We start from the raw sequence: 230,686 nt of genomic DNA on the forward strand, positions 1-230,686 counted from the left end.
CATTTTGATATGGTACATGTATTGGAGCAATTTCAATTCCTTTTGGTCCTAAATAACAGTCATATGATAATAAATCATCTGCTATTAATCCCCATTTAAATTTGAACTCGTCATCTGATGAAAACTTATTTAAAAGTGTTGCCACCTCTTCTTCCCTTTCAAACCAAGCCCAATAGGGTACTTTTAAAATACTTGCAAATGGATCGCCATCAATTAATCTTCTATATGTTCCAGGTGCTTGATCCTTAAATTCAGCTTCAAAAATTTTAATTATTCTCTCACAAGCTTCATGATTTCTTGGTAAATTAAGTGTAGTTGTATCTCTTGCCTTATCCAAACAACTATGAGCATCATCAATAACTATAGAACCAATCGTAATTTGGTCGCGATTAAATATTGATTTAGAATTAAATACCTTTTGGAAAGTGCAAAGCAATATACTTTTACAATTATGAAAATCAGTAGGAAAGTCATTATTTTCATCAATTTCACAAACTGGAATACCATAAAGTTCAGCTTGCTTTCTTGCTTGATCAAGTAATTGCCTGTCTGGACATAAATACAAAGCTGGACCAACACCTTCATTCATTTTTGAATGAAGCATTAATAAACTAACAAGTGTTTTACCCGAACCTGTATTCATCTTGCATAGGACATCTCTCTGATTTCTAATTGAATGCCAATAATTTAAAACCTCTTCTTGAATACCTCTCAAATAAGAATACCCTTCCTTATGGAAAAGACCTTGGAAAATATCTATTGGATGAATTGGCAAATCTTCATTATCATTTGTGACTAGTTTTTTAGCAAAAATGTTCATACTATATAATTTATTTGGTTATTAGTTTTAGGTAATTTTTATTCTAAATGATTATTATATTCAAACAACATTAGCAAAGATGTATAAGATTTCTATATCTATTTTACGGTTTTCCATAAACATAGAATTGAATTATCTTCAAATATATATAAACATAAAGCCTTCAAACCAAGTACAAACCCCTGATTTAAAAGCCAATATTTTTTTACCACAAAGGCGTTACATTTTTTTGTTTAAGCGTGATTTTTGTCCTTCTCAGGAACGAAGAATCACACTAGAAGCTCCGTAAAGTATTTTTTCCAATCTGTGTCGAATCCCGTGTGAGATTCTTCGTTCCTCAGAAGGACAAAACGAGCACTTCATATTACATTTTCACTTTTTGTCTTTGTCGCTAAATCCCAAAAAAGCTCTTAGCATTCCTCGTCGTTCCCTCCGCAACCTTATCCAAAGCAATTCCTTTGAACTGCGCAATTGTTCCGGCAACATACGGCAAAAAAGCAGGTTCGCAACGGCGCTCGTGGTACTTCTTTAAGAGACTATTCGGGACGTTTTTAGGAAGCATAAATGGCGCATCGGTTTCAATCATCATTCGGTCGAGCGGTACGTACTGAATGACTTCTTTTAAATGGCTGAAACGCTTGGCATCAGAAATCGCTCCCGTAAAACCGAGATAAAATCCGTTATCGAGATAGGTTTTAGCTTCCTGCAAAGTTCCCGTAAAACAATGCACAACGCCTTTTGGCAATTGGGGTAAATAGTCTTTGGTGATATTCATAAAGCTGTCAAAAGCGGCTCTTTCGTGCAAAAACAAAGGTTTCTGTACTTCGATTGCCAATTCTAATTGGGCTTTATAACATTCTTCCTGTTTCTTTCTGGGCGAAAAGTCACGATCAAAATCGAGTCCGCATTCCCCAACCGAAACGACTTGTTTCTGTTTTAATAAATTCCGCAGTCGTGAAATGCTTTTTTCATCAAAACTCTTCGCATCATGCGGATGAATTCCAGCCGTCGAATATAATATTCCCGGATATTGTTTTGCGATTTCTAATGAAGCTTCGCTGTTTCGTACACTTGTGCCTGTGAGTATCATCTGCGATACGTCGGCGTCGAGCGCGTCTTGTACGACATCGTCTATGTCGTTTTGGAATTGTTTATTGGTCAAATTAATTCCGATATCTATGTATGTTTTCATTTCTTTTTTGTTTTTGCCACGAAGGCGCTAAGTCACAAAGTTTTTTTCATTCTTTGTGCTGAATTAATCTCGCAAAGTCGCAGAGGCGCAAAGTTTTTTATACAAAGTTTGTCATTTCGATCCCGAGGCTTCGGGAGAGAAATCACACCAGAAACTCCACACAGAACGTCGCCAATCTTTGTCGAATCCCGCGTGTGATTTCTCCCTTCGGTCGAAATGACAGAAAGTGAGGCAAAACCTTTGTCCCTTTGAACCTATGCACCTTTGAGCCTAAAGAAGAACTAGTCTTCTTTACTTCCATCATCTGCCATTCTCACCAATTTCGGCGTGAACTTTGCCACAACATCAACTAAATCCTGTTGTGCTTCCATCACTTGGTTGATATCTTTATACGCCATTGGCGCTTCGTCCAGACCTGCACCGATAAGCGTAACGCCATGATCTTGCAGGATGGATTTCATCTCTGTTTTGGTAATGTTTTTTATGGCCTGAGTTCTGCTCATTTGTCGTCCTGCTCCGTGTGAAGCCGAATTAATGGCGTTCTCCTCGCCTTTTCCTCTAACCAAAAATCCTGGTGCAGTCATACTTCCTGGAATGATTCCCATCACGCCTTTTCCGGCCGGGGTTGCTCCTTTTCTATGCACGATCACTTCTTCTCCGTTCCAGATTTCTTTCCACGCAAAATTATGGTGGTTTTCGACTTTGGCTAAAATCGTCGCACCCAAAGCGCGTTCCATTTTGTTATGGATAATCTCGTGACAAGCCGAAGCGTAATCACCCGCCAAATTCATCGCCATCCAGTATTCCTGACCCAATTGTGAGTTCATATCCAGATACGCTAAATTTTTGGCCACTTCTGGAAGTTTACATTCGTCTTTCGCAATTTTAGTATAATGTCCCGCGATTGTAGCACCCATTCCGCGTGAACCAGAATGCGTTAACAAAGCGACATATTTCCCTTTTGGGATTTTCAAAACCGCATCGTCTTGCGCAAATTCCATGATTCCGAATTCCACAAAGTGATTTCCACCACCTGAAGAACCTAATTGTGACCATGCTTTATCCTTCAAATTCTTCACAAACGGATTCATATTAAAGGTATCATTCTCCAAGACCGCATGATCTGATTTGTACTGACCGTGAAATCCGTGACCTGCTCCAAAAATCGAATTCGCGATTAATTCTTTTTTGAATTTGGCTTCATTTTCAAAGTAAAAATCCTCAGGAATATCATAAACCGACAACGCCATTCTACACCCAATATCAACTCCAACACCATACGGAATAATGGCATTTTTTGTGGCTAAAACTCCGCCAATCGGCAGTCCGTAACCTTGGTGTGCGTCTGGCATTAAAGCTCCGGCAACCGTAACTGGTAATTTCATGGCAACTTCCATTTGTTTTCTGGCTCCGTCTTCGATATGATCTAATCCGTAAGCTGAATAAGCATTCGGATTCTGATTTAATGCAATAAAATCTTCTGGTTTTTCATTCGATTTTTCGATTAAAGCAATAGCCAGTTTACTGAAGATTTTATCGTCTATATAATTCTCCGGAGTTTCTAGGACGTTTTTGAAATTAGCGATCATTTCGTCTCTTGTGAATCCGTTTCTTTTGCTGTTTATTTTTAAAGCAATCCCAATTATTTTTCCTTCTGGGAATCCTAATTCTAATATATCTGTACCGTTTATTTGTGTTTTCATTGTTTCTTTTTTAAGGGACAAAGGTCCAGAGGTTCATAGGTGCAAAGGTGCTTTGCTGCTGCGCAGTTATTTTGCGTAGGTCTTTTTATTTCTCGTAAAGTTTTGTCATTTCGACCGAAGGGAGAAATCACACTAGAAACGCCACACAGAGCGTCGCCAATCTTTGTCGAATCCCGCGTGTGATTTCTCCCTTCGGTCGAAATGACAAACTGTGCTACTCTGCGAGATTAAATTTACCAATCTTTGCGGAGACGCACAGCAGTGCGCCTCTACAAAAACCTTTGAACCTTTGCCTCTTTGTACCTAATTAAACCTAATCCACTAATAATTGCGTCACAACCGCTGGATTCATAGCCCATTGTGCTGTATAAATTTCATCGGCATTTTGATCTTCGGTGATTGTTAAACCTTGGACTTCCGCTTTCAACTGTAACAAACTACCAATATTCAATTTGCTGTTTAGTTTTGATAACAACGCCTGAACGCCTTTGAAATCCAAACCGCCTACAACCTGACCTCCGAAAGTCATCTCTAACCAAACGATTTCTCTTTTGGCTACATCCAACACTCCAAAAACCAAACCTTTGGCAACATTCTGCGTCACACGAACCTGATGATCTACACACGACGGATCGTACGCTACACCGGTTTTCTCCGAAATTTTCATCGGGTGTTTGCTGTTCATCCAACCAACAATTAAATTTGGTGTTATACTTCCGTTGCTGTACGCATTGCAGGTAAAAGTCACAAATTTAGCTTTGGCTTTCGCCAATTCGTCGATGTTGATATTGATATATTCGGCTGTTCCAATTTTATTCGGAATGCTTCTGATATCACCGCTATGCTGACAACCAGTTGTAGTCAATCGGCTGAAAGAACAAATATCGGCTTTATCTTCGTAAGCGATATGACAGCTCAAATCCATATCTAAATGCTGTGCCGGCAAATCTTTTCCCCATTGCATAAACAATCGCACTTCGGTTCCTTCAACTGGGAAACGTGTTCCCATTAAAGCAACTGGCAAATCTTGAATGGTTTCGCTTCGATCTCCTATAGAAACCGGAATGTTAAACAACTGCGGATCGATATAGATTGTTTTATTGGTGTTCTCAATCTTTGCAAATCGTTTTTTCATAGCCAAAAGACACAATTCTTCGATCTGGTTTTTCATCGCTTCCAACTGCACATCATCATACAATTTCAACAAACCGTTTGGTTCGATTCTTTTGTTTGTTCCGCCCAAAGGTTTCACACTTCGCTGCATATTTTTATCAAAGTAATTTTGCGCATACATATTCAAAGTAAACACCAATCGAGCCGGAACTTTATCGATGATTTCTTCAAAATGGGCAATCGTTTCTTCTGCACCAAACCAAAGCATATTCGAAAATAACGAACGTGCAAACAATCCTGGACGCTGTTTTAATAACGCAAATGTTTTATCGGCATCAAATTTCAATCTTGACGAATCTACTTTACTTTGCCAAACATCATACACTTGGTTGTAGAACACATCCATTAAAAAGTTCAATTTCTCAAACCCTTTTCTTTTGCTGTATTCGGCCAAACGAAGCGCTCGGATAAAACGAACCCACATTCCGCGTTTTGGATGCATGATTTCGCACATGGTCTCAACATCCATATCCATATTATTCAACCAGTTTGCCACCATCAAACACTCTTTTCTTGAATATTTAAGTTTCAAATCTTTTTGAGATGCAATTCTAGCCTGCGCACTTGTATCCAAAGAATTATGAAAATGCTGGCCATTTCTACTCGCTCTTTTAACAATCGTTTTGGGTTCGATAATCTGCAACATTCCAGTATTTTTATACCATAAATATCTTAAGATATCGGTTGGCGTTTTTAAAAATTGAGATGCTTCGGCTTCTTTACCGTTTTCAATCAAAAGATCGATCACCAGCATTAAAGTTTCCTTCATTGCAACATCAACTTTTGGCAAAGGCAAATTTTGCATCGCCATTTTTAAACTATCTACCTGAGTAGCGTCTAAAGCCGTTTTTGACTGCAATAATGAGATATAGAAATCATTTAAATCTTTTTCTGTCCACAAATCAAGCATTTTCAATTTGCTTCCCTGACCGAAGTTTTCGATTTTACCAAATTCAAACGGAGTTCCGCAGAACGGACAACCGTTGTATCTTTCTAATGGAAAAGTATTATCTGGGATAATATGTCCGCATTGTAAAGTTGTTCCGTTTTTGGTTTTAAAAACATTTCCGAAATACGTGATAATATGATCTACAACAGATTCTCCCGTTGGGATATTCCATTCTTTAACTAAAGGCGTCCAGTTTTTATCTATCCCTAAAACTTCTCTCAGCACTTCTAAAACTTCTACTTTATAATTGGGGTTTACGTTGTTTAAAGCGTGCAATAACGATTCAGAAAATGTAAATCCGAGTTTAGAAACATTGGCTAACAAAACTGAAGTAGTTCCTGATAAATTTTTAATATCATTCGAAATCATTTCTAATGGAATGAAAATGGCATTTTGACGTAAACTGATTTTTAATAATTCTTTTGTTTTCATTTTTTTAATTTTTAAAATTTAGATAATTGTGTTTCTGAGTTCTACCTAAAAGATTTTGAAGTAAGAAACACTTGACCCGAAATTGGAGTGTAATGGATTAGCTAACAAATTATCGGATTGGAAGAAGTAAGCTAATCTTGACCCTCTATTTTTATTAATGATGATTCTAAAACTTGCCGGACTCGAACCGGAGTACCAATTTTCTGAAGTAAGTTTTAATTGACCATTAATAGTGGAACAGGTGGGATTCGAACCCACGACCCGGACATTAAAAGTGTACGAAGTAAGTTTTGATTGACCTTTGAAGGATAATTTCAAAACTACCTGCTCTACCGCTGAGCTACTGTCCCATATAATAGTAGAATAAAAAGGTAATGGTGTAAGTGTGTACGTGGAAAGTGTTTCGAAGTAACTCCAACTTGACCTGTTTTATTCTTTTTTTTATTTCTATGAACGTTTGTTTTTATTTCTGAACAAAGATTTTAAAACTAGTGCGCAGTTATTTTGCGTAGTAAAAATTTTGCTTTCATTTTTGAGAAATAATATTTGTTTTATTTCTTGAACAAAGATTTCGAAACTACTACGCAATTATTTTGCGCAGTAAAAAAAGAATTTTAAATTTGAGTAAAAAACAACATGAATTTAGAGAAAATTTATTCTGATTTACTCTCAAATATTGGCTTTTCAGCAAATGAAATTCAGCAGAACTGGTTGGATTTAGAAAAGGCATATTCCAAAAAATCAAGGCATTATCATAATCTCACGCATTTAAAAGAAATGATAGAAAGCTTTGAAAACTATTCTAATCAGCTTCAAAATTCGAATGAAATATTATTTTCTATTTTTTATCATGATTTTGTTTATTCGGCTTCAAAAAAAGACAACGAACTCAAAAGTGCCGAATATGCTTTGGGTATTTTACCTGAAAATGTCAATCTAAATAAACAATTGGTTTTTGATGCCATCTGCGCTACACAACAACATCAGCAAAATGAAATTGAAGATATCAATTGGTTAATCGATTTTGATTTGAAAATTCTTGCGAAAGATTGGGACGATTATAAAATCTATTTTGAACAGATTAGAAAAGAATACCGCATTTATCCTGATTTTCTCTACAAACCCGGGCGCGCGAAGGCTTTGAAACATTTTCTGGAAAATGAGTTTATTTTTCAGACTGAGGAATTCAGGAGTTTGTACGAAGAGAAAGCGAGAATTAATATTGAAAAAGAGATAAGCATTTTAGAAAGTAAAAAATAATCACGCAAAGACGCGAAGGCGCAAAGTTTTTATTTAAAGCATTAATTAAAAGCACAGTTTGTCATTTCAACCGAAGGGAGAAATCACACGCGGGATTCGACAAAGATTGGAGACGTTCTGTGCGGAGTTTCTAGTGTGATTTCTCTCCCGAAGCCTCGGGATCGAAATGACAAAAAAGGAGAAAAATCATTTTAATCCTTTATCCCGATAGCTATCGGGAGTGCCTTAAAAAAACAAAAAACTTTGCGCCTTCGCGCCTTTGTGGCAAAACAACACAACAATGTCACAAAATAAAAACGCCTTAATCCGCTATAAAACAATCGATAAATGTCTCCAAAATAAATACAGGCAATGGACACTCGAAGATTTAATCGAAGAATGTTCCGAAGCTTTATTTGAATATGAAGGACGCCAAAATCCAATCAGCAAGCGAACGATTCAAATGGATATTCAACTGATGCGAAGTGAAAAACTGGGTTACAATGCGCCAATTGTCGTTTACGATAAAAAGTATTATAAATATGAGGGCGAAGATTTTTCGATCACCGATATTCCGCTGACGGAAACCGATATGAATGTTTTGACCGAAACCGTTTCGATGTTAAAACAGTTTAAAGATTTCTCGCTTTTTAATGATGTATCCGATATTTTACAGCGTTTAGAGGATAAAATCTATTCTGAAAAATCACATACCAAGCCCGTAATTTATCTGGATAAAAATGAGAAACTAAAAGGACTGCATTATCTGGATGAAATATATCAGGCGATAATCAAAAAAATGGTCCTGATTATTACTTATAAGTCTTTTAAATCTGCAGAAGAAACAAAATTTCATTTTCATCCTTTTATACTAAAAGAATTCAACAATCGCTGGTTTCTAATCGGAAAGAAAAAAGCCTCACAGCCTATTACCAATTTGGCTTTGGACAGAATCATTGCAATTGACTACGATTTTAATCATCCTTATTTAGAAGAAGATTTTGATGCTGATATGTATTATAAAGATGTAATTGGTGTTACGGTTAATTCGGGATTAAAAGCCAGGCGAATTGAACTTTGGGTAGATGCGTCAAATGCACCTTATGTATTGACAAAACCTTTACACACTTCCCAGCGATTAATTAAGGAAAATGAGGACGGAAGTATTATTGTCCATTTGTATGTAATACCGAATTATGAAATGGAACGTCTTCTGTTAGGTTTTGGAAGCTGTCTGGAAATTTTGAGGCCTGAAAGTCTAAGAAATCGTATGAAAAAGACACTTCAAGAGGCAATTTCGCGTTACGATTCTGAAAAACCAACTGAAATAAATGCATAATTTTTTAAAAAATATAGAAATAAATGCTTTTTAAAAATTAAAAAAAGATTTTTACCGCAGTAAAAATGTTAAAATCTAAAAAAAGAATAGTATATTTCACTTAAAATAAACCACCAAAACCCTCTAAATCAGGGATATTTTATAACTAACCAAAAATTTATTAAAAAATTATATGCATGCATAGTATTTTTTAATTATATTTGAAATCGATATAGTTACCTATGAAAGACAAAACGATAGATTATATTTTGAGAGCGACATGGCAAGCTGTTTCAAGAATGTATAATGAAGAGGCTGCCAAATATGATGCGACAATGGCAACAGGATTTGCTCTTTTAAGTATGGACAAGGAAGAAGGAACTCCATCAACCGCTTTAGGTCCGAGAATGGGCATGGAAGCCACCAGCTTAACTAGAACACTTAAATCTATGGAAGAAAAAGGTTTAATTGTTCGCAAAAAAAACCCAAGCGATGGTCGAGGTGTTTTGATCTACCTAACCGATTTTGGAAAAGAAAAAAGAGATTTATCTAAAAATACAGTTCTGAAGTTTAATGAAATGGTAAGAAAACATGTTTCAGAAGAAAAGCTGAATCATTTTATCGAAGTTTCTGAAATTATAAATGAACTGATTCATGATAAAAACATATTTAATCAAGAAAACACAGAAAAGGAATAATCTTTTTTAAAGAGAAAATTCAAATTCTACCCAAAAAACAAATTTTACAAATATGAAACGCACAATTAAAAAAGTTGCTGTAATTGGATCCGGAATTATGGGTTCAGGTATAGCTTGTCATTTTGCTAACATTGGTGTCGAAGTTTTACTTCTGGACATTGTACCGCGTGAACTGACCGAAGCTGAAGCTAAAAAAGGATTAACACTTGAAAGTAAAGCCGTTCGCAACCGTGTGGTAAACGAACATTTGGCGAATTCATTAAAATCAAAACCCTCTCCTATTTACAGTCAGAAATTCGCTAGCCGAATCACAACTGGAAATACGACTGATGATATGGCAAAAATTGCCAATGTTGATTGGATTATCGAAGTTGTAGTAGAACGTTTAGACATCAAAAAATTGGTTTTTGAACAAATCGACAAATTCCGTAAACCGGGAACTTTGGTTACTTCTAATACTTCTGGTATTCCAATTCACTTTATGAGTGAAGGAAGAAGCGAAGATTTCCAACAGCATTTCTGCGGAACTCACTTTTTTAACCCTGCGCGTTACTTAAAATTATTTGAAATTATTCCTGGTCCTAAAACTTCAACTGAAGTATTGGATTTCTTAAACGAATACGGATCTAAATTCTTAGGGAAAACTTCGGTTGTTGCTAAAGATACTCCGGCGTTTATTGGAAATAGAATTGGTATATACGGAATCCAGAGTTTATTCCATTTGGTTAAAGAAATGGGATTAACGATTGAAGAAGTTGATAAATTGACTGGTCCGGTAATTGGTCGTCCAAAATCGGCTACTTTCCGTACCGTTGACGTCGTTGGTTTAGATACTTTGGTACACGTTGCCAACGGTATTTACGAAAACTGCCCGAATGATGAACAACATGAATTGTTTAAACTTCCTGATTTCATCAACAAAATGATGGAGAATAATTGGTTAGGAAGCAAAACTGGACAAGGTTTCTACAAAAAAGTAGATAAAGATATTCTTTCTTTAGATTTAGATACATTAGAATACCGCGCTGCTAAAAAAGCAAATTTTGCTACGCTTGAACTGACAAAAACTATCGATAAACCAATCAATCGTTTTAAAGTTCTAGTAAAAGGTACAGACAAAGCGGGAGAATTCTACAGAAAAAGTTTCGCTGGAATGTTTGCTTATGTATCAAACAGAATTCCTGAAATCTCAGACGAATTATATAAAATTGACGATGCCATGAAAGCTGGTTTTGGATGGGAAAATGGTCCATTCGAAATCTGGGATGCTATTGGTGTTGCCAAAGGAATTGAAATCATGAAAGCCGAAGGTTTAGAGCCTGCTGCATGGGTTAACGAAATGCTGGCTTCTGGAAGCGAAAGTTTCTATACTGTAAAAGAAGGAGCAACTTATTTCTATAACATTCCAACAAAATCTCAAATAAAAGTTCCTGGACAAGATTCATTTATTATTCTGAACAACATTCGCGAAAGCAAAAAAGTTTGGAGCAACAGCGGTGCAATCATTCAGGATTTAGGAGACGGAATTTTGAATTTAGAATTCCAATCTAAAATGAATACAATTGGTGGCGACGTTCTACAAGCTATCAATAAAGCAATTGACTTATCTGAAAAAGAATATCAAGGTTTAGTTATTGGAAACCAAGCAGCGAATTTCTCTGTTGGAGCTAATATCGGAATGATTTTCATGATGGCAGTTGAACAAGAATACGACGAATTAAACATGGCGATTAAATTGTTCCAAGACACGATGATGCGTGTTCGCTACTCTTCTATTCCAGTTGTGGTAGCGCCTCACGGAATGACTTTTGGCGGTGGATGCGAAATGAGCTTACACGCTGATAAAGTAGTTGCAGCTGCCGAAACTTATATGGGATTAGTTGAATTTGGTGTTGGTGTAATTCCTGGTGGTGGTGGTTCTAAAGAAATGACTTTAAGAGCTTCTGATTTATTCCGCAAAAACGATGTGGAATTAAATGTTCTTCAGGAATATTTCTTGACAATCGCAATGGCAAAAGTATCGACTTCTGGTTATGAAGCTTTTGACACTGGACTTCTTCAACATGGTAAAGATGTTATCGTAGTAAACAAAGACCGTCAGATTGCTGAAGCTAAAAAACATGCTTTGCTATTAGCCGAAGCGGGTTATACACAGCCAATTAGAAGAAATGATATTAAAGTATTAGGAAAACAAGCACTTGGAATGTTCTTAGTTGGAACCGATCAAATGGAAGCTGGAAAATACATTTCTGAGCACGACAAGAAAATCGCTAACAAACTGGCTTACGTAATGGCCGGAGGTGATTTATCTGAAGCAACTTTAGTATCTGAACAATATTTATTAGATATCGAACGTGAAGCTTTCTTGAGTTTATGTACAGAACGTAAGACATTAGAGAGAATTCAATACATGTTGACTAAAGGAAAACCGCTTCGTAATTAGAAAAGTAGAAGAAAGATGCAAGAAGCAAGATTTCAAAACAACGTTTTGTCTTTCTCTTGGCTCTTGCTTCTATAAATCTTTAAAAAACAAAACAAATGAAAACAGCATATATAGTAAAAGCATATAGAACAGCAGTTGGAAAAGCTCCAAAAGGTGTTTTTAGATTTAAAAGACCTGATGAATTAGCTGCAGAAACCATTCAGTTTATGATGGACGAACTGCCTAATTTTGATAAAAAACGTATCGACGACGTTATGGTAGGAAATGCCATGCCGGAAGCAGAACAAGGTTTGAACGTTGGACGTTTGATTTCTCTTATGGGATTAAAAGTAGAAGACGTTCCTGGTGTTACGGTAAACCGTTATTGCGCATCTGGACTAGAAACTATCGGAATGGCGACTGCTAAAATCCAATCAGGAATGGCAGATTGTATCATTGCCGGTGGTGCAGAAAGTATGAGTTATATTCCGATGGGAGGTTACAAACCAACTCCGGATTATAAAGTTGCTGCTGCAGGTCACGAAGATTACTACTGGGGAATGGGTTTAACTGCTGAAGCGGTTGCCAATCAATACAAAATTTCAAGAGAAGATCAGGATGAGTTTGCTTACAACTCTCACATGAAAGCTTTGAAAGCTCAGGCAGAAGGAAAATTTGACAAACAAATTGTTCCAATTACAGTTGAGCAGACTTTCATCAATGAAAACGGTAAAAAAGAAACTAAATCATACGTTGTAAATAAAGACGAAGGACCAAGAGCAGGAACTTCTAAAGAAGCTTTAGCCGGTTTAAAACCAGTTTTTGCTGCTGATGGAAGTGTAACTGCCGGAAACTCTTCTCAAATGAGCGACGGTGCTGCATTCGTTTTAATCATGAGCGAAGAAATGGTAAAAGAATTAAATCTTGAACCAATTGCACGTTTGGTAAATTTTGCTTCTTCTGGTGTTGAGCCAAGAATTATGGGTATCGGACCTGTAAAAGCAATTCCGAAAGCCTTAAAACAAGCTGGTTTAGAATTGAAAGATATTGACTTGGTTGAATTAAACGAAGCTTTTGCTTCTCAGTCTTTGGCTGTAATTCGCGAATTAGGTTTAAATCCGGATATCGTAAATGTAAACGGAGGAGCAATCGCTTTAGGACATCCTCTAGGTTGTACAGGAGCTAAACTTTCTGTTCAATTATTTGATGAAATGAAACGCAGAGGCAGCAAATATGGAATCGTGAGTATGTGTGTGGGAACTGGTCAAGGTTCTGCGGGGATTTACGAAGTATTGTAGTTTTTAAGAGGAAAGAAGCAAGATGCAAGACTTGATTTTTGGAATGAAAATATTCTGAAAATAAAAACTTTTAAAAGTAGTAAAAAACTTACTTTTAATTTTTCTTGTTATCTTGCCTCAAAAAAACATGAGACACAATTTTAAGAATTTGAAAATTTGGATTTTAGCTATGGAAATTACAAATGACATCTATAGACTAACCGCCACTTTTCCAAAATCAGAAACATATAGTTTGACAAGTCAAATGAATCGATGTTCTGTTTCCATGCCTTCTAATATTGCGGAAGGCTCCAACAGAGGCAATAAACATTTTCAACATTATTTGAATATCAGTCTAGGTTCGTCATTTGAATTGCAAACGCAATTGTTAATAGCTTGCCAAAATGACTATGTAACAAAGGAAAAAACAGAAAAATTAGAAAACAAAATAATTGAATTTCAAAGAATGACAACAGGCTTCATAAGCAAGTTAAATTAAATCTTGCTTCTTGCCTCTTTCATCTTATCAATCTAAAAACAAAAAAGTCATGAGCGACAAAACAAGAGGAGGTCAATTCCTAGTTAAAGAAACAAAATGCGAGGACATCTTTACTCCAGAAGATTTCTCGGAAGAGCAGTTAATGATGCGTGACTCTGTTAAGGAGTTCGTTGACAAAGAATTATGGGCGCATAAAGATCGTTTTGAGAAAAAAGATTACGCTTATACAGAAGCTTCTATGCGTAAAGCGGGTGAATTGGGACTTCTTGGAGTTGCAGTACCTGAAGAATACGGCGGATTAGGAATGGGATTTGTTTCTACAATGTTGGTTTGTGACTACATTTCTGGAGCAACTGGTTCTTTCTCAACTGCTTTTGGTGCGCATACAGGAATTGGAACTATGCCAATTACACTTTATGGCACTGAAGAACAAAAGAAAAAATACGTTCCGAAATTGGCTTCTGGAGAATGGTTTGGAGCATATTGCTTAACTGAACCAGGTGCAGGATCTGATGCAAACTCAGGAAAAACTAAAGCAGTTTTGTCTGAAGACGGAACTCATTACTTAATTACAGGTCAAAAAATGTGGATTTCGAATGCAGGTTTCTGCAGCTTATTCATTGTTTTTGCTAGAATTGGTGATGATAAAAACATTACAGGTTTCATCGTAGAAAACGATCCGTCAAACGGAATTTCTATGAATGAAGAAGAGCATAAATTAGGAATCCGTGCTTCTTCTACTCGTCAGGTTTTCTTTAACGAAACAAAAGTTCCAGTTGAAAACATGTTGTCTGAAAGAGGAAACGGTTTCAAAATTGCAATGAATGCCTTGAATGTTGGTCGTATTAAATTGGCTGCTGCCTGTTTGGATGCTCAAAGAAGAGTTACTTCTGGAGCTGTAAAATATGCTAACGAAAGAATTCAGTTCAATACTTCTATTTCGTCTTTTGGAGCTATCCGTTCTAAATTAGCTGAAATGGCAACGAATGCTTATGCAGGAGAAAGTGCTTCTTACCGTGCTGCAAAAGACATCGAAGACAGAATCGCTGCTCGTGAAGCTGAAGGAACTTCTCACCAGGAAGCAGAATTGAAAGGTGTTGAAGAATATGCTATCGAGTGTTCTATCTTGAAAGTAGCCGTTTCTGAAGACGTTCAATCTTGTTCTGACGAAGGAATTCAGATTTTTGGTGGAATGGGATTCTCTGAGGATACTCCAATGGAAAGTGCTTGGAGAGATGCTCGTATCGCTCGTATTTACGAGGGAACAAACGAAATCAACAGAATGCTTTCTGTAGGTATGTTGATCAAAAAAGCAATGAAAGGACACGTTGATTTACTTGGACCAGCAATGAAAGTTCAAGAAGAATTAATGGGAATTCCATCTTTTGATACGCCTGATTTCTCTGAATTATTTGCAGAAGAAAAAATAATCGTAGCTAACTTGAAAAAAGTTTTCTTAATGGTTGCTGGTAGCGCTGTTCAAAAATATGGTCCTGAATTAGATGCTCATCAACAATTATTAATGGCAGCTTCTGATATCTTAATCGAAATCTACATGGCTGAAAGTACAATTTTGAGAACTGAAAAATTAGCAAAAGCTCAAGGCGAAGATAAAGTTCAGGAGCAAATTGCTATGGCAAAATTATATTTATACAAAGCTGTAGATATTGTAAACTTAAGAGGAAAAGAAGGTATTGCTTCATTCGCTGAAGGTGACGAGCAACGTATGATGTTAATGGGATTGAAACGTTTCACTAAATACACTAATCTGCCAAACGTTGTGGCACTAAGAGAAAAAATTGCAGCAAAATTAGTAGCAGAGGACACTTACTGCTTCTAATATCAAGATAGTTTTTAGCTTTTAATTTGTTTAAGCCCGCGCAAGTCCGAAACTGCGCGGGCTTATTTTTTTGTTATTCCCAGTGAAAGACATCACTTACAGAACGCAATATTTTTGCAGAAATTTGCAAAATATTCGTTAAAATTGACTTTCTCGAGCATTCCTGATGTTAAATATTAAATGTATTACAGTATATTTAACATTCTAAAAACTATAAAAAACAAAATAATGAAACAAATTACTCTAATCGCATCCTTTTTGCTGTGTTTTGGTATTACAACCACTTTTGCGCAAAAAAACAAAAAAATGGATATTATTGCCTATTATACTGGCGATTCTCAACTTATTGACCAATATGAGGTTGGGAAATTAAACCAGATTATCTTTAGTTTTTGCCACCTAAAAGATGGAAAATTAAGCGTTGATTCAGCTAAAGACTCTATTACTATCAAACATTTAGTTTCGCTTAAAGCAAAAAATCCGCAGCTTAAAATTATCCTATCACTTGGTGGCTGGGGAGGTTGTGAGCCTTGCTCTGAAGCTTTCTCCACTGCAGATGGACGCTTAAAATTTGCAAAATCTGTAAAAGAAGTAAGCGATTATTTTAAAGTTGACGGTTTAGATTTAGATTGGGAATATCCATCAATTGAAGGACTTCCTGGTCATTTATACCAAGCTGCTGACAAACCTAATTTTACAGAACTTCTTAAAATTTTACGCTCAACATTAGGAAAAAAATATGAATTGAGTTTTGCTGCGGGAGGTTTTCAAAAATGTCTAGATGAATCTATAGACTGGAAAGCTGTTGCTCCTTATGTAAACCGTATCAATATTATGAGCTATGATTTAGTAAATGGCTATTCAAAAGTTACAGGTCATCATACACCATTATACAGTACAAATCCAAAAGAAGAATCTACCAATAGAGCTGTTGAATTTTTATTAAAACAAGGAGTTCCTGCAGAAAAATTAGTAATTGGAGGTGCATTTTATACGAGACAATGGAAGAACGTAGAAAACATCAATAATGGATTGTATCAAGCTGGAGAACACTTTCAAGGTGTTGATTTTAAAAACTACGCATCTGTTTACACTGAAGCTAACGGCTGGAAATACTTCTGGGATGATAAAGCAAAAGCTCCTTATTGGTACAATGCTTCAACTAAAACTTTTGCTACATCAGATGATTTAAAGTCTATTAAAGCAAAAGCTGAATATGTAAAGGCAAAAAACTTGGGAGGTATAATGTTCTGGGAACTTACTCTAGATAGTTTCCGTGACGGAATGGTAAATGAAATTTACAAAGTTAAAACTGCTAAATAATATGAAAGGGAATCACAATGATTCCCTTTTTTTTATATAAGTTGGATAAGATTATTGTATCTTATTCTTATCGAGTTCTCCTATAAATGGAATTGCTTCTAAAATTTCACTGCGAATAATCGTTTGCAGATAAACTTCCAACTGAATAAATTTAGCTGCATTTATTGCCCCAATTGCTTTTTTGGCTTGACTATATGTTTTGGAGTATAGTTTTTCATAATCAATATGATTTTTTAAAGTGCCTTTTGCCAATTCATCAGCTTTGGCATCGGTCAAAGTTTCATAATTAGCAGCGTAATCATTTATTAACTGAAATTTGGTTTGTCCAAGCGCTTTACGTTTGGTTTCATACTCATCGTACACCTTCGCAAAAGCGGTCGCTTGCGCATCAGATAAATTCATGTACTGTTTTACCAATTCAGCTTTAGATTTTCCATAAACACTTTGTACTACTTCTAAATCTTCCTTATAAGAAGATTGCGCATAAGATGAAAATGAGGCTATCGCCATCATAAGAATAAGACTTAATTTTTTCATAGTTTCAATTTTAAATTTATTTTTAAAGACAATATGTATGCTGAAATATATTGATTACTAAAACCTTAAAACCAAAATAGTATATCTATCTTAAATTATTTACTCACTGATACTTTTGGAGCATATATCACTCCATCATAACTAATTGGACCTCGATTGTTGCTGCTTACAGAAAGTGTTGTGCTTCCGTTATAAAAGATAGAAAACGTTAAATCATATACATCACTAGCACCTCTTACTGTTGCTTTTATAATAGTATTATTTTTTTTATTTTCGACTTTAATGTTCTCTGGCTTGCCTTCAAATTTTATTCCACCATCACTATTATATCCAACATTATAGCCGCGTCCAAAGAAAGGAAGGTCGCAAGTTGCACTATCGGCTTTAAACTTTAAAAAATAAGTATTATAATCTAGCTGAATTAATCTGCCACTTTGAGGCGTTAATTTTTGAGCCTCAAAAACAAAATTTCGAGAATCTATAAGCGCTTTAATTTCATTTTGTTTCTTTAATTCTCTTTCTTGTTTGAGTTCTTTTTTTGTCTTTTCTTGTGCAGAAGCCGAAAAATTGAAAACAATCAGAAACAGGAAGACACATAATCTCGTTTTCATAAAACTATTTTTTAGTAAAACGCATCATTGCAATATCTCCAGAAATAAAATTCAGTGTTTTGCCGTCATCTGTAATATCGTATGATGTAATTTTCTGCAGTGTATTCATGTAAGTCTGCTCTCCTTGCTGTCCATCAAGACACATCATTTTTGTTACCGCCATTGGTTGTGTAAAATCTATTTTATTTCCAGTCACATTGAGTTTTCCAGTATAAGAATTACAACCATTATTTCCAGACACCTGATTCTCTGCAGTTTTAAAAACAATACTTGGCTTTTTATTTGGATATAAAGCGTCAAAAGTTTGAGAGTCGGCAATATAATTTAATTCCCAATTTCCGTCAAGCTTAGAAACGGCATCCGTTTTTGTGCATTTGCAAGAAATTAAAAACGAACTAATAAAAACGAGAGTAAAAATCTTTTTCATCATAACATTAAGGATTAAATGTGAGCGAATTAGATAAATGGTTTTCAGAAATTATTCATTAAAAACCTACACGAATTTAAACAATATTTTTGGGTTTTAACTCAATCAACATCAAATTATAACGTATAGTTTGACTTTTTTTTAACTTTTAGAGTTAATCTAATCCGTTATTTTATGTTAAATTTACTTAATCTTTAACTAAAATGCCCGTAGATATGAAAAAACTAATTGTTTCTTTCGCTATAATTACTGCCTTAATCATTGGCTGTAAAACAAATAACAAATCAAATGATGCTAAAACTCTAACTGTTGCATTAGAGCCAAAAAGCAACAGTAAAGTTGCCGGAACTGCCACTTTTGTTGAAAAAAATGGCAAAGTAACTTTTACAGCAAAAATTACAGGATTAGAACCTGGAGTTCACGCCATCCATATTCATGAAAAAGCAGATTGCAGTTCTGCCGACGGAAGTTCTGCTGGAGGACACTGGAATCCAACTTTTAAAAAGCATGGAAAATGGGGAGTTGGAGAGTATCATAAAGGTGATATTGGAAACTTTACCGCTGATGCAAAAGGAAACGGATCTATTACTTTAACAACTGACGAATGGTGCGTTGGATGCGGAGATTCTAACAAAGATGTTCTAGGAAAAGGCTTAATCGTTCACGCAGGAACAGACGATTTTACCACTCAGCCAACTGGAAATGCTGGAGGAAGAGTTGCTTGTGCAGGAATCATCAAATAAGAAAAACTTGAATAACCGCTATTTTTAACAAAATCTAGCGGTTATTTCATTTTAAAATGAATCCTAAAACAAGAAAAAGACATAGCTTTGCATCAGCAAAATAAAGTCCATGATTAACCCATCAGCACCAGGCTGGATCGATAAGTTTTTTAGTGAACAGAAGTTTTCAGAAGCAATTCCTTTTGAAACTGTAGATTCGTTTTACTATAAAGTGAGAGAAACAGGGTTTATTTACGGACATATTATTGCTATAGACTCACAAGTTCCAATTCCGATAAAGGGTTGGTTTAAAACTGAAATTTCAAAAGTTGCCTTACTCAACACACTCTATCATGTCTTTTGTTTAGAGAAAAGAAATTCGGAACCTAAACATTTTATTTCTGAAGTTTTAAAGTTTTATAAGCAAATGAACCCAGAAGGATTTAATTTGTTTAAAATTTTACTGCCCAAAGACACCCCTTCCCTATCTCTGGAAAACATTATTGATCAGAGAGTCCAGACGAATGACAGCATCATCAGTAAAAACTTCTCGCATTTGGTTACTAATGCTTTATTGTTTATTGATGTTCTGGCCTTTAGACAATATTTAGAACATGGAGAAATTCCTGAAAAATACTTAAAAAGAATTGAAGAAACGGTTCTTGGAATTGTTGGTTTGGCTTTAAAAACAAAAACAGTAAAATCACAGCACGACGATCTTTTAATTAAGCTTTTTGAGGCTTCTATACGTTATTCAAAGTTTTCGAAAGTTACAGTTGAGACTTTGGAAACTTTAAATCTAGAATACTTTAAAAATAGACTTGAGCAGTACTATTTAATCGATATGGCCGGAATGGCTTTGTGGAGTGATGGAGTTGTAGAAAATGAAGAATCGTATTTCCTATATTCTTTAGGTTCAACAATGGGAGTTCCTGATGATTTTGTAACTCAAAGCATGGACACAACCAATACTTTTATTACGACTCACAAAAAGAAAATTCCGTACTTTAATTATTCGAATCCTGTTAAACATTTTTATGATCAAATGACGCATAGCGTAGTCAAATTAATCATACGAAACAAAAATAGGCTAATTAAAGAAATTGTCCAGAGCAAGGAATTAATGGTTCTACTAGCCTATTCTACAACAAGAGATTTGGATGCTAAGGAAAAGAAAAAGGTAAAAAAACAGCTTTTGGACATTTGCAAAACCATTCCATCGCTAACCATATTTTTACTTCCGGGAGGAAGTTTGCTTCTTCCAATTCTAATAAAGTTTATCCCAACAATGCTTCCGTCTGCATTTAATGAAAATTTAGACGAAAACGAATAAAAAAAATCGCCCTTTTTGAGGGCGATTTCTATTTGTATCTATTAAAGATCTAATTGGTAAACTTCGTCTAGCTCATCATTTGAAGCGATGTTTACATCCAAATCGGTTACAAAACCTGAATTTAATCCGTAAACCCATCCATGAAGCATTAAATCTTGACCATTTTTCCAAGCATTCTGCACAATAGATGTTTTCGCTAAGTTGTAAACTTGTTCTTTAGTATTGATTTCAACAAAAGCATTAAAACGCTCTGTTTCATCTTCAATAGAATTTAAATATTTATCATGTAAACGATATTCATCTTTAATATGACGAAGCCAGTTATCAATAATCCCAACAGACTGATGTCCCATTGCTGCTTTTACACCTCCGCATCCGTAATGTCCGCATACAATAACATGCTTTACTTTCAAAACATTTACCGCATAATCTAGAACACTAAGCATATTCATATCAGAATGCACAACCATATTGGCAATGTTACGGTGAACAAAAACCTCACCTGGTTTTGCACCAACAATTTCGTTTGCAGGAACACGGCTGTCAGAACATCCAATCCATAATAAAGGTGGTGATTGTCCTTTTGCCAAATCAGCAAAATAATTAGGATCTTTTGCTAAAGAAGTTTCAACCCACTTTTTATTGTTTTCTAATAACTGCTCATAAAATTTTCTCATTTTTTTATTTTTTTGTGTGGTAATTTCTAAGTTATAATAGTCTCACAAAATGAACTTAAATGTAAAGTTACCTAAAATTTGACATTTCATCTTCCTTAAAAACACCAATTTTTAATTATTCTCCTCTAACAACTTCTTTTTTAACCAGTTCTCTTTTTGCCACATCATAATAATGCTCAATTGTAACGTGGTTACTATTTTCTGGTGTATTTTCTAATTCGTATGCTTCTTTAAACCCTTTAAGCTTCACTTTAATGTTTTCATCGATAGCTCGTGTTTCTTTAAATTCACGAATTAAATCCAAAACATCATGCGCAATATATTCCGTATCATGAGCATTGATAATTACTTTCGAATTTTCTGGAATTTCAGCCAGTGTTTGTTTGATTGCCGCTTTATTTAAAAACGAAACTTCCTGTGCTAAATCAATATGAATGATATCACCGTCTTCATATTCTTCTTTCTTGAAAACGTAAGCCCTTTTCAGGTTTCCTCTAAGAACAAAAATGATACTGATAACAATTCCCAACGCAACACCTTTTAGCAAATCTGTCGCAACAACAAAGACCAAAGTTGCAATGAAAGGTACAAACTGGTATTTCCCCTTTTCCCAGAAATGCATAAAGGTTGCTGGTTTTGCTAGTTTATATCCAACTAAAATCAAAACAGTAGCCAATGTTGCCAATGGAATTTTGTTTAAAATTGCTGGTATAGACAATACACTTATTAACAAAAGTACACCATGAATAATGGCAGACATTTTAGATTTTGCTCCTGCATTGTTATTTGCAGAAGATCTTACTACTACAGAAGTCATTGGCAAACCTCCTAAAAGAGAGCTAACCATATTACCAATACCTTGAGCTCTAAGCTCTACATTGGTATTGGTGTAACGTTTTTGCACATCCATTCTATCAGAAGCTTCAATACACAAAAGCGTTTCAATAGAAGCGACAATGGCAATCGTAATAGCAACTACCCAAACCTGCGGATTTGTAATAGCAGTGAAGTCTGGTGTAATTATAATTGATTTAAAGTCTTCAAAAGATTTTGGAACTGGCAAAGAAACCAAATGTTCTTTTGCAATTGCCAAAGTGCTTCCTGTAGATACAAATATTTCGTTTAAAACAACTCCTGCTATAACCGCAACCAAAGCTCCAGGAACTAGTTTTATTCTTTTTAAGAAAGAAACTTTATCCCAAGCCAATAAGATTGCCAATGAAACTGCAGAAACCACAACAGCCCCCAAATGAATATGATTTAAAACATCAAATAAAAATGAAAATGAATTGCTTCCGTCATTTTGAACAAAAGCCTGATCTCCTTCAAAATCTGCATCATAACCAAAAGCGTGCGGTATTTGTTTTAAGATGATAATAATTCCGATACCAGCCAACATTCCCTCAATTACGTTTGTCGGAAAATAATTCGATATACTTCCTGCTCTTAAAAATCCTAATGCTAATTGAATTATTCCAGCAATAAAAACAGACATTAAAAATACATTGAAAGCTCCTAAATCGGTAATTGCGGTTAAAATGATAGCTGTTAACCCAGCAGCTGGACCTGATACACTAATATGCGACTGGCTCAAATATCCTACAACGATACCGCCCACAACACCAGCAATAATTCCAGAAAATAATGGTGCTCCAGAAGCCATTGCAATACCTAAGCACAACGGAAGAGCGACCAAGAAAACCACTAAACCTGAAGCAAAATCAGATTTAAGGTTGGCAAAAAGATTGATTTTTTTTGTCATAATATAATACTAAAAAAATTATTCATTAAAGATTTACCCCATCTCGATAGAAATGCGGCTAAAGTTCGAAATAATCGGAAGTATTATGCTACGTTGGGTGGTGGAGCAAAGATGCTCGGAGAGATGTTGTCTAGCTTGACAATGTTTTCAGAAATGATTGTTTTTTTCTCGATGTAAACGGGAATCAAAACTTCATGCTCAAGAATAGTTGGGTGAACTACATTTTTAAGTTCCTTATGCACTTCTTCTTCAGCAATACTAAAAGATATAGTCGTATTATTTCCTTTCTTAATCGCCTGAACAATTGTCGGGGTCGATAAGAAGGCAATAAATATGAATAATAATATGCGAGCTATATATTTCATCAAAGCAAAAATAGCGTTAAACAAATAAAATCAAAGAGATTTTTATAGAAATTTAACATAAACAAAAAAGCAGAATGCAATTTTCATTCCATTCTGCTTTTAATTATTTAAAAAACAATTATTTACAAAGTCTCTTCTAACCAAGCGTTCATCATCCAAATTGTTTTTTCCTGCTCTGCAATGAAGTCACTCATCATCGAATTGGTTCCCTCATCATTAATTTCGTCAGATTTGTTCAAGATTTCTCTCTCGATTTTTAATAAATCTGATAAAGAATGAACAATTAATTGAACCGCTTTTTCATCATTAGAAATATTCTTTCCAACCGTTAATTTATTGTTTTTAATATAATCTTCAAAAGTATGCAGAGGCGTCCCTCCAATTGTCAAAACTCTTTCTGCAATCATATCTATTTTCAATTGTGCATCTGTATATAACTCCTCAAATTTTACATGCAAATCAAAGAAACGTTTTCCACGAATGTTCCAATGAATTCCTCTCAAATTTTGGTAGTACACTTGAAAATTTGACAATAATACATTGAGTTCTTTTACTAATAATTCTGATTCTTTTACAGGTAGTCCTAAAATATTCGTCTTCATAATCTTTTTTTTTACACTAATTTACTACAAATTTAGAGTAACTTTACTAAAATAAACATAAATAAAAATTATATTTTCTTATTTTTGCATCACAAATTACTATCAACATGACTATAACTCAATTGCAATATGTGTTAGCGGTGGCTGAGCATAAAAATTTCACTCTTGCTGCTGAAAAATGCTTCGTAACACAGCCAACTTTAAGTATGCAAATACAAAAAATCGAAGAAGAACTTAATATTTTAATTTTCGATAGAAGTAAAAAACCAATTCAGCTTACTGATATAGGACAGAAAATTGTAAATCAGGCTAAAAATATCGTAAACGAGGCTGATCGTATAAAAGATATTGTAGAACAACAGAAAGGTTTTATTGGAGGAGAATTTCGTTTAGGAATTATTCCAACGATTATGCCTACGCTTCTACCAATGTTTTTGAATAATTTCATTAAAAGATATCCGAAAGTAAAACTCTTAATCGAAGAGTTGAATACCGAGGAAATTATTCTAAAGCTAAAAAATGGACATTTGGATGCCGCGATTGCCGCAACTCCGCTAGAAGACGAAAAAATCAAAGAGATTGTTTTGTATTTTGAGCCATTCGTAGCCTATATACCAGAACACCACGCAAGTTTCCAGAAAGAAGAAATTGAAGTTGCCGACTTAAATCTAAATGAAATTCTTTTACTACAAGACGGACATTGCTTTAGAGACGGTATTTTAAATTTATGTAAAAATGTCTCAGACGCCGACCAAAACAATTTCCAGATTCAAAGCGGTAGTTTTGAAACCTTAATTAAATTGGCAGACGAAGGTCTTGGTACAATGTTACTTCCGTACTTGCACACTTTAGACTTAAAAGAATCCGACAAACTGAAGCTCCGTAATTTTAAGGAGCCAAAACCTGCTCGAGAGGTAAGTCTGATCTACCCAAAGAGCGAATTAAAAATGCAAATCATTGACGCATTAAGATCTACAATTGCTGGCGTCGTAAAAGGTGCAATTGTTTTCCAGAATGTTCAAATCATTAGTCCATTACAAAAGAAAGCGTAATAAAAAAGGAGCCAATTTGGCTCCTTTCTTTTTATACTTTAATTAGTTGTAGACTTTGTTTTAATTCTGGTTTTCCAACAACGAAATTAAGTAACCACTCTTGTAATTGTTCCATTTCGTAAGGTAACAGAGTTTTGATAGCTTTTTCTAGCTCTTTGCAGAAAAGTATCGGATCGAAACTAACTCTCTCAAGTATTGATTTCGTGTAATCAAACATCATTTTTGACATAATAAAATAAGATTTTCGGGGGTTATCTATTTTTTTAAACTCGAGCCAAATTTAAACAAATAACTAACATAAATTCTACTTTTAACTTATTTTTTTAAAAAATTTAGCAACGAATACGTTTTCTTAAAACATATAAATCAATGTAGAACTATTCTAAATAACTCATTTAAACCTTTTTAAAGGCCCTAAACATTTCTCTTTTCCCTGGAGGTCCTGCTAATTTTTCTACACTAAACCCAACTTCAATCATGCTTCTTTTAACAACTCCTCTCGCTGCGTAAGTTACAAGAACTCCATTTGGTTTTAAACTGTTATACATTTTCTGAAAAATTTCAGTACTCCAAAGTTCCGGTTGCACTCGGTAACCAAAGGCGTCAAAATAAATCAAATCAAAAATTTCAAAATCGTTTATTTCGTGAAAAAATTGTTTTCTTTTGGTTAACGAGAACTGGTCGCAAATTTCTATTTTTTCGTTCCATTCCGATTTATGCATTTTTTCAAAAATGTTATAAAATTCCGATGCTTCTAATTCTTCAGCATAATTCATTGCCAGAATCTCCTCTGCATCTACTGGGTATGCTTCTACTCCAACATAATCGATAGTCTGCTTCTTTCTAACAGATTCTAAAAAAGTTATAAAAGCATTCAAACCAGTTCCAAAGCCTATTTCCAATATGCTTATCGGATTTTCAAATAACGATAGACCGTTTTTAATAAAAACGTGCTTCGCTTCCTGAATTGCGCCATGTTTAGAATGATAGCACTCATCCCATTCTGGCAAACGAATTGTAGTTGAGCCATCTAGCGTTTTAATTATTTCTCTTTTCACTTTTTTTAGAATTTTACAATAGCTTTTTATTGGTTTTCAAGCCATTTTAATAATCAAATTTAATCAAAACTAATGCGTAAAGCCTTAAAAAACCATACTTTTTTCATAAAATCTTTATAAAAATCAATTAAATATTTGAGTTTATTATAGGATAAATAAATCTCAGTCAAAACCATCAAATAATGAATTTTCGCTAAGCATTTTACATATTTTTACGTAATTTTGCATTCAATAAATTCCATTTTAAATGATATCGTCACTTTAGATTTCTGATAGTGAAGAGTATCTCACAAAAAAACTTACATAACTATGAGTACAACTCAAACAAGCAAAATTGAAATCATTAAAGCTACTTCTACAAAAATAAACGAAGTAGATTTTGACAACTTAAGTTTTGGTGCTGTATTTACAGACCATTTATTCGAATGCGATTTTAAAAACGGGCAGTGGCAAAATCCTGTCATTAAGCCTTATGCTCCAATTTTAATGGATCCATCTTCAAAAGTCTTCCATTATGGACAAGCAATTTTCGAAGGAATGAAAGCTTATAAAGATGACAATAACGATGTTTGGTTGTTTAGACCAGATGAAAACTTTAACCGTTTCAATAAATCTGCTGTAAGAATGGCAATGCCAGAAGTTCCTGAAGCTATTTTTATGGATGGTTTAAATGAATTATTGAAATTAGACAAAGACTGGATTCAAAGAGGAAACGGAGCTAGTATGTACATTCGTCCATTTATGATTGCTACAGGTCCTGGAGTTATTGCAAATCCTTCTGACGAATATAAATTTATGATTTTACTTTCTCCTGCAAAAGCATATTATGGAGGCGAAGTAAAAGTTATCATTGCAGAGCATTTCAGTAGAGCTGCAAATGGTGGTATCGGTGCTGCAAAAGCTGCCGGAAACTATGCTGCTCAATTCTACCCAACTAACTTGGCAAACAAAGATGGTTTCCAACAGGTTATTTGGACAGATGATGCAACACACACAAAATTAGAGGAAGCGGGAACAATGAATGTTTTCTTCAGAATCAACGATACTTTATTAACAGCTCCAACAAGCGAAAGAATTTTAGATGGTGTTACCAGAAAAAGTTTGATTGCTATGGCAGAAAAAGAAGGATTAAAAGTTGAAGTTCGCCCTGTAACTGTTTCAGAATTAGTTGAAGCAGCTAAAAACGGATCTTTAAAAGAAATCTTCGGTGCTGGAACTGCTGCAGTTATTAGCGTTATCAAAGGATTCTCTTATAAAGATGAATATTACGAAATGGCTCCAATTGAGAATTCTTATGCTTCTTTCTTAAAAGAAAAATTAACAAGTCTTCAAAACAAACTTTCTGAAGATACTTTTGGATGGACAGTTAAGGTTCAATAATCCAAAACCATATAAAAAAAAGAAACCCGATAAATTTACTTTTATCGGGTCTTTCTTTTTTATAATAATTTAGAAAAATCAGGTTTAAAATAATTTGGGCCTTTCATTACTTTTCCGTCTTCACGATAAATTGGTTTTCCATCTTCGCCCAATTTACTCATATTACTGCGTTGGATTTCATCAAAAACAGCTTCAATTTTATCTTGAAGTCCGTGCTCGATAATTGTTCCGCACAAAATATACATCATATCTCCAAGTGCATCTGCAATTTCAACCAAATCATTATTTTGAACCGCCTCGTAATATTCTTCATTTTCTTCCTTCATTAAATTATAACGAAGTAATTTTTTCTCTGCTCCTACATCGGCAATTGGAGTTGCGCTGTGGCCAATTTTAAAAGCAGTGTGAAATTCGGTTACGGCGTCAAGTTGTTTTTTCATATAGTCGTTTTCTTTTTTTTTTGCTAATTTAAGTCACTTTCTTATAAATCTGAAAATTTATTGAATGAAATGAAAAGGCAATTTAGCAGCAAATCGTTTACAAATCTCTAAATTTGCTAAAAATTTTTATAACTATGTTTAGTCAAGGTCAAATACTATTTGGAGTATGTTTTTTTATCGCTTTTGTAATTATTATGATATTTGCTTATCGAAAAGATTTGAAATTACACAAAGTCTTTTATAAAGGAAATTACAAAGTGCTCCTTGCCTTTCTGCTTTTCATTGTCCTTTTGTTCGTAATTAAAATCTTTCTGAAAAGATAAATTATTCTGGTCGCAATAAAATAAAACCTAATCATTATGGGTTATTAGTAAGACTCATGATAAATTTATAACTTTACCGAAACCAAACAGCCTACCATGAAAATTCTAAAGTATTTATTTCTTTTTGCACTTTTAAGCTTTGTTGCTCTTACTGTTTTTGTTGCTACTCAGAAAGGAGATTTTTCTGTAGAAAGAAGTAAAGTCATCAATTCGCCTCGTGCAACGGTTTATAACTACCTAAACGACTTTAGAAATTACGAAGATTTTGAATCATGGTCTGTTGAAGATCCTTCTATAAAAATGACGTACGCTAATAAAACAAGCGGAAATGGCGCGACGTTTTATTGGGATGGCGCTGATGGAAAAGGAAATTCAATTATCCTTAAAACAAAAGATGGTGAAAGCATTGACCAAAAAATGCAATTTGACGGTACTGAGGCTGACGTAAACTGGACGTTAAAAGATACTTTGAACGGAAAAACAAAAGTGACTTGGAAAGGAAAAGGAACAATGAGCTTTTTGTTTAAAATATATACCGCTTTACATGGAGGTTCAGACAGAGTTATAGGAACCATTTACGAAAAAAGTTTGGCTAATATTGACAAAAATTTAGATTACGAAACCAAAACTTACGCCGTTACAGTAGACGGAGTGGTTAAGAAAACAGAAACGCCTTATATAAAACAGACTTTTACTAGTGAGATTGCCAAAGTAAGTAAAAATGCTAGGATTGTAATTCCGAAGCTTATTCACTTTAGTGAAACAAATGGTTTAGCAGCAAGCGGAAAACCATTCATTATTTATCATACTTACGATACTAAAACAGGTTTAGCAAAGATTTCAATCTGTCTTCCTATTAATAAAGAAATTTCAACTAGTTCAGGAAGTGATATTTTAGCAGGAAAATTAAATGGTTTTGATGCTGTAAAAGCAACTCTTAACGGAGATTACTCTCATAGAAATGAAGCAATTGCAAAAACAACGGCTTACATTAACAACCAAAAAATTATTCCAGATTTGAGCTGGTCACATCTTGAAATTTTGACATTAAGCAAATTAGATGTAAAAGCTTCATCGAAATTGGTTACTGAAATTTATTTTCCGATAAAGCCTAAAGTAGTTCCTGCTACTGTTACTGAGCCTATTTATGCCCCAGAAAACACTGGCGAAGCTCCAAGTGAGCCACGCACGGAACAACCACGCACAGAGCCTGTAAAACGTAAACCCGTTGCGCCAACGCCAGCTCCTGCACAAACACCTGCACAAGAAGAAGATTCAGAGTTTTAAATAATTTCGAAGGTACATTAAACCTTTTGTTTTAAATTCTGTCTAACTTCTATTAAAGAAAGTTTACAAAACAAAAAGTTTGATAGACGAGAAAGAATTTATAAAAGAATTATTAAGTCCCGAAACGCAAAATACTGCGTTTCAAAAACTCTTGTCTGATTATCAGAGACCTTTGTATTCTCATATTCGAAACATTGTTTTGAATCATGATGATGCCGATGATGTTTTACAGAACACTTTTGTAAAAGTCTTTCAAAATCTTAAAAACTTTAAAGGAGAAAGTAAACTTTTTTCCTGGATGTATCGCATTGCTACCAATGAAGCTTTGACTTTTTTATCGCAAAAAGCTAAATTAAGCGGAATTTCATCTGAAGATCTGCAGAATAAAACGATCGATAATTTAAAAGCAGATCTTTATTTTGATGGAGATGATATTCAAATCAAACTTCAAAAAGCAATTGTAGCACTTCCAGAAAAACAGCAGCTCGTCTTTAAAATGAAATATTTCGAGGAATTGAAGTATGAAGAAATCGCAGAAATCTTAGGAACATCTGTTGGAGCTTTAAAAGCATCTTATCATCACGCAGTAAAAAAAATTGAATTATATGTTACATCAAATTAAACCTTTTGTAACAAAAACTATCTTATAAGTATCATGAAAACATTTAAATTAGAAAACGAACCCAAAATAAAATCTGGTTTTAAAACCCCAGACAATTATTTTGATAATTTTTCAGAAAAGGTTTTACAGCAATTAGACAAAAAAGAAGTTAAAGTAATTCCTTTTTACAAACGCAACAAAACAATTTCTTTAGCGGCCGCTGCAGTAATTGGTTTTGCATTATTAATACCGATCGTAAATAATTATAAGGCCAATTCAAACGAGCTTGACGAAGCAACTTTAGAAACTTATTTATCTTATCACTCCAATATCAGCCAATACGATTTAATTCAAACCTTAGACGACAGTGATATAGAAAAATTAAGCAACGATGTCACTTTAGAAGACGAAACACTAGAAGATATTTTAGTTACAAGTCCGAACTTAGAACACTTAATCTCAGAACAAAATTAAATCAAACTTAACTCAACAACTTAGCTTAACAATGAAAATAAAAAACATTTTACCACTCCTGCTATTTCTGACAAGTTTTTCAATTTTTGCCCAAAGCGGAAAAATTGATGAAAAGCGAGAAAAAATTAAAGCTTTTAAAGTATCATTTTTAACAACAGAATTGGAATTAACTTCGACTGAAGCAGAAAAATTCTGGCCTATTTATAATGCTTATGACGATAAGCAGTATGAATTAAAGTATTTAAAAATGAAGACTTATCTGAAACAATTAAAAGATGACAATCTTAAAAATCTTTCAGATAAAGAAGCCGCAACGTTATTATCTCAAATAGAAAGTACCGATAAAGAAATATATCAGCTTCGTGAAAAATATATGAGCAGTCTGAAAAAAGTCCTTCCTGCAAAGAAGATACTATTACTTAAAAAATCAGAAGACGATTTTAATCGAAAATTATTGCAGCAATATCGAGATAAAGGCAATAAAGACTAGTTAAAGAAACAACAGCGATAAGAACCCTATATAATAATACTTACTTTATTATTTAGGGTTCTTATTTTTTTATTTAAAATTAAGTCTAACTACCTTATTGTGTCCTGCAGCGATAGCAGTATTTCTATTCACAAAGCGAATGGTAAAAAACTTGGTATCTGTAGAGAGCTGCATCCAGTTTTCTCCTCCATTTTGAGAATATTGTATTCCTTCTGAGCCTACACAAACAATTTCTCTTCCATTACCTCCTGGAACGTATTGTATGCATGACGCATAACCAAATCCCATATTCTGACCAATTAATTGCCAAGTCTTACCCCCATCTTTTGTAAAAGCCTTATTATTAGCTTTATTATTAGGAAGATCATAATCTCCTCCTGCAATAAAACCTTGTTTAGAATCGTAAAAATCGGCAGTAAAAATTCCTGTCATTTGTTTTCCTTGTACAATAGGAGTTTCTACAACTTTCCAGGTTTTTGCTTTATCTGGAGAATAAAAAACACGTGCTTTTTTTCCGCCCGAAACCAACCATGTATCATTTCCTTTTATAACAATGTTGGTATTACTGGCTGCAAAAGCAGCTTCTCCTGTACTATTTGTCGGTAATTTATCAGATAATAATTTAGTCCAAGTTTCTCCTCCATCTCGGGTAACAATAACAGAAAAAGTATCTTCAGTTGGGTCGCCAATAGCAATTCCTTCTTTATCGTTCCAAAACTGCATGCTATCGTAAAAAACTTTCGGATTAACTTCTTTATAAACCAATTTAACTTTTCGGTCCTTTTTAGAAACAGAATAAAGAAGCGCTGGATTTGCTACGCTCAACAAAAAAATATCTTTTGATGTTTGCGCAATACTTCTAAATTCTAATTTAAGTGTATCACGGTAAATATGTTCTTCAAATTTTTCTTTTTTATCCAAATCATAATACCCAAAACGAGAATTATCAGCACCGTACCAAACTTTATTTTTATCAATAAGAATTGCCCTAATACTAATTCTGTCTTTAAACAATGTATCTATTGTCATTGATGTAAATCCACCATTAAAGGGAATTTCAGTTTTAAAATTAAATGTTGTAAAAGACATCAATAAAATAAAGATACCGCAAAATAAAGCAAGTTTTCTCATAGGAAATTTAAAATTTGGTTAACGCTAAAATACGATTATTTATAAAATTTCAAAATCATTCTGTATTCTTTTCTGGCACAGTAATTGTTTTCTTACAAAACAAATTTAACAAGTAAAATATGAAAAATATATTATTTATAGGGATTTTTATACTATTAGTAAATTCCACGTATGCCCAACAAGCAAATGTTTATGCTAAAAACTCTTATGTAGAAAACAATTTAGACCTAAATGCTGTCTCAATGATATTTTCTCAATCTGTAGACGCAGCAGATTTTGAAACAAGATTAAATTATCCTGATGAAAGAATCTCAAACTTAGATTTAAACCATGATGGAAAGGTTGATTATTTAAGAGTTACAGAAAAAATTCAAAACAATATTAAAATCATCATTATTCAATCGGAAATACAACCAAACATATTCGAAGATGTCGCGACCATTAATATTATCATGAATTCTAAAAATACAGGCTACAGTAACGATTCTGGAATTCGACCAAAAGATATTATTATTCCATTTGTATTTACAGTTTTGGACGTATTTCTTCATAGACGATAACAAAAAAAAATACTGATAATCAACAAACTAACCCCATAATCTAATTGAATAAATTTTATGGCACAGTAATTGGATATCTCAGAATATTAATCTTCAATATGATTTTATCATGAAAGCGAAAATACTTTTACTAGCCCTATTTGCATTAGGAATTAGTTCTTGCCAAGCCCAAGCTGGAGCTACTGTTTATGCAAAAAACTCAGATATAAGCGATAACTTAGATTTAAGAGCTGTTGCTTCGATGTTTGGAGAATCAGCTAACCTTCAAGATTTTGAAAGACGTTTAAATGATCCTAAATATCAAATATCAAACTTAGACCTTAATGGCGATAACGAAGTAGATTATCTTCGCGTTATTGAGAGTGTAGAAAACAGAACACACGTTGTTATTATCCAAGCAGTTTTAGATCGTGATGTTTATCAAGACATTGCAACTATCGATGTGGAGAGAGACAATTACAACAAAGTAAGTGTTCAGATTGTAGGAAACACTTATTTATACGGAGCAAATTATATTTATGAGCCTGTTTACAGTGTTGTTCCTGTGATTTACACTTCGTTTTGGGTAACCAATTACAGACCTTATTATTCAACTTGGTCTTGGGGTTATTATCCAACGTATTATACTGCGTGGACACCTTACCCTGTTTACAGATACAGAAGTAATGTCAATGTATGCATCAATGTACACAATACATACAACTATGTAAATGTGAGAAGAAGCTACAGAGCTCCTGCAATTTATGAAACAAGACGTACTTATGGTTACGAAAGAATGCGTCCGAATTATAGTTTTGCAGAAAGACATGCTAACACCACAAACCGATATGAATTAGATCAAAGACGTGTTGTAAGCAGAGAAACTAATAGAAATACTTACAATACAAACAGAAATTACAGTGGCAGAACAACATCTAACAATGGAGTTTCTAACAGAACATATGCTGATAACAGAGGCACTACAAATAGACCTTCTGTAGATAGAAGCACTAATGGCAATGGAAGCAGTAACAGAGGTTACAATTCTACAGGCAGAAGCACTGAAAATGTAAGTACACAAAGAAGCACAAGCCGTGATTATTCTAATACTACAAATAATGCTCCAAGAACTGAAAGTACTCCAAGAGCGCAAAATACTCAGAGAGTAGATTACGGAAGTAATAATTCTTCTAATGTCTCAAGAGGTACCTCAAGCCGTGAAGCATCTGCTCCAAGAGCAGAAAGAAGTTCAAGAAGTTACTCGGAAAGTCAATCTAGCAGTTCAAATAGGGATTATTCAGCTAGACCACAGCAAAGCCAGCGTTCGGAATCTCCAAGAATGAGCCAGGAATCTTCTAGAGTAAGCCAAGAATCAAGAGGCGGACAAAGCCAGAGAGAAAGCGGCTCAAATTCTAGAGGAAACGGAAGACGAGGTTAATTTTATAAATAAATAATATTCAAAAACAGAAGCACAATTTTACGATTGTGCTTTTTTTTATCTTTTTAATTTTAAATGCCTCTAATTTGTTTTAAAACAGTAAATTTGCAACCGTCTTTTTATAAAATTAACATGAGCGCATCGCATAAAAACTTACATAGTAAGTTGTCTATTGGGGGTTTATTAATTACTTTAGGGATTATTTATGGAGATATTGGAACCTCTCCATTGTATGTAATGAAAGCTATTTTAGGCGATCATACCATAAATGCTGATATTGTTTTAGGAGGTATTTCGTGTGTGTTCTGGACCTTAACATTACAAACTACAATTAAATATGTACTTATTACTCTAAGCGCAGACAACCACGGTGAAGGAGGAATTTTTGCTCTATATGCATTAGTCAAAAAAACAAAAATTCAATGGCTCATAGTACCCGCCATTATTGGAGGTAGTGCCCTGCTCGCTGACGGAATTATAACGCCACCTATTTCGATTTCATCTGCTGTAGAAGGAATTAGAGCTTTCTACCCGACGATGGAAACACAAACCATTGTGTATATCGTAATTACTATTTTATTCATTTTATTTACAATTCAGCAGTTCGGAACTAAATTGGTTGGTAAATTCTTTGCCCCAATGATGCTTATCTGGTTCGCGATGTTAGGAACTTTAGGAACGATTCAAGTAATTAATTATCCTGAAGTTATTAAAGCGATTAACCCGTATTATGCTTATCACTTACTATCTATACATCCTGATGGTTTCTTCGTTCTTGGCTTTGTATTCTTATGTACAACTGGAGCCGAGGCTTTGTATTCTGACATGGGACACTGCGGTAGAAAAAACATCAGAATTAGCTGGATTTTTGTAAAAACTACTTTGGTTTTAAACTATTTCGGACAAGCTGCTTATTTAATTCATCATGAAGGAAGCACTTTGCAGCAATTAGGAGGTGAAAATGGAAACCCATTTTACTTAATTATGCCACATTGGTTTTTACCATTCGGAATTGTAGTTGCAACTCTTGCAGCTGTAATTGCATCTCAGGCGCTTATCTCTGGTTCGTTTACTTTGATTAACGAAGCAATGCGTCTGAACTTCTGGCCAAAAGTAAAAATCAAATATCCTACAGAGGTAAAAGGACAATTATACATTCCGTCAATCAACTGGTTGTTGTTTTTTGGCTGTGTTGGGATTGTTTTACATTTCGAGAAATCAGGAAATATGGAGCATGCTTATGGTCTTGCCATCATTTTGTGTATGATCATGACAACGATTCTCTTAAACTACTACTTAATCATGAAACGTGTAAAACTGTACTTCATGGTTCCATTGATTACGATTTACTTATTGATTGAGTTCAGTTTCCTTTTCGCTAATATTACCAAATTTGCAGAAGGTGGTTACGTAACCTTAATCATTGCAAGTATGCTGATTTCTGTTATGACGATCTGGTATTTGGCTAAGAAAATCAACAAAAACTACACGAAAGTGGTTAAGGTTGATGATTATAAACAAGTTTTAGTAGAACTAAGCCAAGATTTATCAATTCCAAAATATGCAACGCATTTAGTTTATATGACAAATGCTAATCGTGTGGATGAACTGGAGGAAAAAATCATTTATTCTATCCTTCAAAAACGCCCAAAGAGAGCCGATATCTATTGGTTTGTTCACGTTAATATTTTGACAGAACCATACAAAACGCAATATAAAGTTACTGAAATTGCTAAAGACGATATTTATAGAATTGACTTTAACTTAGGTTTTAGAGAACCTACTAAGATCAATTTAATGTTCAGAGAAGTTATCAAAGATATGGTAAAACGCGGAGAAGTTGATATTACCAGCCGTTACGAATCTTTGAACAAAAACAATATTATTGGGGACTTTAAATTTGTATTGTCTGAGAAATTCTTATCAAACGACAATGATTTAAGATGGCATGAAAACATTATCATGAATTCTTATTTCTTCATCAAAAAACTGAGTTTATCTGAAGAAAGAGCTTTTGGTCTAGACAGCAGCTCTGTTAAGATAGAAAAATTCCCAATGGTGCTTCATGCTCCAGAAAATATTGGATTAACGCGTATTATTTCAAAAGAATAAAAAGCTTAACAATAATTTCAAAAACACTCTAATTTAGAGTGTTTTTTTCATTTAGTGAAAGTCTAAAGTAAGATTCAGTATTAAAAATTTAACTTTCAATCAATTAATAGTACCTTTGCAACTCAAATTATAGAAATGAGATTACACAGAAATTTAGTTTATACTACCATTGACTCTTTAAATGCAATTTTCAACGAAGGAGAATATGCAGACAAAGTGGTAGCAAGAGCATTAAAAAAAGACAAACGTTGGGGAAGTTCTGACAGGAAGTTTGTTGCTGAAACCATATACGAAATTGTTCGCTGGAAACGATTATACGCAGAAATTGCCGAAGTAAAAGAACCTTATGACAGAGACAATCTATGGAGAATGTTTGCGGTTTGGGCTGTTTTACGCGGTTATCCAATTCCAGATTGGAGACAATTGGAAGGAACTCCTGAAAGAAAGATAAAAGGCCGTTTTGACGAATTATCTAAAACCAGAGCTATCAAAGAATCTATTCCAGATTGGATGGATGCATTGGGCGTGAAAGAACTTGGAGAAAAAGTTTGGGCAAAAGAAATTGCTGCACAAAATCAGCCTGCAAAAGTTATTCTTAGAACCAATACTTTAAAAGGAACTAAAGAAAACCTTAGAAATACTTTGATGGACTTAAATATTGAAACTGAATATTTAAAAGACCAGCCAGAAGCTCTTGTTTTGAAAGAAAGAGCCAATGTATTTTTAACTGACGCTTTTAAGCAAGGACTTTTTGAAGTTCAAGATGCAAACTCACAATTGGTTGCAGGATTTCTAGATGTGAAGCCTGGAATGCGTGTTGTTGATACATGTGCTGGTGCAGGCGGAAAAACATTGCACATGGCTTCTTTGATGGAAAACAAAGGACAATTGATCGCAATGGACTTGTACGAAAGTAAATTGAAACAATTGAAATTAAGAGCAAAAAGAAATGGCGCTTTTAATATCGAATACCGTATCATCGACAGCACAAAAGTGATTAAAAAATTACATGAAAAAGCAGATCGTGTTTTAATTGACGCACCTTGTAGCGGATTAGGAGTTTTGAAAAGAAATCCTGATTCTAAATGGAAATTACAGCCAGAGTTTATTGATAACATTCGTAAAGTTCAGAGCGAAGTTTTAGAAAGCTATTCTAAAATTGTAAAACCAGGCGGAAAATTAGTTTATGCAACTTGTTCGGTTTTACCATCAGAAAACCAAGAGCAGGTAGAGAAGTTCTTAAAAACAGAAATCGGAAAACAGTTTACTTTTATTGAAGATCGCAAAATGTTGGCTTCAGAATCTGGTTTTGACGGATTTTACATGGCTCTTTTAGAGAGAAAAGCTTAAATTTAAATTCCAACTTATTGCGGAATAACTCAATATTAAAAAATCCAAATTCCAATTTTAAACTTGGAATTTGGATTTTTTTTAATTTTAAAACTTCGAGAGAAGTTTGAAATTTGGATTTTTGATATTGGAATTTAAACTTGTAAAGTAGGTTTACGAAGTAATTTTCCATTTTCGTTTTCTTTGAATTTAGAAACGAAAACTATTTCTTTTGGTTTTTCATATTTCCCTAAAACATCAAAAAAATCAAGTTCAAACTCCTGTTTTTCTCCTTCGATAACCAAAACTAATTTTTCTCCTAAAGTGGTATCGGGAAGCCCGGTAACGAAAAATCTGCTGTTTATTTTTCCGATCAATTTCGCTTCAATCTGTTCTGGGATTAGCTTTACTCCTCCACTATTGATCACATTATCTATTCGTCCTAAAAATTTAAACTGCTGTTCATTCAACAATTCAACCAAATCATTAGTTACAATTGGCTCATCAGAAATCGTCGCAACATTAATTACCAAACACTGGCGATCGTCTTGAGATATTTTCACATTTGGTAGAATCGAAAAAACAGAATCGCCTAAACGTTTCGCAGCGATATGCGTAATGGTTTCAGTCATGCCGTATGTTTCATAGATCTCTGTTTTAAGTGGCAACAGCTTTTCTTCTAAAGCTGAATCTAATTTTGCACCTCCAATAATCAGCTTACGAACTTTAGACAGTCCTGCAATAGAATTTTGAACTTGAAGTGGTACCATAGCTACAAAATCGTAAGTCGTTGCATTTAATTCTAACGGATGAAGACTTGGCGAAACAACATCTAATTCTAAACCTAAAATCAAACTCCTTACCAGCATCATTTTTCCAGCAATAAACTGCGTAGGAAGGCATAATAAAGCTTTATCTCCTGGTTTTAAATCGAAGAAGTCTCCAGTTGCAAGCGCCGACTGTATCATAGCTTGTTTTTTCAACCTAACTAATTTTGGCAGGCCCGTTGTTCCAGAAGTGGTCATTTCGATATAATCTTTTTTATCAAACCAGCTCAAAAAGAACTCCCCTATTGATTGTTCGTAAGCATCTCCTTCTTTGATAAAACTGTAAGCGACCTGACACAGATCTTTTGCATTTAAATGATAGCCATTTAATTTGAAATAATTATGAACGTTATTTTGAGTTAAGTTTTGCATATTCTTAAGCTTTTAATTCGACATATTTAATATTTCCCGTGAGCTTTTCTTTCCAATTTGTCCAACCGTATTTTTTACTGAAAATAAAAAGCAGAATAGGATAAATGACCACAACTGGCAGAATAACATCGATTCCCGCCGAAGGTTCTGAAAGATCTTTAAATATGGAATTAGTTTGAAAAACAGTCCAATCTGATGTAACTAACAAAGCTCCGACAAGATTGTTTGCGGCATGAAACCCCAATGCCAGCTCCATTCCTTCATCCATCAAAGTTATAACTCCTAAAAACAATCCTGTTCCTATGTAATAAATCATTATAATATTTCCCATTTTACCAACTTCTGGATTAGTCCAGTGCATTGAACCAAATATAATAGAAGTCATCAGGAGCGGAAACCATCTGTTCTGGGCTAAATTGGCAAATCCTTGCATTAAATATCCTCTAAAAACATATTCTTCTGTAGTGGTTTGAATCGGAATTAAAATGCAACCTAAAATTACCAATATTAAAAAAGGAACCAATTTAAATTGCAGTACAAATTGTTCGGGAGCTCTTAAATAAACAAACAAAAAACTGACTAATGAGAAAAATGACCACAAGAAAAAAGAAAACCAAATTCGTTTCCAATCTACTTTAGACCTTGAAGTGGTAACGGATAATAAGGTTTGATGATGAATAAATTTTACAACAAAATAAATTCCCGCAAACGCAAAAACAAACGAAATCATTACTAGAAAAAGTGTCGTATTTGATTCGAACATATTCATAATACCCTCGTTAGTAGTTGGAAAAGCTACGTGCTGGGTAAATGTTTTATAGAACACTGCCGCTGTAATTGGAAGTTGGCCAACAAAAGATGCTGAAATAATAAAGACAGACCCTAAAAGATATTTCCAAAATTTATTTTCAGGTTTAATCCCTTGCTCTAAAAACATAAATTTAAAATTTTAAAAAATGAGAATTCAAATTCGATAAGTTAATCTTACTTTTGATATTGCGAAAATACCCCTTTTTATTTTACTAATATTTGAAACGTTTAAATATAACAAAATGATACAAATTTACCATAATCCTAGATGCGGAAAATCAAGAAACTGCCTTGCTTTTATCGAAAAATCGAACCAAGATTTTGAAATCATTCCTTATCTAACAGAAACTCCAACTTTCGAACAGCTAAAAACATTATTGGCACAGTTAAATCTTGATCCTATTCAGCTAATTCGAACCAAAGAAAAAATCTGGATTGAAAACTACAAAGGTAAAACTCTGAGCAACGACGATATTATTAATGCAATGGTAGAAAATCCTATTTTAATTGAGCGTCCGATTGTTGTAAAAGACGGAAAAGCTATAATTGGCCGTGATCCAGAATTGGTCGCTTCTTTTTTAGATTGATTCTAAAATATCCTATTAACATTTTTTTGTGATTTCTCTCTTTAAACCAAAAACTACATTTGCCGTCTAAAGGAATAAAGAAAACCAGAAAATGAAAAAAATCAAATTTGCAGTATTACTTGTATTCTTGTTTACAAGTTTTTACAATTACTCTCAACAAGGAGGCCCAGGTGGCAAAAATAAAGTAAAAGTCACCGGAAAAGTTTTCGAGAAAGTAAGCAAACAGCCCTTAGAATATGCTACTATTTCGATTACTGCTCCAAACGACACAAAAGTTGTCGCTGGAGGTATCACCAATCCAAAAGGAGAGTTTGAGGTTGCTGTTGCACCTGGAACTTACGATATTAAGATTGAATTTATTTCATTTAAATCAACTGAAATTAAGGCAAAAAGTATTCAAGATGACACCAATTTAGGCGTAATAAATCTATCCGAAGATGCTGCGCAGTTAAATGAAGTTGTTGTTCGTGCTGAAAAATCGACAGTTGAGATTAAACTAGACAAAAAAGTTTACAATGTCGGTCAAGATATGATTGTAAAAGGCGGAAGCGTGAGCGATGTTTTAGACAACGTTCCATCTGTTTCTGTTGATACAGAAGGAAATGTAAGTTTAAGAGGAAGCGACAATATCCGTATTTTAATTGACGGAAGACCTTCGCAAGCGATAAACATGGCAGAAGCTTTAAGACAACTTCCTGCAGATGCAATTGATAAAGTAGAGGTTATTACCAATCCATCGGCGCGTTATGATGCAGAAGGTGGTTCTGGAATTATCAACATTATTCTTAAAAAAGGTAAAAACCAAGGCTTCAACGGAACTTTTATTGCTTCAACAGGTTTGCCAGAAACTTACGGTTTAAGCGGTAATTTGAACTATAAAACAGAAAAGTTAAACTATTTTACGACTGCTGGTTACAATTACAGAACTACAGAAGGAGCAGGAAAAACAAACTCTGAATACCTTAATCCAGACGGAACGATAAAAAGCTATTTAGACGAAGACCGCGATACACAACGTATAAGAAAAGGTTTTAACGGAAGAGCTGGTGTAGAATGGACCATAACTCCATCTACATTTTGGACCAATGCTATCAATTACCAAAAAAATTCTGGTGACGATAGAGATTTGATTAACTATTACAATTACGATACTGCTCATAATTTTACAGGAACAACATTTCGTTTAAATAATGCAGATACTGGAAGTGAAAACTTTGAGTACACTTCTAACTTAATTAAAAATTTTAACGATAAAGGGCATAAACTTACTGCAGATTTTTCTATTTCAAGAAATACCGACGATAGCAATAGTACAATTGAAGATTCTCCGAGATTTGATACTACTTTAAACGACCAAGTTCAGAAACAAGTTCTTTTTCAAGCAGATTATGTATTGCCATTAGGAAAAGGCGGACAGTTTGAAGCAGGTTATAAAGGTAGTTTTGGAGATCTGAATAACGAATATTTTGTAACAGATGATCAAGGTGTGAAAAATCCTAATTTATCAAACACCTTAGAGTACAAAGAAAACATCAATGCTCTTTATACCCAGTATGGTTTCAAAGCAAATAAGTTTTCTTATTTATTTGGTTTAAGATGGGAAGACACAGACATTCATGTTAACTTATTAGACAACAGCGATTTCAATACTAAAAAATACAACAACTTATTTCCAAGTGCTTTTGTTAGTTACGAAATCTCAGATCAGAGCAATTTCTCGGCAAGCTACAGTAAACGTTTAACTAGACCTAGAGGTCGTTTCATGAATCCTGCTGTCAACTATGCAAGTAACATTAATATCTTTCAAGGAAATCCAGACTTGGATCCATCTTTAACAGACAAATATGATATTGGCTATATTAAAAAATGGGATAAAGTAACTTTTAATACATCTGCTTATTTTGAAGACACAAAAGACGTTTTCAGCTTTGTACGATCTCCTACAGGTGATGAAGTTAATGGAATTCCAGTTATCAAAAGCCAACCTATTAACTTAGGAAAAGAACAAAAATTTGGTTTCGAATTTACCTTTAATTACACTCCATACAAATGGTGGAAATTAAACAGTAACTTCAACTTTTTTAATGTAAAAACAACTGGAGAACACAGTTATACAGACACACAAGGAAACGAGATTGTTCAAAACTTAGACAATCAGGCTAATTCTTGGTTTGCAAGAGTAAACTCTAAAGTAACGTTGCCATACAAAATTGACTGGCAGTTAACAGCAATGTACAACGGAGAGCAAAAAACAGCTCAAGGTAAAAACTTAGGTCAATTCGGAATGAATACAGCATTCAGTAAAGATGTCATGAAAGATAAAGGAACTATTGCATTCAATATTAGCGATGTTTTCAATTCAAGAAAAATGAGATCTTACACCTACTTAGACAATGTAAATTCATATAGCGAATTCCAATTCCGTAAACGTCAGTTTAATTTATCATTCACTTACCGTTTCAACAAACCAAAAAGCGAAAGAGATAAAAATGCACAGCCAAGAAACGATGGTGGCGGAGAAGGCGGCGGAGAATTTCCGGGTTAACATTTGTTAAATTCCGATACTGAAATTCCAATCTGGAGAAAAAATAAAATGCAAAAAAATCCAAATCCCAATGATAATTGGAATTTGGATTTTTTTATTTCTATACTTTTTAATTAGCTATCCGACTTTGTCAAAGTTTTAAACTTAAAGAATTTGATTTTTTTTGATAATTAGGATTTCCTTTTTTTTTAGCAAAAAAAAAGAACCCTACTGGGTTCTTTTCTTATGACATCAATCTAAAATTAAATAGATTGTTCTTCTTGTCTTTTTCTGGCTCTTTTTTCTTTAATCATTTCCCAGCTTGCTCCCGTAACCCAATAAGATACGAAACCAACTAAGAAAAACATTAACCAAAACCCTATAGTTAGTATGGTTAAGAAAAGTAAAAAGCCTAAGTACTGTGAAAATTCAAACATGTTTTCCGGAATTTTTGAATGTTACGACAAATGTAGGGTATATATTTTTTCTCAGCAATAAAATCTAAATCAATTTTCGTTAAATAACATTTATCCGTATATTTATACTCATTTTAAATAAGCTTTTTTTGAACTTGAAATCCTTTTAAATAAAGAGCCCAGACAATTATTATAATTTTCAGGAGCTATTCCTGCTGTCCGCTGTATCTTTTTATTTTTAAAGAAAAAATAAAAAGGATGCCGCTACCATCAGGGCTAAAAGACTCATTTTCAAAAGAAACTTTCATTTTAAATTTTACAAATAACATTTCACATTTTACAGATAACATTTTTACAAACAACATAATGAAATATAGAATAGAAAAAGACACCATGGGCGAAGTTCAAGTCCCAGCCGATAAATATTGGGGTGCACAAACAGAACGTTCCAGAAACAATTTCAAAATTGGACCAGCGGCATCCATGCCAAAAGAAATTATCGAAGGTTTTGCCTACTTAAAAAAAGCGGCAGCTTATGCCAATTATGATTTAGGCGTTCTAGCAATTGAAAAAAGAGATGCAATCGCAGCTGTTTGCGACGAAATTCTGGAAGGCAAATTAGATGATCAGTTTCCATTAGTAATTTGGCAAACAGGCTCTGGAACACAAAGCAATATGAATGTGAACGAAGTAATTGCAAATCGTGCCCAAGTCCTTAAAGGTTTTGAAATTGGCGAAGGAGAACAATTCATTAAAGCCAATGACGATGTAAACAAATCACAATCATCAAACGATACTTTCCCAACCGGAATGCACATTGCGGCTTATAAAATGGTTGTCGAAACTACTATTCCTGGTGTAGAAAAACTTCACGCTACATTAGCAAAAAAAGCAGCAGAATATAAAGACGTAGTTAAAATCGGGCGTACACATTTAATGGATGCAACGCCATTAACTTTAGGTCAAGAAATTTCTGGTTATGCCGCTCAATTAGCCTTCGGATTAAAAGCTTTAAAAAATACTTTAGCACATTTATCTGAAATAGCTCTTGGAGGAACAGCTGTAGGAACGGGACTAAACACACCAAAAGGCTACGATGTAAAAGTAGCCGAGTATATTGCCAAATTTACAAATCATCCTTTTGTAACGGCTGAAAACAAGTTTGAAGCACTCGCAGCACATGATGCTATTGTAGAAACACATGGAGCTTTAAAACAATTAGCTGTTTCCTTAAATAAAATTGCCAACGATGTTAGAATGCTTGCTTCTGGTCCGCGTTCTGGAATTGGCGAAATTCATATTCCTGAAAATGAACCTGGTTCTTCTATCATGCCGGGAAAAGTAAACCCGACGCAATGCGAAGCTTTAACAATGGTTTGTGCTCAGGTTATTGGAAACGATATGGCAATTGCTGTTGGAGGAATGCAAGGTCACTATGAATTGAATGTTTTTAAACCCGTAATGGCTGCGAACTTTTTACAATCGGCGCAATTACTTGGCGACGCTTGTGTTTCTTTTGACGAACATTGCGCACAAGGAATCGAACCTAATCATAAAAGAATAAAAGAATTGGTAGATAACTCATTAATGCTAGTTACCGCTTTAAATACAAAAATCGGTTACTATAAAGCTGCCGAAATTGCCCAAACCGCTCACAAAAACGGAACTACTCTTAAAGAAGAAGCAGTTCGTTTAGGTTATGTAACTCCAGAAGATTTTGATGCTTGGGTTAAACCTGAAGACATGGTGTGAATTGTTGATGATTGATGGTTGATGGTTGATGGTTGATGGTTGATGGTTGATGGTTGATGGTTGATGGAAACTAATAATATGAAAAGAGGGATTTCTCAAATTGAGAAATCCCTCTTTTCATAACCATTTATAATTAATCATTAAAAACTATTTTCCATCTACATAATCCTGTAAATAACTAAATCTCTCGGTCAATTTTCCATTTTCTGTGATTTTGGCGCGTTTTAAGATTCCGTCTTTATCTCCGTTGAAGAAAGCCGGAATTACATGTTCCATAAATTGTTCTCCGAAACCTTCGCTCGCATCTTTTGGAATTTCGCAAGGCAAATTATCTACCGCCATAACTGCAACAGCTGCAGGATGAAAGAAATCTACTTCACGATCTTCTAACGGAAAATAACCATATAACGGTTCTTCAATTGTAGAAGATCTTATCGTACAAGCAATTGGACCATTTACATCACAAGAAATATCAGCCACAACTTTCAATTTGCAATCACTTGCATTCAGCATTTCTTTAGTTAAAATCATTGGTGCATTACTTGCATAAAAATGTCCCGCAAAATAGATATCAGAAACTTTTGTGAATCTTTCAAAATCAGATTCATATTCCTCCGGATGATTCACAAAATCTGTAAAATCTAAAACCTGACCGTCTTTTCTCTTGTTATATTCCAAAACATCCAACTGCACATAAACCGCTTGAGCATATTTTTTAGTCAAATAATTATCTATCATAATTTCTTTCACTTTTATGGCATCCAAAATTTCTTTTGCTCCGCTCCCCACCTTTCCAGTTCCCGTTACTACAAACTTTAGGGCTGGCATTGTTATGCGTTTTAAGTGCTTTATCAAATCCTCTTTCCCTGAAAGGGTTTCTGCTTTTGGAAGTTTAAACAATTCAAATTTAATTCCGAAAGCACGAATTCCATTGTAAACACCAACCATTCCGGCATATCTTCCGAAACCAATTAAACGATGGTCGTGTTCATTAACAATAGTTTCATGATCGTATAAGTCAATATTTTTTTCTAAAATTGCCTGAAGCAATTTTCTGTTATGAGGCTGTTTTTTAATAGTATGCGAAAAAAAGAAATAAGCTTTATTAGGAATCAAGTCTGCTACGGGAACTTCTTTTACACCAAATAACACATCGCAGTCAGATACATCATCGGCAACTGTAATTCCCATATTTTTATAATCATCATCAGAAAATATTCTTATATCAGAACTCTCCACTTTTACAGAAGCATCGTGATAAAGTTGTTTTAACCTTGTCAATTCATTTGGAGAAAAAACGACTCTTCTATCTGGCGGATTTTTTCTCTCTTTTATGATTCCAAATTTCATTTAAACTGATTTTTAATATTAAATAATATAACTTTTTACAATGTATTTGTTTCAAATATAACAAATTTAGTTAAAATTTTGTTTCAAAAATTCAATTTAAAATGCTTCAAAACCGTTAAAAGCTGAAAAACAATCGACTAAAATTTACTTTTCTTAAAATTATGTTAAAAAACACAAATTAAAGCCTCAGAACTAAGAATACAACAAAATGGAATTCGATATATTTGTTTTTAAAGAACGATGCAAATGATTTTCCTTAAAAAGACAAAGATACCACAAATACTTTTTTCAGTACTTGTTTTAAGTTCATGTGGCCAAAACAAAAAAACAGCAATAGATACTACTCAGACAGTCGAAGATACCTTACCTAAAATGAAGCCTTTAGGTGCAGAACCAAAAGTTTCTCAGGCTTATAAAAACTCAGTTGTCGGCAGAATAAATCACTTTTACAACAAAAATTGGCCTAATAATACCATGAACGGAAGCTTCTTGGTTGCCAAAAATGGGCAAATTTTATTTGAAAGATATAATGGTTTTGCTAACAAAAATGAAGGAACCAAAATAACTCCAGAAACACCTGTGCAAATTGCTTCTGTAAGTAAAGTTCTAACTGCTACAGCCGTTTTAAAACTGGTAAATGCAGGTAAAATCGATTTGGATCAGAAAGTAAATACTATTTTAAAGACTTTCCCATACGAAGAATGCACCATTAGAATGCTTTTGGATCATCGTACAGGAATGCGTAATTACGCTTATTTTACCGATCGCGATAAATCAATCTGGGACAGACATAATCAATTGACAAACAAAGATATTCTTGATATTTTAGCAACAAAAGATATTGGTTTAGAGTCTAAAACAGGAACTCGTTTTAGTTACTGCAATACTAATTATGCAATGTTGGCGCTTATTATTGAAAAAAGCACTGGTTTAAGTTATAAAGAGGCAATGTCTGAAATGATTTTTAAGCCACTAGGAATGAAAAATACCTACGTTTTTGATGATGATAAAGACAGAAAAAAAATTGTTCCTTCGTATAAAGGTAACGGCGTAGAAATTGGCTTTGATTATCTAGACAATGTTTACGGAGATAAAAACATTTTCTCTACTGCCAGAGATCTTTTAAAGTTTGATAGAGCAAGACAATCGCCAGATTTCTTAAAACCTGAATTATTGAAACAAGTTTATACAGGTTACAGTAACGAACGCAAAGGAACTAAAAATTATGGTCTTGGAATTAGAATGATTAACTGGGAAACCGGTCAGAATTTCTATTTTCATAATGGCTGGTGGCACGGAAATACCTCATCTTACATTACTTTGATGAATGAAGGCGTAACCATTATTGCACTCTCAAATAAGATGACAAGAAACACTTACGCAGTCCGTAAATTAGCTCCTGTTTTTGGAGATTATCCTTTTAATTTTAAAGACGAAGAGTAAAAATAGTCATAATGTCAAAATTCGAAAGTCTTAAAGCAAAAAGACACAATAGCCCACAAATATTTGACTTTTAAAAAGTTACAGTTTTTAACTTTACAACTTCCGACTTTGTGACTTTTGACTTTCGAATTTTTCTGAAAATTTTAGCAGAAACTAATTTCAAATACTCTAAATTTGCAGACTTATTTTTGGGGTCGACTGGTTTTGACAGCGAGTCGAATTGAACAGTAAGCACGTCGAGCATTGAGACCTTGCTCGTAAATATAAGATCTCGAACTTTTACACGGCGAAAATAATTACGCTTTAGCTGCATAATCCGAATCATAGTAAGATTGCGCCACGTCTCTACAAGGTAGAGAAGCTGGATTCTCCTGGAAAGCCTTGGTTTGTGGCGTTCCGTTCAGGGGAACCGTAAAAATAAACCTAGATTTCCATGAGCTTCGGGTGGATTTCGAAATTTAAGAAGATAAGTGTTGGGTGGTTGTTTCTGGCCTAGCTCAACATCGAAAATCTAATCAGGAAATAAACGTGTAGAAAGCTCTTTAGTTGCTTGTTTGGACCCGGGTTCGATTCCCGGCGACTCCACAAAAAAGCCTGTAAACTATTTGTTTACAGGCTTTTTTTATTCAATTCAAACTTAGTTTAAGTCTTATTATCATAAACGACAAATACGGCTTCCCTACAAAGAATACCGCATTTATCAAACTAATTCAAAATTAAAAAAACTATAAACTTGCTTTTACTTCACCACAAGTCAGCATGTTTTTTGGGTAGTACGGATTTTTGATTTCCTTACTATCACTTGTCCAAACCGCACCTGTCATTGGGCAAACTTGCAAATATAATGTCTCCTCAGCAGGTTTGAATTTTGAAGCCTGATCCCAATATTTTATAGAGAGTGTTTCAAAAATCTTACGCTGTTTGTTGATGTTTTTTGTTGCAGTTAATGCTGTAGCCAATTCGATAATTTCTTTTCTCGAAGTTGTAGCGGCATTCATGTTTTCTAAATTTAACTTTTTAAACTTGAAGTTTTTTAATGCACTTTTTAAAGCTTCTGCATTTTTAACAACCGCTAAACTGTCTGATGTTAAAAAACTGTTTTTTAAAGCCAAATAACTTTTTGTGATTTCTTTTTTCTCTGCTTCACGCTTTGCAACCAATTCAGGAGTTACTTCTTCTTTTGATGTTAGTTGCGCTTGAGCGAAAAAGCTAAAGAAAATAAATGCTATAACTAATAAATTTTTCATGATGTAGGTTTATCTAGTTTTGTAATGATTTTATCTATTTCTAATAAAATGCTTTCGTAGTGATCTTTATTAATTCCTGTTGAACCACTCATCAATTTTGCAACATCTGTTTTTAATTTCAAAAGATGCTGTTTCCCATACAATCTTACATCACTTCGCTGTGCTGCATTTGCTGCTTTTCCGGGTTCTAATTCTTTTGGCAATAAGAGCATTCCTAACTTTTCAACATAGCCACGCTGGAAACTTCTTCTATAATAATCTTGTTTTTCGTCTCCGCTAAATTTCACCCAAACCGTTTGCTGAACATCATTTAGAAACTCAGGAACTGTATATGCTCCTTCAGACTGCATCGATTTTAAACTGATATTATAAAGCATCCCAGAACTCAATAACATATTCAATACCTGATTCTGCTGATCTGAGATTTGGTCTTCTCTCTTTAAAGCAATCAAATCATCAATTTCCTGCGGATACATCCAAAGCGGTGAAACAAATAATTGTCTTCCTAAATAATCGATTGCTGCTTTTACTTTTGCTTTAGGAACTGGTTTATAAACTACTCCTTTTTCATCGACTGTTCGTTTTGTAATGTAGTTGTTTCCAATATTTTTCAGAACATGATATAAATACAATCCGTATTGTCTTACTACAGCTTTGTGCATGTCTGCTAAATTATCGTACGGATCGTTTGGCTGATACGTCCATTCGATAAGATGAGGCACTACACGTTTAAGGTTTTTAATTCCGTAATCGCTGGCCAGTACCGCATCGTCTCCAAGATCTTCTGATTGACTACGCGGATCTTCATCTTTTCCTTCTCCACCAAACCACAATTTCGGATTTGCCGTTAAACTATCAGTTGTTAATTGGGCTAATAATTTCTCTTCTTCAAACTCATCTTTAGTATTTGGGTAATATTTATAACCCCACTCAACAGCCCATTTATCATAACTCCCAATACGCGGATAAAGACCTATTGGACTAATATTATCTTCAGGCTGTGCTACGTAATTAAAACGGGCATAATCCATAATAGAAACAGTGTGTCCATTTTCTTCCACCCATTTTTTATCACGAAGTTTTTCTACCGGAGTTGCACTGCTCGCTCCCATATTATGACGTAAACCAATGGTATGTCCGATTTCGTGAGAAGAGACAAAACGGATTAATTGCCCCATTAATTCATCATCTAAATGCATTTTTCTTGCTCTTGGATCTAAAGGTCCAGCCTGAATCATGTACCATCTCTGCACCAATTTCATTACATTATGATACCAGCCAACATGACTTTCCATAATTTCACCACTTCTTGGATCACTAATTCTTGGCCCGTAAGCATTTGGTGTTTCAGAAGCTAAATATCGTACTACAGAATATCTTGCATCTTCCAAACTCATGGTTTTATCGTCTTCTGGCCACTCTTTACCCACAATGGCATTCTTGAAACCTGCTGCTTCAAAAGCTTTTTGCCAATCGTTGATACCTGCAATTAAATAAGGTCTCCATTTTTTTGGCGTTGCAGGATCGATATAATAAACAATCTGTTTCTTTGGTTCTACCAATTCACCTCTCAAGTATTTTTTAATATCCTTGTCTTTTGGCTCTAAACGATAGCGCTGCACAATGAATTTCTTTTGAGCACGCTGTTCATCATCATCAAACAAAACATATTTATTGGCAAAATAACCTACTCTTTCATCGAAGAAACGTTTGCGCATCGGAGTTTTCGGGAGCAATACAATCGATGTATTCAATCGTAATGTTATGCTTCCGCTGCTTGATGTAGAACTTGTATACGTTTTTGTTGTTTTGGTTTCAATATTAATTGGATAGGCATCGATACTTTCAACAAAAGATTTGTCATCAGCAAGAGACGTTAATTTTTTCTCCGTTTTGTCCTGACTTCCGATAGAAAACATGGCATTGTCTTTCTTAAAAACATCTGTTACTTCAATAACCACATCTTTTGTATCTGGATTGGTCGTTTTTATTGGAAACGCAGCTACAATCGGATTCTCGTTGCTTCCTTCTAATGCTTTTGCCAGCATCGAGTCGGCTGAACGAACATCTTGCCTGTATTGTAGTGATCTTAAATAAACTGTATTATTGGAACCTTTTTCAAAATAAATAGTCTGTTCGTTGGCTTTTTCTCCACCAAAAGTCCCAAAACCTTCTGGTGTTGAAAGATATCTCGTTACAACAAGCATGTATCGATTAAATAAACTATCTGGAATTTGAAAGTAAAATTTAGTATCGACTTGGCTAACCGTAAAAAGACCTGATTTGTTTTTAGCCTTATCCGTAATTATTTTATTGTAAACCTGCATACCTTTTGGCTGTGCGCTAGTACTATCGGCTTTCTTTTCGGGAGTCTGAGCAAAACCATGCTGCCAAGCCGACAGCATGATTAGGGATATAATTAACTTTTTCATTGGGATTAAAACGGAACTTTTTCGTCTGTATTTAAAGTAAGTTTTGGATTTTTTGTCAACGCCGATAAAGGAAACGGAACGATATACAATCTTGAATTAGGCTGTAAGGTGTATGTTTTCTGTGGAACTGTTTTGTTTACAAGTGGAAAAATTCTCGTAATTGTTTTTGCATACTCGGTTTCTGTATTTAATCTTTTTAGATCGAAAAATCTATTGAAACCAAAAAGCAATTCTTTTCTTCTTTCATTAATAACAAGTTCCATTGTTTCTTTTCTTGTAGCTGGAACTTCTAAGTTTACTGTTCCAGATACAATACGTTTTGCCCTCAAGGTATTCAAAACAGCTACCGATTCGCTAAATCTATTTTCTCTAGCATAACATTCTGCAAGAATTAAATATACTTCGGGTGTTTTCATGCCAACAGTGGGATAAAAGAACCTTGTATACTGAGTTCCCCAATATGCTGTATTCGAACCTTGATCTAAATTGGTTGCACTTGTAGCATTAAAGAACAAATTAAAACGCGCATCATTTGTTCCGAATAAAGTTCTCAATTCTGGGCTGATGATATAAAGCTGTCCAAAATTCATTTCGTTATACCCTGTCATGTACATATAACTTAATACCTCTATATTGTCTGCTGCAGGAACAGCAAGAGATGTTGGTCCGCCTTTTGCATTATAGGCAACCATATCGAATAACTGATTATTGTAGCTCAACGATTTTTGAGCTGCCGTTTCTGCTGCTACAATTTCGCGTTTAAACAAATGTACTTTCGCTTTAAAAGCATAAGCAAATGCTAAAGAGGGATGATAAACATCGGTTGGTTTTTCCTGAAGATAAGGTAATGCTTCTTCTATATCTCGCTGAATAAAATCATAAACCTGGGCAACAGTAGATTTTGCAGGCTGTGCTTCTAGATCAAATTTATCCATGATACAGATTCCACCGTCAGTTGCTGCTGTTTGCGGATCATAACCTTTTGCGTAAGTATTTAGCAATAAAAAGTGATCATAAGCTCTATAAATTTTAGCTTCAGCTTTAGCCAATCTTTTTACATTTTCATCTCCTTTACTGTTATCAACCAAAGAAATAATAGTATTCCATCTGTTGATATAAGTGTACGCTTGGTTATAAAAGCTTGAACCCGTCATTAAAGAAACGCGGTCGACACTTTCGTCAAAAGTAAAATTAAGAATATCGATGTTTGGCGTTCTTCCGATTACGTTGGCTTCTCTCATCCATTGATCGTCAGATAAATATTGAAAGTTATTAATCGGATAACCTCTTCCTGGAAGCGATACTAATTCAAGAAATTGTTCTGGTGTTTCTATCACCAAAGCACCTTTTGGTGTAATATCTGTATATTCTTCGCATGATGATACAGTCAACATCATGAACGACAGCAGTGTTATATATAAATTTTTCATTTTTTAAAGAGTAAGATTAAAGCCAAACAAATATGTTTTTGGCAATGGTAAATTACGTGTTGCAGCATTTGCGCTATAAACTTCTGGATCAATATGATTTCCAGCTGCACTCCAGTACCAGATATTATTCATCTGGAAAGTAAATTTTGCCGATGTCATTTTAATTTTGTTTGCAAAATCTTTCGGCAGATTATAACTTAAAGAAATATTTCTAAGTTTAATATAATCTCCATCTACCACATTGGCATCAGAATTTCTCCACTGACTGCTAATCGTGTTTGCATAATTTCTAACACTTTCGTCAAAATCTACATATAGACGTGTATTGCCATTTTGGTTTGCATCTGTATAACGATCTGCAATTCCTGAAAGCGTAACTAAATCCGACCCCATGTCAAGCGTTTCTTTACGCATTACGTTTCCGCCAGAAAAAACAAACAAGAAATTCAAATCAAATTGTTTATATGAAAAACGCTGTGAAAACGAACCTGTATAAGTTGGAACAAGGCTTCCCATATTTACTAAAGCCTCTGGACTAGTAACCGTTTTAATACTCGTTGATATTGGATTTCCGTTTGCATCAAAAGTGATTGACGGATTTCCGTTTTCATCCAAAACATAAGGATAACCGTTTACTGTTCCTCCATATTTGTAAGCATACAAACTATTATAAGTATCATTTTGCAAGAAATAATCTCCTGGCGAACTAATGTAAACAGAAGCTGAAGACATTGCTCTTGTAATTTCTTTTACAGTCGTTTTATTGAAAGCAAAAATTAAATTAGAAGTGATACGAAAATTACCTGTATTGTACCATTCAGAACCTGCGCTAAATTCGATTCCTTTATTTAACAATCCACCCGCATTAATTCTTCTTGACAAAGCTCCAACTGTAGGATCTAAATCTGTTGTCGCCAATAAGTCGCTGCTGTATTTGCGATATACATCAATAGTACCATTTAATTTTCCTCTAAACAAGCTGTAATCTATCCCAACATTGGTCGTTTGCGTTTTTTCCCATCTTAACATTGGGTTAGGCTGTGCTGTAATATTGGTATATTGTAATGACTGATATAGATTATCGTTTCTTCTAGTCGCTGTAATATATGGTGTTGTACTTTGGTCGATGTTACCATTAATACCGTAAGTCGTTCTTAACTTCAGCATATTAACCCATTTTACTTCTTTCATAAAATCCTCATTGCTAATATTCCATCCTAAACCTGCTGACCATAAGGGACGGTTTTTATATTTCGGATCAACTCCAAACAAATCGGCTCTATCTACACGGTAACTCCCCGTAATGTTGTATTTAGATAAATAAGTATAACTAGCTGTACTGAAAACCGAAAAATATCGATGTAAAATTTCTGTCTGTGTTCTTGGTACAGTTGCCAAAGTTCTGTTGTTTCCATAAATGTAGCTTGCCACTCCCGTTTGGCTCAAGGCAAGATTGTTCATAACGGCAGAAGAAAGTGTTACAGGATCATAACCATAACGCAATTGTTCGATGGTTCTAGGAAGAAAAGTTTCACGCATTTCAAAACCTGCCAAAGCATTTATCGAATGTTTTCCGTCGCCAAATTCTTGATTAAAATCTAACTGATTTCTAAAAGAATAGTTACTTGCCTGACTGCTCAATTGTTTGTATCGTCCGCCTGTAGAAAAACCTTCGACATACGTATAAGCTTTTGTAGTTGGGTTATATCCGGTTAATGAATTAATCGCAGAACGCATTTTATAAGAGTTGACATCGTAATACTGTTCGTTGTCGTTTCTTCTTACTTCGTACTGAAATTGTGTATTAAAACTTAATCCTTTATACAATTTCGCTTTTATGTTGGCAAAAGTTCTTAAGCTTAAAGAATTTTGTTCTTCGATACCTTCTTTTAGTGAGTTTAAAACATTAAATTCTGTCGATTTAAAACCACTCAAACTTGACAATTTCTCTGCTACAGCTGGATTAATAATTCCTCCAGAAGTAAATCCATCTGCAATACCCACAAACGGAGCTATTACAAGGTTCCCGTTATCGTCTGTGATACGTTCATATCTCTTTTGAATATCGTAATTGCTATAACTTCCATCTGTATTCTCATCATTGCTGTAAGTTCCGTTTACACCAAATGTTGCGTTTAACCAATTATTAATTTGAAAACTACTTTTAGCATACAAATTAAATGATCGGCTTTTGTTGTTTACAATTCTCTCTTTTGATTCATCATAATTAAGAGAAACGTAAGTATTTTGTTTTGAAGTACTTCCTGAGAATGCAATATTGTAACGTTGTCTAAATTCGTTCTGCCACACATTGTCATGATAGTCTTTTATATAATCATTCTTTCTCCATTGGGCAATCGTACTATCAAAATCAGCATTGGTAATTTTTCCTTCTTCCAAATTTCTGTTTAACTGATAAAGCGGACTGTAGTATTTCATACTCGAGTTCCCAATATCACCATAGCTGTTGAACATCGTTGATGTATCGGCATATCTTGCTCTTTCTCTATTATAAACTGCCTGTTCAAAATCGATTAAATCGCTAGTAGAAGCATAATTCATATCTCTCAAATTAGGTTTGCTTGAGATAAAGAAATCTGAATTTATGCTAACTTTCAATTTACCGTTGCCTTTTTTGGTGGTCAAAACGATAATTCCATTTGCCGCTCTAGAACCGTAAATAGAAGCCGCTGCCGCGTCTTTAAGAACGTCAACACTTTCTATATCATAGGGATTAATATCATTTAAAGTCAATTCGGTTGGCAAACCATCAATTACCAAAAGCGGACTGTAACCAACTTGATCAACAGAAAAAGTACCAATACCTCTCAAAATAGGTTTGTCTGCTGCGGCACCACTTGGATTTTTCTGAAACATCAAACCTGCAACACGCCCTTCTAATGCACTGGCTAAGTCGGCATTTATATTTTCGTTTAATACCTTTTCATCCACTTTAGTAATAGCACCAGTAAAATTACTTCTTGCAATGGTCTGAAAACCCGTTACCACCACTTCTTTCATCGCAGCAACTTTGTCTTCTACCACAAGAGTTAATTCTTTACGTCCTGTAATGGGAAAAGATTTCTTTTCGATCGTTAATCCTGTACAATCTAAAACACCACTTGAGGGTACGCCATCAAAAGCAAAACTTCCGTCAAAATCGGTTACGCTTACTCTGTTTGTTCCCCAAATCGTTACAGACACACCAGGAAAAGGTTCGTTTCTATTATTTACTACCTTTCCTCGTATATCTATTAATCCGTTTCCCTGCTCCTCTTCTTTTGAAGCAGTTACCACAATAGTTTGGTTGGTAATCGAATATTTTAAATTCTGATTTTTAAAAATCTGATTTAAAGCTTCTTTTACATTAGTATTCTTAACATTAATACTAACTGGTTTTGAATCTTTAAGCAGTTTCTGAGTATAAAAAACTTCATAATTGGCTTGTTTTGCCACTTCTTTCAAAACTTTTTCTAAAGGAGCATCTTTAAAATTTATGCTCACATTCTGCGCTTGTCCAGTAAAACTGCACAACGCGATAAAAACAGTGCATAGCGCCCATAAATGAGCCGAAAAATGAACTTTAGGAATCTTTTTTTTAAGTTTTTTGTAAGGTTTTTTTGGTTGTAAATTTAATTTCATACATTTACATTGGTTATAGTTAAACAATAGTGGACAACTTATATTGGCTATAAACTTTTTAAACAACCAGAAGCATCGCAACTGCCTCTGGTTTTTTAGTTTATAGACTCAATATAATCGGTTAAATAAGATCTTACGGATAGACTATAATCGTTTTTCCTTCAACCTTAAATTTTATATTACTAAGCTCAAGTACTTTTAATACCTCAGACAAATTTTTATTTCTAAATGTACCTCCGTTAAATCTCACATCCGAGACATCACCGCGGTATTCTACTTTAATTCCGTACCAGCGCTCCAACTGTTTCATTACTGATTTTAAATCGGCATTATCAAATTTAAATCGGCCATTTTTCCAAGCAATTGCGGCTTCCGTATCGACTTCTTTAACTGCAATCTTACTAGAACTTTCAGATATATTGGATTGCTGACCTGGCTTTAAAATCGCCTTCTGATTTTTAGAAGAAACAGCAACACTTCCTTCTAATAAGGTAGTTTTTATTACAGCTTCATTATTGTAAGCATGGACATTAAAATGTGTCCCTAAAACTTCGATTGTTTGGTTAGCTGATTTTACTAAGAAAGGCTTGCTTTTATTTTTAGCAACTTCAAAATAAGCTTCTCCTTCTAACTCAACAATTCTTTGATCACCATTAAACTGAGTCGGATATTTGATAGACGAGACAGCATTCAAGAATACTTTTGTTCCATCTGCCAAAACAATATTATATTGTCCGCCCGTTGGTGTCGAAAGTGTATTAAATGAATTTGCATCTTCTTCTGAATCATCAGCATTTGGGTTTATTACATAAGTAATCACTCCATTGGCATCCATTTTAATGGTTACCTCATCTTGATCTTCTTTAGCAATAATATCTTTTGAAGAAATATCAGAAAGTACAATCTGCTTTCCGTTCGAAAGCGTTAAAATTCCTCTGTTACCGCCTGGAGCAATTTCTTTTGGCTTTTCAACAACCTGAATATTTTCTTGTTCTACTCGCAATTCCGATTTTGTAAAATAGAATATTCCTGCCCCAAATAGTAACACGATAGATGCAGCGGCGGCAATACGAGGCCAAAGATTTACCACTTTTGTTTGTTGCGCTAAAGGAAGTCTCAATTTCAAATGTTCGTAACTATCTGCTAGTTCGTATTCGCTAAGCTGTTCATTACTATTTGCCGCTTTATGCAAATACCATGAATCAAGCTTATCTTTATCTTCATCAGATAAAGTGCCATTTTGATGTTTTTTAAGCAGTTCTAAAAATTCAGTTTTATTCATAATTACAACACGAAATTTTGTCTTGTTTTATAATAAGACAGTTAGAAATGGCTTTTGTCATAGATGAAAATGAAAAAAATATTAATTTATCATTAATAAATTCATCAAAACGTTAGTTTCTCTTTATTAATGAGGTTTTTATGAGTAGATTTTATTTTAAAATTTAACAAAAAGAACAAGAAAAATTTACCAGACAAAAACATTCAACGCCGATTTTAGCTTTTCGCGAAGAATTTTTAACGAATTATAAACTTGTTGTTTAGCCGTTTTGTCTGTTATGTTCAATTGAAGTGCAATTTCGTCGTATGACAGTTCTTCTACTTTTCTTAAAAGAAAAACTTCACGCATTTTTTCAGGAAGCAAAGCAATTTCACTTTCAATAATAGCTTCTAATTCTTTTTCTCTGAGTTTAGAATCTGCAAAAACATAATCATTTTCAATAAAGTTCGAAATAGAATCTGCATAACGAGCAACTACTTTTTCGTGAGCAATATGATTCAGGATTCTGTTTTTGGTGGCTTTGTATAAATAAGAAGATAATGATCCTGTGATTTCCAATTCCTGACGTTTGTTCCAGATAAACAAAAAAACTTCCTGAACAACATCATTGGATTCATCATGATTTCCTATCATTTTATAGGCATGATTTACTAAAAGTCTAGAATATCTTTCGAAAATTTCTGTATAGGCCAATTGATCATCATCCTTTAGGAGATTTAATAAGATATGATCAGCATATTTGCTATAAACAGACATTAATTAATAAAAAGTGAGGATCAAAAACGCAATATTAAACAATTTTAATGTTAAAAGCCAAAAGATTATTAAGTTTAAAAAGGCGCAAAGGATTTCGTAAACCTTTTTGAATAAAATTCAATATGATTAATCTTAATAATATTGAACAGCAGTATTATAGTTGAAAAAAGTGGTCGTATTTTCAAACTTTTTGCTTTTTTATGGCTAAATTTAATGGTAAATGAAAATTTGACAATACAATAAAAAAATTATATAAAACATTTAGCGGTTTAAGACTGTAATTTAGAATAATCTAAAAAATTACAAATAATTATTTCACCTTTAAAACCGATTAATATGAGATCCGACAATTACACATCTGAAGAATTTGAAATGAATTCTTATGAGGAACAACTACTACTAAATTATGATGACTATTTAGATGGTGACTACACGAATAGGTTGACAGCCTCTAATCACTATAATCTAGAGCTTGGAGAACTGGAAGATAATCTTGGATATGATTTCGATTCAGAGTATGATGAAAATGACTGGGAGGAAGAAGAAGATTTGGATGGAAATCTTGCGGGAGAATATGATGAGAACGAAGAAAAGCCTGGAAGTTTTGAAATGTTAAGCTAAAAAATACTGGTATGAAAAATTGGTCTCTTGTTCTAATTTCAATTTTCTTCTTTTCATGTTTCAATTTTCTTCTTTTCATGTCAGCAAAAGGAAAACAAAAAAGCTTCTACAGAATCTACTACACCTGTTGTTCAAAAAGAAAAAAAACAGGAAAATGAACAAATAGGCGACACTATTGCTATGAATTTGAAGAATGAAGAAAATGTGTTTGCAGCTGAAGGGCGTTTAGATTCTCTAAATTCAAAAATATATGTCAAATTTAACAGTGATGATTTTGGTAAATTAAACGCTCAAATTGTTCCCAATACAGGAAAGGGAAACATTCGTTTTAATCAAATTATTTTTCCTGATAAAACATCAGACGGCCCTTTCGGAATGGACTTGAAAATTCCGCTTCAACAAAAAGGAACTTATATTTTAGTTATCGGACATTCTCTAATGGCCGACAATCCGTATTATGGTAAATTTAAAGTGCAGTTAAATATCCAAAAAGAATAAGGCGTTTAAAATTATGCTTTTATTCTCCTTTTATTTCTAGCCCAATAAGTAAGATATGCAATTCCCAGAATTAACACCAATATATCAAATCTAATGATTTGCGGTATACGGTTGATTTGATCGTTATAGTAAGTTCCTCCTAAAAGAGCTCCCAAACCGATTCCGAGTTCCATCGAAATATACATCGTTGCGACGGCTTTTCCTCTATGCTCAGGGTTACTCATATCTATTGTCCATGCACTAATCGCTGGTGACAAAATACCTGTACCGACTCCGTAAATTCCGGCTCCAATTAATAACATATTGATATCTCTTCCTGCACTTATTACAAAAAGAGCAATCGAAGTTATGATTAATCCAGCCATGATCACTTTTGGACGGCCATGCCTATCAGAAACTTTTCCCGCACCAAAACGAACCATAACCGAAGCTACCGTAAAAGCAGTAAAAAATATTCCCTTATTTGTTGCTCCCAGATGCTCACTCCAATCTGGAATTAAGGTTAAAATAAGTCCGAAAGCTGTGTACGAAAGAAAAGTGATGATTCCCGCTGGAAATACATTTCTATCTACAATATCGTTTCTGCCAATAATGAACATTGATCGGTTCAATTTTTCTTTTGCTACAAGAGTTTCCTTCATGTTCATTACGATAATAATGGAAAAGAAAGCCAAAAATGACGAAGTATAAAACATTACATTGATTCCGTACGAATTCACAATCATACTGCCCAGTGCTGGTCCTAGCGCCCCACCAATACTGAAACATAATCCGTGCATTCCGAGTGCTTCTCCCCATCTATGTTGCGGAATAATATCTGCCACATAAGCCGATGTTGATGTAGGCTTAAAACCAGTTGAAAAACCATGCACCAGGCGCAGCAGTAAAAATCCTGAAACAGAACTCAAAATGGGATACAAAAATCCGCAGATCACACATACAGAAGATCCTATTGCCATAACCGGAACGCGTCCCCATTTATCGGTAAGTTTACCGCTGAAAGGTCGCGAAATTGCTGCCGTCAAGGTAAATAAGGAAATAATAAGCCCTTTATATTCTGCTCCTCCCAAACTGCTTAAGTAATTTGGAAGCTCGGGTATCATCATATTAAAACTTGATGAAAACAACAAAGAACTCAAGCAAAGTAAAATGAATTGTAAGGTATAAATTGATTTTTCGTTTTGTGACATTATTAGATTTTTATATAACTAAAGGCAGATAGATCATTATGATTCTTTAAAATAATTCCAGCTGATTGTTTGGGTTTATAGGTTTCTTTTTTGGTGGTTTTGCATCGCCAAAAACGGTTCTTCCTCCATATTTATGCGATTCCTCTCTTTCTCTCTGGACAAGAGCATCAAAATTGGAATTTGGCGTAAAACTTTCTTCTGCTTTTCTTGAAATTTCAGATAGTTTTTGAATGGCGCTCAATTTGTCGCTATTCCCGATTTTGGCACGATTAATAGCTCTTTGAAGTGTGTCTATGGTTTCATCATAGATTTTGACCGGAACAGGAAACGGATGTCCGTCTTTTCCGCCATGAGCAAATGAAAAACGAGCTGGATCTTCAAATCGTGTCGGAGTTCCGTAGATTATTTCGCTCACCAAAGCTAAAGACTGCAAAGCTCTTGGACCCATTCCTTTTAAAAGCAGTAATTCTTCAAAATCTTCTGGTTTATTTTCGTGAGTCGTCCAAAGCATTGCGCCCAATCTTTTCATGTTTACATCTTCCATCCTTACATCGTGATGCGCAGGCATAGAAAGATGCTGCATTTCTTTTATGATTTTGACTGGCGATTCTTTTACCAATTCTAAAATACCTTCACGAGATTTTGTTGCAGCACTGGCCGTAAGATTTAAAATATCACCTTGATTTTCGCCATAAATAAAAGTATGGGGTTCATTTATAAAAGACTTTAAATCTTGTGAATGCCAATGGTATCTTCTGGCAGTTCTAGAATTCGGATTCATTCCCTGCTGAATAACAGCCCATTGCCCTTTATTATCGACAATAAAATTGTGTTGATACAATTGAAACCCGTCTTGAATGGCGGTATTGTCGACTTTTGCGGTAAGTCGGCTACAACTGGCAAGATTAATTCCGTCAAGACCTGTCTTCTCTCCAACAAATAAAAGTTCCTGCGGTGTAGCCATCGAATACTTTCCTTTGCCTCCGCAGATGTAAATTCCGAGTTCTTTGGAGTGCGGATTAACCGATTTTTTTAATGCTCCAAGCACCGAAGTTGTAATTCCAGATGAATGCCAGTCCATTCCCATAACGGCTCCAAAACTCTGAAACCAAAACGGATTGCTCAATTTACTTATAACTTCGGCAGTCGAAAACTCCATTGCAATGGTTTCTACAATCGCAAAGCCCAGTTTAGACATTCGTTCAGCAAGCCATAATGGAACATGTCCATAATGTAAAGGAAGATCTGCCGTGCCTGAACGTTTCATTTGCTAAAATTATAATCCTGCAAAAATACTTTTTTTAATTGTGAATTATAAATTGTGAATTGTTAATTCAAATGTAAAAAGTAGGAATTGAAATGTGAGATGTGAAAAACGACTTACTTAACGCATTTCACAATTAACTAATTTCAATATCTTCTACAGGTTCTTCAATGGGTTCTGAATTATCATCTAGCCAAGCAACAAAGAGTTTGTAGCCTATTGAAAACACAATTGGTCCAACAAACAATCCGATAAAACCCGACATGATAAAACCACCAATTACACCTAGGAAAATAACTAGCATTGGCACAAGAGCGCCTTTTCCTAGCAACAATGGTTTTAGAACATTATCTGATAATCCGCTGATAATGAAAAACACTGTCCAAAAAATAGCATAACCAGAATCTCCAGTTGAAAAAAGATAAATAATAACTCCGATATTTATTATAATTGGCCCAATCTGTAAAATTGAAAATATCAAACAAATCAAAGTCAAAATTCCCGCATACGGAATATCTGCCCAAAACAATCCAATTGCCTGAATAATGGTCTGAATAACAGCAACACCCAAAATCCCTTTAACCACTTGATAAATAGTTGAAACCGAAATGGTCATAATCTCTTCTGCCTCACTTCCTGCAATTTTTCTAAGGAATTTCATAAAGAAAGTTTTAGCGCTTGGAGATACTAATAGAACGCCTGCAATAATAACCGATAGGAGAAATTGCAGAAATGCAGCGCCAGAACTCAAAATACTCGCCATGATTTTAGACGACAATTCTCTTATTTGATCTTGATATTTTACAACGCTCTGCTCCAAATCTGTAGATAAAGACAGTAAAAATTCATACAGAGGCTTGCCAATTATTGGCCATTCTTTTATAGAAGCTCCTGGCGGAGTAATTTTAAGCGTTCCTGCCTCAAAACTGTTTTTTAGTTCTAAAAAATTTCCCGTTGCTGCTTTTAGGAAATAAATAAGAGGCACGACCATTATGGCAATAATCAAAATAGTGATAACAACTGATGCTAAGGTTTTTCGCCCCTTTAATATTCGCTGCAACGAATTAAACAGCGGATAAAATACAACAGACAATATTACTGCCCAAAGAATAGGCATAAAAAAAGGCAACAGTAATTTAAGACAAAATCCCACAAGGAGAAAAATGAAAAATAACTGCAAAATAGTATCAAAGAGTTCTTTCCTTTTATTCTGATTGATTGTTTTCATGGTTATTGTTTTTGGATTCTGCTATCCCACTATTATCATTCCTGTATAAATCTAAACAATTATTATTCAATACTTTACAATACAAACCTTCAAAATTGTTCCATTTTATAAGATGGAACAACTTCGAAGGTTTCTAAATCATATTTTAAACCAAAAAAATTGCAACAATCAAATGAGATTATTGCAATTTTACAAATAAATCAAAATGTAGTTATCGGCGTATAATTTATATCATTCTGCTTTTTTGGCATCCAATAAGATCGCCAATTGAATGCAGGGCGAGTCGGATCGATTGCTCCAAGCGTGATTGGTTCCGCGTTGAATTACAATATCACCGGCATGCAATAAAGTTTCTTCCTCGTCTACAATCAGGTAAATTTCACCCGAAATGATGATAATATAATCTAAAGTATCCGTTTGATGCATCAGCGGATGTGGTTCTCCTTCTAAGGCTATCACTCCCAAATCTTTATCGGGCGGAATCTGGACATAACGAAAATAACTTCCGTTTTTTGGTGTATTTGGAAAAGCGGTGTTTTCAATAACTTTCTCCTCAAATTTTGCTGGCGTTGAATCTGTCGACCAGATATCTGAAATAATTAATCCTGGAAAATGTTCCGTTACGTTCGAAACGATTTCATCTTGCACTATAATTGATTTTCCGTCTCGCAAACCCGTTACGATTCTTCTTGGTATTGTTCTCATTTAATTGACCTTCATTATTAATTTTCGTCCACTGGTTTTGTTTTCTCTCAAAATAGTAAGTGCTTTATCTACTGTTTCTTTGCTCAAACCTCCCACTACATTGATATTTGCCGTTGTAATTATTTCATTTTCGATTAAATCACTCAACTCTGTTAACCCATTTTTATAGTAATCGTATTGTTTTTCAACTCCATACGCATAATTTGAAATATTATGAATTGTAGCGCCTCTCGAAAAAAGAATTCCACGAGATTCCGGCGTAGAAAAATTCGTGACATCAATAAAAGTTCCGTTTATTTTCAAAAGTTTTGCTGCAATTTCGGCCACATTGTTTCCAACTAAATCTACTGCGATATCAAATTTTTGATTTCTGTTTAAAGTAAGAGCCTTCTCGTAAATGTCTTCTTTTTTATAATGGATGATCTGTTCTGATTTAATTCCAAGATTCACTAAAGAAGCAATACTTTCTTCGTTTCCAGCTGTAACCACAAAATTGGTAAAACCTTTCGCGATAAGCAGTTTCATCAAAACATTCCCTACTCCGCCAGCTCCGCCCGTAATTAATATCGAATCGGTCAAAGAAGCATTCATTCGTTTAAAAGACTGCAAAGCCGTAAGTCCAGCTGATGGAATTCCTGCCGCTTGTTCAAAAGAAATATTCTGTGGTTTCTTTACTGCAATTCCCGCTGGAACACAAATATATTCAGCATACGTGCCATTTGATCCCATACTTCCAGAACCGCAAAATACTGCATCTCCAATTTTAAATTCTGTAACCTCAGCGCCAATTGCTGTAATTATACCTGCAAATTCTCTTCCTAGAATTGGAGAATGTATCAGCTTTCTTTCCGAGCCGTCTTCGGTCATTTGATAATCAATCGGATTAAATCCTGAAGCCATAATCTTAACCTGAATATTATTCGGTTCAGGTTGTGGAATCGCTACTGTTTCCAGTCTAAATTCGTGGTTTTCCTGTAATACAATTGCTTTCATTTTTATTATTTTAGTTTACAAAAGTATCGCCGTAATGCTTTATTTTTGTTATGGGTTAACCCAAGGTAACCGGTTACCAAAGAGAAACTAGTATGGCAAAAATTAACGATAATGGAGTACTTCGCGAAGCCAATTGTTCTGAAGAACTTATGGCAATGCGTGACAGTCTTGATGTTTTGGGTGGTAAATGGAAATTGATGATTCTAAGGTTTTTAACCAATAGAACGCATCAGGTGATTCATTTTAAAAAAATGCAACGTGAAATAGATGGAATTTCGGCTAAAATGCTAAGCAAAGAACTCAAAGAACTGGAAACCAATTTACTTATTACCAGAACAGAACAAAATACCAAACCTGCTACGGTAATCTATGCTATTACCGAATATGGAAAATCGGTGCTTCCGGTTACAGAAACTTTAGTCAACTGGGGATTGGCGCATCGTGAAAAAATTATTGAATCGCTTAAATAATTCTAATTTTTTCTACCGACGAGAAATTCCTACGGGATTACTCATTGGAAACCTGACAGGTTTTATCCCGAGGATTTGGGACTGTCAGGTTTAGCACTTAACTAACTATACTTAAACTAACTTAAACCATTCGTTTACTTCTCTTGCAATGGTATCTTTAATTTCCGGATTTTCAAATTCATTTGAAACCGAATTATATTCATAATCTTTTTTCCACTTTTTATAATTCAGAGCCACTTTTTCAATCGCATCACAGATGTAAAAGAGCTCTTCATTACTCATAATTGGATGCAAGGACAAACGTACCCAGCCTGGCTTATTGATCTGGTTTCTCTGCAATAATTCGTTTGTGATTTGTGCTGATTTCTTTTCGCTAATATTGAACAGATAATGCGCATAAGTACTCGCACACGACCAGCCGCCACGAACTTGAATTCCGAAACGGTCGTTTAACAGTCTTACAATCAAATTATAGTGAATATCTTCAATAACAAACGACACACAACCTATTCTTTCTGTAGTTAAATCTCCTAAAATAGATAAACCTTGAATTTTTTGAAGCCTCGAAAAACAAAGATCCAGCAGTTCTTTCTCTCTTTTTTTGATATTCTCTACGCCCATTTGCTCTTTCAATTCTAAAGCCAATGCCGTTCTAATCACCTGCAGAAAACCTGGAGTTCCACCATCTTCTCGAACTTCTATCACATCGCTGTAACAATATTTCCCTAACGGATTTGTCCATTTTACATTTCCTCCGCCCGGATTATCCGGAAAATCAGATTGGTATAGTTTTTCATTGAAAACCAAAATACCACAAGTTCCAGGGCCTCCCAAAAATTTATGAGGCGAAAAGAAAATCGCGTCCAATTGTTCTTCTGGATCTTTTGGATGCATATCAATCTTTACGTACGGTGCCGAAGCTGCAAAATCTACAAAACAAAGTCCGCCGTTTTGATGCATGATTTTCGCCAGTTCATGATAAGGCGTGATAATTCCTGTAACATTCGAACAAGCCGTAAAAGACCCTATTTTTAAGCTTCTACCTGCATATTTTTTAATTTCTGCAGCAAGAACTTCTGGATTGACTAAATTATTTTCGTCAGGCGAAAGAATAACCACTTCTGCATTTGTTTCATACCACGAAACCTGATTAGAATGATGTTCCATGTGTGTAATGAAAACCACAGGTCTGTCATCTTCAGATTTTGTTCGAAGTGCCATAACACGCTGTAATTTAGATAAAGCAGCCGTCATACCGCTTCCAGTAGTTACCAAAACATCAGATTCATTGGCATTAACCGCCTTTTTAATACGATCTCTCGCATGCTGATAAGCATAAGTAGAGGTTTTTCCTGTCTGACTTGAAAGTGAATGCGTATTGGCAATCATTGGACCAATTTTATGGAGCATTATATCTTCGATCGGATTGTATAATCTTCCGCTGGCAACCCAATCTGCATAAACCAGATTTTGTTCTCCGTAAACAGATTCGAAAATATGATTTATTCCTACTGTATTTTCTCTAAACTTAGAAAAGTAACATTCAGGCTCTGTTGGTTTTGTTGTTGGCTCAATCGCATTCATTTCCTTATCATTTTAAATTAACAAATTGTATTATTGCGTTTCTTATTTTGTATTTTTTCTTTATTAGATTTTACTTTCTAAAAGCGTTTTTAGTGTAGACTGTAATTCTTCTCCATGCAGATTTTTAGCGACGATTATTCCCTTAGAATCCACTAAATAATTTCCCGGAATGGCTCTCACACCGTATAATTTAGCAACAGCACTGTTCCAGAAAAGTAAATCTGAAACATGCGTCCAGGTTAAATTATCGTCTTGAATTCCTTTAATCCAGTTTTCTTTCTTCTTATCTAGAGAAATCCCTACGATATTGAATCCTTTATCGTGAAACTCTTTGTATGCCGATACAATATTCGGATTCTCTCTTCGGCATGGACCGCACCAAGAAGCCCAAAAATCGACCAAAGTGTACCCTTTTAAATTATCATAAAGTCGAACTGGCTTTCCGTCAGGATCATTGGCTGTAAAATCAGGGGCTTTTTTACCTACTGCTAATCCGTCTAAAACAATAGCCAGTTCTTTTAATTCTTTCACGTAAGTGGTATTTTGAAGACTCTTATCCAGCAAAGCAATATTTTGTGTAATCTGTTCTGGCGTTAATCTATAAGACCAGTTTCTGTACAGTACATATGCTGAAACAATAGATTTTGGATGTTCTGTTATGAATTTGCTGATTTCTACATCTTTACTTTTTTTATAAATTTCGAACAAATCCTGAGAAGCTGAACCTTCAACCACAGAAGCTGTATAATACTTCTTTGGACTCAGTTTTACTGTAACTGGATCTTTTTCGAGAAAAACATACAAGGGCGAACTTTCTGTATTGACACTCAATCCGTATAATTCTGGCGTTTTTACTTTTGTTTTAAAACTAAAATTCCCATCTTTTACTTTTACCGAATCTATCGTGGTAAACATTTTATTGTGAAACTTCTGCAGGTAAACATATTGCGCAACGGTATCGACAACAGTTCCTTTTAATTGTAAATTGTTTTCCTGCGCTTGAGTTTGAAAAGCTCCAAAAAGCAAAGCAAAACCTAATAGTATTTTTTTCATTTTATTTTTAGTTTTAAGATTAGACAAAAGCATTTCAGGCCAATGAAAAAAGCCATTAGCGTTATTATTGTTTATAAAAGAAATTGGAGAGAAACTTGTGTTTTTACCTTTAGAAAAAGGCAAAACTGTTTTCTTCAAAAATGGAATTCAAAAGTTCATAACTGGCGTACAAAATTGATTCTGCTTTCATAATAAAGATTTTAAATGGATGATCTTAAACAGATTTACGGAGAAATCTTTCTTATCTGCCCGCACACTGCGGAAGGATTTAGCACCTTATTCGGCAACAGGTTGCTAAGACTTCAATGGGCCTATTCCCTCAGTCTTTCTGGATAAGTATCATTATATAAATTTTCTGTGATACAAATATATATTAATTCTACCGAATTAGTCAAGTTTAAAATACATTTTTTTGATTTTTTTATTAAAAAGATTATTCAAATACAATTCAATATTTTAAAAATCAACACATTAAAACAAAAAACACTTTTTGGGCAAGCAGTTTTTTATAAAAGGAATTCATACGTTTTACCTTTCAAGAAAAGAAAACACAGTTTTATTCTGCAAGAAAAACATGCAGATATTTATTTTTTTCAAGATTTGAAAAAGTTTCTTTTAATCCATTCTCAAGATTTGAAGTAATTAATCTCAAGGCCTGTTTTAAGTCATCAAAATTATTTGGCTTCACAAAATAGCAGACTGCTCCAAGATTGGCAGCGGTATCCATATCATTTATGTATGAAGAGGTAGAAATCATAATTACAGGAATATCTTTATAGCGTTCTTCTGATTTTAATTGCTTCAGACATTCCCAGCCATTCATAATTGGCATATTTAAATCTAGAAAGACAATTTCTGGAATTTTATCCTGATTTTTCAGCGTATTTAGCACACCGTTACCATTTTCTGAACAATGGCAAACAATGCTTTCATCTATTTCTGCCAATGCTTCGCAAAACATTTCTGCATCATCCTGATCGTCATCTGCCAATAAAATCATCTTTTCTTGCATAATTAAATGTCTTTTACTTTTTGCTCAAATGGCAATGTTATAATAAAAATGGCTCCTTTATTAGCAATTCCTGTGGCCTTAATACTTCCGCCGTGACGTTCGGCTATTTTTTTACAAAGCGACAAACCTAAACCCGTTCCTTCATAACGATCCTTAGAATTTAAACGTGTAAAGGTTTCAAAAATTCGTCCTGTTTGATCCAGATCAAAACCAATTCCGTTATCTTCTACTGTAATTACCGCAATTCTATTGCCTTCCTCAATTTGTTCTGTTGCTGTGATACTTATTTCTGGCGGAGTATCTTCTTTAGCAAATTTAATAGAATTATTAATAAGGTTATAAAACAGCTGATATAATAATACAGAAGCGCCTTCTATAACTGGAAGTTCTTCAAAATAAATTGTACCATTTGTATTTTGAAGCGCAATTTCAAGATCGGTTTCTATATTTTTAATCACTTCATTTAAATCGACTATTGTTGTTTTTTGCGAATCGGCATTCATTTTGGAATACGCTAATACGCCATCAATCATATTAAACATACGATCTGCCGCAACATGAATTCGTTCAATATATTTTGATGAAGATTCATCAAGCTGTCCGGCAATATGATCTTCTAGACGACTTAAAAAAGTCTTTATCTTTCGAACTGGTTCTTTTAGATCATGCGACGCAACATGGGCAAACTGCTGTAAATCGTCGTTAGATCTTTGCAGTTCTTTAGTACGATCTTTTACCAAAATCTCAAGTTTTTCAGTAATTGACTTTTGTTCGTGAATATCCGTACAAGTACCAAACCAATTGATAATGATGCCTTCTTTATCTCTAATAGGAAGCGCTTTACTTAAAAACCAGCGGTATTCTCCCGTATTGGCATTTTTTAAACGAAATTCAGTCTGATAAGGAACTCCTGCATGAACACTTTCGTACCAAGTTTTTGACACTAAATAAACATCGTCTGGATGTAATTTTGAAATCCAGCTTGGATCTCCAAATTCATCTTCTATATAACCCGTATATTCGTACCAGCGGCTATTGTAATAATCGACAAAACCTTCAGAATTGGCTGTCCAAATAATTTGAGGGACCAAATCTGCAAGCTGTCTAAATCTTTCTCCACTTTCGGCGATAACATTTTGAAGTTCTTTCTGCGAAGTAATATCACTCGATGCACCAAACCATTCAATAATCTTTTCTTGATCGTCTAATATTGGCACCACTCTCGAGAAAACCCAGCTAATAGAATCGTCTTTATTTATAACCCTGTGCTCCATTTCAAAAATGGATTTTTCTACTATCGATTTAGAAATAAGATGGACAGCCATCTGCAAATCGCTAGCATGAATAAATTTATCTAACCAATTGACACCACGTTCTCTTTGATTAACCAAACGTCCGTCTCCTTCTAAATCCTGCATAATCATCCAATCGGCATCCATTCGATAAACCAAATCAGATGATGCATTGATTAAAGCTCGAAAACGGCTTTCACTTTCTCCCATTTTTTGGCGTGCCACAACTTGTTGCGTGACCTCAACTGCCACCTGTATCATTCCTGTTATCTCTCCATCTTCAATTAACGGACGATAAGCCAAATTATAATAATAGTCTTTTAACTCGCCTGTACGATTATGCGGAACCAAAACTTCACTTTGATCAAAAGGAATTCCTTCATTATAAACCTTTAAAACTTGCTCCCAAACATATTGCCCTTCGAGTTCTGGCAAAACGTCAATCAGTCGCATGCCAATAATTTCTTCTCCGCGTCCAATCATTTGCAGCATATGACTATTGATCTGCTCAATAATAAGATCATCACCTTTAAGCACTAGAGTCGGAGCTGGAGTTTGGTGAATCATTTTGCGAAAACGATTCTCACTTTGCTGTAATTTTTCTTCTGCTTGTTTACTTTCTGTAATATCTCGCGTTGTTCCAGCAACAAGCTCTACTTCACCATTTTCATTAAAGACTGGAACAAAAATATAATCGTAAATTCTTCTTCCCAATTCTGCGTGCGGAAAAGAAACTGTTCCTCGAACTGGCTTTTTCGTAGTTACCACAGTATCTATCTCTTGTTCATGCATTTCGGCATGCCAATCTTCATAACCATTTTCAATTAATCCGCGTCCGATTGCGTCTTCTGCAGATTTACCCCACATCGTCAATAAAGCTTTGTTTGCGTAAGTAAATTTATAATCAAGACTAAAGACGTAAACCAGATCAGGTGTTCCGTTTAGTATAGAATTGTATAGTCTTTTTTGTTTTTCTGCATCAAGCAATGCAGTATTAAGAGCTGTTTCGGCATGTTTTTTTTCAGTAATATCTTCCATTGTTACCACCAAAACATCGTCTTGTTTTACAGCAGTAAATCTGAAACATTGTTTGTTGGTTTCTTCTCCATACCATTGCTCAAAATTGGATGTAACTCCAGTTTCTGCCGTTTCAATAAACTGTTCTAAAATATTGGTTTCTTTTATTTTAGTGAAAACTTTACTGAATGGTTTTTCTTTGTATTCTTTATCATCAATCCAGTTGATGATATAAGTGTTAAACAATAATATTGAAAAATCTTCTGTTTTGCCTTTATTATCGTACAAAGACTTTAAAACTGCTATTCCATTTGGCGCAGAATTAAAGACGGTTTGAAAAAGGTCTAAATTATTTATTAGCTCCATTATCGTACTAAATAAAGGTAATTTCTAAAGTTGCTTAATATAGAAAAGGCATTTAAAATGTTATATTCTTTCTCAAATATAGAGAAAAACGTTTTTACTTTTAACATTCATTAAATTCTTTTATCTCATTTTAAAATCAAAAAAGCTGAATCATTAAGATTCAGCTTTCTTCTATTTTTTTGCCAAATAATTATTTGGTAATCGTATCGGCTTTAACTGTTACCGTTGTATCCATATTAACGGTATCCACTTCTGGTCCAACTGTGTCAATAGTGTTTTGAATAGAATCATTTTCGTATGATTCTGTTGTGGTGCTTTCATTCTTTTTGCAAGAAAATGCCAATCCAGCCAAAAGAACCACGAGAGCAACTTTAGTTTTTATTTGCGTTTTCATAAGTATATTTTTTTATTTGAATAATATCTATTTTTAAGTTTATAAAAATAGTCATTTTCACACATGTGTTCTTTACACAATTTCGAAAACTTATTATATAATCCAGTTACTTCTTTTTCTTTTTTATACTATCTCTTTTCAGTTTCATACTATCTTTTTGCACACCAGATTCGCTTGTATAAGTTGCGCCATCTTCTGCACTTGCGCTAGGCCCTGTCCCGGTCCCCACAGTACTCTGTTTTGACGAGCTACTATTTACCCCATTATTTATAATTTTTGCGGTGTCTTTTACTGCGGTATCAAGCGGTGTTGTGCTTGTTTCTATTTCGTCGCTATATCCATCATTATTGTTTTTACAGGAGCTCATTCCCATTAAAATGATAAGAATCAAAATTTTTACTTTATACATAATAACTTGTTTTACAATTTATACTAAGTAACTATTATTCAAATAATTATGTTTTACAGCATTTGTTTTAATTCTTACATAAAACCACACTGGAAATCCTATAAAATTTTAGAATTAAAGCTGTAAGTATGTTCTACTATTTACGTAGTAGCTTTGAAATGAATGTATTGTATTCTTTAAAAGGATTTAAAAATGGAAAAATCAAATCAAAATATAAACGAAGGAAGCATCACTTCTGGTGATAATGTTTCTTTCTGGATTGATTCTACAGATATAATTGCTTTCGAAAAACCAAATCAGGATATTAAAACCGAAGTTCTAATTATTGGAGGCGGTATTGCTGGACTTACAACTGCTTACAAACTTTTAAAAGCAGGGAAAAATGTAGTTTTGGTAGAAGACGGTTTTATAGGAAGCGGAGAAACTGGAAGAACTACAGCACATTTGACTTGTGCTTTGGATGATCGATATTATTATCTTCAGAATACTTTTGGCAAAGAAAATGCAAGACTTGCAGCCGAAAGCCACACTGCCGCGATTGATGAAATCGAAAAAATTATTAGCGAATTAAACATCGACTGTGATTTTGAAAGAGTAAATGGTTATTTATTCGTTCATCCGAATGATAAAGAAAAAAATCTAGACAAAGAATTTGAAGCCACACAAAATGCAGGATTAGAAACTGTTCTTTTAAATCATACGCCTTCACTCGCAGAATCTCAGGATCAAAGATGTTTGGCTTTTAAAAATCAGGCTCAATTTCATATTTTACATTATTTAAAGGGACTTTCTAAAGCTATAATCGAATTAGGCGGAATTATTTATACAGAAGCACACGCCGAAAATATAACCGAAAAAGGCGCAACCGTAAATGGTTTTGATTTTTCCGCCAAATATGTTGTCGTTGCGACCAACACGCCAATAAACGACGTTTTAGCTATGCACACTAAACAGCACGCTTATAGAACCTACGTTATTGGAGGAAAAATTCCAAAAGGCAGTCTTCCGCATGCTTTATGGTGGGACACTGGAGATCCAGAATCTAAATGGGTAGCGCAACCTTACCATTATGTAAGATTGCAAAATTTTAATGATGAGTATGATTTACTGATTATTGGCGGTGAAGATCACAAAACGGGACAAGGAGATGAGGAAGGAATTTCTGAATTTTCACGCTATGAATTATTAGAAATTTGGGGCAAAAAATATTTTCCATTACTAGATGAAATCAGTTATAAATGGTCCGGACAAGTAATGGAACCTTTTGATTCTTTAGGCTTTCTAGGCAGAAATCCAAACGATAAGAATATCTTTATCATTACGGGAGATTCCGGAAACGGAATGACGCATGCCACTATTGGAGCCATGATTATTTCTGATATGATTCAGGGAATTGAAAATAAATGGCAGGATTTATATAGTCCGTCGCGAATTACTTTTAAAGCAATCGGCGATTATATGAAAGAAGCTGGAAATATGGCATCGCAATATCTTGACTGGATTACGGCATCTGATCTTAAAAACACAGCCGATTTAGAACCTGGAGACGGCGGCATTCTTTCTTTCGGTTTGCGAAAAGTGGCCGTTTATCGAGATTACGACAAAACACTCCATGCCTTTTCTGCTGTTTGTCCACATTTGGGATGTATAGTACAATGGAATTCAGACGAAAAATCTTTTGACTGTCCGTGTCACGGTTCAAGATTTGGATCGGACGGAACGGTATTAAATGGACCAGCCGAAAGCAATTTAAGCAACATAAAAATCAAATGATACTTTCCACTTTTTCATTTTTTTTTACTTGAAAACATCTGTGCAAAATTGTGCAGATGTTTTTTATATGTTGTCAAATTAAACATTTATTTTATCAAAACTGTTTCAAAAAAATAAAGGCTAACTTATATTTGAGTTAGCCTTTATTTTTTTTTAATCTGTTTTTGTCTCTTCATTTCCAAAAGTACTAATATTCATATCAGAACTCTTTTTATGCCTTAGTTCTTCATAATCACTATCATCTCCCCAATCTCCAGTGTTTGGTTTTTGAACAGCATCGTCTCTCTCCTGTAAATTTTGGTCTATGTTTTCCTCATGCGGAAAATACATATGATATCCTAAAATTGGATCCCAATTTGATTCCTGAGTACGATCTACACCTTCCTGGAATAAATCGTTTTGATTATTTCTTGTATCCATTTTTTTCTGGTTTTCACTTTCTTAAAATTGAAAGCTTGATTATCATTTCATTCGCAATTCAGTAAAATTCAACAAATTAAATCATAAAGTTATTATATCATTTTTAAAAAAGTTTATATGATTTTCCAATTTAAAAAAAATTAACATTTTAGAAAAGAATGCTTTAAGATCATTTAAAACCAAAAAGCCTGTAAACATAAAGCTTACAGGCTGTTTCTAACAATCTAAAGTTCTGAAAAAAATTACCTTTAAAAAGTAACCAATTTTACTCCTAATGTAAACCATCTTGAAGGTAGCGGCACTGCTCCTACTTCATAATACGTTGCATTGAAGATATTTTGTCCATCTAAGAAAATGGTGAATTTATCAATTGTCTGACTTACTCTAAAATCATTTACCCAGTAAGAAGGTCCTGTAATTCTTTCGTTAAAACGAGTTGCAAACATCACCGATAGGTTTTTAAACTGATAATCTATTGTATTGGTAATTTGATGTTTTAATGAAGAAATGGAATACTTCGAATACGTTTCTGTACGCGCTGTTTTAAATTCAGAATCTAAATAGGTATATCCTAAAAGAATGTTCAATCTAGAATCTTTAGAGAAATCTAATCTATAAGTTCCTCGCAAATTAATTCCGTTAGTGTTTAAATCTCCTGTATTCTGGCTCTGCCAAGGCTGCGTTGTAAGATTACGCATCCAGTCGATATAGTTGTCAATTTTTCTGTAGAAATAATTCGCATTAAAGCTCAAAGCTCTTTTGTTGTATTTGAATCCGATTTCGCTCTGAAACGCGTTTTCTGAATCTAAATCAGGGTTTCCAACATTTCCGGTTTGTTTCAAATACAAATCTGTAAACGATGGAATTCTTTGGCTTGTTCCCACATTTCCAATAATTTTAAATGCATCTGTAATGGCATAGCTTGCATCAATTCCTGGATAAATCTGCCATTTATAATCTGAATTATAATTTAAATACGTTCCGATATTTACATCTAGTTTTTCAGTAAAACTCGTTCTGTATTCTGCATACAATCCAACATTTTCACGATCGTGATCTCCAATGTTTGAAGAATGAATGTCTTCGTTTCTAAACTCTGCTCCAAAACCAATTTCTCCTTTAGATAATTTAACGGTAGAATTCAATTCTCCCGCAATAGAATTGGTATAATGCTGGCTTCTTCCAACTGCCAAATTTGAGTTTCCTAAATAACGATAATCATCATAATTGTATCTGTAAGTTACTCTCGGCATGATTTTCCAGCTGTCTGTAATCTGATGATTGGACTGAATGTTGGCAAATGTAGTCTGAACAATTTCGGTTGAGTTTTTATCTCCAGGCGCAGCATAAAATCCGTTTGCTCCAAATCCGTTATTGATATAGCCTGCCGAAGCTAAGATTTCATTTTTATCATTAATCTGAACATTTCCCTGATAGAAAATTTTATTGTTTTCGAATGCCGTATTGTAGCGGTATCCGTTGCTTTTATCATGCGAAGCAAAAAGTAAATGCTGTTGTTTTTCTTTACCTAAAACAGCTCCGGCCTGAATTCCTGTTCCATAAAAAGTATCGCCTGTATCTTGCGTATCTTTTTCGAAATTAGAACCTGCGTAAGTGCTTACCATAAAACCAGAATCGGTTGGTTTTTTAGTAATAATATTAATTGCTCCAGTTAAACTGTTAATCCCGTAAATTCTTGCAGCTGGACCGCGAACTACTTCGATTCTTTCAATTGCTTCAACCTGAAGAGGAAGATTCAACATATTATGGGCAGTTTGCGAGTCGATTACTTTTGCTCCGTTCAGCAAAACTACAGTTTGCTCAAAACTTCCACCGTCAACACTAATATCGGCTTGAGTTCCAAATGGCCCTCTTTGTCTAATATCTACTCCGTTGGCATATTGCAATACTTCTTGCAACGTTCTTCCTGGCAATTTTTTAATCGTTTCGCTCGAGATAACATATACATTTCTATTTTGTTTAGAAATTGGTGTATTAAAACGGCCTTCATTAATAATGACTTCATCCATTTGGTTGATGGAATCGTTCTTTGTCTGTGCGTAAAAATTGGTACAAATTACTGTAAAAACAGCAAAATAGATTTTTTTCATTTTGGTTTACTATTTTTTTGGCAAAAGTAAACTCTTACCGTACCAATAAAGCATACCAGTTTTGTAATTATAACTAGTCCGGATGAATAAATGATCTATTTTGCTAAAATCTAAGCAAAATCGAGAGATATTACTTATAAATCAGATATTTACCACGTATTTTTTTAAATGCTGCCAAACCTTCTTTCCAGCTGTTTCTAATTTCTTCTTCCGAAATTCCGGCTTCAATTTGCTGCTGCAGTTTTTCATTTCCTGCACGAATCGCAAATTTTCTTTTGTCGAAAAACTTCGATTTATCAGCTGTAGTCTGATACGCTTTAATAAGCCATTTTATTTCTAATCTATTTACTCTCGGAATTGAAGATAAATCTTCTCCATTGCATTCCATACCATTGTACAATGGATCTTTATCTCCAAAATTAGGTTTTGGAGTAAAGGCGAAATTACTTTTTGGCAGATATGGTGATCCATAAATTTGAAACTGCTTTTCGGTTCCGCGTCCCATGCTCACATTGGTTCCTTCAAAAAGACATAAACTTACGTACAAATTTATAGCTTGATCGTTTGGTAAATTTGGCGAAGGCCGTACTGGCAGGCTATACGTGCTTTTTCTAGTATAATTTAAACATGGAATTACGGTCAATTTACATTGAATTCCGTCTTTCAGCCATTTTTGTCCGTTGATCATTTTAGCTTCTTCGCCCAGAGTCATTCCGTGAAGCAACGGCGTTGGATGCATTCCGATACCGCTTTTAAAAGCAATATCCAAAACTGGACCATCGACAATCGCGATATTCGGATTGGGACGATCCAGTACAATCAGTGGAACATTGTTCTCAGCGCAGGCTTCCATAATACGGTGCATTGTAGAAACGTACGTATATAATCGTGTTCCAACATCCTGCAAATCAAAAATCATAATATCGATTCCTTTTAATTGCTCTGGTGTTGGTTTATTGTTTTTTCCGTAAAGCGAAACAATCGACAAACCTGTTTTAGAATCGATTTCGTCCGATACATGTTCGCCTGCATCGGCAGTTCCTCTAAAACCATGTTCTGGTGCAAAAATCGTTTTGATTTTTACTTTTTGTTCTACTAAAAAATCAACTAGATGTTTTTCTTTAGTGATAATTCCTGTCTGATTGGTAACGATACCGACGGTTTTGCCTTTCAGCAAAGGAAGGTATTTTGCAGAGTTTTCAGCTCCTGTTTTGATTTGCTGTGCAAATGACACTGCCGAAATTAGTATGCAGATTATTATATTTTTCATGATGATTTTTTATTTTTTTCTGCCACGAATTCACGAATTATTTTCTCTAATCTGTGTGAAAAATTACGCGCTGAATTACGGCAATCATTATAAATAATTTGTGAATTACTTTTTCTATTTGCTATCGCTCGAGTAATGGCGAATAAAAGCATTATATAAACCAAAAATTCGTGAATTCGTGACTAATAAACCTTATTAATTTGCTTCCAGATTTTAGCACTAAAATCGTCTTTGTACATTAATCTGTTTGTTCGGGTTGGATTTACGCGATTCGTCAGAATAATTAAAAATCGGTTGGTATTTCTATTCATAAAGAAAAATGTTCCTGTAAAACCCGTATGTCCAAAATCGTCTTTTGTAAAAAACTCGTCTGGTTTTCTTTTGTCAAAACCTAAACCACGGTAAATTCCCTCCTTTGCGAGTGGAGAATCGGTAAACTCTTTTACGACTTTGGCTTTTAGAATCTGTTTTCCTTTATAATTCCCATTATTCATTAACATTTTGCAGATAACGGCAATCGATTCTGCATTGGCAAACAAACCAGCATTTCCAGAAACTCCTCCAAAAATTGCGGCTGCTTCATCGTGCACATAACCTTTAATCGTATCTTTTCTGAAAAAATTATCTACTTCAGTTGGCATTACGTTTTCTATAGAAGTCCATTTTAACGGATTATACCCGATTTTTGAAATGCCTAATTCGGTATAAATTTCATTTGTGAGCTGATCTAGTTTTTTTACTGTTTTCGTTTCAATCATTTGCTTTACCAAAAGAAGATTTAAATCGCTGTACAAATATTTCCCTCTTGGATTGGTATTAGCCGTCGCGATCCTTTCATAAACTGATGGATAAAATTCTGGATTGAGCCACATGTTTTTATATATCTGAACCCAGTTTTCTTTTGACTGAAAAGAAAGATATTTTGAATCGTAAACGATGTTTTTGTTGACAAACATATTATCAAAAGGCTCAGGATATTGCTCTGATTTTTGATTGCTCAACAAAGGCGAATTATCTGGTGTAGAAAGCAATGCTTGATAAAAAGTAATACTCGGCGTTAATCCCGAAGTATGTGTCAACAATTCAAAAAGCGTTAAATTGGAAATGGCTGTGTTTTTGTACATCGGAACAATTTGACCAACTTGATCTGTCAATTTAATTTTTCCATCACCAGCCAAACGCATCGTTACCAGTGTTGCCCCTAAAACTTTAGACATCGAAGCCAAATCAAAAACATCTTCTGATTTTACTAATTGCTTTTTAGTATAATCATGATAACCATAATTTTTAGAAATCAAGTTAAAATCTCCTGTTCCTACAATGATTTGCGCTCCCGGAAAAAAGCCTTTTTCAAGCGCATTGGCCATCATCGAATCAATGTATTTTTCATTTTCTTTAGTATCGCCGTCAATATTTATTTTTTTAGAAGAACGGAAACTCATTCCCAAAAAAACAAAAGAAATAATGATAATACTGAATGTTATCTTTTTCATGATTTACGGATTAATTTTTAAGTCCTGACCTGCCATCAAAGGCTCATTATTGGTTCCTGTAATTTTAATTCGAACAGCTTTTACAGGTTGTTTCGGATAAATCGATGCATTTCCGTAATCAAAATTATCGCCTTTTATAAAATCTGTTCCGTTGTATGAAAACTCTACAAAACCATTATTAATGATAAATCTTGGATGATGCGGAATTCCAGTTAAAACATCTATTTTAGAAGACATTACAGGATTAGTAAAGGTATACAAAATCCAGTCACCGTCTTTACAAGCAACGTCGGTACGTAAATACGATTCTTCATTATAATCTTCTAAATTCGAAATTGGAAACTTCGGATTTTCTGCCATAGACGAAGTCACTTTCACTTCTGGCTCCAGATAAGGCGAACAATTGAATTTTACATTTGCAGCCGACTTTTTCTCTTCTTTATTTTCAACCGTAAAATCTAATCGATACGTATTTTTTTCGTTGTAATTTTCAATCAAAAATCGCAAACGAGGTTTTGATTTTAGAGCTTTTTCATCTCCATAAGTCTGCACTAATTTATCATTTTCAAAAAGTGAAACATTTCTGATTACTCCATTTGTTCCATCATCTGTCGGATTAAAAGTCAGATACCAGATGCCTTTTTTATCAACATGTTCCGAGATATTTTCTGAAATAGTCAAAACTTCTGCTTTTGAAGTATTCCAATTGGCAACAGGCAGTTTTTCAGCCTTTACAGCTGGACTGGCCGAGTATTCATTAAAAAATACTCTAAACATATAACGCTCGTAATCTTTGGTCTGAATTGGTCCAGTATACAAAGGAGATTGTCTTGTTGGCTCATTTCCATCTTTGTCATAACGAACAATGGCATTATCATAAGGAGGTGTTACAGTAATAATTCTGTTTTTATAAATTGCTGTTGGAGGAAAATCCCTGAAAGCAATTCCCATATTGGCCAATCTTTGCAAATGGCTGTTGGTTAATCTTCCATAAAAATCATCCCAGTTTTTATCTTCTTTTTTAGACCATCCAATTTCAGATAAAGCACTGATTCTTGGATAACTCTGATATTCCATGATTCTTGCCGGACGATCCAGATATTCGCTCCATAAAGCGCCTTGCACTCCAATTATATTTTTTTGTTCTTCTGGTGTTAAATCAGCATCTGGAATTGGTTCAAACGAATACGCTCTTTTTGTATCCGTAATTGCAGCCCATCTATGACCGCGTTCTGTCTCAGATTGTGCCATATCATAATACGTAAATTGTCCTGGCATCATGATGGTTTTATACCCTTTTTTTGCAGATTCAATTCCGTAGCTAATGCCCTGCCAAGCAGAAATAAGCGTATTTGGATTGATTTCTCCGCCTTTTAGAATTTCGTTCCATCCATCTGTTTTTTTATGGTATTTGTCTACAATGGTTTGAACCCTTCTAAAGAAATAATTCTGAAGCTGAAAACTGTCTGTAAATCCTTCTTTTGCCATCAAGGCTTGACATTTTGGGCAATGTTCCCAATTGGCACGATTGACTTCGTCTCCCGCAATATGAATATATTCAAAAGGAAACAATCCAGAAACTTCTCTGATAATTGAATCCAGAAGGTCATAATTTTCTTCGCGCCCCACACACCAAACATTTTTTACTTCTCCCTGAACACTTTTAAGTTCTTGCGTTATGGCACAGCCCACTTCTGGATAAGAAGCCGTTACAGCACGCGAATGCCCCGGAATTTCAATTTCTGGCATAACCGAAATACCACGATCTGCCGCATAAGCTACCACTTCTTTAATATCTTCTTGCGTGTAAAAACCTCCATAACGTTTGTCTCCCGAACCGTAAGAAGGCAGCAAAACTTCGCCTGGACCTCTCCAAGCACCTTTCAAAGTTAAATCTGGTAATGATTTGATTTCGATTCTCCAGCCGTTATCATCAGTTAAATGCCAATGAAAAACATTCATTTTATGTGCAGCGAGCCAATCAATATAATTTTTTACGGTTTGTTTGTCGAAAAATTGCCTTGAACAATCTAGCATCATGCCGCGCCAATCAAAACGAGGATAATCTTCAATTTTCACATAAGGAACCGCACCTTTTTTAACTTCTTTTGCAGAACAAATTTGCAGTAAAGTCTGAAATCCGTTTAAAACTCCTTTATCCGTTTTTCCTTTTACAAAAATTCCTTTTTCGTTTATTTCTAATTGATACCCTTCATCTGGAAGATTTAGCTTCTTATCTACTAGAAATGAAATATTATTTTTTCCATGTTTTTTTCCAATAGAAACAATTGGATTAATGCCACTACTTTTTGAAATACCTGTCGTGATATAATCGGCACTGTTTTTTAGTTTTTTATCTACGACTATTTTTAATGGCGAAGGAAAAACAAATTGTCCAGCGCTTTGTTGCACCGAAACAGGTTTTGGAATTATATCTAATTTTTGGGCTTGTACAAAACTAAGCGAGCTTAGAAATAGGGCTAATAGAAGAATACTTTTTCTCATCTCTTTTTATATTTTATTTTGTTGAAAATTCAATCGGACTGCTTTCTGTCTGGGTCTGACTCAAAGCGGTAAGCGCATAAACATAGTTTTCCAAATCGGCATTTGGTACTTCTAGTTTTAGAGCCGTTGTCACATAATAAATAGTCGAAGGATTTGAGAAATCGGTAATTTTTCCTTTTGGAAATCTGTAAATGACATATTTTTTATCATTAAATGCGGCTTTCCAAGTTAAAACGGCTTTGTCGCCTTTTTTGGCAATCACTGCATTTGTTGGCGGTTCTGGTTTTAATCTGACAATTCTATTGGCTTCTGGAGTTAAAGCGATGTATTTATATTCTTTTTCAACAAGAGGTTTTCTTAGCGTATCTCCTTTTTTCAGAAAAGTAGAAGCTGTAAAATGCATGGAACCGTCAATTAAAGGCATTTTGCGAATCATCTCAATCTGTTTTACAATTTGATCAGGACTTCTCCACTCTGGTTCTTTAGCAGTATTCGAAATTTTATAATCGCCGTGTCCAACGTAAACATTTGCTCCATATTTGTGTTCTGCCCACCATTTAGCCAGAACTTCAAAATTGGCGCGGTCAAAACCAATATGCCAGTAGATTTGAGGTGTTACGTAATCGATCCAGTTCTCTTTTTGCCATTTTAAGATATTCGCATACAAATCATCATAATTGGTCGCTCCGGCAGCGGTATTAGAACCTTGCGAATCTTTGGCAATATTTCTCCATACTCCAAAAGGCGAAATTCCGAATTCGACTTCTGGTTTATTGGCAATAATAGTATCTCTAATTTGTTTGATGATTAAATCGACATTATCTCTTCTCCAATCGTCTTTGTCTTTAAACTGACGCGGTTCTTTAGCAAATGCTTTATCATCTGGAAATTCCTGTCCAGCAATTTTATAGGGATAAAAATAATCATCCATATGCACTGCCTGAATATCGTATTTACGAACAATTTCGCCTACGACAGAAGCCACAAAATCTCTCGTTTCTTTTAAGCCTGGATTAAAATATCTTGTTTTTCCGTACGTCAAGAAAAGATCTGGTCTTTTAAAATATAAATGATTTTTTGAAAGCACATCTCTTACCGTATCTTTCTGAACACGATATGGATTAAGCCAAACGTGTACGTTCATTCCGCGTTTTCCTGCTTCATCAATCATCATCTGCAATGGATCAAAACCTGGTGCAACACCCTGAGTTCCGGTTATCCAATGCGATGCAGGTTCTTTTGTCGATTTGTAATACGCATCGGCAGTTGGACGAATTTGAAAAATTACAGTATTCATGTTATAAGAACGTAGATTATCCAGAATGGCAATCATTTCGTTCTTCATTTCTTTATCTGATAATCCTGGTTTAGACGGCCAGTCGATGTTTTCTACAGTAGAAATCCAAGCTGCACGCATTTCTCTTTTTGGAGATTGCTGACTGAAAATTTTGGTCTGGATCAGCAATACCAAAATCATAATTTTTAGGCTTTTCATAAATTATTATTTTAGGTAGTTAGTATAATATTGTTGGCAGAAAAGTTTAACCGAAATCCCAATGGCTATTGGGAGTAGTGGTTTACGCTATGTTCGCAAAAGTTTCTTTTCATTTTATTAATCTCGCAAAGGCGAAGAGGCGCAAAGTTTTATTTTTCTAATCTTCGACGGCTATTTTCGCTCGCAGATTGAGCAGATTTAATTCGCGGAAATTTTGTACTATTCGTGACGAAAAAAAAATCTAGTTAGATTGGCTAAAAAATACCTAACAGGTTTTGAAAACCTGTTAGGATAACCAACCAAAATTTATATATTGCCATAAATAAAATGGCAATACACTTAACGTTTACTGTGTTTTTTAGATAGTATTGAAATAATTGTAAAAAAACAGTAGCTGATATTTTAAAGAATTCTCCCAGTATTTCAGATTATGTTCGCCTGGGCGTTCTATATAATCGTGATTTATTTTTAGATCCAGCATTTTTGCATGAAGTTCTCTGTTTACTTTCATAAAGAAATCATCAACTCCGCAGTCAATAATCAGTTTTAATTTGTTGTCTTTTACCAAGTCTAACATATTGGTAACCGTATTCTGATTCCAGTTTTCTGGGAATTCTGTAATTGGGCCTAATCGTTTTTTAATATCCCAATTTTCAGGAAACGGGCGAAAATCTACCCCTCCGCTCATGCTTCCCGCAGCACCAAAAACATCTTGATGTCTAAATGATAAATACAAAGCACCGTGTCCGCCCATGCTCAAACCTGAAATGGCTCTTGCTTTGCGGCCTGCAATTGTTTTGTATTGTTTGTCAATAAACGGAACCAGTTCTTTTACAACGTAAGTTTCATACTTAAAACTCGGATCTATCGGACTGTCAAAATACCAGCTTGAATAATTTCCATCTACACCAACCACTATAAATCCGTATTGATCTACTTGTTTTCCTAGTTCTTTAAAATCTCTTGCCCATGAAGCATAGTTTCCGCTATAGCCATGAAGCAGATAAACAACTGGAAATGCTTTCTTGCTCTTTTTATAATTATCCGGAACTACTACACAAGTTTTAATGTTCTTCTGCATCGAAGGACTAAAAACTTGCAAAGTGTCAACCTTCGCCGCGTGAACTGCAAAGGCTATAAAAAGAAGAAAGAAAGTGTAAATTGTTTTTTTCATAATTGATGTTTTTATAAAATAATATTTTTGAAAAGCACTGGGAAAATACAAAAAATTACTTCAAACAATCTTTTAAAATAGTTACGGGATGCATGGCTTTTCTGCTCGTTCCATCAAAAATCTGATGGCGGCAGCTGGTTCCTGCGGCTGCAATTTCTGTTGATGGCTCTGTTGCCCTAATTTTCGGAAACAGCGTATCTTCCCCCATCTTCATACTGATTTCGTAATGTTCTTTTTCATAACCAAATGAACCCGCCATTCCACAGCAGCCCGAATTATAAATCGTAACGGTATTATTTTTTGGGATATTCAACATCGCAAAAGAAGCTTCTACGCTACTCAATGATTTTTGATGGCAATGCCCATGTATTTTGATATTTTTCTCTTTTTCAGAAAATTGATCTGCGTGAATTTTTCCGTTTCCAATTTCTCTTTTGAAAAACTCCTCGACCGTAAAAGTATTTTTGGCTAATTTCTCCGCACTTTCCTTATCTGCAGCCAATCGGATATATTCGTCTCTGAAAGTCAATATTGCCGAAGGTTCTATTCCGACTAAAGGCGTGTTTTCAGAAATTATATTTTTAAAAGTATTGACATTTTTGTTCGCAATTTCCTGCGCTTCTTCTAAAAATCCTTTTGAGATAAAGGCTCTTCCGCTTTCTTCATGATCAATTACAATTACTCTGTAACCTAATCTGGTTAACAGTTCGTAGGCATCGATTCCGACTGAAACATCGTAATAATTGGTAAATTCATCACAAAAAAGATAGACACTTCCATTCTCAAAAGACATGTCTGTATTACGCTTTTTTTCCTTTTCATACCATTTTCTAAACGTCTTTGGAGCCAATAACGGCACTTGTCTTTCAGGTGCAATTCCCATACGTTTTTTAATGAATGAAAGATTAGAAGCCCAGTTGGTAACTGATGGCGCAATACTTCCTAGTTCATTCAATTTGGAATTGAAAGCAAAGATTTTATTTCGAAAAGAAAAACCATTTGCTTTTTGATATTGGTATAAAAACTCTGCTTTTAAAGTCGCCACATCAACATTACTCGGGCATTCGCTGGCACAAGCTTTACAACTTACACACAATTCAAAAACCTTATACAATTCTTCGTGATCGAATTTATTTTCTTTTTCCGAATTCGTCAGATATTCTCTTAAAGCATTGGCACGTGCACGCGTAGTATCTTTTTCGTTTCTGGTGGCACGATAACTTGGACATAAAGTGCCACCTGCCGATGGCATTTTTCGGCAATCGCCCGAACCGTTGCATTTTTCGGCAGCACGCAAAACGCCTAAACTATCGGAGAAGTCTTGAATCGTTTTTATCTCAGGTTCAATCCTTCCCGCTTCGAAACGAAGATTTTCATCCATTTTAGAAGCATTTACGATTTTTCCAACGTTCAAAATCGTGTTGGGATCAAATGCTTTTTTTACTCGTTTTAGCAGTTCGTAATTTTTATCGCCAATCATAAACGGCAGAAACTCTCCGCGTAAAATTCCGTCGCCATGTTCACCACTTAACGAACCTCTATATTTTTTTACCAAATGGGCTACTTCGGTAGATAAATTTCGAAACTGATGTAATCCTTCTTTTGTTTTTAAATTTATCTTCGGACGCAAATGCAGTTCTCCCGCTCCAGCATGCGCGTAATAAATCGCACTTTGTCCGTGTCTTTCCATCATTGCGGCAAAATCGGCAATATAATTGGGAAGATCGCTCAATTCTACAGCGGTATCTTCAATAGAATCGGCAGCTTTATCATCTCCCACAATACTTCCTAAAAGTCCAAGGCCTGCTTTTCTTACGTCATTTACTTTATCAATATCTGCGCCATAAATTTTGGGCAAGGCATACCCGAAACCATTGTTTTCCAAATCTTTAATTAGCGCATCAGCCTGCATTTCGGCATCTTCCATGCTAATGTGCGATCCAACTTCGAGCATAATCACTGCTTTTGGTTCACCTACAATAAAAAATCTATTTTTGGCTTGTTCTCTGTTGGTTTTGGTACAATCTAATATCGTATCATCCATCATTTCGCAAGTGTATAGATGATGTTTCATTGCTGTAACAACTGCTTCCAAACTTTCCTGAATGGTATGAAAATGTGCCACAACCATAATAGTATTGGTTGGTGGCAGATCGTCTACTTTTAACGTTATCTCTGTTGTAAATGCCAAAGTTCCTTCACTTCCGCAAAGCAATTTTCCTAAATTGATGGTGTCTTCTGTTCCCGAAAAAAGTTTCGATTTCAGTAAAACGTCAATCGCATAACCCGTATTTCGTCTGTGAATTTCTGGTTTTGGAAATTCTCTTAAGATTTCTTCCTGATTTTCTTTGCTCGAAAGTTCTTCGTAAATCGTTTTATAAATATTGCTTTCTAAAGAATCGCCTTTTGTTTTCTCGATAAATTCTTCAGAGGTTAAATCTTTAAATACTGCAGTAGTTCCGTCGCTTAAAACGGCTTTTATTTCAACTATTTTATCTCTGGTAACGCCATAGCGAATTGAAGTTGTCCCTGACGAATTATTTCCGACCATTCCACCAATCATACATCTATTGGTAGTCGATGTAGTTGGTGCAAAAAAGAGCCCGTGGGGTTTTAGATATAAATTCAGTTCATCGCGAATTACTCCGGGCTGAACGGTTATGGTTTTCTTTTTAGGATCAAAAGAAACAATTTTATTAAAATGTTTAGAGACATCTACAATAATTCCGCTTCCTATTGTCTGTCCTGCCAAAGATGTTCCTGCTGTTCTTGGCGTTATTGATATTTTGTTTTTTGAAGCAAAACGAATAATATTAACAATATCATTTTCTGATTTTGGAATCGCCACCGCAAGAGGCATTATTCTATAGGCAGAAGCATCTGTTGCGTATATTTTTTTATGAAGGTCATCATAAAAAAGAGTTCCTTCTAGTGAAGTTTCTAATTCTTGTAGTTGGAGAGAATCGGACATTTAATTTGGTTCTGTTGCTTTTGGTTCTTTAATAAACATTTATTTCTGCACTGCACTAAAAAGTTATTGGGCAAAAACAAAACATTCTAAATCTTATTAGAATTCAATATTTATTAAAGTTCCTATCTAGAAGCTTGAACTTCTTTTACATACACCTGAGAAATAGTAAGCACAGAAGGATTTTTTTCATAAATATATCTGACTAATAAATTAGTTTTAACAAATATAGATACAAAAAGCATACAAATACATTATTTTGCGTTTTTTAACATAATAAAATTAAAATAACGCAACAAAACGCAAAATTACATTAAACAAATAGTAAGTTATAAGATAAATACACCAGATTTTCTATATTCATCTAATTTTTCATCTTCTGGATCTAATTCTGTCACAATAGTATCCAATTGCGTAAGATCGCAAACACCATGAGGCATTTTGGTATTTAATTTATTTGAAGCAAACATGGAAACCACTCTATCAGAAGCTTCTATCATTGCTTTTTTTACAATTGAAATTTCATAACCTACTTCTGTAAGGCCTTGTTTGATATTAATACTGCTGGCACCGATAAAACAAATATCAGCTTTAATTTTAGAAACTACCTGAATCACATCCATACCTATCGTAACCATTGCGTTTTTCTGCATTTTTCCGCCAATAAAAATCAAGTCAATATTAGGATGTTGAGACAACTGCATGGCTATTGGTAAACTATAAGTATATATTGTAGCTTTCAAATCGGCGGGAATTAACTTTGCAAAAACTAAATTAGTGCTTCCTCCACTCATTATAATAACCTGATCGTCATGAAGAAGAGATAATGCCTTTATCACGATTTGCTTTTTCTGTTCTTCTGCAGTTATGGCAATATCAAAAACATTTGCAGGTTTTTCTTTAACTTGAACAGCACCTCCATATACTTTCTCTAACAGCTTTCTGCTATCCAATTCGTTCAAATCTCTTCTAATGGTGTCTTCAGACAAATCGAGAGCCAAAGCTAAATCTGTTGTAACAACTTTTTGGTCTTCAATAAGTTTAGTCATTATGTATTTATGTCTCTCGGCTTTCAGCATTTTTTTTATAAAAGTTAAAATTCATCACAAATATATCAAATATTTCATTCCATATCAGAAAAGAGCCTAAAAACTGCAAAATAATGCATTAGTAAGATTTTAAAAACAAAATCAATAATTATTTTTTATTAAAATCTGCGTTATTTTGCGTTTTTTAAATTATTTTTCGAAAAAAAGTTCAAAATAATGCATTTATATGCAATAAATAAATATATTTGCTCAACAACAACCATAAAAAACCAGATTAATCATGAAAAAGTTACTCTTTATTTCAGTGTTGTTTTTGTGCATTCAAGCAGCATTTGGACAAGCAAAAACAGTTACTGGAACAGTAAAAAGCAAAACAGACGGAATTCCAATTCCAGGAGTCAGCGTCATTATTCAAGGAACAAATAATGGCACAACTACTGACTTCGATGGAAACTACAGCATTTCTGTAGCACCGGGACGAACGCTAAGCTTTAGTTACATGGGTTATGAAACCCAATTAATTAAAGTGGAAAGCCAACAGAAAATAAATGTTGGTCTTATAGAAAGCACTTCGAAATTAGACGAAGTTGTTGTTGTAGGTTTTGCTTCTCAGAAAAAAACGAACTTAACAGGAGCTGTTGCCAATATTGATGTTGCTAAAACAATTGGAAGCAGACCTTTAACCGATGTTAGTAAAGCTTTACAAGGTACTACTCCGGGTGTAAACATTAATTTTAACTCAGGAAATATTAACCGTGCCGCAAAAATAAACATTCGTGGAGCGGGTACAATTAATGGTTCAGACGATCCTTTAATATTAGTAGACGGTGTTCCTACAGATTTATCATTAATTAACCCAAATGATATCGCAACGATGTCTGTACTTAAAGATGCTGCTTCTGCATCTATTTATGGTGCTCGTGCTGCGTTTGGTGTTGTTCTTATTACTACAAAAAGCGGAAAAACAGGCGAAGGAAAAGTGAGATTTTCTTATTCTGCAAACACTGCTTTTACAAATCCAATTTCTACACTTAAATTCTTAGATCCAACAGAAGAAATTCCAGGATTAATTGCTGCAGGGACAAGAACGGATGGTTCTACTCCAGAGATTTTTGGCCAGAACTATAGCATTTTGTTAGACGGAATTAAAAATTGGAAACAAAAATACGCAAACAATCGTACGAGTAATGAAATGGTTTATGGAGAAGATTGGGAAATAAAAAATGGGGTTCCTTATTTTTACAGAGTTTGGGATGCTAATAAAGAATTGTATGCCAGCAATGCGTTACAAACTACACACAATATTTCTGCTCAAGGAAACTTAGGAGATAAAAGTTCATTCTTTGCTTCGTTCGGACTTACTAACCAAGATGGTATGTTAAGAGTAAATCAGGAAAAAAGACAAAGAATCAACATCAATTTAGGTTTTACAACAAAATTAGCAGATTGGCTTACTGGAGATTTCAAAGTAATGACAATCAACAGTTCTTACGATCAGCCATTTAACTATTATGGAGGTTCTGGAACTGATGACACAGGTTACGGAGGTTACTTTGGTTATGCGCTTCGTTGGGGGCAATATTTCCCGAATTTTGGAACTTACAGAGGATACAATTTCCGTACAGCTGGAGGATATCTATCTAATGCTTCTAGAAACGAAAACAACAAACGCAATACAAGGTTAAGCGCTAGATTTACAGCAGACATTACAAAAGATTTAAACCTTATCACTGAGATAAGCAGCGTAAACGATTATTATAACAGAAAACAAAATGGTGGTAAATTCTTAGCATGGGACAGCTGGTCTGCAATGCCATATGATGCTACTACAATTCAAACTGCTACTCCTGCAACTCTTGAAACAGGAAACGATTTTGTGGGACAATCAAAACAGGAGTCGACTACAAATGTGGTAAACATTTATGGTAACTATAAAAAACAATTTGACAAACATAATTTCAAATTCTTAGCTGGTTTCAACTCAGAATGGCAAAATTTATCGCGTAACTATGCGAGAAGAAATACCCTTTTAGACAAATCAAAACCAGAATTTAATCTTGCAGTAGGGGAACAATTTGTTTCTGGAGCTGCAAACACAGATTTAAATCCAACGGTAACAGAATACTCTATTGCAGGTTTCTTTGGACGTGTGAATTATGATTACAACGGAATTTATTTAGTAGAGCTTAATGCTCGTTATGATGGTTCATCAAGATTTCCAACTAACGAACAATGGGGATTCTTCCCTTCTGCTTCTGTAGGATACAAAATTGTGAACGAGAAATTTATGGAAGGAACTCGCGGATGGTTAAACGATCTTAAATTGCGTGGTTCTATCGGATCAATTGGAAACCAAAATGTTGGAAACAATGCTTTCTTATCAATTATGACAGCTAAAAATCCTTCTTGGATTAACAGTGGTGCTACTCTCCCACCTTCTACAAATTTACCAACTAACGTAGATCCTGCCTTAACTTGGGAAAAAGTAATGACCAAAGATGTGGGTATCGATGTTAAAATATTTGATATGCTTGGTGCTTCTTTTGACTGGTACCAACGTGATACAAAAGGAATGCTTGCTCCAAGTATAACACTTCCAGGTTCATTTGGACAGACTTCTGCTCAGACGAACTCAGGAAATATGAGAACTAAAGGCTGGGAGCTTTCATTAAACTTTAATAAAAACTTAAGCGAAACTGCTTCTGTTTTTGTTGATCTTGCTTTATCTGATTCTAAATCGGTTATTACAAAATGGAACAACTCATCTAAATTATTAGCTTTAGTAACAACTGACACTAAACCTTACTATGATGGTTTCGAAATCGGTCAAATCTGGGGATTAACTGCGGACAGACTTCTTCAGGCTGATGACGTGATTACCAACAACGGAAAAACAGTAAATGGCGTTGACTACTCTAAAACAATGGGTGGAAACTTTAAATATGGAGCTGGAGACGTTCATTATGTAGATGTAGATGGTGACGGAGCTATTACTCGTGGAGCTGGAACTGCTGATGATCATGGAGATTTGAAAAAAATTGGTAACTCTACGCCTCGTTACAGATACGGTATCACATTAGGTGGTAAATTCCGCGGATTTGATATTTCTACTTTCTTCCAAGGTGTTGGAAAACGTGATTACTGGGCTGCTTCAGATGCTGTATTGCCTTTCTTCCGTGCGCCTCAGCAAATGTATGCCAACCAAGCAGATTACTGGACTCCAGAAAATACAGATGCTTATTTCCCAAATCCATACTATGGTAACGAAGCAAATACTTTTGGGTCAGGTACTCAAGGTCAGAACAACTTTGTTACTTCGACAAGATATTTGTTAGACATGTCTTATTTCCGTCTAAAAAACTTTACTATCGGATATAATTTGCCAGTAGCTCTTGTGAAAAAAGCAGGATTAGAAAAAGTAAGATTATATACTTCTGGCGAAAATATTGCGACTTGGGCAGACAAACGTCTTCCTGTAGATCCTGAAATCGACGAAACAGAAGTTTTCTGGGGAAGAGCTTATCCTTACACAAAAACATGGTCAGTTGGTGTTGATATCTCTTTCTAATCTCTAACTATTCAAAACTCTTACAATGAAAAAATATAATATAAAATCTAAGTTTCTGCTAATGTTTGCTACTGCTTTACTTGCAGGAAGCGCAGTTAGCTGTTCAGATTATCTTACTGATGATCCAGCAGATAAATTTACAAACGATAACTTTTGGCAGTCAGAAGATAACGTAAAAACCTTTTCATGGCTTAATTATGATACTTTTTATGGTTATGGAAACGGAACAACAATCGGACTTTCTTTCTTCTACTATCATGGAAGTGATTACAGAGTAGATGATAACTTGTCTGCCTTTACTTTCTATCAAATGCCAGTTACAGCTGCAACTACGAATCTTTATTCATGGAATGAATACTACACGCTTATCCGCCGTTGTAATCTAATGCTTGAAAAAATACCAGCAGTAAGCATGTCTACTGAAAAAAAGAACCACTATATTGGAGTTGCTAAATTTTTTAGAGCTTACACCTATTTCCGTTTAGTGCAAAAATTTGGTGATGTGCCCTATACTGATCAATATTTAGCTCAAGGTGACGCAGAAGTGTATGCGCCTGCAAAACCAAGAGCCGAAATTATGGACAAAGTAATTGCAGAATTACAAGAAGCTGCAGATTTAATGTTGGTTAACGATGATAAAAACGTTACGGCAAATAAATACACGGCTTACGCTGCTTTAAGCAATGCTTGTCTTTATGAAGGCACATACAGAAAATATCATTTAGGACAAGATGGAAGTGCTTATTTGAACAAGGCAAAAGCAGCTTCATTAATGATCATGAATAATCCAAGCTACAAATTAAATGCAGATTGGAAAGGACTTTACAATTCAGTTGAATTACTTGGAAATACTGAAGTGATATTGGCAAAACGTTACTTGACAAACGTATTAATGCATTCTCTTCAAAACTATACAAATACTTCAACGATTCAGTATGGTTTAACAAAATGGGCCGCTGACAGTTATGTAACTACAAACGGATTGCCTATTCAGCAAGCTGGAAACAGCCAGTACACCGGTGACGATACTCCAGCAAAAACATTTGCTAATAGAGATCCACGTTTTGGTAAAACGGTAAATCCTGCTAACTACGGTTACAAAGGAAAACCTTTTGGTACAACTGCTTTGGTTTCTATGTCTGGATATGTATTTGAGTTGTACAACAACCCTGCTACAACAGGCCCAGATGTAACAACTGGTGGACGTAATTATACAGATGCTCCATTATTTACTTTAAGCGAAGTATATTTAAATTATGCCGAAGCTTGCGCTGAGTTAGGAACAGCAACCAACAGTGATCTTGATCTATCAATCAATAAAGTTCGTGCACGTGCTGGAATTGCTCCTCTAACAACAGATGGAACAAATGCTTCTGCAAATGGCGTTCAAATTAATGACCCAAGAAGAACTTCTTCTTTAGAGCAATTAACTGGAGTAGTAAATCCGTTAATCTGGGAAGTTCGTCGTGAGCGTCAAATTGAGTTCATGAGCTGGACAACTTTAAGACAGGCTGATATTTACCGTTGGAAAAAAGGAGATTACTTAGACACTAACAAAAACCCTGATGTAAATCTTGGTGCTAGAATTGGTTCTCCTGTTGGTTCTCAAACTGTTGTAGACGCTAACGGATATGTAAAAATCTATCCTGTAAGCACAAGGACTTTCGAACCTAAGCATTATTTAATGAACATTCCAACGAATGACATTGATTTGTACAAAGCTCAAGGTATCGATTTAAAACAAAATCCAGGCTGGTAATTTTCGTTAAAAACTGAAAAAACAGCATCTAATTAAACTGCCTCCGACGTGAGACTTTTCGGAGGCAGTCTTTTAAATACTCTTTTCAAACACATTGTGACCGATAAAAAGGCCAAATAAAAAAATTAATCCTGATTCATACAGGTTATATCTTGTTAGTTTTTAGATTCCCCAAATCTGCCTAAAACATTCATATACTCCGATAAAATCTTAATTTTATTAGTCCATTTTGTCTCTAACTAATAACTGTATTAAAATGATAAAATTTATAGCAAAAAGTGCTTTTATTACAGCATTTCTGTTTTATACCCCGTCCTATTCGGCAAACATTCAGCCAAATAAAAACGTTATTACAGCAGAAATCAATAACGCTGTTATAAAAACAGGTGCAGACAATTACGAAAAATATTTACCACTTTTAAAAGATAAAAAAGTTGGAATTGTAACCAACCAGACTGGAATTTTATCTGATAAAACACATGTGGTTGATTTTCTATTGGAGAAAAAAATTGCTGTTCAGACTATCTTTGCTCCCGAGCACGGATTTAGAGGAACAGCCGATGCCGGCGAACATATTGTTGACGGAAAGGATCCTAAAACAGGACTTCCGATAATTTCGCTTTATGGCGACAACAAAAAACCAAAAACAGCACAGTTATCTGGAATAGATGTTATGATTTTTGACTTGCAAGATGTTGGAGCAAGATTTTACACCTACATTTCTTCTTTGCATTATGTAATGGAAGCTTGTGCAGAAAACAATATTCAGCTTATTGTTTTTGATCGTCCAAATCCAAATGGTTCTATTGTTGACGGACCGCTTTTAGAAAAAGAATTTACCAGTTTTGTTGGTATGCACCCTATTCCGCTTTTGCACGGAATGACAATTGGTGAATATGCACAAATGGTCAATGGAGAAAAATGGCTCAAAGATGGCGCTCAATGTAAACTAACCGTGATTCCGTGTGTAGATTACAGCAGAACAATGCCATACAGTTTATTGGTAAAACCGTCTCCGAATTTGCCAAATGACCAGTCTATAAATTTATATGCAAGTTTATGTCTTTTTGAAGGAACAAACGTAAGCATGGGACGTGGAACTGAAAAACAATTTCAAATCTATGGTTCTCCATTTTTAAGTAAAACCAATTTCAGTTTTACCCCGAAGCCAAATTTTGGCGCTAAAGATCCTTTATACAATGGAAAAGAATGTTTTGGAGAAGATTTGACGGCTTATCCAAAATTGAAACAATTAGAATTGAAATGGCTTATTAAAGCGTATCAGAATACCAGCGATAAAACAAAATTCTTTAACGGATTTTTTACCAAACTAGCCGGAACAAAAAAACTGCAGCAGCAAATTGAAAGCGGTGTTTCTGAAGCTCAGATAAGAAAGACTTGGCAGAAAGACTTAGAAGCTTTCAAAAAAATGCGAACAAAATACCTTATTTATAAATAATATTTTTTAATTCACTCCCCCCTTTCCAATCTTCTATTTTTAAATAAAATAGAAACTATTAATGTAAAATAGTGAAACCTGAAATTCTAAAAATTTTGGTTTCAAAAATCAAAAAAAAAGAAAAATGAAAAATAAAAATCCTGAAACTGAACAAGAATCTTTGTACAAAGACTTGGATCAAATGAGCGTGAAAGAACTTCTTACAAACATTAATACAGAAGACAAAAAAGTTCCGCATATTATTGAAGAACAGATTCCTAAAATAGAAAAACTGGTTAAGGCTATTGTTAAAAAAATGCAGCTGGGCGGGAGATTATTTTATATAGGAGCCGGAACTTCTGGGAGAATCGGAATTTTAGATGCATCTGAATGTCCACCAACTTTTGGCGTGCCTCATGATATGATTATCGGAATTATTGCAGGTGGAGACACTGCCATCAGAAAAGCGGTAGAAAATGCTGAGGACGATACTGAACAAGCATGGAAAGATTTGGCAAAATTCGAAATTTCAAGTTTGGATATGATTATCGGAATCGCTGCTTCTGGCAATACACCTTACGTTTTAGGGGCACTTAAAAAAGCGAAAGAACACAATATTAAAACTGGAAGTATTTCTTGCATCAGCAACGGACTTATCGCTCAAGAAGCCGATTATCCGATTGAATTAATTGTAGGCCCTGAGTTCTTAACCGGAAGCACCAGAATGAAAGCAGGAACAGCACAGAAACTAACTCTAAATATGATTTCTACTTCGGTAATGATCAAATTAGGAAAAGTAAAAGGCAACAAAATGGTCGACATGCAGCTGTCTAACGAAAAACTCGTAAAACGCGGTATCAAAATGATTATGGAAGAACTTGGCATTGAATATGATGCAGCCGAAGAATTATTGCACACGCATAAAAGCGTTAGAGCCGTTCTCCTAGCTCACAACAAAAATCAGGAAAACTAAAAACCACACTATCAAAATCTTTTTATAGATTTATACAAATTCAAAAGCTGAATAAATTCATTTTTTGGAGTTTTTAACAACGACCTGACAGAGTAAAATCTGTTAGGTCAATTAAAAAATTTCTGATCTGAATTATTTTAAAAAACCAAAAATCACCAAAACTATAAAATGACACCAAGTACCATCCTTCTTCTTATCATCATTTATTTCGGAACATTATTCTACATCTCGCACAGAGTCAGCAGAAAAGACAGCGGAAATGAAGCCTTTTTTACAGCCAATAAAAATTCAAAATGGTATTTAGTTGCTTTCGGTATGATCGGAACAGCACTTTCTGGAGTAACCTTTATTTCTGTTCCCGGAGAAGTTGGCGCACCAAGCGGTGAACAATTTAAATATTTTCAGTTTGTTTTAGGAAACGCACTTGGATTTATTGTCATTACCAAATTATTGCTGCCTTTATATTATCGAATGAATCTGACATCGATTTATGGATATATTGAGCAAAGAATGGGATTTTTCAGTTATAAAACAGCTGCTTCTATTTTCTTGATCAGCCGAACGATAAGTTCTGCTTTCAGATTGTATTTGGTGGTAATCGTTTTACAGCGTTTTGTTTTCGATTTTTATCATGTTCCTTTTGCATTTACGGTTTTAATTTCACTACTTCTTATTTTCTCTTATACGTATAGAGGCGGATTAAAAACAATTATTATTACCGATACTTTACAAACATTTTTCCTTGTAACTTCTGTTTTTCTTACTATCTATTTCATTTGCGACCGTATGGATTTAAGTGCCATTAGCGCTTTTGAAGAAGTAAAAAACAGTAACTATTCTAAGATCTTTTTCTTTGATGATTTTATGGGAAGTAAATTCCATTTTGTAAAACAAATTCTTGGCGGAATGTTCGTAACCATTGCCATGACAGGACTTGATCAAGATTTAATGCAAAAAAACTTGAGCTGTAAAAACATTGGCGAAGCACAAAAAAACATGTTCACTTTTACGGGAATATTTGTTGTCATTAATATTTTCTTTTTGAGTGTTGGAGCGCTTTTATACATCTATGCCAATAAAAACGGAATTGCAGTTCCTACCGATTTAATTACGGGCAAACCAAGAACCGATTTACTTTTCCCTGAAATTGCTTTAAATCATTTAGCACTTGTTCCTGCCATCGTATTTTTATTGGGAATTATTGCCGCCACTTTTGCAACCACAGATTCTGCCCTAACAGCCTTAACGACTTCTTTCTGTGTAGACTTCTTAGGCATGGATAAAGCAGAAAACAGCCATAAAAAAAACACAGTAAGAATTAGACATTTAGTTCATATTAGTTTCTCTATTTTAGTCTTTTTCATCATTATTATTTTCAATTCGATCAATGACAGTTCGGTGGTCGGAATGATCTTTAAGGTTGCTTCTTATACTTACGGTCCGTTATTAGGATTGTATGCTTTTGGTTTATTCCAAAAATCACGACATGTAAATGACAAACTGGTTCCGTTTATCTGTTTACTATCTCCATTATTTACCTATTTTATCAATGAATATTCTAAAGTTTTATTTGCAGGATATGTTTTTGATAACGAACTAATTATACTAAACGGATTAATTACTTATTTAGGATTATTTATTACGAGTTCACGCAGTGAGAAAGAAATAAGTTTCTAATTCAGCCTATCCAAAATTTACTAATCGATTAAAAATTTATTATTTGATTTTCAATTGGTTTAAAAAATGTTACATGAAAAATTCTATTATAAAAATAAGTCTCTACGCCGCATTTTTATTTCTAATCACCAATTGCGGTTCCAAGAAAAATACTGGCCTAACTGATGCAAAAAAAGATATTTCTTTAAAAGATACAATTGTTTACGTGCCTAAAAATAATGCTGAGAAAAAGACTTTCTTTAAAGATTCAGATCAGGAAACGGCTTGGGTAGACAGTATTTACAATAAAATGACGGTACAGGAAAAAATCGGGCAATTGTTTATGGTTTCTGCCTATTCAAACAAAGATTCTGTACACGTTAATCAGATCAGCAAACTGATTGAAGATTATAAAATAGGAAACGTAATTTTCTTTCAGGGTGGACCAGTTCGTCAGGCGAAATTAACCAACCTATATCAGTCAAAAGCAAAAGTGCCTTTGATGATCGGGATCGATGCCGAATGGGGATTAGCCATGCGATTAGATTCAACCTATCGTTATCCTTGGAATATGACTTTGGGCGCTATTCAGGATTTAAGTTTAATTGAAAATGTGGGAAGAAATATGGCAGCCGAAAATAAACGAATCGGCGTTCATTTTAACTTCGCACCAGTTTTAGATATTAACACCAATCCTAAAAACCCAATTATCGGAAACCGTTCTTTTGGCGAAGACAAAGTCAATGTAAGCGAAAAAGCCCTTGCTTTAATGAAAGGTATACAAGGAAATGGCGTTTTCTGCACTGGGAAACATTTTCCTGGACACGGCGACACTTCAACCGATTCACACCACGCTTTGCCTACCGTTAACTTTTCTAAAGAACGTATGGAATTGGTAGAACTGTATCCCTACAAAAAATTGTTCGACGAAGGTCTGGCTTCTGTTATGGTCGCACACCTTAATATTCCGAGTTTAGAATCACAGCCAAACTGTCCTTCCTCGGCTTCATATAATGTCGTTACCAATCTGCTTCAAAAAGAATTAGGTTTCAACGGATTAATTTTTACAGATGGTTTGGCGATGAAAGGCGCCGCCAATTTTAAGGGACCTGGAGATTTGGAAATCGCAGTTCTTTTGGCTGGAAATGATATTTTATTATGTCCAGAAAATGTTCCAGTTGCTTTTCAGAAATTGGAAGCGGCTTATAATGAAAAAGTGATTACAGAAGAACGATTAGCACATTCTGTTAAAAAAATACTGCATTTTAAATACAAAGCGGGACTGAACAAATACAAACCGATTGATTTAAATAATTTATACAATGATTTGAATCCGTCGCAAAATGATGCTTTACATTATAAACTGTATGAAAATGCCATTACGGTTTTAAAAAACGAAAAAGAAATTCTACCGATAAAAGATTTAAGTGAAAAAATTGCATACATAAAACTAGGAGAAGACACGAACAGCACTTTCATTTCTACGCTAAAAAAATATACTGAAATTACAGAAGTAAAAGATACCAATCTTGATAGTCTGAATAAAGAATTGAGAAAATTTGACAAGGTTATCATCAGCTATCATAAAGTAAATAAAGCTTGGGAAAAACAAGAATTTACTTTAACCGAAATGTTATGGCTGAAAGAAATTGCAAAACACAACAAAGTAATTTTAGACATTTTCGCAAAACCATATTCTTTATTGTCAATCAACAATTTTGATGATATTGAAGGACTTGTAGTTTCGTACCAAAACTCAGATATTAGTCAGGTAGTTTCGGCAGAATTACTTTTTGGAGCGATTGAGGCCAAAGGAAAATTGCCTGTTTCTATCAATGATGCTTTCCATGTAAATGACGGATTAACTACAGAAAAACTAAATCGTCTCGCTTTTACAGCGCCAGAAAATGTAAATATGAATCCGGCAATTCTATCCAAAATCGATGCTGTGGCACAAAAAGCAATTGATGGCAGAATGGCTCCAGGAATGCAAGTTTTAGTGGCTAGAAAAGGAAACGTAATTTTTCAGAAATCGTATGGAGCTCAGACTTACGACAACACCAAAAAAGTAACCGATTCAGATTTATACGATGTCGCTTCGATCTCAAAAATGATTTCGACCTTGCCAAATGTGATGCAATTGTACGATAAAAACAAAGTAACGCTGGACACCAAACTGAAAGATATGCTGCCTTTTTTTGCCAAAACAAACAAAGAAAACATTATTTTCAAAGATCTGCTAAATCACTACGCAGGGCTTCAGGCGTGGATTCCGTTTTACAAAGCAACTTTAGACAGCAACAATCAGCCTTCTGAAAAATATTATAGAAAAGTAGCCGAAAACGGTTTTACAACAAAAGTAGCCGACAATCTTTACATTCGAAATGATTATCATGATACGATTATGAAAATCATTGCTGAAAGTCCTGTCGCTCTAAAAAAAGAATACAAATACAGTGATTTTACTTTTATCATCTTAAAAGAATATTTAGAAAGAAAAACACATAAAAAATTAGAAGAGCTGAGCCAGGAAAATTTCTACAGCACATTAGGAATGACGCATACGCTTTACAATCCGCTAGATAAATTTGACAAAAGCACTATTGTTCCAACCGAAATTGACAACTATTTCAGACATCAGGTTATTCAGGGTTACGTGCACGACATGGCGGCTGCAATGGAAGGCGGAGTTGCAGGTCACGCGGGAATTTTTTCTAATGCGATGGATGTAGCCAAAATGATGCAGCTTTATCTGCAAAAAGGAAATTATGGCGGTATTCAGTATTTTTCTCCTGAGACTTTTGATGCCTTTAATACTTGTTATTACAAAAATCAAAGCGTTTTGCGCGGTTTAGGATTTGATAAAAGAGTCCACAAAGGCGGGCCAACCTGCGATTGTGTTTCTGAAGCAAGTTTTGGACACACTGGTTTTACAGGAAACATGGCTTGGGCAGATCCAGAAACCGAAATTGTGTATGTATTCCTATCCAACAGAACGTATCCAGAAGTAGTAAATGACGAAAACAAATTAGCCAAAGGAAAAATCAGAGAAGAAATTCAACAAATCATTCAAGATGCGATAATAAAATAAAAAAATCTAAAACCAAAAATCCAAATTCCAAATTCCAAATTCCAAAATCTAAAATCTAAAATTCTAACTATCTAACTATCTAAAATATCAACCCAATGACAAAAGAACGTTTAACTTCACTCGATGTCTTTAGAGGATTTACCATTCTCTTAATGACGATTGTCAATAATCCGGGAAGCTGGTCATCTATTTACCCGCCTTTAGAACATGCTGAATGGCATGGCTGCACGCCTACTGACTTAGTTTTCCCGTTTTTTGTTTTCATAATGGGAACTGCAATTCCGTTTGCAATGCCTGTAAAACATTTTGACGGAATTGTTTTCAATAAAATTTTAGTGCGTTCGCTTAGAATTTTCTGTTTAGGATTATTTTTAAGTGTTTTTAGCAGAATACATTTATTTGGCTTGGAAGGAATTCCGTTATTAGGATTGCGATTAATTATTGCTTTTGCAGTTGCTTACGCGCTTTTAGGAAACTTTTCAATGAAAATCAAAACCATTCTTGCCGTTGGTGTATTTCTAATCCTTATTTCATTATCGTTTAGCGGTCTGGAGCATTTTGAAGATACTAGAATTCCAGGCGTTTTACAGCGAATTGCAATTGTATATTTCTTTACTTCTATTTTATATCTAAAGACCAATTTAAAAACACAGCTTTTAGTTTTAGCAGGGCTCTTAGTTGGATATTGGCTTGTAATGGCTTTTGTTCCCGTTCCTGGATTTGGTCCAGCCAATTTTGATAAAGGAACTAATCTTGCTGCTTGGATAGACGATACCCTTTTAAACGGACATTTATGGGCATCGTCTAAAACTTGGGATCCAGAAGGAATCTTGAGCACTTTGCCTGCAATTGGAACTGGAATTTTAGGAATGTACATTGGCCAGTTATTAAACTTATCTGTTGATAAAATCGAAATTGTAAAAAAGACAGCCATTGCAGGAACGGTATTAGTAATTGCAGGTTTAATCTGGAACATCTTCTTCCCTATCAACAAATCGCTTTGGACGAGTTCTTATGTGTTATACACAGCTGGAATCGCAACAATATGTTTAACGCTTTTGTATTATATAATCGATATTAAAGGGCATAAAAAATGGACGAAATTATTTCTGATTTGGGGTGTAAACCCCATGATTGTGTTTTTCTTTTCTGGAATAATTCCGAGAGTTTTAAGTGCTATAAAAATAGCCGATCCTGAAAAAGCTGGCGAAGAAATTGGGCTTCAAGCCTATATATATAATCATGGAATTGTTCCTTGTTTTGAAAACCCATTAAACGCATCACTAGTTTACGCTTTGTCTTATGCTGTTTTCTGGTCGTTTATCTTATGGATTTTCTACAAAAAGAAACTGATTTTTAAAGTGTAAATCAGTTACAAAAATATTTCGGCCGGACTTAATAGTTTGATGTGGTTATCGTTCTAACACTTATGTAAAGATCATATTTCTTTTTTTCTAAAAATTTTAAGAAAAGCAGTATCTTGCCGTACCAACAAAAAGTGTCAGTTTATAAATTATGGATAGTCCGGTTGAAATTCCTTTTAAAAGCTTTATTCAGCTTAAACCAGAAGAAAGCACTGCTATTTATCTGCAGCTTGTTTTTGAGTTTATCAAAGCCATACAAACGGGTTTTCTTCCCGAAGGCACCAAACTTCCTGGTACCAGAATTTTATGTAAAGTGCTTTCTGTTAACCGAAACACTTTAATCAAAGCCTTTCAGGATTTAGAATCGCAAGGCTGGATTGAAACACTTCCGAACAAAGGAACTTTTATTTTATCACAGCAAAAACAAAAGAACAAGGCCGAATTTATTCTTTCGAAAGAACAAAATGTATCTCCAGATAATATTGGTTTTAGTTTTCAGCGTTCTACTATTCTTGAAAGTCCAATAGAAATCAGTAATCTGCCATACCAATTTAATGACGGAATGCCTGATTTAAGATTAGTTCAAACTGATGTTTTGGCCAGATTATATGTTTCGAAATTAAAAAGACGAAAAACATCTAAAACCTACGAACAGATAGAATTGCGCTCGCATTCCAACTTTAAAACTCATTTTTCTAATTATCTGAATCTTACTCGAGGAATTCGTATTTCAACTTCAAATCTTCTCACCACAAGCAGTCACGAAATTGCATTGTATTTGGTAACAAAAGTGCTTATTACTCCAGGCGATAAAGTGGTTGTAGCTTCGCCGGGATATTATATGTCAAACATGACGCTGACCAATACGGGAGCACAAATAATTTCTCTTCCAGTAAATGAAGATGGAATTGATACCAAACATTTAAAAGAAATTTGCGAAACAACAAAAATCAGGGTCTTATACTTAACATCCAATTATCATTATCCGACCACCATTTCGCTTAGCGCCAAAAAAAGAATCGAAGTTCTGGAATTGGCCAACCAATACGGATTTGTGATTTTGGAAGATGATTACGATTTTGAGTTTCATTACGATAATAATCCTGTTTTGCCATTAGCCGCTTTTGATTCCAATCAAAAAGTAGTTTATATCGGCTCTTTCGGAAAATCATTGCCATCAGGATTCAGTTATGGTTTTGTGGCCGCGCCTGCCGAATTTATCAAAGAACTCGAAAAGCATCAAAACATTCTTGAACCAAAAATTGATGTTATAAAAGAACAGGTTTTGACCGAATGGATTACCGAAGGCGAAGTGCACCGACTTTCTAAAAAAAATAAAAAAATCTATAAAGAACGACGTGATCATTTTGTTGCGATTCTTAATGATAAACTTAAAGATAGGATCAAGTTTAAAATTCCGCCCAGAGGATTGGCAATTTGGGTCGAATGGCTGGACCATTTTAATCTGGTACAATTTCAAAAAGAATGTTCCAAACAAGGTTTATTTCTCCCAAAGACCATTTTATACCAAACCAAAAATCTTACTGCCACACGGTTAGGATTTGGAAATTTGGAAAAAGAAGAAATGGAAAAAGCAGTTGCTATTTTGAGTAACTCTTTAGCAATTATTCTAGAAAATTAAAGTGATTCTAACTAATAAAAACATAGCCAATGGTTCAGCTTCATAGATTCAAATGCATCTTTATAAAACATAACCCGTGGTTGAAACCACGGGTTATGTTTGAATAGAAATGCGTGTAAAAAAATTGTTTATTCTAAACAAAAAAAATGGCTGTCTTTTGCGACAGCCAATTATGTAATTTATTCCAACATTTTTTCTCTTTCCCAGAAACGATGCCTTCCCAAAGCTTTTATAAACGAAGTCGTTAGTAATTTGTCTGCGCTATTTTCACTTGTCAAAACTCCAGGATCTTTCGATTTTATATCGCTGTTATTTTTTAAGACCTGTACTCCTTCGGCTTCAGCCGCAATAAATTTACAGTGATGATACGAATCATTTAAAAACTCTTTTACTTCTTTTATTTTCGAAAGATTTGCAATTCCTTTTCCACTTGGAATAAAGACACCATCAAAAAGTACCGATGCTGCAATTTTATAGGTCTGATCTACTGGAATTTCTGTTCCTTCTGCAGAAACAATAGTTCCTAAATGTGGCGCTATAATAACGGCTTTTGCTCCTGCATTTTGCAAGGCTGTCTTCATTACTTTCACTGAATCTGCACTTACGCCATCAGTACATAAAAAAGCTATTTGTCGAGTTGCAATTGTGTTCGAAATGGTTGGATTTTTAAGCATGCTCAAAGCATCTGAACTCCCTACATTTGGTTTTACTTTTGCAGGTTCTTGAGTACCTTCGTCATCTGCTCCAACCCCATGATTGATTGGTTTTTCGATATTTTTTGGAACAGGAATACCTAACGATTTAGCAACCTCTGCTGCTAAACTAGTATTTACCTGATTTAAAAGTCCGAGCATTCTTTCTCTAATCGAAATCGTTTCTACTTTTCCTAATTCAAAAGACAAAGCACTTGCAATATGATTTTGTTCTATAGGCGTCTGACTGTTGTAAAAAAACGCTGCTTGACTAAAATGATCCGAAAAACTGCTACTTCTCGCTCGTACTTTATGGGCATCTACTCTTTCATTAAAACTTACAAATCCGCCCTGATCTATTTTTGCTTGAAATGGGCATCCGCCTCCTAAAGAATTTGGATGATAACTGACTTTGCCTTTTGCAATTTCCTGACGCATATGACCGTCACGCTGATTATTGTGCATTGGCGCAATGGTTCTGTTAATTGGAATTTCGTGAAAATTAGGACTTCCTAATCTTGATAATTGCGTATCGGTATACGAAAATAATCTTCCTTGCAACAAAGGATCGTTAGAAAAATCAATTCCAGGAACTATGTGTCCTGGGTGAAAAGCCACCTGTTCTGTTTCTGCAAAAAAGTTATCTGGATTTTTATTCAAGACCATTTTTCCGATAATCGTTACGGGAACCAATTCTTCTGGAACCAATTTTGTTGGATCAAGCAAATCAAAATCAAATTTATGCTCGTCGCTTTCAGGAATAATCTGCACCCCTAATTCCCATTCTGGAAAATTTCCTGCTTCTATAGCTTCCCATAAATCCAACTTATGAAAATCTGAATTTTTTCCTGATATTTTCTGTGCTTCATCCCAAGCAACTCCGTGTGTGCCTAATTTGGGTTTCCAATGAAATTTTACAAAATGCGATTCGTTTTTATCATTAATAAATCTAAAAGTATGAACTCCAAAACCTTCCATCATTCTTAAACTTCTAGGAATCGCCCTGTCGCTCATTACCCACATAATCATGTGCATAGATTCAGGCATTAGCGAAATAAAATCCCAAAACGTATCATGTGCCGAAGCGGCTTGCGGAATTTCATTATGCGGTTCTCCTTTAACAGCATGAATCAAGTCTGGAAATTTCATGGCATCTTGAATAAAAAATACTGGCATATTATTTCCAACTAAATCAAAAATACCTTCCTGTGTATAAAATTTTACAGCAAAACCTCGAACATCACGAGCTAAATCGGTAGATCCTCTAGAACCAGCAACAGTCGAGAATCGAACAAAAACTGGTGTTTTGATACTCTTATCGTTTAAGAAGCCGGCTTTGGTATATTTTTCCATGCTTTCGTACAATTCAAAATAACCATGCGCTCCCGAACCTCGTGCATGAACAATTCGTTCTGGAATTCTTTCGTGATCAAAATGGGTTATTTTTTCTCGTAATATGAAATCTTCTAAAAGAGAAGGTCCTCTTTCTCCAGACTTTAAAGTATTGTTATTGTCATTTATTTTAACGCCTTGGTTGGTGGTTAAAAATTCATTCTCGGCATTTGATTTATTGTATTCTAAATCATTCTGTTTCCCATCAGAATTGTCTTGGTTTGTTTTTTTTGAATTTTTCATTTTCCGTTGATTTTACATTTATCATTCATGAAGCTTGTGAGGTATTTCTCAAACAATAGGCTAGCAAAGTTAGAGTGCTTTTCAAATTAAAATTTATACAATTCAGCTTAAGGATTATAACATTCGAACTACAAAGCATATGAAAATCAATGTATTACTGATAATTATATAAGTGCTGTTTTTAATCCTATAACAGAAGGCAGCCTTTATAAAAGTAACTTTGAAATAGAGTTTTTAATTCAAAAAAAGGTCGACATGATTTACACTATTATACAATTGATTTTAATTTCTATTGCGGCAACATCAGCTATGACTTGGTTCAGCTATGCTATGTCGAAGAATTTTAAAGAATTGTATAAAGAACCCGTTTTGTTGAGTTTTGCTCTAAAAAAAACAAATACAAGCCTTTCTGAAGAATCTCAGAAAACTTGGGGATGGCTGATACATTACATTATTGGTTTTCTATTTGTTATGGGATATCATATAGTATGGGTAAAGAATATTTTACCAATTTCTCCACTAAGTGCTCTTATATTAGGAGTTATCAGTGGTGTAATTGGCATATTCAGCTGGATTATCATATTTAAAATGACCAATCATCAACCCCCAATTGATTTTAAAGGTTATTATATTCAGCTGTTCTTTGCCCATATTATTTTTGCTGTAACAGCAACGGCGCTTTACTCTATTTCATTCACCATTTTAATTCTTTTGAAAGCTTATGTCACTGTCTAAATACCATCAAAAAAGAGATTTTAAACAAACTCGTGAACCAAAGGGAAAAGTAGAAAAATCGGCTAATGAACTGATTTTTGTGGTGCAGAAACATGCTGCGTCGCATCTTCATTACGATTTTAGGTTAGAAATGGATGGAGTTTTAAAAAGTTGGGCAGTGCCAAAAGGCCCGTCAATGGATCCAGAAGTAAAACGTCTCGCGATGATGGTAGAAGATCATCCGTATAGTTACAAGGATTTTGAAGGTACAATTCCACAAGGAAATTACGGCGCTGGAAATGTAATTGTGTGGGATAATGGAACGTATACTTCGGACGAAAAAACAGCTTCGGACGAAAAACAATTATTAAGCGATTTGGAGAAAGGACGTTTAAGCTTTATTCTAAAAGGAAAAAAACTAAAAGGCGAATTTTCGTTGATTAAACTTCATGGCAAACAAGAAAATGCTTGGCTTTTAATCAAGAAAAACGACAAGTATGCCTCTAGTGAAGATATTTTAGAAAAAAATAAATCGGTTATTTCTAAAAGAAGTTTAGAACAGCTGATAGAAAAAGCTGAAAAACTGTCTTCAAAAACAGAAGAAAAAACAGTTGAGAAAAAAGCAGTAAAAAAAAAGTCTAATCCGAAAGTTGAAATAGCTGAATTTATAAAACCAATGCTTGCCAGCGTACGCGAAAAGCCATTTGATGATGAGGAATGGATTTTCGAAAATAAATACGACGGTTACAGAACCATTGCTGTCATAAATGCGCAACAAGTCGATTTGTATAGCAGAAATGAACTTTCTTTTAATGCTAATTTTAAACCCATTGCCGACGAATTAAAACAAATTGATCATACAGTAGTTTTGGATGGCGAAATTGTGGTTGAAAATGATGCAGGAAAAGCCGATTTCCAATTGCTTCAAAAATATATGAAAACCGGAATCGGAAATCTTAAATATTATGTCTTTGATTTATTGAATTTGGATGGAAATCTGATTACTGAATTATCCCTTTTGGAACGAAAAGAACTGCTGAAAATTCTCTTCAATAAATATCCTTTTTCAAATGTTTTTTATTCTGAACATACTATTGGCGACGGAATAAAACAATTTGAAAAAGCAGTTAAAAATAAAACGGAAGGCATAATTGCCAAAAGAGCCGATAGCACTTATGCGGCAAACAGAAGAAGTACAAACTGGCTCAAAATAAAAACAGCAAACGAAGAAGAAGCCATAATTATTGGAATCACCGAACCTAAAAATTCGAGAAAGTATTTTGGCGCACTTCTTCTTGGTCAATATAATGGAAAAAAACTGCAATATATTGGCAAATGCGGAACAGGTTTTACTGAATCTGTACTGAAAGATTTATACACTCAACTCGAGCCTTACTTTATAGAAAAATCTCCGCTTGACGAAAAAATCTCTTTGCGCGATCCCATTCAATGGGTAAAACCAAAGCTTGTTTGTCAGGTAAAATTTTCCGAATGGACACAGGATCAGCATTTGCGTCATCCTGTTTATCTTGGAACAAGAATAGACAAAAAAGCAGTGGAAGTTAATTTTAATGGCAATGACAATAGCAATGTAGAAAACGATAATAATGGGAGTTCTAATTTAATTGAAATGGAAGAATCAAATAAACACAAAACTGAGAATGATTACGATTTAAAAATTGGCAAAACGACTTTACATCTCACCAATCAGAATAAAGTTTATTTTCCAAAAGATGGTATTACGAAAGGTGATATTGTGCAATATTATAATGAAGTTTCAGAACTGATTTTGCCGTATTTAAAAGATCGTCCAGAATCGATGAACCGTTTCCCGAACGGTATTGATTCTCCTAGTTTTTATCAGAAAGATGTCGATGTCGATAAAATTCCGAAATGGCTTAAAACCAAAAAAATCTTCTCAGAATCCAACAACGCCAACATTGATTATCTTATTTGCAATAATAAAGAAACACTAGTTTATATGGCCAATTTGGGCTGTATTGAAATGAATCCGTGGAATTCGACCATAAAGCATATTCAGAATCCAGATTGGCTTGTAATTGATTTAGATCCCGCAAAAGACGACTTTAAACTAGTGGTTCAAACGGCTTTGGTCGTAAAAGAAGTTTTAGACGAGTTGGAAACCGAATGTTTGTGCAAAACTTCGGGCGCTTCGGGACTTCATATTTACATTCCGCTTGGCGCGCAATACGATTATGATTCGATTAAAATTCTAGCCGAATTAATTGCCAAAGAAATACATTCCAGACTGCCCTATATTACTTCGGTTGACAGAAGCATCAAAAAAAGAAAAAATAAACTGTATATCGATTTTTTACAGAACCGACGCGGGCAAACTTTGGCAGCGCCGTATTCAGTCCGTCCAAAACCTGGCGCAACAGTTTCTACGCCTTTAGAATGGAGTGAAGTGAATGAAAAACTGCATCCGTCGCAATTTACCATCAAAAATGTATTGAGTCGTTTTGAGAAAAAAGGCGATTTATGGAAACCCGTTTTATCCAAAGGAGCCAATATTAAAAAGATTATTCACAAACTGGAAAATAGTCAAAACGCTTAAGACGATTTTTTCTTTTTATTTTCTAAACTTGCTTTTAGCATTTCCATTAAATCGTCGCTTTGTTTGTGCACGACTTTTAGTTTTGGAGCTGCTTTCTGCGGTTTTCCTTTGGCTTTCTTTTTAATGATATCCAAAAGCTTGGCCGTATATTCGTCTTTAAAGCCAGAAATATCAAATTTCTCTGTTAGCTGATCAATCAGTTTTTCGGCCATGTCCATTTCTTTTGTCGATTTTTTAGACATTGGCGGCAATTTTAATTCTGCCGTACTTCTAATTTCCTGTTCAAATCGGATTCGGTTTAAAACAATGACGTTTTTGTACGGTTTTAAAATTGCCAGACTTTCTTTATTTCGCAAAACAAATCTAGTAACACCCACTTTTCCTGAAGCTTCAAGCGCATCGCGAAGCAATCCATAGGCATTCATGGCACCTTTATCTGGCTCGAGATAATAAGGCTGTTCGTAATAAATACTTTGGATTTCTTTTTCGAAAGCAAAACTTTCAATATCGATTGTTTTGGTTTTTATGGCATCTGCCGCTTCAAAGTCAGAATCTTCCAAAACAATATATTTGCCATCTAGATTATATCCTTTTACAATATTGGCAAAATCTACTTCTTTACCTGTATTTTCGTTAACACGCTTAAACTTGATATTGGCGTGATCTTTTGCGTCAAGCATATCCATATCCAGACTGCTTTCCTGCACCGCCGAAAACATTTTTATTGGAATATTACTTAATCCAAAACTTACCGAACCTGTCCAAATTGATCTCATGATTTTTGTTTTAGAAATATCTCCCTAAATTAAATAAGGATGGATCTATAAACGTTACAAAATGAATCGATTAATTTATAAAATAAAGACTAAGTTTAAATCGTGACGATTAAATTTTTCATCAAGTCCCATAGGGACGAAATATTTTGCTCCGCTGGAGCTCAGAATTAGTGTTAAAAAAAAAAGACTGTCCCAAAAGACAGTCTTTACTATAAATAATTGATTTTAATTTTACCAGCCTTTAACAGCTCCACCTTTAAATTCTTGCTCGGCAGCTTTTTCTACTTCTGGAGATTGAAAAGCCTGTAAAAACTGTTTTACTTTTTCTTCGTTTTTATTGTCTTCACGGCTTACCACCAAATTTACATAAGGAGAATCTTTATCTTCAACAAACAAAGCGTCACGAGAAGGAACCAATCCTGCCGCAGAAGCAAAAGTATTGTTGATGATAGCGATAGAAACATTTTGGTCGTCTAAAGCGCGAGGCAATTGAGGCGCTTCTAATTCTAAAATTTTTAAGTTTTTAGGATTACTCACAATGTCTGTAACCTTAGGAAGTAAACCCACTCCATCTTTTAATTTCAACAATCCGTTTTTCTGCAAAAGCAATAAAGAGCGGCCACCGTTTGTTGGATCATTCGGAATAATAATCGTGCTTTCGTTTTTTAGTTCAGAAAGGCTTTTTATTTTTTTAGAATAACCAGCAATCGGATACACGAATGTATTTCCGATAATTGCTAATTTGTAACCTCTTTGTTTAGATTGCTCGTCTAAATAGGGTTTGTGCTGAAACGCGTTCGCATCGATATCACCTTGGCTCAAAGCTTCATTTGGAATCACATAGTCGTTGAAAGAAACCAATTCCACTTCTAAACCGTATTTTTCTTTAGCTACTTTTTTAGCCGCTTCTGCTACTTTTAATTCTGGTCCAGAAGCTACTCCTACTTTTATAAAATGTGGGTCATTGTTTTTGCTTTTCCCGCAATTCGATAAAACAAGCGCCAAAGCCAAAACTCCAGCTATCTTTAAAATATTTCTTTTCATAATAATTGTATCTTTTTTAATTTTTTTAATTCTAATATTTAATTCTCGCCTCTCAACTTTTCACTTTTCATTTTTCATTTTTCACTATTCATTTTCGACTTTCGACTTTTGACTTTCGACTAAATATTACCTATGGTCAAATCGTTTAGATAATCTGTCTCCAGCAAACTGAATTACGAATACCAGAATGACCAATAAAGCCAAAACTGAGTTCATTGTTACAGCATCATAGCCTATATATCCGTATTGATACCCAACTTGTCCTAAACCACCTGCTCCAACAGCTCCTCCCATTGCAGAATATCCAACAAGAGTAATTAAAGTAATTGAAGCCGCATTGATTAAAGAAGGCAAAGCTTCTGGCAATAATACTTTGTACACAATTTGTAAAGGAGTTGCGCCCAATGCTCTAGCCGCCTCGATTAATCCAGACGGAAGACTTAGCAAACTGTTTTCTACTAAACGGGCAATAAATGGTGCTGCACCAATACTTAACGGAACCAAAGCGGCACTCACACCAATAGAAGTCCCAACAATGGCACGTGTAAATGGAATCATCCAAACGATTAAAATAATGAATGGAATAGAACGAAAAACATTTACCACTACTGATAATGTTCTGTTTAAAACCGGCTGTTCCAGAATCTGGTTTTTACGAGTTAAGAATAATAAAATTCCAGTTGGAAGTCCTAACAAAAACCCGAAAAAGCCCGATACAAAAGTCATAACAATGGTTTCCCATGTTCCTTTTAACAATAAATCTATAAGAGAATCAGACATAACCTATAATTTCTGTTTTAATATGTTTTGAATTAAAATATTGAATTGCTGCGTCGTAATTTTCGCGTTTCCCTGAAAGTTCAATCAGCATTACGCCAAAATTCACTTCGCCAGCCTGATCCATTTGTGCACTAACGATTTTAAAATCGGTATCAAAAAGTCTTGAAACTTCTGAGATAACAGGTTCATTAACCGATTTTCCTGTCATTTCCAATTTCAATAACGGATTCAGATTTCCATTGTCTTCTTTTTGCAATTTTTCCTGATAAACAGACGGAACTTCGATATGAAGCGAAGAAGAAATAAATTCTCTTGTCAGTTCATGTTTTGGATCTGCAAAGATTTCGCCCACACTTCCTTGCTCAATTAATTTTCCGTGACTGATTACCGCTACCTCATCACAAATAGATTTTACAACTTCCATTTGGTGCGTGATCAGCAAAACCGTAATGTTAAGACGTTTATTAATGTCTTTCAGTAAATTTAAAATCGATCTAGTTGTTGCAGGATCAAGCGCGCTTGTCGCTTCATCGCACAGTAAAACTTTAGGATTATTGGCTAAAGTTCTAGCAATTGCCACTCTCTGTTTTTGTCCTCCCGAAAGACTTGCTGGATAATCATTGGCTTTTTCGGCCAATCCAACTAATTGCAACAATTCTAGAACACGTGTTTTGATTTCAGTTTTTGGCGTTCCAGCCAATTCTAGCGGAAAAGCCACATTTTCGAAAACCATTCTCGAAGAAAGTAAATTGAAATGCTGAAAAATCATTCCGATTTGTCTTCTTTCAATCGCCAATTCAGCATTTGACAACTGCATCAAAGCTTTTCCATCAACGATAATTTCGCCAGAAGTTGGTCTTTCCAACAAATTCACGCAGCGAATTAAGGTACTTTTTCCTGCTCCGGAAGTTCCAATTACACCAAAAATTTTTCCCTGAGGAACCCTTAGAGAGACATCAGACAAAGCGGCAACAATTCTGTCTTTCTGATGAAAAGTTTTGGTTACATTTTTTAATTCAATCATTCTATACAGTTTAAAAAACAAAAAAGCCTTCCATTAATTAGTTGAAAGGCTTTTTCGAAATAAATTTTATCATTTTATATATTAAGCCAGATCAATAAATACCATAATAGCAGCACAGCACTTCATACTGCGACGATAATAATTATTCATTTTCTGGTTCTGTTTCTTCATAGCGAGTGCAAATTTAAATAGTTATTTTCAATTTTAAGGTATAAATTGTTAAAACTTTTATTAACCTATCAATTTAGTAGGTTATTTTAAAATTCCAAACAGAAATGAAACTTCAAATAAAAAATTCCAAATTCCAGTTGTCTCTTCCTGAAGTTTCAGGATTAGATTGGAATTTGGAATTTTTAGTTTTATAATTAAACTTTTGGAATTTAATTATTTTGTTCCGCAATAACCGACTTATTCAACTTTATTATTCTGATTTTTTTATTGGTATTATCAGATAAGAAAATACGATCGTCAAGTTGTGCTGTTCCAACAATAGTTCCAAAAGCATTTTGCCCTAAAATATCAGAAACGCTTAAAGCTGCTTTATAATTCTTTTTAATGAACTCTTCTTTTGGATATAATTTTAAATACGATGCACTTCCAACATTTTCTGAAGTAACTGCCCAATCTTTGCTAAAAGATACTGCAATTGGCTTAACGTCTACAAATTGCACTTTTTCTGGCTCGATAGGAGTTGTTAACGAAGCTGCAGCATTGGCTTTAATATTGGCAATATTATAATATAAATAGCTTTTGGCATCTCTTCCTCCTACAACCAAATTTCCATCAAAAACATCCAATGAATATATTTCTGTATAGCCGTTTAAAGTATTCAATTTGGCAATAGGCTTTAAATTCCAATCACTTGTTTCTGTAATTTGAGAAGCATCAATAACCTTTATGCTCTTTTCTTTTTCTTTTACAAACACCAATCCGTCTTTTGCTACAACGCCAAAAACGTGAACAAAAGTCTGCCACCATTGGCCATTTCCAACAGTACTAATTCCAGCGTTTGTAATCTCATCAAAAACAAATAATCTAGATTCCGTACTACCAACATAAATACGACCACTATCAACAGAAACTGATGTTAAACTTGTTAGCGGAATAGTAGTGTTTCCTTTTTTATACTCTTTTATTGTTTTAATATGTTCTAAAGTCAGAGCATTAAAAATCTCTAGTACATTTCCGTTAATCACATACAATTTTTCATTTGCAATAGTGATTCCTTTCGGGTCAAATGCTTCTGTGCTACCTGGAATATTTTCGTTTGTAATAGAAGCTTCATCAGTCGGATAATAATAGGTATAATCTTTAGATGCGACATCGTCTTTACTGCAATTTGTAAACAAACAAAGTGCTAAAATTAGGGGCAGAATATGTTTCATGTGTAGTTTATATTTTAGTTCCATTTTCCTTCGCCTTTATATTTGACTAAAAATGAATTTTTAGGGTCAATTTTAAATACTGGTTTTTTATAAGTTCCTGTTACATAATTTGTTTTCTCATATGTTTTTAAAACATCTGGGTCTGTAAAAGGAAGATCATTTAAATAAATTAAATACTTATAAAATTCAGTCAGCATTTCTTGCTGTCCGCCGCCTTCTCCACTATTTGCTAAGTTACTGCTATGGCTGAAACCAATATGATGCGAATATTCGTGAGACCAAACCGACATTTCTCCTAACCAATGTCCTCTTACATAACCCGATTCCCACTGCGATGCCAGATTTCCTCCGCCCCAAGCAGAATCGCCTCCAACCATTGCCATCCAAAGCGTTCTTTTATCTAGATAATTCCAATATATTTTTTCAATTTCTTCTTTAGAATAATAATCGTAAACACCATCTACATCATCTGCATTTCCGTGCCAGTTTAAAGCGCCATTTATGCCCGTTCCTGCCGTTGCCGCCTGTTCTTGCTTGTACTTGTCGAAATTGGTGAATGTACTGTAATACAATGGATGGCTCAATGCATAAGAATAGTTGATAATCATTGTAATCGCTTCTTTTGCCAATGCAGGATTCATCGGAAGATATTTACCCAAATCATTAATGTGGTATCCGTCATGAAACTGAACTAAATGATTAGATTTTATCTTTTTGAATTGTTTAAACAAAGGATCATCTGATTCTACAGAAAACTCGATCGCTCCAGATGAAAACCCTTCAATTTTATCGATGGTTACCGTATTTCCTGTTTCTAGCAAATAATCGTTTTTCTGTTCTGTTAAAGGAATTTTATGAAACGAACGGTGAAAAGCAGGAACTTTTGAAAAACTATAAAGCAAAAACTTTTTATCGTAATTAGGCAATTTTGCATACACTTTTACGTCTGTTAATCCAACTGGAGAATAAAGCGAAATTTGTACAGAATCTTTTCCTTTTTGAATAACTTGAAACGGTTCGTTTACTCTAAACCATCGATCTGTTTTGTCGTACATTCTTGCTGGATCTTCGTCATCGGCAAACATGGTCATCGGATGATTTTCTGCTGGCAAAGCTGTTAAATCTATGCTTGCTAGATAATTTGGTTTGTACGAATCTCCATCGTCACTACAGCCAAAAATAATACTTGCCAGTAGGGCAAATACAAAAAAGTGAGTGTTTTTTCTCATAGTAAGTAAGTAGGTTTGGGGTTAAAAATATGGTGCAAAACTATAAATACGATTTTTAAAATCATAGGGATTGCAAGAAAAGTATGAATGTAAAATATATTAAAAATCGTTTTTTTTGTTTTAAAAATATCTAAAGGTTAGTTTTTAGACTATTATATACTGCTTCTTCTAATTTGTTTTTTTAGTTTTTTGGAATAAATACTGATGTATAATCCTACTATAACTAAAATAACTCCAAAAAGCGTATACAAAGTCAGAGGTTCATCGACCACAAAAAAGGCAATTAGAAAACCAAATATCGGACACAAAAAAAGCCAATACGCTGCTTTAACTGGATTAATTCGCAAAAGATACAGCCAAAACTGAACTGCTCCTATTGATACCGCAATTGCCAGCCAAGTTGTCGAAAACCAAAAATCTGCATTAAAAGTATTTTTATCCGATTCGTAAGTCAATCCTAAAACGGGAAGCAAAAATACCGCACCAATTATAGTCTGCCAGCCGTTAATTGTTAGAATATGTAATCCATTCCATTCTTGTGTGGAGTAGTAAATGGTTCCTAATGAATAAGCAACCATACTAACAATTAAAATGAGTATTCCGCTGGGAGTTGCAAAGCTGCTTTGTAATAAAGGATAGGCCGCTAAAAAAACACCAGTTAAACAAAGCAATAAGCTAATTATGTTTTTAAAATTGATTTTATGAGATAACCAAACTGCAGAAATCAAAACAATAAAAACCGGATTAGTTGCTACTGCTAAACTCCCTAAACCTGCGGATACTTTTTGCATGGCAATAACATATAGCCCCAAATAAAAAGTAATATTTAGCAAACCATAAATACTGATTTTAATCCATTCTTTTTTTTGAGGCAACCGTTTTACCATTATAAGATGTGAAACTACAAGCATAATGCTTCCAGCTATTATAAATCTAAAAATAGAAATCACAAAAGGCTGTGCAGAATGAAGTCCTATTTTTGTGGCTGTTGATGCAGATGCCCACAAAAAAGAAAAAACAATTCCAGCAAGAATAATTTTCAATTCTTTAGATTCAGCTAAAATCGATAGCCGTTTTTCTTTAATCATTATGAAATAGATGAATCTGTTTTAGAAAAAATGAGTGTTTCTATTTCACTTAAATCTGAGTTGAATGTGACAAAACTGGCAGGAAATCCAGTTTTTATTTTCCCTATTTTACTTTGTATACCAATAGCAGAAGCGACTCTTGTAGTAGCCATTTTTATTGCTTCATCAGCCGAAACATTCAGATGATTGTAAGCATTTTGTACTGCTTCTGCCATAGATATTGTAGCTCCCGCCAGATTGCCGTCTTCATTTCTGTAAAAACCATTTTCTAAATGAGCATCAAAATTATCCCATTTAAAATTGGCTACTTTTCGCCCTAAAAAAGTAGCATCGCTTATTAAAAAGAATTTATCTTTTTTTAATTTATATGCCACTTTTGCAGCCGCATAATCGCAATGCGCACCGTCTAGAATAACTGGGGCATAAACAGCTTCATTTTCAAAAACAGCTCCAACTAAACCTGGTTCACGATGTCCAAACTGTGTCATGGCATTAAATAAGTGCGTTACCAGATTTATTCCTTTAGCAAAATAAGGCTGCGCTTCTTTATGGGTTATGGTCGAATGCCCGATCGAAATGGTAATTCCGCTTTCAATTAGCATATTTAATTGTTCTTCTGTAAAACATTCTGGAGCAATTGTAATTACTTTAATAACATCTTTTCCTTTTTCGATAATTTCTTCAAGCTCAGCATTAGTCGGTTTTCGAACTTGATCAAGGCTGTGGGCACCACGTCGCAACGGATTTAAAAATGGCCCTTCCAAATGCATTCCGATCACACCATTATTATGCTTTTTCATGTACGCACGAATGGCTTCAATTCCTTCTAAAATGGTTTCTCTTGAAGAAGAAATCAAACAAGGTAAAACGTGTGTTGTGCCGTATTTCATACTTGCATCATAAATATCCTGAATGGTTTCCTCGTTTGGAGTCTGGCTGAAATAATACTTTTCGCCGCCATTGATCTGAATATCTATAAATCCTGCTGAAAGATGATTGCCTCCCAAATCGATTTTTTCCAAATCATTTGGAATTTCATTTTGCACTGAAATAATTTGCCCGTTTTCTATAATAACGACACCATTTTCAATTATTTCGTCGCCTGTATGCACAACAGCATTTACAATCGCTTGTTTCATGATTTAATTTGTTTCTTTTTAGCCAAATTTAAAAAGAAGTTTGAATTAATTGCATAAATAAAAAAGCTTCAGATGATTCTGAAGCTTTCTAAATTTAAATTATGAAAATTAATATAGTACAGTCATTGCAAACTGCATATCTGATTACGTATTAATCTGGATTTGCCAATATTTTATACAATTCGGCATTCGAAAGATAAAACTGATTCTCTAAACTTATTTGCGATAATTTTGCACTTACAAGATTGTTTTCTCTCGAATTGATTAAGAAAATCGAACTCTCGCCGAATGAAAATAATTTTTCTTCTGAATTCAGCATCGTCATATAATCTTGTACGAGATTGTCGATTACGATTTTCTGTTTTCTTAACGAAGCAATTTCCGTCTGCTGTGCTTTGATTTTATTTTTAAGTTCCAATCGCTGTTGTCCAATATCATATTGCATATCCTGAATTTTCAGTTTAGCCATTTTTAAACTTCCACGTTCTTTTCTTAAGAAAATTGGGAAACTGAAATCGATATTAAATTTATAATCATCAGCATTAAAATTATTCCAGTAATTTGGTTCTGAAATGTAGTTATAGCCCACATTTATTTTCGGAAGCAATGAATTGGCTTTCAGCTGGCGATTGACTTCCAAAATATCCATTTTAGTTTCTAAAGATTGAATCTTTGGATGAGAATCTAATGATTCAACATCAACCATCATCGCATCTGTTTTTAATGTTTCCTCAATGGTCTGAATTAGGTTTTGTTCTGGTTTTACCAAATCTCCCAATTCAACTGGAACATTTTCAATCCATAAAAAATTGGCCAATTTAAGTTTTGCTTTCGCTAATTTCAAATTACCGTTTTCAACATTCAGTTCTCTGTTTCGCACGGTTATTTTAGCTTCAACGCTATCAATTGCTGGCGCATCTCCTGCTGCGATTAGTTTTTTAACCCCTTCAAAACGAGTGCTCGCAAAACCTAAATAGTTTTTATACAATTCTGCTTCGTTATAGCTTCTTCTCCATTCAAAATAAGCTTCACTTGCTTGATATAAAATTTCAATTGCTCTCAGTTTTCGCTGTGCGTCACTCAGTTTTACCTGAAGTTTTCCTTCGCGAACATCAGCCATTCGCTGGTTAATAAACATTCCCTGCCCTAAAGCAACATTAATTCCGAGCGAAGTTAGACCTGCTTCTGGAGTTTTGTTCTGCGGATTGTAATATTCTCCATTTGTATCGTCAAAACCTGCTTTAATCTCTACTCCATACCAAGTCGGAATTTTAAAACTGCTGTTTAATAACGAATAATATTCTGTGCCCTTAAATTCTTTCTTATTGTAATCTACTTCCAATTTTGGATCAAATCCGCCTCGTGCCATCATCAACTTTGCCTGAGCATTTGTCACTTCAAGATTGGCTTGTTTTACCAACGGGTGATATTTTTTTACATATCCCAAGAACTCTATAAAAGTAAGTTCCTCTTGATTAAAATTCTGGCTATGAAGTGTAGAAAAACAAAATAGTATTAAGAAAGGAAACAATTTTACAAGATTTCTCATTTTACTTTTTCTCCTTTCCTTTATCTTCTTTTTCTCCTGAATTATAATAGTTTGGCGGGAAACCATTCAAGTTTCGCCAAATCTCATACCATACCGAAACGGTTTCTAATAATGCAATACTTTGCGCACCGGCACCAATACTCAATTCTTTTGGCCAATGACGATCTTCTCCATCTGGCGAAACCAAAATTCTATATTTACCGTTCGGGCTAATAAAGTTTTCTATCGCTACAACTTTACCACCGTAAGTTCCGTATGATAATCCTGGCCATCCAGAAAATACGATTCTAGGCCATCCGTCAAACCAGACACGAACTTTTGCTCCTCGATGAACCAAAGGCAAATCGATTGGGTCTACGTAAGTTTCTACAGCAATATCATACTTAGAAGGCATGATACTGACTACAGGAGTTCCTTCTTTAATTGTCTCTCCCAAACCAGCCAATAAAGCACGGTTTACATAACCGCTTTGAGGTGCTGTAATGTAATACAACCCGTTTCTCAATCTGTAATTTGTATATTGATTTTCTAGTTTGTTAACCTGAGCTTCTGTATCGTATTGTGTGCTTAAAGCTGTAAATTTATCGCTTCTTGATTTTGATATTTTTTCAGCATATTCAGCAGTAATTCTATTGATTTCTACTCTAGCATTTATCAATTCGTTTTTACTGCTTAACAATTTATTTTCCTGTGTAATCACATACGCTTCTGACTCTTGCAGTTTTAATCTTTTCTGCTCAACATCGGTAAGCGGTTTAAGACCTTCTTTGTTTAAAGCAGTCGAACGGTCAAATTGTGTTTTTGCAATTCGAAGCTGTGTTTTTACTGCCACAAGATCCATACTGTCACTTTTTATTTTAAGCTGTGCCTGACGTATTTTATTTTGCGCCTGCTGCAGCTTCAATTGTCTTTCAGTAGTAAGCGATTGTGCTTGTACATCAAGAGAATTTACTTTATCGCCATACGATTCTGCTGCCATTTTTTTGGCATCTACCTGTTGTTTGGTATTGCCAACTAGATTAGGATCGAGGTAATCTTCTTTAATCTCTGAGATGTAAAGAATAGTATCTCCTTTTTTCACATAATCTCCTTCTTTTACAAACCATTTTTCGATTCGTCCCGCAATCGCATTATGAACCGTTTGCGGTCTCTGGTCTGGTTTTAAAGTTGTAACAGAACCCGTTCCCGAAATATTCTGTGTCCAAGGCAGAAAAAGACAGGCTACTCCAAAAATCAAAAATCCGATTATGACTTTGTTTAAGATTTCGTAATGAGGTCTGCGGGCAACGCTTGTAATCGATTTGTATTTGCCCGGCGTTATAAGTACATTGTTGTCTTTAGATAGGTTGAGCATGATTAAAGCTTTATGTCGTTAATAATTTTTCCGTCATCAATCGTAATCATACGACTGCATTTGCTCTTCCAAACATCATTTTTAGAGGTTACAATAACAGTCCAGTCGTTTTCTTCAGAAAGTAAGAAATCCACAATTTTACTCGATGTTATTTCGTCCATTTTATCAACCGGATCTTCTAAGAATAAGATATTTGGTTTACCCACAATACTTCTTGCCAAAAGAATTTTCTGAACATCGGAAGCAGAAAGTTCACGACCTCCCGGATGAATTTGATTCTCCAATCCGTTCTCGAAAGTTTTAATGTATGGTGTTAGTCCAACATTATCTAAAGCCCATTTTAAATCATCACTATTTAGTTTTTCATTTCCAAAAACAATATTCTCTCGAATTGTTCCTGCAAAAAGTGTATCGCCCTGCAAGTATGTTCCTGCCTGAGCTCTATAGGTATCTTCGTTAAGACGGTTCATGTAATTATCGGTCACATACATGGCACCGCTTTCTGGCTCCAAAACTCCAGAAAGAAGACGTAGTAAAGTACTTTTTCCTGCACCATTTGTTCCAGTAAGAATAATTTTTTCGCCTTGCGAAATTTTCAAATTGATATTTTTAAGCGATTTCTTGCTGTGGTGCGGATAATGATAACTGACGCTTTCGGTTTCGATATTAATTCCTTTTTCAGTTTTATCTGAAGTCTCAGGAATGCATGAAATCTCCATATCGGTAACTTGTCCAATTTTTTCAACAGAAGTCAGAACATCATAGAAAGATTCCAATCCGAAGATGATTTTCTCAACAGAATTAATCAATAATACAATTACAATTTCAGCTGCTACAAACTGCCCTATGTTCATTTGGTGGTGAATTACCAGAAAACCACCGATCGACAATAAGGCAGCGGTAACAATTACTTTAAAAATAGTCAGCTGAATGTATTGTTTCTTCATTACCTGAAAATGTTTTTCACGGTAATTGACATAGTTTGTTACATATCCGTCATTTCTTTCCAATGCATATTCAAAAGCGCCTTTTCTGCGGAAACTTTCTCTATTTCGGGCAATTTCCTGAAGCCATGCCGCTACTTTATATTTAAACTTAGATTCGTTCAGACTGGTTTCTAATCCATCTCTATACGAAAATTTAAAAATGACATATAAAATGACAATAAACAAAAGTCCAATAACCATAAAGAAAGAATGGTAAAGAACTAATAAAATAATCCCCAGCCCAACCTGTAGGAATGCTGTACAGAAATCAAGCAATAGTTTTGCTGTTCCTTTCTGGACCATCAAAGTATCGAAAAAACGATTTGCTTTTTCAGGAGCATACTCTGAGTACATTTCTTTAAATTTAATTAAGGGCATTCTGTAGGCAAATTCAAATGAAGAGCGAACAAAAATTCGCTGCTGCAGATTCTCTACAATACGCAGCTGCAAAATAGTCAGCACTCCTCCAAAACCAACTCCAATCGTAACCAGAATCACCAGAACGATCCACGAAACGCTTAGCTGTCCGCTTTGAATAAAATTAATAATTGCCTGAATTCCCAAAGGCAGAGAAAGATTTACTAACCCTGCAAACGCAGCATAGAAGATAATTTGATACACATCGCGCTTATCTAGCTGCAATAAGTTGTAAAATCGTTTGAATGGTGTCATGAATTTAAGTATAAATACAAGATTATTACATAGAATAAATATACGGCAAAAACCGCATTTTTGGATTAAGATTTTTACCCTAATCCTTAAAAAACAAGTATTTATGAATTCACCCTTGGAGGCGGTATATCTATTTTACCGTGAAAACCGAACGAAAAGATCGTATTATCAATATATTTTTTCCCTTCTGATTCTATTAGAAAACAAAAATTAGGCATCAAAGATTCTGATGAAATCAAATATTCCATTAAAGGAATGCCTTTTGCTAATTTGGCAGTTTTGGTGTCTTTTGTTTTGTAGTCGTCCAGTTCTTCTGGAATTCCATCACACTTGAAGATTTTTTTCAGAAAGTTGCAAGTAATGCCTTTTACTGTGTAAGTTTCAGCGTTATCGCTTAAGATCCTCCCAACACTATTAGAAATATTTAAACTGCTAATTAGAAAATAGCCGACAAGCAATGCCTGAAGGCATTTACATAAAAAGCTATTTTTAATTTTGTTCAACATACTCTGAAAAAGGCTGAAAGTTTAATTAAATCACACCGTTGTGATTGAAAATCCCTGTGATATAAGGCGTTTATTATAATTTTTCTGAGCGCGCAATTTAGAGCCATTTTTTTTGTAGAACATTAAAATAACATTAGAATTTAGAATCATTAAAAACTTTAAAATTATATTAACAAGGCATTCTTACAGGGCTGTCGGAATTATGTAAAGACCAACTACAATTCTATAACTTTTACACAGTTAAGCATTTTACTTTTGGATATCGAAAATTCGACAAAGTTTAAATAAAGAAATAATACCGTGTTACCAATTACAAAAACCCGATTTACAAATCCTTTAATACCTAATCTAGAGATGATTTACCCAAAAAATGATTTGACCCGATTTTTAGATGCTCAAAACAAACTATATCTAACAGCTTTTTCAGAATTAAAAAAGGGTAAAAAAGAAACTCATTGGATGTGGTTTATTTTTCCGCAGATTAAAGGTTTAGGGAAAAGTGCAATTTCAGATTATTATGCTGTTGCCGATTTAAAGGAAGCAGAAGAATTCTTAAAGCATCCTATTTTATCTAAGCATTTAATTGAGATTTCGAAACTTCTTTTAACTTTTAAAAAGAAATCTGCCGAAGGTATCTTAGGCGAGCTTGATGCCCGAAAACTGCATTCTTCAATGAGTTTATTTGTTCAGGTAGAAAATGCAGATCCTGTATTTCAGGAGATCTTGGATACTTTTTTCTTTGGACATCTAGATCAGATGACTTTAAATTTTACAAAAAAAAATTGTGTTCTGCCAGACACAGTACTTTCTTAATATTCTTAGGACGAAAAAAGGAATAGCTTGAAAACTATTCCTTTTTTAATGAACAACATAATTATAAATAAAAGTAAAAAATCTGTTTTATCAGCTTTTCTCAAAATTAGAAACACCTTTTTGCAGCCAGTTTAGGTATTCTTCAATATCTGGATTATAAGCCGAAGTTTCATTGAGACTTTCGCCATTATGGTTGACTAGAACATAAAAAGGCTGTGCATTGGTTTTGTAGGTTAGTGTTTGAAATTCACTCCATTTTTGGCCTATATATTTCAACTTTTTCCCTGTTAGTTTAGACGTAATTTGTTCTTTTTCTGATAATTCTCTTTTATCATCAACATATAAAGAAATCAAGACTATATCGCCTTTTAGAATTTTCTGCACTTTTTCGTCAGACCAGACATTGTCTTCCATTTTTCGGCAATTTACGCAGGCGTGTCCTGTAAAGTCGATCATAACAGGTTTCCCGATTTTTTTGGCGTATGCCATTCCTTGATCATAATCTGTAAAGGCAACAATATTATGAGGGCCAAATTCAGCTCCTTCAGGCAGATTTTGTACTATTTCTGAAGACGTAGAATTATTCAAACCATTCGGAATTTCGCTGTAATGCATTGGTGGCGGAAAACCACTTATCATTTTTAACGGAGCTCCCCAGATACCTGGAATTAAATAAATCGTAAAAGCCAAAACGACAACGCCTAATCCTAATCTTCCAACACTTATATTTGAAATCGGACTATCATGCGGTAACTGAATTTTTCCAAATAAATAAAAAGCTAAAGTTCCAAAAATGGCGATCCAAATGGCTAAAAAGGCTTCTCTTTCAAACCAATGCAATTGCAAAACTAAATCGGCATTTGATAAAAATTTAAACGCTAAAGCCAATTCTAAAAAACCTAAAAATACTTTTACTGAATTCAACCATCCGCCCGATTTTGGGAGTGAATTCAGCCAGCCTGGAAAAGCTGCAAATAATGTAAATGGTAAAGCCAAAGCCAGAGAAAAACCAAACATTCCGACAAATGGAGCTATTCCTCCGCGTGAAGCGGCTTCGACCAATAACGTCCCAACAATTGGCCCAGTACAAGAAAAAGAAACAATTGCGAGAGCCAAAGCCATAAATAATATTCCGACAATACCGCCTTTATCTGCCTGCGAATCGACTTTGTTTGCCCAAGCATTTGGAAGCATAATTTCGAAAGCGCCCAAAAATGAAAACGCAAAAATCATTAAAAACACAAAAAACACAAGATTGAACCAGACATTTGTAGAAAGCGCATTTAGCGAATCTGCTCCAAAAGCCCAAGTCACAACGGCTCCCAAAAAGATATAAATGGCAATAATGGCAATTCCGTAAAAAACTGCTTTTCTAATTCCCTGCGACTTTGTTTTGCTTTGTTTCGTAAAAAAACTGACCGTCATCGGGATCATCGGAAAAACGCAAGGTGTTAGCAAGGCCGCGAAACCTGAAAAAAAAGATAATAAAAAGATTGTCCATAAACTTCTTGATTCTGTTTTTGGTTCTCTTTTTTTGATTTCTTTTTGAGGCGCTTTTACAATTTCTGTCGCAATAATATCTTTTGTTTTTTCATTTGCTTCAATAACCGAAGCATCTTTTTCGATAGCTTTATCTTCTGTTTTAATAGCAGTTTCGATCAAAGTTTTCGCTTTCGCGGAAGGGCTAACGGTAAACTCCAATTCATCTGAACTTGGAGGAAGACAATTTTCATCATTGCAAACCATAAATTCAACCTCAGCCTTGATTTTGAATGGTTTTGATGAAAGAATTTTGATGCGTTGCTTAAAAGTGGTTTCTTTTTCAAAAAACTTAATCTGCATTTTGAAAACAGGATCATTAATCGTTTTTCCTTTTTCTTCTTTTACAGCATCAATTAATTGAAAATCAGCACTTTTAATAAAATTAAAATGAGTTGGAATTGGACCTCCGTCTGAAACTTCCTGACTGTATAAATGCCAACCCGATTCTATAATGGCTTTTGCCTGCAATTCATATTCAGTATCAGAAATTTTCTCGATACTGGTTTTCCATTTTATGGGATTATAGATCTGAGCCTTTACGAATATGGAAAACAGCAGGAAAAAGCCCAGTAAAAAAATATTCTTTTTCATGGGTAAAAACTTTAAAAAGAGGGTTGAATAGCAAAAAACAACCCTCTAAGTAATCCGCTAACAAACTAAATTGCTTACTAATTCAAAATACTATTTGATAGGGAAATACAAATTAAACTCTAGTAAATAAAAGGGTCAGATTATTTTAATGGTTTGAAAACAACTTCCATAGAGTCAGCTTTGTTCAAAAATGAATTAGCAAATTCTTGAATGTCTTTTGCAGTAATGCTTTTTACAATATCAACATAATTTTTAGAGTCATTCATGTTGTAATTGTTTTCAAAATAATTATAGATTAAATTCATGCTATAACTATTGAAGTTTTTGCTGTCCTCTCTTGATTTCAAATAATTGGTTCTCGTTTTCTCAATATCTTCAGAAACGATTTCTCCTTTTTTGATTTTATCAATTTCCTGGTATACAATTGGCAATAAATGTTCTGCTTTATCAGCGTCACAATCAAAAGTAATTTGAAGATTTGCTTTAGAAATTGGAAGTTTGTCAATACTTGCTTTTACTCCAGCTCCATAAGTTCCACCTTCTTTTTCACGAAGACTTTCCGTATAACGCAAAGTCAAAATATCGCCTAAGTAAGAAGCCAGGATTCTGTTTTTTTGATTAAAAGCGTAATCTTGTAAAAATGCAATGCGAACAGAACTTTTTGGTGTTTCCATTTTAATAAAAACATCTCGATCAATTTTATTTGAAGCCCATTTCGGAAAGTTAGTTTTAAATTTCTCTTTGCGTTTGATTCCGTTTATACTTGCAATATATTTTTCTAATAAAGGCTTTATAACTTCTGGCGTAACATCTCCAACAATATAAAATTCAAAATTTGAAACGTCTGCAAAGCGATCTTGATAGAAAGCTTTCATCTTATCAAAAGACAAATCGTCAATATATTTTTGGTTGAACTCTCTAATTCTCGGATTGTTTTTGCCGTAAACTATTTCCGATAAACTGTCCTCCATTTTTGCATTAATGTCGTTTGCTCTATTTTTCAACGAATTTTCCAATCGCTGTTTCAAAAGCGCATACATCTGGTTATCAAACCTTGGCTGTACAAAACGCAAATGCACCAACTGCATCATGGTTTCGATATCTTTTACATTTGCCGAACCTGAAACGGTTTCTTTAAGAGAACTCACACTTACTGAAGAATTGACAATTTTTCCTTTTAAAACTTTTTCCAAATCTACATTCGAAAGCTCTCCAACTCCAGACATCATCGCTAAATTTGTCGCACGACCAATTGATGGGAGATCTTCTGGCTCATATAAAGAAGTTCCGCCAAAACTTTCGGCTTTAAGCTCTACTTCTTTTTTATTTTTATCAGCAAATTTATAATGCACTTTTACTCCATTGCTTAATATAAAAGTTGTAGCATCAATCGCAGTTTCTTTTTTCTCAGAAGTAATTTTTCCTGAAACAATATTTAGATTTCCTAAAAGTGTTTTTCCTTCAAAAGTATCAACGTAAGGCTGCAACGAAGTATCATTTTCAGCTTTTTGAATAATAGCAAAAGCTTTTTCTTGCGTTAGATTTTCTTCATTTTCAACACCAGTTACCGCCACAACTCTATTTTGAGAAGTATATAATTTGCTAATTTGCTCTTGAAGAATTTTAGAATCCAACTTGCTTAAAATGCTTTTTATCATTTCAAATTCTGCTTTAGGATCTGCAATTACTTCGTGGTTCAAATAATCGTCTTTTACCATTCCGATTACTTGTTTGTGCGGAATCTCATTTAGTTTGTCTAAATAATTTTCATAACCCGAAATGTTTTCGGTAACGGCTCTTTCAATTTCACCTTTTGAAAAACCAAATTTGTAGCCGCGAACCCATTCGTTCATTACCATTGCAAAAGCTTCGGCTTGTTTTTCTGGTTTTGGAGAAACACTCAAAATCCAAATATCATTTAAACGAGTATAATTTTGATAGCCAAGTGATGCACTTTTAAATGGACACTCTTGTTTCTGCGCCATTTCTGCCAAACGATTATTCAAAATAGAAAAAGCAATGCCTCTTTGTGTCGATTTCTCTAATTCAGCATAGTCATTCGTTGATTTTTCAGCGGTATGACGAATCATAAAACTAATATTAGAAGCCGAAATTTCTTTGTCTAAAGCCAATTTAAAAATTGGTTCTGCTTTTTCTGGAATTGCAATTTCAAAACGTTTTTTAGGATTTGCAGGTGTTGGAATATCAGCAAAAAGTTTTTTGATTTTTGCCTCAATTTCATCTGCATTAATATCTCCAACAATGGCGATTGCCTGCAAATCTGGACGGTACCAATCTTTATAAAAATCTTTTAAAACTTGATATTTGAAGTTTTTAACGATTTCCATATCACCAATAGGCATGCGGTCTGCGTAAAGTGAATTGTTGTAATAATAAGGTGCCAGCTGATTGTAAATTCTTGCTCTTGCATTTTGTCTCGTGCGCCATTCTTCGGTAATTACACCACGCTCGGCATCGATTTCTTCATTCGTCAGCGATAAGAAATTAGACCAGTCGTGCAAAACCAATAAACAAGTATCGACTACCCCTCCATCTTTTGACGGAATATTGTCTAAGTTGTAAACCGTTTCGTCTGTGCTGGTATACGCATTAATATTTTTTCCGAAAACAGCTCCCTGTTTTTGAAGCGTATTCAGGATTCCTTTTCCTTCAAAGTTTTTGGTTCCGTTGAACGCCATGTGTTCCAGAAAATGCGCCAAACCTTTCTGCTGGTCGTTTTCTAAAATCGAACCTACATTTTGAATGATGTAATAACTTGCCGTATTTTTATTAACCTCAGTCGGATAAATATAATACGTCATTCCGTTTGGCAACACTCCTTTTTTTATTTTTTGGTTGACCGCAATTGGATCATTTGCTTTATAATGCTGCGCTTGCGCGAATGATAAACATCCAACGAAGAGCAGTAAGATTGCTGTTTTTTTGCTGTATTTCATAAAGCTGATTTATTAACTTTTCAATAATTTATCAAGCTGTTCTCTTAGTTCAGGATTTGAAGGACGAAGCGCATCTGCATTGATAATTTTTCCCTGAGGATCAAATAACAAAAATCTAGGAATGGCATTTACATCGTAATTTTTAGCTACATCTGAACCAAAATCTTTATCAGCCATTAACTGAATTCCTTTTAATTGTTCTTTAGTAACGTAATCCTTCCATTTTTGTGCGTCTTTTGGTTTATCTAACGAAAGACTAACGAATACAATATTTTTTCCGTGATAATCTTCTTCGATTTTTTTCATGTGTGGAATTTCAGCCTTACATGGTCCGCACCAAGTTGCCCATAAATCGATGTAAACAAATTTACCTTTAAAATCTGAAAACGAAACTGGTTTATCGTTAATGTCTTTATAAGTAAAATTTAATCCTTTTTGACCTACATTTTTATGCAATACTTTTTCGTATTCTACTAAAAATGTTTTGCTTGCATCAGAAATCATAAAAGGTTTTATGCTTGGTGCAATTTTTTCGTATTCTTCAATTTTCATTCTTGATGTTGCAACTGCATCACGAAGATAAACATCTTTTAAAGCTGGATCTGTTATGTGGGTAATTGCTTCTGTTAAGTCCAGGCGTTTTGGTCCTGAACCAGAATTCATTGTTACGTAAAAGAAATAATGTGACATTAATGAAACGCCATTTTGCAATTTTAATAAATCTGGATCTGTAAACTTTTTATCGGTCTGCCAAGTTTTGATCACCGCAGGACGATCGTCTTTATCAGGAAATGCAGTTCTGGGCATTCTGAAAAAAGTATAAGTCAATTCTTCAACATCTGTTGCAACGGCTAATTTTAATAACTTATTAAAGCTAGCATCTTTCGTTTTTATTGATTTCGAAAATTCTTCTGCTTTAGCCACACCTTTATCTATAAAAGGATAAAATTCTACATAGGTTTCATTTCCTCCTAACCTTGCGTAAGGCGCAAAATCGTTGTAGATTTCATTTGCTTTTTGAACTAAAACATTTTGTCCCACATTTTTTCCGCTTAAAACATAATTTGTTTTATTGATCACTAAATTGATGTCTAATTTTGGTTCCAAATACAAACGGATTAATTGGTTTCTACTTTTAAATTGCCCGTAATCGATATAATAAAAGCCAGCAGCTGAAACTGGTGTCATAAAGCCGAATTCCCCCAGAGAATTAACTTTTGCAGTAGCTGCAACGACTGGCTTTCCTTCTTCGACATTGTAAAGAGTAATTTCTTTTACTTTACTATCTGGAATCGAAATTGTTCCTTTAATTACTGCATATTCAGATAGATTGGCAGCAAAACTCATTTGAACCATAATGAAGGTTAAAATGAAATAAAAAATGTGTTTTTTCATAATAGTATATTTGTTTTTTGTTTGATAGATTAAATTGAAATTCGCATCGACTGATCGTCTTGTTCTATAATAATATCTTTGCTTTCTTTAGTTTCTCTCAGCTTTTTAAGATTTTCTGGTTTTACTAAATCTTTGGCTTCGAAATCGTTTATCTGAGTAACTTTTGCTCCGACTTTTACTTTCTTTAAATCTTCATTTTGCTGATCTAAAACTCTTTTTACCAAAAGATTCTGTTTTTCATCAAAATCTAAATAGAGTCCGCTCAAATAAAAAGAAGGTGTTTTATTAAAATTTTTATTCGGTTCTAAATACACAGTTTTGTGTAATAAATCGATTGTAAAATTGAAACGCTTTATTAAATCAATTCCCAAAGATCCATCGGCGAAAGCCCAGTTTTTATTGGCTTCATCATACTCTTGAAGTGCCACGGTTACATTTGGAAAATTGTTTCCGTTAATAGAAATATTCGGAATGGCGCCGCCAACAATTTTAGTTTGTTTTCCTAAACTGTAATTGACAGATGTGTACTCGGTTTTTAAACTGACTTCGAGATTGTTTTTATGATTAAAAGGTCCGTAAGCAATGAGATCGTAACCTGCTCCCGTATCAAAAGTGAAACTGCCTTCGACTGTTTTTTTATCTTCAAAAGTCAGATTCATTTTTACTACCGGAAGTCCCGATTTATAATCAAAAACCAACGGCTTTGCTTTTCCCCAATAATTAAAATTCCCGAAGTTGTACAAGTCAATTGTCATGGTATCAAAATTGACAGACGTGATATAATTTCGAAGCAGATTGGCGCCAAATAATCCGTCATAAACACCATGTTTTGGAAAAATTACCAATCCTTGATTTTTTAGAACCTGATCTCCTAAATAAATAGTATTATCTGCGGAATACTGAACTTGCTGACTGCCGCCAACAACAGATGCCGATTTACTTTTCGTAACCACAACTCCAGCTTTATACGCACTGTCTGGATTTAAAGCCATTCCGTCGGCGCCTGTGTCAAAAAGCATTAAAAATTCTCGGTCGGCTTTGTTTAATTTGATTTTAATGGCGATTCCGTTTTCGATAATTTGAAACGGAATACTTGCTACTTCTTTTACTGTTGCATTTCGGTCAACTTTATACAAACCATCAAAAAAAGTAACATACAAAATTTTGTTTTCTGAATTGAAAACGATTTGAGACGGTTTCTTTTCTTTTCCTTTAAAATGGAAATCTACTAAAACATAGCTTTCATTTTTCATCTCAACAGTTTTTCCAATCTGAATAGAATCTAAAACAGGAAAAGCATTAAAAATACCATTCAAATAATATTCGTTTGAAGATGAATCTCCAACACCAACAGTAAACTGCGGTGCCAGAAGATCTTTTATCTCCTTATAACTTTTATTTTGAAAGGCTTTTTCGAAAGTTTCAATAGATTTCTGAATGCTGTTTTGAGCATAAGTTGAGCAACCAAAAATCAATATTGAAAGCAGGAATATCTTTTTCATTTCGGATTACTTTTGTGCCGTATTTGGCTTCACTACCACTTTTTCCACTCCGAAGTCTTTTAATAAAATTCCAGAATATTTTGTAAATTCTTCAGGCGTATAAAGTTCTTTTGAACCATTTACTAATTCTGTAAAACCTTTTAGATCATTCTTTTTTTCGTATTCTCTTTTCTTGCGTTGTAAAATGGTAAACACGTGACTTGTAACGTTCCATCTTCCATAATCTTCCATTAATTTTTTACTCTTTAAAAGAAATGGATCATCATATTGTTTACCCACTCTTAATCCGGTAATAATCACAAAAGAAACCTCTTCAGAAGCATCTTTGGATTTTAAATACGTATCGATAACCTCAAACGGCACATTTCTTTTTCCATCTAAATAAGCTTGTTTATAAAAATCAGGATACTCTTTTTCATGAATTTCTGGACTGTACTTTTTAAAAATTCCTTTTTTAGAAGCTTCTTTTGCGTTTTGAAGCAAAGCTGTAAACTGCTCAACGTTTTGAAATCCGCCAGCAATATCAATTACTTTTCCATCTGCATTCATAAATAAAAAAGTCGGAAATCCAGTTACGCCGTATTTCATGCATAATTTTTTACCGATTTCTTCTTTTAAAATATCAGACTTGAAAGTGACGAAATCTGCACTTAAAACAGTTGCTACTTTTGGATCTGGAAATACTTCTTTGTCCATTTGTGCACACGGCGCACAACCTGTGAAATACAAATCAACAAAGATTAATTTCTTCTCCGTTTGCGCTTGTTTTTTGGCCTGCGCCAGGCTTTCTTCGGTAGATTGAGTCTGTGCTTTTAAGGCAATAGACGGACAGGCAAGCAGCAAAACTGCGCTTGCGATTTTTAAAAATCGTTTCATAAAATGTGGTTTTAGAAACCGAATAAAGAATGAGGTCTTTTCTTTATTCGGTTTTGTTTTTAAGTTTTAATTATCGCACGCGATAAGTAACATCGACAATTTTGCATAAGCCTGAATAACTGCTTTCCAAAATTAAATCTCCATTTACAGGAGGTACTGTATACAATTCTAATTTTCCTGTTATACTGTAAGAACCGACAATTAATTTGCTGATAATTTCTTTTTTTCCTCTCTTGCTGAAACCTAGATAGGTAATTTCTTCATTTCCTTTATCCAACATTAATTTTGCAGATTGAGTTCCACTGTCATACTCGTACACTTTGTTTCCGACAGTATAAAATAAATAGCCTGCATCTGGACTTACTGCAAATTTTGTTGCTTTATCCAAATCAGGTGCGTTCAGCATCTCTTTGTAATAGGTCTGCACGGAACTTGCACTAAAACGAAGCAGATAGAATTTGCCTGTAGAGATATTCTTTAATACTGCAAAACTTTCATTGAAATTGAAATTTGATGTAGTCATATAAACAAGCTCGCAGTTGGTATTATTCCAATCTAGTGCTGTTGGAGAAGCAGTAACGGGAGGCATTGCCGAACAATTTCCTTTTGATGTACTATAACGCAGAAAACGATGTTTTTCGACATCAAAAAAGACAGGAGTTCCTGCTGATGAACTTTCTGCTATAAAAGGAGCTGCATAGAAAGTTTTAGTTTCGATATCTACTTTATTTTGCGGCAATCCATATCTAATTTGCAGTGCTCTATTGTAGTAATAAATATTACCATCTTTATACAGGAAATTTTCTGATCCAATAGGGCATTTCATAAAATCTACTGCAAAATTTGTTGGAAAACTTCCTCCAACGGTTTCGTATGCAATATTCATGGTCTGATTCCATTCAAAAGAATCGGGTTCTAATCTTGCTGTTCCAGATTCTGATGCTGTTACATAGATTCCATAAATAACACTTCCTGGCAAAGGCCCGCTGAAAGATTCTACATCTACAGCTTTTCCCTTTAATTTTAATGCAGACCCAGCGGCATCTAACACATCATTTATAATACGCGGCTGCGGAATTCCTGGGATTATAGAAACCATATCTAATCGAGCTTTTCCGTCTACATCTCCCACAACCAGCCATCCTTCATAAATAGAAGAAACTACATTTAATGTAATAATCGGCTGCTGCCAGTTTACTCCTGTCACTTTATCTTTGATAAAGTAATAAAGTTCATATTTTGCAGGCGGTAATTTCAAAATACCATCAAGATTTTTTGTGGTTGCAATAGTTGTTCTGGCTTCGTAAGCCAATTTTGCAGGATTTAATGCGACCCATTTATATTCGTAGCGATCAGGATCTGATCCATCATCTAAAGTTGGATTTAATTCGGGTGTAATTTTAAAATAATCTCCCGTATAAACCGTATATTCTTTTTGTATTCCTGTTACATTAAATTCATTGATTTTCTCATAATTGTAATTTCCTTCGTCGCTTACACATCCGTATACCAAAAGGAGAAGCATTAGTACGGCTGTCTGTATTTTTATATTTTTAAACATCGCTTTATATTTTAAATTAGAGAATGGTTATTAAGGAAACAACATTTCTTTTCCGTCTTCCTCATAAATAGTATTGCCTTCCGCTTTTTGATCGGTCAGATAACGTTTCATAAAACTTGCATAGTAGAGTGTTTCAGGAATGGAAAGTCCCGGTGAACCTTGCGGCTGATTAAACATTTCTGGTTCTAGATTCATGAGTTCGCACATTAAAAAGAATTTTTTTGCAGTGAATACACCAAATACAGCCTGCCATCCTATTGGCTGCGTCAGCTTATCTGTAAATGTCAACTTAAAACGCGTGTAGTTGATCTTTTTCTGTGTCAAAACATTTGTTATTCTGTCCTTCATATTGACAGTAAAAAATTCGTTTTCTTCCAAATTCAAAACTAATGTTACAGCCTTATCTTTTAAATCTATGGTTCTATGAACTATTACTTGAATAGAATCTTTTTCACTACCAGCATGCAGAACAATATTTTCTGGCAACGAAAAATGTGTACCTAAAACTGCTGTACTTGAAGGATCTACCGAAACTTTAATTTTTCGGTCAACATCACTTACAGTTCCTTGAACTCGCACTGGGATAAAATAAACTCTTCCAATAATAGAAGCATTATCAAAACTAAAACTGAATCCAGTACTGTCTATAAGCGGTCCATCGGTATATGCTGGAAATACAGCACGTGGAAAATAAATGTTATTGGTGTCTTTATAAACTTCAATTTCTTCTTTATCACAAGATGTCAAGCCTATCAGAGATAGAAAAGTGATACCTAAAATCAATATTTTTTTCATGATTACTTTTTTAATTTTGAAAATTAATTTCTGCATCTGGTAATGGGACCACGTATTTAACGGCATTCATTGTAACATTTCCTGAAGATGCAGAACCATTTGGAATTGCAGTCGAATTGATTCTTTTGTAGTAGAAGAACAATTGTCCTTCGCCCATAAATTCTTTTCTGTACTCTTTAGTAATTTCTGTAGCCAATACTGCAGTTGCTGCCAAATTGGTCAAACCTCTATTAAATCGAAGCGTGTTTAAAAAGGCAATACCATCAGCCGGCACTGGTGCGGTTTCTGCAGCAATAAGGTACAGTTCTGAAAGTTTGAACATCGGAATCTGAAAACGGAAAATTTTGGTTTTGTCTGTTACGTCTTCATATTTGAAAAATGTTTTCTGGGTTTTTCCTCCTGTAATTGGAATTTTCCAGCTTGGCAGACTTCTATAATCATTATCATTAGATTCAAAAACTGCATTCAATCGGCTAAGCATTGGAGCATAAATATTAAAATCGTCTAAGCTAGAATCAAATAGCGCTTTTTGTTTGGTATATAAAGTATAATCGCTGAGAGCAAAGAAATTCTCAGCAGAAAAAATACGATCTGGATTAGAAGTGCTTGTAGCTTCTAAAAATGGAGTCCAAGAAACAACAGGCTGTGCTTTTACAAAATTTATAACTTCGGTTGCCAAAGCAAAAGCCCCAGTTTTGTCTCCCGTGTATAAAAGAACTCTGGCTTTTAAACATTTTACTGCTAGTATATTCATTCTTTGTCCGCGGTTTACGGAATAATACGGATTCGCGTCAAATGCTGTCGATCCAGAGATTTTTCCTGTAGTAAGTATTGGATCATTTGCCAATAGGGCTATGGCTGTATCCAAATCGGCTGTGATTTTTGCAATAACATCTTTAGCTGGCAAAAGCGGATTATTTGATGTTACTGGAGCATCATAATAAGGAATTGATGGATCTGCCGGCGCTACTTTATAAATTGGCCCGTACAATCTTAACATATCAAAATGCAGCATGGCACGGATTGCAATAGCTTCTCCTTTTAATAGATTTGCTTTCTCAGCCGAAATAACTTCAGAATGTTCGTCAATGCTTTCTAAAAATTTATTTGCAGATAAAACTGTTGTAAAAGCACTTTGCCAAATTGCAGCAAAAGTATTTTTTGGAAGCGTTTCAGCATACGAATAACTTGCTATTTTAGCTTTAACATGCGATCCTCCCATATTATACTGCTGTCCTAAAATCTCTACGGCATCCATAGTTAGTTGTCTTCCATAAAGATTGTTAACGGCTAGCTGAAGATAAAGTCCGTTATGTACATTCTGCACACCAGCTTCGGAATTGTAAGCCTGATCTTCTAAAATTTTATCTTGTGGCACAACATCCAAAAAATCACTGCAGCTTACTACAACTAAAGAAGCAAGCAAAAGGAATGCAATTTTATATAAATACTTATTCATAATTTCTTTATTAAAATGATAAATTAAGACTCAAAGAATATATTCTTGAGAAAGGATAATCGATACCACGTTCTGCTTTTATGGTTGATATGCGGAAAAACTCGTTTGCAAAAACATTAAATCCTAAAGCAGTTAATCCGTTTCTTTTTAACCAAGCTCTATCTGTTAATCTGTAGCCTAAGCGAATAGATTCTCCAGAGATGTAATCATCTTTTTGGATAAAACGGGATGAAATTGGTGTATTATTCGTTAATCCTATCGCTTTAAATTGTGCCATCTGTCCAGGAGTTGTCCAACGATCTGTAAAAGCTCTGACGTCTTGATTATCAAAAATATTATCTCTCGAAATATTTTCTACTTTATTGTACAAGGCAGAGTTAAATCTTTCTGCACCAAAACTATAACGCACAAACAATCCAAAACTAAACCCTTTATAATTTAAGTTTGTAGAAACTACTCCTGTAGCAGTTTCTCTAGAATTACCCATTACTACTTCATCTTTTTTATCTAGAATAAAAGTGGTCTGGCCATTTTTCTTTAAGAAAACTTCTCTACCTGTTGCAGGATCGATTCCTAATGAAGGTACAGCCCAAAGATCATTACTGCTTGCACCGTCATAATATCTCGTTAAACTGGTCGTTTTTTGCGCCTCAGAATTTAAAGAAGCTAATGCATTACCAAAACCTCCAAGCTCATTATCTCCTGTAGTTCCCATTAAACCAACTCCCCAAACAAAATTTCTGCTCAAATCGTAGATAAAATTGTAGTTCATTTTTAACTCTAATCCCTGTGTAGTTAAATAACCAACATTTAAAGGATAACCGTTAAGTCCTGTTGAAGCTGCAAGATCGATAGCTACAATCTGTGGAGAAGTTTTACGTTTGTAAGCTCCCAGAGTCATCGTAAATCTGTTTCTAAACATAGCCAAGTCTAACCCTAAAGACAAATCTCTGGTTCTCTGTGCTTCTAAATTTGGGTTTGCAATTTGAGATACTCCCAATCCAGGACCAAAAACGTTTGTATTTGGATTATAAGCATATATATCATAAGAGGCAAAACCTACTAAATTCTGGTTTCCAGTCTGACCAATATTGGCTCGTATTTTAAATATATTGACAATATCTTCGTTCATTTTAAACTCATTGTTCAAATTCCATCCAAAACCAATTCCCCAATAAGGCGAATATTTTTTGTTGGTTCCAAAATTGGTTGCTCCAGAAATGGTTTGAGTAAAATCGAATAAAAACCTGCGATCGTAAGCATAGTTAATCTGGTTAGTCAAATCGACGCTTCTTATCAATTCTGTATAAATTTCTGGTTTACCATTCGGTTCATAACCAAAGGCAAATGATGGATTTCCGGGAACTCCAAGAGGAAATCCTCTTAAAAATGATTTATAAGAATTGTTTTTTGTTTCTAATGCCGAAGCTCTAATGGTATAATTAAAAGAGTGAACATTCTTAAAAACATTCGAGTACGTTGCACCAAGATTCGCATTCCATTTATCGGTAATAGCATCATACCTGTTATAAGTTCCCTTTTCTGTCGCAATATTATTAATGAAACGAGTATCGTCTGGAGAAACAAAAACAACATTGTAGTTATCAAGTCTTGAAACAGATAAAGCTCCGGTTGCTTTGATATGTGAGTTTACGTCATAATTAATAGCGAAGTTATTCGTGAAATTAAAATCCTTTCCTTTGTCATAACTTCCTAAAAAGACATTGTAAAGCGGATTAGCCGGATGGTTTACAATTGTCTGCAAGCTAGTTAATGGCAATGACGAACCATCCATATAACGTGTTATTACTCCATTTTCGTTATACTTTGGATAATACGGACTTGCTTTTGCCCAAGTTTCAAATGAACCGTATGGAGATTCCTGATTCGTTCCCCCAGAAACAAAAAATTGGTTGTTAAAACTTAATTTGTTTTTTCTGTAAGTCAAAGTCGTATTATAGCCCCAAGTATCGTGTTCAGAACCTTTCATTGTTCCTGTTAGTGTTTTGTAATTCCCTGCAATGTTAAATCTAAACTCATCAGAACCTCCGCCAAAATTCAAACTGTGTCCAGAAGTAATTCCCATCTGAATCGGTTCGTTTAACCAATACGTATTTACACCGCTGCGTACTGCGGCTAAACGTCTATTGTATTCTTTATCCCAAGTTAAGGGAGTTGTTTCGCTAGTACCATCTTTAATAATGTATGCACCAGAAAGTCTTTCGAATTCTAATTTTTGAGCTGCATTCATTAAATGATAAACACTTAAGTCTGCTAATTCATAAGAAGAATTATACACATAATTAAACTGCAATTTTCCAGGAAGAGGCTTGTTGGTTTCAATTACCACAACACCATTTGCAGAACGAGAACCGTATAATGCTGTTGATGCCGCATCTTTTAATAAAGTGATACTCGCAATTCTATTAATATCTAAATCGACAACTTGCTGTAAAGTAGTTGGAAATCCGTCCAAAATAAACAAAGGCTGATTTGGATCGTCTCTAAACTGGCTGTCAACCTGATTGGCCGTTAAACTTGTCTGTCCTCTCACTTCGATTGTTGGCAGAATATTTGGATTTGAACCTGCAATATTATTATTGACCACAATAAAAGACGGATCTAATGATTTTAAAGCCTGTACCGCATTTTGCGTAGAAACCTGTCTTAATTCTTCACCTCTAAAAACAGTGACTGCACCTGTAATTAACTCTTTCTTACGAACCGTAACCCCTGTATTTACAACGACTCCAACAAGTTCTTTAGTTTCTTGTGCTAGTGTAATATTTATTATTTTTCTTTTGTTTATCTCCACGACCTGTGCTTTGTGCCCGATATAGGTAAACAAAATTTGCCCATCTTCTGGTGCACTAATTGTATATTTTCCGTCAAAATCGGTTTGCACAGCTGTATTTGTACCTCTTACTTTTATATTAACTCCTGGCAGTGGTTCTTTGGCTTCATTGGTAACTGTTCCTTTAATTTCGATTATTTTAGATTGAACTACAAATTTATCTGCTTTTCTTTCTTTTACAACAATCGTATTTCCAGCAGAAAAACTAAAATCAAAATCTTTATCAGAGAAACTGGCTTCTAATAAATCATTTACCTTAATTTTTCCTTTTTTCAAGTGTACTTTAGGCAATTTTTTAAATAAATCTTCCTGATAAATAAAAGTATAATTGGTCTGTTTTGTAATAATGTCAAAAACTTCGTCAACAGATACTGTTTTATCAGCTGTAATTACAACTTTCGTGTTTTGTGAAAATAGATTTACGGGAGAAAAACCAAAAATTGTAGTACAAAACAAGAAGATAAAAGTTCTCATAATGTTAATAATTAGCCTCTTTCTAAAATAGAAATAGGCACTGGTTAATTTAAATTTCATAAATTTACATGTTAATTGGTTGGTTGGTTAATAAAACTGACTTATTGGTTAATACACAGAAAGGGATAAAGCGCAGTACGGTGAGAGGTCTAAACTTTAATCCCTTTTCTTTTTATTTGATTATAATCTTATTGTCTTTTTTCTCATAGGCATTAATAAAATTAATATTCTTGATCGTGGTCAATATGTCTTCTAATTTCTGATTCTTGTTTAAAACTCCATTAAATTTTACGTCTCCAAGCGCTGGATCTGCAAATACAATATCTACGTCATACCATCTTGATAATACTTTCGCAATATCTTTTAGAGGCATTCCCTTAAACACGAATAACCCTTTTCTCCAAGAAATTTCATTGTAAACATCTACGTCAGAAACGGCGATATTTCCGTTGTACTCTGTTATCTTAGATTGCTGGTTTGGAGCCAGAATTTGTTTTTTACTAGTATTGCTAACGGCTACAACTCCTTTTACCAGAGTGGTATAAATAGCAGATTCGTCTCTGTACGCTTTAATATTAAATTCGGTTCCAATTACTTCTACATTCTGATTTTCAGTTTTCACTTTAAATCTCGAACCTTTGTGTTTGGTACTTGGCGATACTTCAAAATACGCTTCTCCATAAACCAGTTCTACTTGTCTGGTTTCTCCATCAACAAAAGCGACAGGATATCTTAATTGTGATTCTGAATTCAGCCAGACTTTGGTACTGTCTGCCAACTGTACAAAAAACTGTCCGCCTCTCGGAATCGTTAAAAGGTTATTGGCAATGGCGGCCGATTTTCCGTTTGAGCTGTAAACTAACTTTTCTCCGTTACTGGAAGCATTTCCTTTGGTGTACGATTTTCCTTTTTCTAAGGCTATAACAGAACCGTCTTCTAAAGTCAGAGTTGCTTTATCGCTTCCAATTAAGATTTCTTTATGGGCAACTTGCGGAGTTTCAATCTTAAGCGGATTTGTTTTATTAATGATTAATGAAATTGAAATCAACAATAACAACGATGCCGCCATTGCTATTAGTTTAAAAGTATTTTTAGCATAAAAAGGCTGAATAGGAATAATTTTTACTTCTTCAGACTGAATTGCATTTTGAATACGCGTTCTCATTTTGAGTTCCATTTCTTCTCTAGAACCCAATGTGTCATTCCAATCTTCTTTGGTTTGAAAACTCTCGTAATAATTCAATAGCTTATTATTCTCCTCGAGATTGGTATCACCGGAAAGGTATCTATTTAGCAATATTATAAAATCCTCTTTCTTCATTTTTTTAACATTAATTCGGGGAGTATATTAAGTAAGTATCCAAAAAGACACATACCCCCTAGTCCAAATCGTATTTTTTTTGATTTTTTTTGAAAGACAACTAAAAAAGAAGAAAAACCACACATCACCAATCCAACCACTGCATTATTTTTTTGCTAAAAAATATTTTTTGAGAGCCATAAAATCATAGCCACGCTCATACTTTCTCCCATAGACGATCTTATGGTATTGAGTGCTTTAGTAATATGATTTTCGACCGTTTTTGTAGAAATATTAAGTCTTTCGGCAATTTCTTTATGGCTCAGCTGCTCTTCACGGCTTAGCTTATAAACTGCCTGACATTTTTCAGGAAGTGATTCAATTATCATGTTGAGCTGTTCCACTAGTTCATCGTGCATCAACTGTGTTTCGGGAGTGGTCGACAGAAAACGTTTTTCGAGATCATCAAAAAGTTCCACATGAACTTTGTCTTTATTTTTTCTCAAATGATTAAAAACCTGATATCTCGCACAGGCATACATATAGCCTTTTAGCGAAATATGAATTTCTATTTTTTCGCGGTTGTGCCAGATATTCATGAAAATATCCTGAATAATATCTTCGCACAATTCTTTGTCTTTAATCACATTATAAGCAGACATAAAAAGTGCCTGCCAAAATTTATTATACAATTCTGTCAACGCCGATTCATCGCCGCCACGAAGGCGATCAATTACTATTTGATCTGGATCTGAGATAATATTCGACAATGACTTGCTCCTTTATATAAATTGAATAATTCGCAACAAACATAATAAATTTAGATAATAATCCTAATTTGTTCTCGACCACACAATTTTATATTTGCTATAATTCTTAATTTGAAAAGCAATAAATTCTTAAAACATATCCAATCAAAACCACAAAATAGAGCACTTTTTTAAACTTAAGTAAATTATATCTATCAAATAAAATAGATTTTTCAAAAAATCAAATTTCATTTTTGATTACGTTAAAATTATATTTTTATTAAATTTAAAAAAACAGCGTAGCTAATTTCTTTAAATCAAAACTCAAAATTAATTTTATTAAATCATCATTTTATCTTAAAATTGAATTTGGACTTCAAATACTCATCAAACAAAATTTAAAATCATTCCTTTTACAATTATTGTAAATTTGGACTACTTTTAACCATCAATAAACAAATACTAAACAGTCCAGATGCTTCGTCCTTGGCCATTAGAAATTCAGATAGACAAAAAATCAGATAAAGCGATTTACCTGCAAATTGCCGATGCTGTAATTGACGCTATCAAAACAGGAAAATTGGTCAACGGAAATGCATTGCCAGGAAGCAGACAATTGGCTGAATTACTGAAAGTAAACCGAAATACTGTTGTAGAAGCTTTAGATGTTTTAACTGCTGAAGGTTGGCTGGTAACCATTGACCGAAAGGGAACTTTTGTAACAGAATCGCTCCCAAAAATCAGTCATTCGTCAGAAAATAAAAAAGAGCCAAAAGTTGAAGTTGAAGATCCTAAAAGTTTTTTAGTTTTTGATGACGGACTTCCTGATAGCCGATTGGCACCAATGAATGATTTGGCTAGAGCATATCGTGAGCTGTTCAATAGAAAATCACGTTGGCAAATTATGGGTTATAGTAGCGAATTGGGAAATTTAGAATTTAGAAAATCGATCGCTCAAATGCTCAATTTTAAACGTGGCATGAGCATTTCGCACGATCAAATTTGTATTACACGCGGAAGTCAAATGGCGATGTATCTTGCTTCTCATTGTATTTTAAAATCAGGCGATTTTGTTTTGGTTGAAAATCCTGGCTACAAACCCGCTTGGGAAGCTTTTGAAAATGCAGGTGCAACTCTACTTCCTGTAAATATAGAATCGGACGGATTGGATATCGATCAAGTCGAAAAATATTTGCAACATAAAAATATAAAAGCAATTTATGTTACACCTCATCATCAATTTCCAACTACTGTTACCCTGTCTCTGAAAAAGAGATTAAAATTGATAGAACTTTCCAACCAATATCATTTTACAATTATTGAAGACGATTACGATAACGAATTTCATTTCGGACTAAGACCAATACTTCCTATTTCGAGTTATTCGGGTTTGAAAAACTATATTTATATTGGCACATTCAGCAAAATTGTTGCGCCGGCGTTGCGTATTGGATATTTAGTCAGTTCGCATGAGAATGTTCTAAACATTGGGAATCATAGAAAAATCATCGATGTCCAAGGCGATAATATTATGGAAGAAGCGATTTTAAATCTTATTAATGAAGGTAAAATAAAACGGCATCTTAAAAAAGCTAATTTGGTTTACAAAAGCAAACGAGATTTTTTCGAAAGCTTATTAAATCAATACCTTCAGGATAAAATCACATTTACAAAACCCGAAGGCGGACTTGCTTTTTGGATTGTTCCTAAAGCAGATATTAATGTTTTAGAGATTTTCGAAAAATTAAAATCTCAAGGCATTCAAATCATGAGCCCAGATCGTTTTAGTTTTGATGAAACAATCCAAGGTTTCCGTTTGGGTTATGCTTCGCTTTCAGAAAAACAAATGGAAGAAGGTTTAAAAGCGCTTTCAAGATTACTATAAAATTAGACGCAGATTTCACGGATTTGCTATCGCAAAGACACGGATAAAACTAATTTTTAAAATCAGCGTAAATCAGCGTTTTCGCGATAGCGAATCTGTTTTATCTGCTTGCAATTAATTTAATTACAATTTTCCATTTCAATAATAGAAAACCCATTTTCGCGAATCTGATTTTCTACTTCAATTGGTGCTTTATCAATGTGACAGAAACGACATTCTTTAGAAGACAAAGTCTGCCCTTCTTGTGCGACACTTTTCAGGTATTCTTTTCCGTATTCGTATACTTGCTCTGCATCGTTAACATTTTCTTCTACCAAAATATCAAAGTGCATAATTTTTCCGTCTTTGCGGGTTACATAAGTATCCCAAACTGCTATTTTCATGTTTTTAAGATTCTAAGTTACTAAAGTTCTAGGTTTTATTGGTTTATGACACAAATTTACTGTAGATATAAAAGCCGTAAATCATCCAGTTTTTTCATTTTTTGAAGTGTACTGGTCCAGTAGAATTTTGTGGTTTAGATTTAATTTTACAATATGAAAAACGATATTATTTTTAATTTAATTAAAGTTCATCAACGCATTGAAAATGCTTGCAAGATTGCTGGAAGAAATCCTGAAGATGTACAGCTTTTATTGGCAACCAAAACGGTTCCTGCCGAAAAAATACGAATCGCGATAGAAGCTGGCGAAACTTTGATGGGTGAAAACAAAATGCAGGAATTGCGAGATAAAAATGATGTTTTGAAGAATCTTCCAGTTGAAAGGCATTTTATTGGACATCTTCAAACGAATAAAATAAAAGATGTCTTGAAATATGTTACTTGCATTCAATCTTTGGACAGAATCAATTTGGCTGATGAATTGCACAAACAGCTCCAAAATCAAAACAGAAAATTGGATGTTTTTGTTCAAGTCAATACTTCCTATGAAGAAAGCAAATTCGGATTGGCGCCAGAAGACGTTTTATCTTTCATTAAAAAAATAAAAACGTACGAGACCTTGAATATTAAAGGTTTAATGAGCATTGGGCTTTTAGATGTTGAAAAAGAAAAAATGATTCCGTCCCTAAGGCTTTTAAGAACAATTCGGGATGAAATTTATTCGGAAGAAATTGAAGGTTTAACCGATTTGAAACTTTCGATGGGAATGTCTCAGGATTTGGAACTTGCCATTGCTGAAGGTTCTAATATGGTGCGAATTGGCACATCAATCTTTGGAAACCGTTTTTTAGGAAAAGAAATCTGGAACGAAAACATTGCAGAATAAAACTTAATTTTGCAGCAAATAATGAGAGATGAACCTGAATGATCTTACTGTAATTGATACTGAAAAAATTGCTTTAGACGATTTATTTTTTAGCGAAGAAAATAAAGCTGCTTTGCTTCAGATTATCAAAGAACATCAATATATAGAGGAATTAAAAAAATACAATCTTAAAGTTGACAACAAGATTTTATTATACGGAAGTTCTGGCTGCGGTAAAACAACAACCGCAAAAGCGATTGCCCATACTTTAAACAAAAAAATTATTATTGTAAATCTGAGTACTGTAGTAGATTCTAGGATAGGCGAAACTTCTAAAAACTTAAAAGCTATTTTTGATAAAGCTATTCGCGAAAGAGCCGTTTTATTCTTAGATGAATTTGACCAAATTGGAAAAAGTCGTGACAGCGACGACAAAGATGTTGGCGAAATGAGGCGTTTGGTAAACACCATCATTCAGCTTTTTGATTATTTCCCTTCAGATAGTTTATTGATTTGTGCCACTAATCACTACGAAATAATTGACACCGCTTTACTGCGAAGATTTCAGCTTCGTTTGAAATATGAAATGCCTTCAGAAAAACAGCTGGATATTTATTACGATAAAATTTTAAGCACGTTTCCAGAGCATTTTCAAAACATAGAAAGAAAATATTCTGTTTCTTATGCAGAAGCTTTAGACTACAGCAATACCACAATGAAAAGGCAGATTATCGCTGCACTAGATGCTAAATAAAAATAGAAAACCCGCTGACACTACAGCGGGTTTTCATTGGGCGGAGTTTTATATAATAGAATGAATAGTGTACTACATTTATAGTCCTCTTGTCAACCAGCCTTTTTTGTTGGCTGTTGCAATGGCATAAGGCGCAATCCAGAATAAACTGAAAGTGTAAAAAACACTATAAGAATAAGCCCAGAAAGATTCTGAAAGTGTATATCTTTTTGCGTAAAACAACATGGAAAAACTTGAAAAGATTAAGATTGCCATTAATGTTGAACTTAAAAACAACACTGGGTGAACTGCAATAAAGTAAAACATAAACAATAGAAACGGATATGTCATTGCAATTTTAAAAAACTGGTTTAAGAATAACATTCTTGCTCCAAATTTTGATTCTTTTCTAAAATCTGTAAAAACATATTTTGCCATCATAAGGTTTTCACGAACGTTACTTCTCGCCCATCTTATGAACATTTTGTATAATCCCTTGTATTCCTCTGGAACATTGGTTAATACCACAGCATTTCTTTGAAATTTCACTTCAAAACCTTGTTTCAAAATCATATTGGTTAGAGCACGATCTTCTCCAATATCTGATGGCTGCCCCATAAAAGTTTGGTTGATCCATTCTGGAAGACAGTTGAAAACGGCATCTCTTTTGTACGCTGCCAAAGCACCAGGTGTACATAATACAGATCCTAATTGACTTTCTGCAGAACGTTGGAATTCGAAACTCATTACAAAACTTACATTCAGCATTTTTGGCAATATTGCTTTTTTATTGTTCAATACCTGAACGTTTCCTGCCACTGCACCACATTTTTTGTTTACCACAAATGGGCTAACTAAGTTTCTTAGAGTATCTTTTTTTACAATAGAATCACTATCTACTGTTACAAAAATTTCTCCTGTTCCTAATTTAAATCCTCTGTATAATGCCTGACGTTTTCCTTGGTTTTTAGGCTGCTGAAAAATCGTTACACGATCTCCCAATTTTGCTTTTGCTTCTTGCATCCAATACCAAGTATCATCTTTACTTCCATCGTCAATAGCCAAAAGCTGTAATTTTTCTGCTGGATAATCGCTTTCTGCAAGGCTCAATAAAGTATCCCAAACTAGTTTTCCTTCATTGTATGCTGGAACGATAATCGTACAAGTTGGCAATAAATCGTCTGATACAGACGGAATTGCTTTATATCTCAAATACAAATAAGAGCTGTACAAGAACACTCCCACTTGATAAAAGAATAAAATGGTGGTGATGATTAAAAATGGTAATCCCCAAGTCGAAGCAATTCTTTCAAAATGAAATTGTTCGAAATCGTCTTGCAATTGAATTACCATAAAGACACCTGCAATTAATAATAAGAACGTTGCAATAAGAACCGCTAATCCGAAAGGACTTGTTGGTCTTTCTACATGTACTTTTTGTGATTTTTCGTTGGTTCTAAAAAAAGAACCGTTTAATGTTTTTTCGCTGATAGCTGAACTGCTGTTCGCATAAAATTGTTCTGAGATAATTGTTTCGCTTTTCATGCTTATACTCCTTTTTTAATTTCCTTAATTGGGCTTTTAGCAAAATCTTCTTCCTTTCAAAAACGGACACATTAGAGATTTTGACATTAACACAATTTGCAAGCGTCATGCCAATACAGTTTTAAACTGGTATAGAGCTATTTAGAAAAACAAGAACAAAAAAGAGTGTGTAATTATTTTACACTTTTTGGATACGGTATACACTAAAACGGTATTTTTTTAATGAAAGAAGTGAGGTTCCAGAAGGGTTTACAGTATTTTCTGTCTTCTATTTGGTAAAGAAATGCGAATCTCAAAAAGCACGTCTCAAAAACATAAAACTGCAAGAATAAATAAAACGCAATTACTAAATTAAAATTGCATAAAAGAAAGAAAACAATCAAATTTTCTATTTTTTTTCGTCTTTAGAAAAACATTCTTCCTAAAAAAACGAGAAGTTTTACTTAAAAAAGTTAAATTTATCCAAGCAAATTAAACACTAAATTTAAGGAGACTAAAAAATGACCAAAGAGCATTATTATCTTTTATTGGCTGATGATGACGAAGATGACTGCCTTTTCTTTAAAGAAGCTCTCGACGAAATAACGATTAGCACCACTCTAGCAGTGGTACACGATGGCGTGCAATTGATGAATTATTTAAAAACTAATAGTACCAATCTTCCAGATGTTCTTTTTTTAGATTTAAACATGCCACTAAAAAATGGTTTGGAATGTCTGGCCGAAATAAAAGAAGACGAAAGCTTAAAAAATCTGCCAATTATTATTTTTTCTACTTCGCTAGATAGCGAAATCGTTGATAATTTATATCTAAAAGGTGCTTCATTTTATATTAGAAAGCCCGGTGAATTTTCTAAACTCAAAAATGTAATAGAAAAAGCACTGACCATTGCGCCCGTAAATAGTTTTAAACAGCCCGAAAGAGCCAATTTCATTCTGCAACCTTAATCTTCTCTGGAAATGAACCGCAAACAAAAGGAACATTATTTTCTTTCCGAAGGTGGAGAAATGGGAGAATTAATTCGTTCCGCAGATTGGAAAAAAACGCCTTTGGGTGATCCAGAAAAATGGCCGCAAAGCTTAAAAACAATGACTGCAATGATCCTTGGCAATCCGTTTGGAATGTACATTGCGTGGGGAAAAAACTATACTCAACTCTATAATGATGCCTTTCGTCCAATTCTAGGAATCTCTAAACATCCTGAAGCTTTAGGCGGAAGTTCTAAAGATACATTTGGCGAAATCTGGGACACTATTGGGCCTCTTTTTGCCGATGTTATGCAGGGAAATGCAGTAAGTTTCCCTGATTTTAAAGTCCCACTTTATCGAAATGGCTACATGGAAGATTGCTTTTTTGATTTTTCATACAGTCCCATAAAAATAGAAGACGGATCTGTTGGCGGTATCTTGGTGACTGTTATTGAAACCACAGAAAAGAAAATTGTTTCTGATGCTTTGCACGAAAGCAATTCGCGGTTTATCAATAACATTATGCAGGCTCCAGTGGCAATGTGTATTTTTAGAGGCGAAAACAATGTTGTTGAAATCGCCAACGAACAAATGTTACAGCTTTGGGGTGCAAAAGCTGAAAATATCATTAATAAACCTATTTTTGAAGTTCTTCCAGAATTGAAAAAACAAGGACTTGATGAAATATTGCAAAACGTGTTTATCTCAGGAAAAAAAATCGTTACTGACGAACTTTTTGTTCCTTTAAACCGAAACGGACAAACCGAAAACACCTATATAAATTTTGTTTATGAAGCTTTGAGAGAAATCGACGGCACAATTTCTGGAGTTGTAGCAATCGCGACAGAGGTTACTGCCCAAGTTTTGGCTCGTACGAGAGTAGAAGAAAGCGAACAAAAAATAAGACAATTAGTTGAAAATGCCCCTTTTCCAATTGCCGTGTATGTCGGAAAAGAAATGCGTATTGAACTCGCTAATGAATCGATTATAAAAATCTGGGGAAAAGGTTCAAACGTTATTGGAAAGACTTACAAAGAAATTCTTCCCGAATTGCACAATCAATCGGTATTTGAACAAGTCGAATCGGTATTCAATACTGGACAATCGTTTCACTCCAGAAATTCCCGCATTGATATTGTAATCGATAATGTATTGCAATCTTTCTATTTCAATTACAGCTTTACTCCTTTATACGACCTAAATGGGAAAATTTATGGTGTAATGAATACTGCTGTAGAAATTACAGATTTGTTTTTAGCCAAACAAAAAATTGAAGAAAGCGACAAACGATTCCGTAATACCGTAAGGCAGGCTCCTGTTGGAATCACCATTTTGCGCGGACCAGAATATGTGGTTGAAATGGCCAATGAAGCGTACCTTAAAATTATAGACAAAAATGAAGAATCTTTCGTTGGAAGACCTTTGTATGTTTCGCTGCCAGAAGTAAAAGAGAGCGTTAGTGCTTTATTGGACAACGTTTTAAAAACTGGCATTCCTTTTCACGGAATTGAAGTTCCTGTTCCTTTAAATCGATTCGGAAAAATAGAAACTTCTTATTTCGATTTTCTTTATCATCCTTTGAAAGAAGAAAACGGAACTATTTCAGGAATTTTAGTAACGGTTACCGAAGTAAGCGAAAAAGTCGAAGCCAGAAAAAAAATAGAACTCAACGAAGACCGTCTTAAAATTGTTGTTGAAGCCAGCGAATTGGGAACTTGGGAACTGAATGTAAAAACGCGAATTCCTACTTATTCTAAAAGATATCTTGAAATTATTGGCGGTTATACCGAAGATGTAATGCTTACGCACGAAGAATTATTAGCCCATCTTCATCCCGATGATTTGCATATTCGAAACAAAGGTTTTAAAGAAGCTCTAAGTTCAGGATTTCTAAATTATGAAGTTCGTGTAATCTGGAAAGATCAATCTATACATTGGATTGAAGGAAAAGGAAAAGTTTTTTATGATGAAAACCATCAGCCTCAAAAATTAATTGGAACTATTCGAGATATTACGGAAGAAAAAAAATACCAGCAGAAAATTGAAGAAAACGAAAAGAAACTGCGAAATCTTATTATGCAGTCTCCTGTTCCGAAAGCCATTTTGCGTGGATCGGATTTTGTAATCGAAATGGCCAATTTTGTATTGCTGAATAACATTTGGAAAAAAGAAGAAACGGAAGTTGAAGGAAAAAAAATACTAGAATTATTTCCTGAACTCAACAAACAGAAATATGCCAAATTATTAAAGAAAGTTTACGAATCTGGCGAAGTTTATTCAGAATCTGAATCGTTACTTTTTATTGCTAATCAAAATGGTGGCAGTCAATTTTATGTTGACTTTGAATTTGCCCCGCTGCGCGAAAGTGACAATTCGATTTCCGGAATTCGAATGACTTTGATTGATGTTACAGAAAAAGTCGATGCAAGAAAAAAAATCGAAGAAAGCGAAAAAAGGTTCCGTCTGCTGACAGAAAGTATTCCGCAGCTAATCTGGGAGACTGATGCTGAAGGGAATGCACTTTTCACTTCGGGACGATGGTTTGAATATACCGGAATTGAACCCGGAACGGACGGTTCTTGGCAAAAAATGATTCATCCAGATGATTTTGAAGAAAATATTAAAATCTGGCAACATGCTCTGGCCACTGGAGAAATGTATCGTTGTGATGTAAGAATGCATAGAAAAGATGGTTCTTACAGATGGCATACTGTTATTGGGGAACCTGTTTTGGGGCCTGATAATAAAATTTTAAAATGGGTTGGTGCGTTTACCGACATTCATACCGAAAAAGCTTTTACCCACGAACTCGAGCAGCAGGTTACTGCTCGTACAAAAGAACTCATTCAGATCAACGAATCACTCCGAAAAAGTGAAGAACGTTATCATTTAATGGTCGAAGAAATTCAAGAATATGCCATTTTATACCTCAACCGTGAAGGTATTATTGAGAATTGGAATGCTGGTGCCGAAAAAATAAAAGGCTATAAAGCGGAGGAAATTGTCGGGAAATATTTGGCTGTTTTTTATACCGAAGAAGATCAAAAAAATAATCTGCCTCAAAAACTTTTGCAAATTGCAAGAGAAAAAGGAAAAGTAATTCATGAAGGATGGCGCGTACGTAAAAACGGGAGCTTGTTTTGGGCAAGTGTAGTTATAACGGCGGTTCATAATAAAAAAGGCGATGTTATTGGTTTTTCTAAAGTGACCCATGATTTGACTGAAAGGAAAAAAGCCGATGATAAATTAAAAATGAATGCACTTGAGCTAGAGCAGAAAAACAATGAATTGGAAGAAATGAACAAAGAGCTCCAGTCATTTGCTTATATCTCTAGTCACGATTTACAGGAACCACTTCGAAAAATACAGACTTTTGCTTCCCAGATTATCGAAAAGGAATCGGGAAGTTTATCAGAAAACGGAAAAGATAAATTTAAACGAATGCAGAATGCTGCACAGCGAATGCAGACTTTAATTAATGATTTATTAGCTTATTCTAGAACAAATAGCCAAGAACGCACTTTTATAAAAACAGATCTTAGCCAAATTATTAAGGAGGTTAAAGAAGATTTAACTGAAGAATTAGAACAGAAAAGTGCCGTAATTGAAATCGGAGAAACTTCTGAAGTTGATATTATTCCGTTTCAGTTCAAGCAATTACTCTATAATTTGATCAGTAATTCATTGAAATTCTCAAATCCTGAAATTCCGATTTTAATTAAAATTACGAGCACAATTGCATTTGGCCAAGATTTGGAAGAAGAAAAACTGATTCCAGCCAAAAAATATTGCCACATTAAAGTTTCCGATAACGGAATTGGTTTTGAAGCGCAATATAACAAAAAAATATTCGAAGTCTTTCAGCGGCTTCATGGCAGAGATCGCTATAACGGCACAGGAATTGGATTGGCCATTGTAAAAAAAATTGTAGAAAACCACAACGGAATTATAACCGCTTCTGGCATTCACAACGAAGGAGCTTCTTTTGACATTTATATTCCCGTCAATTAATTTTACACCATAAAAAAAACGGAAACTTCTTAATTGGAGTTTCCGTTTTCCATTTCAAAACAAATTGAAATTATCTCAAAACAATTTATTATCTAGTATAAACAGTAATTACACCAGTTGTTTTGTCTTTAATTTTTAGTTCTTTGTTAGTAAGGTTCATGATATCGCTTGTTGAACTCAAATTTCCAACAGTAATAGTCAAATCGTTATGAGATCTTACATAAGTTCCAGCAGTTTCTGTTAAAGCGCAATCAGATCCATTATAGTCACCAATAACTGCTGCATTACTTAATCTTAAATCTAAATAATCTCTATTACATCCTGCCGCATTTTCTGGTGCATCAACCAATACTTCTTTACCATCTACGATTGTTCCTCTTTGGCTTAGATTATATTTACCTTGAATTGGAACAATTGTTTCTCCTTCATTATCGTCGTTACTACAAGAGGTTACGAACATTCCCGCGCTTAAGGCTAATACGAATAATATACTTTTATTTTTCATGTTTGTTTGTTTTTTAATTATTTAATTCAATAATGCTAAATTAAAGGTATATACTTACAAATAATTTCATGATTTTAGGAATATATTACATAAATCGCATTTTAGGATATTTTAAAAATTAATTAAAATATTACTTGCAAGGCTTTCCCTTTAAGTATCTTTTAAACATATAATCAGTCATTGGACGAAGTGCTTTTCTGTTCTCTGGGTGCCAACCATTTCCATTGTCATTAAAAAAATCAATTCCATTAGCTGTTTTACCATACCAAACAATAGCCTCACCATTGGTTAGAAAACATTTTGTTGTATCGCACGCTGTTATTTTTCTAAAATCCAAAAGATCTTTATCTAATGGAATTACTTCATTTAAGTTACTACTTTCATTATGTGAAGTACAATCTACAACTTCATAATGATTTCCAGTCCACTGCATACAGTGTTTTTTAAAGAAAGCGAAATAAACCACGGTAGTTACTAAACCAAAAATTAAAGTTATTGCAATTATAGTCTTCTTTAGTTTCTCTTTAAACCTTTGCAAAATTTTCTCCTTTGTATCTATAAATATATTTGTTGATTTTGGTTCTAAAGGAGGAGATAAAACTTCCGCTTCAGTACTTTGAGCCTCTTTCTCAAAATTTTCATCTACAAAATCAACATCTAATTCTTTTATTTCTTTCTCATTAGTACTAGAATTAATTTCATTTTTAGAAAAATCAGGTTCAAATCCTTTTTTAACAAATTTTCTAAAAGGTCGATTCTCAAAATCAACCAAAATTGCGGCTAAATCTACAGTACTAATTTTTGCAGTTTCTCTTTCTGCTTTAAAAAAGGCTCCCACTTTTTTAAACTTATCAGTGTATTGCTGTGAGGTATCAACTTCTTTTGGAACAAATTCAGCTTTAAAAAAGGTACGATAAACTGCTAAATCATCAGCTTTCGGTTCTGCATTAAAAATTTCCCAACACAAATCTCTTAAAAGAGCTTGAGAAGGATTACTTAAATAATGTGAATATTTCCCATCACTTTTCTCAACTCTATATTTTTCTCGAATCGCTTCTTTATAATCATTTTCAATATCCTCTTGAGTAATTTTTTTCATTGGCAATCAGGATTTTTCAGGATTTAGTATCAGTTTTTTCAAGTTTTTATTGGACATCATCGGAGAATCAGGAAATCCTGGAATTCCGTATCAATACAGCTTCAAAACGGTTGTTACTTTGCCTCAACAAAATTAGTTATCGCTTTGATCTGCAGGTCAAAAAGCAAATGTACAAAACTAGTTTATGTACCAAGTGCGGAAAACCGTAAGACGGATTTTATTCCGGGAAGTATAGATGAAAATCTTACTGTTCTACGCACTTCACTTCCCAAACAAAATTTGGTATTGCCATTTAAAACCAACCTGGAAAAAATTCCGGAACGCAATGCCCATTGTTCAACTTTTAAATTTTAAAAAAATGAAAACATTATATTTATGGGGAGCGTGCATCCTATTGTCAACTACATTATTTTCTTGCTCTGCTGATGAACTAGAAACAACTAAAGATAAAACTGAAGTACAAAAAGAGTCTATTCCGTCACAAGCGAATATTGGTCCAGATGATGATCCGATCACGGTTCCGCCACCACCAAAAAAACCATAATTTAAAAATTTGTAATTTGTAATAAATTACTATTTTAGGGGAAAGTAACTTTTATGCTACGATCCCCTTTTTTTTGTTTGCTAATTGTTCTATTTTTCCTTTCCTGCAAAGAGAAAACAGTTGTTTCGCCTAAGCCTGATCCTACTCGGGAAGAAGCTTATAAATATAGAGATGAAGGCATTCTGAATCTTCAAAGCAAAAACTACAATAATGCTTTTTACAATTTCAATAAATCGAAAATAATATTTGAAAGCTCAAAAGACAGTACCAATATTGTCTACAATCTTATTCAGATGGCTGCTATTCAGCAGATAAACGGAGATTTTTACGGAAGCAAAGAAACTTTGACCGAAGCGCTCCCTTATATTAAAAAGAAAGATATTTATAGCATTTCGATTAACAACTTCTTCGGAATCGCTGATAAAGAACTTTCCTTATACGAAGATGCCATTTACTATTACAATAAGGCTTTAAAAGATTCTGAAAATGAAGTTTTAAAACAATCTCCTTTAAATAACATTGCTGTTATTTACATTGAGCAGAAAAAATATGACAAGGCCATTCAAATTTTAGAACCTATACTGGCCAAGGATATTTTTCCTAAAGACGAATACATCATAAAAAAAGCTCGAATTTTAGATAATTTGGGATTTGCTTATTCAAAAAATGGAATGCCAGAAAAAGGACTTCCGCTAATGGAAAAAGGATTAATATTACGAAACCAAATTGATGATTTTTACGGCAGCATTGGCAGTAATTTGCATTTGGCAGAATACTATTCTTCGAGCAATCCAAAAAAATCGAATCAGTATGCGCTTGAAGCTTACAAAACCGCTACAAAACTCCGCAGTATTGATGAACGTTTGAAAGCATTATCTTTTTTGATCTCCAATGATTCTGAAACCCAAAATACAGGATATGCTAAAAAATTTGTTTTCTTAAATGACAGCATCATTACCATTCGAAATAATTATAAAAATAAGTTTGCTAAAATTAAATACGATTCTAAAAAAGAAAAAGACGAAAATCAGAAACTGCGATTAGAGAAAGCAGAGGATTTACTTGCCCTACAAAAAGCGCAATACCAAAAGATCTTGTTTATAATTGGCATTACATCGCTTTTTCTTTTATTGCTTTATTTGAGGAAATATTACCAAAATCGAAATCGAATTGAAAAAATAGAAACGGCCTATAATACCGAAACCCGAATTGCGAAAGATATTCATGATGAGCTTGCAAATGACGTTTTCAATGCTATTGCTTTTACACAAACACAGCCGTTAGAAAATGAAAGCACAAAAGAAACTTTGATTCAAAAACTAGATACTATTTATTCGCGAGTTAGGGGAATTTCTAGGGAAAATAATGATATCGATACAGGCACAAATTATGTGAACAATTTAAAAGAAATGCTCTCAACTTATAACAGCAGTCAAACAAACGTTATTATAAATGGTGTCGATAAAATAAATTGGGATTCGGTTGAGGATTTAAAAAAGATTGCCATTCAGAGAGTTTTGCATGAATTAATGGTTAATATGAAAAAGCATAGCGAAGCTTCTGTAGTATCCATAAAATTTAATTCCAATTCTAATTCACTCTTTATTGACTACAGCGATATTGGCAAAGGCTGCGAAAAATCAAAAATTATAAAAAATGGTCTGCAAAATATGGAAAACCGTATTTTGGCCTTAAAAGGAACTATTACTTTTGACACTGAACCGAATAAAGGTTTCAAAGTAAAAATAACAATGCCTAAATAAGAGCCTATGTTTAAAAAAGTAATTATTGCCGAAGATTTTGAAGAATTCAATTTAGCCGTAAAACAAACTTTGAGTGACCTCAACATTGTCAATTTTCAACATGCAAAATATTGTGATGATGCCTTTTTAAAAATAAGGAAAGCCATTCAGGACAATGAACCTTTTGATTTATTGATTAGTGACCTTTCGTTTAAAAAAGACCATCGTGAAGTCAAAATTGGAAGTGGTGACGAATTAATTCAAAAAGTTCGAGAATTACAGCCCAATATTAAGATTATAGCTTATTCGGTTGAAGATAAAAATGTTCGTATAAAATCACTTTTTGACGATTCTGAAATTAATGCCTTTGTTCTAAAAGGCAGAAACAGTATTGAAGATTTGAGAAAAGCAATTTCAATCATTTCAACTTCTGATCAAAAATTTATTTCGCCCGAAGTGGCTTCTGCATTACAGGAAAAAGGCAACTACGAAATAGACGATGTAGATATTAAAATTTTAAAGTATTTATCTTCTGGAACATCTCAGGACGACATTATCGAAATTTTTAAAACCAGCGATATTAAACCTAATAGTAAAAGTGCAATGGAAAAAAGATTATCAAAACTGAAAGATTTTTTCAAGGCAAATAATACCGTTCATCTGGTTTCAATCACAAAAGATATGGGAATAATTTAAATTCCTTAATACTCCATTTTCAAAGCTCCTTCGGGAGCTTTTTTTATTTCCTTAAATTAAATTTTTGGATTATGGATTTCCGTAAAATACTGGTTTTGATTGGTTTTACTTTTGAAAAACAAATCAATTAAATCATAAAAAAATGAAGAAAACTATCTTACAAATTATCCCATTTGCTATTGTTGCACTTCTATTTTCTTGTCAAAAACCAATTGTATCAGATACAGAAATAGCTGCTGCAGTAGACTCAGCGGCAATAGTTGTTGATTCGATGCCACTAACCGTAAATAATAAATGGGAATATCATCAATCAACAGATAAAATGACATCAAAAGCAGTCAAGTTTGCACAAATAATGTCTAATGAAAGCTTAGATCTAGAATTTCCATATGAAGGAACTAATTTTGGTAGATTAACATTAAGAAAAAAGGATGGCTTGGATATATACTTAAGCATTGATAAAGGACAAATTAGTGGAGGATATGATAACAATTATATCTCAGTACGTTTTGATGAAGAGAAACCTATTAAATTTAGCTATACTGAACCACAAGATGGAAGCAGTGACTTAATTTTTATTGATAACGGAGTAAAATTTTTATCAAAGTTAAAAAAATCAAAAAAAACACTTATTTCGCTACCTCTATATCAGGCTGGAAATCAGATACTCGAATTTAACACGGTAGATTTAAAATGGTAATTTTTAAAAATATTAAATTATGAAAAAAATTATAGTCCTTTTTACTCTAATTACAATCTTTGGCTGTTCAACCAAAAGTGAATTATATAAAGAAACAGATTCATTTGTGCAATCTCTACAAACAGAATATGAAAGCTATGGATTTTCTCCTGAAAAATATTCTAAGACAACTAGTGATGGATTGTATACTATTTCTCCAATTGGTCGTTTGGTAAATGTAAAAATACAAAAAAATGTAAGTTCAGAAGAATACGAAGAATTAAAGAAAGATCTCGAGAATCATTACCAAGACGATTCAAGAGTTAATAGTGTATACATTTGCCAGGCTGGCACTATTATGATTGATTGCAGAAACTAAGATTAAGATATATAACAAAACTCATTTTAGTAAAACCAATATGTTTTAAAGAGGAACTTCATCGTCCTCTTTTTCCTGTTTAAAAAAAACTTATTCTAAAATTCTTTTTATTACGGTTTTCCATAAAATACTGATTTTGATTGGTTTTACTTTTGAATTATTAATTTAAATTCTAAACCTATGGAAATGAATATCCAACTAAAATCATTAGCCGATAAAATAAATCAGCTGAAAAGTAAAATTGAAACAGAAGAATCAACTAAACATGCTTTTGTATTACCTTTTATACATATTTTGGGTTATGATGCATTTAATCCGCTTGAAGTAGTTCCTGAATTTACTGCAGATCTTGGATTAAAGAAAGGTGAAAAAGTAGATTATGCTATATTTCAAAATGGAGAACCTATAATAATTGTGGAATGCAAAAGCTGGAAAGAGAAACTTACAGTTCATAATTCTCAATTATTCCGTTACTTTCATGTCACAAAAACCCGATTTGCTCTTTTAACAAACGGAATAAATTATCAATTCTTTACCGATTTGGATGATCAAAATAAAATGGATGAAAAGCCTTTTTTAGAATTCGACATCTGTAATCTAAAAGAAAATACAATAAACGAAATTGCGAAATTCCACAAAGCAAATTTTGACGTGGACAATATTGTAAGCAATGCCAGTTCTCTAAAATACATTAAGGAAATTAAGAAACTCATCAACGCTGAATTAGAGAATCCTTCGAACGATTTCACAAAGCTTTTTGCAAGTAAAATATACGCGGGCAGACTAACTGAAAAAGTTGTGGATGAATTTAAAGATTTAGTTCAGAAATCAGTTAGTCAATTCATTAATGACAAAATTAATGATCGTTTGAACGCAGCTTTAAGTAAAGAAACTATTAAACAACAAGATGAAGAAATTAATTTTGTTGAAGATGACAATAAAGTCGTAACGACTGAAGAAGAACTTGATGGCTATCGAATTGTAGTTGCTATTTTACGCCGAAAACTGCCAACTTCAAGAATTGTATTTCGTGATACACAATCTTATTTTGGAATACTACTTGATGATAATAATCGTAAACCTCTCTGCAGACTTCACTTAAATGGTGGGAAAAAATATATAAGTCTTTTCAATAATAACAAAAGCGAAGCTAAAATTGCAATTTCCTCAATTGATGATATTTATCAATACGAAAAGGAATTATTAGAAACTGTATCACTTTATGAAACAGAATTAAATCCCGTATAAGTACTCATTTTCACAAACTTAATTCTAATTAGATTTATCGCTACCAAATAAGTTTTTAACTCTAACTAAATACCTCTACTGCCTATGCAAAAAAACTACTTCACCTTACTTTTATTATTTGCGTTTTATTCCTGCCAAAAAGCTAGCGCTCCGCCTCCATTACCGCAAGTAAATTCATTTTACAAAAGTGCTATTAGCGCAGACGACCGCAAAACTATTACAGCAGAAGAAGCTAAAACCTATCATGTAAATCCTGTATATAAATACGAATACAGAACTGGGCATCCAGGACATTATAAGTACAATTACCATGTAAAGGGAATAAACGTACTAGGCGATTCGGTTTTTGGAAATATTAATACAGAAGGAAAATACGGCGCAGGGATTTTAATAACTGATAGTATTCCAGAATTAGAAATTAATACCGAATGGGTTTCTCACGGGAAACTAAAAGCTATTGATAAGAAAGGAAACGAATATAATCTAGTCGTCAAATAAAAATAAACTAATGAAAAACACTTTACTCTTACTTTTTATTTTTTGCACTTCTTTCCATCCCGTAGAAGACAACGTTTTTATCTGCGGTTCTACTGGAGCTAAAAAGTATCATTATAATGAGAATTGCCGTGGCTTAAGCTCTTGTAGCCATGGGGTGGTAAAAAAATCTCTAAAACAAGCCAAAGGTTTAGGTTTGACACTTTGCGGATGGGAAGACTAAACATCTTCCTATTTTTACATTTAATTATTTGATAATAATGACTTTACAATAATTTCACATTAGTTTTTTTAATTTGATATAAAACTAATCGTCATGAAATTATTTAATCTAAATTTTCTGGTTTCTTTCAAAGAATGGCTTTTTTTAAGAGCTATGCAATCTTCTTTCCTACATTGAATAGTATATAAATAAAGGAAAGTACGATTGAATGAATAAAATTGAAAGCTCATTTCTGAACAAAAACCAATTTGGTAAAGATTTCTTGTGGGGTGTATCAACTGCTGCTTTCCAAATTGAAGGTGCACATGATTCTGACGGAAAAGGTTCTTCTATCTGGGATGTTTTTACTTCTCAAAAAGGAAAAATTAAAAACGGACATCATGCCATAACTGCCTGCGATTTTTACAACTCATATCAGGACGATATTGGTCTAATTAAGGAATTAAATATTCCTAATTTTAGATTTTCTATCAGCTGGCCTAGAATTATGCCAACGGGTATTTATCCTATTAACCAAGCCGGAATCGATTATTACAACAAAATAATAGATTCGTTGCTGAATTCTGGAATCGAACCTTGGATAACACTTTATCACTGGGATTTACCGCATGATCTAGAAGTAAAAGGAGGTTGGACAAACCGAGAATCTGTTTCTTGGTTTAAAGATTATGTTGAAGTCTGTGTACAGTATTTTGGCGATCGTGTTAAAAATTGGATGGTAATTAACGAACCTTCTGTCTTTACAGGCGCAGGTTATTTTTTAGGCATTCACGCACCAGGTAAAAAAGGAATTACGAATTACCTAAAAGCCATGCACCATGTTACTCTTGCAACTGCTGCTGGAGCCAAAATAATTCGAGAACGAATTTCGGATGCCAACATCGGAACTACTTTTTCGTGCACGCATATCGAACCTGCAACAGAAAGCTCAAAAGATGTTGAAGCCGCAAAACGTGTAGATACTTTATTAAACCGAACTTTTATAGAACCCATTTTAGGATTAGGTTATCCGCAGAAAGATCTTCCGGTTCTTAAAAAACTCAATAATTACATTTTAGACGACGATTTAAAGAATCTCGATTTCGATTTTGATTTTATTGGTTTGCAATGTTATACTCGTGAAGTGGTAAAATCGGCCATGTTGATTCCGTATATTGGTGCAGAATTAGTAAGTGCCGAAAAGCGAAATGTAATTTCTACCGATATGGGCTGGGAAGTTTATCCGCCCGCAATGTATCATATTCTTAAAAAATTTAATGAATACGAAGGAATCCGAAAAATCATTGTAACTGAAAACGGCGCTGCTTTTCCTGACACCGTTCAGAACGGAAAAGTGCACGATATAAAACGAACTCATTTTATTCAGGACAATTTAGAACAGATTTTAAAAGCAAAACAAGACGGTTTAAATGTCGATGGCTATTTTGTCTGGACTCTAACCGATAATTTTGAATGGGCCGAAGGATATAATGCCCGTTTCGGATTAATTCACGTTGATTTTGAAACGCAAAAACGTACTATTAAAAATTCAGGATTGTGGTTTAAGGATTTTTTATCCTAACTGTTTGATTTTACAGCAAAATAAATAAAGAGTTTTCACAAAGAGCGCTAAGTTTTTTTTTTAGATAACTTTCAGTTAAAACAAAGTTCGCAAAGCTATATATAAATTGCTTTGCGAACTTTGCGTTTATCTTATGCTCTTTGCTTTTAAAAAACTAAACCCAAATAATCTTAAGACTTATATTTATAATTCTGTTTTAAGATTCCCACATGGATTTTCCCATTAGGTTTTAAGTTAGTTATGATCCTAATAAATTTCTCCTCAGGATATTTTACATCAAAACTAAAGGTTGTGTCTTTTACTTTAACTTGAAGCAAATGTTTTCCTTCACCAGAAACTGACAGTCCAACTGTTTCGTAAGTGGGTAATGCTTCTGTAGCTTTTAAATTAATGTCTTGAACTTTTTCTTTATCTATAAACACTTCTAGTTTTATGTTGTCCAATTCCATATTGGTTGGCTGTTCAAATGAGACAACATATTTTTTACAGCTGACAGTGCATAAAACGATTAATAGTAATAGAAGCTTTTTCATAAATGATGTTTTTGTAACTGATATTAATAGATTCGAAATCTATTTTAATTTTTATAAATATAGATAATTTTATTGCAATTCGGTTGTTCGAGAAAGTAAGTTTTTCGGTCTTTTCAATTCGTTTTTATTCGTTTAAAAACGGTCAAAAAAAATACACTTTTTCAGCTAAAAAAAGTGCTATTTCCTTGATTTTTATTAGGTTTAACGAGATTATTTTCTTATCTTTATAGTGTAAATAACAGTAAATATATGCCGAAAAACAGACTTTTTTATTACCAAAATTACCCTTCAAAAAATCATTCTTTTTACCCCTTCACGCATTTTATTTTTCAAAATGCTTTTCCTTTTCATTTCGAAACAATCTTATTTAATCTTTTTTCTGCACCAAATATATGCAGGCCGAAGAAACTAGAGCAACTGCTCCAACCGCAATCGTAATTATTTTGCGAGGATATATTTTCTGAGCCATTTTTTTAGAAAATAGATTCCTAAAATTCAATAAAAGAGTTCTTTTTTTAGGAACTTCTTTCGCCTCTGCATGTTCATTTTCCGCCAAAACTTTTTTCTCTATGCCATTATTTTCGATTTCAACCGTTACGTCCTTAACGACACTTTTCATTTGTTTCGCTTCTTCAATCCTACATTTTTCATTGAACTTTTTAAAAGGGCGCGGCTGAAAATCGACTATCACTGCAGCAAGATTTATCGCATCAATATTTGATGGATCTGTTTCTCCTTTAAAGAAAGTTTCAATAGGCCTAAACTTGTCTTTCTGATCTTTAAACTTATGCTTTTGCGTATGGTCAAAATCTAAGCACAATAAATTTCTAAAAACATTTAAATCGTCTTGAGTCGGATTATCTTCAAAAATAAGCCAACACAAATCGCGGAGCTTTCCGCGCGACGGACTGTACAAAAAATCAAAGTATTCTCCCTCTTTTTCGATCTCGTATTTAATTTTAATCGCCTTTTTATATGCTTCTAATGTATTATTCATATTGCCTTTTTTAAGAACTTCTTTAGACTCGTTATTTTCAATTTTAACCAAAACTTTCTTCTATGCCTTTATTTTCGACTTCTACGATTAAACCCTTTCCAGCACTTTCAATTTCTATTCCAATTCTATATTATTTCTATATTTTTTTTTACGGTTCGAAACCAACTTTTGACGAACTTATTGCATCTATAATATTAGAGATTTGTTTAGAATTAAATAACAATTAATCATAAAAAATTAGGCCTTTCCTATCCTTTTATTGGGAATTCTCGGGAATCTCAGGAAAACGCAGGAATTCTGGGAATCCCTTATCAACAGTGATCTAGAAGCGCCTTTACTTTGCATCAGAAATTAGTTCAAGTTTTGTCTGCAGACTAAAACAAAAATATAAAACTAGTTCTAATTAACATTGTGGAAAACCGTAAGACCGAGTTTATTCGGGAAGTATAAATTACGTCTTACAGGTCTACACAATCTACTTCCCCAAAAAACAATTTTGGTATCGCAATTCCAAGATCTGGTTAACTCCGGACAGCCATACCTATGTCTAATTTCTAAATTAAATTAAAATGAAAAAACTAATACTATTTATCGCTTTTGCGTTATTGTTCACGATATTTTCTTGTACTCCTGATGAATACGAGACTCAACCTAAAAAGAAAGTTGAAAAAAGTGCTAATCTATCTATTGGTGGTGATGGAGAAGATCCAGATGGTCCAGGTGATGGTAAAACTGGTACAGGAAAACCATAAAGATTTTTAAATATATATTTAATATGTATTTTTATTACTATTTTCGGGGAAAGTAAATTTGTATGTTACGGTCCCCGTTTTTTTATTTTATTATGCTCCTTTTTCTTTTTTCCTGCAAAGAAAAAAAGACTGATAATACTAATATCGAAGCTATACAAAAACAAGCTATTATTTTACGAGATAAGGCGGATATTAATTTTGACAAACAGAATCTCAATACTGCTTTTTATCAATTTAATGAATCAAAAGAGCTTTTTGAAACTGTAAAAGATAGCCCAAATATTTCCTATGTACTCATTAGGATGTCTGATATACAACAAATTAACGGAGACTATTATGGCAGTAAAGAAACTGTAACCGAAGCATTACCTTATGCCAAAACATTCGAAGGCCATTTAAGATCTATACATAACAACTTAGGCATTGCAGATAAAGAACTCTCTCTTTATGATGATGCGATTTTTTACTACAAAGAATCAATTAAAGATTCTAAAAATAAAGAAGATGGACACGTTCCTCTTAGTAATATAGCTGCTGTATATATGCAGCAAAAAAAATATAATGACGCAATCATTCTTTTAGAATATCTTTTAAGTCAGAAGTTTATAGATAAAAAATCTAACGCAGATTCAAAAGCCATAATGCAAGACAATTTAGGCTATGCTTACTTTAAAAATGGAATGCCTGAAAAAGCTTTACAATTAATGAATGAAGGTTTAAAATTAAAAAATGAAATTAACAACAACTATAGCAGTATTGAAAGTTATCTTCATCTTGCCGATTATTATTCTAAAAAAGATATTAAAAAATCAGACTATAATGCTCTTACCGCTTACAATATAGCTACAAAATTAAATAGTGTCGATGAAAGATTAGAAGCGCTGCAAATTTTAATTTCTAATAATAACAGCCCTAATACAAATAGATATACACAATATTACTTTGCATTAAATGATAGCATTATTAAAGTTAGAAATAATTTCAAAAATAAATCTGCTAAAATTAAATACGATGCAAAAAAAGAAAAAGATGAAAATGTAAAGCTTCACTTAGAAAAGGCTGAAAATCAACTTTCCCTTCAAAGAGCCAAATATATGCGAATTGTATTCGTAATTGTTTTTATCTTTTTAGTTATTCTAATTGCAATTTTAATCCGCTACTATAAAAATAAAAATAAGACGATAGAGTTTAAAAGCTCATACGATACAGAAACGAGAATCTCTAAAAAGATTCATGACGAATTGGCCAATGATGTATTCCAAGTAATTGCTTTTGCCGAATCTCAACCATTGGCTGCAGAAAACACCAAGGAAAATCTTCTGCAGAAATTGGATGACATTTATGGTCGAGTGAGAGGAATTTCAAAAGAAAACAATAAGATTGAAACCGGCAAAGACTTTACCAAAAGCATAAAAGAAATGCTTTCTGCGTACAACACCGTTGAGAGAAACATTATTGCCACAAATTTAGAAAGTGTCAATTGGGAAGATGTTGATGATATAAAGAAAATCACCATCGGAAGAGTGCTACAGGAGTTAATGGTGAACATGAAAAAGCATAGCAAAGCAAGTCTGGTCGTGATAAAGTTTGACAGCGATCAGAAATCAATTCTAATAAACTATACAGATAACGGAATTGGCTGCGAGCAAACGAAGATTTCTAAAAATGGGCTTCAAAATATGGAGCACCGCATTCAGACCGTTAAAGGAACCATCGAATTTGAAACAGAACCCCAAAACGGATTTAAAGCTAAAATAGCAATCCCTAAATAAATCCAGATAGCGCGGATTTGCAATCCGTGCCCGCAACAATAAGACATAATATAAATTATCAAAACAGAAGCTACAAAGAATCATGTAGTTTTTGTTTTTATTCAAAATAGAAAACCAATCTTTGCGGGCACGGATTGCAAATCCGCGCTATCGGATTAATTCGGTTAAATAAACTTTGTGTTCATGAGCGAGACATTACATCTATTAAAAGAAAAGATAATCATGAATTCTAACATCAAAGTTAGGGCGCAATTCAACCACAAATAATATTTTCTATCTTTGTTTTAAACCTAAATTCAGCGTCAAAATCCAAAACAAACAAAAAGTAAGTTTTTTCTTTCTTTTATAATAAAAAAGCATATCTTTGCTTTGCTAAAATACCTAGGATATCATCCTAAAAACTTTATAAGTTAACATAAGCGATTCCCTTGCCATGATGTACCTGCGGAAACAATGGTAAATCTATCCTATTCGGGTATTTTAGCACATCTAAAGCGAGGGTTTCGTGTGTCTAATATTTTCGATTATGCTAAAAGAAAATCAAAAACCAACACATCGTGATGTAATGCCATCCGTAATTAATTTCCTTTCAGACGAATTGTTTGAAGGAGATTACAAAGAACAGCCAATTTATTTACAGGAAATCTTCGAGCTCCTCATGCATACCGAATTTGGCGATGATATCAATTTAAGGCAAAAAATACTGAGCTGTTTAAGAACCAGTCGAAATCTCGCCGAAACCTTATCGCCATTTTCTGAAAAGCAGATTTATAAGGCTTGCGCTAATAATAGATAAATTATTTCAATAAAATTAAAACCCCTGCAAATTGATATTTGCAGGGGTTTGTTTTTACTTAAAATTGAAAACCAATCTTTGCGGACACGGAATCTCCAAATTAAGAGCCCCAATGTATGTATTTGTGTATTAATTCTTTGAGCATATTATGGTCACGTGCTTTTATATTAAAACTCTATATATCGGTCGCTTTTTTAAAATCAACCTTTTTAACCCTTATATTTCCACATATTCTCAACATCAATTTTTTTTATGGGGATTTCTTTTTCACCTTGTTTAAAAATTAATCTTCGATTACTTAAATCTACATTCATGCGCAAAATAATTTCTATAGGTTTATTTGGGTCTGCTTGTTGGAATAGGTTCATGATTTCGTCTTCGTCAAAAGGCTTGACTTCAAAAACAGTTTGAAGTTTTTTACTGTCTTCAAAAATGAAATTTAGCTGTTTAGGGACAGCTCTTGGCTTAAAAGAGTTTTCTTTAATGGGTTCAATAATTTTTTCGTTAAAAATTGTTTCTTCTTCTCCATTAAACATCTTAAATCCTATGTTCATCAATTGATGTCCTTCTATTTCGGTTTTTGCACGCCAAGTGTATTTTTTTCTGTAGATATCATAAATATCATGTTGAATGCCTTTCTTTTTAAACTCTTCTTCAAACTCAGGTTTTAACTTGCCCATTACTTCAAAATAACCTTTTTGGGTTACTTCTGGATTATTAGATAATTTTTTAATATCAAATTGTCTTTCTTTTGCCTGAAAACGAGCCACTTCTATTTGCTGGTCATTACCATATACCCAAACCACCACTATGCCCCCAGGTGCACAGTTTACTATTATTTCGTTATAATTTGAAATTCTACCGGTTCGCCAATCTATCGTCCCTTTTTCAAAAAGTTTTTTCAGGGTATCAATAGGCATGTCCCAATTGCCTGTATAAAACTTGTTTTCTTTAAAAGATGCCCAGGTAATTTCCATTCTTACAGGCAGTGCTTTTAAATCTTCGCCTTGTGTATGGGTAGAGCCAGAATTGCCCCAACCATTACAATTTGGAACTGATGTTGGAATATAAACACTACCACCATCTTCTAAATAAAAATGAGAGTCAAAATCAAAAATTTCTGTTGGATAAATTTCCGGAGCATTAGACGTGGGCAACCATTCGTATTTTTTCATTTCGGGTTTACAGGATATTATAGTTATTAATAATAAAGAGGTTAAAATTCTCATGAGTGGGGTTCTATTTTACGAAATCTAACAATGGTTTTGCCTTCTATTTTGTAATTGGGTAAATAAGCTCCTACGGTATCTCCAAATTCAGAGTTCCAATGTATGTATTTGTGCCTTAAATCTTTGAGCATATTATGGTCACGCACTTTTAAATTAAAACTCTTTACATCGGTTGGGTTCTTTAAATCAAGCTTTTTTCGCAATTGTTCAATCTCCTTGCTGGTGTAATAGTTCATTTTGGGTTGATTGCCGTTAATATATTCCGCTAGACGTTTTTTTACTTTATGCAAATCTAATTCGTCGCCGTTTTACTCCCAAAAGGCTTTTTATCTACAAATTAATTAGCAATATTATTTCCATCCGCCGCCTACTAACCATATAAAATGTTATTTATAGGAATCATTAAAATCCTTTTTGCTGTTAGGGTAAATTCTAATGCTGTCAACCTCCAGTTTTTGACTGTTTAGTAAAACCTCCAGACTTCTGTTGTCTTTGGCAATTTTCACCTGAATTTCGTTATCTCCTGAGAGTCCTTTAAAATGGCGGAATATTTCATTTTGATTGAAGAAAATCCTGCCTTCAAATTTTTCTCCTATCCCTGTTTCCCAGAAAAACTGAAAGACATTTGGCAGTGCCCTGTCTCTCATTTTGTTTTCCAGCAGCCATGGGCGCATCATCTGGTCTTTTTCGCCATTGTAATATTCTGTATTTATCTTAAATAATCTGAAATTAGGATTCTCGGAGGTAAATACGGGTTTCCAATTGTAACGCAGACGATACATATCCCATAGATCACAATTGGCATCTGGATTGTATAGTTTTTTCGCTAGTTCATCAAAATATTCTGGAGTAAACCTCCATGTTGCCAGATGTTTGTTTTTTGCTGATTCTAATTCTTTTGGGTCAGTGATCACTTTAGCCTGATATCTGCCTATTTCTATCACCGTTAGGCCATAATTCACCCAAACCACCACCATACCTTTTGGCGCAAAACCAAAAATAAGACTGGACATTCCATGATAGGAATTGTAATCGGCATTGACATCGGCCAATAAATCACGATCTCCGTCATGCTTATATTCCTCAATTATTTTATTTTTTGCTTCCCGCATTGCATAATTGCGTCTCACCAGATCTTTCATCCGCTCCACAGGAAAATCAATCTTTAACCTGTAAAAGACATTGTCATAACCGGCATAATATGTTAGGTCTGCCCCTATGGGCGTGCCGTGCTGTTCCGTCCACATTCCTCCGGAATCTCCCCACTTGCCTGAGGAACTCCCATATGGCATTCCTGCACGAATACCTTCTAAGGTAAAAATTTCATCTTTTACCATTTGTACTCTGTACCTATTTGCAGGGTGACACATTTCGGCATGCCACTCGGGTGTTTTCTCATTTATCATCTGACAGCTGCTTATCTGCATGCATATTAAAAAGCATACGATTATTTTTAGGTATGTTTTAACCATTGTGTATTTCATTTGCAAATAAGCATTTCAAATGTTATTTATAGGAATCATTAAAATCCTTTTTGCTGTTAGGGTAAATTCTAATGCTGTCAACCTCCAGTTTTTGACTGTTTAGTAAAACCTCCAGACTTCTGTTGTCTTTGGCAACTTTCACCTGAATTTCGCTATCTCCTGAGAGCCCTTTAAAATGGCGGAATATTTCATTTTGATTGAAGAAAATCCTGCCTTCAAATTTTTCTCCTATCCCTGTTTCCCAGAAAAACTGAAAGACATTTGGCAGTGCCCTGTCTCTCATTTTGTTTTCCAGCAGCCATGGGCGCATCATCTGGTCTTTTTCTCCATTGTAATATTCTGTATTTAACTTAAATAATCTGAAATTAGGATTCTCTGAGGCAAATACGGGTTTCCAATTGTAACGCAGACGATACATATCCCATAGATCACAATTGGCATCTGGAACATAAAATTCTTTTGCCAATTCATCAAATCGGGCAGGTGAAAAACGCCAAATATCTAAATATCTTTTTTTTGCTGATTCTAATTCTTTTGGGTCAGTGATCACTTTAGCCTGATATCTGCCTATTTCTATCACCGTTAGTCCATAATTTACCCAAACCACCACCATGCCTTTTGGCGCAAAACCAAAAATAAGGCTGGACATTCCATGATAGGAATTGTAATCGGCATTGGCATCGGCCAATAAATCGCGATCTCCGTCATACTTATATTCCTCAATTATTTTATTTTTTGCCTCCTGCATTGCATAATTGCGTCTCACCAGATCTTTCATCCGCTCCGCAGGAAAATCAATCTTTAACCTGTAAAAGACATTGTCATAACCGGCATAATATGTTAGGTCTGCCCCTATGGGCGTGCCGTGCTGTTCGGTCCACATTTTGCCTGAGCTACCCCATCTTCCAGAGGAGCCACCGTAAGGCATTCCTGCACGAATGCCTTCAAGCGTAAAAATTTCATCTTTTACCATATCAACACTATACTTATTTGCAGGATGGCACATTTCGGCATGCCACTCGGGTGTTTTCTCATTTATCATCTGACAGCTGCTTATCTGTATGCATATTAAAAAGCATACGATTATTTTTATATATGTTTTAACCATTGTGTATTTCTCTTTTTCTATATCGCCCTTCATAAGCCCCGTCTTTGGCAGGTGCCTGACTCTCGCGAGAACCCAACCCCAGTTCGTTGGCTTTTACAGACCAGTGCAAATACTGGTTTCTCAATTTTTTTAATACTTCTTCGTCGATATAATCTAAGTAAGATATTCTTTTGAGTTTTGATAAATACTCTACATTTATAGAATTTTTATCATATAGATCACAATTATACATTTCGATATAGCTATTGCGTAAATTGTTACAAGCGTTTACATAATTACTTAAACTATTACTGACTGATTTTATAAATTCATCTTTTATTGAATAAGAAATCAATTTATTCTTTCTATATTCAACGTTAGCATCTTTAGAAAAGTGAAACATTAAATGCAATGGAATTTGGTCATAAGTATTATACAAATTACGTATTCCTACTACGGCATAAAATCGCTCTAAATCTTCTACAGATCCTTTTTTTATTTTATTATCAATAGCAGATTTATGCAAAACCCCAGCTTCAATCTGATGTTTTTTATACCAGCCTTCACTGATTACTATTTTTTTTAATTTTTCAATCTCTTTATCTGAGCCATGAATCATTTTGTTATAAAGTGATTCTCTTTTATAGTAAAGAGCCGAAATTTCTTTGGCATTGTTTATATATGAACCTCCAATGTCTGAATGCACACCTGGCAAATTGAGTTCTAAACCATGCAAGCCGGCACTTTCTATATTGGTTAAATCAAAATTTTCGCGATACTCATCATCAGATGACAGCTGCAAAACAAATCGTGCTTTTTTAACTGCATCTAAGTGTAAATCTATACTGTCGTTGCCATGATACACCCCATAAGAAGCCACAGTATCATAAAGTCCCACAAAATTGATCTCTATTTTTTTCACTTTTAAATTCACTTTTAATAAACAAGCGGCAAAATAACCATGCCATTCTAAAAGTGGATGATTAGGTACTTTAAGAATACTATACTCATTTTTCATACCCTGAAAATAGCCTGGCGCTAACACCTGTACTTTATTATCAGGAAGTTGGCCGTATATAACAGCGGGACTATTTGCAATATGCAAAAAATGTCTTGCTGCCGTTGCACCGCGGCTAAAGCCATATACATTAATTTTTAAAACATCTATTTCTTTATCGTTATAGGACATTAACATTTCTGACGCTTTTACACACGCTTTTCCCACCTTGGCCACTACACCGCGATAGCCCATACCTATGGCAACGTCTGGAAAAACATCATCGCTTTCTAAATCCTCGGTGCCAATGCCTTCAATGTATAAAGCACTTTGAAATTTTGCATCAGGATCAATGGCATCATAACCTCTTGCAACATTGGTATAATCGTTTTCAAAACTGTCATCTTCCTTATTTCCCTTTTTTAGATAAGCATCATGATCTTTTGAATCTGTACTCTTCGCATCGGTATTGGTTTTGTTATTCTGAGTGCCATCAAAAAAGATGTTTAAACTTACACTAATCGCATTATTTAAAGAATCTTCAGGATGTACGGGCTCATAATTTTTCTCAAATATCCCTTCTTCGCCTCCCTGCCAGCGGTTTTTTCCTGTAGCGTGTATAGTATAATCTCCATCTGTGGCACGCAGATCCATTTTGCCTGTTGTGGTGTTTATCATTTCACCTTCAACAATTCTTAGAATACTCATAGGCTATGAATTTAATGAGTTTTCGCCACTGTATTTATTCAGGTTTTTAGAGGCATGCACGTTAATATGTTCTTCCGTACTTATTAAAGAAGCAGTTTTTGCAATTTCTTTTCTTTCTCCAGTTTCAGACTCTCTATTACCTTTTACAAATTCTGCTAGATTTCCCGTTACTTTAGTCATAAAATCAACTCCAATCGTTAATATTTTTGAACTAGCAATAGTTTCAGTATAGTTTCCTCCAACAGTATTAGTTTTATTAAGACCTACATTGGTGTTCATATTCTTTCCTGCATTTAGGATAATATCCTCACCTGCCTCAAATTCAATATTTTTAGGCGCTTTAAATTTTATATTACCATCACCATGCACGACTGCAATGGTTTCGCCTTTTTGACTTTCTATTGTTATGTCACCCGTAGCATCATCAGAAATAATTCTGTTTCCGCTTCGACTATGTATCACTGCCTTTATATCATTATTGGGCGTACTATAACCACTTTTTTCTTTTCTGCTGGTCATGGTTCCCATTACAATTGGCAGTTCGGGATTGTTGCCCTGAAAATCTACAAAAACCGTATCGCCAATTTCAGGTATGATATGAGCTCCTCTGGCATCGCCTCCATATTTTTGAATTAAAGGAATATAAGGTGTGCTTTCACCTTTGGCTGCCTGCCACGGCATCTGTACCTGTACAGCGCTGAGTCCGTCAGGATCTGTATTGGCAGTTACAATAGCAGTCTGACTTTTGCAAAATGGCACTAAATCTGGATCTGTTTCTGGTGAAAACACAGAACCGTTAAAATTTACGGCTGTAAAATGGTTTTCATAACCACCTCCATCATCGCAGATATGCGTAATCTGCGTTACGCGGTAAGAGCTTTCCAACTGCATATCGACACCTGTTACTCTTACTTCATTTCCTATAGTAAGGCCTGGAACTTCGCTTGAGGCTTTCATTTCTACTAAACCACTCAAAATAGAGCGCATTTTGTTTTTGGCATATTCCTCTGAAGATCGCCTTCCAGATCCGCCAACAGGGGTCTGGTTTAGCTGTATGACTGTTTCTTTATTAAAAACTTCATTAGACTTGTTTAAAAAGTTTTGCTGGAAACCGTCTGCTTCTTTTCTGTATCTTAAAGTTTCATCGGTTTTATACTGGCCATCATTGTTATCGTTTTCTATTACTTTAAATAGTGCAGGGATAAGTTTTATGGTATAATCAAAATCCTGCATGTTTATTCCATATATTAATTTTGGCTGTGCGCCAACACCGCCCGGACTTCCAAAAATCGTTGTTCGTCCGTTATAGTAGAACCAATGCCCATTTCTTTTGGCCAAACGATTTAGAAAAGCAAAATTGCTTTCGTTGTACTGCACAGTGTAAGACAGGTTGTCTAAATAAAATGGTCTTACATCGATATCAATATCACAGTCTGATTTTACTTTTTTTACAATATCATTCAGAGACATGTTGGTGAATGAATTGCATTCGGGTCCGTTTTCTAAAAGTATTGTAGTACTCTTTCCTTTTATTACGATGGTTTCTTCTACGTCTTTAATACGGGATTTTTGCAGTTTAACTTCGGTTACTATGCCGTAAAACTGCATGATGTAATCTTTAGAATCTGCTCCAATAATAAGATCTTCCAGACCCTCTATAGGTTTTATTTCTATGCTTATTTTTTCTCCGTATAACTTTTGGGAAAAAGGCATCACACTTTTAAATTCCTCTACTAATAAATCTTGTCTTACTTCGAATGAAAAAGTGTGGTGGTCATGAATTGTCTGAAAAACTTCTAATTTGTTGAAATTAGCAATTCTTATTTCGCCAATTTTAATATTCGTAATTGTTTGCAATGCCATACTAGTTGTTTTTTAAAAGAGCTATGAGTTTTTCCAATTGTTTTCAAAAATTGTATTCCCAATTTTTACTTCGTTTGAAGAAATCAAAATTTCGGTAACCATAGGAACTGAACCTTCACTTCTAAAGCTTTTATGAAATGATATGCAATAGGCTTTTTTGAAGTTTACACTTTTCATGGTGCTCATAGCATCTCTTCGATAAAAAATCACTTTTCCATCTTTTACGCTTGTCTGCGAAACCATCCAATCTGAAAATAAATCAGTATGTGTGGTTTCTATTACAAGTTTTATTTGCCCCCCTTTTGTCTTGTTGGCCGGTTTTCCGTTGTTATCGACATTCTGCGTAAACTGAACATCAAATTCTAAGACATTAAAAACCTCATTGTCTAATTCTAATTTTGCTAAAAAACTCATATCTAAAAAGTTATTGATTATTTTACAGGCTTTTGTAGATTTTATAACCTTAATCAATAAATGATAAGTGGTATTTAAGTAAATAAAATATTACATAATTATATTGTAAATATAGTAAGACAGTTTAACATAAGTAAGAAAAATATTAAAATTTAACAATGAGAACAAATTTAAAAAGCATAAAAAAACCCCGAAAACTAGATAATAGCTCCCGAGGTTTAAAGTCACTTTTTTCCGAACAGTGAAATGCAAATATAAAATAATTTTCTTACAAAAAAAATAAAAAAAGCCTTTCAGGATTTTACTCCCAAAAGGCTTTTTCTCTACAAATTAATTGGCAATATTATTTCCATCCACCGCCCAAGTCTCTATAGACATGAACTGCAGCATTCAACTGTTCTTTTTTAGTATCAATTAATTCCAATTTTGCTTCTAATGCGTCTCTCTGCGTCATCAAAACCTCAAAATAATCTACTCGGGCTGATTTAAACAAATCGTTTGAAACATCAATCGAAGTATTTAAAGCGTCCACTTGTTTAGATTTAAGATCATAACCCTTTTGAAGATTCTCGATCTTAGACATTTGGTTCGAAACTTCTAAATAAGCATTTAAAACCGTACGATCGTAATTGTACAATGCCTGAATCTGTCTTGCATTTGCACTTGCAAACTCTGCTTTAATTGCATTTCTGTTAATCAAAGGAGCAACAAGATCTCCTGCCAAAGAATACAATAGCGATTCTGGCATAGTAAACAAATAAGAAGGTTTAAAAGCATTTACTCCTATCGCTGCCGTGATATCTAAAGAAGGATAAAACTCGGCGCGAGCCACTTTTACATCTAATTTGGAAGCTACCAATTCTAATTCTGCTTGTTTAACATCTGGACGATTTTGTAACAATTGAGACGGAATTCCAGAACTTACAGAAGCTGGCAATAAACTTAAGAAATTAGTGCTGCTTGTTCTTTTTACTTCCTGAGGATATCTACCCAACAAAAAGTTGATTTTATTTTCGGTTTCTTTTATCCTCTGCAAAATATCAAACTCCATACTTTGTGAAGTTAAAACCTCTGCTTCAAATTTCTTAACTCCCAATTCTGTTGCTCTTGCAGCCTGTTTTTGAACTTTTACAATTTCTAAAGCGTTAGTCTGCAATTTGATCGTTTGTTTTACAATATCCAACTGATTGTCTAAAGCCAGTAACTCATAGTACGAATCAGCAACTTCGGCGATGAGGTTTGTAATCACAAAGTTTTTACCTTCTACTGTAGCTAAATATCGGTTTAAGGCTGCTTTTTTAGAATTACGCAGTTTTTTCCAGATATCTACTTCCCAATTAGCATAAGCTGCAATCGTAAAATCTCCCAGCGGATCTGGAGTTTCTACACCTGGTTTAATCTCTGTAGTAGCATCACCGGCACCTTGACTGGTATATCTACCTACTTTTTCTACTCCAGCTCCAGCACGTAAGCCTGCTGTTGGCAATAGAAGTCCTTTTTTAACGCGAATATCATTTTTTGCAATTTCAATTTCCTGCAAAGTGATATTTAATTCCTGATTGTTTTTAAGAGCAGTATCTATTAAATCAACTAGATTCTGATCTTTAAAATAATCTTTCCAGTTTAATGCAGCCGTATTGCTGTTTGCATCCTGAGTCTGAACTGTTGAGCCAAACGATTCTGGAACTGGAGTACTGGTAGTAACTGCTGCCTCCGGTGCAGGGGTTTTACACCCTGCAACCGCTAGACATACAGCAATCGCAATACTGTATTGATATGATTTAACTTTATACATGATTGTTGTCAATTTCTTCTGTTAATGGGTTTTCTTCTTCATGTTTTACCAATTTGTGTTTCTCAGCAATTTTAGCAAAAATGAAATACAAGCCCGGTATTACAAATACACCGCAAATGGTTCCAATAAGCATACCTCCAGCTGCGGCAGTACCAATGGTTCTGTTTCCAATTTTACCAGGACCAGTTGCAAAAGCAAGCGGTAATAAACCTGCGATAAATGCAAACGAAGTCATCAAAATTGGACGGAACCTTGCTTTTGCTCCTTCCATTGCAGCATCTAAAACCGACTTACCGGCTGCGTGCCTTTGTATCGCAAACTCTACAATCAACACGGCATTCTTACCTAATAATCCAATAAGCATTACCATGGCAACCTGAGCATAGATATTATTTTCTAATCCTGTTAATTTCAATAAAAGGAAAGCTCCAAAAATACCTGCTGGTAAAGAAAGAATTACTGACAATGGCAGAATAAAACTTTCGTACTGTGCTGCTAATACCAAGTAAACGAATCCTAAACAGATTAAGAATACCCAGATCGCCTGATTACCTTGAGCTACCTCATCGGCAGAAATACCTGCCCAGTCAATATCATATCCTCTTGGTAATTTTTCAGCGGCAATTTTCTGAATTACTTTAATCGCTGTACCAGAACTATACCCCGCAGCTGGAGAACCACTGATTTGTGTTGAGGTATACATATTATGACGTGTGATTTCTGAAAGTCCGTATACTTTTTCTAATTTCATAAAAGCAGAAAAAGGCACCATTTCATCACGATCATTTTTCACATACAATTTTAAGATATCATCTGGCTGTGCACGATATTCTGGCGAAGCCTGAACGATTACTTTATAGTTGATACCAAATTTGATAAAACTGATCTCATAGTTACTTCCCACAAGAGTTGACAAAGTATTCATCGCATTTTCGATAGAAACTCCTTTTTGCTGTGCTAAATCATTGTCAACTTTCATCATGTATTGAGGGAAACTAGAACTATAGAAACTAAATACGTTTGATAGTTCTGGCTGTTTGTTCAATTCGGCAACAAAATCGTTGTTTACCTGTTCCATTCTCTTATAATCAACAGAACCGGTTTTATCTAACAAACGAAGTTCAAATCCTCCGGCAGCACCATAACCAGGTACAGCAGGCGGTTGGAAAAATTCGATATTCGCTCCTGTAATATCTTTACATTTTTCCTCCATTTCGTGCATAATCTCCAAAACAGATTCTTTTCTATCGCTCCAGTCTTTCAAGTTCACCAAACAAGTTCCCGAGTTAGCTCCTGTACCTTCAGACAGAATCTCATAACCAGCTAATGAAGAAACAGATTTAACTCCATCAATATCCTCAGCAATTTTTTGAACTCGTTCTGCAATATTATTAGTCCTTTCTAAAGATGAACCTGGAGGTGTCTGAATTACAGCATAAAACATTCCCTGATCTTCATTCGGAATAAATCCTGAAGGAACAGAACTGCTTATTAACCATGTTCCAGCACAGAAACCTAGAAGTGCTACAATAGTAACCACTCTTCTGTCAACGATTTTACCTAATAGATTTTGATACTTCCCTTGTGCTAAATTGAATTTTTCGTTGAAAGCATCAATAAATCTATTTGCTGGTGTTTTCTTTTTAGGTTGACCATGATTATTTTTTAACATCATTGCACAAAGCGCAGGTGTCAATGTCAAAGCCACAATACCCGAAAGGATAATCGCAGTTGCCATAGTTACAGAGAACTGTCTGTAGAATACTCCCACAGGACCAGACATGAATGCAACTGGAATAAATACCGCAGCCATCAAGAATGTAATCGCAATAATTGCCCCCGCAATTTCGTGCATCGCTTTTTTGGTTGCTTTAAATGCCGAGAGATGTTCTTCTTCCATCTTGGCGTGAACGGCCTCAATTACCACAATCGCATCATCGACGACGACACCAATTGCTAATACTAAAGCGAATAACGTAATCAAGTTCAATGAAATATCAAAGAATGTCATGAACACAAAAGTTCCAACCAACGATACTGGTACCGCAATTGCAGGAATAACCGTAGAGCGCCAATCTCCTAAGAAAAGGAAAACTACCAAACCTACCAGAATAAATGCTTCAACCAGAGTATGAATTACTTTCTCGATAGAAGCATCAAGGAATTTAGAAACGTCATACGAAATTTCATAATCCATTCCTTTAGGGAATCTCTGTTTGATTTTTTCTAGTTTTGCTTTTACTTCTTCAATAACCTGATTCGCGTTACTTCCAAAAGACTGTTTTAATACAATCGCTGCAGATGGTCTTCCATTCAAATTAGAGTAGATATCATACATCGAGCTACCAAATTCAACTTTAGCAACATCTTTTAATCTTAAAAGCTCTCCATTTGGGTTTGCTTTTACTACAATGTTCTCGTATTGTTCTTTTGTTGTAAAACGTCCAGAATATTTCAATACATACTCAAATGCTTGAGAACGTTTACCAGAACTTTCTCCCGTTTTACCAGGAGAAGCCTCCAAACTCTGACTTGATAATGCTTCCATCACCTCATCAGCAGAAATTTTATAAGCTAACATACGATCTGGTTTTAACCAAATACGCATTGCATATTCACGTGTTCCTAAGATATCTCCAGAACCAATACCGTTTACCCTTTTCAATTCAGAAAGAACATTGATATCGGCATAGTTGTACAAGAACTTCATGTCAGTATTTTTATCTGTACTATACAAGTTCACGTACATCAACATACTAGGCACTTCTCGAGTAATTTTGATACCTTCTCTAATTACTAACGGAGGAAGTTTATTAGTAACCGAAGCCACACGGTTTTGAACATTAATCGCCGCTTGATTTGGATCTGTTCCTAAATTAAAAACCACTTTTATCGTAGCTTCACCATCATTACCAGCGTCAGAAGCCATATATTTCATTCCTGGAACTCCGTTTAAGGCTCTTTCCAAAGGAATAACAACAGCCTTAACCATCAATTCACCGTTAGATCCAGGATAATCTGCGGTAACGTTCACCATTGGAGGTGAAATTGTAGGGAATTGTGTAATAGGTAAATTTAAAACCGACAACACCCCTAAAAAGACAATAATCAACGATATTACTATCGACAGAACAGGTCTTTGAATAAATTTATTAAACATTTTAATATTTTTTAAATGATTAAATTAAATGGAAATCAATACGCCATCAGTAAAATTTTAAGTACAGTATTTTACTGAATACTTCATTTATTCTGCTTTTAAGCGTAAATGATTGATTACTTCTTTAGGAGATTCGTAATCGAATTTAATTTTGTCGTTTTCTTTTACTTTCTGAACACCTTCAAGCAAGATCTTATCATTTTCTGTAAGACCGCTTTTGATTACATATAAATCAGGGATTTCGCCAGTAATAGTGATTTCTCTAGAACTTACTTTGTTGTCTTTTCCAACTACAAAAACATATTTTTTATCTTGAATTTCGTAAGTCGCTTTTTGCGGAATCACAATAGCATTTTTAAGAGGAACATTCATTTGAACTTGTCCTGTTTCGCCATTTCTAAGTAATTTTCCAGAATTAGGGAATCTTGCTCTAAAAGCAATGTTTCCGGTTTCGTTGTTGAATTCACTTTCGATTACCTCAACATTTCCTTTATCCTTAAAAATATCACCGTTAGCCAAAACTAAATTCACTTTGTTATCTGCACGATCTTTAATATTTGTTTCATAACTAATGTATTCTGGCTCAGAAACATTGAAATAAGCAAACATTTGACTGTTGTCTGAAAGACTTGTCAGCAATTCTCCCTCGTCAATTAAACTTCCAAGTTTTAAAGGAATACGGTCGATTGTTCCGTCAAACGGAGCTCTAATTTCTGTGAATGATAAATGAAGTTTTGCTAGCGCAACCTCAGCTTTTGCAGATTGCAATTTAGCCTGAGCCACACTTAATTCGTTTTTAGAAACGATATTTTTATCAGCCAGCAATTTTGAATTTTGCAATTCAATTTCTACTGATTTTTGTTCTGACTGCGCTTTTAATAATTCTGCCTGATACATGTTAGGCATAATTTTAAACAACAGCTGTCCTTTTTTTACAAACTGTCCTTCGTCAACATATATATTTTGTAAAAACCCTTTTTCTTGGGCGCGAAGTTCGATATTACGAACCGATTTTATTTGTGAAACGTATTCTTTTGTAAATGAAGTATCAATTCTTACCGGATTAGTAACGGTGAATTTTTCTACTTCTTCTTTTTCTTCTTTTTTAGATGTACAGCTCGTTAAGCACACCAAGGCCATTAAGCCTGTGAACACAATGATTTTTTTCATGATTTAGTTTGGAAATTAAGCGATTGAATGCTTTGGAATGAAAATTCCTTTTGGATGTTAAATGCATCAGTCAGCCTTAGCCCAGACCTTAACTTTATATAAGCAGAAGTAGAAAAAATATACAACAGCAAGATACGCAGAGATCAAAACTCAGGTAACCGATGTATACTTTAAAATCAAATTCTTAATACTCGTTGAGTAATATAGATAGGATTTGAATGCCCGAAAACAGGCGTAGAAATTTTTAAACGATTGGAATCATTCGCTGCAGACTGATCTGAAAGTGCCCGATACAAAGTGTCTACCAAACTATACGTAGCAGTAAAATACTTGCACGTAAGTAAATCAACATCATCACCTCCTACTAGATCTTCTTCTAGATCAACATCTACAGCATCTTCAATTATTGAAGTTCCACGATCTTGATTAGTAAACTTAACTCTATGTTTTTGCAGGTGATGGTGAGTATGAGCACCAAAAGTATTTGCATTCAAATATTGGCCTCCGCCAAACAGAAGCATATTCATGAATACTAAAAATACTATTAACTTTCTCATTTCGGTGCGAAAGTAGTAAAAGAATTAAAACAAAAAAAGAATTTTTAACAAGGTTTAACAGTTCCATAAAACGAAAACGTTTTCATTCTCTGAATATTTATTAATCACTTTACTTCAAAATTAAACCCTTTATTTACATCGCTAAAAATCAATAACTTAAACATTACAATTAAGTAATCAAAATTTCCATAATCGTAAATTCTTGTCCTGATTTTACAAAAGATTTAAAAGTATCTATCATTCCGAACTTCTCATAAAATGATTTTTTATTGGTTCTGGCATTGCACCATACTTTTTCTACACCTTTTTCTTTGGCAAATTCTAGAATATATTTTAAAAGATGAGATGCAATTCCTTTACCTTGATAATCTTCTAAAGTCGCTAATTTTCTAAACTGCATTTCTTTCTCTTCCATAAAACAAGAGACTATAGAAACCAATTTATCTTCTTCAAAAACTCCAAAATGAATTCCTAAATTATCTTCTTCAAGCTTTACAAACTCAAAAGGCTGGTCTGGCCACATTACTTCGTGTCGTATTTGCCAAGTATCGCTCGCGCTTATTGTTTTAACTTCCATTTTAAATATTAAATCTTCTCAAAATTAATTCATTTTGATTAATTGAAAAAAGCAAACGAGGAATCTTGATATAATTAATTATCAAAACTTTACAGAAAAATAAATCAGACAAATCATTCAATTATAATCTATTATGGTTATTTTTATAGTACCAAAATCAAATAAATTCCGTTATGAGAAAATTCCTTTTAGCAGCATTTTTATGTATTTGTGCCAATGGATTTGCACAATTAATACAAATCGGACCACAGTTTTCTACTAATATTACTTCTGTCAATGCCAAAAACTTCAGTTCCGATCATACGAATACAGGAATCGGATTTGCCGCATTTGGCCGAGTAAACCTTGCACTTTTTTATGCTCAAGGCGAATTCGGATATGGCCAAACTAATTTTAGCGTATACCAAAACGGCGTTGGAGAAACAGAATTTAAACTAGCAGGAACAGATGCTTCATTAATTGCAGGATTTAAAATTATTCCGCTTGGAAAACTTGGAAATGTGAGACTTTTTGTGGGATACAACTGGAAAAATTATTCAGACATAAGTACCAGCAATAATCTTAATTCTATTGCTATAGAAAAAAACAATCATAGCATTCTTGGAGGTGTCGGAGTTGATGTCTGGAGACTGACTTTTGATGTTAGATATCTTGCAGGACTTAGTGATATAGATGCGTCTAGCAGCGAAATTAAAACTGGAGTTACTAATCTCTCCATTGGATTTAAATTTCTATAAAACTCCTAATAAAAAAGGGAATCGATCGATTCCCTTTTCTATAATTCACTTACATTTTAACGTAATAATTTTCCTCATTATCCCTTTCTATCTTTTTTATTCCCTCTTCTGTTTTAACAGCTACATTAACAACATGCAATACGTCTGACTTTTCATTAAGACTACAGTTCCAAACTGTTCCATCAGAAAGAATAATTTCTGAAAATAATGAGACCATGCTTTTTGCATCATTATAAACTAAATTTTCAGTTCTTACAAGTTTCTTTACTTTTGTTTTTTTGTCAACCTCATAAAATAAGATCTCATTTTCTTTAATTTCGACCAATTCGTCAAAAGTAGATTGATTGGCTGTAACTGCTGTTGTCGAGGACCAAATTGGCTGATTTCCTGTTTTTTTCCAAGTTCCAATTGCTTGATTTAAAATTTCTTTTCTTAAAAGTTCACGTAAGGTGTCTACCTTTTTAGTAGCTTCTTTTCCGATTTCATTTTCAGGTTTAATCTTTGCTGCTAAAGAAAATAAATCAATAGCTTTTACAAAATCGGCTTTTTTGTAGTAAGAATTAGCCAATTCATATTTGTTTTTTTGAAATGCAGTCTTTTGATCGTTCTGCGCAAAAAACTGAAGGCTGCTTAGCAAAACAACCAGAACAAAAGTATTCTTCATTAGATTTGGTGGTATTTTTAGTATTGGGCAAACGTAATATTTTTCGGAGAAATATTTAAACTATTTTCTATAATTTGAATATTTTTAATTATTTTAAACAAAAAACATCACTTTGCCAAAACAAAGTGATGTTTTAATTTATTTACTTAAATTTAATTCAATTATTTAACACTTAAGACATTATTCTCTGGTGTTGCATCCATAAAAATCCCACCATCTAGCTCAATTTTTTCGATTTTTTTTGCACTTTTCAAAATTATTCTAGCTGTTTTTTGATTTTTCTCCCAAATCGCTGGCGTTTGATGCAAAGTTGTTTTTGACTTGTCAGCGTAAGTAATTACAACATCAAAAGGAATTGCAAAACCTCCAATGTTTTCTATTGTTATGGTTTTCTTATCGGCAGAAAGACCCTTTACGGCAATATCGATAAAATTGTTAGTAAAGAACCAATTGTTAAAAAACCAATTTAAATTCTTTCCCGTTGCTGTATTAAATGAATTAAAATAATCCCACGGAATAGGATGTTTTCCGTTCCAAGTATCCATATAAAAATGAAGCGCTTTTTTGAACAATTCATCTCCTAACATATCTTTTAAAGCCAAATAAGAAAGAGAAGCTTTACCATAAGAATTGTTTCCATACCCTGCACCAGAAACTTGTGTAGACATTGTTATAATTGGCTGATCTTGTTCTGAAGATCGATCGCTTATATAATGTTTTACTCTAAATTCTTTATAAAACTTATCTGCAGCCTCTTTACCATGTTCAGCAGTTCCAATTAAATATTCAAAAGTTGTTGCCCAACCTTCGTCCATAAAGGCATAACGCGTTTCATTGATTCCCATATAAAAAGGAAAATAAGTATGCGCTACTTCGTGATCTTGTACCAACTGTGCAAAAATAGGATCTCCCATTTCTGAATCGTTACACATCATTGGATATTCCATATCGGCAAAACCTTGGAAAGCCGTCATTTTAGAAAATGGATACGGAACTCCTGGCCAATTGTTAGAAAACCAATCTAAAGCATATTGATTGTTTTTTACCGAATTCACAAAATCGGTTCCTTTAACATTATAAGCCGCCTGAACGCTCGCACGACGATTTGTTTTCTTATCTACTACAACACTACTAGCGTCCCATAAATAATGGTCACTTAAACCAAAGCAAACATCAGTTATGTTTTTAGCTTCAAATTTCCAGACATTCCAATCGTATTGTTTCGTTACGATTCCGCTTTTCATTTCCTGCTCGTTTGCAATATGCAGAATTTCATCTGTTGTGTATGATTTTTTTAAGCGTGAAGCAAATTCAGGCTGCAAAACCTCATCTGGATTTAATAAATCTCCAGTTGCATACACCACGTAGTTTTTTGGTGCTTTTACAGAAAAAACATAATCGTTGAAGTCATTGTAAAATTCTTGACGATCTGTATGCGGTAATCTATCCCACCCATTATAATCGTCAAAAACTGAAACACGAGGATAACTATACGCTACAAAAAATGTCGTTTCGTCAATCTGGCCTTCTCTGCCGCTTTCTTTAGACAAAGGATAATTCCATTGAATATTTATAGTGGTCTTTGAATTTGGTAAAATTGGTTTTTGCAATTTTACAGTTCCAACAGTTCCCCAGTTTTTAGCGTCTTCTTTATACACTTCATTTTCTACTTTCAATGAAGCAATCGTTAATCCATCGCTTAAAAAATCGTTACTTACTTCACCTCCTCTTGGAGAAGAAGGCTTATGAAGGTTGTTTACAAAACGAATAACTAAGTTTCTTAAAGTATCCTTGCTATTGTTTTCGTAAATAATGGTTTCAGTTCCGCTAACCAATCTTGTTTTCGGATCAACTGAAATTTCCATATTATATTTTCCACGGTTCTGCCAATAGTTAACGCCTGGTTTTCCGTCTTTAGAACGTGTTCCGTTTTCATAGGCTTTTTTTATATTTCGTGGCATGTAAAGCTCTTGAGCAATAGTATCTTGGGCAAAAAGAACGAATGCTATTAATGCAAATTGCAAAAATCTCTTTTTCATAAATAATTCTTAGGTCTTTAAATTGTTTGATATATAAGACTGCTGTTTTAAAACAATGTTACAAATTTAATTATTAATTGTTAATGGTGAGATGTGAAATGCTAGATGTTAGATGTAAAAAAACTGCTCTAACATTTTACATTTTACAAAAAAAAGAAAAACCGTCTATCCCTAAAAGGAATAGACGGCATCTACAATTAATATATAACCTTGATGACTACAAAATATAATCCGTATTAATAAAATTCGATTCTTTGCTGTTAAGCAATTCCTGCAGAATCTCATTATTATAATCGATATCTTTTGAAGCTACAAACGTACGAATTGAGAAAGAACGCAAAGCATCTGGAATACTCAAAGTTCCTACAGCAGAATCTTTTCTTCCTGTGAAAGGAAAAGCATCTGGCCCTCTTTGGCAAGAACTGTTGAGGTTTACTCTACAAACTAAGTTGACTAAAGCATCAATTAGCGGTGCAAGAGTTTTTATATCTTTACCAAACAAACTTACTTGCTGTCCGTAATTTGATTCTGCCATATCATTTAAAGGTTCTTTAATGTCTTTAAACGAAAGCACAGGAACAACTGGTCCGAACTGTTCTTCGTGATAAACACGCATTTCTTTATTTACTGGATATAGAACCGCAGGAAAAATATAATTATCTGTATGTTTTCCTCCTTTTTCATTTAAAACTTTAGCTCCTTTATGAAGAGCGTCATCAATTAAACCTTGGATATATTTTGGTTTGTCAGTTTCTGGAAGCGGCGTTAGAGCAACTCCCTTTTCCCACGGATTTCCAAAAAGTAAACTGTCTACTTTTTCAGAAAAACGTTTATTGAATTCTTCAGCAATTGATTCGTGAACATATAACACTTTCAAAGCAGTACAACGTTGTCCGTTAAAAGACAAACTTCCTGTAATACATTCTTGAATAGCCAAATCTAAATCGGCATCTGGAAGAATGATTGCTGGATTTTTGGCTTCTAAGCCTAAAATTAAACGCAATCTGTTTTTGTTCGGATGCTGATCTTGCAGAGCAATTGCCGATTTACTGTTTCCTATTAAGGCTAAAACGTCGATTTTTCCAGATTTCATAATTGGAGAAGCCACTTCGCGTCCTCTTCCGTAAACGATATTGATAACACCTTTTGGAAAACTGCTTCTAAATGCTTCCAATAATGGCGAAATACACAAAACACCGTGTTTAGCCGGTTTGAAGATTACAGTGTTACCCATAATCAAGGCAGGAATCAACAATGAGAAAGTTTCATTCAACGGATAATTGTAGGGTCCAAGACATAAAACTACTCCAAGAGGCCCACGTCGAATCATAGCGTTTACACCTTGCACTTTTTCAAAGTGCGAACTGCGTCCGTTTAATTCTTTGTAGCTGGCAATAGTATCGTAAATATATTCTACTGTTCTATCAAATTCTTTTTGTGAATCTCCTAATGATTTTCCAATTTCCCACATTAAGTATTTCACTACTTCTTCGCGGGTTTCTTTCATTTGTTTCACAAATTTTTCCATGCATTTAATACGATCTACTACTTTCATAGTTGGCCATAAACCTTGTCCCATATCGTATGCATTGGTAGCAGCTTCGACAACTTCTGCTGCTTCTTTTTCTCCCATAAAAGGAATAGATCCTAATAAAGTCGGCGAATATTTTTCAGTTGAAGAAATAGTAGAAAACACAGGTGTGGTTTGCCCTGTCCATTGTTTCAATTCTCCATTTACAAGATAGGTATCTTGATTTATCAGACTATTAATCTGATATTCTTCTGGTATAAAACTCATAATTTGGTTTGTTTAATGGTCTGGTAATTCTATTTTCAAAAGAAAAAAGAGGCTTTTTAATTGCCTCTTCTTCTTTTATGGTTGTACTGTTTCGCCTTCCCAATCTAGGATTCCTCCAAGTAGATTGTAGGCGTTTTCGATACCCAACTCGTTCATAATCTGGCATGCTTTTGCGCTTCTAGCCCCAGAACGACAGTATACGTAATAGTTTTTATTTTTGTCTAATTCTTCAATCTCATAAATAAAAGCCTGCCCTTTATTGATATCAATATTTAGAGCATTCTCAATATAGCCATCATTAAATTCGTCCTCAGTTCTTACGTCAAGTATAACTGCATTTTCGTCAGCTTCTAACTGAGCAACCCAATCTTCTTGTGATAAATTCATAATAAAATGTGTTTTTGTAAAATTACGACGTTTCTCTATATAAAAAACGTACCAAATGCGATTTCGATTATTATTCTCAGAAAACGTTTTAGAGAAAGTATTATAATCAGTGAATTACAAATTTAGTTACTATTTTTAAAAATTCAGCCTACAAAATCGATAGAAAATAGGATTTTTTCATTTACATAAAATTAATCTTAAATCTAGTTTTATGATAATTATTCCCATTCCAAACCCTTATCTTTGCAAACAATCACGTATTTTAATTCGATTTTAACAAAAACTAATTCAAGTTAATCAACATCTTTTGGTTTGAGTTAATTCGAAAAAATGAGCATCTCGATTACGCTCGATGTGACAAAAATCATTAAAACAATGCAACATTCATTAAAAACCATTTTTCCTAATTTCTCCAACGAGCTTATCGCTACAATAGAAGAAAATGGAAGTCTTCAAGATTTTAAATCCGGAACCATTTTAATGCGTACTGGGCAATACATCAAGAATACTGTTTTGATCATTAAAGGAAAAATCAAAATTTATCGCGAAGGCGAAGACGGTGGAGAGTTTTTAATGTACTACCTGCAGCCCGGACAAGCTTGTGCGATATCAATGATTTGTACAGCAAAAAGCGAAAAAAGTCAGATTATGGCAAAAGTAGTCGAAGATGTAACCGTGATGATGATTCCGTTGCAATTAATGGACAAATGGATGATGGAACATAGAAGCTGGTACGAATTTGTAATTGAAACCTACCGAAGCCGTTTTGAAGAAGTTCTCGAAGTGGTTGACAATATTGCTTTCCGTTCTATGGATGAAAGATTAGAATTCTACTTAAAAAGACATTCTGATGCCTGCGGATGTTCTGAAGTAAATTTATCGCATCAGGAAATCGCAACCGAATTAAATACGTCGCGCGAAGTCGTTTCGAGATTACTCAAAAAAATGGAACAGCGTGGTCTGGTCAAACTCAACCGAAACCAGATTGAGTTATTGAAATAATTTTTTTCTGCCACAAATTTCACCTTCTGTGATAAATGTTACTGTAAGATTCTAATTTCCGAGGCAACTTTGCATTAAAACAAATGCAATGGAATATTTAGGATTTTTTGCCTCAATCATAATCGGAATTTCGCTTGGCCTAATTGGCGGCGGAGGCTCTATTCTCACTATTCCTATTCTAGTTTATTTATTTAAAGTAAATCCAGATCAAGCCACTTCTTATTCTTTATTTATTGTCGGATTAACCGCTTTATTTGGAAGTTACAGCCATTATAAAATGGGAAATCTAAAACTGAAATCGGCTTTGTACTTTGCTGTTCCTTCAGTTATTTCGATTCTAATAATCCGTGAAGTGATATTTCCGCAAATTGCATCGACTTTGTTTTCTGTTGCTTCCTATACTGTTTCAAAAGATTTTCTCATTATGATCATCTTTTCCATACTAATGATAACGGCTGCAATTTCGATGATTAAAAAAAATCAGCCCGAAATAAAATCAGCAGATACTAATTATTCGCAATTGAGTTTTATAGGCTTTTTGGTCGGAATCGTAACGGGATTTCTAGGCGCTGGCGGCGGATTCTTAATTATTCCTGCCCTGCTTTTTTTCGCCAATCTTCCCATGAAACAAGCCGTTGGAACTTCATTATTAATCATCACTATTAATTCATCAATAGGTTTTGCTGGCGATCTATACATTGGTACACCAATAAATTACACGTTTTTATTAAGCGTTTCTGCAATGGCCTTAATCGGAATGTTTATTGGAAGCCAGCTTTCTAAAAAAATAGATGGCACAAAATTAAAACCTCTTTTTGGGTGGTTTGTGCTCGTAATGGGATTTTATATCATTGCCAAGGAAGTTTTATTCTAAAAGCAATTTCAACACTTTATTTAGTTTCACTTGTAGAGTAATCTTTGTCAAAGTTTAAAACTTTGACAAAGATGAAACTAAAACCTTCAAATTTCTCCAAATTTATCTTTATATCTCTCAAGCTCGATTTCAGTTCGATTAAGCAGTTTTTCAAGCAATTGAATTTTATCTTCATAAAGCTCCTTTAAAACTGAAGTATTATCGGCATTTATTAAAATACTTCCGTTATTATTTCCTGTTATTTTATTGAAACTGTTGAAATATTTATCGTAATCAAAACTAATTATATCCTCTACGCTGACATCCAAAATTTTTCCTATTTCAACTAGTTTTTCGTAACTTAGAGAAGTCTTTCCTTTTTCAATTTTACTATAACCAGCTTGGGTTACACCTAATCTTTCTGCCATGTATTCCTGAGTATAATTTTTTAACTCTCTAATATTTTTAATTTTACTTTTAATTGTTGTGGCCATGTTATTTCTGATTTGTGGTCATGTATAGTCAAAACAGCCAGCCGTTAGGATGTAACGGCACGACTATACTATTATTTTTATTGGAAAACCTTAAAACTACTTCATAATTAAAGACTTATGTCGCAGCGTTTTGTTAATTTTTTCTTTGTGTAATGATAAAATAACCATACATCAAAGCTGCCATTATGAAAATGCAATCATAATGGGAAATGTTGAATACAAACATCTCTGATTTTTTAAGCAGTTCTTTTTACACTTCTTTCAAACTGAAGATCTAAGTAAGAATCTATCTGCTTGCCCACCAATATGCGATCTTTGGTGGCAATTTTAGTCCTTATTTCGTTCTGATAAATATCTTTTACAAAAACAAAATAAACAAATTCGGCCTTGCTTCCGAATCTAATAGCTATAATAAACGAATAGCACAAAATTGCAGGAATAATGTAATACAAGTCCATTAAGTTGGAAAATAGCATGCAATAATATGTTGCAGCAGTTACGGCTAAAAAAGCACCGTTTTCAAGAAAATATTTTTTCTTTTTTTTAAGCAGTCCAATTTCTTTAATTTCATCAAACTGATACTGCCAATTCTTAGATTTGTAACGAAATCTAACCTTGTCGGAAAAAATTGTTAAAGGCATAATAATTTAGTAGGTAAAAATAGATTTAAGCTTCTAGTGAAAAATCAATTTCTAAAAATCCTTAGGGGGAAAAAATTCTTAGATACGCAATATTAAGCATTAACACTTTTTTTTTCTTACAATTAACATTATAGAATATAACTATCGGTTGTAATTAAATCTTTCGTAAAAGTTATCTTATGTTTTATTTCAAAAAAAATATCAAAGCAAGAAGATTCTTTTGGGCGTTGCCTCCGGCCGGGCTATCCGCTTGTATCTTTTCCTTGTTAAAGAAACAAGAAAAAGGATACCGCTCCTATCCCTAACGCACACTCGGGTAAAATGACATTTTCAGTTTTAAATTTCAATGAATTATCTCCAGTTTTAACTGGAGGTAAACAAATGTAGACAAAAAAGGCTTTAGCCAAACTTTACTTGTTTGGCTAAAGCCCAATTCATATTAAAACAAAAAATCTCCAGTTAAAACTGGAGGCAATTTATTCTATATTGAAATCAAAATTCGTGTAATTAAACAGTTGTAAAATTCAGAATTCATCTATATCAAAATGAAAATTCGTGAATTCGTGGCAAAAAACTCAATGCTCTCCATACCCTATATCATCCATTTTCCCACTAAAAACACGATACTGAATAATAAAGTAAATAATCACGAGAAACAAAGCGACAAAAAACCAACTCAATCCAGCATTCAATCCGTATTCGTGAGCGGCCGTATTGTAAATTGTCAATGACGGATTTACTTTATTTGTTGAAGGCAAAACATTCGGAAAAATTGAAACGGCTGTAGAAGCAAATCCGCCTAATAAAAATAAGGTTGAAAAAACAAATCCTTGACCGTCTTTTTTGAAAGAACGAACTTTGAATAATCCGGCAATTCCAACAAAAGTCATTACAGGAAAAAACCAAAGAATCGGATTTTCAACGAAATTATGAAATGGTTTTGGTTCGATAAAATGCCAAATTCCTAAAGAAATAAAGACCAAAATCAGTAAAACAAAATTCAGTTTAAAAACTACATTTTTCAATTTCGGATTCAAAGCTGAATTTGTTTTATAAATAATCCAGTTTGCACCATGAATAGTCAAAGCAACAACGCTCACAACTCCTAAAAAAAGTGTAAACCAGTCGATAATTCCCAATTCATTTGCTTGCGGACTAAAAGTCGGATTCCATAAAGGCAAAAAGAAAAAATGCGCTTCTTGCGTAGAAACTCCATTTTGCACCATTCCGAGATTCACTCCTCGAACAATATTTCCTAAAGCAATTCCGAAGAAAAGAGCCAAAAGCAGACTCGCAATTCCAAAAGCTTTATCCCAAATTGCTTCCCACATATGGTTATGAATTTGTCCGCGCATTTCTAATCCGATTGCACGAAAAATCAAGAGCCATAAAATCATAATCAGAGGCAGATAAAATCCGCTAAAAGAAGATGCATATAGAGTTGGAAAAGCAAAAAACAAAACGCCTCCTGCTGCAATCAGCCAAACTTCATTGGCATCCCAAAACGGACCAATGGCGCTGGTTATCGCCTTTTTATCTTTCTCTGTATCAGCAAAAAATAAATGAATAATTCCTGCTCCAAAATCGTAACCGTCCAAAACCAGATAAACGGCCAGGATTCCCATTAAAACTACGTACCAAAAAAATTCCATACTTATATTTTTTCTGTTGAAAGTTCCACGTTATGTGGTCCTTTATTGATAATTTTTCCAATTAAAAGCAAAAACAGCATTCCCAGCAAAAGGTATAAACCTATAAAACCTAATAAAGTAAATAAGGTATTTCCAGAAGAAACTGTTGGTGAAGCTCCTGCTGCTGTACGCAATAAATTATAAACTAGCCAAGGCTGTCTTCCTAATTCTGCCGTGTACCATCCTGTTGTATTGGCTATGTACGGAAACGGCATCATGAACATTAAAGACCATAAAATCCATTTGGTTTCAAACAATTTCCCTCTTATTAACTGAAAAAGCGAAATCACCATTAGACCAATAAATACAGTGCCAAGTCCCACCATAATATGATACGCATAATACAATCCAGAAATATTGGTCGGATGCAGATCTTCTTCAAACTGATCTAAACCTTTTATTTCCTGATCCCAGTTTCCATAAGTCAAGAAACTCAAAATATTAGGAACGGCAATTTTGTTGTCCAATTTTTTGTCTTTTACGTCAGGCTGACCAATTAAAACAATTTCTGAACCTTTTTTCTCAGTATGAAAAATTCCTTCCATAGCAGCAAAAGTTACAGGCTGATATTTCACAACATTTTTAGCCAATAAATCTCCTGTAGGAACAGCCACTATAACACTAGAAATTAATCCGAAGATTACGCCTGTTTTTAAAAACAATTTCCCAAAAGAAACATTCTTTTTACTTAAAATATAGAAAGCTCCAATTCCTGCAACCACAAATGAACTGGTTACCAACGAAGCTGCCTGATTGTGCAGATAAGAAGGCCAAAGCCACGGATTTAAAAATAAAGCTTTGAAATTGGTTAGTACAAATTTTCCGTTTTCCAGAATTTCATAACCAACAGGATTCTGCATCCAAGAATGTGTGGCGATAATAAGATAACCACTTGCCCAAGAACCAATCATGATTAATAATCCGGTTACAAAATGCCATTTATGTCCAAGGAGTTTTTCTCCAAATAAAAATATTCCAAGAAAAGAAGATTCGAGAAAGAAAGAAAACATTCCTTCCATGGCAAGCGTCTGTCCAATAATTCCGCCTGTTAGCTCAGAGAACTTGGCCCAGTTGGTTCCAAACTGAAATTCCATCGGAATTCCCGTTACAACACCCATTGCAAAATTGAGGGCGAAGATTTTCATCCAGAAATGGGTGGCGTGATTGTATTGTTCGTCTTTAGTTTTGAGATATTTCCACTTGAAATAAACAATGATCAGAGAAAGACCCATTGTAAGTTGTGGAAAAAGATAATGAAAAGTAATGGTGAAGGCAAATTGCATTCGATCATAAAAGAGCATTTCTTCCATAATGGTAATTTGTTTATGAAGTTCCACAAATTTAACCATTCAAACCCGAATTAACGTCCTTTAAAAAAAGTTTATGACCTGATATTTGTTAAACTTTTCAACAATTTAAAGGGTAGAAATGACACTTGTTCTTTTTTACAAGTACGTACAGTTTGTCATTTCGACGAAAAGAAATGACAAGATTATGTATAGATTTACGTGATCAAACATAGCCCGCGTTTTCAACCGTGGGAAACGTATCGTGATTCTGCATGAGTTCCTGCGGTTAAAACCGCAGCTATGTTTAATTTTGATTGCGTGATTATTATGGGTTATTTTTCTAAAATACCTTTTTCTACACTTTCGTTAATCAAACCCTCGGCGTAATTCCATAATGATTCTGAACCATTTTTAATGACGCTTTTCTTTTCGTAAACTTTATCATATTTCACTCCAAACTCTTTCCAAGTTCCGCCATCGTTAGATGTATTCTGCAATAAAGGCTCCAATCTGTCCATAGATCTTGCAAATTTGGCTTCGTTGGTTTCTCCTGCTTCAAATTCTTCCCAAATGGTAATTAATTCTTCGGCTTGTTTTTCAGGCAGTAAACCAAATATTCTATTTGCCGCCAATCGTTCTTCATCTGTATTATCATGATTTTTTACAGTATCATACATAAAAACATCACCAGCATCAATTTCGACAATATCATGAATCAAAACCATTTTTACGACTTTCAAAACATCTATCTGTTCATTGGAATGTTCTGCCAAAACAATTGCCATTAAAGCCAAATGCCAACTGTGTTCTGCATCATTTTCGCATCTGTCGCTGTTAAACAATTTTGTCTTGCGCTGAATGTATTTTACTTTATCAATTTCTTTTATAAAAGCAATTTGATCCAATAAGTGTTGTGTATTCATTTTATTTTTTGTTTTGAAATGACATTCGTCATATGCAAAATTAAAGCTTAAAGCGTAATTGCTCAACTTTAAATTTAGTTTATCTCAACCGAATATGACAAACGCCACTTTTTTTTACACAAAAACCTAATTTCTGTAACATTAGTCACCTATTTTTTTAAAAAACAAAGTTACCTTTGTATCCCATCATTTTACAATACCTATCATGAAAATAGAACAAATTTACACCGGATGCCTCGCTCAAGGTGCATATTATATCACTTCAAATGGCGAAGCGGCCATTATTGATCCGCTTAGAGAAATTCAGCCTTATCTGGATCGTTTAGAGCGTGATGGCGTTAAACTGAAATATATTTTTGAAACGCATTTTCACGCCGATTTCGTTTCTGGTCACGTTGATTTAAGCAAAGAAACCGGAGCGCCAATCGTTTACGGTCCAAATGCTGCTTGCGAATTTGATTGCATTTCTGCAAAAGACGGTCAGGAATTCAAAATCGGAAAAATAACAATTAAGGCACTGCATACTCCAGGTCATACCATGGAAAGCACTACTTTTTTACTGATTGATGAAAACGGAAAAGATCATGCTATTTTTTCTGGTGATACTTTATTTATCGGAGATGTTGGCCGCCCTGATTTGGCTCAAAAAGCAGCTGGAATGACACAAGATCAATTGGCTGGAATTTTATTTCATTCGCTAAGAGATAAAATCATGACTTTGGCTGATGACGTAATTGTATATCCTGCGCATGGTGCGGGAAGCGCTTGCGGAAAAAACATGAGCAAAGAAACCGTTTCAACAATCGGAAATCAAAAAGCAACAAATTATGCTTTGCGTGCTAATATGACCGAAGAAGAATTCATCAAAGAAGTAACAGATGGATTATTGCCTCCTCCAGCCTATTTTAGCATGAACGTTGCCATGAATAAACAAGGTTATGAAAGCTTTGAAACAGTTTTACACAACGGAATGAAAGCTATAAATGTAAAAGAATTTGAAGCAGTTGCTGAAGAAACTGGCGCTCTAATTCTAGACACAAGAAGCGCAGCAGATTTCAGCAAAGGGTTTATTCCGCAATCTATCAATATCGGAATCAATGGTGATTTTGCGCCGTGGGTTGGAACTTTAATTGCCGATGTAAAACAGCCTATTATTTTGGTTACTGCGACTGGCATGGAAGAAGAAACTGTAACGCGTTTAAGCCGTGTGGGGTTTGATACAATTATCGGACATTTAGAAGGCGGTTTTGAAGCTTGGCAAAATGCTGGTTTCGAAATTGACACCGTTAACAGAATCACGGCAGAACAATTTTCAAATGAGTTTAAATTTGGCGAAGACAAAGTAATTGATATCCGTAAAGAAACAGAATACGAAGCAGAACATATTGATGACGCTTACAGCAAACCTTTGGCTTATATAAATGATTGGGTAAAAGATATTAATCCAAATGAGCATTTTTATTTGCATTGTGCTGGCGGTTACAGAAGTATGATTGCTGCCTCTATCCTTCAAGCAAGAGGTTTCAGAAACTTTTCTGAAGTAGAAGGCGGTTTCGGAGCGATTTCTAAAACCAATGTCCCAAAATCAGATTTTGTTTGTCAAAGTAAAGTATTAAAATAATTTTTTAAGGTACAGAGAGACAAAGGTTCAAAGCTGCAAAGTTTTTCCCTTTGAGCCTCTGTTCCTTTGAACCTTTGAACCTAAAAAAATATGCTAGAAATCATTAAAGAACCATGGCCTTGGTATGTTGCAGGTCCGTTGATTGGATTAACAGTTCCAATTTTATTAATTATTGGGAATAAATCTTTCGGGATTAGTTCTTCATTGCGTCATATTTGCGCAGCTTGTATTCCTGCAAATATTTCGTTTTTTAAATACGACTGGAAAAAAGAAAGCTGGAATTTATTCTTCGTCTTAGGAATATTTTTCGGTGGTTTTATCGCAGCTCACTTTTTATCGAATCCAAATCCTGTGGAAATTGCTTCTGAATTATCAGAGAAATTAGCGACTTACGGAATTACAGATCACAGTGGTTTAGTTCCGTCGCAATTATTTTCTTGGGAAAGTTTATTAACACTTCGCGGATTTATCATGATTGTGGTTGGCGGATTTTTAGTAGGTTTTGGAACGCGTTACGCCGGCGGCTGTACAAGCGGACACGCGATTATGGGATTATCAAACTTACAATGGCCTTCACTGGTTGCTACAATCTGTTTTATGATTGGCGGTTTTGTAATGGCGCTTCTGATTTTACCTTATATTCTTTCACTTTAAAATTTCAAAAATGAGTTTAGAAAATAAAAATATAGACGGCGAAGGAATCAACGCAAGCCAGAGAAAAGAAAATACATTCGCAAACCTAAAATATTTAATCGTTGGAATCTTTTTCGGAATTGTATTCGTAAAAGCAGAAATCATTAGTTGGTTTCGTATTCAGGAAATGTTCAATCTTGAATCGTTTCATATGTATGGTGTAATTGGATGCGCTGTTGCTGTTGGATTAATTTCAGTACAATTGATTAAAAAATTCAATATCAAAACTCTTGATGGCGAAAAAATCGAAATTCAGCCAAAGACTTTCAACAAAGGACAAATCTACGGCGGATTATTATTCGGTTTCGGATGGGCTATTACTGGTGCTTGCCCTGGTCCGCTTTTCGCTCAAATTGGAACTGGCGCTACTGTAATCGTGGTTACTTTGGTAAGTGCAATTGCCGGAACTTGGGTTTATGGTTTGATTAAAGATAAACTGCCTCACTAGGATTTTGTTTTTCTTGTTTCATGTTTTAAGTTTCAAGTTAACATAACGTAAACCCGACAAGTTTAAAAAACCTGTCGGGTTTATTCTTTTAAAAAAAGATTCATTTCGTAGGAATGTCTCGGCGGTAGAAAATTAGATGTGATTGCGATTATACGTTCCTTAGGAACGTTTGAGATACATTGCGGCAAATACGTTATTTTCATAAAATCACGCGTCCCTACAGGACACAATACAAAACAATATAATCATTTTTCTACCGACGAAATATTATTACAGAATATAAAAAACATTCCTTTCTCCATAAAACTTCCAATTTCAATATAGATTTCGAATATCCACTTGAAACCTGAAACTTGAAACCTGAAACCAAACAAAACCAAAAACTTTTTCTTCATCAATTTTTAATTTCATTTCGTTAAGTTTGCTTCAAACAACATTTCCAAAAAAATAAATTTTTAAAGCCAAAACATGAATCGTTCTGAACAATTAGCCAAACTAAAAAATACCGAAAATTGGGACGTAATCATTATAGGTGGTGGAGCAAGCGGACTCGGAACTGCAATTGATGCAGCAAGTCGCGGGTACAAAACAATCTTATTTGAAGCCGTAGATTTTGCAAAAGGAACTTCGAGCAGAAGCACCAAGTTGGTTCATGGTGGCGTACGCTATTTGGCACAAGGCGATGTGCATTTAGTTAGAGAAGCATTAAAAGAAAGAGGATTATTGGCACAAAATGCAAATCATTTAGTTAAAAATCAATCCTTTGTTATTCCAAATTATCATTGGTTTAGCGGTTATTTTTATACAATCGGATTAAAGATTTACGATTTATTGTCTGGTTACCTGAGTTTAGGAAGTTCTAAATATCTTTCGAAAAAGAGAACTATTGAAATGCTTGCAAACGTAGAAGAAAATGGATTGGTGAACGGTGTTATTTATCATGATGGCCAATTTGATGATTCTCGTTTAGCGATTAACCTAGCTCAAACGGCTGTAGAAAACGGAGCTTGTGTTTTAAATTATGTAAAAGTTGTCAATTTGCTAAAAGATGACAAAAACCAAGTTGTTGGTGTTCAAGTTCAAGATCAGGAAAGCGGAATTAAACAGGATATAAAAGGTTCTGCCGTAATTAACGCGACTGGTGTTTTTACAAATGCAATCATGAAATTGAATGATAACGTTTATAAAAAATACATTGTTCCTAGTCAGGGAATACACTTAGTATTTGACAAATCTTTTCTACCAGGAGAAAATGCTTTAATGATTCCAAAAACAAAAGATGGAAGGGTTTTATTTGCCGTTCCGTGGCATAATCGTGTTGTAGTTGGAACGACCGATACTTTAATTAAAAAACAAAGTTTAGAACCCATTGCCTTAGAAAGCGAAATTCAATTTGTTCTCGAAACCGCTCAACGTTTTCTAACCAAGAAACCCACAAGAGCAGATGTTCTTTCTGTTTTTGCAGGATTGCGCCCATTAGCTGCACCCAAAGAAGAAGGTAAAAGTACCAAAGAAGTTTCTAGAAGTCATAAAATTATAGTTTCAGAAACGGGTCTAATTACTATTACTGGAGGAAAATGGACAACGTACAGAAAAATTGCTGAAGATATTATTGATAAAGCAATCAAAACAGGAAAATTATCTCCGAAGGAATGTCGCACAGAACATCTTCCCATTCATGGAAATAAAGCTACAAATTCTTTAGATAGAGAAAATCACCTTTATATATATGGTTCTGATATTCCGAAAATAATTGAATTGCAAGAAAGCAAGCAAGAATTAAAAGAAAAACTGCATTCTGATCACGAATTTACGATGGCAGAAGTCGTTTGGGCTATTCGTTATGAAATGGCAAGAACTGTAGATGATATTTTAGCCAGACGAGTTCGTCTTTTGTTCTTAGATGCGAGGGCTGCAATTGAAGTTTCTGATAAAACGGCAAGAGTAATAGCTAAAGAATTAGAACATGATGAAGCTTGGATAAACACAGAAATTGAAAATTTCAGACAAATTGCAAACGGTTTTCTTCTCTCAGAATTCCAATAAATCGTAAATCTAGTCTATTTTAAGCAACTTCATTTTGAAATCTTCTTACAAAAAGCTATTTAAAAAATAGGATAAAACAGAATTACCTCTTCATTTTAAAAAATCATTAATTCACATTATATCAGCTCGTTATATTAAAAAATTACATTAATTTTAGTATCAAAAAACTATACTCAAAAGCGCAATTAGCCATGTTAACAAATAATTAACACAACATTTGTATATACAACTATTAAAAGTTATACATTTGTATATACAAATTATACACTTACGACTATGACAATTGAAGAGGTTATTAAGAGTACGGTTAAGATGGATAATGCGAAAAAAGTTATTCTGAATATCATGTACACGCAAAATGTGATTCAGGATCATTTCAACGAGTTGATCAAACCGTATGATTTATCTGGAGAACAGTATAATGTGTTACGTATATTAAGAGGACAAAAAGGAAAACCTGCTAATATGTGCGTGATACAAGAGCGAATGCTTGCTAAAACGAGCAACACAACACGTTTGGTAGACAAATTATTATTGAAGGATTTTGTAACTAGAAATGTCTGTCCCGATAATCGAAGAAAAATTGAAGTTTCGATTACGGAAAAAGGATTAGATGTTTTAAAAGAATTAGATCCGAAAGTAGATGAGCATGAACAAACGTTTGCTAACAATTTAAAACCAGAAGAATTAGTTTTCTTAAATCAATTATTAGAAAAATATAGAACCAACAAATAAAATAATAAAAACTATGAGCAATTTCTTAGAAAATCAAAATTGGAGATACGCAGTCAAACAATATGATGCTTCAAAAAAGATATCAGATGCTGATTTAAATACATTAAAAGAAGCAGTAAGATTAAGTGCTTCTTCATACGGATTACAACCTTATAAAGTAGTTATTGTTGAAAATCCAGAATTAAGAGAAAAATTAAAAGGAGCAGCATGGGGACAAACTCAAATTACAGATGCTTCTCACCTATTCATTTTTGCAAATGATTTAAGCCTTGACGGAGGTTCTGTTGACAAATATATCAGCAATATTAGCGAAGTAAGAGGCGTTCCTACTGAAGCTTTAGGCGGATTTAGCGACATGATGAAAGGTGTAATTTCAAATTTATCTGAAGACGCAAAACACATCTGGACTGCAAAACAAACTTATTTAGCATTAGGAAACTTATTAAATGCAGCTGCCGAATTGAAAATTGATGCCACTCCAATGGAAGGTTTCAGCGCAGCTTCTTTCAACGAAATTTTAGGTTTTGACAAATTGGGTTTAAATGCTTCTGTAATTGCAACTGTAGGTTACAGACATGATGAAGACAAATCTCAACACCAGAAAAAAGTTAGAAAATCACACGAAGAATTATTTATCACTCTATAATTATTTATTAATCAAATTCAAATTTTAATTTTAAAAAACATGAAAAATTTAAAAACTATTGCAATAGCATTATTCGTAGCAGCTGCTAGTATCTCAGCAAATGCTCAAACTAAAAAAATCGACGTAAAAGCATCTACTATTAAATGGGTAGGTAAAAAAGTAACTGGAGAGCACTCTGGAACTGTAAACTTCAAAGAAGGTTCTGTAGTTTTCAAAGGAAAAAAATTAACTGGAGGAAGCTTTACAGTTGATATGACTTCATTAACTTCTACAGATTTAACTGGAGAATACCAAGGGAAATTAAACGGTCACTTAAAAGCTGACGATTTCTTCGGAACTGATAAATTCCCAACTTCAAAATTAGTTTTCAAAACTATTGGTGCAAAATCTGCTGACGTTTATACTGTAACTGCAGACTTAACTATCAAAGGAATCACTAAACCAGTAACTTTTGATATCACTGTAAAAGGAAACACTGCTACAACTGCTTTCAAAGTTGACAGAACTAAATACGATATTAAATACGGTTCAGGTAGCTTCTTCGACGGTTTAGGAGACAAAACTATCAATGACGAATTCGAATTGGCTGTAGCTTTAAAATTCTAATATTTCAAGCTTACTAATTCAGAAATACAATAAACCCCAACAGTTTAAAGCTGTTGGGGTTTATTATTTTCTAAGCTTTTCAAAATCTTAACATTCTTAATAATATAGTAACCCTTTCGTAATAAGCATCAGGACTTTGATTAACATACGGCTTCTATTTTTGGGACAAATAAAAAAATCAAAAACTAGAAATTAAAATCATAGTTATGAAAACAAAATTACATTTTGCATCTATAATCTTCATTATCAGCTTTTTCGCACAAGCTCAACAACAACCAAAAGGAATCGTTGGCACTTCCAACTGGATGACTAACTGGACAAGCTTTAAACCCGCTGGTAATGACTATGGCGAAGCAACCAATATAATTGCCGGAACAATTGATAAAGACACCCGATTGTCAAAGCGTAATGTTTATCATTTAGTTGGTGTTGTGTACGTTACAAATAATGCCACTTTAACAATCGAACCTGGCACTGTAATACGAGGTGATGATAAAACCTGCGGAACTCTTGTAATTACAAACGGAGCTAAAATTATGGCAGAAGGTTTAGAAACTGATCCGATTATTTTTACTTCAGAAAATGAAATAAACAATAGAAAACCAGGTGACTGGGGCGGAATTATCGTTTTAGGAAAAGCTCCAATAAACTCTCTGGGAGGTATTCATACATTACCTTTCGATTTAGATCCAATTTTAAATCACTACGGAGGCCAAGATCCAGAAGATAACTCCGGAATTATTAAATACGTAAGAATCGAATATGCTGGAAGAAAACTAAGCGCCTCTAAAGAATTAAACGGTCTTTCGCTTGCTGGCGTTGGAAGAAAAACAGTTGTCAGCCATGTTCAAGTTAGCTTTTCAAATGATGATTCTTTCGAATGTTATGGTGGAGATTTGAATCTAAGCAATCTGGTTTCATTTAGAACAACAGATGATGATTTTGATTTTACCCAAGGGGCCCAAATTAATATTAGCAACAGTATTGCTGTTCGCCACCCATTTTCTTCGGATATTTCAGGTTCAAGATGTTTTGAGGTAGATTCGTACGAAAAAGTCGCTACAACAGACATGACTAAAAAAATGACTAAAATAAATGCCAACAATATTACGCTGGTTAATTTAGAAGAAAATAATCAAGGTTTGGTTAGAGAATCTGCTTACATTAAAGAAAACACCTATTTCAACTTAACCAATAGTGTAGTTTCTGGATTTGCTCCTTTTATTTTGTTGGAAGGAAATATTGGAAATGGTGAAGCTAATCTATCAAAAATCAGTTTTAAAAATGTAATTGCAAACAATTGTCAAGGAGAAATTGAAAGTGAATCTGGAAGCAATATTCCTGGTATAAAAAATTACTTTGGCAACCCAGCATACGGAATAGAATATACGAAAATGAAACTTAGCGAGCTATTTGCTATTCCGAATATTAAAGGAAACCCAGATTTCAGATTAAATGTAAATAATACTATAGCAAGTGGAAATTAAGGAGTTATAGAGATACTTTGAATTAAAATTTAACAAATTTTACAAATCCGAAAAGTTTTTTTTCAAATTTTATGTACTCTAATTAAAATTACATTTATATCTTTGTCACATCAGAATAAAAAAATGAGAACAATTTTAAACAATACTTGGTGGTGGAGCAATTTACGTCAGACGTCGTGAACGAAGCTTCCTATGGTATTGTTAAAACTATAAAATATAAAGGGCTTGTCATCACGACAAGCCCTTTTTTTTGGATCAAATTGAAAACAAATTAACGAACAACATAAAACTATACATTTTGAAACCTTTTATTCTTAATACGCATTACAAACAAATTCTGGCAGATACAGTAACGCCAGTAAGTATTTATTTCAAAATCAGAGATAAATTCCCAAATAGTTTATTACTAGAAAGTAGTGATTATCATGGAAATGACAACAGTTTTTCTTACATCTGCTGCAATCCGATTGCTACAATTAAAATCGAAAATGAAGTTATTTCTAAAACTTTCCCTGACGGAACTTCAGAAAAAATCAGTATTGATGCTTCAACAAATATTCCTCAGGTAATTCAGGAATTTTCAAGTCAATTTAAATCAGAAAAAAACGATTTTAAATTCATCAACAACGGTTTATTTGGATATATTTCTTACGATGCTGTTCGTTATTTCGAAAAAGTATCTATTGCAAAAAAAGACAATGCAACTTCTATTCCAGATGTTTTTTATGCCGTTTATCAGAACATTATTGCAATCAATCACTTTAAAAATGAAGCTTTTATATTCTGCCATAGTCTTGACGGAAAAAACAATATTTCAGAAATCGAACAATTATTACAATCTCGAAATATAGCTTCTTATAAATTTTCTAAAGAAGGCGAAGGTTTCTCTAATTTAACCGATGAGGAATTTAAAGCAAATGTGGCTTTGGCCAAAAAGCATTGTTACCGTGGAGATGTTTTTCAACTAGTTCTGTCTCGCCGATTTACTCAAGGTTTCAAAGGAGATGAATTTAATGTTTATAGAGCTTTAAGAAGCATTAACCCTTCTCCATATTTATTTTTCTTTGATTATGGAGATTTTAAAATATTCGGTTCTTCGCCAGAAGCACAAATTATTGTAAAAGATAGAAAAGCCGAAATTCACCCAATTGCAGGAACTTTCAAAAGAACTGGAAATGACGAACGTGACGCACTTTTAGCAAAGGAACTTTCAGAAGATAAAAAAGAGAACAGCGAACACGTTATGCTTGTTGATTTGGCAAGAAACGATTTAAGCAGAAATGGTCACGATGTCAATGTAGAAAAATATAGAGAAGTACAGTTTTTTTCTCACGTAATTCACTTAGTTTCAAAAGTTACAGGACATTTGCACGACAAAGCAACTACAATGCAAGTTGTAGCAGACACTTTCCCAGCAGGAACTTTGAGCGGCGCACCAAAACACAGAGCAATGCAATTAATTGAAGATTGCGAAAAAACGAACCGTAATTTTTATGGAGGCGCAATTGGTGTTATGGATTTTGAAGGAAACTTTAATCACGCCATTATGATTCGAACTTTCCTTTCTAAAAATCATCAATTGCATTGTCAAGCTGGAGCCGGAATTGTAGCAAGTTCTGATGAAGAAAGCGAAATGCAGGAAGTTTATAATAAGTTAAGAGCATTAAATACAGCACTAGAAATGGCGGAAAATATTTAGTTTCAAGTTTTCTTTATTTCACGTTTCAAGTTGTTGGAACATGAAACATGAAACTTTAAACCTCAAACAATTAACAAACAAACCATAAAAATCATGAAAAAAGCAGTATCCATTTTAGTTTTAATCATTACCATGAGTTCTTGTAATTCTGAAAAAAAGCACAATCCGATTGAAGGAACCTGGCGTCTTATATCAGCTGAAACTACCGAGAAAGATTCGACTTTTTCGACTTTCAATACCAAAACAAAAATGATTAAGATTATTAACGATACACATTTTGCTTTTTTTAATCATGACTTAAAACACGGAAAAGATTCAACAGCAGCATTGTTCTTTGGAGGAGGCGGAAAATACACTTTAAAAGACAGTATTTATACAGAAAACTTAGAGTTCTTCAACAACCGCGATTGGGAAGACAACAAATTTGAATTTGTAGTGAAAGTTCAAAACGACACTTTAATTCAAAAGGGTATAGAAAAAATAGAAAAATTAGGAGTAGATCGTGTTATCATAGAAAAATACGTTCGAGAAAAATAAAAATTTTGTTTCAGGTTTTCTTTGTTTCAGGTTTCAAGTTAAAGCAGATGTGAAACCTAAACTTGAAACAAACAAACCTGAAACTTGAAACAAAAATAAAATGAAAAAAATACTAGTTATAGACAATTACGATAGTTTCACTTACAATTTAGTACACTATTTAGAAGATTTAAATTGCGAAGTTACTGTTTACAGAAACGACGAATTTGATATTGATGAAATCGCTTCTTTTGAGAAAATTTTGCTTTCTCCAGGACCTGGAATCCCAGATGAAGCAGGTTTATTAAAAGCAGTAATCGAAAAATACAGTCCGACGAAAAGCATTCTTGGCGTTTGTTTAGGACAGCAAGCCATTGGAGAAGTTTTTGGCGGAACGCTTTCTAACCTTGATAAAGTATACCACGGAGTTGCAACAAATGTAAAAACAGTAGTTTCAGACGAGATTTTGTTTGAAGGTTTAGGAAACGAATTTGAAGTTGGAAGATACCATTCTTGGGTTGTAGACAGCAATTTACCCGATGATTTAGAAGCAACTTCTGTTGATGAAAACGGGCAAATTATGTCATTAAGACATAAAACCTATGATGTAAGAGGTGTTCAGTTTCATCCAGAAAGTGTTTTAACACCAAACGGAAAAAGGATTTTAGAGAATTGGATTAAGAGTTAGATGTAAGTCCAAAGTTTTAAAGCCGAAAGTCATAAAGTCAAAAACTCAAAAAGATCTTTCACAATTTTAAAACTTCAAAATCAATTCTAAAATTATATTACGGAAGTCAAGGACTTTAAGACCTTCGACTTTAGACTTTAAGACTAAAAAAATGAAAACTATATTAAACAAATTAATCAACCACGAAGTTCTTACTAAAGAAGAAGCAAAAAACGTATTGATTAATATTTCAAGCGGTCAATACAATCCAAGTCAGATTTCAGCATTTTTGACTGTTTTTATGATGCGAAGCATTACAATCGATGAGCTTTCAGGCTTTCGTGAAGCTTTATTAGACTTATGTATTCGTGTTGATTTATCAGCTTATAACACCATCGATTTATGCGGAACAGGCGGTGACGGAAAAGACACTTTCAATATTTCAACTTTAGCTTCTTTTGTATCAGCAGGAGCTGGAATAAAAGTAGCAAAACACGGAAATTACGGCGTTTCTTCTATTTCTGGTTCGAGCAACGTAATGGAAAAAATGGGAATTAAATTCAGCAACGATGCTTCGTTTTTAGAAAAATGTATCGATCAGGCTGGAATCTGCGTTTTGCATGCTCCCCTATTTCACCCGGCAATGAAAAATGTTGGGCCAATTAGAAAAGAATTGGCAGTAAAAACATTCTTTAATATGCTTGGGCCAATGGTGAATCCCGCATTTCCACAAAATCAATTAGTTGGAGTTTTCAACTTAGAATTGGCCAGAATGTATGCTTATTTATATCAAAATACAGATACCAATTTTACGATTTTACATTCGCTTGACGGATATGACGAAATTTCATTAACAGGTCCGACAAAAACAATTTCCAACCATATGGAAGGAATGTTAAATCCAGAAGATTTTGGCGTTCGTCTTCTTTCTCAAACCGAAATTGAAGGAGGAAAAACAATTGAAGAATCTGCAGCAATTTTCACGAATATAATTTCTGGAAAAGGAAATGAAGCACAGAATAATGTAGTTTGTGCCAACGCTGCAATGGCAATTTCAACCGTTACGAAATGTTCTCCAAAAGAAGGATTTGAAATAGCAAAAGAAAGTTTATTGTCAGGAAAAGGATTAAAAGCATTACAGAAATTACAAGAATTAAGCAGGTAAAAAATTGTTTCAAGTTTCAGGTTTCAAGTTATTGGAACGAACCTGAAACTTGAAACCTGAAACAAAATAAACAATGAATATTTTAGATAAAATAATAATAGACAAAAAAAGAGAAGTGATTTTGAAGAAATCAATTATTCCAGTTTCTCAGTTGGAAGCTTCTGTGTTTTTTGGAAAACAGACCATTTCTCTTAGTCAAAATTTAAGAGAAAGCAATTCTGGAATTATCGCAGAACACAAACGCCGTTCTCCTTCAAAATCAGTTATCAACAATAATTTTACAGTTGAAGAAGTAGTTAAAGGTTATGAAAATGCTGGTGCATGCGGAATTTCAGTTTTAACCGACGGAAAATATTTTGGCGGTTCTCTAGACGATTTGCTTTTAGCAAGAGCTTCAGTAAATATTCCGCTTTTGCGAAAAGAATTTATTGTAGACGAATATCAGATTTTGGAAGCAAAGGCGCATGGAGCCGATTTGATTTTACTAATCGCAGCAGTTTTAACGAGAGAAGAAATCAAATCTCTGTCTGAATTTGCAAAAAGTTTAGATTTAGAAGTTTTGCTTGAAGTTCACAATCAAGAAGAATTAGAAAAATCAATTATGCCAACTTTAGATATGATAGGCGTAAACAACAGAAACTTAAAAACATTTGAAGTAAGTTTAGATTTCAGTAAAGAATTGGCTTCACAAATTCCGGATGATTTCGTAAAAGTATCCGAAAGCGGCATTTCATCAATTGAAGCCATTCAAGAACTTAAACCTTACGGTTACAAAGGTTTCTTAATTGGAGAAAACTTCATGAAAACCGACAACGCTGGACAAGCGGCTGTTGACTTTATTAGTCAGCTATAGGCTTTAAGCCGTAAGCAATAAGCCTTTTTTAACATTACTAATTTAGCCTAAAGCCTAAAGCTTAAAGCTTAAAGCATTAAAAAAATGAAACTCAAAATATGCGGCATGAAATATCCCGAAAACATTCTCGAAGTAGGTGCACTCCTACCCGATTATATGGGATTTATTTTCTGGGAAAAATCCGCTAGATATTGCAATGAGAATGTTCCCGAATTGATAAAAACAATCAAAAAAGTGGGCGTTTTTGTTAATCAAAGTCAGGAGGAGATTCTGGAAAAAGTCGAAAAATACAACTTACAAGCAGTTCAATTACACGGGGAAGAATCAGTTGAATTTTGCTCAGCATTAAAAGAAAAACTTCCGAAAAAAATTGAAATTATCAAAGTTTTTTCGGCCGATGAGAATTTTGATTTTGAAACCATTAAACCTTTTGAGAATGTCTGCGATTATTTTCTATTTGATACCAAAGGAAAACTTCCTGGCGGAAATGGAACAACTTTCGACTGGACGATATTAAAAAAATACAATTCGAAAAAGCCTTTCTTTTTAAGCGGCGGAATTGGAATGAATGAATTAAAAGCCATTGAAGAAATTTCAAAAAGCAATTTGCCTATTTATGCTGTCGATGTAAATAGTAAATTTGAAATCGAACCAGGGCTAAAAAATAAAAATCTATTAAGCAATTTCAAGCGTAAATTTGATGTTGCCAACTTTTAAAATTTAAACAAAATGAGTTTTAACGTTAACGAAAAAGGATATTACGGAGAATTTGGTGGTGCTTACATCCCTGAAATGCTGTATCCAAATGTAGAAGAACTACGCCAAAAATACTTAAGTATAATGGATGAACCTGATTTTAAAGCAGAGTTCAACCAATTGCTGAAAGATTACGTTGGACGCCCTAGTCCGTTGTATTTTGCGAAACGTCTATCTGAGAAATACAATACCAAAGTTTATCTAAAAAGAGAAGACTTAAACCATACTGGAGCACACAAAGTAAACAATACAATCGGACAGATTTTATTGGCAAAACGTCTAGGCAAAAAAAGAATTATTGCCGAAACTGGTGCGGGTCAGCATGGTGTGGCAACGGCTACCGTTTGTGCTTTAATGGGAATCGAATGCATCGTTTACATGGGCGAAATCGACATTGCGCGTCAGGCACCAAACGTAGCGCGTATGAAAATGTTAGGCGCAGAAGTTCGTCCAGCACTTTCAGGATCTAGAACTTTAAAAGATGCTACAAATGAAGCCATTCGTGATTGGATTAATAACCCAGTTGATACACATTATATTATCGGATCTGCAATTGGGCCACATCCTTATCCAGACATGGTAACTCGTTTTCAGAGTATTATTTCTGAGGAAATCAAATGGCAATTAAAAGAAAAAGAAGGGCGAGAAAACCCTGATTATGTTGTAGCTTGTATTGGTGGCGGAAGCAACGCTGCTGGAACATATTATCACTTTCTACACGAACCTGAAGTTGGAATCATTGCTGTAGAAGCTGCTGGAAAAGGTGTTGACAGTGGACACAGCGCTGCGACAAGTAAGTTAGGAAAAGTTGGTGTAATCCATGGCTGTAAAACGCTTTTAATGCAGACACCAGACGGACAAATTACAGAACCTTATTCTATTTCGGCAGGATTAGATTATCCAGGCGTTGGGCCTTTACATGCGCATTTGGCACAAACAGGACGCGGCGAATTTTTCTCTGTTACCGATGACGACGCTATGAATGCTGGTCTACAATTGACAAAATTAGAAGGAATTATTCCAGCAATCGAGAGCGCGCATGCTTTTGCCGTTTTAGATCAAAAGAAATTCAAGCCAGAAGATATAGTCGTTATCAGTCTTTCTGGCCGTGGCGATAAAGATTTAGATAATTATATAGATTACTTTAAATTGTAATAAAAGTTGTAATTTGGGCGTTCCCTACGGTCGGGCTGTCCGCTATATCTTTTTATTTTTAAAGAAAAAATAAAAAGGATGCCGCTCCCATCCCTAACGCTAATAAATAAAGAGAAAATCATAATTATGGAACTATTATTTTCATACGGAACATTAAGATCTAAACAAATTCAAATGCAGATTTTTAATAAAGTTTTAAGCGGCAGTCCAGATCAAATACTGGGCTTCAAACTTAAAAGTTTACAAATTGAAGAAGAATTTGGTATGGCAGATTATGTTGTGGCTGTACCAAGTGAAAGTTTAGAAGACATTATACATGGTATTGCTTTTGAAGTTTCTAATGCAGAATTGTTAAAAGTAGATCAATTCGAGTCTAATTCATACAAAAGAGTTCAGGTCAAACTTCAATCAGGAAGAGTGGCTTGGGTTTATACAGAAAATAAATAATACAAAATGATTTTAGCGGCAGCGCAGACTAAACCAAAACGTGGAGAGATATCTGCTAATTTACTGAACCACTATCAGCTTATTGAATTGGCTGCTCAAAACGGTGCTAATGTAATTGCATTTCCAGAATTATCTATTACTGGTTATGAAAGAGAAAATGCAGAAGCATTCATTTTCACAGAAGACGATTATAGAATAGACCATTTAAAAGAATTGGCGGTTAGAAATAACATTGTCATTATAGCTGGAGCACCAATTAAAATAGATTCGAAACTGTTTATTGGCGAATTTATTATCGCCCCTGATGATTCGGTTTCTATTTACACCAAACAGTTTTTGCATGAAGGAGAAGATGAATTCTTCGATTCGACATTCGATTATAATCCGATGCTGACTATTGACAATCAAAATATTTCTTTTGCAATTTGCGCTGATATTGACAATCCGCTGCATCCAGAAAATGCGGCTAAAAATGACACCGACATTTACATTGCAAGCATTTTCTTTTCGCCAAACGGAATTCCGAATGCGTACAGAGATTTACAAAACTATGCTGAAAAACACAAAATGAATGTTTTGATGTCTAATTTCAGCGGAGAATCTTGGGGATCGCCTTCTGCAGGCCAAAGTGCATTCTGGAATAGCAAAGGAGATTTAGTTGCACAAATGAATGATTCTGATTCTGGATTACTATTGGTTGAAAAACAAAACGATAATTGGACAAGTAAAATTATTGTCGCCTAGCAAAACTTCCTGTAAGGTTTTCAAAACCTTATAGGCCTACAAACAATTAAACAAAAATACCTATAAGGTTTTGAAAACCTTGCAGGAGAAAACATAAATAAAATGAACAGAATAACTCAGAAATTACAAGAAGATAAAAAGATACTTTCGATCTATTTTTCTGCCGGATATCCAAACTTAAACGATACCGTGCAGATTATTCAAGATTTAGAAAAAAATGGAGTTGATTTAATCGAAATCGGATTGCCTTTCAGCGATCCTTTGGCAGATGGGCCAACCATTCAGGCGAGTTCTACACAAGCGCTTCATAACGGAATGACAACTCAAATTCTTTTTGACCAACTGAAGAACATCCGCGAAAGCGTAAAAATTCCGTTGATTATTATGGGCTATTTTAATCCGATGTTGCAATACGGAGTTGAAGCTTTCTGCCAGAAATGTGCTGAAATCGGAATTGATGGTTTAATTATTCCAGACCTTCCGGTTGATGTGTATGCAGATGAATATAAAGCTATTTTCGAAAAATATGGTTTAATCAACGTTTTCCTGATCACACCTCAAACTTCAGACGAACGTATTCGTTTTATCGACAGCGTTTCAAACGGATTTATTTATATGGTAAGTTCTGCAAGCGTTACCGGTTCGCAATCTGGATTTGGAGATGTTCAAGAAAGTTATTTCGAAAGAATAGCAAATCTGAATTTAAAAAATCCTCAAATCGTTGGTTTCGGAATTTCGAACAAAGAAACTTTCAATCAGGCAACTAAATATGCTAAAGGCGCTATTATTGGAAGTGCTTTTATAAAACATTTAGCGGAAAATGGGACTGGAAAAATTGAGGAATTTGTTGGAGAGATTCGATAGTTATTTAGAATAAACATTATAATTTGTCATTCTTCGTTCCTCAGAATGACACTCGTAACTCGACAAAGATTGACAATATCTTTTGCGGAATTTCTAGTGTGATTCCTCCTTCGTCGGAATGACAAAAAAAAATACAGCTGAAATACCAAGTGTTTCAGCTTTTTTTGTGCTCAAATATCGAAACCGTTTTATGTTAATATTATGTTAAAATAAAATTAAACAAGTGTTTAAATTAAACAAGTGTTTAATTTTGCATCCGATTAGAAACAATACCATGTCACACATCGAATTGAACGATAAAAAAATTCAGATTCTTAATGTTGCAGAAAGGCTATTTTCTGAGAAAGGATTTGAGGGTACATCGATACGGGATATCTCCAAAGAGGCCAAAATTAACATTGCCATGGTCTCTTATTATTTTGGTTCAAAAGAAAGATTACTGGAAGCTCTTATTTTTCACAAAACTGTTGATTTAAAACTACAACTCGAAAATTTATTGCAAGAAAATATAGAACCTCTTGAAAAAGTCAATAAATTAATCGAAATTTACATTAACAGAATTTGCCTTAACAAAGGGATTTACAGGGTTTTACACTTTGAGCTTTACAATAAAAAGAGAGAAAAAAGCCTTCAAGCTTTTACTGAACTTAAAAAAGGAAATTTAAAATCAGTCGAAAGCATTATTAAGCAAGGCCAAGCTCTAGGGGTTTTTAGAAAAGATGTAAACATCCAGCTCATTACACCAACAATTATCGGGACCTTTTTTCACTTTCACATGAATCGCTCTTTCTTCGAAGAATTATTTGATTTGAAAACAGAAGAAATGTTTAACAATTACATTAAAAACGATCTTACAAAGCACATTCAACAAACTATAAAAGCGCTACTTGTTTATGAAAATTAGTCAATTAATGCTCTTTGGAGTTTTCTTTATTGGAATATCTTCAGTAGAAGCACAAGAAAAAACAAGTTTAACCTTAGGCGAAGCCGTGAAAATGGCATGGGAAAAGAGTGACGAAGTTACGCTTGCCAACACTAAGGTAAACACAAAAAAATACGAATTACAGACGGTTAAGAATAACCAATATCCTGATTTAAAAATCTCTGGCCAGTATCAACGTCTTACAAAGGCTTCTATTGATCTTCCAAATCAGGGTGAAAGTGCTTCTCTAGCTTCTCCAGACCGAGCAATGCTGGGTATGGCAAATTTAAGTTTACCTATTTTTGCTGGTTTTAAAATACAAAGCAGCATTGATGCATATGATAACTTATATGAAGCTGAAAGTGCAAATGCTGCCAAAACGAAAGAAGATATTGCTCTAAGAGTAATTACTTATTACACCGCTTTGTATAAGGCACAAAAAACTTTAGATGCTCTAAATGAAAATCAAAAAAGCGCTAAACAGCGTGTTACTGATTTTATCGAATTGGAGAAAAACGGAATTATCCCTAGAAATGATTTATTGAAAGCACAATTGTTGGTTTCAAAAACACAATTATCAATTGATGAGGCTAATAACAATATCAATAACATCAATTTCTATTTGACAACATTGCTTAAATTAAACCCAACTGTGAAAATACAGGTAAATGAGGACGATTTTTTCAATCTAAAAACAACTGGAGCACCTACAACAGATGCAATGGCTCTTGAAAACAGAAAAGATTTAGAAGCTATTCGTTTACAGCAAAAAGCTTCTGAGGCAAATGTTAAGATTGCCAAAGCGGGATACTACCCAACGCTTTCATTACTTGGAGGTTACACTGCTCTAGATCTTAAAGATATTATTACTGTAAAATATGCAATGAATTTTGGTTTAGGTTTATCTTATGATTTATCTGGAATCTTAAAAAACAGTGCGCACGTAAGAGAGGCTGAAAGTAAAGCTCTTGAAGTGAAAAATACAGAATCAATAATGACAGACCGCATTAAAGTTGAAGTTCAAAAATCTATTGAAGATTATGACTTGGCTATCAATCAAAGTGTGGTTTACGAAGAAGCGCTTCAACAGGCTGCGGAAAATTACCGATTGGTAAAAGATAAATTTGACAACGGTCTTGCTGATACCAATGATTTGGTTGAAGCTGATGTTGAACAATTAAGTGCCAAAATCAATACTGCTGTAGCCAAAGCAACCATTATTCAAAAATATTACGAATTACTTTCAGTATCAGGACAATTATCACAATCATTCAATCTTTCTAAAATATAATCGATAGCTCTCATGGAAAAGAAAAAAACAAATAAAAAATTCATCATCATACTTGCAGTTCTGATTTTAGGAGGCGGAACTTACGGAATATCTAAATACCTACACGGTCAAGCTCACGAAGAAACGGATGATGCTCAAATCGAGAAAAAAATGAACCCGATTATCCCAAGAGTTTCTGGGTATATCAGCAAAGTTTATGTGAAAGATAATGATTATGTAAAAAAAGGAGATACTTTATTTACTATTGACAAGAGAGATTATCAATTAAAGATTGATGAAGCTAATGCTGCTTTATTAGGTGCTGAAGGTCAGTACGAAGCTGCAAAAGCTGATATTGGAAGTGCTTATGCAAGCATCTCTGTATCTGATGCTCAAATGAGATCTGCAACCGGTTCTATCGAAAGTGCAAGAATTAGATTGAGACAGCTTACAAACGATTATAACCGTTACAACAACTTGTACAAAACTCATACTATTACAAAACAACAATATGAGCAAGCTTTAACAGCAAAAGAAGAAGCTGAAAACCAAGTACGTGTTTTAGAACAACAGCAAAAAGCTACTTCTTACCAAAAATCTGTTATTCAGTCAAAATCTAAAGTTTCAGACAAACAGACAGAAGTTGCTGCAGCAAATATCAAAAAAGCAAAAACAATGCTAGATGTAGCTCACTTAAACCTTTCTTATACAGTAGTAACTGCTGCAATTGACGGTCAGGTTTCTAAAGTTGATATTCAGCCAGGACAATTAGTTCAGCCAGGACAATCTTTATTCTACATCATTAACAACAACGAAGCTTGGGTTGTAGCAAACTTTAAAGAAACACAATTAAACAAAATGGTTGTGGGACAAAAAGTAAGTTTAAAAGTAGATGCATATCCAAACTATGAGTTTAAAGGTACTGTAACTTCTTTCTCTCCTGCTACAGGATCTCGTTTTTCATTATTACCTCCTGACAACGCAACAGGAAACTTCGTAAAAACAATTCAGAGATTACCAGTAAAAATTAGTATAGATGAATCAAACGATCCTGAGAAAGTAAAACTTTTAAGACCAGGAATGAATGTTGATGTAGATGTACATTTGAAATAAAATAAATGGCAACAGCAGTACAAGATGACGATTTAGTAGAATACGGTTTCAGACGTGTTGTCATTACGATTACAGCAGTACTTTGTGCACTGCTGGAAATTGTAGATACGACGATTGTAAACGTAGCGCTAACTGACATGCGCGGAAGTCTTGGTGCTACCTTGACCGATGTGGCATGGGTAATTACAGCATACGCTATTGCGAATGTTATTGTAATTCCGATGACGAGCTGGCTATCACAGCAATTTGGAAGACGTAACTATTTTGTGGCTTCCATTATAATATTTACAGTCTGTTCTTTTTTGTGTGGTAATGCCACTAATATTTGGGAGCTAGTAGCTTTCCGTTTCGTACAAGGTATGGGTGGAGGAGCTTTACTAGTAACAGCCCAAACGATTATTACAGAAAGTTACCCCGTAGCAAAACGTGGAATGGCACAGGCTATTTACGGTATGGGTGTAATCGTTGGTCCAACTTTAGGTCCGCCTTTAGGAGGATATTTAGTAGACAATTATTCTTGGCCTTACATTTTCTATATCAATATTCCGTTGGGAATTATTGCAACTATTTTGGCTTTAACATTTGTTAGAAGTCCGAAATATGGAGAAAAACTAAAAGCCAATCAGGTTGACTGGTGGGGAATCATTTTGTTAAGTGCTTTTATCGGTTCTTTACAATTCGTTTTAGAGCACGGACAGCAAGACGACTGGTTTAACGATTCAACAATCGTAACTTTAAGTGTTGTGACGGTTTTAGGACTGGTTCTTTTTATATGGAGAGAGCTTACCTACAAACATCCGATCGTAAACTTAAGCGTTTTAAAAGATGGTAACCTTAGAATTGGAACTATAATGTGTTTTATTCTTGGTTTTGGTCTTTATGGTTCAACATTAATCATTCCGATTTATACACAGTCTATTTTAGGATGGACAGCAACTGATGCAGGATTATTATTGATTCCAGGTTCTATCACAACGGCAATTATGATGCCTTTTGTTGGAAACATGATTCAAAAAGGTGTGCCGCAAGGTTATATGGTTGGAGTAGGATTTTTAGTTTTCTTCTTCTTTACTTTTATGATGTATAGTCGAATGACACCAGATACAGGAGTTGAACATATGTATTGGCCTTTAATTTTAAGAGGAATTGGTTTAGGACTACTTTTCGTGCCAATTACAACACTTTCTCTTTCTACTTTGAAAGGAAAACAAATTGGTGAAGGAGCAGCATTTACAGGAATGATGCGTCAGTTAGGCGGATCTTTTGGTATCGCAATTATTACTACTTTCATCACACGTTTCAGCCAGTCACACCGAGTAGATTTAATTAATAACCTAGATCCTGCCAAGTTTGAAGTACAGCAGCGAATTGCAGGAATGCAGCACGCGTTCATGGCAAAAGGATATAGTGCAGATGTTGCTTTGAAAAAAGCGTATCAGGCTATTGAAATGTCAGTAATGAAGCAAAGTACTGTAATGGCATACATGGATATTTTCATGTATCTTGGAATCATGTTTTTATGTTGCATACCGATTATTCTCTTTATTAAGAAAGGGAAGAACAAAATTAGTGCAGCCGACGCAATGCATTAATGATAATAGTAATTTTATAATACGCATAAACGCCGAATTCTTAATTGAATTCGGCGTTGTTTTTTATTTTCATTTTGACCCAAAGAGCGCAAAGAATTTATTTTTAAGAGGCGATAAAACGTAAAGTTAAAAACACAAAGAAAAAGAAACTTAGTACCTTAGCTCCTTTGAATCTTTGTACTTTTACTAATTTCTAACGAGTAAAAACCAAATGATTTCCTTTAGAAAGATTGGCATCAAACTGATATCCTTCGTAATTAAAGCCTTTTAAATCGTCAATCGTTTCTGCATTGGTATCAATTATATAACGAACCATCATCCCCCTCGCCTTTTTCGCAAAGAAACTGATCATTTTTAGTTTTCCATCTTTGTAATCCTTGAAATCTGGAGTAATTACGGGCACTTTCAAAGCTTTTACATCAACAGCCGAAAAATATTCATTGCTCGCTAAATTCACGAATAACTCACCCTTTTTCAATTCTTTATTCAAAGCTTTAGTTACTGTTGGTTTCCAGAATTCATGCAGGTTTTTAGATTCGGCAACTGGCATTTTAGTTCCCATTTCTAAACGGTATGCCTGCATTAGATCTAATGGTTTTAAAAGACCATATAATCCAGATAAAATTCTCAATTTATCTTGCAAAACATCTAATTTTTCTAAAGGAATTGTATAAGCATCTAAACCGGTATAAACGTCACCATCAAATGTATAAACCGCAGGACGCGCATTTTCTGGTGTGAAAGGCGTTTTCCAATCTTGGTTTCTCTTCCAGTTTAAATCGGCTAATTTGTCTGAGATTGACATTAATTCTGATAATTCAGAGGGCTTTTTTTGTTTTACTACTTTATGAACCACTCTTGCTTCTTTTAAAAATGAAGGTTCTGTATATTGTGATGTTGGTAATTCTTTTTCGAAATTCAGTGATTTCGCTGGAGATATAACAATTTTCATGTGTGCATTTTTCTATGATTCAAAAATACAAATTGCATTTCTAAAAACAGATTATTGTAATTGATTTGTTCTATAGCTTTATTTTTTCTGCCACGAATTCACGAATTATTTTTTTGCAATCTATGAGTTTAATCTATATTGATTTGTGAAATTAACCGTTTCTCTTTTTGTTTTGATAAATTTCAGTTGAAAAATTGTGAATTTACTCAAAAAATTAGGCTGTAGATTATAAAAGGCATTTTCTATGTTGTAAATTTGCATGCATTTCATTTCTTAGAAATTTGAAATTGCATTTTTACTCTATAATCAGTGAATTCGTGGCGATACAAACAAATTACAAAACTGCTTTACAAAACAAAATCTTCGATATTATTTCGAAAGCTTCTCAGGAATTAAACGTTGACTCTTATGTGATAGGAGGATTTGTTCGTGATTTGCTTTTAAATCGAGGTTCTAAAAAAGATATTGATGTAGTTGCTGTTGGAAGCGGCATCGAATTAGCGCTTAAAGTTTCAGATTTACTTCCGAATAAACCAAAAGTTCAGGTTTTTAAAACTTACGGAACAGCCATGCTTCGTTTTGAAGATACCGATATTGAGTTTGTTGGCGCCCGAAAAGAATCTTACAATCGTGATAGCCGAAATCCGATTGTGGAAAACGGAACTTTGCAAGACGATCAAAATCGTCGAGATTTTACAATCAATGCTTTTGCTTTATCTTTAAATAAAAATAATTTTGGAGATCTTTTAGACCCTTTTGATGGTTTAACCGATTTAGAAAATAAAACAATCAAAACACCTTTGGATCCAGATATTACTTATTCTGATGATCCTTTGCGAATGCTTCGTGCGATTCGTTTTGCAACACAATTGAATTTCGATATCGAAGAAAATTCTTTGAATGCAATCACAAAAAATGCAGATCGCATTAAAATTATTTCTGGCGAAAGAATCGTTGATGAGTTAAACAAAATTCTCATGACGGATAAACCTTCGAGAGGATTTTTACTTTTATACAAAACAGGACTTTTGGATATTATTTTACCTGAATTGACTGCTTTGAATCAGGTTGAAGAAATTGAAGGCCATACGCATAAAAACAATTTCTATCATACGTTGGAAGTTGTCGACAATATTTGTCCAAACACAGATGATGTTTGGCTTCGTTGGTCGGCTTTATTGCATGACATTGGGAAAGCGCCCACTAAACGTTTCACTAAAAAACAAGGCTGGACTTTTCACGGACATGAGTTTTTAGGTGGAAAAATGGCGAAGAAAATATTCGAACGTCTGCATATGCCATTGAACCACAAAATGAAATTTGTGCAAAAAATGGTTATTATGAGTTCTCGTCCAATCGTTTTGGCACAAGATATTGTAACCGACAGCGCCGTTCGCCGTTTGGTTTTTGATGCTGGCGAAGATGTTGAAAATTTAATGACTTTGTGCGAAGCGGATATCACAACTAAAAATCCATCAAAATTTAAGAAATATCACAAGAACTTTGAGCTTGTCCGTAAGAAGATCGTTGAAGTAGAAGAACGCGATCATGTTCGTAATTTCCAACCGCCAATCTCGGGCGAAGAAATTATGGAAATATTCGATTTAAAGCCTTCACGCGAAATCGGAGTTTTGAAAGAAGCGGTAAAAGAAGCTATTTTAGAAGGCGTTATTCCAAATGAATATCAGGCGGCTTATGATTTTGTGATTAAAAGAGCTGAGAAATTGGGCTTAAAAAAAGTAGAAAAATAAGTAGTATTTAATAAAATGAAAAAAGAGAATAAATCAGTAATCATTTGGTTACTATCAGGCTGTGTTTTATTGTTTTTAATGGTCGTTGTGGGAGGAATTACCCGTTTGACCAATTCAGGTTTATCTATGACCGACTGGCATTTGGTAACCGATACCTTCCCGCCTTTGACAGATGCCAAATGGCAGGCCGCTTTTGACGAGTACAAAAAATTTCCAGAGTATCAGAAAATCAATATTCATAACGATTTCCAATTGGCAGATTATAAATTCATCTATTTCTGGGAATGGTTTCACCGTTTCATCGGCCGTATTATTGGTTTGGTTTTCTTTGTTCCGTTCGTTTACTTTTTAGCCAAAAAGAAATTAGATACAGACACGATTAAAAAATGCATTGTTCTTTTGGCGATGGGAGCTTTCCAAGGATTCTTAGGCTGGTTTATGGTAAGAAGCGGGTTAATTGACAATCCAGATGTTAGCCACTTCAGACTTTCATTACACTTAACTTTCGCATTCATTACTTTCGCATACACACTTTGGGTTGCATTAGATTTAATCTACCCAGAAAGAAATATCAACAAAATTCTACCGCTTAGAAATATTGCAAGATATGCTTTAGTCGCTTTATTAATTCAAATTATTTACGGCGGATTTGTAGCTGGTTTAAATGCAGGACTAATTCATAATCACTGGCCTTTAATGAGCGATGGAGAATTTATTCACGAATCGGTTTTTATTGAACAATCGTCTTTAGTTAAGAATTTAATTGAAGGAAAAAGCGGTGTTCAGTTTGTACACAGAACTTTTGCTTATGTAGTTGTTGCAATTATTCTTTTTCTTTTCTTCAAAAGCAAAAAATATACGCTTACTCATACTCAGGCAAACGGAATCAAGACTTTAGTCGTTTTTGTTTTCATTCAGTTTTTATTGGGAGTTTTCACTTTATTATACAGTGTGCCATTGGCTTTAGGATTAATTCACCAAATTATGGCGTTTTTCCTTTTGAGCGCCATGACTTATACATTGCATAGATTGAGTAAATAAATCGAAATATATTAAAATATAAAAAAGCTGTCTCAAAAGGACAGCTTTTTTTGTAAGCTTCAGAGAAGCGAAATATTTATAGCAAAAGATAAAAGTTTACAGTATAAAGCTCCGAAGGAGCGACATATTTATTTTTTCAGTTTTAATATATGCCGCTCCTCTGGAGCTTATTTTAATTGTTTATTGTAATTCTATAAATATTTCACCCCGCTGGGGTCTTACTCAATTGAAATCTCTTGAATTTCTAATTTTAAAAAAGCTTTTATCCTAGCCAAGTCTTAAAATCTTGTACTTTTTCTCGGCTTACAATAACCTCATCTTCTTTATAAGTTGGAAGAATCACTTTAAGTCGAGAATTAGTATAAACCTGAATTTCTTTAATTGCTTTTAACGGAACAATAAATTTTCTGCTTACGCGAAAGAAATCCTTTTTGTCTAGTTCCTGCTCTAGAATTTCTAAAGTGGAATCGATCAAATAATCGCGATTGTCGTACGTATGAATGTAAGTTCCTTTATTTTCACTAAAAAAACATTCAATTTCTTCTGTAGTAATGACTTTTAGATGCTGACCAATTTTAACTGTAAATCTTTTTTTATAGCTTTTTTCAAAAGGATTTGACAGCATTTGGCGAATCTGTTCAAAATCTAAATGTAGATTTGAAGATTCTGCCGCAGCTTTAGGAAGTCTTGTTTTGAATTTAGAAACAGCCGTTTCCAAATCATCTTCATCAATAGGTTTTAGAAGATAATCAATACTATTTAGCTTAAAAGCCTTTAATGCATATTCATCATACGCGGTAGTAAAAATAATGGCGCTTTTAATATCTATTTTTTCAAAAATCTCAAAAGACAAACCATCAGACAGCTGGATATCCAGAAAAATCAGATCCGGATGCGGATTATTTTCAAACCATTGCACAGATTCTTCAACAGAGTGAAGCATTGTTTCCACAGTTACATCTAACTTTTCAAGTTTTCTTTGCAGCAATCTTGCAGCTGGTTTTTCGTCTTCTATAATTAATGTGATCATTTACTATACTATGAAATTTGAAAAAATTATGAATTCAAAGTTACTCCCATTTATTTTTATTTGCGGTATCTTTTTCCATGTATTTTTGGATTTTTCTCTTCTCCCAATCTGACCCAAAAAACCAATCAGTACCAAATACAGATAATCCGTGAGCTAGTAAACCAATTCCCCAGAAAAATGCAGTCGAATATGTGTGCCATTCCGTCAAACCGCTAAAATCCATTCCTTCATTAAAGTTATCTCGGGTTATACTTGAGACAATAATGATAATATTTACAATAATGTAAACTTTTACGTGCGAGTAAAATCCTTTTAGTTTTTTTACCCTTCTATAAGCTGCATTATAATTCTCATCGTCTGTATGTTCTCCAAAATGTTGTTTTGCGTAATCCTCGTACATATTTCTTCTAAAACGTCCCATAACTATATTTTAATTATTTCCACTTGTTTTTATTCTGTTTTTCCTTCTCCATAAATTCTTTGATTTTTCTTTCTTCCCATTCTTTACCCATTCCTGGAAAAACCTCAAAGACTTTTAATCCGTGAAAAACTACTCCAACTCCCCACCATAGTAAGGGCCAAAAAAACCATAGATATTGAGGTGATGTATAAAGGTTTATAAAAATCAAAATTGCATTTACCAATATGTAAGCAACTAGATTTCCATAAAATCCTTTTAAGTTTTCAACTTTTTTTCTTGCCTGAATATATCTTTCTTCCTCGCTTAAATTCGTTTCCATGATTATTCCCATTTTTGTTTTTTATATTTTTTTTCTAAAATGCTTCTCAATTTTCGTTCTTCCCATTCTTGTCCAAAAATCTTATATGAAGCAAACAGATCGATTGCAGAACCCACTATAACAGCCGACCAAATAATTACAACTACCCAATTGAGATATTTTACCGGAAAAAACTGCAATGGCAGATTGGTATATTCTTTTAAAAGAAAAACAATCAGTGCAAGGATGTAAATGAATAAATGCTTGTAAAAAGATTTCAGCTGAATTACTTTTTTACTTGCTAATTCTTGCAGTATTACTTCTTCTTGATCATTACTCAGATTTGTTTCCATAATTACTTTCTAGTCGCTGTTTATTTTCTTTTTCTAGAATTTCCTGAATCTTTTTCTGTTCCCATTTCTTATTAAAGAAAGGCGGAAGGCTAAAAACTTTCAGTCCGTGCAAAATTATTGCCATTCCCCAGCCCATCACAGACCAAACCCACCAAAGATATTCTGGAGAAGTCATATAATTTACAACAATCACAATTGGATTACATAAAACGTACACAGTCAAATGCTCGTAAAATCCTCTTATCTCTTTTACTTTTTTCTGAGCATCATAATAGCGAACTGTTTCTGTGAAATTATTTTCCATTATTTCCACGTTTTTTGTTTGTTATCTTTCTCTAAAATCTCGCGAATTTTTCTTTCTTCCCAATCTGAGCTGTATCCAAAAACTTTAAAAGCATGCATTGCAACTCCAAATCCCCAGCCTAAAGCTGAAAACCAAAACCATTGAAATTGTGGTGAAAATCTTAGATTAATAAAAATCAGGAACGGAATCACACAACAATATGAAATTATATTTCCGTAAAATCCTTTCAGTTCCTCTACTCGCTTTTTGGCTCTATAATACGCTTTTGCTTCATCGGTATATTCTGCACTCATTTCCATAACCGCAATTTGTTTTGTTAAAATTGGAATTCTAACGGTGAAATTCTTTCCATCTTCCTCAATTTTCACTTTTCTATCTGTTATAATTCCGTATCTGTTTACAATATTTTGCAGTCCTACACCTTGCCTGTCCTGCAAAACTTCTTTTTTCTGAAGATCATTCTGAATCGCCAGATAATCTTTATCAATAAAAATTCTAATATGAAGCGGTTTTTGCTCACTTACTACATTGTGTTTTACCGTATTCTCCAGCAAAAGCTGTAAAGAAAGTGGCACCACTTTGGCTTCTGGATTGATGTTTTCTGTTGGCAATTCGTAAAACAAACTATTTTCAAAGCGCATTTTCAGCAGATTCATATAGGTTTTTGCAAACGACAATTCGTCTTCAACCGAAACCAATTCTTTGTCTTTCTGTTCTAAAACATATCTATAAATTTTAGAAAGAGAAGTTGTAAATCGCTGCGCATTATCTGGATTTTCTTCAATCAAAGAACTTAGAACATTTAAGCTGTTAAAAAGAAAATGCGGATCGATCTGATTTTTTAAACTTTCGAATTTCGCATTTGCCGTTCCCGCAATAATTTTCTGCTGCGTTACCTTATTTTCCTGATAGAGCTTATAAAAATTAAGTCCATGAAAAAACAAAAGCACAATAAAAGTCATTACTGCAGATTCGATATAATTTTCTGCTTTTTCATTGGCAAGAAAACCTATAATTGTTTTATTCTCGATTATTACACTTGTAAACAAACGCAATACTCCAATTACAATCATCGACACTAAAAACGAACTTGCAAAACCAATTAAAATTCTCTTTAACGAATATGGATTCTCTCGGAAGACTCTATCTAAAAACTCAAAAAGAACAACGTTTACGATATACAAAACCACACTGTAAAGCATGCAGTACAAGAAATAAATGTAAAGATTCTTGGTGAAAACTGCTGTTCCTAAAGAGGCGAACCGAATTAGAAAAGAAAATAAAAATACTATTCCTCCAACTAAGCATGCTTTTAACAAATTAGGTTTTAATATCATAATGTTTTATAAACTATAGAATTATTTACAAGTTTTTTGAATTTCTAATGCTCTATCTAATCCCCATTTTGGAGCGTAAGGTGTAGCTGGTTTAAAAGTATTAAAAAGTTCAATAGATTTATCAACTTGTGCGCATAAAGGTTTTGTGTCTACGCCTGTCCATTTTGCTCCTCCTAATTGGTAATCTGCTTCACCAAAAACCGCTCTCGGATTGTTTGGGTCTAGCGCCTTTGCTTTCGCGTAAGCTTCCATCACTTTACCAGAATATTTCATTCCGTTTGTCATTGGATCTGCTACAACATATCCTGTATAAATTAACGCTTGCATTACATACAATTCTGAATTGGCTTGGTCTTTTATTAATTCAATATCTAAAGCATCTTGTGCTTTTGTCAATAATAAATCTATTTTAGTTTTGTCTTTTTCTGTAAATACAGCTGTTGCATTGATTAAAGCGACGTAATAATTTGGCAAATAACTGTTTTTTTCAGCAGCGGCGATTCTTTCAAATAGTGCAGAAGCTTCTGTGTTTTTTCCTTCTTTCCAAAGTCCGAATGCTTTATTCATTCCTTGTTCAAATTGTGTCTGAGCTGAACTTATTACTACGACAAATAATGCGACTAAAGTGATGATTTTTTTCATTTTATAAGTTATTTAATGATTTGTTTATTTGGATTAGTTAATTGTTTATTTAGAAGGTAATATCAATTTTTGAATCTATACTGACAGTAAATTTAGCATCGCTGTACAAAGGAGGTCCCATAATTCCTTTCGCATTGTTTGAAGCCGCATATTCTTCTAACGGCATTCCCATTGCGTTTCGATCAAGTTTTCCATTGCTGTTTTCATCATGATACGTAGAAATTGCATATTCTCCTGCAGGAAGATTATCAAAAGTCACAACTGCTTTATTGTCTTTAATTTCAGAAGAAAGACTTTTGTAAGTTGTTTTAAGAAAAGTTCCGTCTGAATTATATAATCCTACTTTAACAACTCCTGTATCATTTTTTAAACCTGAAACAGCGACAGTTAGTTTTGCATTTTGAGCAGACATTAAGCTGCAGATAAATAAAATGGTTATTGTAATAATTTTGGTCATGATTTCTTTTTTTTAAGGTTCTGAGTTACTAAGGTTCTAAGATTCTAAGTTTTTTGTTGATGATTAAAACTTCTTTTTTTAAGGTTCAAAGGTTTTATTTTCTAAGATTCCAAAACTTTGAATCTTTGTCACTTTGTTTCTTTGTTCCTTTTAATTTATACTTCAAAAGTATATTGGTTTTTACTCTCTTAAAATTAAATGCTGCTGAGTTGTTGATTTTGGTTACTGAATTGTTTTTTTTAAGTTGCTAAGGCTCTAAGTTACTGAGAATCTAAGTCTTTTTGGCAAAAAGCTTAGCAACTTAGAACCTTAGTAGTTTAGCATCTTTACCAAGAACTATAAGTTTTTCAACTGATTCTCATTCTTATTCTGGCTAATCGTCCAGAAGAAACCTACAAAGAAGAATCTATCAGCTGTTGGAACCACGGCTTGTCTTTGATACACTCCGCTTGGGTCTGGATTTTTAGCATAATCGTATCCGAAAACATTTTGCGTTCCTAAAACATTTGAAACAGAGAAATAAAGAATTTTTTGTGTCGTTAATAAATACGCCCAGTTAAAACTCAGACTATTGTACGATTTTGTTTTTCCGTTCATAAATTGCGTCTGATTCGGATCATTGTACGGACGTCCTGTACTGAAACTGTTTGTAAAACCAACTTGCGATTTCCAGTCTGTAATAAAATATTTCGTTACAACAGATAAATTATGATTAGCAATAAAACTTGGAGTTGCCATGTAAGGAAAGTTTTTATATTGTCTTTCTGAATCGATATAAGAGTAGGAAATCCAATATTCTAAGTTTTTGTACAAATTGCTATCTCTCCAGAAAATATCCAGTCCTTTTGCATAACCCGATCCGTTGTTATTGAAAACCGAATTGTATTGAATATCTCTCGTATCGTACTGCACCAAATTGCTGTAATCTTTGTAGTAAGCCTCTGCTCTAAGGGTTTGCCCAGGTCTTGTAAATGTATAATTCAAAATATAATGACTTGCCTTCTCGCTTTCAAACTGATGGTATTTAGAAAACTTAATATAATCTACAACTGGCGTCTGAGTAAAATCTCCGTAAGCAAAAGAAAACTGGCTGCTTTTTGAAGCTTTAAATCCTAATGAGGCTCTTGGCGCTATATTATTTTCATTTAACAAACTGTTATTTGAAAATCTTAAACCTACTTTTAAAGCTAGTTTTTTAGAAAACATAACATCACCTTCTGTATACGCAGCAAAAATGTTCGAATCGTAACCATTTGTAACATTAAGAGAAATATTATCTGCTACATCTTCATTGTATTTTGTAATGAAATAATCGGTTCCGAAAGACAATTTAAAATAGTTTGAAAATTTCTTGCTTAACTTTAATTTCAGCTGTGCTGCATTTTCTTGGTTATCGATTCCTGTGATATCATATTTCAGTTTGTTTTTGCTGTAACCGTAACTAACTCCAGAAGTAATCTGCCATCCCGTTCCAAAACTTCCTTTGTATGAAGAATTCAAATAGAAATTATTATTATTCATATCAGTTCGAATTGGGTTTTCGAAATTGACGTTTTTCTGATTTAAATCGAATTTTTCAGAATCGAATGAAGCATACAATTTAAATATTCCATTTGTGAAATTGTATCTGTAAACTGTTTCGCCTCCTAGAGATTGATAAGGATTGTTCCAATCTACATTTTGTGGAATAACAGCCTGATATGGTGCCAAATTGATGTAAGCCATATTTACGCTCAAAGAGCTTTTTTTAAATTTCTGAGTATTTCCTAAACTTAAACCAACTGTCATTAATCCTATATCTGTTTTTTCATGATCTTCTTCATCTTGAGTATTTAAAAGCAAAACACTCGATAAAGCTTCACCATATTCCGCAGAATAACCACCTGTAGAAAATGCGATTCCGCTAAACAAGAAAGGAGAAAAACGGCTTCTTGTTGGCAAATTATTGGTTGTTGCTCCATAAGGCTGTGCTACACGAATTCCATCCACAAAAGTCTGAGTTTCGCTTGCCTCACCTCCACGTACAAACAAACGTCCATCTTCCCCTACTGATTGCGTTCCTGGCAAAGTTTGTAAGGCTGCCACGATATTTCCAGCAGATCCAGCTGTAGTGACAATATCTAAAGGTTTTAAAACCGAAACTCTTGCCTTGTCTCCAGATTCTAAAGTCCCTGCTGTAATAACAACGGCATCTAGAGCATTAACATTTTCTCTTAATTTTATCGTTTGGTCTTTATAATTGGCAACATCAATTTCTTGTTTGAAAGTTTCAAAAAGCAAAAAGCTAACTACTAAAAATTTGTTTCCTGTTTCTGTCGTTTCAAAAGAGAAATCTCCGGTTTCAGAACTTGTTGCTCCATCATAAGTTCCGTCAATGTATATGTTTGCACCTGCAACTGGTTTTCCTTTTTGGTCTACAACTTTTCCTGAAATCGTATTTTGAGCAAAAATCAATGCTGTAAAAAATAAAAAACTAAGGGTAAAAAATAATTTGGTTTTCATGTCATCTTTGGTTTTTGATGAAGCAAATGTATTTTAACATTAAACGTTAAAAAATATATAATAACCCAATTGTAGAATTTCGAGGATGAGTTGTAAAATACTAATTTGTATCTTAGCTAGGAAAACCAAAATCATCATTTTATGTCAGAAAGTAAACGAATTTCAAATCTATATCAGTCTATTTATAATGGAAATCCTTGGCTTGAAGTTAATCTAGACAATACTTTAAAAAATGTTACCGCTGAGCAGGCTTACAGAAAAATAAACCCAAATCTAAATACGATTTGGGAAATTGTAAACCATTTGATCCAATGGAGAAGAAATATTTTAGAACGCATGCAGGGTGAAGTAATCATTACTCCAGACCACAATTATTTTGTTCCTGTTTTAGATCCTTCAGAGGCAGCTTGGGAGCAATCGCTTCAAACACTGGCAAAATCTCAAGAATCATGGAATACTTTTTTTGAAGGTTTTGATGATGCTGATTTAGCAAAAATTTATGTGAATAATGGTCATACGTATTACGAGCACATTCATGGAATTATCCAGCATGATGTGTATCATTTAGGACAGATTGTTATTTTGAAGAAATTGCTTTAATATTCCATTACTATGAAAACTTCAATTTTTATTCTAGCATTTTTGCTTTTTAGTACAATCGGATTTTCTCAAGAAACCGAATCAAAATACGATGAAACTTTAGCAAAATCACTTCACGCTGACGAATACGGAATGAAGAAATATGTTTTTTGTCTTTTAAAATCTGGAAGTAATACAACAGCTTCTAAAGAAGAAACCAAAAAACTTTTTGAAGGTCACATGGAAAATATTGGCAAATTAGTCAAAGAAGGAAAACTGGCTGTTGCTGGACCATTCATGAAAAATGACAGAAATTATCGTGGCATCTACATTTTTAACGTCGAAACAATAGAAGAAGCAAAAGCGCTTGTTGCTACTGATCCGGCGATAAAAGCCAATTTACTCGAAGCCGAATTAACGCCTTGGTACTCTACTGCAGCCTTGCAGGAAACTGTAAAAATACACGACAAAATTGCCAAGACGAAAATGTAAAATATGAAAACAGAAAAAGAAAAAATGATCTCTGGCGAATATTACAACGCCTTTGATCCAGAATTGTTTAAAGGACGTAGAAATGCTAAAAATTTACTGCACACCTTAAACGTAAAAGAATACAGAGTTACCAAAAAAGCAAAAGAGATTTTAAAAGAATTAATTCCAAATGCTGGAGCAGGTTTATATATCGAACCTCCTTTTCATTGCGATTATGGCTATAATATTTTTTGCGGAGAAAACGTTTATTTTAATGTGAATTGTGTCGTTTTGGACTGTGCACCAGTAAATATCGGATCAAATGTGTTTATTGCACCAAACGTTCAGATTTATACTGCATCTCATCCGCTTGACGCTGAATTAAGAAAAACGCTTGAAAATGCATATCCAGTTACAATTGGAGACGATTGCTGGATTGGTGGAAATTCAGTTATCTGTCCAGGCGTAACAATTGGAAAAGGCTGTGTTATTGGCGCTGGATCTGTTGTCACAAAAGATATACCAGACAATTCACTAGCGGTTGGAAATCCTGCAAAAGTTATACGAAAATTAAATCAAGAACCTGAATCAAAAAAATAATGCTTACCCTTAATAAAGTTCATCATATTGCCATTTTATGCTCTGATTACGAAAAATCAAAATATTTCTATACTCAGATTTTAGGCTTAACCATTATTCGTGAAATATATCGCGAAGAACGCCAGTCGTATAAATTGGACTTAGCGTTAAATGGTTCATACGTAGTCGAATTATTTTCATTTCCAAATCCGCCACAAAGACCATCAAGACCAGAAGCGGTTGGTTTGCGCCATTTGGCTTTTGAAGTTATCAATTTAGAAGAAACAATTGCTTTTTTAACTTCTAAAAACATAGAATCAGAACCAATTAGAATTGACGAAACAACAGAAAAACGCTTCACTTTTATTGCTGATCCCGATTTATTGCCGATTGAGTTTTATGAGCGTTAGGCTTTTTCTGCCACGAAGGCGCTAAGACACAAAGTTTTTTTATTTTTTTTAAATATTTCAGATTGAATTGCTTCCAGCTTTAGCTGGATGATTACAAGAATTAAACTGGCAAGCCTTTAACCAAACATGCGAATTGTTTGGCTAAAGCATTTTACTTTTCAATTTCTATACCTCCAGCTAAAAGCTGGAGGCAATTCAATTCGGTGTAGAAGAAAACTTAAAAAACTTTGCGCCCTTGCAACTTTGCGATACTAAAACATAATATCATACGCAAATACACATTGAACGAATTTTCCTCTTTATATCGATTTTAACACACTAAAACGAATATTTCCTAGAAAAAACCGAATTTGATGCTTAATTTTGTAATCCGCATAAAAAAAGTGCGATTTCAAATTTACTTCTGATGAACAAAACGGCGCAAATCAAAAAAAATCATCAATTCATCAAATTCCGAAAATTAGTTATTGTTTCTATTTTAATTGGCTTTCTTTCTGCCTTTCTCGGAATTTCACTTAAAAAAATAACAGAATATTACGAAGAAATCTTCTTTCACGAAGTTTCAGTTCATCCTGTTTTCTACATCATCTTTCCAGTTTTCGGATTATCGGTAATTTATTTTTTAAGGCAATATCTTTTTAAGAAAAAAGAAAATAAAGGAATCAAAGAAGTTTTTGAAAGCACTGCATCAAAATCTAAAAATCTCCCTTCTTATAAAATTCCATCACATTTCATAAACGGTTTATTAACGGTTATTTTTGGAGGTTCAACTGGAATCGAAGTTTCTACCGTTGTTGCTACAGCAACTATTGGATCTGTTGCACACGAAAAAGAAAATGTTTTCCGCCAATACAAAACAGAGTTAATCTGCGCTGGAGTCGCGGCTGGAGTAACGGCGCTTTTCAGCAGTCCGATCGCGGGAATTTTATTTGCTTTTGAAGTTATTTCAAGAAAAGTAAGTCGTGCATTTATCATTTCAAATTTAATTGCAGTTTCTATTGCATTTGGCTTATTAACAATTTTAAAAGAAGAACCTTTATTTGCAGTTTCAATTGTAACTTGGAATTTAAAAGCGATTCCGTACTTTATTCTTTTAGGAATTTTAGCTGGAATGAATTCAGTATACCTAACGCGTTGTGTCTTATTCTTCAAATCACAATTTGGTAAAATCGACACACATTATTACAAAATCATTTTAGGTTCAGTAGTTTTAAGTATTTCCTTATTCTTTTTCCC

Annotated in this window: 194 protein-coding genes, 1 tRNA gene, 1 other RNA gene and 1 riboswitch (2 of these 197 running past the window's edge); of the genes, 89 read left to right on the forward strand and 107 right to left on the reverse strand. The window is 34.1% G+C overall.

Going from position 1 to position 230,686, the window contains the following annotated elements; translation table 11 throughout:
- The 5 genes from M0M44_RS22065 to M0M44_RS22085 all read right to left on the reverse strand — a co-directional run.
- On the reverse strand, positions 1-820 hold the start of the coding sequence (locus M0M44_RS22065) for a DEAD/DEAH box helicase (protein ID WP_248727663.1). 1,688 nt of this gene lie to the left of the window's left edge; the window shows 820 of its 2,508 coding nt (coding positions 1-820); the start codon lies at positions 818-820; its stop codon lies off the left edge, out of view.
- A 391-nt stretch (positions 821-1,211) separates the two neighbouring features.
- Positions 1,212-2,012: a TatD family hydrolase gene (locus M0M44_RS22070; RefSeq protein ID WP_248727664.1), complete on the reverse strand. Its 801-nt coding sequence runs from the start codon at positions 2,010-2,012 to the stop codon at positions 1,212-1,214.
- A 281-nt stretch (positions 2,013-2,293) separates the two neighbouring features.
- Positions 2,294-3,715: an RtcB family protein gene (locus M0M44_RS22075; RefSeq protein WP_248727665.1), complete on the reverse strand. Its 1,422-nt coding sequence runs from the start codon at positions 3,713-3,715 to the stop codon at positions 2,294-2,296.
- A 313-nt stretch (positions 3,716-4,028) separates the two neighbouring features.
- Positions 4,029-6,269 (reverse strand): hypothetical protein, encoded by a 2,241-nt coding sequence (locus M0M44_RS22080; protein WP_248727666.1) that lies wholly within the window; start codon positions 6,267-6,269, stop codon positions 4,029-4,031.
- A gap of 233 nt (positions 6,270-6,502) precedes the next feature.
- A tRNA-OTHER gene (locus tag M0M44_RS22085) sits at positions 6,503-6,619 on the reverse strand.
- A 286-nt stretch (positions 6,620-6,905) separates the two neighbouring features.
- Between M0M44_RS22085 and M0M44_RS22090 the strand changes: the two genes are divergently transcribed.
- From M0M44_RS22090 to M0M44_RS22125, 8 genes are all read left to right on the forward strand, one after another.
- Entirely contained in the window at positions 6,906-7,529 is a 624-nt protein-coding gene (locus M0M44_RS22090; RefSeq protein ID WP_248727667.1) for an HD domain-containing protein, read from the forward strand.
- A 280-nt stretch (positions 7,530-7,809) separates the two neighbouring features.
- The gene (locus M0M44_RS22095) at positions 7,810-8,847 is read left to right on the forward strand and encodes a helix-turn-helix transcriptional regulator (protein WP_248727668.1); all 1,038 of its coding nucleotides are present in this window, start codon (positions 7,810-7,812) and stop codon (positions 8,845-8,847) included.
- A 221-nt stretch (positions 8,848-9,068) separates the two neighbouring features.
- Positions 9,069-9,524, forward strand: a complete 456-nt coding sequence (locus M0M44_RS22100) for a MarR family winged helix-turn-helix transcriptional regulator (protein ID WP_248727669.1) — start codon at positions 9,069-9,071, stop codon at positions 9,522-9,524.
- A gap of 52 nt (positions 9,525-9,576) precedes the next feature.
- Positions 9,577-11,967 (forward strand): 3-hydroxyacyl-CoA dehydrogenase/enoyl-CoA hydratase family protein, encoded by a 2,391-nt coding sequence (locus tag M0M44_RS22105; RefSeq protein WP_248727670.1) that lies wholly within the window; start codon positions 9,577-9,579, stop codon positions 11,965-11,967.
- Positions 11,968-12,062: 95 nt separating this feature from the next.
- On the forward strand, positions 12,063-13,244 hold the full coding sequence (locus M0M44_RS22110; RefSeq protein ID WP_248727671.1) for a thiolase family protein: 1,182 nt from the start codon (positions 12,063-12,065) through the stop codon (positions 13,242-13,244).
- Between the two features lie 127 nt (positions 13,245-13,371).
- Positions 13,372-13,722 carry a four helix bundle protein gene (locus M0M44_RS22115; protein WP_248727672.1) on the forward strand — a complete coding sequence of 117 codons (351 nt, stop codon included), beginning with the start codon at positions 13,372-13,374 and terminating at the stop codon, positions 13,720-13,722.
- Between the two features lie 49 nt (positions 13,723-13,771).
- Complete coding sequence (locus M0M44_RS22120) at positions 13,772-15,562, forward strand: acyl-CoA dehydrogenase family protein (protein ID WP_248727673.1); 1,791 nt, start codon at positions 13,772-13,774, stop codon at positions 15,560-15,562.
- Positions 15,563-15,790: 228 nt separating this feature from the next.
- Positions 15,791-16,885, forward strand: a complete 1,095-nt coding sequence (locus M0M44_RS22125; protein WP_248727674.1) for a glycoside hydrolase family 18 protein — start codon at positions 15,791-15,793, stop codon at positions 16,883-16,885.
- 51 nt (positions 16,886-16,936) lie between these two features.
- On the opposite strand, the gene M0M44_RS22130 is transcribed toward M0M44_RS22125, so the two are convergent.
- The 3 genes from M0M44_RS22130 to M0M44_RS22140 all read right to left on the reverse strand — a co-directional run bounded on the left by M0M44_RS22130 (position 16,937) and on the right by M0M44_RS22140 (position 18,463).
- Complete coding sequence (locus M0M44_RS22130) at positions 16,937-17,422, reverse strand: hypothetical protein (RefSeq protein ID WP_248727675.1); 486 nt, start codon at positions 17,420-17,422, stop codon at positions 16,937-16,939.
- A gap of 95 nt (positions 17,423-17,517) precedes the next feature.
- Positions 17,518-18,033, reverse strand: coding sequence for a DUF4251 domain-containing protein (locus M0M44_RS22135; RefSeq protein ID WP_248727676.1), 516 nt, complete (start codon positions 18,031-18,033; stop codon positions 17,518-17,520).
- A 4-nt stretch (positions 18,034-18,037) separates the two neighbouring features.
- Positions 18,038-18,463 (reverse strand): META domain-containing protein, encoded by a 426-nt coding sequence (locus M0M44_RS22140; RefSeq protein ID WP_248727677.1) that lies wholly within the window; start codon positions 18,461-18,463, stop codon positions 18,038-18,040.
- Positions 18,464-18,675: 212 nt separating this feature from the next.
- On the opposite strand from M0M44_RS22140, the gene M0M44_RS22145 reads away from it, so the two are divergent.
- Positions 18,676-19,203, forward strand: coding sequence for a superoxide dismutase family protein (locus M0M44_RS22145; protein ID WP_008468500.1), 528 nt, complete (start codon positions 18,676-18,678; stop codon positions 19,201-19,203).
- Positions 19,204-19,312: 109 nt separating this feature from the next.
- The gene (locus tag M0M44_RS22150; RefSeq protein ID WP_248727678.1) at positions 19,313-20,515 is read left to right on the forward strand and encodes an LETM1-related biofilm-associated protein; all 1,203 of its coding nucleotides are present in this window, start codon (positions 19,313-19,315) and stop codon (positions 20,513-20,515) included.
- Between the two features lie 41 nt (positions 20,516-20,556).
- Here M0M44_RS22150 and can read toward each other — a convergent pair whose 3' ends face one another.
- From can to M0M44_RS22170, 4 genes are all read right to left on the reverse strand, one after another.
- On the reverse strand, positions 20,557-21,192 hold the full coding sequence (gene can / locus M0M44_RS22155) for a carbonate dehydratase (RefSeq protein WP_095928921.1): 636 nt from the start codon (positions 21,190-21,192) through the stop codon (positions 20,557-20,559).
- A 115-nt stretch (positions 21,193-21,307) separates the two neighbouring features.
- Positions 21,308-22,954 carry a SulP family inorganic anion transporter gene (locus tag M0M44_RS22160; RefSeq protein ID WP_248727679.1) on the reverse strand — a complete coding sequence of 549 codons (1,647 nt, stop codon included), beginning with the start codon at positions 22,952-22,954 and terminating at the stop codon, positions 21,308-21,310.
- Positions 22,955-23,037: 83 nt separating this feature from the next.
- Positions 23,038-23,319 carry a hypothetical protein gene (locus M0M44_RS22165; RefSeq protein WP_248730025.1) on the reverse strand — a complete coding sequence of 94 codons (282 nt, stop codon included), beginning with the start codon at positions 23,317-23,319 and terminating at the stop codon, positions 23,038-23,040.
- Between the two features lie 122 nt (positions 23,320-23,441).
- Entirely contained in the window at positions 23,442-23,921 is a 480-nt protein-coding gene (locus M0M44_RS22170; protein ID WP_095928924.1) for a Dps family protein, read from the reverse strand.
- A 107-nt stretch (positions 23,922-24,028) separates the two neighbouring features.
- On the opposite strand from M0M44_RS22170, the gene M0M44_RS22175 reads away from it, so the two are divergent.
- The gene (locus M0M44_RS22175) at positions 24,029-24,973 is read left to right on the forward strand and encodes a LysR substrate-binding domain-containing protein (RefSeq protein ID WP_248727680.1); all 945 of its coding nucleotides are present in this window, start codon (positions 24,029-24,031) and stop codon (positions 24,971-24,973) included.
- Between the two features lie 31 nt (positions 24,974-25,004).
- Here M0M44_RS22175 and M0M44_RS22180 read toward each other — a convergent pair whose 3' ends face one another.
- Positions 25,005-25,202, reverse strand: a complete 198-nt coding sequence (locus M0M44_RS22180; protein ID WP_095928926.1) for a hypothetical protein — start codon at positions 25,200-25,202, stop codon at positions 25,005-25,007.
- A 166-nt stretch (positions 25,203-25,368) separates the two neighbouring features.
- A complete protein-coding gene (gene mnmC2, locus M0M44_RS22185; protein WP_248727681.1) occupies positions 25,369-26,031 on the reverse strand; it encodes a tRNA (5-methylaminomethyl-2-thiouridine)(34)-methyltransferase MnmC2 in 663 nt (220 codons plus the stop codon).
- Between the two features lie 309 nt (positions 26,032-26,340).
- On the opposite strand from mnmC2, the gene M0M44_RS22190 reads away from it, so the two are divergent.
- Complete coding sequence (locus tag M0M44_RS22190; RefSeq protein WP_248727682.1) at positions 26,341-27,411, forward strand: branched-chain amino acid aminotransferase; 1,071 nt, start codon at positions 26,341-26,343, stop codon at positions 27,409-27,411.
- A gap of 59 nt (positions 27,412-27,470) precedes the next feature.
- Here M0M44_RS22190 and M0M44_RS22195 read toward each other — a convergent pair whose 3' ends face one another.
- A complete protein-coding gene (locus M0M44_RS22195; RefSeq protein ID WP_057116704.1) occupies positions 27,471-27,851 on the reverse strand; it encodes a pyrophosphohydrolase domain-containing protein in 381 nt (126 codons plus the stop codon).
- Positions 27,852-28,270: 419 nt separating this feature from the next.
- On the opposite strand from M0M44_RS22195, the gene M0M44_RS22205 reads away from it, so the two are divergent.
- The 4 genes from M0M44_RS22205 (at position 28,271) to M0M44_RS22220 (ending at position 31,026) form a co-directional block, all read left to right on the forward strand.
- The gene (locus M0M44_RS22205; RefSeq protein WP_248727683.1) at positions 28,271-29,461 is read left to right on the forward strand and encodes an SRPBCC family protein; all 1,191 of its coding nucleotides are present in this window, start codon (positions 28,271-28,273) and stop codon (positions 29,459-29,461) included.
- A gap of 79 nt (positions 29,462-29,540) precedes the next feature.
- Entirely contained in the window at positions 29,541-30,083 is a 543-nt protein-coding gene (locus M0M44_RS22210; RefSeq protein ID WP_248727684.1) for an RNA polymerase sigma factor, read from the forward strand.
- A 33-nt stretch (positions 30,084-30,116) separates the two neighbouring features.
- Positions 30,117-30,536, forward strand: a complete 420-nt coding sequence (locus M0M44_RS22215; protein ID WP_248727685.1) for a hypothetical protein — start codon at positions 30,117-30,119, stop codon at positions 30,534-30,536.
- A 31-nt stretch (positions 30,537-30,567) separates the two neighbouring features.
- On the forward strand, positions 30,568-31,026 hold the full coding sequence (locus M0M44_RS22220; RefSeq protein WP_248727686.1) for a sensor of ECF-type sigma factor: 459 nt from the start codon (positions 30,568-30,570) through the stop codon (positions 31,024-31,026).
- Between the two features lie 69 nt (positions 31,027-31,095).
- Here M0M44_RS22220 and M0M44_RS22225 read toward each other — a convergent pair whose 3' ends face one another.
- Positions 31,096-32,157, reverse strand: a complete 1,062-nt coding sequence (locus M0M44_RS22225; protein ID WP_248727687.1) for a beta propeller repeat protein — start codon at positions 32,155-32,157, stop codon at positions 31,096-31,098.
- A gap of 119 nt (positions 32,158-32,276) precedes the next feature.
- Here M0M44_RS22225 and M0M44_RS22230 point away from each other — a divergent pair, with 119 nt between their 5' ends.
- From M0M44_RS22230 to M0M44_RS22245, 4 genes are all read left to right on the forward strand, one after another.
- Positions 32,277-32,717 (forward strand): hypothetical protein, encoded by a 441-nt coding sequence (locus M0M44_RS22230; protein WP_248727688.1) that lies wholly within the window; start codon positions 32,277-32,279, stop codon positions 32,715-32,717.
- A gap of 109 nt (positions 32,718-32,826) precedes the next feature.
- The gene (locus M0M44_RS22235) at positions 32,827-34,134 is read left to right on the forward strand and encodes a hypothetical protein (protein WP_248727689.1); all 1,308 of its coding nucleotides are present in this window, start codon (positions 32,827-32,829) and stop codon (positions 34,132-34,134) included.
- Between the two features lie 132 nt (positions 34,135-34,266).
- Complete coding sequence (locus M0M44_RS22240; RefSeq protein WP_248727690.1) at positions 34,267-36,246, forward strand: KUP/HAK/KT family potassium transporter; 1,980 nt, start codon at positions 34,267-34,269, stop codon at positions 36,244-36,246.
- Between the two features lie 135 nt (positions 36,247-36,381).
- Entirely contained in the window at positions 36,382-37,596 is a 1,215-nt protein-coding gene (locus tag M0M44_RS22245; protein WP_248727691.1) for an RsmB/NOP family class I SAM-dependent RNA methyltransferase, read from the forward strand.
- A 134-nt stretch (positions 37,597-37,730) separates the two neighbouring features.
- Here the strand turns inward: M0M44_RS22245 and M0M44_RS22250 are convergent, their stop codons facing one another.
- Both M0M44_RS22250 and M0M44_RS22255 read right to left on the reverse strand, forming a co-directional pair.
- Positions 37,731-38,774, reverse strand: coding sequence for an AMP-binding protein (locus tag M0M44_RS22250; protein WP_248727692.1), 1,044 nt, complete (start codon positions 38,772-38,774; stop codon positions 37,731-37,733).
- A gap of 4 nt (positions 38,775-38,778) precedes the next feature.
- A complete protein-coding gene (locus M0M44_RS22255; protein ID WP_248727693.1) occupies positions 38,779-39,711 on the reverse strand; it encodes a CPBP family intramembrane glutamic endopeptidase in 933 nt (310 codons plus the stop codon).
- A 115-nt stretch (positions 39,712-39,826) separates the two neighbouring features.
- Here M0M44_RS22255 and arsC point away from each other — a divergent pair, with 115 nt between their 5' ends.
- Positions 39,827-40,171 carry an arsenate reductase (glutaredoxin) gene (arsC, locus tag M0M44_RS22260; protein WP_248727694.1) on the forward strand — a complete coding sequence of 115 codons (345 nt, stop codon included), beginning with the start codon at positions 39,827-39,829 and terminating at the stop codon, positions 40,169-40,171.
- Between the two features lie 91 nt (positions 40,172-40,262).
- Positions 40,263-42,716, forward strand: coding sequence for a TonB-dependent receptor (locus M0M44_RS22265; RefSeq protein ID WP_248727695.1), 2,454 nt, complete (start codon positions 40,263-40,265; stop codon positions 42,714-42,716).
- Positions 42,717-42,958: 242 nt separating this feature from the next.
- On the opposite strand, the gene M0M44_RS22270 is transcribed toward M0M44_RS22265, so the two are convergent.
- Positions 42,959-43,132, reverse strand: coding sequence for a hypothetical protein (locus tag M0M44_RS22270; protein WP_111288649.1), 174 nt, complete (start codon positions 43,130-43,132; stop codon positions 42,959-42,961).
- Positions 43,133-43,477: 345 nt separating this feature from the next.
- Here M0M44_RS22270 and fumC point away from each other — a divergent pair, with 345 nt between their 5' ends.
- On the forward strand, positions 43,478-44,863 hold the full coding sequence (fumC, locus tag M0M44_RS22275) for a class II fumarate hydratase (RefSeq protein WP_248727696.1): 1,386 nt from the start codon (positions 43,478-43,480) through the stop codon (positions 44,861-44,863).
- Positions 44,864-45,010: 147 nt separating this feature from the next.
- Here the strand turns inward: fumC and M0M44_RS22280 are convergent, their stop codons facing one another.
- Positions 45,011-46,213 carry an NAD(P)-dependent oxidoreductase gene (locus M0M44_RS22280; protein ID WP_248727697.1) on the reverse strand — a complete coding sequence of 401 codons (1,203 nt, stop codon included), beginning with the start codon at positions 46,211-46,213 and terminating at the stop codon, positions 45,011-45,013.
- A 240-nt stretch (positions 46,214-46,453) separates the two neighbouring features.
- On the opposite strand from M0M44_RS22280, the gene M0M44_RS22285 reads away from it, so the two are divergent.
- Positions 46,454-47,656, forward strand: a complete 1,203-nt coding sequence (locus tag M0M44_RS22285) for a serine hydrolase domain-containing protein (RefSeq protein WP_248727698.1) — start codon at positions 46,454-46,456, stop codon at positions 47,654-47,656.
- A 190-nt stretch (positions 47,657-47,846) separates the two neighbouring features.
- Positions 47,847-48,244: a transfer-messenger RNA gene (gene ssrA, locus M0M44_RS22290) on the forward strand.
- Between the two features lie 137 nt (positions 48,245-48,381).
- On the opposite strand, the gene M0M44_RS22295 is transcribed toward ssrA, so the two are convergent.
- From M0M44_RS22295 to M0M44_RS22320, 6 genes are all read right to left on the reverse strand, one after another.
- Complete coding sequence (locus tag M0M44_RS22295) at positions 48,382-48,903, reverse strand: DUF3347 domain-containing protein (RefSeq protein ID WP_248727699.1); 522 nt, start codon at positions 48,901-48,903, stop codon at positions 48,382-48,384.
- Positions 48,900-51,335, reverse strand: a complete 2,436-nt coding sequence (locus M0M44_RS22300; protein ID WP_248727700.1) for a zinc-dependent metalloprotease — start codon at positions 51,333-51,335, stop codon at positions 48,900-48,902. The genes M0M44_RS22295 and M0M44_RS22300 overlap by 4 nt, the downstream gene beginning before the upstream one ends.
- A 5-nt stretch (positions 51,336-51,340) precedes the next feature.
- A complete protein-coding gene (locus tag M0M44_RS22305; RefSeq protein ID WP_248727701.1) occupies positions 51,341-52,765 on the reverse strand; it encodes a RagB/SusD family nutrient uptake outer membrane protein in 1,425 nt (474 codons plus the stop codon).
- A 3-nt stretch (positions 52,766-52,768) separates the two neighbouring features.
- The gene (locus M0M44_RS22310; protein WP_248727702.1) at positions 52,769-56,407 is read right to left on the reverse strand and encodes a SusC/RagA family TonB-linked outer membrane protein; all 3,639 of its coding nucleotides are present in this window, start codon (positions 56,405-56,407) and stop codon (positions 52,769-52,771) included.
- 133 nt (positions 56,408-56,540) lie between these two features.
- Positions 56,541-57,689 carry a FecR family protein gene (locus M0M44_RS22315; protein ID WP_248727703.1) on the reverse strand — a complete coding sequence of 383 codons (1,149 nt, stop codon included), beginning with the start codon at positions 57,687-57,689 and terminating at the stop codon, positions 56,541-56,543.
- A gap of 186 nt (positions 57,690-57,875) precedes the next feature.
- Positions 57,876-58,445, reverse strand: coding sequence for an RNA polymerase sigma factor (locus M0M44_RS22320; RefSeq protein WP_248727704.1), 570 nt, complete (start codon positions 58,443-58,445; stop codon positions 57,876-57,878).
- A 336-nt stretch (positions 58,446-58,781) separates the two neighbouring features.
- Between M0M44_RS22320 and M0M44_RS22325 the strand changes: the two genes are divergently transcribed.
- Together M0M44_RS22325 and M0M44_RS22330 are read left to right on the forward strand one after the other, a co-directional pair.
- Complete coding sequence (locus tag M0M44_RS22325) at positions 58,782-59,066, forward strand: hypothetical protein (protein WP_248727705.1); 285 nt, start codon at positions 58,782-58,784, stop codon at positions 59,064-59,066.
- Between the two features lie 180 nt (positions 59,067-59,246).
- Positions 59,247-59,564: a hypothetical protein gene (locus M0M44_RS22330; protein WP_248727706.1), complete on the forward strand. Its 318-nt coding sequence runs from the start codon at positions 59,247-59,249 to the stop codon at positions 59,562-59,564.
- 11 nt (positions 59,565-59,575) lie between these two features.
- On the opposite strand, the gene M0M44_RS22335 is transcribed toward M0M44_RS22330, so the two are convergent.
- The 5 genes from M0M44_RS22335 to M0M44_RS22355 all read right to left on the reverse strand — a co-directional run bounded on the left by M0M44_RS22335 (position 59,576) and on the right by M0M44_RS22355 (position 64,944).
- Complete coding sequence (locus M0M44_RS22335) at positions 59,576-60,754, reverse strand: MFS transporter (protein WP_248727707.1); 1,179 nt, start codon at positions 60,752-60,754, stop codon at positions 59,576-59,578.
- Positions 60,755-60,800: 46 nt separating this feature from the next.
- Entirely contained in the window at positions 60,801-62,021 is a 1,221-nt protein-coding gene (locus M0M44_RS22340; RefSeq protein WP_248727708.1) for a DUF763 domain-containing protein, read from the reverse strand.
- 133 nt (positions 62,022-62,154) lie between these two features.
- Complete coding sequence (locus tag M0M44_RS22345) at positions 62,155-63,246, reverse strand: AI-2E family transporter (protein ID WP_248727709.1); 1,092 nt, start codon at positions 63,244-63,246, stop codon at positions 62,155-62,157.
- A 231-nt stretch (positions 63,247-63,477) separates the two neighbouring features.
- The gene (locus tag M0M44_RS22350; RefSeq protein WP_248727710.1) at positions 63,478-63,951 is read right to left on the reverse strand and encodes a cupin domain-containing protein; all 474 of its coding nucleotides are present in this window, start codon (positions 63,949-63,951) and stop codon (positions 63,478-63,480) included.
- Positions 63,952-64,944, reverse strand: a complete 993-nt coding sequence (locus M0M44_RS22355) for an NADP-dependent oxidoreductase (protein ID WP_248727711.1) — start codon at positions 64,942-64,944, stop codon at positions 63,952-63,954. It abuts the gene before it with no gap.
- 92 nt (positions 64,945-65,036) lie between these two features.
- Between M0M44_RS22355 and M0M44_RS22360 the strand changes: the two genes are divergently transcribed.
- Complete coding sequence (locus M0M44_RS22360; protein ID WP_248727712.1) at positions 65,037-65,414, forward strand: winged helix-turn-helix transcriptional regulator; 378 nt, start codon at positions 65,037-65,039, stop codon at positions 65,412-65,414.
- A 111-nt stretch (positions 65,415-65,525) separates the two neighbouring features.
- Here the strand turns inward: M0M44_RS22360 and M0M44_RS22365 are convergent, their stop codons facing one another.
- From M0M44_RS22365 to M0M44_RS22390, 6 genes are all read right to left on the reverse strand, one after another.
- Positions 65,526-66,998, reverse strand: a complete 1,473-nt coding sequence (locus tag M0M44_RS22365) for an aminotransferase class V-fold PLP-dependent enzyme (protein ID WP_248727713.1) — start codon at positions 66,996-66,998, stop codon at positions 65,526-65,528.
- A gap of 63 nt (positions 66,999-67,061) precedes the next feature.
- Positions 67,062-68,051 carry a TlpA disulfide reductase family protein gene (locus tag M0M44_RS22370; RefSeq protein WP_248727714.1) on the reverse strand — a complete coding sequence of 330 codons (990 nt, stop codon included), beginning with the start codon at positions 68,049-68,051 and terminating at the stop codon, positions 67,062-67,064.
- 238 nt (positions 68,052-68,289) lie between these two features.
- Positions 68,290-68,390: riboswitch (SAM riboswitch) on the reverse strand.
- Positions 68,391-68,607: 217 nt separating this feature from the next.
- Entirely contained in the window at positions 68,608-69,063 is a 456-nt protein-coding gene (locus M0M44_RS22375) for a response regulator (RefSeq protein WP_248727715.1), read from the reverse strand.
- A 2-nt stretch (positions 69,064-69,065) separates the two neighbouring features.
- Positions 69,066-71,738, reverse strand: coding sequence for a PAS domain-containing sensor histidine kinase (locus tag M0M44_RS22380; protein ID WP_248727716.1), 2,673 nt, complete (start codon positions 71,736-71,738; stop codon positions 69,066-69,068).
- Positions 71,739-71,928: 190 nt separating this feature from the next.
- Positions 71,929-72,132 carry a hypothetical protein gene (locus M0M44_RS22385; RefSeq protein ID WP_248727717.1) on the reverse strand — a complete coding sequence of 68 codons (204 nt, stop codon included), beginning with the start codon at positions 72,130-72,132 and terminating at the stop codon, positions 71,929-71,931.
- 106 nt (positions 72,133-72,238) lie between these two features.
- On the reverse strand, positions 72,239-72,541 hold the full coding sequence (locus tag M0M44_RS22390) for a hypothetical protein (RefSeq protein WP_248727718.1): 303 nt from the start codon (positions 72,539-72,541) through the stop codon (positions 72,239-72,241).
- A gap of 192 nt (positions 72,542-72,733) precedes the next feature.
- Here M0M44_RS22390 and M0M44_RS22395 point away from each other — a divergent pair, with 192 nt between their 5' ends.
- On the forward strand, positions 72,734-74,314 hold the full coding sequence (locus M0M44_RS22395) for an FAD-dependent oxidoreductase (RefSeq protein ID WP_248727719.1): 1,581 nt from the start codon (positions 72,734-72,736) through the stop codon (positions 74,312-74,314).
- Between the two features lie 153 nt (positions 74,315-74,467).
- Here the strand turns inward: M0M44_RS22395 and M0M44_RS22400 are convergent, their stop codons facing one another.
- The 9 genes from M0M44_RS22400 to M0M44_RS22440 form a co-directional block, all read right to left on the reverse strand.
- Positions 74,468-74,734, reverse strand: coding sequence for a hypothetical protein (locus M0M44_RS22400; protein WP_248727720.1), 267 nt, complete (start codon positions 74,732-74,734; stop codon positions 74,468-74,470).
- A gap of 248 nt (positions 74,735-74,982) precedes the next feature.
- Positions 74,983-76,845: a TonB-dependent receptor plug domain-containing protein gene (locus M0M44_RS22405; RefSeq protein ID WP_248727721.1), complete on the reverse strand. Its 1,863-nt coding sequence runs from the start codon at positions 76,843-76,845 to the stop codon at positions 74,983-74,985.
- 130 nt (positions 76,846-76,975) lie between these two features.
- Positions 76,976-78,115: an exo-beta-N-acetylmuramidase NamZ family protein gene (locus tag M0M44_RS22410; RefSeq protein ID WP_248727722.1), complete on the reverse strand. Its 1,140-nt coding sequence runs from the start codon at positions 78,113-78,115 to the stop codon at positions 76,976-76,978.
- 182 nt (positions 78,116-78,297) lie between these two features.
- The gene (locus M0M44_RS22415; RefSeq protein ID WP_248727723.1) at positions 78,298-79,608 is read right to left on the reverse strand and encodes a serine hydrolase domain-containing protein; all 1,311 of its coding nucleotides are present in this window, start codon (positions 79,606-79,608) and stop codon (positions 78,298-78,300) included.
- Positions 79,609-79,611: 3 nt separating this feature from the next.
- Complete coding sequence (locus tag M0M44_RS22420; protein WP_248727724.1) at positions 79,612-82,113, reverse strand: beta-N-acetylhexosaminidase; 2,502 nt, start codon at positions 82,111-82,113, stop codon at positions 79,612-79,614.
- Between the two features lie 13 nt (positions 82,114-82,126).
- Positions 82,127-83,608 carry a glycoside hydrolase family 10-like protein gene (locus tag M0M44_RS22425; RefSeq protein ID WP_248727725.1) on the reverse strand — a complete coding sequence of 494 codons (1,482 nt, stop codon included), beginning with the start codon at positions 83,606-83,608 and terminating at the stop codon, positions 82,127-82,129.
- 358 nt (positions 83,609-83,966) lie between these two features.
- Positions 83,967-84,782 carry an alpha/beta hydrolase gene (locus M0M44_RS22430; RefSeq protein WP_248727726.1) on the reverse strand — a complete coding sequence of 272 codons (816 nt, stop codon included), beginning with the start codon at positions 84,780-84,782 and terminating at the stop codon, positions 83,967-83,969.
- 55 nt (positions 84,783-84,837) lie between these two features.
- Entirely contained in the window at positions 84,838-87,753 is a 2,916-nt protein-coding gene (locus M0M44_RS22435; RefSeq protein WP_248727727.1) for an FAD-binding and (Fe-S)-binding domain-containing protein, read from the reverse strand.
- Between the two features lie 326 nt (positions 87,754-88,079).
- On the reverse strand, positions 88,080-88,829 hold the full coding sequence (locus M0M44_RS22440; RefSeq protein WP_248727728.1) for a DeoR/GlpR family DNA-binding transcription regulator: 750 nt from the start codon (positions 88,827-88,829) through the stop codon (positions 88,080-88,082).
- A gap of 250 nt (positions 88,830-89,079) precedes the next feature.
- Here M0M44_RS22440 and M0M44_RS22445 point away from each other — a divergent pair, with 250 nt between their 5' ends.
- From M0M44_RS22445 to M0M44_RS22480, 8 genes are all read left to right on the forward strand, one after another.
- The gene (locus M0M44_RS22445; RefSeq protein ID WP_248727729.1) at positions 89,080-92,367 is read left to right on the forward strand and encodes a SusC/RagA family TonB-linked outer membrane protein; all 3,288 of its coding nucleotides are present in this window, start codon (positions 89,080-89,082) and stop codon (positions 92,365-92,367) included.
- Between the two features lie 25 nt (positions 92,368-92,392).
- Entirely contained in the window at positions 92,393-94,126 is a 1,734-nt protein-coding gene (locus M0M44_RS22450; protein ID WP_248727730.1) for a RagB/SusD family nutrient uptake outer membrane protein, read from the forward strand.
- 256 nt (positions 94,127-94,382) lie between these two features.
- Positions 94,383-95,585, forward strand: a complete 1,203-nt coding sequence (locus M0M44_RS22455; protein ID WP_248727731.1) for an exo-beta-N-acetylmuramidase NamZ family protein — start codon at positions 94,383-94,385, stop codon at positions 95,583-95,585.
- 124 nt (positions 95,586-95,709) lie between these two features.
- Positions 95,710-96,537: an N-acetylmuramic acid 6-phosphate etherase gene (gene murQ / locus M0M44_RS22460; RefSeq protein WP_248727732.1), complete on the forward strand. Its 828-nt coding sequence runs from the start codon at positions 95,710-95,712 to the stop codon at positions 96,535-96,537.
- Between the two features lie 168 nt (positions 96,538-96,705).
- Positions 96,706-98,214, forward strand: coding sequence for a sodium:solute symporter (locus M0M44_RS22465; protein WP_248727733.1), 1,509 nt, complete (start codon positions 96,706-96,708; stop codon positions 98,212-98,214).
- Between the two features lie 73 nt (positions 98,215-98,287).
- Entirely contained in the window at positions 98,288-101,284 is a 2,997-nt protein-coding gene (locus tag M0M44_RS22470) for a serine hydrolase domain-containing protein (RefSeq protein ID WP_248727734.1), read from the forward strand.
- Between the two features lie 95 nt (positions 101,285-101,379).
- Positions 101,380-102,651: an acyltransferase family protein gene (locus tag M0M44_RS22475; protein WP_248727735.1), complete on the forward strand. Its 1,272-nt coding sequence runs from the start codon at positions 101,380-101,382 to the stop codon at positions 102,649-102,651.
- 148 nt (positions 102,652-102,799) lie between these two features.
- Positions 102,800-104,290: an aminotransferase-like domain-containing protein gene (locus M0M44_RS22480; RefSeq protein ID WP_248727736.1), complete on the forward strand. Its 1,491-nt coding sequence runs from the start codon at positions 102,800-102,802 to the stop codon at positions 104,288-104,290.
- A 179-nt stretch (positions 104,291-104,469) separates the two neighbouring features.
- Here the strand turns inward: M0M44_RS22480 and M0M44_RS22485 are convergent, their stop codons facing one another.
- Entirely contained in the window at positions 104,470-106,617 is a 2,148-nt protein-coding gene (locus M0M44_RS22485; RefSeq protein WP_248727737.1) for a catalase, read from the reverse strand.
- A gap of 255 nt (positions 106,618-106,872) precedes the next feature.
- Between M0M44_RS22485 and M0M44_RS22490 the strand changes: the two genes are divergently transcribed.
- Positions 106,873-107,352, forward strand: coding sequence for a hypothetical protein (locus M0M44_RS22490; protein WP_248727738.1), 480 nt, complete (start codon positions 106,873-106,875; stop codon positions 107,350-107,352).
- Positions 107,339-109,909 (forward strand): DNA ligase D, encoded by a 2,571-nt coding sequence (ligD, locus tag M0M44_RS22495; RefSeq protein WP_248727739.1) that lies wholly within the window; start codon positions 107,339-107,341, stop codon positions 109,907-109,909. Before M0M44_RS22490 ends, ligD begins: the two co-directional genes overlap by 14 nt.
- Here ligD and ku read toward each other — a convergent pair.
- The 12 genes from ku to M0M44_RS22555 all read right to left on the reverse strand — a co-directional run bounded on the left by ku (position 109,906) and on the right by M0M44_RS22555 (position 123,441).
- Positions 109,906-110,685, reverse strand: a complete 780-nt coding sequence (gene ku, locus M0M44_RS22500) for a non-homologous end joining protein Ku (RefSeq protein WP_248727740.1) — start codon at positions 110,683-110,685, stop codon at positions 109,906-109,908. The genes ligD and ku overlap by 4 nt on opposite strands.
- Positions 110,686-110,916: 231 nt before the next feature.
- Entirely contained in the window at positions 110,917-111,729 is an 813-nt protein-coding gene (gene metQ, locus M0M44_RS22505) for a methionine ABC transporter substrate-binding lipoprotein MetQ (protein WP_248727741.1), read from the reverse strand.
- A gap of 126 nt (positions 111,730-111,855) precedes the next feature.
- Entirely contained in the window at positions 111,856-112,509 is a 654-nt protein-coding gene (locus tag M0M44_RS22510; protein ID WP_248727742.1) for a methionine ABC transporter permease MetI, read from the reverse strand.
- The gene (gene metN, locus M0M44_RS22515) at positions 112,502-113,533 is read right to left on the reverse strand and encodes a methionine ABC transporter ATP-binding protein MetN (RefSeq protein ID WP_248727743.1); all 1,032 of its coding nucleotides are present in this window, start codon (positions 113,531-113,533) and stop codon (positions 112,502-112,504) included. Before metN ends, M0M44_RS22510 begins: the two co-directional genes overlap by 8 nt.
- Positions 113,534-113,913: 380 nt before the next feature.
- A complete protein-coding gene (locus M0M44_RS22520) occupies positions 113,914-114,942 on the reverse strand; it encodes an NHL repeat-containing protein (RefSeq protein ID WP_248727744.1) in 1,029 nt (342 codons plus the stop codon).
- Positions 114,933-116,147 (reverse strand): hypothetical protein, encoded by a 1,215-nt coding sequence (locus M0M44_RS22525; RefSeq protein ID WP_248727745.1) that lies wholly within the window; start codon positions 116,145-116,147, stop codon positions 114,933-114,935. The genes M0M44_RS22520 and M0M44_RS22525 overlap by 10 nt, the downstream gene beginning before the upstream one ends.
- A 152-nt stretch (positions 116,148-116,299) precedes the next feature.
- Positions 116,300-117,235, reverse strand: a complete 936-nt coding sequence (locus M0M44_RS22530; protein WP_248727746.1) for a DMT family transporter — start codon at positions 117,233-117,235, stop codon at positions 116,300-116,302.
- Positions 117,235-118,374, reverse strand: a complete 1,140-nt coding sequence (gene nagA / locus M0M44_RS22535) for an N-acetylglucosamine-6-phosphate deacetylase (RefSeq protein WP_248727747.1) — start codon at positions 118,372-118,374, stop codon at positions 117,235-117,237. The genes M0M44_RS22530 and nagA overlap by 1 nt, the downstream gene beginning before the upstream one ends.
- Before the next feature lie 151 nt (positions 118,375-118,525).
- Positions 118,526-119,923, reverse strand: a complete 1,398-nt coding sequence (locus tag M0M44_RS22540) for a TolC family protein (RefSeq protein ID WP_248727748.1) — start codon at positions 119,921-119,923, stop codon at positions 118,526-118,528.
- 1 nt (position 119,924) lies between these two features.
- Positions 119,925-121,277 (reverse strand): HlyD family secretion protein, encoded by a 1,353-nt coding sequence (locus M0M44_RS22545; RefSeq protein ID WP_248727749.1) that lies wholly within the window; start codon positions 121,275-121,277, stop codon positions 119,925-119,927.
- 2 nt (positions 121,278-121,279) lie between these two features.
- Entirely contained in the window at positions 121,280-122,935 is a 1,656-nt protein-coding gene (locus M0M44_RS22550; protein ID WP_248727750.1) for a peptidase domain-containing ABC transporter, read from the reverse strand.
- 101 nt (positions 122,936-123,036) lie between these two features.
- Positions 123,037-123,441 carry a hypothetical protein gene (locus M0M44_RS22555; protein WP_248727751.1) on the reverse strand — a complete coding sequence of 135 codons (405 nt, stop codon included), beginning with the start codon at positions 123,439-123,441 and terminating at the stop codon, positions 123,037-123,039.
- A 354-nt stretch (positions 123,442-123,795) separates the two neighbouring features.
- Here M0M44_RS22555 and M0M44_RS22560 point away from each other — a divergent pair, with 354 nt between their 5' ends.
- Complete coding sequence (locus M0M44_RS22560) at positions 123,796-124,254, forward strand: DUF1810 domain-containing protein (protein WP_248727752.1); 459 nt, start codon at positions 123,796-123,798, stop codon at positions 124,252-124,254.
- A gap of 90 nt (positions 124,255-124,344) precedes the next feature.
- Here M0M44_RS22560 and M0M44_RS22565 read toward each other — a convergent pair whose 3' ends face one another.
- The 11 genes from M0M44_RS22565 to M0M44_RS22615 all read right to left on the reverse strand — a co-directional run bounded on the left by M0M44_RS22565 (position 124,345) and on the right by M0M44_RS22615 (position 142,330).
- Entirely contained in the window at positions 124,345-126,387 is a 2,043-nt protein-coding gene (locus tag M0M44_RS22565) for a protein-disulfide reductase DsbD family protein (protein ID WP_248727753.1), read from the reverse strand.
- Positions 126,388-126,527: 140 nt separating this feature from the next.
- A complete protein-coding gene (locus tag M0M44_RS22570; RefSeq protein ID WP_248727754.1) occupies positions 126,528-129,344 on the reverse strand; it encodes a M16 family metallopeptidase in 2,817 nt (938 codons plus the stop codon).
- Positions 129,345-129,356: 12 nt separating this feature from the next.
- Positions 129,357-130,739, reverse strand: a complete 1,383-nt coding sequence (locus M0M44_RS22575; RefSeq protein WP_248727755.1) for a TlpA family protein disulfide reductase — start codon at positions 130,737-130,739, stop codon at positions 129,357-129,359.
- A gap of 29 nt (positions 130,740-130,768) precedes the next feature.
- Complete coding sequence (locus M0M44_RS22580) at positions 130,769-132,241, reverse strand: aspartyl protease family protein (RefSeq protein WP_248727756.1); 1,473 nt, start codon at positions 132,239-132,241, stop codon at positions 130,769-130,771.
- A 6-nt stretch (positions 132,242-132,247) separates the two neighbouring features.
- Complete coding sequence (locus M0M44_RS22585) at positions 132,248-133,117, reverse strand: thioredoxin family protein (protein ID WP_248727757.1); 870 nt, start codon at positions 133,115-133,117, stop codon at positions 132,248-132,250.
- A gap of 70 nt (positions 133,118-133,187) precedes the next feature.
- Positions 133,188-134,678 (reverse strand): PKD-like family lipoprotein, encoded by a 1,491-nt coding sequence (locus tag M0M44_RS22590; RefSeq protein WP_248727758.1) that lies wholly within the window; start codon positions 134,676-134,678, stop codon positions 133,188-133,190.
- Between the two features lie 30 nt (positions 134,679-134,708).
- Positions 134,709-135,473, reverse strand: coding sequence for a DUF4843 domain-containing protein (locus M0M44_RS22595; protein WP_248727759.1), 765 nt, complete (start codon positions 135,471-135,473; stop codon positions 134,709-134,711).
- A 10-nt stretch (positions 135,474-135,483) separates the two neighbouring features.
- A complete protein-coding gene (locus tag M0M44_RS23985) occupies positions 135,484-136,932 on the reverse strand; it encodes a RagB/SusD family nutrient uptake outer membrane protein (RefSeq protein WP_248727760.1) in 1,449 nt (482 codons plus the stop codon).
- 10 nt (positions 136,933-136,942) lie between these two features.
- Positions 136,943-140,260, reverse strand: coding sequence for a SusC/RagA family TonB-linked outer membrane protein (locus M0M44_RS22605; protein ID WP_248727761.1), 3,318 nt, complete (start codon positions 140,258-140,260; stop codon positions 136,943-136,945).
- A gap of 172 nt (positions 140,261-140,432) precedes the next feature.
- Complete coding sequence (locus M0M44_RS22610; protein WP_248727762.1) at positions 140,433-141,581, reverse strand: FecR family protein; 1,149 nt, start codon at positions 141,579-141,581, stop codon at positions 140,433-140,435.
- 155 nt (positions 141,582-141,736) lie between these two features.
- The gene (locus tag M0M44_RS22615) at positions 141,737-142,330 is read right to left on the reverse strand and encodes an RNA polymerase sigma factor (RefSeq protein WP_248727763.1); all 594 of its coding nucleotides are present in this window, start codon (positions 142,328-142,330) and stop codon (positions 141,737-141,739) included.
- 454 nt (positions 142,331-142,784) lie between these two features.
- On the opposite strand from M0M44_RS22615, the gene pdxR reads away from it, so the two are divergent.
- Complete coding sequence (gene pdxR, locus M0M44_RS22620) at positions 142,785-144,194, forward strand: MocR-like pyridoxine biosynthesis transcription factor PdxR (protein WP_248727764.1); 1,410 nt, start codon at positions 142,785-142,787, stop codon at positions 144,192-144,194.
- A 119-nt stretch (positions 144,195-144,313) separates the two neighbouring features.
- Here pdxR and M0M44_RS22625 read toward each other — a convergent pair whose 3' ends face one another.
- Positions 144,314-144,577: a DUF2024 family protein gene (locus M0M44_RS22625; RefSeq protein ID WP_248727765.1), complete on the reverse strand. Its 264-nt coding sequence runs from the start codon at positions 144,575-144,577 to the stop codon at positions 144,314-144,316.
- A 153-nt stretch (positions 144,578-144,730) separates the two neighbouring features.
- Here M0M44_RS22625 and M0M44_RS22630 point away from each other — a divergent pair, with 153 nt between their 5' ends.
- Both M0M44_RS22630 and M0M44_RS22635 read left to right on the forward strand, forming a co-directional pair.
- Positions 144,731-145,462, forward strand: coding sequence for a YggS family pyridoxal phosphate-dependent enzyme (locus tag M0M44_RS22630; protein WP_248727766.1), 732 nt, complete (start codon positions 144,731-144,733; stop codon positions 145,460-145,462).
- Between the two features lie 28 nt (positions 145,463-145,490).
- Entirely contained in the window at positions 145,491-146,195 is a 705-nt protein-coding gene (locus M0M44_RS22635; RefSeq protein WP_248727767.1) for an AAA family ATPase, read from the forward strand.
- Positions 146,196-146,273: 78 nt separating this feature from the next.
- Here the strand turns inward: M0M44_RS22635 and M0M44_RS22640 are convergent, their stop codons facing one another.
- On the reverse strand, positions 146,274-147,719 hold the full coding sequence (locus tag M0M44_RS22640) for a glycosyltransferase family 2 protein (RefSeq protein ID WP_248727768.1): 1,446 nt from the start codon (positions 147,717-147,719) through the stop codon (positions 146,274-146,276).
- A 500-nt stretch (positions 147,720-148,219) separates the two neighbouring features.
- Between M0M44_RS22640 and M0M44_RS22645 the strand changes: the two genes are divergently transcribed.
- Complete coding sequence (locus M0M44_RS22645) at positions 148,220-148,666, forward strand: response regulator (RefSeq protein WP_248727769.1); 447 nt, start codon at positions 148,220-148,222, stop codon at positions 148,664-148,666.
- A 12-nt stretch (positions 148,667-148,678) separates the two neighbouring features.
- Positions 148,679-152,698, forward strand: coding sequence for a PAS domain S-box protein (locus M0M44_RS22650; RefSeq protein ID WP_248727770.1), 4,020 nt, complete (start codon positions 148,679-148,681; stop codon positions 152,696-152,698).
- An 88-nt stretch (positions 152,699-152,786) separates the two neighbouring features.
- Here the strand turns inward: M0M44_RS22650 and M0M44_RS22655 are convergent, their stop codons facing one another.
- Both M0M44_RS22655 and M0M44_RS22660 read right to left on the reverse strand, forming a co-directional pair.
- Positions 152,787-153,203, reverse strand: a complete 417-nt coding sequence (locus M0M44_RS22655) for a lipocalin family protein (protein WP_248727771.1) — start codon at positions 153,201-153,203, stop codon at positions 152,787-152,789.
- A gap of 130 nt (positions 153,204-153,333) precedes the next feature.
- Entirely contained in the window at positions 153,334-154,302 is a 969-nt protein-coding gene (locus tag M0M44_RS22660; protein ID WP_248727772.1) for a hypothetical protein, read from the reverse strand.
- A 358-nt stretch (positions 154,303-154,660) separates the two neighbouring features.
- Here M0M44_RS22660 and M0M44_RS22665 point away from each other — a divergent pair, with 358 nt between their 5' ends.
- The 9 genes from M0M44_RS22665 to M0M44_RS22705 all read left to right on the forward strand — a co-directional run bounded on the left by M0M44_RS22665 (position 154,661) and on the right by M0M44_RS22705 (position 161,869).
- Complete coding sequence (locus tag M0M44_RS22665) at positions 154,661-154,846, forward strand: hypothetical protein (protein ID WP_248727773.1); 186 nt, start codon at positions 154,661-154,663, stop codon at positions 154,844-154,846.
- A 53-nt stretch (positions 154,847-154,899) separates the two neighbouring features.
- The gene (locus M0M44_RS22670; RefSeq protein ID WP_248727774.1) at positions 154,900-156,609 is read left to right on the forward strand and encodes a tetratricopeptide repeat-containing sensor histidine kinase; all 1,710 of its coding nucleotides are present in this window, start codon (positions 154,900-154,902) and stop codon (positions 156,607-156,609) included.
- Between the two features lie 6 nt (positions 156,610-156,615).
- Positions 156,616-157,284: a DNA-binding transcriptional response regulator gene (locus M0M44_RS22675; protein WP_248727775.1), complete on the forward strand. Its 669-nt coding sequence runs from the start codon at positions 156,616-156,618 to the stop codon at positions 157,282-157,284.
- Between the two features lie 142 nt (positions 157,285-157,426).
- On the forward strand, positions 157,427-157,984 hold the full coding sequence (locus M0M44_RS22680) for a hypothetical protein (RefSeq protein ID WP_248727776.1): 558 nt from the start codon (positions 157,427-157,429) through the stop codon (positions 157,982-157,984).
- 19 nt (positions 157,985-158,003) lie between these two features.
- Positions 158,004-158,342, forward strand: a complete 339-nt coding sequence (locus tag M0M44_RS22685) for a hypothetical protein (RefSeq protein WP_248727777.1) — start codon at positions 158,004-158,006, stop codon at positions 158,340-158,342.
- Positions 158,343-158,522: 180 nt separating this feature from the next.
- Entirely contained in the window at positions 158,523-159,590 is a 1,068-nt protein-coding gene (locus M0M44_RS22690) for a type I restriction endonuclease (protein WP_248727778.1), read from the forward strand.
- An 84-nt stretch (positions 159,591-159,674) separates the two neighbouring features.
- Positions 159,675-160,088 carry a hypothetical protein gene (locus tag M0M44_RS22695; RefSeq protein ID WP_248727779.1) on the forward strand — a complete coding sequence of 138 codons (414 nt, stop codon included), beginning with the start codon at positions 159,675-159,677 and terminating at the stop codon, positions 160,086-160,088.
- A gap of 10 nt (positions 160,089-160,098) precedes the next feature.
- Positions 160,099-160,308, forward strand: a complete 210-nt coding sequence (locus M0M44_RS22700; RefSeq protein WP_248727780.1) for a hypothetical protein — start codon at positions 160,099-160,101, stop codon at positions 160,306-160,308.
- 208 nt (positions 160,309-160,516) lie between these two features.
- Positions 160,517-161,869 (forward strand): GH1 family beta-glucosidase, encoded by a 1,353-nt coding sequence (locus M0M44_RS22705; protein WP_248727781.1) that lies wholly within the window; start codon positions 160,517-160,519, stop codon positions 161,867-161,869.
- 170 nt (positions 161,870-162,039) lie between these two features.
- Here the strand turns inward: M0M44_RS22705 and M0M44_RS22710 are convergent, their stop codons facing one another.
- On the reverse strand, positions 162,040-162,402 hold the full coding sequence (locus tag M0M44_RS22710; RefSeq protein ID WP_248727782.1) for a hypothetical protein: 363 nt from the start codon (positions 162,400-162,402) through the stop codon (positions 162,040-162,042).
- Between the two features lie 367 nt (positions 162,403-162,769).
- The gene (locus M0M44_RS22715) at positions 162,770-163,399 is read right to left on the reverse strand and encodes a hypothetical protein (protein WP_248727783.1); all 630 of its coding nucleotides are present in this window, start codon (positions 163,397-163,399) and stop codon (positions 162,770-162,772) included.
- A gap of 569 nt (positions 163,400-163,968) precedes the next feature.
- Here M0M44_RS22715 and M0M44_RS22720 point away from each other — a divergent pair.
- From M0M44_RS22720 to M0M44_RS22730, 3 genes are all read left to right on the forward strand, one after another.
- Positions 163,969-164,151: a hypothetical protein gene (locus tag M0M44_RS22720; protein ID WP_248727784.1), complete on the forward strand. Its 183-nt coding sequence runs from the start codon at positions 163,969-163,971 to the stop codon at positions 164,149-164,151.
- A gap of 92 nt (positions 164,152-164,243) precedes the next feature.
- Complete coding sequence (locus M0M44_RS22725) at positions 164,244-165,923, forward strand: tetratricopeptide repeat-containing sensor histidine kinase (RefSeq protein WP_338030076.1); 1,680 nt, start codon at positions 164,244-164,246, stop codon at positions 165,921-165,923.
- 526 nt (positions 165,924-166,449) lie between these two features.
- Positions 166,450-166,719, forward strand: coding sequence for a hypothetical protein (locus M0M44_RS22730; protein ID WP_248727786.1), 270 nt, complete (start codon positions 166,450-166,452; stop codon positions 166,717-166,719).
- Positions 166,720-166,928: 209 nt separating this feature from the next.
- On the opposite strand, the gene M0M44_RS22735 is transcribed toward M0M44_RS22730, so the two are convergent.
- The 12 genes from M0M44_RS22735 to M0M44_RS22790 all read right to left on the reverse strand — a co-directional run bounded on the left by M0M44_RS22735 (position 166,929) and on the right by M0M44_RS22790 (position 181,760).
- Positions 166,929-167,894, reverse strand: a complete 966-nt coding sequence (locus M0M44_RS22735) for a DUF2931 family protein (RefSeq protein ID WP_248727787.1) — start codon at positions 167,892-167,894, stop codon at positions 166,929-166,931.
- Positions 167,895-167,944: 50 nt separating this feature from the next.
- The gene (locus M0M44_RS22740) at positions 167,945-168,184 is read right to left on the reverse strand and encodes a hypothetical protein (protein WP_248727788.1); all 240 of its coding nucleotides are present in this window, start codon (positions 168,182-168,184) and stop codon (positions 167,945-167,947) included.
- 150 nt (positions 168,185-168,334) lie between these two features.
- Entirely contained in the window at positions 168,335-169,420 is a 1,086-nt protein-coding gene (locus M0M44_RS22745; RefSeq protein WP_248727789.1) for a DUF2931 family protein, read from the reverse strand.
- A 34-nt stretch (positions 169,421-169,454) separates the two neighbouring features.
- Complete coding sequence (locus tag M0M44_RS22750; RefSeq protein WP_248727790.1) at positions 169,455-170,474, reverse strand: DUF2931 family protein; 1,020 nt, start codon at positions 170,472-170,474, stop codon at positions 169,455-169,457.
- 58 nt (positions 170,475-170,532) lie between these two features.
- Positions 170,533-172,224 (reverse strand): phospholipase effector Tle1 domain-containing protein, encoded by a 1,692-nt coding sequence (locus tag M0M44_RS22755; RefSeq protein ID WP_248727791.1) that lies wholly within the window; start codon positions 172,222-172,224, stop codon positions 170,533-170,535.
- A 3-nt stretch (positions 172,225-172,227) separates the two neighbouring features.
- Complete coding sequence (locus M0M44_RS22760) at positions 172,228-174,087, reverse strand: type VI secretion system Vgr family protein (RefSeq protein ID WP_248727792.1); 1,860 nt, start codon at positions 174,085-174,087, stop codon at positions 172,228-172,230.
- 21 nt (positions 174,088-174,108) lie between these two features.
- Positions 174,109-174,501, reverse strand: coding sequence for a type VI secretion system tube protein TssD (gene tssD, locus M0M44_RS22765; protein WP_248727793.1), 393 nt, complete (start codon positions 174,499-174,501; stop codon positions 174,109-174,111).
- A 343-nt stretch (positions 174,502-174,844) separates the two neighbouring features.
- Positions 174,845-176,296: a TolC family protein gene (locus M0M44_RS22770; RefSeq protein WP_248727794.1), complete on the reverse strand. Its 1,452-nt coding sequence runs from the start codon at positions 176,294-176,296 to the stop codon at positions 174,845-174,847.
- Positions 176,289-179,456 (reverse strand): efflux RND transporter permease subunit, encoded by a 3,168-nt coding sequence (locus M0M44_RS22775; protein WP_248727795.1) that lies wholly within the window; start codon positions 179,454-179,456, stop codon positions 176,289-176,291. The genes M0M44_RS22770 and M0M44_RS22775 overlap by 8 nt, the downstream gene beginning before the upstream one ends.
- 87 nt (positions 179,457-179,543) lie before the next feature.
- A complete protein-coding gene (locus M0M44_RS22780; RefSeq protein WP_248727796.1) occupies positions 179,544-180,626 on the reverse strand; it encodes an efflux RND transporter periplasmic adaptor subunit in 1,083 nt (360 codons plus the stop codon).
- 176 nt (positions 180,627-180,802) lie between these two features.
- Positions 180,803-181,183: a hypothetical protein gene (locus tag M0M44_RS22785; RefSeq protein WP_248727797.1), complete on the reverse strand. Its 381-nt coding sequence runs from the start codon at positions 181,181-181,183 to the stop codon at positions 180,803-180,805.
- 169 nt (positions 181,184-181,352) lie between these two features.
- Positions 181,353-181,760 carry a GNAT family N-acetyltransferase gene (locus M0M44_RS22790; protein WP_248727798.1) on the reverse strand — a complete coding sequence of 136 codons (408 nt, stop codon included), beginning with the start codon at positions 181,758-181,760 and terminating at the stop codon, positions 181,353-181,355.
- Positions 181,761-181,933: 173 nt separating this feature from the next.
- Between M0M44_RS22790 and M0M44_RS22795 the strand changes: the two genes are divergently transcribed.
- Positions 181,934-182,497, forward strand: a complete 564-nt coding sequence (locus M0M44_RS22795; RefSeq protein WP_248727799.1) for a PorT family protein — start codon at positions 181,934-181,936, stop codon at positions 182,495-182,497.
- Positions 182,498-182,546: 49 nt separating this feature from the next.
- On the opposite strand, the gene M0M44_RS22800 is transcribed toward M0M44_RS22795, so the two are convergent.
- The 4 genes from M0M44_RS22800 to M0M44_RS22815 all read right to left on the reverse strand — a co-directional run bounded on the left by M0M44_RS22800 (position 182,547) and on the right by M0M44_RS22815 (position 187,385).
- A complete protein-coding gene (locus M0M44_RS22800; protein ID WP_248727800.1) occupies positions 182,547-183,161 on the reverse strand; it encodes a hypothetical protein in 615 nt (204 codons plus the stop codon).
- Between the two features lie 161 nt (positions 183,162-183,322).
- Positions 183,323-185,200 (reverse strand): M1 family metallopeptidase, encoded by a 1,878-nt coding sequence (locus M0M44_RS22805; RefSeq protein WP_248727801.1) that lies wholly within the window; start codon positions 185,198-185,200, stop codon positions 183,323-183,325.
- 217 nt (positions 185,201-185,417) lie between these two features.
- Complete coding sequence (locus M0M44_RS22810) at positions 185,418-186,998, reverse strand: NADP-dependent glyceraldehyde-3-phosphate dehydrogenase (protein ID WP_248727802.1); 1,581 nt, start codon at positions 186,996-186,998, stop codon at positions 185,418-185,420.
- 75 nt (positions 186,999-187,073) lie between these two features.
- Positions 187,074-187,385, reverse strand: coding sequence for a rhodanese-like domain-containing protein (locus M0M44_RS22815; RefSeq protein ID WP_095929060.1), 312 nt, complete (start codon positions 187,383-187,385; stop codon positions 187,074-187,076).
- A gap of 375 nt (positions 187,386-187,760) precedes the next feature.
- Here M0M44_RS22815 and M0M44_RS22820 point away from each other — a divergent pair, with 375 nt between their 5' ends.
- Together M0M44_RS22820 and M0M44_RS22825 are read left to right on the forward strand one after the other, a co-directional pair.
- Positions 187,761-188,387 (forward strand): Crp/Fnr family transcriptional regulator, encoded by a 627-nt coding sequence (locus M0M44_RS22820; protein ID WP_248727803.1) that lies wholly within the window; start codon positions 187,761-187,763, stop codon positions 188,385-188,387.
- A gap of 88 nt (positions 188,388-188,475) precedes the next feature.
- Positions 188,476-189,261 carry a sulfite exporter TauE/SafE family protein gene (locus M0M44_RS22825; protein WP_248727804.1) on the forward strand — a complete coding sequence of 262 codons (786 nt, stop codon included), beginning with the start codon at positions 188,476-188,478 and terminating at the stop codon, positions 189,259-189,261.
- Between the two features lie 86 nt (positions 189,262-189,347).
- Here M0M44_RS22825 and M0M44_RS22830 read toward each other — a convergent pair whose 3' ends face one another.
- The 5 genes from M0M44_RS22830 to M0M44_RS22850 all read right to left on the reverse strand — a co-directional run bounded on the left by M0M44_RS22830 (position 189,348) and on the right by M0M44_RS22850 (position 194,278).
- The gene (locus tag M0M44_RS22830; protein WP_248727805.1) at positions 189,348-189,734 is read right to left on the reverse strand and encodes a helix-turn-helix transcriptional regulator; all 387 of its coding nucleotides are present in this window, start codon (positions 189,732-189,734) and stop codon (positions 189,348-189,350) included.
- Positions 189,735-189,970: 236 nt separating this feature from the next.
- Positions 189,971-190,375 carry a hypothetical protein gene (locus M0M44_RS22835; protein WP_248727806.1) on the reverse strand — a complete coding sequence of 135 codons (405 nt, stop codon included), beginning with the start codon at positions 190,373-190,375 and terminating at the stop codon, positions 189,971-189,973.
- Positions 190,376-190,950: 575 nt separating this feature from the next.
- Positions 190,951-192,027, reverse strand: coding sequence for a cytochrome d ubiquinol oxidase subunit II (gene cydB / locus M0M44_RS22840; protein WP_248727807.1), 1,077 nt, complete (start codon positions 192,025-192,027; stop codon positions 190,951-190,953).
- Positions 192,028-192,029: 2 nt separating this feature from the next.
- On the reverse strand, positions 192,030-193,376 hold the full coding sequence (locus M0M44_RS22845) for a cytochrome ubiquinol oxidase subunit I (protein ID WP_248730026.1): 1,347 nt from the start codon (positions 193,374-193,376) through the stop codon (positions 192,030-192,032).
- 311 nt (positions 193,377-193,687) lie between these two features.
- The gene (locus M0M44_RS22850) at positions 193,688-194,278 is read right to left on the reverse strand and encodes an HD domain-containing protein (protein WP_248727808.1); all 591 of its coding nucleotides are present in this window, start codon (positions 194,276-194,278) and stop codon (positions 193,688-193,690) included.
- Positions 194,279-194,483: 205 nt separating this feature from the next.
- Here M0M44_RS22850 and M0M44_RS22855 point away from each other — a divergent pair, with 205 nt between their 5' ends.
- The 22 genes from M0M44_RS22855 to M0M44_RS22960 all read left to right on the forward strand — a co-directional run bounded on the left by M0M44_RS22855 (position 194,484) and on the right by M0M44_RS22960 (position 216,323).
- Positions 194,484-195,899 carry an MBL fold metallo-hydrolase gene (locus tag M0M44_RS22855; RefSeq protein ID WP_248727809.1) on the forward strand — a complete coding sequence of 472 codons (1,416 nt, stop codon included), beginning with the start codon at positions 194,484-194,486 and terminating at the stop codon, positions 195,897-195,899.
- Between the two features lie 90 nt (positions 195,900-195,989).
- Positions 195,990-196,553, forward strand: coding sequence for a YeeE/YedE family protein (locus tag M0M44_RS22860; RefSeq protein WP_248727810.1), 564 nt, complete (start codon positions 195,990-195,992; stop codon positions 196,551-196,553).
- Between the two features lie 10 nt (positions 196,554-196,563).
- A complete protein-coding gene (locus M0M44_RS22865; RefSeq protein WP_248727811.1) occupies positions 196,564-197,040 on the forward strand; it encodes a DUF6691 family protein in 477 nt (158 codons plus the stop codon).
- 468 nt (positions 197,041-197,508) lie between these two features.
- A complete protein-coding gene (locus M0M44_RS22870) occupies positions 197,509-199,086 on the forward strand; it encodes a glycerol-3-phosphate dehydrogenase/oxidase (RefSeq protein ID WP_248727812.1) in 1,578 nt (525 codons plus the stop codon).
- Positions 199,087-199,362: 276 nt separating this feature from the next.
- Positions 199,363-199,821 carry a MarR family winged helix-turn-helix transcriptional regulator gene (locus M0M44_RS22875; protein WP_111288898.1) on the forward strand — a complete coding sequence of 153 codons (459 nt, stop codon included), beginning with the start codon at positions 199,363-199,365 and terminating at the stop codon, positions 199,819-199,821.
- Between the two features lie 13 nt (positions 199,822-199,834).
- A complete protein-coding gene (locus M0M44_RS22880) occupies positions 199,835-200,467 on the forward strand; it encodes an NAD(P)H-dependent oxidoreductase (protein ID WP_248727813.1) in 633 nt (210 codons plus the stop codon).
- Between the two features lie 39 nt (positions 200,468-200,506).
- Entirely contained in the window at positions 200,507-201,073 is a 567-nt protein-coding gene (locus M0M44_RS22885; RefSeq protein ID WP_248727814.1) for a YceI family protein, read from the forward strand.
- A 206-nt stretch (positions 201,074-201,279) separates the two neighbouring features.
- A complete protein-coding gene (locus M0M44_RS22890) occupies positions 201,280-202,560 on the forward strand; it encodes a hypothetical protein (RefSeq protein WP_248727815.1) in 1,281 nt (426 codons plus the stop codon).
- 298 nt (positions 202,561-202,858) lie between these two features.
- Complete coding sequence (locus M0M44_RS22895) at positions 202,859-204,259, forward strand: anthranilate synthase component I family protein (protein WP_248727816.1); 1,401 nt, start codon at positions 202,859-202,861, stop codon at positions 204,257-204,259.
- 93 nt (positions 204,260-204,352) lie between these two features.
- Positions 204,353-204,796, forward strand: a complete 444-nt coding sequence (locus M0M44_RS22900; protein WP_248727817.1) for a hypothetical protein — start codon at positions 204,353-204,355, stop codon at positions 204,794-204,796.
- A gap of 100 nt (positions 204,797-204,896) precedes the next feature.
- Positions 204,897-205,463 carry an anthranilate synthase component II gene (locus tag M0M44_RS22905; RefSeq protein WP_248727818.1) on the forward strand — a complete coding sequence of 189 codons (567 nt, stop codon included), beginning with the start codon at positions 204,897-204,899 and terminating at the stop codon, positions 205,461-205,463.
- 151 nt (positions 205,464-205,614) lie between these two features.
- Positions 205,615-206,607, forward strand: a complete 993-nt coding sequence (trpD, locus tag M0M44_RS22910; RefSeq protein ID WP_248727819.1) for an anthranilate phosphoribosyltransferase — start codon at positions 205,615-205,617, stop codon at positions 206,605-206,607.
- Positions 206,608-206,680: 73 nt separating this feature from the next.
- A complete protein-coding gene (trpC, locus tag M0M44_RS22915) occupies positions 206,681-207,460 on the forward strand; it encodes an indole-3-glycerol phosphate synthase TrpC (RefSeq protein ID WP_248727820.1) in 780 nt (259 codons plus the stop codon).
- An 84-nt stretch (positions 207,461-207,544) separates the two neighbouring features.
- The gene (locus M0M44_RS22920; RefSeq protein ID WP_248727821.1) at positions 207,545-208,177 is read left to right on the forward strand and encodes a phosphoribosylanthranilate isomerase; all 633 of its coding nucleotides are present in this window, start codon (positions 207,545-207,547) and stop codon (positions 208,175-208,177) included.
- Positions 208,178-208,189: 12 nt separating this feature from the next.
- The gene (trpB, locus tag M0M44_RS22925; protein WP_111363367.1) at positions 208,190-209,371 is read left to right on the forward strand and encodes a tryptophan synthase subunit beta; all 1,182 of its coding nucleotides are present in this window, start codon (positions 208,190-208,192) and stop codon (positions 209,369-209,371) included.
- A 126-nt stretch (positions 209,372-209,497) separates the two neighbouring features.
- Positions 209,498-209,818 carry a gamma-glutamylcyclotransferase family protein gene (locus tag M0M44_RS22930; protein ID WP_248727822.1) on the forward strand — a complete coding sequence of 107 codons (321 nt, stop codon included), beginning with the start codon at positions 209,498-209,500 and terminating at the stop codon, positions 209,816-209,818.
- Positions 209,819-209,824: 6 nt separating this feature from the next.
- Positions 209,825-210,562 (forward strand): carbon-nitrogen hydrolase family protein, encoded by a 738-nt coding sequence (locus M0M44_RS22935; RefSeq protein WP_248727823.1) that lies wholly within the window; start codon positions 209,825-209,827, stop codon positions 210,560-210,562.
- 102 nt (positions 210,563-210,664) lie between these two features.
- A complete protein-coding gene (gene trpA, locus M0M44_RS22940) occupies positions 210,665-211,426 on the forward strand; it encodes a tryptophan synthase subunit alpha (RefSeq protein WP_248727824.1) in 762 nt (253 codons plus the stop codon).
- 274 nt (positions 211,427-211,700) lie between these two features.
- Positions 211,701-212,330 carry a TetR/AcrR family transcriptional regulator gene (locus tag M0M44_RS22945; protein WP_248727825.1) on the forward strand — a complete coding sequence of 210 codons (630 nt, stop codon included), beginning with the start codon at positions 211,701-211,703 and terminating at the stop codon, positions 212,328-212,330.
- Positions 212,320-213,639, forward strand: coding sequence for a TolC family protein (locus M0M44_RS22950; protein WP_248727826.1), 1,320 nt, complete (start codon positions 212,320-212,322; stop codon positions 213,637-213,639). Before M0M44_RS22945 ends, M0M44_RS22950 begins: the two co-directional genes overlap by 11 nt.
- 12 nt (positions 213,640-213,651) lie before the next feature.
- Positions 213,652-214,731, forward strand: coding sequence for an HlyD family secretion protein (locus M0M44_RS22955; protein ID WP_095929088.1), 1,080 nt, complete (start codon positions 213,652-213,654; stop codon positions 214,729-214,731).
- Between the two features lie 5 nt (positions 214,732-214,736).
- Positions 214,737-216,323 (forward strand): MDR family MFS transporter, encoded by a 1,587-nt coding sequence (locus M0M44_RS22960; protein WP_248727827.1) that lies wholly within the window; start codon positions 214,737-214,739, stop codon positions 216,321-216,323.
- Between the two features lie 193 nt (positions 216,324-216,516).
- Here the strand turns inward: M0M44_RS22960 and yaaA are convergent, their stop codons facing one another.
- The gene (yaaA, locus tag M0M44_RS22965) at positions 216,517-217,275 is read right to left on the reverse strand and encodes a peroxide stress protein YaaA (RefSeq protein WP_248727828.1); all 759 of its coding nucleotides are present in this window, start codon (positions 217,273-217,275) and stop codon (positions 216,517-216,519) included.
- Between the two features lie 317 nt (positions 217,276-217,592).
- Between yaaA and M0M44_RS22970 the strand changes: the two genes are divergently transcribed.
- Together M0M44_RS22970 and M0M44_RS22975 are read left to right on the forward strand one after the other, a co-directional pair.
- On the forward strand, positions 217,593-219,026 hold the full coding sequence (locus M0M44_RS22970; protein ID WP_248727829.1) for a CCA tRNA nucleotidyltransferase: 1,434 nt from the start codon (positions 217,593-217,595) through the stop codon (positions 219,024-219,026).
- Between the two features lie 15 nt (positions 219,027-219,041).
- Positions 219,042-220,067, forward strand: coding sequence for a COX15/CtaA family protein (locus M0M44_RS22975; RefSeq protein ID WP_095930986.1), 1,026 nt, complete (start codon positions 219,042-219,044; stop codon positions 220,065-220,067).
- A gap of 262 nt (positions 220,068-220,329) precedes the next feature.
- Here M0M44_RS22975 and M0M44_RS22980 read toward each other — a convergent pair whose 3' ends face one another.
- The 9 genes from M0M44_RS22980 to M0M44_RS23020 all read right to left on the reverse strand — a co-directional run bounded on the left by M0M44_RS22980 (position 220,330) and on the right by M0M44_RS23020 (position 227,411).
- Positions 220,330-221,097, reverse strand: a complete 768-nt coding sequence (locus tag M0M44_RS22980) for a LytR/AlgR family response regulator transcription factor (protein WP_248727830.1) — start codon at positions 221,095-221,097, stop codon at positions 220,330-220,332.
- A gap of 40 nt (positions 221,098-221,137) precedes the next feature.
- Positions 221,138-221,518 (reverse strand): 2TM domain-containing protein, encoded by a 381-nt coding sequence (locus tag M0M44_RS22985; RefSeq protein WP_248727831.1) that lies wholly within the window; start codon positions 221,516-221,518, stop codon positions 221,138-221,140.
- Between the two features lie 13 nt (positions 221,519-221,531).
- Positions 221,532-221,837, reverse strand: a complete 306-nt coding sequence (locus M0M44_RS22990) for a 2TM domain-containing protein (RefSeq protein WP_248727832.1) — start codon at positions 221,835-221,837, stop codon at positions 221,532-221,534.
- Positions 221,838-221,839: 2 nt separating this feature from the next.
- Positions 221,840-222,169, reverse strand: a complete 330-nt coding sequence (locus M0M44_RS22995; protein ID WP_248727833.1) for a 2TM domain-containing protein — start codon at positions 222,167-222,169, stop codon at positions 221,840-221,842.
- Positions 222,150-222,473 carry a 2TM domain-containing protein gene (locus M0M44_RS23000; RefSeq protein WP_248727834.1) on the reverse strand — a complete coding sequence of 108 codons (324 nt, stop codon included), beginning with the start codon at positions 222,471-222,473 and terminating at the stop codon, positions 222,150-222,152. Before M0M44_RS23000 ends, M0M44_RS22995 begins: the two co-directional genes overlap by 20 nt.
- Positions 222,473-223,810: a 2TM domain-containing protein gene (locus M0M44_RS23005; protein ID WP_248727835.1), complete on the reverse strand. Its 1,338-nt coding sequence runs from the start codon at positions 223,808-223,810 to the stop codon at positions 222,473-222,475. Before M0M44_RS23005 ends, M0M44_RS23000 begins: the two co-directional genes overlap by 1 nt.
- Positions 223,811-223,831: 21 nt before the next feature.
- Positions 223,832-224,452, reverse strand: a complete 621-nt coding sequence (locus M0M44_RS23010) for a hypothetical protein (RefSeq protein WP_248727836.1) — start codon at positions 224,450-224,452, stop codon at positions 223,832-223,834.
- A gap of 49 nt (positions 224,453-224,501) precedes the next feature.
- Complete coding sequence (locus M0M44_RS23015; RefSeq protein ID WP_248727837.1) at positions 224,502-224,909, reverse strand: DUF2141 domain-containing protein; 408 nt, start codon at positions 224,907-224,909, stop codon at positions 224,502-224,504.
- Between the two features lie 336 nt (positions 224,910-225,245).
- Entirely contained in the window at positions 225,246-227,411 is a 2,166-nt protein-coding gene (locus tag M0M44_RS23020) for a TonB-dependent receptor (RefSeq protein ID WP_248727838.1), read from the reverse strand.
- Positions 227,412-227,552: 141 nt separating this feature from the next.
- On the opposite strand from M0M44_RS23020, the gene M0M44_RS23025 reads away from it, so the two are divergent.
- The 5 genes from M0M44_RS23025 to M0M44_RS23045 all read left to right on the forward strand — a co-directional run.
- Positions 227,553-228,011, forward strand: a complete 459-nt coding sequence (locus M0M44_RS23025) for a DinB family protein (RefSeq protein WP_248727839.1) — start codon at positions 227,553-227,555, stop codon at positions 228,009-228,011.
- 12 nt (positions 228,012-228,023) lie between these two features.
- On the forward strand, positions 228,024-228,482 hold the full coding sequence (locus tag M0M44_RS23030) for a YciI family protein (RefSeq protein ID WP_248727840.1): 459 nt from the start codon (positions 228,024-228,026) through the stop codon (positions 228,480-228,482).
- A gap of 3 nt (positions 228,483-228,485) precedes the next feature.
- Positions 228,486-229,061 (forward strand): sugar O-acetyltransferase, encoded by a 576-nt coding sequence (locus M0M44_RS23035; RefSeq protein ID WP_248727841.1) that lies wholly within the window; start codon positions 228,486-228,488, stop codon positions 229,059-229,061.
- Positions 229,061-229,450, forward strand: coding sequence for an SMU1112c/YaeR family gloxylase I-like metalloprotein (gene gloA2, locus M0M44_RS23040; protein ID WP_111363319.1), 390 nt, complete (start codon positions 229,061-229,063; stop codon positions 229,448-229,450). The genes M0M44_RS23035 and gloA2 overlap by 1 nt, the downstream gene beginning before the upstream one ends.
- Positions 229,451-229,856: 406 nt before the next feature.
- Positions 229,857-230,686 carry the 5' portion of a chloride channel protein gene (locus M0M44_RS23045; protein ID WP_248727842.1) on the forward strand. It continues 451 nt past the right edge of the window, so the window shows 830 of its 1,281 coding nt (coding positions 1-830); its start codon is at positions 229,857-229,859; the stop codon falls past the right edge of the window.

It is taken from the genome of Flavobacterium humidisoli (genome assembly GCF_023272795.1).
GTDB classification, from domain to species: Bacteria; Bacteroidota; Bacteroidia; order Flavobacteriales; family Flavobacteriaceae; genus Flavobacterium; species Flavobacterium humidisoli.

Bases quoted from the DNA above. Each gene is read 5' to 3' on its own strand.
- M0M44_RS22695 (WP_248727779.1), top strand. From the start codon at position 159,675: ATGCAAAAAAACTACTTCACCTTACTTTTATTATTTGCGTTTTATTCC.
- M0M44_RS22830 (WP_248727805.1), bottom strand. From the start codon at position 189,734: ATGGCCACAACAATTAAAAGTAAAATTAAAAATATTAGAGAGTTAAAA.
- M0M44_RS22610 (WP_248727762.1), bottom strand. From the start codon at position 141,581: ATGAAGAAAGAGGATTTTATAATATTGCTAAATAGATACCTTTCCGGT.
- M0M44_RS22405 (WP_248727721.1), bottom strand. From the start codon at position 76,845: ATGAAAAAAATCTATTTTGCTGTTTTTACAGTAATTTGTACCAATTTT.
- M0M44_RS22540 (WP_248727748.1), bottom strand. From the start codon at position 119,923: ATGAGAAATCTTGTAAAATTGTTTCCTTTCTTAATACTATTTTGTTTT.
- M0M44_RS22820 (WP_248727803.1), top strand. From the start codon at position 187,761: ATGCAACATTCATTAAAAACCATTTTTCCTAATTTCTCCAACGAGCTT.
- M0M44_RS22930 (WP_248727822.1), top strand. From the start codon at position 209,498: ATGGAACTATTATTTTCATACGGAACATTAAGATCTAAACAAATTCAA.
- M0M44_RS22360 (WP_248727712.1), top strand. From the start codon at position 65,037: ATGGCAAAAATTAACGATAATGGAGTACTTCGCGAAGCCAATTGTTCT.
- M0M44_RS22340 (WP_248727708.1), bottom strand. From the start codon at position 62,021: ATGAAACGTTCAGGCACGGCAGATCTTCCTTTACATTATGGACATGTT.
- M0M44_RS22705 (WP_248727781.1), top strand. From the start codon at position 160,517: ATGAATAAAATTGAAAGCTCATTTCTGAACAAAAACCAATTTGGTAAA.
- M0M44_RS22795 (WP_248727799.1), top strand. From the start codon at position 181,934: ATGAGAAAATTCCTTTTAGCAGCATTTTTATGTATTTGTGCCAATGGA.
- M0M44_RS22315 (WP_248727703.1), bottom strand. From the start codon at position 57,689: ATGAATAAAACTGAATTTTTAGAACTGCTTAAAAAACATCAAAATGGC.
- M0M44_RS22380 (WP_248727716.1), bottom strand. From the start codon at position 71,738: ATGGAGCTAATAAATAATTTAGACCTTTTTCAAACCGTCTTTAATTCT.
- M0M44_RS22150 (WP_248727678.1), top strand. From the start codon at position 19,313: ATGATTAACCCATCAGCACCAGGCTGGATCGATAAGTTTTTTAGTGAA.
- M0M44_RS22720 (WP_248727784.1), top strand. From the start codon at position 163,969: ATGAAAAAACTAATACTATTTATCGCTTTTGCGTTATTGTTCACGATA.
- M0M44_RS22665 (WP_248727773.1), top strand. From the start codon at position 154,661: ATGAAAACATTATATTTATGGGGAGCGTGCATCCTATTGTCAACTACA.
- M0M44_RS22715 (WP_248727783.1), bottom strand. From the start codon at position 163,399: ATGAATAATACATTAGAAGCATATAAAAAGGCGATTAAAATTAAATAC.
- M0M44_RS22490 (WP_248727738.1), top strand. From the start codon at position 106,873: ATGATTTACACTATTATACAATTGATTTTAATTTCTATTGCGGCAACA.
- M0M44_RS22935 (WP_248727823.1), top strand. From the start codon at position 209,825: ATGATTTTAGCGGCAGCGCAGACTAAACCAAAACGTGGAGAGATATCT.
- M0M44_RS22400 (WP_248727720.1), bottom strand. From the start codon at position 74,734: ATGGATACAAGAAATAATCAAAACGATTTATTCCAGGAAGGTGTAGAT.
- M0M44_RS22770 (WP_248727794.1), bottom strand. From the start codon at position 176,296: ATGTATAAAGTTAAATCATATCAATACAGTATTGCGATTGCTGTATGT.
- M0M44_RS22265 (WP_248727695.1), top strand. From the start codon at position 40,263: ATGAAAAAAATCAAATTTGCAGTATTACTTGTATTCTTGTTTACAAGT.
- M0M44_RS22815 (WP_095929060.1), bottom strand. From the start codon at position 187,385: ATGAATTTATCACAAGAAGATTGGGTTGCTCAGTTAGAAGCTGACGAA.
- M0M44_RS22780 (WP_248727796.1), bottom strand. From the start codon at position 180,626: ATGAAAAAAATCATTGTGTTCACAGGCTTAATGGCCTTGGTGTGCTTA.
- M0M44_RS22875 (WP_111288898.1), top strand. From the start codon at position 199,363: ATGACAATTGAAGAGGTTATTAAGAGTACGGTTAAGATGGATAATGCG.
- M0M44_RS22075 (WP_248727665.1), bottom strand. From the start codon at position 3,715: ATGAAAACACAAATAAACGGTACAGATATATTAGAATTAGGATTCCCA.
- M0M44_RS22330 (WP_248727706.1), top strand. From the start codon at position 59,247: ATGAATTTGAAGAATGAAGAAAATGTGTTTGCAGCTGAAGGGCGTTTA.
- M0M44_RS22880 (WP_248727813.1), top strand. From the start codon at position 199,835: ATGAGCAATTTCTTAGAAAATCAAAATTGGAGATACGCAGTCAAACAA.
- M0M44_RS22395 (WP_248727719.1), top strand. From the start codon at position 72,734: ATGGAAAAATCAAATCAAAATATAAACGAAGGAAGCATCACTTCTGGT.
- M0M44_RS22435 (WP_248727727.1), bottom strand. From the start codon at position 87,753: ATGTCCGATTCTCTCCAACTACAAGAATTAGAAACTTCACTAGAAGGA.
- M0M44_RS22120 (WP_248727673.1), top strand. From the start codon at position 13,772: ATGAGCGACAAAACAAGAGGAGGTCAATTCCTAGTTAAAGAAACAAAA.
- M0M44_RS22520 (WP_248727744.1), bottom strand. From the start codon at position 114,942: ATGGAACTAAAATATAAACTACACATGAAACATATTCTGCCCCTAATT.
- M0M44_RS22370 (WP_248727714.1), bottom strand. From the start codon at position 68,051: ATGAAAAAAATACTATTAGGTTTTGCTTTGCTTTTTGGAGCTTTTCAA.
- cydB (WP_248727807.1), bottom strand. From the start codon at position 192,027: ATGGAATTTTTTTGGTACGTAGTTTTAATGGGAATCCTGGCCGTTTAT.
- ligD (WP_248727739.1), top strand. From the start codon at position 107,339: ATGTCACTGTCTAAATACCATCAAAAAAGAGATTTTAAACAAACTCGT.
- M0M44_RS22390 (WP_248727718.1), bottom strand. From the start codon at position 72,541: ATGTATAAAGTAAAAATTTTGATTCTTATCATTTTAATGGGAATGAGC.
- M0M44_RS22565 (WP_248727753.1), bottom strand. From the start codon at position 126,387: ATGAAAAAGAATATTTTTTTACTGGGCTTTTTCCTGCTGTTTTCCATA.
- M0M44_RS22325 (WP_248727705.1), top strand. From the start codon at position 58,782: ATGAGATCCGACAATTACACATCTGAAGAATTTGAAATGAATTCTTAT.
- pdxR (WP_248727764.1), top strand. From the start codon at position 142,785: ATGCTTCGTCCTTGGCCATTAGAAATTCAGATAGACAAAAAATCAGAT.
- M0M44_RS22510 (WP_248727742.1), bottom strand. From the start codon at position 112,509: ATGTCTGATTCTCTTATAGATTTATTGTTAAAAGGAACATGGGAAACC.
- ku (WP_248727740.1), bottom strand. From the start codon at position 110,685: ATGAGATCAATTTGGACAGGTTCGGTAAGTTTTGGATTAAGTAATATT.
- can (WP_095928921.1), bottom strand. From the start codon at position 21,192: ATGAGAAAATTTTATGAGCAGTTATTAGAAAACAATAAAAAGTGGGTT.
- M0M44_RS22955 (WP_095929088.1), top strand. From the start codon at position 213,652: ATGGAAAAGAAAAAAACAAATAAAAAATTCATCATCATACTTGCAGTT.
- M0M44_RS22825 (WP_248727804.1), top strand. From the start codon at position 188,476: ATGGAATATTTAGGATTTTTTGCCTCAATCATAATCGGAATTTCGCTT.
- M0M44_RS22990 (WP_248727832.1), bottom strand. From the start codon at position 221,837: ATGGAAACGAATTTAAGCGAGGAAGAAAGATATATTCAGGCAAGAAAA.
- arsC (WP_248727694.1), top strand. From the start codon at position 39,827: ATGATACAAATTTACCATAATCCTAGATGCGGAAAATCAAGAAACTGC.
- M0M44_RS22100 (WP_248727669.1), top strand. From the start codon at position 9,069: ATGAAAGACAAAACGATAGATTATATTTTGAGAGCGACATGGCAAGCT.
- M0M44_RS22255 (WP_248727693.1), bottom strand. From the start codon at position 39,711: ATGTTTTTAGAGCAAGGGATTAAACCTGAAAATAAATTTTGGAAATAT.
- M0M44_RS22335 (WP_248727707.1), bottom strand. From the start codon at position 60,754: ATGTCACAAAACGAAAAATCAATTTATACCTTACAATTCATTTTACTT.
- M0M44_RS22350 (WP_248727710.1), bottom strand. From the start codon at position 63,951: ATGAGAACAATACCAAGAAGAATCGTAACGGGTTTGCGAGACGGAAAA.
- M0M44_RS22950 (WP_248727826.1), top strand. From the start codon at position 212,320: ATGAAAATTAGTCAATTAATGCTCTTTGGAGTTTTCTTTATTGGAATA.
- M0M44_RS22750 (WP_248727790.1), bottom strand. From the start codon at position 170,474: ATGATAAATGAGAAAACACCCGAGTGGCATGCCGAAATGTGCCATCCT.
- M0M44_RS23000 (WP_248727834.1), bottom strand. From the start codon at position 222,473: ATGGAAAATAATTTCACAGAAACAGTTCGCTATTATGATGCTCAGAAA.
- M0M44_RS22810 (WP_248727802.1), bottom strand. From the start codon at position 186,998: ATGAGTTTTATACCAGAAGAATATCAGATTAATAGTCTGATAAATCAA.
- M0M44_RS22985 (WP_248727831.1), bottom strand. From the start codon at position 221,518: ATGGGACGTTTTAGAAGAAATATGTACGAGGATTACGCAAAACAACAT.
- M0M44_RS22160 (WP_248727679.1), bottom strand. From the start codon at position 22,954: ATGACAAAAAAAATCAATCTTTTTGCCAACCTTAAATCTGATTTTGCT.
- M0M44_RS22690 (WP_248727778.1), top strand. From the start codon at position 158,523: ATGGAAATGAATATCCAACTAAAATCATTAGCCGATAAAATAAATCAG.
- M0M44_RS22545 (WP_248727749.1), bottom strand. From the start codon at position 121,277: ATGCTCAACCTATCTAAAGACAACAATGTACTTATAACGCCGGGCAAA.
- M0M44_RS23015 (WP_248727837.1), bottom strand. From the start codon at position 224,909: ATGACCAAAATTATTACAATAACCATTTTATTTATCTGCAGCTTAATG.
- tssD (WP_248727793.1), bottom strand. From the start codon at position 174,501: ATGAGTTTTTTAGCAAAATTAGAATTAGACAATGAGGTTTTTAATGTC.
- M0M44_RS23025 (WP_248727839.1), top strand. From the start codon at position 227,553: ATGTCAGAAAGTAAACGAATTTCAAATCTATATCAGTCTATTTATAAT.
- M0M44_RS22605 (WP_248727761.1), bottom strand. From the start codon at position 140,260: ATGAGAACTTTTATCTTCTTGTTTTGTACTACAATTTTTGGTTTTTCT.
- M0M44_RS23020 (WP_248727838.1), bottom strand. From the start codon at position 227,411: ATGAAAACCAAATTATTTTTTACCCTTAGTTTTTTATTTTTTACAGCA.
- trpC (WP_248727820.1), top strand. From the start codon at position 206,681: ATGAATATTTTAGATAAAATAATAATAGACAAAAAAAGAGAAGTGATT.
- M0M44_RS22525 (WP_248727745.1), bottom strand. From the start codon at position 116,147: ATGAGAAAAAACACTCACTTTTTTGTATTTGCCCTACTGGCAAGTATT.
- M0M44_RS22790 (WP_248727798.1), bottom strand. From the start codon at position 181,760: ATGGAAGTTAAAACAATAAGCGCGAGCGATACTTGGCAAATACGACAC.
- M0M44_RS22270 (WP_111288649.1), bottom strand. From the start codon at position 43,132: ATGTTTGAATTTTCACAGTACTTAGGCTTTTTACTTTTCTTAACCATA.
- M0M44_RS22320 (WP_248727704.1), bottom strand. From the start codon at position 58,445: ATGTCTGTTTATAGCAAATATGCTGATCATATCTTATTAAATCTCCTA.
- M0M44_RS22125 (WP_248727674.1), top strand. From the start codon at position 15,791: ATGAAACAAATTACTCTAATCGCATCCTTTTTGCTGTGTTTTGGTATT.
- M0M44_RS22230 (WP_248727688.1), top strand. From the start codon at position 32,277: ATGAAAAATATATTATTTATAGGGATTTTTATACTATTAGTAAATTCC.
- M0M44_RS22280 (WP_248727697.1), bottom strand. From the start codon at position 46,213: ATGAAATTTGGAATCATAAAAGAGAGAAAAAATCCGCCAGATAGAAGA.
- M0M44_RS22180 (WP_095928926.1), bottom strand. From the start codon at position 25,202: ATGTCAAAAATGATGTTTGATTACACGAAATCAATACTTGAGAGAGTT.
- M0M44_RS22485 (WP_248727737.1), bottom strand. From the start codon at position 106,617: ATGAAAAATTCAAAAAAAACAAACCAAGACAATTCTGATGGGAAACAG.
- M0M44_RS22215 (WP_248727685.1), top strand. From the start codon at position 30,117: ATGAAAACATTTAAATTAGAAAACGAACCCAAAATAAAATCTGGTTTT.
- M0M44_RS22800 (WP_248727800.1), bottom strand. From the start codon at position 183,161: ATGAAGAATACTTTTGTTCTGGTTGTTTTGCTAAGCAGCCTTCAGTTT.
- M0M44_RS22570 (WP_248727754.1), bottom strand. From the start codon at position 129,344: ATGAAATACAGCAAAAAAACAGCAATCTTACTGCTCTTCGTTGGATGT.
- M0M44_RS22900 (WP_248727817.1), top strand. From the start codon at position 204,353: ATGAAAAAAGCAGTATCCATTTTAGTTTTAATCATTACCATGAGTTCT.
- M0M44_RS22975 (WP_095930986.1), top strand. From the start codon at position 219,042: ATGAAAAAAGAGAATAAATCAGTAATCATTTGGTTACTATCAGGCTGT.
- M0M44_RS22480 (WP_248727736.1), top strand. From the start codon at position 102,800: ATGGATAGTCCGGTTGAAATTCCTTTTAAAAGCTTTATTCAGCTTAAA.
- M0M44_RS22410 (WP_248727722.1), bottom strand. From the start codon at position 78,115: ATGAAAAATATAATAATCTGCATACTAATTTCGGCAGTGTCATTTGCA.
- M0M44_RS22110 (WP_248727671.1), top strand. From the start codon at position 12,063: ATGAAAACAGCATATATAGTAAAAGCATATAGAACAGCAGTTGGAAAA.
- M0M44_RS22590 (WP_248727758.1), bottom strand. From the start codon at position 134,678: ATGTTTAAAAATATAAAAATACAGACAGCCGTACTAATGCTTCTCCTT.
- M0M44_RS22745 (WP_248727789.1), bottom strand. From the start codon at position 169,420: ATGGTTAAAACATACCTAAAAATAATCGTATGCTTTTTAATATGCATG.
- M0M44_RS22630 (WP_248727766.1), top strand. From the start codon at position 144,731: ATGAAAAACGATATTATTTTTAATTTAATTAAAGTTCATCAACGCATT.
- M0M44_RS22450 (WP_248727730.1), top strand. From the start codon at position 92,393: ATGAAAAAATATAATATAAAATCTAAGTTTCTGCTAATGTTTGCTACT.
- M0M44_RS22870 (WP_248727812.1), top strand. From the start codon at position 197,509: ATGAATCGTTCTGAACAATTAGCCAAACTAAAAAATACCGAAAATTGG.
- M0M44_RS22475 (WP_248727735.1), top strand. From the start codon at position 101,380: ATGACAAAAGAACGTTTAACTTCACTCGATGTCTTTAGAGGATTTACC.
- M0M44_RS22140 (WP_248727677.1), bottom strand. From the start codon at position 18,463: ATGATGAAAAAGATTTTTACTCTCGTTTTTATTAGTTCGTTTTTAATT.
- M0M44_RS22095 (WP_248727668.1), top strand. From the start codon at position 7,810: ATGTCACAAAATAAAAACGCCTTAATCCGCTATAAAACAATCGATAAA.
- M0M44_RS22835 (WP_248727806.1), bottom strand. From the start codon at position 190,375: ATGCCTTTAACAATTTTTTCCGACAAGGTTAGATTTCGTTACAAATCT.
- M0M44_RS22245 (WP_248727691.1), top strand. From the start codon at position 36,382: ATGAGATTACACAGAAATTTAGTTTATACTACCATTGACTCTTTAAAT.
- M0M44_RS22905 (WP_248727818.1), top strand. From the start codon at position 204,897: ATGAAAAAAATACTAGTTATAGACAATTACGATAGTTTCACTTACAAT.
- M0M44_RS22785 (WP_248727797.1), bottom strand. From the start codon at position 181,183: ATGAGAAAGTTAATAGTATTTTTAGTATTCATGAATATGCTTCTGTTT.
- M0M44_RS22670 (WP_248727774.1), top strand. From the start codon at position 154,900: ATGCTACGATCCCCTTTTTTTTGTTTGCTAATTGTTCTATTTTTCCTT.
- metQ (WP_248727741.1), bottom strand. From the start codon at position 111,729: ATGAAAAGAAATATTTTAAAGATAGCTGGAGTTTTGGCTTTGGCGCTT.
- M0M44_RS22685 (WP_248727777.1), top strand. From the start codon at position 158,004: ATGAAAAAAATTATAGTCCTTTTTACTCTAATTACAATCTTTGGCTGT.
- M0M44_RS22660 (WP_248727772.1), bottom strand. From the start codon at position 154,302: ATGAAAAAAATTACTCAAGAGGATATTGAAAATGATTATAAAGAAGCG.
- M0M44_RS22855 (WP_248727809.1), top strand. From the start codon at position 194,484: ATGAAAATAGAACAAATTTACACCGGATGCCTCGCTCAAGGTGCATAT.
- M0M44_RS22680 (WP_248727776.1), top strand. From the start codon at position 157,427: ATGAAGAAAACTATCTTACAAATTATCCCATTTGCTATTGTTGCACTT.
- trpA (WP_248727824.1), top strand. From the start codon at position 210,665: ATGAACAGAATAACTCAGAAATTACAAGAAGATAAAAAGATACTTTCG.
- M0M44_RS22865 (WP_248727811.1), top strand. From the start codon at position 196,564: ATGAGTTTAGAAAATAAAAATATAGACGGCGAAGGAATCAACGCAAGC.
- M0M44_RS22135 (WP_248727676.1), bottom strand. From the start codon at position 18,033: ATGAAAACGAGATTATGTGTCTTCCTGTTTCTGATTGTTTTCAATTTT.
- M0M44_RS22300 (WP_248727700.1), bottom strand. From the start codon at position 51,335: ATGAAAAAGTTAATTATATCCCTAATCATGCTGTCGGCTTGGCAGCAT.
- M0M44_RS23005 (WP_248727835.1), bottom strand. From the start codon at position 223,810: ATGATATTAAAACCTAATTTGTTAAAAGCATGCTTAGTTGGAGGAATA.
- M0M44_RS22960 (WP_248727827.1), top strand. From the start codon at position 214,737: ATGGCAACAGCAGTACAAGATGACGATTTAGTAGAATACGGTTTCAGA.
- M0M44_RS22080 (WP_248727666.1), bottom strand. From the start codon at position 6,269: ATGAAAACAAAAGAATTATTAAAAATCAGTTTACGTCAAAATGCCATT.
- M0M44_RS22980 (WP_248727830.1), bottom strand. From the start codon at position 221,097: ATGATCACATTAATTATAGAAGACGAAAAACCAGCTGCAAGATTGCTG.
- M0M44_RS22550 (WP_248727750.1), bottom strand. From the start codon at position 122,935: ATGACACCATTCAAACGATTTTACAACTTATTGCAGCTAGATAAGCGC.
- M0M44_RS22355 (WP_248727711.1), bottom strand. From the start codon at position 64,944: ATGAAAGCAATTGTATTACAGGAAAACCACGAATTTAGACTGGAAACA.
- fumC (WP_248727696.1), top strand. From the start codon at position 43,478: ATGAAATATAGAATAGAAAAAGACACCATGGGCGAAGTTCAAGTCCCA.
- M0M44_RS22425 (WP_248727725.1), bottom strand. From the start codon at position 83,608: ATGAAAAGCCTAAAAATTATGATTTTGGTATTGCTGATCCAGACCAAA.
- M0M44_RS22440 (WP_248727728.1), bottom strand. From the start codon at position 88,829: ATGCTGAAAGCCGAGAGACATAAATACATAATGACTAAACTTATTGAA.
- M0M44_RS23985 (WP_248727760.1), bottom strand. From the start codon at position 136,932: ATGAATAAGTATTTATATAAAATTGCATTCCTTTTGCTTGCTTCTTTA.
- M0M44_RS22465 (WP_248727733.1), top strand. From the start codon at position 96,706: ATGACACCAAGTACCATCCTTCTTCTTATCATCATTTATTTCGGAACA.
- M0M44_RS22760 (WP_248727792.1), bottom strand. From the start codon at position 174,087: ATGGCATTGCAAACAATTACGAATATTAAAATTGGCGAAATAAGAATT.
- M0M44_RS22310 (WP_248727702.1), bottom strand. From the start codon at position 56,407: ATGAAATTAAATTTACAACCAAAAAAACCTTACAAAAAACTTAAAAAA.
- M0M44_RS22595 (WP_248727759.1), bottom strand. From the start codon at position 135,473: ATGAAAAAAATATTGATTTTAGGTATCACTTTTCTATCTCTGATAGGC.
- M0M44_RS22305 (WP_248727701.1), bottom strand. From the start codon at position 52,765: ATGAAAAATTTATATATAACACTGCTGTCGTTCATGATGTTGACTGTA.
- M0M44_RS22580 (WP_248727756.1), bottom strand. From the start codon at position 132,241: ATGAAAAAGATATTCCTGCTTTCAATATTGATTTTTGGTTGCTCAACT.
- M0M44_RS22295 (WP_248727699.1), bottom strand. From the start codon at position 48,903: ATGAAAAATTTATTAGTTATAGCATTTATTTTCTTTAGCTTTTTCGCT.
- M0M44_RS23010 (WP_248727836.1), bottom strand. From the start codon at position 224,452: ATGAAAAAAATCATCACTTTAGTCGCATTATTTGTCGTAGTAATAAGT.
- M0M44_RS22375 (WP_248727715.1), bottom strand. From the start codon at position 69,063: ATGCAAGAAAAGATGATTTTATTGGCAGATGACGATCAGGATGATGCA.
- trpD (WP_248727819.1), top strand. From the start codon at position 205,615: ATGAAAACTATATTAAACAAATTAATCAACCACGAAGTTCTTACTAAA.
- M0M44_RS22195 (WP_057116704.1), bottom strand. From the start codon at position 27,851: ATGAAAAAACAACTTGACGCCGTAACCGAATTTCACACTGCTTTTAAA.
- M0M44_RS23035 (WP_248727841.1), top strand. From the start codon at position 228,486: ATGAAAACAGAAAAAGAAAAAATGATCTCTGGCGAATATTACAACGCC.
- M0M44_RS22885 (WP_248727814.1), top strand. From the start codon at position 200,507: ATGAAAAATTTAAAAACTATTGCAATAGCATTATTCGTAGCAGCTGCT.
- murQ (WP_248727732.1), top strand. From the start codon at position 95,710: ATGAAAAATAAAAATCCTGAAACTGAACAAGAATCTTTGTACAAAGAC.
- M0M44_RS22575 (WP_248727755.1), bottom strand. From the start codon at position 130,739: ATGAAAAAACACATTTTTTATTTCATTTTAACCTTCATTATGGTTCAA.
- M0M44_RS22995 (WP_248727833.1), bottom strand. From the start codon at position 222,169: ATGGAAACAAATCTGAGTAATGATCAAGAAGAAGTAATACTGCAAGAA.
- M0M44_RS22145 (WP_008468500.1), top strand. From the start codon at position 18,676: ATGAAAAAACTAATTGTTTCTTTCGCTATAATTACTGCCTTAATCATT.
- M0M44_RS22725 (WP_338030076.1), top strand. From the start codon at position 164,244: ATGCTCCTTTTTCTTTTTTCCTGCAAAGAAAAAAAGACTGATAATACT.
- M0M44_RS22850 (WP_248727808.1), bottom strand. From the start codon at position 194,278: ATGAATACACAACACTTATTGGATCAAATTGCTTTTATAAAAGAAATT.
- M0M44_RS22775 (WP_248727795.1), bottom strand. From the start codon at position 179,456: ATGTTTAATAAATTTATTCAAAGACCTGTTCTGTCGATAGTAATATCG.
- M0M44_RS22920 (WP_248727821.1), top strand. From the start codon at position 207,545: ATGAAACTCAAAATATGCGGCATGAAATATCCCGAAAACATTCTCGAA.
- M0M44_RS22415 (WP_248727723.1), bottom strand. From the start codon at position 79,608: ATGAAAAAGATAACATTCAGTATTATCATTATTTCTTTTGTTTTTTTG.
- M0M44_RS22755 (WP_248727791.1), bottom strand. From the start codon at position 172,224: ATGAGTATTCTAAGAATTGTTGAAGGTGAAATGATAAACACCACAACA.
- M0M44_RS22285 (WP_248727698.1), top strand. From the start codon at position 46,454: ATGCAAATGATTTTCCTTAAAAAGACAAAGATACCACAAATACTTTTT.
- M0M44_RS22070 (WP_248727664.1), bottom strand. From the start codon at position 2,012: ATGAAAACATACATAGATATCGGAATTAATTTGACCAATAAACAATTC.
- M0M44_RS22740 (WP_248727788.1), bottom strand. From the start codon at position 168,184: ATGAACTATTACACCAGCAAGGAGATTGAACAATTGCGAAAAAAGCTT.
- M0M44_RS22250 (WP_248727692.1), bottom strand. From the start codon at position 38,774: ATGCAAAACTTAACTCAAAATAACGTTCATAATTATTTCAAATTAAAT.
- M0M44_RS22225 (WP_248727687.1), bottom strand. From the start codon at position 32,157: ATGAGAAAACTTGCTTTATTTTGCGGTATCTTTATTTTATTGATGTCT.
- M0M44_RS22845 (WP_248730026.1), bottom strand. From the start codon at position 193,376: ATGGAAGAAATGCTCTTTTATGATCGAATGCAATTTGCCTTCACCATT.
- M0M44_RS22945 (WP_248727825.1), top strand. From the start codon at position 211,701: ATGTCACACATCGAATTGAACGATAAAAAAATTCAGATTCTTAATGTT.
- M0M44_RS22175 (WP_248727680.1), top strand. From the start codon at position 24,029: ATGACTATAACTCAATTGCAATATGTGTTAGCGGTGGCTGAGCATAAA.
- M0M44_RS22655 (WP_248727771.1), bottom strand. From the start codon at position 153,203: ATGAAAAATAAAAGTATATTATTCGTATTAGCCTTAAGCGCGGGAATG.
- M0M44_RS22860 (WP_248727810.1), top strand. From the start codon at position 195,990: ATGCTAGAAATCATTAAAGAACCATGGCCTTGGTATGTTGCAGGTCCG.
- gloA2 (WP_111363319.1), top strand. From the start codon at position 229,061: ATGCTTACCCTTAATAAAGTTCATCATATTGCCATTTTATGCTCTGAT.
- M0M44_RS22170 (WP_095928924.1), bottom strand. From the start codon at position 23,921: ATGAAGACGAATATTTTAGGACTACCTGTAAAAGAATCAGAATTATTA.
- M0M44_RS22115 (WP_248727672.1), top strand. From the start codon at position 13,372: ATGAGACACAATTTTAAGAATTTGAAAATTTGGATTTTAGCTATGGAA.
- M0M44_RS22220 (WP_248727686.1), top strand. From the start codon at position 30,568: ATGAAAATAAAAAACATTTTACCACTCCTGCTATTTCTGACAAGTTTT.
- M0M44_RS22190 (WP_248727682.1), top strand. From the start codon at position 26,341: ATGAGTACAACTCAAACAAGCAAAATTGAAATCATTAAAGCTACTTCT.
- M0M44_RS22090 (WP_248727667.1), top strand. From the start codon at position 6,906: ATGAATTTAGAGAAAATTTATTCTGATTTACTCTCAAATATTGGCTTT.
- M0M44_RS22530 (WP_248727746.1), bottom strand. From the start codon at position 117,235: ATGATTAAAGAAAAACGGCTATCGATTTTAGCTGAATCTAAAGAATTG.
- nagA (WP_248727747.1), bottom strand. From the start codon at position 118,374: ATGAAACAAGCGATTGTAAATGCTGTTGTGCATACAGGCGACGAAATA.
- M0M44_RS22645 (WP_248727769.1), top strand. From the start codon at position 148,220: ATGACCAAAGAGCATTATTATCTTTTATTGGCTGATGATGACGAAGAT.
- M0M44_RS22205 (WP_248727683.1), top strand. From the start codon at position 28,271: ATGAAAATTCTAAAGTATTTATTTCTTTTTGCACTTTTAAGCTTTGTT.
- M0M44_RS22470 (WP_248727734.1), top strand. From the start codon at position 98,288: ATGAAAAATTCTATTATAAAAATAAGTCTCTACGCCGCATTTTTATTT.
- M0M44_RS22585 (WP_248727757.1), bottom strand. From the start codon at position 133,117: ATGAAACGATTTTTAAAAATCGCAAGCGCAGTTTTGCTGCTTGCCTGT.
- M0M44_RS22345 (WP_248727709.1), bottom strand. From the start codon at position 63,246: ATGAAAACAATCAATCAGAATAAAAGGAAAGAACTCTTTGATACTATT.
- M0M44_RS22555 (WP_248727751.1), bottom strand. From the start codon at position 123,441: ATGTTGAACAAAATTAAAAATAGCTTTTTATGTAAATGCCTTCAGGCA.
- M0M44_RS22385 (WP_248727717.1), bottom strand. From the start codon at position 72,132: ATGAAAACGCAAATAAAAACTAAAGTTGCTCTCGTGGTTCTTTTGGCT.
- M0M44_RS22640 (WP_248727768.1), bottom strand. From the start codon at position 147,719: ATGAAAAGCGAAACAATTATCTCAGAACAATTTTATGCGAACAGCAGT.
- M0M44_RS22420 (WP_248727724.1), bottom strand. From the start codon at position 82,113: ATGAGAAAAAGTATTCTTCTATTAGCCCTATTTCTAAGCTCGCTTAGT.
- metN (WP_248727743.1), bottom strand. From the start codon at position 113,533: ATGATTGAATTAAAAAATGTAACCAAAACTTTTCATCAGAAAGACAGA.
- M0M44_RS22700 (WP_248727780.1), top strand. From the start codon at position 160,099: ATGAAAAACACTTTACTCTTACTTTTTATTTTTTGCACTTCTTTCCAT.
- M0M44_RS22560 (WP_248727752.1), top strand. From the start codon at position 123,796: ATGATTTACCCAAAAAATGATTTGACCCGATTTTTAGATGCTCAAAAC.
- M0M44_RS22445 (WP_248727729.1), top strand. From the start codon at position 89,080: ATGAAAAAGTTACTCTTTATTTCAGTGTTGTTTTTGTGCATTCAAGCA.
- M0M44_RS22890 (WP_248727815.1), top strand. From the start codon at position 201,280: ATGAAAACAAAATTACATTTTGCATCTATAATCTTCATTATCAGCTTT.
- M0M44_RS22430 (WP_248727726.1), bottom strand. From the start codon at position 84,782: ATGAAAAAAACAATTTACACTTTCTTTCTTCTTTTTATAGCCTTTGCA.
- M0M44_RS22455 (WP_248727731.1), top strand. From the start codon at position 94,383: ATGATAAAATTTATAGCAAAAAGTGCTTTTATTACAGCATTTCTGTTT.
- M0M44_RS22240 (WP_248727690.1), top strand. From the start codon at position 34,267: ATGAGCGCATCGCATAAAAACTTACATAGTAAGTTGTCTATTGGGGGT.
- M0M44_RS22650 (WP_248727770.1), top strand. From the start codon at position 148,679: ATGAACCGCAAACAAAAGGAACATTATTTTCTTTCCGAAGGTGGAGAA.
- M0M44_RS22235 (WP_248727689.1), top strand. From the start codon at position 32,827: ATGAAAGCGAAAATACTTTTACTAGCCCTATTTGCATTAGGAATTAGT.
- M0M44_RS22130 (WP_248727675.1), bottom strand. From the start codon at position 17,422: ATGAAAAAATTAAGTCTTATTCTTATGATGGCGATAGCCTCATTTTCA.
- M0M44_RS22365 (WP_248727713.1), bottom strand. From the start codon at position 66,998: ATGAATGCGATTGAGCCAACAACAAAACCAACAGAGCCTGAATGTTAC.
- M0M44_RS22730 (WP_248727786.1), top strand. From the start codon at position 166,450: ATGCTAAAAGAAAATCAAAAACCAACACATCGTGATGTAATGCCATCC.
- M0M44_RS22805 (WP_248727801.1), bottom strand. From the start codon at position 185,200: ATGAAAAAGAGATTTTTGCAATTTGCATTAATAGCATTCGTTCTTTTT.
- M0M44_RS22635 (WP_248727767.1), top strand. From the start codon at position 145,491: ATGAACCTGAATGATCTTACTGTAATTGATACTGAAAAAATTGCTTTA.
- M0M44_RS22710 (WP_248727782.1), bottom strand. From the start codon at position 162,402: ATGAAAAAGCTTCTATTACTATTAATCGTTTTATGCACTGTCAGCTGT.
- M0M44_RS22105 (WP_248727670.1), top strand. From the start codon at position 9,577: ATGAAACGCACAATTAAAAAAGTTGCTGTAATTGGATCCGGAATTATG.
- M0M44_RS22675 (WP_248727775.1), top strand. From the start codon at position 156,616: ATGTTTAAAAAAGTAATTATTGCCGAAGATTTTGAAGAATTCAATTTA.
- M0M44_RS22165 (WP_248730025.1), bottom strand. From the start codon at position 23,319: ATGAAATATATAGCTCGCATATTATTATTCATATTTATTGCCTTCTTA.
- M0M44_RS23030 (WP_248727840.1), top strand. From the start codon at position 228,024: ATGAAAACTTCAATTTTTATTCTAGCATTTTTGCTTTTTAGTACAATC.
- M0M44_RS22625 (WP_248727765.1), bottom strand. From the start codon at position 144,577: ATGAAAATAGCAGTTTGGGATACTTATGTAACCCGCAAAGACGGAAAA.
- trpB (WP_111363367.1), top strand. From the start codon at position 208,190: ATGAGTTTTAACGTTAACGAAAAAGGATATTACGGAGAATTTGGTGGT.
- yaaA (WP_248727828.1), bottom strand. From the start codon at position 217,275: ATGAAAATTGTTATATCTCCAGCGAAATCACTGAATTTCGAAAAAGAA.
- M0M44_RS22735 (WP_248727787.1), bottom strand. From the start codon at position 167,894: ATGAAAAAATACGAATGGTTGCCCACGTCTAATGCTCCGGAAATTTAT.